Below are 229,678 nucleotides of genomic sequence, written 5' to 3'. Positions count from 1 at the left end.
GCGGTTCATGGGCATCAACGAACAGGCGGTCATCAACTACCTGGTGACGGCCTACTACTCGGCGGCCGTCCTGGTCCCGGACGCCCTCGGCGTGCTGGAGAACGTCGAGATCGGCCGCTGGCGATGACCCCGCCCCACGGCCCGGTCGAGACCATCGAGACCCTGGATCCGGAAAGGCGGAGCCCCATCGGCAGTCCGGAGGAGTGGCCTGCGGGGAGTTCACCGGAGTCCGGGGCAGGGGAGCGGCCGGCCGTGGGTGCAAGCCAGGCGAACCAGTCGGGCCTGCCGAGGCCGTCGAGGCAGGCGAAGTCCCCCGTACCCGTACGGGGGACGGGAGACGGGGGAGGAGCGGGGGTGTCCGGCGGACCGGAGGGGCAGGATGCCGCCCTCATCCTGGAGCAGGCGCGGGCCGTGGTCGATCCCGCGCTGCGCGGAGCGGTCGATTCGCTGCCCGGGTCCATGCGCCGGGTCGTGCTCTACCACTTCGGGTGGGAGCACGCGGACGGCACCCCGGCGGCGGGCAACGCGGGCAAGGCGATCCGCCCCGCGCTCGTGCTGACCGCCGCCGCGGCACTCGGCGGACGGCGGGAGACAGCCGTACGGGCCGCCGCGGCGGTGGAGCTGGTCCACAACTTCACCCTGCTGCACGACGACGTCATGGACCGGGACACCACCCGCAGACACCGGCCCACCGCCTGGACCGTGTTCGGCGACGCCGACGCGATCCTCGCCGGGGACGCGCTGCAGGCACTGGCGCTCGGACTGCTCGCCGTTGACCCGCACCCGGCGTCCGCCACCGCCGCCGCCCGGCTCGCGTCCTGCGTCGTCGAACTGTGCGAGGGGCAGCACGCGGACACGGCCATGGAGAAACAGGGCCCCGGGGAGGTCACCCTCGCCGAGTGCCTCGCCATGGCCGAGGCCAAGACGGGCGCGCTGATCGGCTGCGCCTGTGCTCTCGGGGCGCTGTACGCGGGCGGTTCGGCCGCGGACGTCGAGGCGATGGACGCGTTCGGCCGGGAGGCCGGGCTCGCCTTTCAGCTCATCGACGACGTGATCGGGATATGGGGGGACCCGAGCCGCACCGGCAAGCCGGCCGGGGCGGATCTGGTCGCCCGCAAGAAGTCCCTGCCCGTGGTCGCCGCACTGGCCTCCGGCACACCGGCGGCCACCGAACTGGCCGAGCTGTACGGGGTTCCGTACGACGAGAGCCAGGAAGGGGCGCTGGAGCGGACGGTGCTCGCGGTCGAGCGGGCGGGCGGCCGGGACTGGGCGCAGCTCCAGGCGGCCGACCGGATGGCCCGCGCGATACACGAACTGTCCCGCGCGGTCCCCGACCCGGAGGCGGCGGGTGGTCTGCTGTCCCTGGCCGAGTTCGTCACCCGCCGCACCACCTGAGACACACATCGCACCACCTGAGGCCCCGGAGCAACCCGTGGCGGGGTGTACGGCCCTGACTCCGTACGACTCGCACCGGCGCTCCGGCCGACGGGTCCCGCACATCCCCACGGTGTGCGGGCCCCGTCACAACTTCCCCACCCGTTATGCTCAACCGCCATACAAGCAACGGCGGTTGGGACAAAGGGGCGGGTCATGGGCGTGGCGATACGTACGGCGGACGAGAGAGACCGGGAGCTGGCCGTCCGGCTGTTGGACGATGCCTTCCAGAACGATCCGGTGAGCGGCTGGATCTTCCCGGACCCGGCGCACCGCCGCGTGACGCATCCGGTACTGGTGGGCGCCTTCGTCGACATCGTGCTCGCCGAGGGCCGCGTCGACCTCGCCGAGGACGGTTCGGCGTGCGCCCTGTGGCTGCCCATGCCCGCCGACGGCCACGCGGAGGCGAGCGAGGGGGACGTACAAGGGGACGAGGGCGACGAAGCGGTCCGCTTGCGCGAGGCCATCGATCCCGACAACGAGCGCGTCGAACTGCTCGTGCGGCTGACGGAGGAGATCCATCCCTCCGGGAGCGCCCACGAATACCTGTGGATGATCGGCGTCGCACCGGACAGCCAGCGCCAGGGCCTGGGGGCGGCTCTCCTCCAGCACACCCTCGACCGCTGCGACCGCGAGGGAACGGCCGCCTATCTGGAGGCGAGCAGTGCCCGCAGCAGCACGCTGTACGAACGGCTCGGCTTCAATCACATCGGCCGCCCCCTCGACCTCCCGGACGGCCCCCGCATGTGGCCCATGTGGCGCGAGCCCCGGCCCTAGGCCCTGACCGAAAGAGAACGGCTTGCGAAAGCTCACCTACTTCGTCGCCTGCTCGATCGACGGATTCATCGGGGACGAGAGCGGCGACGCCTCCTTCATGTACCCGTTCGTCGACGAGCAGTTCCTGGAGTTCCTGAAGACCGAGTACCCCGAGACGATCTCCACCGGGGGCCGCCGCGCCCTCGGCCTGGACGACCTGCCCAACCGCCGTTTCGACACGGTCGTCCAGGGCCGGGCCAGCTACGAGGTCGCTCTGAAGGAGGGCATCACCAGCCCGTACGCCCATCTGCGCGAGTACGTCGCCTCGCGCACCCTGGAGGAGTCGCCGGACCCGCACGTCGAGATCATCGCCGCCGATCTGGTCGCCAGGGTCCGGGAACTCAAGGCGGAGGACGGCGACCGGGGCATCTACCTGTGCGGCGGCTCGCGCCTCGCGGGTGAGCTGATCGACGAGATCGACGAGCTGGTCGTCAAGACGTACCCGATCGTCCTCGGCACCGGGATGCCGATGTTCGGCTCCGGCTTCGAGGTGTCGGAGTTCGCGCTCGACGAGGTGCGCCCGTTCAGGAACGGGGTGCTGGTGCGGACGTACAGCAGGAAGGGTTGAAGCGGCAGAAGAGGCCGAACCGGCGGGGAGCGCCCCGGCGGCTTCCGCAATACCCTGGGGTATGGGCAGCGAACAGTACGACTGTCCCGTCTGCGGGCAGCAGGTGGCCACGGTGATACGGCGGCACAAGACCCTGGGCGCGTGGGTACCGAAGTGGGTCGCCGGGCCGTGCCGGAATCCCGAGTGCGAGGCGTACGCCCCTCCGGCGGCCGAGACCGAGGCAGGCCCTGTGCGGGCGGCCCGGTCGGGGCGGTCCGAGCCGAAGGAGCGGTCATGAAGTACCTGGTGATGGTGCGCGGCACGCAGGCGGACTACGACGCCCAGAACGGCAAGGCGTCCGACGAAGGCCCCACCTGGACCGACGACGACATCCAGGCCATGTACGCGTACATGGGCGCGATCAACGCCGACCTCGCCAGGACGGGCGAGTTCCTCGACGGGAACGGCCTGGCCGAACCCGCGCGGATCAGGCACGTCACCGCGGGCAAGGACGGCGGCACGGTGATCACCGACGATCCGTACGGCGCGAGCGAGGAGCTGATGGCCGGCTACTGGCTCCTGGAGTGCGCGAGCCTGGAGCGGGTCACCGAGATCGCCGCCCGCGTCACCCGCTGCCCGGTCCCGGACGGCGTACCGGAGCATCCCGTGGAGATCCGGCCCGTCCTGGACGATCCCCGGGACCAGTAAGGGCCCGTAGGTTGGGTTGATGTCAGAACTGCCGTACATACTCCACATCACCGAACGCGCCCTGTGGGAGGCGGCCCGCGCGCGGGGCACGTACGAGATGTCGACGCGTGGCCGCACCCTCCAGGAGGAGGGCTTCATCCATTTGTCGACACGCGCCCAGCTCCCGGCCGTGGCCGACTTCCTGTACGGCTCCTACGACGGCCCCGACGACCTGGTGGTGCTGGTCGTGGACCCCGCGCGGCTCGACGTACCCCTGAGGTACGAGGCACCGAAGCCGGGCGGCGAGGAGTTTCCGCATGTCTACGGGGCGATCCCGGTGGGTGCCGTGGTGGACGTCGAGATGTGGGAGTGATTCGGCAGGCCGCCCGTTTCGGGGTCGCGGCCGGTCAGGCAGTACGTGCCGCCCGCCGGGTCGCGCATGACCGTCCAGTGGGGGAAGGGGGCGACGGCCGTGGCCCCCAGTTCCTCGTGGCGGGCGCGGGTCGCCGCGATGTCGGCGCAGGCCAGGTCCAGGTGGGCGGAGGCGCCTGGCCGGTCGGTGCCGAGGCGCTGGAGGAGGACGCGGACCGGGAGGCCGGCCGGGGGCCTGAGGACGTGGAACTCCGGGAGTGAGCCGGGGAGGGAGTCCCAGGCGGTGAGGCGCTCCCAGAAGGCGACCTCCGTGTCGTACGCGGTCGGCGGGACGTCGACGCTCACCTGGTCGAGTCGGCTGCCGTCCACCACGGCGGGCCGTACCGACTCCCCGTGCCAGGGCACGGCGCAGAACAGCTGACCGGCGGGCGACCGCAGCACGGCCCATCCGGTGTACGCGCCGACGACGGTCGCCCCGAGCGCCGTCGCCGAACCGACGAAGGCGTCGACATCCTCGACCGCGAAGTCGAGATGGGCGCCGCCGTCCCCGGAGTCCACCCCCTGGACCTTGACGCAGGCGTCGCCCGCGCCCGGCAGCAGGGTCGTGAACTCGCCCTGCTCGCCCCGGGATTCGGAGAGCCGGGTGTCCGTGACGGCGGTCCAGAACGCCTGGGCGGGGCCGAGGAGTGCGGCGGGCCGGTCGATGAAGGCGTAGGTCCAGCGGATGCCCATACCAGTGCTCATGGGGTGATCGTAAGGTGGCGGTCGTCCACGTCACCTGCGTTTTTTCCAGGAACAGCCTTTGCCCGGAGTTCGTTGCGAATACGCCTGCGCTTGCTTCCATCGAACGCATGGACCACATCACGTTCCTGGTGGCGGTCGTCATCGTGACGGCCCTGGCCTTCGACTTCACCAACGGATTCCACGACACGGCGAACGCGATGGCCACCTCCATCGCCACCGGCGCCCTGAAACCGAAGACAGCGGTCCTGATCGCCGGAGTCCTCAACATCGTCGGCGCGTTCCTGTCCACCGAGGTCGCCAAGACGATCTCCGGCGGCATCGTCGACGACACGCTCGTCAGCCCTGGGATGATCTTCGCCGGGCTGGTCGGGGCGATCCTGTGGAATCTGCTGACCTGGCTGGTGGGGCTGCCGTCGAGTTCCTCGCACGCCCTGTTCGGCGGGCTGATCGGCGCGGTGTGGGTCGGCGCGGGCGCCGACGGTGTCCACTTCACCAAGGTCGTCGAGAAGGTACTGATCCCGGCGCTGGCCTCACCGCTGGTGGCCGGAATCGCGGCTCTGATCGCCACGTACCTCGCCTACAAGCTCACGGCCCGCGCCCGCAAGGACACGGTGACCAAGGGATTCCGGGCCGGTCAGATCGCCTCCGCCTCGCTCGTCTCCCTCGCGCACGGCACGAACGACGCGCAGAAGACCATGGGCATCATCACCCTGACCCTGATCTCCGCGGGCGCGCTCGGCCACGACGCCGGTCCGCCGGTGTGGGTGATCGCGTCGGCCGGTCTCGCCATCGGCCTCGGCACCTATCTGGGCGGCTGGCGGATCATCCGGACCATGGGCAAGGGGCTGACCGAGATCCAGTCGCCGCAGGGCTTCGCCGCCGAGACGGCGTCCACGGCCGTCATCCTCACCTCCGCCCACCTCGGCTTCGCCCTGTCGACCACCCAGGTCGCCTCGGGCAGCATCCTGGGCGCGGGCCTGGGCAGGCGGCTCGCGGAGGTGCGCTGGGGTGTCGCGGGCCGCATGGTCATGGCGTGGCTGATCACCCTGCCCGCCGCGGCGCTGGTCGGCGGGGTCTCAGCGGGCGCCGTCAGGTACGGCGGCACCTTCGGCACCGTCGTCGTCGCGCTGGTCGCCGTTGCGATCGCGGCGGGCATCGTCCTCGCCGCACGCCGCAACCCGGTGCACGCGAACAACGTCAACGACACCCACGAGGTCAGCATCAAGGCGTCGGAGCCGACGAGCGTCGGTACGGCCGCGTGAGCGAGGGAGAACCGAAATGAATCTGGACTGGAGCGCCCTGGGTCAGGTCGCCGCGGTGAGCCTCGGGGCCACCGTCGCCGTGGTCGTCGTCTTCGCCGTCGGTGTCCTCGGACTCGCCCGGGTCGAGGGCGCGCGTGAGAATGACGGTGGTACGCACGCGCTCGGGCTCGCCCAGGCCGGGCTGTGCTTCGTGGCGTGCGCCGCCGTGGTCGCGTACGGCATCTATCTGATCGTGCCGCAGTTCCACTGACCGCAACCGATCACCGACGTTGGGGAGGCCGACAGAATGACACCACTGATGTCCGGGCTGAAGGTCGACTACAGCGACCACGACGAACCCGTCCTCATCCGGCCGGACGGCACTCCGGTCGAGACCTGGCGGGAGAACTACCCCTACGCCGAGCGCATGGAGCGCAAGGAGTACGAGTGGCACAAGCGGCTCCAGCAGATCGAACTGCTGAAGCTGCAGAGCTGGATCAAACAGACCGGCCGCCGCCTGGTCGTCGTCTTCGAGGGCCGGGACGCGGCCGGCAAGGGCGGCACGATCAAGCGCTTCACGGAGCACCTGAACCCGCGCGGCGCCCGGGTGGTCGCCCTGGAGAAGCCCACCGAACGCGAACGCGGCCAGTGGTACTTCCAGCGGTACGTCGAACACCTGCCGACCGCCGGCGAGATAGTGCTGTTCGACCGCTCCTGGTACAACCGGGCCGGTGTGGAACGGGTCATGGGCTTCTGTACGGACGACGAGTACCGGCGCTTCACCCGCCAGGCCCCGCTGTTCGAGCGGATGCTCGTCGACGACGGCGTCGACCTGATCAAGTTCTGGTTCTCGGTCTCCCAGGGCGAACAGCGCACCCGTTTCACGATCCGTCAGGTCGACCCCGTACGGCAGTGGAAGCTCAGCCCCATGGACCTCGCGTCCCTGGACCGCTGGGACGACTACACGGCGGCCAAGGTCGCCATGTTCCGCGAGACGGACACCGAACAGGCGCCCTGGACGGTGGTGAAGAGCAACGACAAGAAGCGGGCGCGGGTCGAGGCGATGCGCAGCGTGCTGGCCCGCTTCGATTACACGGGCAAGGACGAGGAGGTCGTCGGCAGCCCGGACCCGAGCATCGTGGGCGCGGCGGCGAACCTGCTGGAGGCGGGCGAGGACGACGACGGCGGCATGTGAACCGCCCACGGCGGGGATGCCTCCGAGGTGACCGAACCCGCCGCAGCCACCGACCGGACCCGCCTCGCCGAGAGCGCCTACGGCACCGACCGGCACCTGGCCGCCCGCCAGGCGCTCTACCGGTGGCAGACGCCCCGTCACGACCTGCCCGGCATCGCTGCCGGGCAGCTTCGTGACGTACGGGGCCGCGTGGTCGACGTCGGCTGCGGCAACGGCAGGTTCGTACGGCGGCTGCGCGAGCACCGGCCCGCGCACACCGTACTGGGCCTGGACATCGCGCCCGGCATCCTCTCCGGCGTCCCCGGCCCGGTCGCCGTGGCGGATGTCACACGACTGCCGCTGGCTTCGGGGAGCGTGGGCGCGGCGCTGGCTGTGCAGGGTGCGGGAGTTGTCGCGCGTCGTCGCTTCTGATGGGCCCGAGTTCGCCTCGACCAACGGCGAGTGTGACAAGGCTGAACTGGACGACCTGCGGCAGCGGGCCGCGAGCGACCTGCTCCGTGCTCCGCGCCGGACAGGAACAGGGAGGAACTCGTCCGGGTAGGAACGACCCGTCGAGCGGGCCCGCGTCATCGTCACCGACGAGTGCTCACGCGGTCGTGGGCAGCGAAAAGGGGCCGGTCGACATCGATCGGCCCCTTTTCGGCGAAAGCCCGCATCAGGCCTTCTTGGTCTCCCAGAAGATCTTGTCGATCTGGGCGATGTAGTCCAGGGCCTTCTGGCCCGTCGCCGGGTCGGTCGACGCCTTGGCGGCCGAGAGGGCCTTCAGGGTGTCGTTGACCAGCTGGTGCAGCTCCGGGTACTTCTCGAAGTGCGGGGGCTTGAAGTAGTCGCTCCACAGCACGGAAACGTGGTGCTTGGCGAGTTCTGCGCGCTGTTCCTTGATGACGGTGGCACGCGCCTGGAAGTGCGGGTCGTCGTTGGCGGCAATCTTGTCCTGCACGGCCTTCACCGACTCCGCCTCGATGCGGGCCTGGGCCGGGTCGTAAACACCGCAGGGCAGGTCGCAGTGGGCGCTGACCTTGACCTTGGGGGCAAACAGGCGGGAAAGCATGGAGCGTTCCTTCCTCGTGATCGTCTTCTCAGGTTGGACATTACTCCCTGAGAGAGGGGTTTTCGCGAGTGCCCCCATGGGCTTAGGACAAAAGTAGGGCGTCAGACTGGGACTGGTGGAGGATGGAACCGGGGAGGTGCCGGGATGCCGGAGCTGTCGCAGGAGAGCGCACACGGGAGTGAGCGCGGGAGTGAGCACGGAGAGGTCGCGAAGCTCTTCGGATGGGTTGAAGTGACCGGGCCCTCGATGGTGCCCACGCTGTATCACGGCGATTTTCTCGTGGTGCGCTACGGGGGCAGGGTCAGGGCCGGGGAGATCGTCGTTCTGCGCCATCCGTTCCAGCAGGACCTGCTGGTCGTCAAACGGGCCGTGGAGCGCCGTGAGGGCGGTTGGTGGGTGCTGGGGGACAACTCCTTCGCCGGCGGCGACAGCACCGACTACGGGACCGTGCCGCACGATCTGATCCTGGGCCGGGTCCGGTTCCGCTACCGGCCGCTGAAGCCCGGTCAGCGTTCGCCGCTGGCGCTGCTGCGCTGGGCGCTCTCGGCCGCGAGGCCCGTCTTCTCGGACCGGTCCGCCTCCAGGCGTTTGCGGGCGCGGTAGGCGGCCACGTTGGCCCGGGTCGCGCAGCGGTCGGAGCAGTAGCGGCGGGAGCGGTTCGTCGAGGTGTCGAGGTAGGCGTTGCGGCAGGGCGGCGCCTCGCACAGGCCCAGGCGGTCCACGCCGTACTCGGTGAGGTGGAAGGCCAGTCCCATCGCGGCGATGGCCGCGTAGCCCGCGGTCGCGTTCGACGGGTGGTCGGCGAGATGCATGTGCCACAGCGGGCGCCCGTCGTCGTCCCGGAAGTCGTGCCCGGAGATCTGCGGGCTCACCGGGAACTCCAGCAGGAGTGAGTTCAGCAGGTCCACCGAGAGCGTCTCGTCGCCCGTGTCCGCCGCCTCGAAGACGGCGCGCAGCCGGGCCCGTACGGAGCGGAACCGGGTCACGTCGGCGTCGGTGGCGCGGCGGGCGGCCTGCTGGTTGGCGCCGAAGAGGTCGCGCACCGCGTCGGTCGAGGTCAACGTGTCCTTTCCGCGCGCCGGTTCCTCGGTGTTGACGAGACGCACGGCGTAGTCCGAGTAATAGGCCAGTTCCACTTGTAGTCCTTACGGGCGCGTTCTATGGTCGTCGGTGTGGGCGGAAGTAACGGCTGACATTGCTTCCAGGGTATTACGCATGTGTTCAAAGTGAGCGGCCGACCGAGGGGCTTCGATGACCATCAGTATTGGCAACACTGGTACAAACGCCGGAACCGACTGGAATGCCTGGCAGGAGAGCTGGGACCGGCAGCAGGAGTGGTACCTGCCGGACCGGGAGGAACGGTTCAGGGTCATGCTCGACATGGTCGAGGCCCTCGTCGGCCCCGCCCCGCGCGTGCTCGACCTCGCGTGCGGCACGGGAAGTATCACGGCCCGGCTCCTCGACCGGTTCCCCGGGGCCACCAGCACCGGCGTCGACCTCGACCCGGCGCTCCTCGCCATCGCCGAGGGCACCTTCGCGGGCGACGACCGCGTCACCTTCGTCACGGCCGACCTCAAGGACCCGCAGTGGGCCGGCGGGCTGCCGTACGACTCGTACGACGCCGTCCTGACCGCCACCGCCCTGCACTGGCTGCACAGCGACCCCCTCGCGGACCTCTACGGCCGGATCGCGGAGGTCGTCCGCGACGGCGGTCTGTTCATGAACGCGGACCACATGATCGACGACAGCACGCCCCGGATCAACGCGGCGGAGCGCGCACTGCGCCACGCACGTATGGATCAGGCCAAACAGAACGGCGTCGTCGACTGGGCGCAATGGTGGCAGCTCGCCGCCCAGGACCCCGTCCTCGCCGGGCCGACCGCCCGCCGCTTCGAGATCTACGGCGAGCACGCGGAAGGCGACACACCCTCCGCCGAGTGGCACGCGCGCGTGCTGCGCGACAAGGGGTTCGCGGAGGTGCGTCCCGTGTGGTGCTCGCCCTCGGACACCCTGCTGCTCGCCCTCAAGTAACCCCGGCAGCGCGTGCGGTGGAGGCGGTACGGAGAATCCGTACCGCCTTTTCCGTGCGCGCCGCGTCCTCGACGGGTCCCCGGCGCACTGGTAGGGGTGAGGCGGTCCTCGACCAGGGGACCGGGAAGGGGGGAAGGATGATGCGGGGCGCGGACGCGACTCTGCACGCCTTCGTGGAGGGCAGACGCACGGCGCTGTTCCGGAGCGCCTATCTGCTCTGCGGCAACCGTGACGAGGCCGAGGATCTCGTCCAGACGACGCTCGTGAAGGTCGTCCTCGGGGCGCGCAGATACGGGCGGCTGGACAATCTGGAGGCCTACGCCCGCCAGACGCTGGTCAACACCTTCATCGCGGGGCGCCGGCGCTTCTGGCGGCGCGAACACGCGTACGGCGAACTGCCGGAGACGCCCGTCGAGGCGGCGGACAACGACACGGGGCTGATGGTGCGCGCGGCACTGGCGAAGCTCGCGCCCAAGCAGCGGGCGGTGCTGGTGCTGCGCTACTGGGAGGACCTCAGCGTCAACGACACCGCGGACCTGCTCGGTATGCGGGTGAGCACGGTGAAGAGCCACACGGCCAGGGGAATCGCGGCGATGCGGGCCGCGGTGCGGGAGGAGCACGTATGAGCACCGACATCGACGAGGTCGAGACCTGGCTGGAGGGGCGCGAGCTTCTCGGGCGGGCCGTGGGAGGGGTCTCCGCGCCGACGGGGGCCGGTACGGAGGCGGTGTTCGCGCGGGCCGCGCGGGTGCGGCGGCGACGGTGGAGCGCGGTGACGGTCGTCGCGGCGGCCGGGGTCGCGGCGGGGGTGGTGGCGGGGCCCGGGTGGCTGACGTACGACGAGGGCGGTGGCGGCGCCGCGAACACGGGGACGATCAAGCCTCCCGGCCGGGCCACCGCCCTGGCGGCCGAGTTCGCGAAGCTGCTGCCCCCCGGTGTCGGTGCGATCCGTGAAGTGGACATGGACTACGTCCTGTTCCGGGAGCCGGAGCATTCGGAGGCCGGCCCCTTCGGCAAGTACTACGGCTCCTACACGGTCACCAGGGACGGCGGGGTCGGCTACCTCCGGGTGATCAACGGGTTCAGCAAGGTTCGGAGCCCGAGCTGGAAGAGTCCTTGTTCGCTTCCGGGCAAGGAGGACGGGCAGGAGTGCACCTTCGAGAGGCTGCCGAACGGCAACGTCCTCGAAGTCCGGAAGGGCTGGAAGCACGGCAGCGTCTTCATGGACAACCGCCGCACCTGGGGTGAGTACCTCATGGCCACGCTCTACCTGAAGACCGGCGGCACGGTCGAGGTCCACGACACCACCGGCTTCACCGGCAGGTACTCACTGGGGCCTCTGCTCAGGACCGCGCCGCTGACCAAGAGCCAGCTGCGTGAACTGGCGCTCACGCCCGAGCTGTTGAAGACGAGGAGCAACTAGGGCAACGCGGAAGGGGCGGTACGAGGATCTCGTACCGCCCCTTCCGTACGTACCCGTACGTCGCCTCAGAGGACCTTGGACAGGAACGACTGGGTTCGTTCGTGCTGCGGGTTCGTCAGGACGTCGCGGGGGTTGCCGGACTCGACGACCACGCCGCCGTCCATGAAGACGAGGCTGTCGCCCACCTCGCGGGCGAAGCCCATCTCGTGGGTGACGACGATCATCGTCATCCCGGACTCGGCCAGGTCGCGCATGACGTCGAGGACGTCACCGACCAGCTCCGGGTCCAGGGCCGAGGTCGGCTCGTCGAACAGCATCAGCTTCGGGTCCATGGCCAGGGCCCGGGCGATGGCGACGCGCTGCTGCTGGCCGCCGGAGAGCTGCGTGGGGTAGGTGCCCGCCTTGTCGGCCAGGCCCACGCGCTCCAGGAGCTGGCCCGCGCGCTCACGGGCCTGCGCCTTGCTCACGCCCTTGACCTGGACCGGCGCCTCCATGACGTTCTCCAGCGCCGTCATGTGCGGGAACAGGTTGAAGCGCTGGAAGACCATGCCGATGTCCCGGCGCTTCAGCGCGACCTCGCTGTCCTTCAGCTCGTACAGCTTGTCGCCCTTCTGGCGGTAGCCGACCAGCTCCCCGTCGACGTACAGGCGCCCCGCGTTGACCTTCTCCAGGTGGTTGATGCACCGGAGGAACGTCGACTTGCCGGAGCCGGAAGGGCCGATGAGGCAGAACACCTCGCCCGACTTCACTTCCAGGTCGATGCCCTTGAGGACCTCGACGGGGCCGAAGGACTTGTGCACGCCCTCCGACTTGACCATCGCGACGGCTTCGGGGCCGGGGGCAGGGTTCGTGACCTTTTCCGTGCTCATGGTCAGCGCCTCCAGCTTCCGAGGGACAGCAAGTTCGCCTTGATCTTCTGCAACGGCGTGGCCGGAAGCGAACGGCTGGAACCACGCGCGTAGTACCGCTCGATGTAGTACTGGCCGACGCTGAGGATCGAGGTGAGGATCAGGTACCAGGCCGCTGCGAGGAAGTACATCTCCACCGGGGCACCGGACGTCTGTCCGATGTCCTGGGCGTAGCGGAACAGTTCGGCGAACTGCACCACCGACACCAGCGAGGTCGTCTTCAGCATGTTGATGACCTCGTTGCCCGTGGGCGGCACGATCACGCGCATCGCCTGCGGGATCACGATCCGGCGCAGGGTCTTGGCGTGGCTCATGCCCAGGGCGTGCGAGGCCTCGGTCTGGCCCTCGTCGACCGACAGGAGGCCGGCGCGGCAGATCTCCGCCATGTAGGCGGCCTCGTTCAGGCCCAGGCCCAGGAGCGCCGTCAGCAGCGGCGTCATGAAGCTGGACCAGTAGTCCTTGTAGATCGGACCGAGGTTGATGTACGTGAAGACCAGGCCCAGGTTGAACCAGACGACCAGCTGGACCAGGACCGGGGTGCCGCGGAAGAACCAGATGTAGAACCAGGCGATGGTCGAGGTCACCGGGTTCTTCGACAGCCGCATGACGGCGAGCAGGATGCCGCCGACGATGCCGATCAGCATCGACAGGACCGTCAGCAGCAGGGTCTTCCAGACACCGGTGATGATGCGGTCGTCGAAGAAGTAGTCCGGTACGGCGCCCCAGTTGATGTTGCCCTGGGCGAACGCGTAGATGATCGCGACGAAGAGCGCGATCGCGATCAGGGCCGAGACGTACCGCCCGTAGTGCCGGACCGGGATGGCCTTGATGGCCTCCGGTCCGGCCGGGGGAGTGTCCGCCGGTCCTGTCGTCTTGTCGGTGTCAACAGTCACGGGTGTTGCCTTTCAGTGCCCGTAGCTTCCGTGAGCCCGGGTCACTTGCCGCCGTTGACGGTGGCCGCGGTCACGGCGCCGTCCTCGACGCCCCACTTGGCGATGATCTTGCCGTACTCGCCGTTCTTGATGATCGCGTCGAGCGCGGCCTTCAGGGCGTCCCGCAGCTCCGTGTTCGTCTTGGCGACCGCGATGCCGTACGGGGCCGCCTCGACCTGCTCACCGACGACCTGGAAGTCGTTGCCGCCGCCCGAGGTCTTCACCGCGTACGCCGTGACGGGGAAGTCGGAGGAGCCGGCGTCCGCGCCGCCCGCGCGCACCCGGGTCTGGGCCTGCTGGTCGTTGTCGTACGACTCGATGGCGATCTTCTTGCCACCCGTACACTTCGCCGTCTCGGCCTTGGCGAGGTCCTCGGAGACCGTGCCGCGCTGCACCGCGATCTTCTTGCCGCAGAGGTCGGACCAGCTCTTGATGCCCTGGTCGTCGCCCTTCTTGGTGTAGATCGAGACACCGGCGGTGAAGTAGTCGACGAAGTCGACGCCCTCGCCGACCTTCTTGCCGTTCTCGGTGCCCTCCTGGCGGTCCTTGGTGTCGGTCATCGCGGACATGGCGATGTCGTACCGCTTGGAGCGCAGACCCGTGATCAGGGTGTCGAAGGTGCCGTTCTGGAACTCGAACTTCACGCCGAGCTGCTTGCCCATGGCGTCCGCGATGTCCGGGTCGATACCGACGGTCTTGCCCGAGTCGTCCTTGAACTCGACCGGCGCGTACGCGATGTCCGAGCCGACCGTGATGACGCCCTTGTCCCGGATCGCCTGGGGGAGCTGGTCGGCCAGCGGGGCCGAGCTCGTCGAGGCGCTCTCCGAGCCGTTGTCCTTGTCCTTGGTCTGGTCACCGCACCCGGTGAGCAGCAGGGCGCCCGCGACCGCGATCGCACCGACCGCGGCTAGCCGGTTCTGCGCGGCGGTCGTACGAAGGGTGGAGCTTGCGGTCATGGTGGGTTCCTCCGGCGGATGGATGGTGTGCCATTGGGGCCGGTGTCCGCCAGGTGGGGCGGACGGTCCGGCGGGTCGACTTGTGTGCACGCATCTTTGAGTGTCGCGACCTTGTGTGATTACGGCATCTTGCCATTCGGAGTGAGGCGTTCAGACGACCGGCTATGTCAAAATCGGATAACGGGTCACCCCCGTTGAGCGTCAGGTCGGTGTATCAGAGCCGGACCTTCCCGGATTTTCTACGGGAATCATTCGTTCCGGCCGGAAGATCTTCGGTGTATCTCGCCAGGTGAGCGGCTCTTGCCATCCGCACGTACATCCGTATGGACGGCCGCCCGAGGACTCCGTCCGGCCCAAGACCCGACCCGACTCGCTTCTCGATTTGATCGATCATGTCCGGGTATGCAGCCGTGTGTGGTGATAAGCCATGTCACCCACGTGTGACCTTCGACTTACAGGGGTCGTCGTCGGTGTCCTCCGTCCGGTAAGAAGGTTCCTTACACCCCTCATCCGGGGCTCAGGGCGCGTGTGCGGCGCGTCCGTCGCGCTTGTGCCCGTGCGCATCACTCACCGGGGCCTCGCGCGGTGCCCGCCCACCCCTCACCAGGAGTGGTCACCCTCAAACCTTGAAGACTTAAGGGGTACAAAAAGTGGCAGCGGAGATCGTCAATCCTCGCAGCGACATCAGCATCGGCACCGGCGGCGACGCCGGTGAGTTCGACCCGGCGTTCGCTCTCCACCGGGGCGGCAAGATGGCCGTGCAGGCCACCGTGCCCATCCGTGACAAGGACGACCTGTCCCTCGCGTACACACCCGGTGTGGCCCGGGTGTGCACCGCCATCGCCGAGCAGCCCGACCTCGTCAACGACTACACCTGGAAGTCGTCCGTCGTCGCGGTCGTGACGGACGGTACGGCGGTGCTCGGACTCGGGGACATCGGTCCCGAGGCGTCCCTTCCGGTGATGGAGGGCAAGGCGATCCTGTTCAAGCAGTTCGGCGGCGTGGACGCGGTCCCGATCGCGCTGGCCTGCACGGGCGTGGACGAGATCGTCGAGACCGTGGTCCGGCTGGCGCCGTCCTTCGGCGGGGTCAACCTGGAGGACATCTCGGCGCCGCGGTGCTTCGAGATCGAGCGGCAGCTCCAGGAGCGGCTGGACATCCCCGTCTTCCACGACGACCAGCACGGCACGGCGGTCGTGACGCTGGCGGCGCTGCGCAACGCGGCACGGCTCACCGGGCGGGAGCTGGGCGAGCTGCGGGGTGTCATCTCGGGTGCGGGTGCGGCGGGTGTCGCCATCGCCAAGTTCTTGTTGGAGGCGGGGCTCGGCGATGTCGCCGTCGCCGACCGCAAGGGCATCGTCTCGGTGGACCGGGACGACCTCACGCCGGTCAAGCGCGAGCTGGCCGAGCTGACGAACCGGGCGGGGCTGAGCGGGTCGCTCGAGTCCGCGCTCGCCGGCGCGGACGTCTTCATCGGGGTCTCCGGGGGTACGGTCCCGGAGGCGGCGGTGGCTTCCATGGCGGACGGCGCGTTCGTGTTCGCGATGGCCAACCCGGACCCCGAGGTGCACCCGGATGTGGCGCACAAGTACGCGGCGGTCGTCGCTACCGGGCGGTCGGACTTCCCGAACCAGATCAACAACGTGCTGGCGTTTCCGGGGATCTTCGCGGGGGCGTTGCAGGTGCGGGCGTCTCGGATCACGGAGGGGATGAAGATCGCGGCGGCGGATGCGTTGGCTGCGGTGGTGGGTGAGGATCTTGCCGCCGATTACGTGATTCCGTCGCCGTTCGACGAGCGGGTTGCTCCGGCGGTCACCGCGGCGGTTGCCGCGGCGGCTCGGGCGGAGGGGGTCGCTCGACGCTGAGCGCGAGCGGCTTGGGTGTTGGGGGTGGTCCCGTCCGGCTTCGGCTGTGGCGGGGCCATTCTTTTTTCGCCCCCGCCGCCCCTACCCGTCCCATCCCCTGGGGGCTGCGCCCCCAGACCCCCCTATCGGCCTGAACGGCCTCGTCCTCAAACGCCGGACGGGCTGGGTATCTCAGCCCCTCCGGCGTTTGAGGAGCGGGGGTTCGGGGGCGGAGCCCCCGAGGATGGGACGGGTAGGGGCGGCGGGGGCGAAATCAAGAGGGCGTGTGTCACAGGGGCGTGCCGTTCCCCCCGGGTGCGGCGGGCCCCTATCGTCGACGTCATGTTCGCTGCCTACGCCGCCCGCATCGACCCCGACCACCCGCTCGACGGGCTGGAGTTGGGCGACCGCCCAGCCCCGGAGGCGCGCCCCGGCTGGGCGACCGTCGACGTCAGGGCCGCCTCGCTCAACCACCATGACCTGTGGTCCCTGCGCGGAGTCGGACTCCCCGAGGACCGGCTCCCGATGATCCTCGGCTGCGACGCCGCCGGCGTCGACGCGGACGGCAACGAGGTCGTCCTGCACTCCGTCATCGGCCAGACGGGGCACGGCGTCGGTCCTAAAGAACCCCGTTCCATCCTTACCGAGCGCTACCAGGGCACCTTCGCCGAGCAGGTCGCCGTACCGGCGTGGAACGTCCTGCCCAAGCCCAAGGAGCTGTCCTTCGCCGAGGCCGCCTGTCTGCCCACCGCCTGGCTGACCGCGTACCGCATGCTCTTCACCAACGCGGGCGTACGCCCCGGCGACTCGGTGCTCGTCCAGGGCGCCGGCGGCGGTGTCGCGACCGCCGCGATCGTGCTCGGCAAGGCGGCGGGCCTGCGTGTCTTCGCCACCAGCCGGGACGAGGCCAAGCGGAAGCGGGCCGTCGAGCTCGGTGCCGTCGAGGCGGTCGAGTCCGGGGCGCGGCTGCCGCAGCGCGTGGACGCCGTGATCGAGACGGTCGGGGCGGCCACCTGGTCGCACTCGGTCAAGTCGCTGCGGCCCGGCGGCACGCTCGTCATCTCGGGCGCCACCAGCGGAGACCGCCCCTCGCACGCCGAACTGACCCGCATCTTCTTCCTGGAACTCAAGGTCGTCGGCTCGACCATGGGCACCAAGGACGAGCTGGAGGACCTGCTGTCCTTCTGCGCCGCCACCGGCGTACGCCCCGTCATCGACGAGGTGCTCCCGCTGGACCGGGCCCGCGAGGGCTTCGAACGCCTGGAGTCCGGCGATCTCTTCGGCAAGATCGTTCTCAGTACCTCCTGATCACGTCCTGATCACGTCCTGATCACGTCCTGATCGTCGTTCACCGGGTTCACCTGACCCGAGTTGTCAACTTTGGTTGACATGGAGCGGGCGTCAACCTACATTGACATCATGACCGAAGCAACAGATCTCGCCGAGCGCGCGGGTGACCGCGACCCGCGGGTCGGGCTGCGGGCCGTCTCCGCGCTGCGGAAGCTGGTCGAGCAGTTGGAGGCCGTGCAGGTGCGCGGTGCGCGCAATCAGGGCTGGTCGTGGCAGGAGATCGCCGCCGAACTGGGTGTCAGCAGGCAGGCCGTGCACAAGAAATACGGGAGGCAGTGATGTTCGAACGGTTCACGAACGATGCGCGCGCCGTGGTGAAGAGTGCCGTCGAGCACTCCGAGCGCGGCGGCAGCCGGTCCGTCGACGCCGAGCACCTGCTGCTCGCGCTGCTCGACCGCGAGGCGAGCCGGGCCTCCTTCGCGCTGGCCTCGCTCGGGCTCGCCGCCGACCGCAAGGAGCCGGTGAAGTCCGCCCTCGCCGACGCCCGGCGCCGCGCCGGGCTGTCCCAGGCCGAGACGGACGCCCTCGCCGGGCTCGGTATCGACGTCTCCGACCTCGTCTCCCGCGTCGAGGATGCGCACGGCGTCGGCGCGATGTCCGGCGACCGCAAGGACACGGGCTGGTGGTCGGGGCGCCGCACCTTCAGCCGGGACGCCAAGGAGGTGCTGGAGAGGTGCCTGCGCATCGCGGTGGCCCACCGGGACCGCCGGATCGGCGACGAGCACATCCTTCTCGCCCTCACGGCCCGCCCCGGTGTGCCGTCGGAGGTCCTCGCCGATCGGGGAGTCACGTACGAGGCCCTGAGCCGTGTGCTGTACGGCGGGGGCGAGGCGAAGGCCGCCGGCTGAGGGGCTCGGGGTGGCGGGCTCGGGGTGGCGGGCTCGGGCTGAGGCCCGGCTGAGGCCCGTCGGGCGGGTGCCCTGCGGTCCCCGTCCCTCTCCCGCTCACACCTTCGGGGTTCGCAGCGCCGCTCCCACCAGAGCTGCCGCCGCCGACAAGTGGCCGCGGATCTCCAGGAGTTGGGGTTCCGTGACGCCGTGGTCGCGGGCCGAGTCGCGGATGTCGTCACGGAAGCGGTCGAGGAGGCGGTCGAGGTCGCGGGCCGGGTTGCCGGTGGACTCCTCGTGGGCCCAGGACGGTTCGTAGCCGGCCGGGAAGTCCGGGGGAGTGTCCGTGTACGTCGGTTCGTGCTCCGGTTCCGGTGCCCTGGTGGTCGTGGTGGTCGTGGTCGTTGTGGTGCCGTTGGTGCGGGGGAAGCCGAAGCCCTTGCCGAACTCGCCGAACTCCTTGGCCAGTTCGGTCAGGCCCTCCCGGACGCCCGTCGGCCAGTCGCCCCGCGTGAAGTGGTCCTGGACCTGTTCCTGGACGCGCCTCGCGATGCGCTGGACCTCTTCCTGGGCCTGGGCGCGGGCGTGTTCCTGGGCCTCCTTGGCCTGGCGCCTGGCCCGCTGGGCCTCCTCGCGGGCCCGGCGGCTCTCGTCCTTCGCGCGGCGGGCCTGCTCCTTCCACTCCTGCTTGATGCGCCGCATCTCCTCCGCGCCGGAGTCCCTGCGCGCCTCGCTCGCCGCCGCGCGCACCTCCCTGCGCAGATCGCCCGCCGCACCCCGGACGTCGGCCCGGATCTCGGCGGCCAGTTCGGCGACGGACTCGCGGATCTCCAGTTCCAGATCGGCCAGTTCGCCGCTGCGGTCGGCCAGTTCGGCGCGGCCCGCGTCCGTGATGGAGTACACCTTGCGGCCGCCCTCGGTGGTGTGGGTGACCAGGCCCTCGGCCTCCAGCTTGGCCAGGCGGGGGTACACGGTGCCCGCCGACGGCGCGTACAGCCCCTGGAAGCGCTCCTCCAGGAGGCGGATCACCTCGTAGCCGTGGCGGGGGGCCTCGTCCAGCAGCTTCAGCAGGTAGAGACGCAGACGGCCGTGGGCGAAGACGGGGGGCATGTCAGAGCACCTTCTTGTTCGCGAGGTCTGTCGGGCCGGAATTGTCCCCAGGGGCGGTCCGGTCCGTCGAATCGTCCTCCCGCTGGGGGCGGCGGAGCAGGGCGATCGAGCCGGAGACCGTCGTCGCCCGCAGCTTGCCCGTGCCCGCGCCCAGCCGGCCCGTGACGCGGTGGGCGCCCCACTGGCCGTGGACGCGGAGGCCGTCGAAGGCGTTCGAGATCGTGCCGCTCGCCGTGTTCGCCTCGACCTCGGCGTCCGCCGGATGCGGGAGCCGGATGGCGATCTCGCCCGAGACGTTCGTCAGCCGCACGTCCGTCGGGCCCTCCGGGTCCAGGTCGACGATCATGGAGCCGCTCACCGACTCGGCGCGCACAGAGGGCCCGGAGCCCTCGACGACGGTGAGGTCGCCGGAGACGGAGTTGAAGCGCAGATCGCCGGTGACCGCCTGGGCCTCCAGGCTGCCCGAGACCGTGTCGGCGCGGACCGGGCCGGAGAGGCCGACGAGGGTCGTGTCGCCCGTGACGCCCTTCACCACCGTCGGCCCGTCGACCCCCGAGACCACGGCGCCCGCGCCGACCACGCCCACCTCCACGCGGGTGCCGGCCGGGACGGCCAGGGACACCACCGCGTTGCGTTGCCAGCCCTTGCGGTCCAGCCACTTGAGGAAGCCCTTCCAGGGCAGGTCCTCGTACGCCACCGTCAGGACGCCGTCCTCCTGGGTCACCACCAGGGGTGGGCCCTGGATCTCGGAGACCTCCAGACGGGCGGAACCCTCGTCGGTGCCCACCACGTTCACCGTGCCGTTCACGATGCGTACGTGCAGGCCCGTGACGGGCTCGTCGAAGGTGAGTTTGCCGGGCTCTTTGACGGACCACTCGGACGTCGTGGACATGGTGCGGACCCCCTGGACACATGGACACATCACGACGCGCCATATCGCGTCTTCTGCTATTCACGATATATCGCGGTCACGGAAAGTCAAGACACCCTTTCGAGACCTGTCGCGTGTCGTCCGAGACCTACTCGTCGTCCTCGTCGTCCAGCCGCGCCAGCCAGGTCGCCAGGCGCTCCACCGGCACCTCGAAGTCGGGATTGAGGTCGACGAAGGTCCGCAGCTGCTCTGCCAGCCACTCGAAGGTGACCTCCTCCTCGCCGCGCCGCTTCTCCAGCTCTTCGATGCCTCGGTCGGTGAAATACACGGGTGTTCTCCTGCGGGGGCGGTTGACGCTTGTCCCCCCAGGTTATGCGCACCCATCGACCGGCCCCGCCTTGCCGGAACCTCACGAATCCTCCGCACACGCGCGTGTCCGCACAGGCACAATGGGATCACCTGTAGTCACCAGGTTCGGGGGTGCCGTGGAACAACGCAGAATCCAGGAGATCGAACTGCCCGGGGGCGGAACCGTGCTCGCGCGGGTCAGCGTGCTCGACCCGGAGGACTGGCCGGGGCAGCTGCCGGGCGCCCCCGACGAGTTCTCGTACGACGACGTCGGCGCCCTCGACCACATGGCGGCCCGGGTCGATCAGCTGACCGAGCTGGTGCGGGGCGTCGGCGGTGCCGTGTTCGACGCGGCGCGGGCCGTGAAGCCCGACGAGGTCAGCACGACCTTCGGGGTCGAGGTGGCCGTCAAGGCGGGCAAGGCCGTCGCCCTGCTCGCGGACGGGGAGGCCAAGGCGACCCTGTCCATCACCCTCACCTGGCGGGGGGACGCGAACCCCACATGACCGCGGCCAAGCTCGACGCCCTGGTCGTGCGAGCCACCGTGCGCATAGGGCCCGACGACGAACCGGGCACCCTCTGGGGCAGCGGTTTCTTCGTGGCCCCGGGTTGGGTACTGACCTGCCGTCACATCCTGCCCCTCAGGGACGCCCCGGAGAGCATCGGCTCCTTACGGGTCCAGGGGCACGACGGTCTCGACGTACGGGCCCGGCCCGCCTACTGGCTCGGCGGCGGCACGGACCCCGAACAGGACCTCGTCCTCATCAGGCTGACGGAAACCGTCCCCCACGCGTGCGTGCGGCTCACCGACCGCTACGACCCTCCCCTCTCCGTCGCCGCGTACGGCTGGCGCACCCCCGCGGGCGGCGTCCCCCAGCGTTGGAGCGGACAGACCGAGTGCAACGGCAAGGACGGCGGCTACGGACTGACCCTCGCACCCCTGGTGGAGATCCCCCACGGCGCCTCCGGCGGGCCGCTGCTCGACCGCGAGCGCGGTCTGGTCGCCGGTGTCGTCAAGGCGCGCCGCGCCCAGAAGGACGGCGGGCTCGCCGTCGCCGCCACCGCGCTGCGCGGCTTCCGGCGGGCGGTGCCCGTGGGGGAGGAGCGCGGCCTCGGGGACGACCCCTACGCGGCCCTGATCCGTGCCCACGACACCTGGCACCGCAGGGCCACCGGAGCCACCTCCTGGGTGAAGGCGCAGAGCGTGGCGGGTGCGCGCGGCTGGGGGCCGAGGGACAGTGCCGACGCCTCCGCGCTGCTCGCCGGACTGCCCGAGCCACGCTCCTCGGCCGAGTTGCAGGGCCTGATCGAGCGCGTCCTCGGTGACGAACCGCTGTGGGAGGAGGAGGTCGCCCCGCGCGACTGGCGGGACGGACACGGCTGGCTGTACGACCATCCGGAGGGCGCCGATCTCGTGGCGCTGCACTATCTGCGGGCCGTCGCCCAGGTGTGCGGGACACGGGCCCCGGATGCCGTCGCCGAACTGGAGGAGTGGGTCGAGCGGCGCGCCGAGGACCTGCCCGGGCATCTCCGGGCCCTCCTCATGGGGGTCGCGGCCGGGGCGCCCGCGCCATGGCGCAGCACCGACGCCGACGCGGGGGCCGGCGTACGGACCGACGACCGGCCCATGAACCACGCGGCGGACGACGCGGACGACGCCGACCAGGTGGACGACTCGGACGGGCCCGTCGTCGCCGTCGAACTGGAACCCGATCTCTTCCGGCCGCACGACCGCTTCCACTGGCGGATCTGGACCTGGACCGGTGGCCCGGAGACCGTGCGGGCAGAGGACGAGGGCTCCGACGGCGAGGGCGCCTCGCTCGCCGACCTGCCGTCCATCCTGAGCGAGCCGCTCGCCCGTACCTTCCGCCGTCTCGACAGCGGACGCCGGGCCCGGCTCGAACTCGCCGTGCCTGTCGAGCAGTTCGGGGTCGACGCCCATCTGTGGCGGCCGGGGCCCGTCGTCCGCAGTCTCCGGCCGCACCCCGCCGAGCGGCCCTTCGGGGTCCACCGGCAGGTCGTGGTGCGGTGTCTGAAGCGGCGCGGCGAACCCATGGCCGTCTGGCGCGAGCGGTGGCGCGCGGTCGCCGAGGGCGAGCCCAAGGCGCTGCCCGTGCCCTCCGACGCCTACGCGGGCCAGGCCCTGGACTCGGCGCCGCCAGGCGCGGTGCCCGTGCTGTGCCGGCCGCCCGCCGAGAGCACCGGGCCCCTGTCGCGGGCGGTCGCCGGCGGATACGGCGTGATCCTCTGGAACCTGCACGCCGAGCACGCCCACGGCTGCGACACCCGCTGCGCCGAACTGCACGACCGTACGGCGGAGTTGCTCAGCTCGGCGGGCCGTGCCACCGCCCTGCCGGAGCGGCTGCGGGCCTTGCGTGAACGCGTCAGCCAGGCCGATCCCGACGCCGACTGGGCCGAACACCTGGCCCTCCTCTACGACGACCCGAGGCGCCCGATCCCGCACTGCGACGACCTGCTGGAGTCCCCTTGACGACCGCGACCGACACCCCCGAACCGGACTGGTACATCTACCGGGGCGCCGGCGAGCCGCACGACGGCATCGGGCGGCTGCCCGCCCCGCCGCCCTGGCGCGACTTCGACGGCGAGCCCGGCGGCACCGTCGTACCGCCGCTCGGCACCGAGTCGACGCGGCGGCTCGGTGGCCGCAGCGGGCGCGGCATCGCCTGGCGGCCGGAGCAACTGGAGCTGATCAACGCCGCGTTGTATCTGCGCCGCCCGCTCCTCGTGACCGGCGACCCCGGCTCAGGAAAGTCGACCCTCGCCCACGCCATCGCCCATGAACTGGGCCTCGGCAGGGTCCTCCAGTGGCCCATCGTGAGCCGTACGACCCTGCGCGACGGCCTCTACACGTACGACGCCATCGCCCGCCTCCAGGACACCCAGATGGCCAAGGTGCGGGACCCGTCGCAGGCCTGGGAGGAGAACGAAGACCAGCCGACCGAGGACATCGGCGACTATCTGCGGCTCGGCCCGCTCGGCACCGCGCTCCTGCCGTACGGGCGTCCGCGCGTCCTCCTCGTCGACGAGCTGGACAAGAGCGACATCGACCTCCCCAACGACCTGCTGAACGCCCTGGAGGAGGGCGAGTTCAGGATCGCCGAGCTGCAGCGCATCGCCGGGCGGCAGGCGGACGTCGAGGTGCTCACGGACGACGACGAGCGGGCCGTGGTGCGGGGCGGGCGCGTCCGCTGCAAGGCCTTCCCGATCGTCGTGATGACCAGCAACGGCGAACGCGACTTCCCCGCCCCGCTGTTGCGCCGCTGCCTCCACCTCGATCTCCCCTCGCCCCGCGACGACGCCTGGGGCAGGTCCCGGCTCGACACCATGGTCACCGCCCACTTCGGTGAGGAGGGCGCCGAAGTGGCGGCTCGCAACGGCGAGTTGATCCGCACCTTCCTCGACTCGGCCCCCGGCTCCCTGCGCGCCGCCGACCAGCTCCTCAACGCCATCTACCTCACCCAGGAGGCCGTACGCGACCGTGAGCCCGACCGGCAGCGGCTCGCCGAACTGCTGATGCGGCCCCTGGACCACGGCGAGCGCGGCCCCGGCGGCGGACCGCTCTGATGACCTCCCCCGACGGACAGTCGGCCGAACTCGCCGAACGGCTCCGCGCCCTCGGCGGGGTCGAGCCGTCCGCGCGGGAACTCGCCGAGGCGCTGTGGCTGGCACGGTTCGTCGGGCGGGCGACGGAGCCGACGGGGGCGGGGCCCGAAGTGCCCGAGCCCGACGGGGACTCGGCGACGAGCAGCGGCAGTGCGCCGTCGGTCGCCCGGACCCCCGCGTCCCGCCCGGGTTTCCGCACCCGGCCCACCGAGCCCGCCGATCCCGTCGCCGAGCGCACCCGCCTGCACGCCGACCGACCGCGCGCGGAGGGCACACCGGGCGACGAACCGGCCGACGCGGACAGCGACTTCGTACGGGTCCGCGTCCCCTCCGCCACCGCGCTCCCCAACCCCCTCGCGCTCCAACGCGCCCTCCGTCCGCTCCAGCACTACCGTCCGCCGGTCCGCACCCCCGCCCTCGACCTCGACGAACAGGCCACGGCCGAACAGGCGGCGGAGACCCGCCTCCTGCTGCCCGTCCTGCGCGCGACCACGCGCCGCGAGGCCCGCCTGCGGCTCCTCATGGACGTCTCGACGTCGACCGGCGTGTGGGACACGGCACTTGCGGAGCTCCGCCAACTGTGCGCCGGGCTCGGCGCCTTCCGCGAGGTGGCGACCCACTACGTCCGCGAGGGCGAGGACGGCCGGCTGGTGGCCGCGCCCGGACGGGCCTTCGACCGGGCGGCCCGGGCGGCGGAGCAGCTGCGCGATCCGACCGGCCGTCAGCTGACCCTCGTACTCAGCGACTGCGCGGGCCCGTTGTGGCGGTCCGGCGCGATGCAGCGGATGCTCCACCAGTGGGGGCGGGCGGCGCCCGTGGCCGTCGTACAGCCGCTGCCCCAGCGCATGTGGCAGCGCACGCATCTGCCCGCGCTGCCCGGCACGCTCCGACGGCGCGAAGGGATGGGCGCACGCCTGGAGTTCACTCCGGCGGACGGTGGCGTACGGCCGCCCGGGGCCCTTCCCGTCCCCGTGCTGTCGCCCACCCGTACCGCGCTGGGCACCTGGGCACGGCTGCTCGCGGGCAGCACCGGCCTTGCGGTGTCCGCCCCGGCCGCGTGGGTGCGGGCCGACCATCCGGCGTCCCCGGCACGGCCCGAACGCCCGGTCGCGGACGCGGAGTCGCTCGTACGGGCGTTCCGGCGAAGCGCGTCCCGCCAGGCCGTGGCGCTGGCGGTGTCCGTCTCGGCGGTCCCGCTCACCCTGCCGGTGATGCAGCTCGTCCAGCGGGCGATGCATCCCCGTTCCGGGCCGAGCGTGCTGGCGGAGGTGCTGCTGAGCGGGCTGCTGGAACGGGGTGCGGAGGACGGGTGGTACGAGTTCCGGCCGGGGGTGCGGGAGGCGTTGCTGCGGTTGCTGCCACGCGGTGACGCGATGCTGGTGCTGAAGCACTGCGGCGAGTACGTCGACCGGCACTTCGGGCGCAGGGCGCGCAATTTCCCGGCGCTTGCGCTGGCGCGTATGAGGGGTGACTCCGTCGGTTCGGCGGAGGGGGACGTGGATGGTGCGCCGGGTGCGTTCGCCGAGGTCGCGGGGGTGGTGGCGCGGCGGTTCGGGACGGCTGTGGCGGCGCGGCAGGAGGTCGTCGACGTCCTGTACGCCGGGGAGGACGAGGAGTGGGCGATCTGGGTGGCCCATGTGCTGGGGGCCAAGGGGCAGGAGGTCGCGCTGCGACAGGCGGACGAGGGGCCGGACGCTTTGCTGGATCTCGTACGGCAACGGGTGCGGGCGCATTCCGGGCGGGGTGGGCGTGTGCTTCTTCTGGTCGGACGCTGGTACGACGATCAGAGCCGCGTCGATTCCCTGCGCGAGGTTGCTGAACGGTCAGGGGAGAGGCTCGTTCCCGTCGCGGTGCGGCGGACAGGGCCCTTCCCGTGGGAGACGGGGGCGCCCATCGCACTGTGGGACACCACCGGGGCGGTTGCCGCACAGCGATTGCTCGACAGTCTTGGGCTTGCTCCTGAGGGTGCCGCCTGGGACGGACAGGGGCCGCGGTTCCCGGGGCCCACACTGCGGCAGGACGGCGGGGTGCCCGACCCGCTGCCCGGGTTCACCGCGCCGGAGGGGGCGATGGCCCGGGTGCGGGGGAGCCTGGAGCAGGGGCGGCGGTCCAGGGTGTGTGCCGTCGTGGGGCCGCCCGGGGTTGGCAAGACTCCGTTCGCCGCCGAGTACGTGAGCCGGTACGGCTCCACGTACGACATCGTCTGGTGGGTCTCGGGGCGGGACGACGCGCAACGCCGGGAGCGGCTGGCGCAGTTGGTGGAGGCCGAGTTCGGGCTGCCGACGGACGGAGGCGTGGAAGAACGTCTCAGGACGCTGTACGAGGTGTTGCGGACAACAGCGCTGGACTGGCTGATCGTCTTCCCCGACTGGGACGGAGTGGACGACGCGTCCGCCTTCCCGGCGGGCGGCCATGTGCTGGTCACGTCTCAGCGCACGGCCTGGCCCGACTCGGTGGACACAGTGCCGCTGTCCCCCGGCACCGGCAGTGCCGTGGTCAGCCTTCACGCCGGAGGCAGGGTGCTCGGCAGCGGCTTCTTCCTCGCCCCGAATCTGGTCGTCACCTGCGTGGGGGCGGTGGAGGGGCTGTCACGCGACGACCGCGCGCGGATCACTGTCCACACGGCGGACGGATGGCACCTCCGTGCCCGGTTCGCGCGCGCGGTGGGCGAGTTGGCCGTGCTGGAGGTGCCCGTTGTCGACGGTGGCTACGACTGCCTTCGGCTCACGGACACGCCGGACGTGCTCCCCCAGAAGGTGACTGCCCAGTACGCCGACGGAAGCGAGGTCCATTCCGCCCTCACCCGCATCCGAGGGCAGAAGGAGTCCCACGAGCTCGCCCTCATCAGTGCCCCGTCGACCGCGCTGAGCGTCGGCGGGCCCGTGTTGAGCCGTCGGGACGGTTCCGTTGTCGGAGTCGTCGTCGAGGCGGCTGCCAAGGACGGCGGCCGGGGACGGGCGGTGCGGATCGCCGCCCTGCGGGACCTGTGTCTGCAGGGCGGGAAGGGCACCGAGCTGTGGCATCGCCTCGTACGCACGCACGACCTGCACCATGCGCGGCGCCTGTCGGAGCCGGACGACCGCGCCGAACTCTACGGTCTGCTGGCCGAGTTGGAGCCGCCCCAGGACACCTACGCCGTGCTGGGCCTGCTCCCCCACGGCCCTGGCTCCCTGCCGAGCCTGCCGCCCCGAAGCTGGCGCGACGGCGCGGCCCATCTCTACGCGCGCGGGGACGCCGGAGCCGTCGCGGTCTACGCGGCCCGGATTCTCGCCGACCTCGCGGCTCGCCGGATCCGGGGGTCGGCCGAACTGCGCACCTGGGTATGGCGGGCCGCCGGTGAGGAGCGGCGGTGGGAGGTCCAGCGTGTCCTGGAGACGGCGGACGACCTGCCCGGCCTGCGGGGATGTCGTATCACCGTCGAGGTCGGGCCGGAGCAGGAGGGTGCTCACACCTGGCGGCTGCGGGCCACCCAGGAGAACCGGGTCGTGTACGTATCCGAAGCGCCCAAGCCCGTCAGACTCGACGGACCCGTGCCACAGCTTCGCGACGACCTGAGCCACGCCCTCGCGCTGGCCGACACAGGCAAGCGGAAGGCGATGGTCGAGTTCCGGCTGCCCGACGAACTCCTCTGGGAGCTCGACGTGATGAACTGGACGCCGGGCCAGGCCCTTCGTACCGAGGCCAATGTGTTCGTCAGGGGCCTGGGGCCGGACCCTGTGGCGCTGGAGCGGGTCGAGCGCTGGAACGCCGTCCAGAGCGGCCCTCCGCTGGGTCTCCGTCTCCCGGCCTCCCTTCACGACGCCCCGCTGAACGCCGTACCCCTCTGGTGCCGTCACGACGACGGCACCGCCGTACTCGAAGAGGCGCGCACCCTCGGCTACCCCCTGATCCTCTGGAGCCGCCGGGCCGACCACCGGAACTGTGCCCTGTTCTACAACTGGGTGGAGCGGGAGGTGCTGCGCGGGTCGGGGAGTGTGCCTGAACTCCTGGCCCGGGTGCGGGGGTTGTGGATCCGGAACGGTATGCGGGAGCGGAACACCGACTGGGTCAGGCACCTGGGCGTCTACTACGACCCACCCGGCCGCTCATGACGAAGGGCCCGGCACCGGATCTCCCCGGTGCCGGGCCCTACCGCTGTGCCGCCAGAGGCCTACGCCTCGAACACCTCACGCACCAGCTGCTCCTGCTCCGCCTGGTGACGCTTCGCCGAACCCACCGCCGGGGACGAGCCCGCCGGGCGCGAGATGCGCCGCAGACGCTCGCCGTGCGGGATGTCCGCGCCGACCGCGAGGTCCAGGTGGTCGATCAGGTTGAGGGCGATGAAGGGCCACGCGCCCTGGTTCGCCGGCTCCTCCTGCGCCCACAGGTACTTCTCGGCGTTGGGGTACTTGGCGATCTCCGCCTGGAGTTCCGCACCCGGGAGCGGGTACAGGCGCTCGATGCGGATGATCGCCGTGTCCGTGGTGCCGCGCTTCTTCCGCTCGGCCTCAAGGTCGTAGTACAGCTTGCCGGCGCAGAAGACGACCTTGCGGACGTCGGCCGGGTTCGCGGACTCGTCGCCGATGACCGGGCGGAAGGCGCCCGTCGTGAACTCCTCCGTCTTCGAGGCCGCCGCCTTGAGGCGCAGCATCGACTTCGGGGTGAAGACCACCAGCGGCTTGTGGTGCGGGTTGTGCACCTGCCACCGCAGAAGGTGGAAGTAGTTCGACGGGAGCGTCGGCTGAGCGACCGTCATGTTGTTCTGGGCGCACAGCTGGAGGAACCGCTCGATGCGGGCCGAAGAGTGGTCCGGGCCCTGGCCCTCGTAGCCGTGGGGGAGGAGCAGGGTGACGCCGGACGTCTGGCCCCACTTCTGCTCCGCCGCCGAGATGTACTCGTCGATGACCGTCTGCGCGCCGTTGACGAAGTCGCCGAACTGCGCCTCCCACATGACGAGCGCGTCGGGGCGGGCCAGCGAGTAGCCGTACTCGAAGCCCATGACCGCGTACTCGGAGAGCAGCGAGTCGTAGACGTTCAGGCGGGCCTGCTCGTCCGACAGGTACTGGAGCGGGGTGAAGTCCTCGCCGGTGACCCGGTCGATGAGGACCGCGTGGCGCTGGCCGAAGGTGCCGCGTCGGGAGTCCTGGCCCGAGAGGCGCACCGGGGTGCCCTCCAGGAGCAGGGAGCCGATCGCGAGCGTCTCGCCCATGCCCCAGTCGATCGTGTCGTCCTCGATCATCGACGCCCGGCGCTGCAGCTGCGGGAGCAGCCGCGGGTGGACGGTGACGTGGTCGGGGATGTTGACCTGGGACTCGGCGATGCGCTTGACGACCTCCTGGGAGACCGCCGTCTGCACGGCCACCGGGAACTCGGCCCGCGGGTCGCCCGCCAGGGCCTCGGCCGGGGAGGAGATGGCCTCGCGGACCTCCGTGAAGACCTTCTCCAGCTGGCCCTGGAAGTCCTGGAGGGCTTGTTCGGCTTCCTCAAGGGTGATGTCGCCCCGGCCGATCAGCGACTCGGTGTAGAGCTTGCGCACCGAGCGCTTCTTGTCGATCAGGTCGTACATCAGGGGCTGCGTGAACGCCGGGTTGTCGGACTCGTTGTGGCCGCGGCGGCGGTAGCAGATGAGGTCGATGACGACGTCCTTGTTGAACGCCTGGCGGAACTCGAAGGCCAGGCGCGCGACACGCACGACCGCTTCCGGGTCATCGCCGTTCACGTGGAAGATCGGGGCCTCGATCATGCGGGCCACGTCCGTGGCGTACATCGACGAGCGCGAGGACTCGGGCGCCGCCGTGAAGCCGACCTGGTTGTTGATGACGATGTGGACCGTGCCGCCGGTGCGGTAGCCGCGCAGCTGGGACATGTTGAGCGTCTCGGCCACCACGCCCTGGCCCGCGAAGGCCGCGTCACCGTGCAGGGCGACGGGCAGGACCGTGAAGTCCGTGCCGCCCTTGTTGATGATGTCCTGCTTGGCGCGGGCGATGCCCTCGATGACCGGGTCGACCGTCTCCAGGTGGGACGGGTTGGCGGCCAGCGAGACGTTGATCTGCTCGCCGTCCAGGCCCGTGAACACGCCCTGGGCGCCCAGGTGGTACTTCACGTCGCCGGAGCCGTGCATCGACTTCGGGTCGAGGTTGCCCTCGAACTCCCGGAAGATCTGGGCGTACGACTTGCCGACGATGTTCGCCAGGACGTTCAGCCGGCCACGGTGGGCCATGCCGATGACGACCTCGTCCAGGCGCGACTCGGCCGCGCTGTCGATGACCGCGTCAAGCAGCGGGATGACGGACTCGCCGCCCTCCAGGCTGAAGCGCTTCTGGCCGACGTACTTCGTCTGCAGGAAGGTCTCGAAGGCCTCCGCCGCGTTGAGGCGGCGCAGGATCCGCAGCTGCTCCTCGCGCTCCGGCTTGCTGTGCGCGCGCTCGATGCGGTCCTGGATCCACTTGCGCTGCTTCGGGTCCTGGATGTGCATGAACTCGACGCCGGTGGTGCGGCAGTACGAGTCGCGCAGTACGCCGAGGATGTCGCGCAGCTTCATCAGGGACTTGCCCGCGAAACCGCCGACCGCGAACTCGCGCTCCAGGTCCCAGAGGGTGAGCCCGTGCTCGGTGATGTCCAGGTCGGGGTGCTTGCGCTGGTGGTACTCCAGCGGGTCGGTGTCGGCCATGACATGGCCGCGGACCCGGTAGGAGTGGATCAGCTCGAAGACGCGGGCGGCCTTCGTGACGTCGTCGTCGTGCGAGGCGTCGATGTCCTTGAGCCAGCGGACCGGCTCGTAGGGGATGCGCAGCGCCTCGAAGATGTCGTCGTAGAACCCGGTCTCACCGAGGAGGAGGTTCGCGACGATCCGGAGGAACTCGCCCGACGCGGCGCCCTGGATGACCCGGTGGTCGTAGGTCGACGTGAGCGTCATGACCTTCGAGATGCCGAGCTTGTTGAGGGTGTCCTGGCTCGTGCCCTGGAACTCGGCCGGGTAGTCCATGGAACCGACGCCCATGATGACCGACTGACCGGGCATCAGACGCGGGACCGAGTGGACGGTGCCCAGGCCACCGGGGTTGGTCAACGACACGGTCACGCCGGTGAAGTCGTCCATCGTCAGCTTGCCGTCACGGGCGCGGCGGACGATGTCCTCGTAGGCCTGCCAGAACTCGAAGAAGTTCAGCGTCTCGGCCTTCTTGATGCCGGCGACGACGAGTTGGCGGTCGCCGTTGGGCTTCACCAGGTCGATGGCCAGGCCGAAGTTGACGTGCGCCGGCTTCACCAGGGTCGGCTTGCCGTCCTTCTCCGCGAAGGAGTAGTTCATCGACGGCATGGCCTTGATGGCCTGCACCATCGCGTACCCGATGAGGTGGGTGAAGGAGATCTTCCCGCCACGGGCGCGCTTCAGGTGGTTGTTGATGACGATGCGGTTGTCGAAGAGCAGCTTCACCGGGACCGCGCGCACGGACGTGGCCGTGGGCACCTCGATCGAGGCGTTCATGTTCTTCGCCACAGCGGCCGAGGGGCCCCGCAGCGTCACGAACTCGGGGCCGTCGGCCACCTCGGTCGCGGGAGCGGCCTTCGGCTTGGCGGCCGGGGCGGCTGCCACGGGCTTCGCAACCGGAGCGGCCGGGGCCGCAGGAGCGGGCGCCGGGGCGGCAGCGGCGGGCTTGGGAGCTGCTGCCGGGGCCGGAGCCGGGACGGCCGGGGTCACGGGAGCCGCGGGGGCGGCCGGAGCCGCTGGAGCGGTCGTGGTGGTACCTGCGGCCCCCGTGGCCGCAGCACCCGCCGTAGCCGTCGGAGCGGCAGCGGCCCCGGGCTTGTAGTCGGCGAAGAAGTCCCACCAGGCTCGGTCTACGGAGTTCGGATCCTGGAGGTACTGCTGATAGATCTCGTCGACGAGCCACTCGTTGGGTCCGAACGCAGCCGCAGGGTTACCTGCTCCTTCGTCGGTCGAGATGCTCGATGAGTTACTGGGGGACTGTGGCGACACGGCGGCAACCGCCCTCTTCCGCTTCACAAGGTGGCTTCACAAGGTGATGGACAGCGGGAATTAAGGCTACGCCCCCGTGGCCGAAAGGTCAGTCCGGGCCCGTTCATCGTCGTGTAAGTCACATCGAGAATCGGGTTTCGGGGGGTGAAATGGCGGGAAACAAGCGGGGTTCCGGTCCGAAAGGGACACAAGGGGGATGCCCAGATTGTCGGCCGGGCGCACCAAATGCGTGGGCCTGTGACCAATCACACGTGTCCACGCGCGTCCGTCAGCGCGGACGTCAGGTGGATCTTGGGGCTCCGCTTCGAACTTTACGTCAACTTGGGACGGACGGCTCTCCCGGAAGGGTGACCAAAATCCGGCATCCTCGCTCGGATTCGGCCACACCGATCCGGCCGCCGTGCAGATCCACGGCCCAGCGGGCGATCGCGAGCCCGAGGCCCGTACCGCCGTCGCTGCCCGGGCCGTGCGGTGAGCTGACGCCGCCGCGGTTGAACCGCTCGAAGACCCGGTGCCACTCGGAGCGCGGGATGCCGGGACCCTCGTCCAGGATCTCCAGCTCCAGCGACTCGGCCAGCTCCCCGCGCCGAGCCTTCACCGTGACGCGGCCGTGCGCGGGGCTGTGCTTGACCGCGTTGTCGATCAGGTTGGCGACGACCTGGTGGAGGCGCTCCGGGTCGGCGTGCGCGACCAGCTCGGGCGGGTTGACGTCGAGGTGCAGATGGACGTCCGTACGGGTGTGACCGCCGGAGCCCGACGCGATGCCCGCGCGCGTGGAGGCGACCATGTTGGCCTCCTTGAGCACGCCCGAGAGATACGGCCAGACCTCGAAGCGGCGCGTGCGCAGCGGTACGACGCCGTTGTCGAGCCGGGAGAGGTCCAGCAGGGTCTCCACCAGCCGCCCGAGGCGCTCGGTCTGCTTGAGCGCCGTACGCATGGTCTCGGGGTCGGCGGCCGAGACGCCGTCCACGACGTTCTCCAGCACGGCGCGCAGCCCCGCGATGGGGGTGCGCAGCTCGTGCGAGACGTTCGCCACCAGCTCCTTGCGCTGGCGGTCCTGGGCCTCCAGCTCGTCCGCCATGACGTTGATCGTCTGGGCCAGGTCGCCCAGCTCGTCCCAGCGGTTCTCGCGGACGCGGCGGGTGTAGTCGCCGTGCGAGATGGAGCGGGCCACCGCGTTCATGTCGTCCAGCGGCGCGGTGAGTGAATGGGCCACGAACTGCGTAATCAGCAGTGTGGCGATCATCGAGAAGACCGTGATGAAGCGGATCTCCGTCTTGGTGTGCACCGCGATCATGGAAAGACCGGTGGTGATCAGCACCGAGACGACGACCAGAGCACCCAGCTTGGTCTTGATCGAGAACGGGCGTACGCCGCCCCAGGGGGGTTCCCCGGGGCTCCTCCGCGCGGCCGGCCGCCCCCGGTTCATGGCGTCGGTGTCTCCAGTGCGTAGCCGACCCCGTGCACCGTACGGATCCGCTCGGCGCCGATCTTCCGGCGCAGTGCCTTGATGTGGCTGTCGACGGTCCGGGTGCCGGAGGCGTCCGCCCAGTCCCACACCTCGGCGAGCAGCTGCTCGCGCGAGAGCACGGCCCGCGGGGTGTTCGCCAGGCAGACGAGCAGATCGAACTCGGTGGGAGTGAGATGCACGTCCTCGGAGCGCACCCGCACGCGTCGCTGCGCGTGGTCGATCTCCAGCTCGCCGAGGCGCAGGATGCCGGAGCGCGGCGTCGACGCGGCGATGGCGGCCCGCTCGACCCGGCGCAGCAGCACATGCACGCGCGCGGCCAGCTCCCGCATGGAGAAGGGCTTCGTCATGTAGTCGTCGGCGCCGACCCCGAGCCCGACCAGCATGTCGGTCTCGTCGTCGCGCGCGGTGAGCATCAGGACAGGGACGGCCCGCTGGGCCTGTACCCGCCTGCAAACTTCCAGCCCGTCGAACCCGGGCAGCATGATGTCGAGGATCAGCAGATCGGGCTGCCAGGCCTCGGCGGTGTCGACGGCGGCCGGCCCGTCGCCCGCGGTCTGCACGAGAAATCCCTCTGCGCGCAGACGGGCCGCGATGGCGTCGACGATCGTCGGATCGTCCTCGACCACGAGAACCCGGCGCTGGGCGCCAGGAGTCGCCGTCGCGCCGTTCTGGGAGGTGTGTGTCTGCTCCATCGCCCGCCCCTGAAGTGTGCTTTCCGGAATCAGTGGGGTGATTCCTTGGCTGCGCTTGTCCGCGCATGACTGCGATTGACGCCGCCTGATCGGATCAGTGATCGGCGTCAGGGGAGCAGAGTACGGGCAGTCACCGCGTGAGGGCTATCCAGGTCTTACGGCGAGGTGTACAACGTCGGGGACTCCCCGGGCAACTGGGACCTCTTCGGTACGCACCCGCCGGAACCCGGCATTACGTAGAGTTCCCTCGAATTCCGGAGAGGGCTGCGCGGACCACACCGCGAGCACCCCGCCCGGCCTCAACACCCTTGCGCAGCTTGCCAGTCCGGCCTGCGAGTACAGGCTCTGGTTGTCCTCCGTGACGGTCCAGTCAGGCCCGTTGTCGATGTCGAGACACAGCGCGTCAAATGTGGCGCAGGTCTCATTGACGTATCTCACGAGATCGGCTGCGACGATCTCGGTGCGGGGGTCGGAGAAGGCCCGGGCCGAGATTTCCGCCAACGGCCCGTCCCGGTGCCATTCGACGATCGCGGCCTCCCGTTCGACGACGGTGATACCGCCCCAGCGGGGTTCGTCGGCGGCATGCGCGAGGGAGAAACCGACACCGAGGCCGCCGATGAGGACGTGGGGCGCGGCCGTCCCGGGGTCGAGGGCGTCGAGAGCCACGTCCATGAGGAGGCGCTCGGACCGGCCGTCGGAAGTGTCCATCAGGAAGCACCCGTTGGCGATGATCTGCAGTAACTCCCCATGCCGCCGCAGCACGACTTCGCCGTACGGGCCGTCACGGCGGTCCAGGACCTCGGGGGCGGTGTAGGAGGTGGTCAAGCGGGTCATGGGGGCATCTTGGCAGGGGCGGTGGAGTGAACTCCAGGTGATATGCGGCGCCGATGGGATGTGTGAGGCGTGTCGGTACTCTCTCCGGAACAGCCCCCGAGCGACCTGCGAGCGACCAGTGGTCCGAGACCTGTACAACGTCCGGTTGCAGCCCGTGGAAGGCGGTTCCACACCGCTGACCGACGAGGAGGAACGGCGCGCGCGGGCGGTGCTGTTCAGCGAGTTGGGCAACCGGATCGCCGACCGGGGCTGGGCCCGGTTCCCCGCGTACTCGCCGGAGGAACGCCGTCGCCTGGTCGACGTCGCGCACCGCCTCAGCGCGCACTGGGGGCAGCAGGTCTTCGTCGAGGCGGAGGACCCGTGCGCCCTGAGGCTCTACCTCGCCGGGCATGGGACGCCGTCGGTGACGCCCTCGCTGCCGTACGCGTAAGGAGTCTTTGAGGTCCTTATCGGCTTGCTGTGAATCGGCCGGTGCGTGGCGCGGGTCACAGACAGCGGCGTGCGTCGGGGCGAAGGGTGGGGCGAAACGGAAGGAGCGCCTCACCGTGGAACGGGCCGGTACGAAAGGTGGCGCGACGCCGGATGCCCCGGCGCCCTCGGACATGCCCGTCGCGGACGGCGTACGGCTGCTGGACGGCATGCCGAGGCAGCGGGGCCCGGCGGAGACGGTGTCCGCGCGGCCTGTGGCTGCTCCGGCGGGCAGGCGGGGCCTCCGGCCCTGGCACCTCCTCCCCACCCCCACCGGAACGCCGTTCACCTTCACCTTCGCCGCCGTCCTCCTCGTCACCGCGTTCGTCGCCGAACACGCCGACCCCGCCCTCGTGCACGCCCTCCACCAGGGCTCCAGCACGGATGTCGCCCACCTCCTGCGGACGCCCGTGTTCGTGCTGGTCACCAGCGCGCTGTGGGTCGTGGGCGGCGTGACCTCGGCGTACGCCGTTGTCTTCCTGCTCGTCCTCACCGCGCTGGAGCGGCGGATCGGCGGGCTGCGTGCCGCCGGGGTGTTCGCCCTCGGGCATGTGCTGGCCACTCTCGCGACCGAGGTCCCGGTGGGGATCGGGGTGCTGGTGGGGTGGCTGCCGGAGAGCTCGCTGCACCGGCTCGACTACGGGATCAGCTTCGGGGTCGCGGCGAGTGTGGGCGCGTTGGCGGGGCTGCTGCGGCCCTGGCTGGGGTGGCCGGTGCTGGTGGTGTTCGGCGGGACGCTGGTTCAGGATCTCGTCGCGTACACCGATCCGATGACCAACTGGGGGCATGTGATGGCGCTGGCCATCGGGGTCGCCACGTGGCCGTGGGTGCGGCGATGGCGGGCCGGGCGGAGCGCCGACTTCGGGAAATCACGGAAAGTCACCGTCTGATTACCTGAATCCGGATAGCCTGCCCGCAAGTGGGGGACCGACGCGTTCGCGGTCCCGGGATGTCGGTGCTTGCGGAGGGGGCCGGTGTGGGGGAGAGGCTGCGCCTCGCGGATGTCGAGCGGGTGCCTACGGAACGGCTCGTCGAGCTGATCGCCGAGAGTTTCGACAACCTCGTGACCGTGGCCGTCGCGGAAGCCGTCCACGGGCGGTTCCTCCCGCCCCGCACCGGCCGACTGCTGCGCAAGGCGGAATGGCGGCTGGACTGGCAGGACGCCCTGCTGTGCGCCGGCGGAGAACTCCAGGTCGCCACCGAGCGGATGCGCTACACCGGCGACCCCCGCCTGGAGGTCACCGAGCACCGGCTCGGCCGGGTCCGCCATCGTGCCCACGAGGCCGCCATCCTGGTCAAGAAGCTGCGGCGCAACGACTTCCACAACAGCCGTGAGCGCAAGAACGGCATGAACTCCCAGGCCACGGCTCAGGCCTGGCTGCGGCACGTGTTCCCGGACGAGTACACCGACCTCGTCCAGCGCGAGCGCGCCCGGCGGCACCTGAGTGATGCGGCGGAACCGCCCGCGTTCCGTGACGTGCACGACGAGATCGCGTACGCCGTCGCCCACGGCCGGATCTCCGCACCGCGCTCCCCGCGGGTCGACGCGCTGCTCGCCGCCAGTGACGCCACCGTACGACTGGCCGCGGCCGAGGACGCCAAGGAGCAGGACGAACGTGACATGGCGCTGCGTCATCCGCTGATGCTGAAACGGTGGGAGAACGCCCTTCGTGAGCTGGGCGCGACGGTCGCGGAACGGGCCCGCACGGAGACACCGCACGCGCTGGGCACCCTCCCCGACGACGTCTACGCCCTTCCCGAGGCGGAAGCGATCGCGGTGCTCAACGCCCGGCGTTTCCTCGCGGCCGTCCAACAACGGCGCATGGAGTACAAGCGGTACATCCGGCAGCTCACCCAGGCCCTGCGTGAACGGGAAGTCGAAAGCCCGTACGCGCTGGCGGTGTCCGAGGCCAGGACGGAGGCCGACCGACTCCTCGTCGAAGCGCATCCGTCCGAGTACGCCTTCATCCGCGCCGAGCTGCGCCCGTACGAGGAACACGTCGGCTACCTGCCCCTGTCCCTCGTCAGCAGCCCGCAGCGTGCCGAGATCAAGCGCCGTGTCCTGGCCGCCCTGTCGGACGGCACGTGGATGTGCCCGGCGCCGTGAACCTCGCGTTCGTCAGCGGCGCCTCCACCCGCCGGCCCAGTGCCTCGTACAGCGCCCGTCCGTCCGGTGTTCCCGCCGGTACGCCTCTCTCCGCGCCCTGGGCGACGGCCTCCCGCGCGAGCGTCCGCATGACGAAGGAGCCGAGGCCACGGCGGCGGTGTGCGGGGGAGGTCTCCACCTGGTCGACGACCGCCGTTCCGCCCGTCGGGGCGATCTGGCCGCGGGCCGCCCAGGAGCCGTCGGGTGCCGCGAGCATCACGCGGGTCACACCGCCGCGCGTCCAGACGCGTACGCGGTAGCCCTCGGGGACGGCGGGTGCCTCCGTGGGCGTCAGGGCGACCGACATCAGGTAGCCCTGCTCGGGGTCGGTCCGCCAGCCCTCGCCGAGCCAGCCGCCGACCGTCGCCGGGTCGTCGAACACCTTGAGAGCCACGCCCGTCCCGGTCACCGCGTCGGCCACCTTGCGGACGGTCCGTTCCTCGACGGCGTCGTTCACCGCGTCGAGGACGTGCCGGGTGACGTGCTCGGCCGTGCCGACGTCGATCGTGTATCCCCAGGGCTCGACCAGCGGCGGCGACGCCCCGCGCGAGACGACCCAGCCGTCCACCCAGGTCCGCACGATTTAGGCGAGTGATCGGCCGTGGCGGCAGAGGTGATCGCTCACGGCGAACACGCCTCGGGGAACAATCGATCGCTCCCAAGCATTGAGTCGGCATAGCTCAACTTGACTGCCGAAGGGGAGATCATGGCTTCGACGTCCACACCGCTCACTCTGCCTGTGCTGCCGCTCGACGACGAGGTCGTGCTGCCCGGAATGGTGGTTCCGCTCGATCTGAACGACGCCGATGTGCGGGCCGCCGTGGAGGCCGCGCAGGCCGCCGCGCGCACCGAGCCCGGGAAGCCTCGGGTGCTGCTCGTGCCGCGGATCGACGGGTCGTACCCGAGTACCGGTGTCGTCGGCACCGTGGAGCAGGTCGGCCGGCTGGCCGACGGGGATCCGGGTGCCCTCATCCGGGCCCGGGGGCGCGTGCGGATCGGTGCCGGGACCACCGGGCCCGGCGCCGCGCTCTGGGTCGAGGGAACCCGTATCGAGGAGACCGTCCCGGACCCCGTGCCCGGGCACGTCACCGAACTTGTCAAGGAATACAAGGCACTTGCCACCTCCTGGCTGCGGAAGCGCGCCGCCTGGCAGGTCGTCGACCGCGTCCAGGCCATCGACGACGTCTCCGCCCTTGCCGACAACTCCGGTTACTCGCCCTTCCTCAGCACCGACCAGAAGATCGAACTCCTGGAGACCGCCGACCCGGTGGCCCGGCTGAAGCTCGCCACCCAGCAGCTGCGCGACCACCTCGCCGAGCAGGACGTCGCCGAGACCATCGCGAAGGACGTCCAGGAGGGCGTCGACAAGCAGCAGCGGGAGTTCCTCCTGCGCAAGCAGCTGGAAGCCGTACGCAAGGAACTGCGGGAGATCAACGGCGAGCAGGACGGCGAGGAGTCCGACGACTACCGGGCCCGCGTCGAGGCCGCCGACCTGCCGGAGAACGTGCGTGAGGCCGCGCTCAAGGAGGTCGACAAGCTGGAGCGGTCCTCCGAGCAGTCGCCCGAGGGCGGCTGGATCCGGACCTGGCTGGACACCGTTCTCGAACTGCCGTGGAACGAGCGGACCGAGGACTCGTACGACATCCAGGGCGCCCAGGCCGTGCTCGACGCCGAGCACGCGGGGCTGGAAGACGTGAAGGAGCGCATCACCGAGTACCTCGCCGTGCGCAAGCGGCGGGCCCAGCGCGGGCTGGGGGTTGTCGGCGGCCGTCGTGGCGGCGCCGTGCTGGCGCTCGTCGGCCCGCCCGGTGTCGGCAAGACCAGCCTCGGTGAGTCCGTCGCGCATGCCATGGGGCGGAAGTTCGTCCGGGTGGCGCTGGGTGGGGTCAGGGATGAAGCCGAGATCCGTGGGCATCGGCGTACGTACGTCGGTGCGCTGCCGGGGCGGATCGTGCGGGCCATCAAGGAGGCCGGGTCCATGAACCCCGTCGTCCTCCTCGACGAGATCGACAAGGTCGGCTCCGACTTCCGGGGCGACCCCGCCGCGGCCCTGCTCGAAGTCCTCGACCCGGCGCAGAACCACACCTTCCGCGACCACTACCTCGAAGTCGAACTCGATCTGAGTGACGTGGTGTTCCTTGCCACGGCCAACGTCCTCGAAGCCATTCCGGAGGCGCTGCTCGACCGGATGGAGCTGGTCCGGCTGGACGGCTACACGGAGGACGAGAAGGTCGTCATCGCCCGGGACCACCTGCTGCCCCGGCAGTTGGAGCGGGCCGGACTCGAGGGCAGCGAAGTCGCCCTTGACGAGGGCGCGTTGCGCAAGCTGGCCGGCGAGTACACCCGGGAGGCCGGGGTCCGGAACCTGGAGCGGTCCATCGCGCGGCTGCTGCGCAAGGTCGCCGCACAGCACGAACTCGGAGAGCGGAAGCTGCCGTTCACCGTCGGTGAGGGTGATCTGCGGTCGCTCATCGGTCGTCCCCATCATGTGCCCGAGGCCGCGCAGGATCCGGCCGAGCGGCGGACCGCCGTACCCGGTGTCGCCACCGGGCTCGCGGTCACCGGGGCCGGCGGTGATGTCCTCTACGTCGAGGCCTCGCTCGCCGATCCGGAGACCGGGGCGGCGGGGCTCACGCTCACCGGGCAGCTGGGTGACGTGATGAAGGAGTCCGCGCAGATCGCGCTCTCCTTCCTGCGCTCGCACGGCGCCGAACTGGAGCTGCCCGTGGGCGACCTGAAGGACCGGGGCGTGCACATCCACTTCCCGGCGGGTGCCGTGCCCAAGGACGGTCCGAGCGCGGGCGTCACGATGACGACCGCCCTCGCCTCGCTGCTCAGCGGACGGCTCGTCCGAACGGACGTCGCCATGACCGGCGAGGTCTCGCTGACCGGGCGGGTGCTGCCCATCGGCGGTGTGAAGCAGAAGCTGCTCGCCGCGCACCGGGCAGGCGTCACGACCGTGATCATCCCGAAGCGCAACGAGGCCGACCTGGACGACGTCCCGGCCGAGGTCCTGGAGAAGCTCGACGTCCACGCCGTCACGGACGTCCGCCAGGTCCTCGAACTGGCGCTCACCCCGGCGGAGAACCCGGCGGAGGTGAGGGTTCCGGCAGCGGCGTGACGGACGCTGCCGGTCGGTGAGAGCCCGGGTCCCGGAAAGGGGTTCGGGCTTTCCCGTACGCCGGACGGACCGGCCAGGAGGGGCCTGGGTGACGTCGGTGGTCCTGGCCTGCGAAATACTTGCCGAATACTGTCCGAGCTGCGGCAATGGCCGCATTCGACGGACACCTTCAGAGTGGCGAGACCGGATCAGGAGTGCTGACGTGCACGAGGACGTGAACGGCGAGGGGAACCTCGGCGGACAGCGAGTCGAGTCCACGACGCCCGGACCCGGGGTCGAGCGGGAATTCCTCGCCCTGGAGCGCGAGTTGACCGTGTTCCTGCGGCGCGCCCGGGCCAACTCCGGGGAGATGGCCCGCGAGGTCCATCCCGACCTGGAGCCGTCGGCGTACGGGCTGCTGGTGCGGCTGGACGAGTGCGGACGCCAGCGTGCCACCGAGCTCGCGGCCTTCATCGGCGTCGGCAAGGCCACCATGTCCCGCCAGCTGCGTGCCATGGAGGAGCTGGGCCTCATCGCGCGCGAGCCGGACCCCGCCGACGGCCGCGCCTGGCTGGTCCACCTCACCGACGAGGGCCGCGTCCGCTTCCGCGCCGTACGGGAGGCGCGACGCGAGCGGTATGTGCGGGAGATGGCGGCCTGGGACCGCACCGAGGTGGCCGAACTGGCCCGGCTGCTGCATCAGCTGAACCTCGGCATGGAGAAGTAGGACTCCCTCTCCTGGATCTTCTCGGTCACCTGGTTCACAGGTCCACGTATACGACCGTCGCGTCGTCGTGCGTCTTGCTGCGGCGCAGGCGTGGCCGGCCCGCGTCCGCGTCCGCCCGCTCCAGTTCTCGTACGCGGTTCAGCAGCGCCTGCGGGCCCTCCTTGCGTACGGCGGTGAAGCAGGCCGTCCAGTCGCCCTCGGCGAACTTCTCCACCCAGCGGGTCGCGCCGTCCGTCAGGGCCGCCAGGGCGCGGACCTCGGCGCGCGGGAGGGTGCCCGACACCGCGCGGGACGCCACCGCCGGATCGGCCGCCGCCGTGAAGAAACCGCCCTCCTTGTTGCGTACCGTCGCGTCGGCGATCGCGTCCGTGGCCAGGGACGTACGGGGGACACGGGACAGCCGGTCGTCCAGGTGAGCGGTGACCGAGCCGTCCGGGGACTCGGTCAGCAGGGCCGAGTCGGACAGGACCAGATGCTCCACCGTGGCCGGGGACCAGCGGGCGAGGACCACGGTCGCCTGGGGCGTACGAGGGTGAGAAAGGTCACAGGTTTGCGCGTGGGCCTCGGCGGTACGAGAGATGGCCGCCGCCAGCACGTCCTGGAGGGGCATATCCCGCTGTGAAACCGACAGTTCGGTCAGTGCGCCGCCGAGCCGGGCCGTGTACCAGGGGACGGAATGCAGACAGCCCGTGCCGGACCTGGGGGGAGTCACCCCGTCCAGGAGCACGAGCGAACCGCCCTGCCCTGAGGCGGGAAGTCCGATCGCGGCGAAGTCCTCATTGGGGCGGGCCGGGTCACCGGGCTCCGTGGCGAGTTCAGTGCGCATCCGGCTAGTCTGCACGAGGCCTTCACAACGTTCTCAAAAGGCTGGCAACAGTTGCCGAAACACCGGGTAGCCCCTGGTCAGACGCCTGGTTTGGGCGGGAATAATCTACTTCGTGAAGACGTGGTGGCGGATAATGTCAAAGCCCGCCGCCCACGTCCAACCGGCCCGCCGGGCACAGTGGGAGCACAGGCCAGAGGAACTTGCCGCCAACTCCCCGCCGATGTTGACTCCTTGATGTTCACTCCTTTGAGTGGCGGGTCAGGTGACGCGCGCTCCCTGCCCACCGGCATGGGAGGGTCGGGAGCCGGACCGTGCCGGAGAACCGGAACCGTACCGGGTGAGCGGCAGGCCAGAACCATCCGGGCGGCCATCCAGTTGACGGATCGTCATTCGGGTCCGGACGCATCGTCACCCGGGCCCATGGGCACACGAGTCAGGAATGCGAGCGACGGTGCAGAAGACGCGGCCTCGGCGCACAGGCAGGCAGACAGCTCCCGCAGGGAGCGCTACCGGTGACGCCCCGACCGATCCCGCGGGCCGGGGACGCCCCGCCCACGTCCGAAACCGGCTCATCGTGGCCGTCGCCGTCGTGGCCGCCGCGATCGCCGGGGCAGGCTCCCCGTCCCTCATCGCGGCCTCCTCCCAGCTCCACGACTTCCAGAACCTGGTGACCCTCGCCGCACAGACCCAGGACGCCCTGACCCTCGCCCACTCGCTCGCCGACGAACGCGACGAGGTCACCGTCTACATCGCCGCCGGCCGCGCCAAGGCGAAGGCGCCCTCCGAGCAGCGCGGCGCCCGCGTCGACCGCCAGGTCGGCGATCTGCGCGCGAACCCCGACACCCCGGCCGCGCTGCGCGAGGACCTGGACGAGATCGCGACGCTGCGCCGGGAGGCGCTCACCGGCAAGAGCACCGCTCTCCAGGCCCACGAGACGTACTCCGCCGCCATCGCCGGGCTGCACCGCCTCGCCGAGCGACTGGCCGAGCAGCAGCCGCCGCGAACGGGATCCGGCGCGTACGCCCTCGCCGAACTCGACTCTGCCGTCCAGCAGGCCGCCGCCGCCCGGGGCCTCCTCCTCGCCGCGCTGAGCGTGCCGACCTCCACCGAGAACGTGTACGACCCGGTAACCGGGCTGTCCTCCCGAGAGACCGTCACCTCGCCGGCGAACACCAAGACGCGGAACGCGCTCACCACGGCCGCACAGCAGGCCCGCCTGCGCTCGGACGCGGCGATCCTCGACTTCCGCGAGACGGCCCCCGAGACCGCCGTCGGCAGCTACGACTCCACGGTCACCGGACCCGAGGTCGACACCGCCGACAAGTACCTCGCCTCGCTCACCGACCAGCCCACGCTGTCCACGCGCGAACTCGCCACCAGCCTCAGCGGTGTGGACGCGGCGCTCTCCGCCCGCGTCGAGCTGATGCGCGGGGTCGAGGCCTCCCTTTTCGAGCGCCGCACCAAGGCGCTCATCAAGCTCCGGGACGACGACGTCACCGAGCTGGAGATCCGGATCGCCGCCCTCGGCGCCCTCCTCCTGATCTCCGTGGGTATCGCGACCGCCATGGCCCGCACCCTCACCCGCCCGCTCTCCGTGCTGCGCCGGGGCACCGCCCGGCTCGCCGGGGCCGCCGACCCGCTCGCCGAGGAACCGGTCAAGTTCACCGGCCGCAACGACGAGTTCGCCCAGGTCGTCCGCTCCGTCAACGCCCTGCACGCCCGCGCCCTCGCCGTCCACGAGCGCATCGCCACCCTGGAGTCCGACCGCAAGCACCTGGTCGGCCAGCGCCAGAAGATGGCCGACGCCCGCGAGGAACTGCGCACCGAACTCGCCGACGCGGCAACCCAGTTGTCCCGCACCCGGCAGAACATCCATGGCACGTTCGTGAACCTCGCGCTGCGCACCCTGGGCCTCGTCGAGCGCCAACTCGCCGTCATCGAGGGCCTGGAGGAGCGCGAGCAGGACCCGGACCGGCTCGCCACCCTCTTCAAGCTCGACCACTTCGCCACCGTCATGCGCCGCCACAGCGAGAACCTCCTGGTCCTCGCCGGCGCCGAACACGGCCACCAGCACGCGGGTCCCGTCCCGCTCGTCGACGTCGTCCGGGCCGCCGTGAGCGAGATCGAGCGGTACGAGCGGGTGCGCATCTCCGCGCTGCCGCCGCACGCGCATCTCGCCGGGTTCGCCGCCGACGACGTCAGCCATCTGCTGGCCGAACTCCTGGAGAACGCCACCTCGTTCACCCCGCCCGAGCTGCCGGTGGAGATCTCCGGCTGGCTCCTGGAGAGCGGCGACATCATGCTCTCCGTCCAGGACGAGGGCATCGGCATGACCGCCGACCGCCTCGTCCGCCTCAACTCCCGCCTCGCCGACTTCGATCCGGACGCCCCGTACGAGTCCGGCGACGAGGGCGACGAGGACGGCGACGGCATCGGGCTCGGGCTGTACGTCGTGGCGCGGCTCGCCCACCGGCACGGTGTGCGGGTGCAGTTGCGGGAGCAGAAGCAGGGCGGGGTCGCGGCGGTCGTCGTCCTGCCGAAGGCACTGCTGGCCCAGGACCCCGCGGCCGTGTCACCCTCGGCCAACTCGACGCTCGGTGGCGGCACGCTGACCTTCCCGGGCGCCGACGCCGAGGTCAACTCCAATGTCCTGCAAGGGCGTTCGGAGGCCGAGGACCCGGAGGAGGCCCCCCAGGCCGACGAACCGGGCGAGGAGCCCGTCGGCGACCCGCTCACGGCTGACGCACCGGATCCGATGATCGCCCTGGCGGAGCGAGCCGTACGAAACGCGGAGGCGGACGCGGACCAGGACACGGACGAGGACACGGATGCGGCCCCGCTCGCAGCGGCCGAGTCGTCGGCGTCGTCGGCCCTGGAACCCGACACCGCTCCCGACATCACTCCCGTCCCCGAGGCCATCCCCGCCTCCGAGATCACCATGGAACTGCTCGTGCCGGAACCCCCGGCCGAGGACACGCCCGAGCCGACCGTCCCCACGGCTCCCGACACCGGCAGTACCGCTCCGGACCCCTACGCCATCGGCCCCGACACGCATGAGCGCGTCGAGGACGAACCGCTCACCGACAAGGGCCTGCCCAAGCGGACCCCGAAGATCACCGCGCCCGCCGCGCCGCCGAAACCACGGATCGGATCCGTCGACGCCGACGCGCTGCGCCGCAGGCTCGGCGGGTTCCACCGTGGTGCCCGCGACGGACGCCGTGACGTGGAGGCGGAGATCGCGGAGCAGACGGAGCGGACCGACCGGACCGAGCACACGGAACAACCGGCACGTACGGCACAGCCCGCACATGCCGAAGAATCCACGGGGGGAACAGTCGAGGAGGCAAGCAGTTGACCGCGCCCAGTACCTTCGGCCTGAGTAGCGAAGCCCGCAACCTGCACTGGCTGCTGACCAATCTCGTCGAGGAGGTGCCGGGACTGACGTCGGTCGCGGTGGTCTCCTCGGACGGTCTGCTCCTGCTCTCGTCCGACCCAGACAGGAACGCGGAGCGCCGGCCCGATCAGCCGACCGGCCCCAAGGGCTCCGCCGCCGACCTCGCCACCATCGTCTCCGGCATCGGCAGCCTCACCATCGGCGCCGCCAAGCTGATGGACTACGGCGGCGTCAAGCAGACCATGGTCGCGATGGAGGACGGCAGCCTCTTCGTGATGTCGATCAGCGACGGCTCACTGCTCGGTGTGCACGGCTCCCCGGACTGCGACATGAGCGTGGTGGCGTACCACATGGCGCTCTTCGTGGGCCGGGCCGGCCATGTCCTGACCCCCGAACTCCGCAGTGAGCTACGGGAGTCGATCGAACGCGGGGCCCCGGACAAGGAGCCCACGGCGGTCGGTCCGATGGCCGTCAGGACCGTGCCGGACCGTTCGGCGGAGGTCGCCAAGTGAGCGGCACCGCTGACGCGCCCAGGCTTCCCGTCCGTGGCGGCGACCGCAAACCGGCCCGGGTGCGCCCGTACTCGCTGACCGGCGGCCGGACCCGCTTCGGACACGTCCTCCTCGTCGAGACGTTCGTCGCCGCGATCGAAGCGCCCGAGGAGCGCAAGGAGTTGGAGAATGGTTCCCTCAGCACCCGGGTCATGCCGGAGATGAGGGCCATCGTCGAACTGTGCCGCCGGATGCGTACGGTGGCCGAGATCGCCGCGCTGCTGACGATGCCGCTGGGCGTGGTCCGCGTGCTCCTCAGCGATCTCGCGGACCAGGGAAAGATCCGTGTGTACGGAACCGGTCACGGGCCGGGGCAGCCGGACCGCGCGCTGCTGGAAAGGGTGCTGAGTGGACTCCGTCGTCTCTGACGTCGCCCGTGGCGTCTCCCCGCTTCTCCAAGTCCGGCCCGGCGAGGAGGAGTTGCGGCCCTGGCAGGAGGACCGCACCCGGGCGCCGATCGCCACGAAGATCGTGATCGCGGGCGGCTTCGGCGTCGGCAAGACCACGATGGTCGGCACCATCTCGGAGATCGAGCCCCTCCAGACGGAGGCGCTGATGACCGAGGCGAGCGAGGACACCGACGACCTCACCGCGACCCCGGACAAGCGGACGACGACCGTCGCCATGGACTACGGCCGCATCACGCTCGACGACGACCTGGTGCTCTACCTCTTCGGTACGCCGGGCCAGCAGCGGTTCTGGTTCATGTGGGACGACCTGGTGCGCGGCGCGATCGGCGCGGTCGTACTGGCCGACACCCGGCGGCTGAAGGAGTGCTTCCCGGCGCTCGACTACTTCGAGAGCTGCGGGCTGCCGTACGTCGTGGCCGTCAACCACTTCGACGGCAGCGCCGAGTTCGACCCGGAGGACGTGCGGGAGGCGCTCACCGTGCCGCCGCACATACCTGTCATGATCATGGATGCGCGGCGCCGCATCCCGGTGATCGAGACCCTGCTCGCCCTGGTGGGCCACGCACTGGACGTCAGTCCCGAGTAACTGCGACAGGAGACGTAGACCGTATGCGGAAGATACTCGTCGTCGGAGCCGGTCAGGCCGGACTCCAGATAGCCCTCGGCCTCCAGTCGCACGGGTACGAGGTCACCCTGATGTCCAACCGGACCTCGGACGAGATCCGGTCCGGCCGGGTCATGTCGACGCAGTGCATGTTCCACACCGCCCTCCAGCACGAGCGCGATCTCCAGCTGAACTTCTGGGAGTCCCAGGCCCCGAAGATCGAAGGACTCGGCGTCTCGGTCGCGGTCCCCGGCTCGCACGACCCGGGCCCGACCCAGCGCGCGATCGACTGGATCGGCAAGCTCGACGGCTACGCCCAGTCCGTCGACCAGCGGGTGAAGATGGCCGGCTGGATGGAGACGTTCGCCCAGCGCGGCGGCCAACTGGTCATCCACGGCACGGCCGTCGGCGACCTCGACTACTTCTCCCGTACGTACGACCTGGTCCTCGTCTCGGCGGGCAAGGGCGAGCTGGTGTCGATGTTCGCCCGCGACCCCGAGCGCTCCCCGTACCGCGAGCCGCAGCGCGCGCTGGCCGTCGCCTACGTCCACGGCCTGGGCCCGCGCCCCGAGCACCCCGACTACGACGGCGTCCGCTGCAACCTGGTCCCGGGCGTCGGCGAGCTGTTCGTCATGCCGACGCTCACCACCTCGGGCCGCGCCGACATCCTTTTCTGGGAGGGCATACCCGGCGGCCCGCTCGACGTCTTCAACGGCGTCCGCGACCCCGCCGAGCACCTCTCCCTGACCCTGGAACTCATGGAGCGGTTCACGCCGTGGGAGTACGCGCGGGCCACCAAGGCCGAACTCACCGACGCGGGCGGCACGTTGGCCGGCCGCTACGCCCCCACCGTCCGTAACCCGGTCGGCCGCCTCCCCGGCGGCGGCCTGGTCCTCGGCGTGGCCGACGTGGTCGTGGCGAACGACCCGATCACCGGCCAGGGCTCCAACTCGGCCTCGAAGTGCGCGGCTTCGTATCTCGCCTCGATCCTCGAACAGGGCGAGAAGGAGTTCGACGAGACCTGGATGCGGGCCACCTTCGACCGCTACTGGGACACCGCCCAGCACGTCACCAAGTGGACCAACGCGATGCTGTCCCCGCCGCCGGAGCACATCCTCAACCTCATCGGCGCGGCAGGCCAGTTGCCGCCGGTCGCCGACCGCTTCGCCAACGGCTTCGACGACCCGGCCGACTTCGAGAACTTCTTCTACGAGCCGGACAAGACGGCCGCCTACCTGGGTTCGGTCGCGGGAGCGATGGCCGAGTCGTAGCCCTCGTCCGGGCCCGCCGTGGCGTCGGCGGGGAGCTTCGGCGGTGTGTAGCGCCGCAGGGGCTCCCCGTCCGGGTCCGGTCGTACGGCGCCCAGCACCGGGTTGGCCGAGAGCGGCGACACCTTGATCCTGGCCCCCGGTCGCGGCGCCTGTACGACCATGCCGTCCCCCAGATACAGGGCCACATGCGTCGCCCCGGGGAAGTAGACGACCAGGTCACCGGGGCGCAGCTCGGCCAGCGGGATGTGCGGCAGCCGCGCCCACTGCTCCTGGCTGGTCCGGGGGATGGGCCGCCCTGCCTTCTCCCAGGCCTGCGAGGTCAGCCCCGAGCAGTCGAAGGACGCCGGCCCCTCCGCACCCCACTCGTACGGTTTCCCGAGCTGCGCCACCGCGTGCCGCAGGGCCTGCTCACCGTCCTGGGACGGCTTCCGTCCGGCGCTGAGGGCCCCGGAGGTGACGAACTCCCGCTGCTCCTCGGGGACTTCGTCGGCACGTTCCAACTCGGCCAGCTCGCCGAGCTGTTCGGTGCTGAGGGAGGCGAGCAGCTCCTCGACCTCCCTGAGCCGTTCCCGTACGGAGTCCCGGGCGCGCTTCTGCCGTTCGGCGAGGGTGAGTTGCTCGTCCAGTGCGGCCCGCGCCGCGCGCGCCAGACCGCCGGTGCGCCGTTCGCCGCCGACCAGCCGGCCCACCGTCTCGGCCCGCTCCAGCGCCAACTGGCGGATCACATGGCCCTGTTCGAGGGCGTGCTGCGGATCGCGGGCCAGCAGCAGCTGGACGTACGGGGAGATGTCGGTGCTGTTCTGGTACTGCTGCCGGGCGAGCCGGCCGAGGGCACCGCGCCGCTCGTGCAGAGCGAGCCGGGCGCGCACGAGCTGCCGGTCAAGGCGTTGTACCTCGGCGCGCTGCCGCTTCAGCCGCTCGGCGGTGGCGTCGTAGGTGTGGGTGGCCTGCTCGGCCTCGCGGTAGAGCTGCTGAAGGTCTGTGAGGAGGTCGGCGACGGAGGGCTCGTCGGGCTGGGGGATGAGAGCGGTGGGCTCGGTGACGGGCTCGGTCGGGGAGTCGGTCGCCGGGGCGGGCTGGGAGGGGGACCCAATGCCGGGGGCGGGCTCGGCGGAGGATTCGGTCGCTGCGGGGCTCAGGCTCGGGCTCGGGTCCGGTGCGGCCAGGGCGGGGACGGGTGCGAGGAGTGTGCCGGCTGCCATCGCCGCCGTACAGACCAGACGCAGAAGCCTTCCTGACACGTCATCACCTCCGGTGCGGGGCAGCCCTTCCGCTCCGCACCGCGAGCTTGTGACGCGGGCGCGAGGTCCGCGCGGCGAGCGTGCGCGGTTCGGCCCAACCTCGTCACCCGTCGGTGTCTTCCGGCTTGCCCTGCGGCGTGGCGCCTGGAACCGGTCCGGCGGCCGGTTTCGACCACGGCCAGCGCAGCTTGCCGTCGGCCGGCTTTCCCTCCGGGTCGTACTCGTACTTCCAGCCCGGGTGCAGACCCAGCTTTCCCGGCCGTCCCTTCGGCACGCGCCGGTAGACCAGCACGGTGGGCGGGCCGCCGGCCGCGTCCGGCACCGGGACCTTGTACGTCTTCGGGGGATGGCCGGTCGGCCCGAGCAGGATGGACAGCACACGGCCGTCCAGGGGGCCGCCCTCGAAGGCGGTGTCTTGGCTCTTCACGGGATCAGTTTCCGGTATCCGCGCTCAGGGCGTCGCGTACGACGGCGGCGGTCTGCGGGTCGCGGCCGGCCGTCACCGTCAGCACCGCCGTGAACTGTTCCACCAGCCAGTCCCGCAGCTCGTCCACCGGCGGCTCCTTGTCCTCGTCCAGCCAGATCAGCGAGGCGGCCTCGACCGCGGTGATCCACATCCGTACGGTCATCCGGAGCCGGGGGCCGGGTTCGACGACCCCGAGATGGCTGAGGATGTGCTCGGCGGCGGTACGGCGGACCCGGTCCACTATGGCCGTCGTACGGGACGTCTCGACGACGCTGCCGCCCTGGAGGAGGGCGCTGAAGCCGGCGTCGTGCTCGTCGACGAAGGTGAGGTAGCGGTCGAGGGCGCGGGAGAGGCGGGCGAGGAGGGGCCCCTCCGGGGGTTCGTCGAAGCAGAGTTCGAGTTCCTCGGCGGCGGAACGGAGTGCGGCCTCGTACAGCTGCTGCTTGCCGCCGGGGAAGTAGCGGTACACGAGGGGGCGGGAGACTCCGGCTGCCTCTGCGACGTCGTCGAGGGAGACCTCTTCGGGGGTGCGGTGGGCGAAGAGGGTGAGGGCGGCTTCGAGGAGCTGGCTGCGCCGCTCCTCGACGTTCAGACGGCGGTAGGCGGGGGCGGCAGGGGGCATGTGTGCAGGGTAGTCGGGCGGGTGGGGGTGCGTCGTGGCTGGTCGCGCCGTTCCCCGCGCCCCTAAAGGCCCTGTCCGTCCCGATTCGTTTGGCTGCGGGCCGGTGGGGGCTGGTCGCGCAGTTCCTCGCGCCCCTGAAAGGCTCCGTGCGTCCCGGTTCGTTTGGCTGTGGGGCGGTGGGGGTTGCTCGCGCCGTTCCTCGCGCCCCTGAAAAGCAGGGGCTGCGCCCCTTGCTTTTCGGGCCGCAGGGCCGGGGCTTTGTCTTTAGGGGCGCGGGGAACTGCGCGACCAGCCCCCACCGGGGCGCACCCTGGATTCAAGCCAGGAGTCCCGAAGACCTCCACAGCCGCCGCCCGGCACCTCGCAGGACCCCGATGTCGTCCAGGAAGTCCGTCAGTTTCTTCGCGCCGGTCTGCATGACCTCCCGGCGATGCCCGCTCGCCCGCACCTGGGCCACCGCCTCCGCCCTGTTCAGCCCCACGTTCGCGTACACGTCAGGGTTGACGAACGCGACCGAGAACACGCGGGCGAACTCGCCGGAGGTGACCCGGGTGAAGCCCTGGGACCACCTGGGGGCCGTCACCATCTGGCGGCGGAGTTCCTCGCGGGCGTAGCGGACATGGCGGGACTCCTCCACCACGTGGATGCGAGTGACCCCCCTGATCAGCGGCTGCACCCGCTCGTCCGGGAACGTCAGCCGCTGCATCCAGTCGAGCACCTCCTCACCGAGCAGCGTCGCTGTGAACGAACCGGGCGTCGTGGACACCGTCTTGAAGAACCGGCCCAGGTTCTGGTGGAGCCGGCTGACCGGGTAGTACGGGGTGCCGCAACGGCTGATCAGCCGGGCGAACATCTTCGAGTGCCGGCACTCGTCCTCGATCTCCGTCAACGCGTAGCGGACGTGCGCGCTCGTCGCCGCCTTGTCGTAGATGTGCCGTACGAGGAGCTGCATCAGGATGATCTCGAACCAGATCCCGAGCGAGGCGAGCGCCGCCGACTCATGCTGGGAGAGCAGGATGCGCTGCTCCTCGCTCATCCGCTTCCACATCGGCGTGCCGTACAGGGAGACCAGCTCAGGCGGCCAGAACCACTTGCCGTCCTCGAAGGGCGCGTCCCAGTCCAGCTCCTTGTCGGGGTCGAAGGAGTGCTTGGCGGACGCTTCGAGGAGCCGTTCGGCCACGTGTTCCCGGTCCTTGAGCACGCCCAGCGCGTCGCGGAGTATCTCGGCTTCCGTCACTGTCGTCACGGTCTTATGAGACCGCTTGTCAGCAAGAGGGTCAATCCCCTGGGGGCTACTTACGCGTAGCCATGCGCGGGGACTTGGAAAGACTTATATGGGGCTTATCTCGTCACCCAAGTGCAGTAGCGTGCGTGGCGTGTCCACGACTCCGCCGCCCCAGCCGCCCGACAACCCCTACGGCCCGCCCCCGACTTCGGGCCCTTATGGGCAGCAGCCGTATCCGGGCCCACCTCAAGGGCCGTACGGTCAGCAGCAGCCGCCGCCCCCGTTCCCCTACGGGCAGCAGGGGCCCTACGGCGCGCCCGCTCCCGCGCCCTGGGGTGCGCCGCCCCCGCCGCCGAAGAAGAGCCGGCTCGGGCTGATCCTCGGCATCGTCGGTGGTGTTGTCGTGCTGGTCGTGGCGGGCGTCGCCGCGCTCGTCTGGATCGGGGTGAAGTCCGACACCGGTTTTCCCGAGGCGGAGTACAAACTGACGCTGCCGCAGAAGGTGCTCGACGAGAGGTACGAGCTGGCCGGTGACCTCTCCGGCACCGAGGGGCAGGCCATCGAGGAGGAGGCCGACGGTGCCTGGGATGCGCGGGATACCAAGGCGGTTGTCGGTCAGTACAGCCTGGGTGGCGACCAGGCCGCGGGGACGCTGGTGATCTCTGGTATGTACGGGCGGTTCAAGAACACCGACCTTGCGCGCGACAACATGATGGAGGGCGCGGCGGGCGGGGAGGGTGCCAAGGTCGCCGTCAAGCCGAAGGACTTCAAGCCGGCGGGCTCCGATGTCACCGTCACCTGCGAGGTGCTTGTCCAGACCCAGCTCGGTACGGAGGTCACCATTCCTGTCTGTGGGTGGGTGGACGGCAACACCGGTGCGTCGATCGCCGAGATCACGGCTGACACGGTCACGAAGAAGCCGGCGGAGGTGGATTTGGCGGCTGCCGCCGAGACCGCCGTCAAGATCCGAGGCGAGATCAGGAAGCCGCTCGGCTGAGTTGGACTCCGTCGGCTGGCCGGTTGCTTGGCTGCGGGGCGGTGGGGGTTGTTCGCGCAGTTCCTCGCGCCCCTAAAAGCCCCGCCCGTCCCGATCCGTTCGGCTGCGGGGCGGTGGGGGTTGTTCGCGCAGTTCCCCGCGCCCCTAGGAGGGCGCTTCGCGCCCGTCCAACCCGGCACCCCGTGAGCGCCGGGCTGCGTGATCCACCCCCAGGCATCAGCACGTGTGTCTCATCCGCCGAGCACCGCCTCCATCACCCCCCGAGCGATCGGCGCAGCCACCCCACCCCCGCTGATGTCCGTCCGGTCGGCCGAGGCGTCCTCGACCACTACCGCGACGGCGACCGACGGCTCGACGTCGCGTTCGCCCTGGGCCCAGGAGACGAACCAGGCGTACGGCGTGCCGGAGTTGCCGATGCCGTGCTGGGCGGTGCCGGTCTTGCCGCCGACGACCGCGCCGGGGATCGCCGCGTTCCTGCCGGTGCCCCGCTCCACCACGTCCCGCATCAGCTCCCGCATCCGTACGGCGGTCGACGGATGCATCGCCCGGTGCTGGCGTCGTACGCCTGACGTGGCGACTGTCGTGCCGCGTGCTGTTGTTGTGCGTTCCACCAGGTAGGGGGACGGCACCTGGCCGCCGGCCGCCACCGCCGCCGCTACCATCGCCATCTGCAACGGCGTCGCCCGTGTGTTGTACTGGCCGATCGCGGACAGCGCCAACTGCGCCTTGTCCACATGCGTGTCGAACGTGCTCGGCGCCACCGAGAACGGGATCCGCAGCCCCGCGTCGTTGAAGCCGAAGCCGTCCGCCGTGGCCGCCAGGTCGGCGACGCCCACGTCCACTCCCAGCTTGGCGAAGACCGTGTTGCACGACCAGGTGAACGCCTCCCTCAGTGACACGTCCGCACAGCCGTCGCCCTCGTTCGTCAGCCTTGTCGAGGTGCCGGGGAGGCGGTACGGGTCGGGGGAGTGGGTCCGCTCGTCCAAGTCGGTGATCACCCCCGCGTCCAGAGCCGCCGCCGCCGTCACCACCTTGAACGTCGAACCCGGCGGATATGTCTGCCGTACCGCCCGGTTGAGCATCGGCTTGTCCGGGTCGTCGTTGAGGCGTCGCCAACTTCGTTCCACCGAACGCCCGTTGCCGGAGAGGGAGGTCGGGTCGTAGGAAGGGGTCGAGACCAGGGCCAGGATGCGGCCCGTCGACGGTTCCACCGCCGCTACCGCGCCCTTGCGGCCGTTCAGGCCGTCGTAGGCGGCTTGTTGGGCTTGCGCGTTGATGGTCGTCACCACCTCGCCGCCGGGGTTCTGGGCCCGCGTCACGTCGTTCCACAGCGGGAACGGGGAGAGCATCGGGTCGGTGCCCGAGAGGATGCCGTCCTCCGTGTGCTCCAGGAACGTCGTGCCGTACACCTGGGAGGAGAAGCCGGTGATCGGGGCGTACAACGGGCCGTCCCTGTACGTCCGTTCGTAGCGGAGCTGCTCCCCGGTGTCCGTGGACCCGGTGACCGGCCGCTCGCCGACCAGGATGGCGCCGCGCGGCTGGCCGTAACGGGCGATCACCTGGCGGCGGTTGGCCGGGTTGTCGTCGTACCGCTGGGCCTGGACGACCTGGACGCGGGTGATGTTGACGAGCAGGGCGAGCAGGAGCAGGGCGCAGAAGACTGCCGCGTGCTTGATGCAGCGCGTCATCGGGCGCGCGTTTCTCTTCACGGGGTGTCTCTTCCTGGTGTGGGGCGCCCGTCGCCGTCGTACCCTCGCCTGGCCGAGTCGCTGATCCGGATCAGCAGCGCCACGATGATCCAGTTGGTGACCACGGACGAGCCCCCTTGCGCGAGGAACGGCATCGCCATGCCGGTGAGCGGGATGAGGCCGGAGACGCCGCCCGCGATGACGAACACCTGGAGCGCCACGATCGAGGAGAGGCCGACGGCGAGCAGGCGGCCGAAGGGGTCGCGGAGGGAGAGGCCCGCCCGGTAGCCGCGCTCCACGAGGAGGGCGTACAGGATCACGATCGCGGAGAGGCCCGCCAGGCCCAGTTCCTCGCCCGCCGTCGCCAGGATGAAGTCCGACTTGGCGGCGAAGCCGATCAGGATCGAGTGGCCGAGACCGAGGCCGGTGCCGAGGATGCCGCCCGCCGCGAACGCGAACAGCGACTGGGAGAGCTGGTTGGGGCCCTGGCCCGCCTCGATCGTCGCGAACGGGTGCAGCCAGTCCTCGACCCGGCTGTGGACGTGCGGTTCGAGGGTGCCGACGGCGAAGGCGCCCAGCGCGGCCAGCAGCAGCCCGACCGCGATCCAGCCGGTGCGGCCCGTGGCGACGTACAGCATGACCACGAAGAGGCCGAAGAAGAGCAGCGAGGTGCCGAGGTCGCGCTCCAGGATCAGTACGCCGACGCTGATCAGCCAGATCGCGACGATCGGGCCGAGGACCCGTCCGGTGGGCAGTTGGAGGCGGTTGAAGCGCCAGATGCGGCGGCCGGTGTACGCGAGCGCCTTGCGGTTGGCGGCGAGATACGCGGCGAAGAAGACCGCGAGCAGCACCTTCGCGAACTCGCCCGGCTGGATGGAGAATCCGGCGATCCGGATCCAGATGCGGGCCCCGTTCACCGAGGGGAAGAAGATCGGGAGGGTGAGGAGGACGAGGGCGGCGGCCACGCACACGTACGCGTAGCGCTGGAGGACCCGGTGGTCGCGCAGCAGCACGACGACCACGATGAACAGGGCCACGCCGACCGTGGACCAGACGAGTTGGGTGGGCGCGGCCCGGTGCCCCGGCGTCTCCAGGTCGAGCCGGTAGATCAGGACCAGGCCGAGGCCGTTGAGCAGCACGCCGATGGGGAGCAGGAGCGGGTCGGCGCAAGGGGCGCACCGGCGTACCGCGAGATGGGCGAGGAGCGCGAGCACACCGAGCCCGGCGCCGTAGCCGGCGGCGCCGGGCGGGAGCGTGCCGTTCTTCGCGAGGCCGACATCGCAGTAGCCGTACACGGAGAGGAGGACGGCCGCGACGATCAGGACCAGCTCGATGCCACGGCGCCGGGGGACGCGCGGGGCGGGAGCGGAGGGATCGGCGGGCTCCGAGAGCCAGGGCTCCGGGGATTCCTCGTACTCCGCCGCCACGGTGGTTCCGGGCTTCGTCATGTCCGGAACTTACCTAAAGTTCACGTAATGGTGTGTGATGCGGCCTATGTTCGTCGGGTCAGCAGAAGCGCGGCGCGGCGCCGATGTTGTCGATGTAGCGGGCGGCGCCCCAGGCCCAGGTGCCGTCCGTGAGGAGGTACCAGAGCGAGTTGCCGTCGACGTTCTCGCCGCCGACCTTGCAGTAGATGTTGACGACCGCGCCCTGCGGGACGACCCGGATGATCGCGCTGCCACGGTTGGGCGCGCTGCGCAGCCGCAGTCCGCCGTTGGCGGTGACGATCCCCTGGTAGGGCCCGGAGCTGCTGGTGCTGGTGTGGCCGCTGTTGTGCTGGCCCCAGTCGCCGTTGCCGCTCTGCTGGCTGCTGCTCTGCTGGTTGCTGTTCCCCTGGTTCCAGCCGCCGGTGTTGCTGTTCGGGTTCTGGCTTTGGCTCTGGCTCGGGTTCTGGCTCGGGTTCGGCGTGGGGTTCTGGCTCTGGTTGCTCTGGTTGCTCTGGTTGCTCTGGTTGCTCTGGTTGCTCTGGTTGCTCTGCTGCGACGGCTGCGACGGCTGTGACGGCTGCGTTTGCTGCGACGGCTGCGTCTGCTGGGACTGCTGCGGGTTCTGCTGTTGCGGCTGCTGGGTCTGCTGTTGCTGCTGGTTCCAGCTGGTGCCCCAGTCGTCGTCGGCCGGGCTCGCGAGTGCCGGGGTGACGGCGCAGACGGAGAGCGCGGTGGCGGCAGCGGTTATGCCGAGGCGGGTGAGGGTGGTCCGCGATGTCATGTTGGCTCCTTTGCCGGGGGCAGAGCTGACTACCCGCCACGCTAGGAGCGGCTCGTGTAAGACGCCCGTCACGCTGGGCCGTTGGTGGCGGGCCCCCGTGATTCGGCCAGCGTGAGCGTCGCCAGCGCGCCCCCGCCCTCCCCCTCCGGCACATTGGCGAAGGTCAGCAGGGCGCCCAGTACCTCCGCCTGGCCCAACGCGATCGTCAGCCCGAGCCCGTGCCCGGTCGCCCCGCCCTCCGTACGGAACCGCTGCGGCCCGTGCTCCACCAGGTACTCCGGATAGCCGTCACCGTGGTCCCGTACGGTCACGACCGGACCGTCGACGGTCAGCGTCACCGGCGCACGGCCGTGCCGGTGGGCGTTGGCGACCAGGTTCCCGAGCACCCGTTCGAGCCGACGCCGGTCGGTGTCGACGCGGGTGTCACGGATGACGACGATCTCCGTGTCGGCCCCGGCGGCTCCCGAGGCCCGTACGACCCGGGCGGCGATGGCGCCGAGTTGCTCGGTATCGGCCTCCAGCCGCTCCTTGCCCGTGTCGAGGCGGGAGATCTCGAGCAGGTCCTCGGTGAGAGTGCGCAGCGCGGCGACCCGGTCGCGGACCAGCTCGGTCGGCCGTCCGGGCGGCAGCAGTTCGGCCGCCGCGTGCAGCCCGGTGAGCGGGGTGCGCAGTTCGTGCGCGACATCGGCGGTGAAGCGCTGCTCGCTGAGCAGCTTCCGTTGCAGCGAGGCGGCCATCGTGTCGAGGGCGGCGGCGACGGCGGCGACCTCGTCCGGCGGGCGGTTCGGGTCCTGCGTACGGGCGTCGTCGACGCGGGCGTCCAGGTCGCCGGCGCTGATCCGGCGGGCCACCTGGGCGGTCGCGTGCAGCCGGCGGGTCACCCGGGTCACCGCGACCGCGCCGACCAGCAGCGTCGCACCGATGGCGAGGCCCGACGACCAGAGGATGGCCCGGTCGAGGCCCTCGATCGTGCGGGCGCTCTGCGAGTAGTCGAGCGCCACGGCGAGCGCGTGCCCGCCGTCGGCGGGACCGGCCGCCCACATCGTCGGGACCCCGTCGTGGTCGGTGACCATCGTGCCGCGGTCCCCGGCCGCCGCGAGCGCCCGCAGCGACTCGGGCAGCCCCTCGGGATCGATACCGGCGTTCGGCCGCAGAGCGTCCCCGGCCTCGTACTCCGCCGTCGCCTCCACGAGCCGGGACAGCGCGCGGTCGCGGGCCTGGTCGACGGTCTGGTGGGTCACGGAGACATGCACGAGGACGCCGAGCAGGGCGGCGAGGGCGCAGCACATCACGGTGATGAACAGCGCGGCCTTGACGGCGAGGGTGCCTGCCCAGGCGGGCAGCGCGACCCTCATCGGGCGCTCGCGGAAGGAGTCGCCGGGCCGGGGGTGCGCTGGGGTTTGCCCGTACGGAGGAACTCGTCCCGGGTGAGCAGCATCGCCTTCTGGTCGGCGTCCCAGGTCCACTGGGTGCGGTACTCGTAACCCGGGATCTGCGACGGCGAGCGGATGATCACGGCCCGGCCGGCCAGCTCGACGGCGGTCACGGCGTCGTCGTTCGCCATGATCTGCACGAGCTTGTGCCGCTGGAAGGTGTACACGCGTACGGCCGTCCCGTTGCCCGGCAGCAGCCGGAAACCGAGGGTCATCTCGTCGCGGCCGTCGCCGGTGAGGTCCCGGTAGTAGGCCTTGAGGACGGGACAGGCGCCGGTGTCGCGCGTCCGCCCGCAGGCCGCCATCCCGCCGGCCGTCCCGGCGTACGGGGAGTTGTCGTCGGTGTACATGTCGGGGTGGGCGGCGATCTCCGCCCGTACGACGGCCACCGGGTCGATCATGTGGATGTCGTCGCCGGGGGCGGTGACGCCCTTCACGGTCTCGGTCTCGGCCTCGCCGTAGTCCCAGGCGGGGCTGGAGGCGGCGGGCAGCTCGGGCCAGAGCCGGGCGGGGCTGACGGCGATGGCGGTGGGCCCCGCGCCGCGCAGCTCACCGGCGTCGCCGCAGCCGGAGGTGAGGGAGACGAGGCCGAGGACGGCGAGAGTGACGCGTGAGGTGCGGCTGGGGTTCAACTGCACTCCTGCGTCGGGTCCGGCGATAGGGGCGGGCGGTGGGCGAAGGGCGACCGGTCGCCTCGTACGCCACACCTTATTCGCAGGGATGACGTATTTGCCGGACGGGTTGCTCCGCCCCCTCCACCGGTTCTCCCCTTCTCTCTTTCTCCCCTTCTCCCTATTCCGCCAGTTCCTCCAGCAGCCGGGCCGTGGGCAGCCCCGTCTTCAGATACTCGACGAACAGTTCGTTGTGCAGGGCCCAGGGGGAGCGGCGGGATCTGATGAGACGGATCGCCTCCTCGGTGTCGTGCCCGTCGCGGACGAGGGCGTGCGCGACGACGAGCCCCGAGCGGTTGTAGCCGCTGTAGCAGCGCACGAGCACGCTCCGCCCGTCCTCCAGCGCGGCACACACGGCCTCCGCGAGCCGGATGACACCGGCCAGCTGGGTCCCGTCGAGCGGCCCGTCCGGAACGGGCCACACATGGTGCTCGACACCGGGATGGGGCCCGTGTCCTGGCAGCTTCAAAAGGGTGATGACCAGGTCGAACTCATCACGCACGACGGCGAATTCGAGGTTCCCCGAGCGGTTGACGAACTCGTGCCCACCCATCCACAACCCGGGCACGATCTCGCTCCAGGGCTCACCCGGAGCCGGTACGTCGGGCTGCTTCCTGCGGGTCCGCAACGGTGCCGCCTCCCCCACTCGGGCCCAATTCGGCCACCCAACTCCTCCCAAAGGTAACCGGCTTCTTGCCCCGGCAGCACCCCGCCTGTTCCCATGGTCATGCGGGGAATGGGGTGATGGCGGATGAGCGGACTGCGCGTCGTACCGGCCTGGCGCCAGGGACATGAGCGGCTGTACGTGTGCATGACGGACGGACGGAACATCGCCTGGTACGACCGTGAGTCGTCCCGGGTCAACCTGCTGAGCGAGGATCTCAGAGGGGACGTACTGGAAGCCCTGGGCCCGTTCCTGACGGGCCCGGTGACGGTGGGACCGCCTCCGGTCCCGACTCCGGCGGAGCTGGCACGCCTGTCCCTCCACCCCGACGACGACCTGGCCCCGAACCGTCCAGGCGAAGCCCTCCAGATCGCCCTGGACCGTGACCCGGGCCCGTCCCACCGGCTCCGCCCTGACCCCCGACGCCGGGCGCTGGCGGCGGAACAGGCGGTGGGCGAGGCCCTGGAGGCGCTGGAGGGCGCGGGCTGGCACACCCTGCACTCGCTCCCGTTACCGGGGGGCGACCGGATCCACCACCTGGTGATCGGTCCGGGCGGCCTGTTCGCCGTGTACACCCTGTACGCCCGCAAACAGCGGGTCCATGTGGCCGACCCGATGGTGTCGCTGGGCCGCCGCGACCCGCGCCCTCTCCTCCGCCGGGTGCGCTCGGACGCCGACCGGGCCTCGTACGCCCTGACGGCCGAGGTCCACCCGGTCCTGGCCCTGGCGGGCCCGGCCGACCTGACGGTGACGGTGCCGCTGCGGGAGGTCAGGGTCCTCCAGGACACGGATCTGTCGGGGCTGGCACGCCTGGGCGGCGTACTCAAGCCGGCGGATGTGGAGGCGCTGCACGCGGTGGCGCGGGACCGGGGGACTTGGGGGCGGGTGTAAGCAAGTAGGGGGGCTGACCGCCGGGCGGAGCGGTCAGGCGGCGTGGCAGAGCGTCGCGGGGTCGGCCACGGCCGCGTGCACCGGACGGGTGGCGCGGACCGTGTCCTGCGAGCGGTTCCGTGCGAAGACGACGAGGCGGAGCACCGCGAACCGCGCGATACCGGCGAGCGCGGAGGCGGACAGGTAGACGACCTGTTCGAGCACCGCACCCGGCGCCGCCACCAACTGCTGCAGCACCACCATCGCCACACAGGTCACCGCATACGCGCCCGCCGCCGACCCGGCTGACTGCACATGCTGGCGCCAGGTCGCGCACCCACCCGCACCGAAGGTGAAACGGGCGTGCAACTCGGTGGCGAGAAGCGTGGACGCCACGGTGACGAACGCGTTGGCCAGAGCCCAGGGCATCCAGGAGGCGAGTCCCGCTACGGCGAAGCTGGAGGCTAACCCCACGCCGCCGCCGCAGAGCACGAAACGGGCGAAGGCGTTGACGGCGCCGGGTGGTGTCCCCTGTCGCCGACTTTCTGCTGTCTCCATGACCGACCCCCTGAGACCTACTCCGCCAAACGCGCTCCTGCCGTCCGCGAGACGGAGGGGCGTGCCATCGATGACGCCATAATGGCACATGTGTGGTGCCATACATAAGGAATATGTGGCGCCTACTGGTGTCACAGCTTGGCGCTGTGGCGTGGGGCGGGGGTGAACGTGCAGCTCAGCGAGCCAGTAGCGGTGCCAGCAGGTCGCCGTGTGTCTGGAGCCGGGCCGCGATGTCCTGTGCCCGGAACGTGAGTTGGGTCGGGTCGGTGCACCCCGCCGTCTCCTCCCACGTCACCGGCGTCGACACCGTCGGCTCCGTGCCCGCCCTCAGGGTGTACGGGGTCGCCGTTGTCTTTCGGGCCGCGTTCTGGCTGTAGTCGACGAAGACCTTTCCCGGGCGCAGGCTGCGGGTCATGCGGTGGACGACCAGGTGGGGGAGGGTGCGTTCCGCCTCGACCGCCAGGTCCTTCGCGTATGCCGTGACCTCCCTGGAGGGGGTCCGATCCGACAGGGCCGCCAGTACGTGCAGGCCCTTCGAGCCGGACGTCTTCGCGTACGTCTCCACGCCGTCCGCCGCCAGCCGCTCCCGGAGCCACAGTGCGACCTCGCAGCACTCCACGATCGTCGCCGGGTGCCCGGGGTCCAGATCCAGGACCAGGCGGTCGGCCTCGCCGGGGGCGTCGATCAGCCACTGCGGGGTGTGGAACTCCGTCACCAGGTTCGCCGCCCAGATCAGGCTGGGCAGGTCCTGGATCAGGACCATCCGCGCCGGGCCCTCCGAGCGCGGGACCTCCGCCGTCGTAACCCAGTCGGGCGTACCCGGCGGCACGTTCTTGGCGAAGAAGGTCTGGCCGTCGGGGCCGTCCGGATAGCGGAGGAAGGAGAGCGGGCGGTCGTGGAGGTGGGGGAGGAGGGCGTCCGCCGTGGTCGCGTAGTAGTGGAGCAGCTCACCCTTGGTGAAGCCGGTCGCCGGGTGGATCACCTTCTCCAGGTTGGAGAGGGCCACCCTTCGCCCCTCCACCTCCGTGATCGGCGTCATACGATGAGAATCCCATGAAAGTGGGGCAAAACAACCTTCGGAGAAAGGCTGCTCTCGTGCGATCCATATGGAACGGCGCCATCTCCTTCGGGCTGGTCAGCATCCCGATCAAGCTCGTGAACGCCACCGAGAGCCACGCGATCTCCTTCCGGCAGGTTCACGTCGACGACGGCGGGCGCATCCGGTACCGCAAGTTCTGCGAGCTGGAGGACCGTGAGGTCGGCAGTGATGAGATCGGCAAGGCGTACGAGGGTGCCGACGGGGCGATGATCCCGATCACCGACGAGGATCTGGGGTCGCTGCCCCTGCCCACCGCCAAGACGATCGAGATCGTCGCCTTCGTGCCGAGTGATCGCATTGACCCGCTGCAGATGGACACCGCCTACTACCTCTCCGCGAACGGCGTCCCGGCCGCCAAGCCCTACACCCTGCTGCGCGAGGCGCTGAAGCGCAGCCAGAAGGTCGCCATCGCCAAGTTCGCGCTCCGGGGGCGGGAACGGCTCGGCATGCTGCGGGTCGTCGACGACGTCATCGCCATGCACGGACTGCTCTGGCCCGACGAGATCCGGGCCACGGAGGGCGTCGCGCCGGACGCGAGCGTCACCGTACGGGACCAGGAACTGGATCTCGCCGACGCCCTCATGGCCACGCTCGGCGAGGTCGACCTCGCCGACCTCCACGACGACTACCGCGAAGCCGTCGAGGAACTCATCGCCGCGAAGGCCTCCGGCGAGGAGGCTCCGCAGGTCCCGGCACCGACCGGCGGCGGCAAGGTGCTCGACCTGATGGCCGCCCTGGAGAAGAGCGTCCGCGAGGCCAAGGAATCACGCGACGAAGCCGTCGAGGAAGCAGAGGGGGAGGTCAAGCCCCTGCGGGGACGTCGTACGGCATCCAAGGCAACCCCCAAGGCCGAGGCCGGCAAGAAGTCGACCTCAACGGCGAAGAAGGCCGCCGCCAAGAAGTCGACCAGCACTGCCAAGAAGGCCACGGCCAAGAAGGCCACCGCCAAGAAGACGGCCACCCGCAAGCGTCCGGCGTGACAGCGCCCCGACAGGGGCGCGGGGAACTGCGCGACCAGCCCCCACCGGCCCGCAGCCAACCAACCACGCGCCCTGCGGAACTACACCCGCCGCAGCGCCAGTACTGCATTGTGTCCCCCGAACCCGAACGAATTACTGAGCGCCAGATCCCCATGCCCGGGCAGCGGACGTGGAGCACCCCACACCACGTCCAAGTCGATCCCCTCGTCCTGCCCACCCTCCGCACACCCGATCGTCGGCGGAATCGTGCCGTGGTGCAGCGTCAGGACCGTGGCCACCGCCTCCACCCCGCCCGCGGCACCCTGAAGGTGCCCGAGGTGCCCCTTCAGGGCCGTGACAGGGACCGGAGCGCCACCCAGCACCGCCCGTAGCGCGTTCGCCTCCGCCAGGTCGCCGTCGACCGTGGCCGTGGCGTGGGCGTTGACGTGGATCACGTCGGCGGGGCCGCCGCCCGCGTCCCGCAGGGCGCGGTGCAGGGCCAGGGCCACCCCGGTACCGGACGGGTCAGGCGCCGCCATGTGGTGGGCGTCGGCCGACAGACCCCAGCCGGCCGCCTCGCAGTAGACACGCGCACCCCTCGCCCGTGCGTGCTCCTCGGACTCCAGCAGCAGGAAACCCGCACCCTCCCCATTCACGAACCCGTCCCGGTCCTTGGCGAAGGGACGGGACGGCGACTCCCCGGCGGGACGCGTCGACAGGGCGCGCATCGCGGCGAACGACGCCATGATCGCCGGGGTGACCACGGCCTCGGCGCCGCCCGCGAGGGCGATGTCGACATGGCCGTACCGGATGCGGTCGATCGCCTGGCCGATCGCCTCCGTGCCCGACGCGCAGGCGCTGGTCACCGTGCGGGCCTCGCCCGTGATGCGCAGGGCCAGGGAGATCTGGGACGCCGCCTGCGACGGCACCGTCATGGGGGTGGTGAGCGGCGAGACCGCCCGGGGGCCCTTGTCGCGCAGCCGGCGGTCGCCGCCGACCAGGATCGACGCGTCGCCCAGGATCGCGCCCACCGAGACGCCCACCCGGTCGGGGGACAGCCCGCTCGCCTCCGTACCCGAACCGTCGAAGCCCGCGTCCCGCCAGGCCTCCCGCGCCGCCAGTACGCCGAACTGCGCGGCCCGGTTCATCCGGCGGGCCTGGGGACGGGGGAGCAGGGCGGCCGGGTCCACGGGGACCGTGCCCGCCGCGCGGACCGGCAGGCCGGTGAACTCCTCGCCGGTCAACTCCCTTATCCCGCACCGGCCTTCGAGGAGGCCGCGCCAGAGCTCGGGGACTCCGACGCCGAGCGGGGTGATGGCTCCCAGGCCGGTGACGACGACCCGCCGGACGAAAACCCGGTCGGAGTAGGGGATGTCCGGCTTGGGGCGCATGATGAGGCTGCCTCCCGGAGTGCGGCGCGGGACGGTCGGCGCACCTCAACTCTGCCCATGCCAGGGGTGCTTCATACCGGAATAGTTCACGTTTCAATCGTGAACGCCGTTCACTCCTTGCGGCCGGCGCCTACTGGTCGCGCGGCCACGGCCGCCCGTCCAGCCGCTCCACATCACGGTTGAGCCGGCTCAGCTGGGCCGCGAAGTCCGCGACCTCCTCGGCCGTCCAGTGATCGGCTGCGGTGTCGGCCTCGCGGCGGCGGTCGTCGCCTTCCTCATTCCGGTCCGCCCGGTGGAGGCCGCCGCCCCGGTGTCGGAGGCCGTCACTCCCGAGGTGTCGGAGGCCAAGGCCTGACGACCGCTCGACCCTCGTAACGAGCCGACCTCCCCGGGTTTCCGCCGGGGAGGTCGGCTCGTTCTGGCGTGTCCTGCTTCTTGTCCGAGAAGGAGGGGTGGAATGCCGGATAAGTACATGAAGAATTTACAAGGTTTACTTCGCCCGCCGATCGTGTTTCCGAGGCGTGAGGCAGAAGTGAATTCAACCGTGTATCTGACAGCACCCTGACGTCAAGAGGTGTGACGTCGGGTCTGCGGTGACGTCGTAACCGATTGGAATTGGATGGTTTTTCGGGACTTGGGGTGGCCGATTGATGCTGGCCGAATGGAATCGGCCGCATGCGGATCGTTCCACGCCATGTTGACTCGTGAGTAATGTCGGCGCTAACTTCCCGTTGTTTCCCCCTGAGGTGAAGTGCTTCCGCGTCACACAAAACCCCCACTGTGCAGTTTCACCGAATATTTCGGAGAATCATGACGTCTCCCGTGCGCGCCTCTGAACTGATCATCGGAGTGACCCCCTTCGGTGAGCCGGACGCCCGGCTCGCCGCCGCCGTCAGCCGGGCCGGCGGGTTGGGAGTACTCGACCTGGGCCTCGGTGACCGCAGAGCCAGAGACGCCCTGGCACGAATACGCCGCCTCGCGGCCCCCGGCTCCGGATTCCGGTACGGCGTACGGATCGGCCCCCACTGCCGACTCGCGCCGGCCGAACTCGCGGGCGACGGCGGCCCCGAGACCGTGATCCTCGCCCCCGATGTCCCGGACGGGCCGTGGATCGCCGATGCGATCGCCGCCCACCACCGTGTCCTTGTGGAGGTCACCGACCTGGCGGAGGCCCTCGCGGCCGTCCGCGCGGGCGCGCACGGGCTGATCGCCCGGGGCAGCGACGGCGGCGGCCGGATCGGCGAGCTGAGCACCTTCGTCCTGCTGCAACGCCTCCTCGCCGAACCCGGCATCGACCTCCCCGTCTGGGCCCGCGGCGGCATCGGCCCCCGTACGGCGGCCGCCGCCGTGGCCGGGGGAGCGGCGGGCGTCGTGCTCGACAGCCAACTCGCCCTCCTCGCCGAGTCCTCGCTGCCGGAGGCCACGGCCGCCGCGCTGCGCTCGATGGACGGCTCCGAGACCGTCGTCGTGGCTGGTCACCGCGTACTGCACCGGCGCGGCCCCGACGCCCCGCCCCTCCCGGCAGGCGATCCGGCGGCGGTCGCGGCGCTGCTCGGCGCCCAGGACCCGCGCACCCAGCTCCTCCCGGTCGGCCAGGACGGCTTCCTCGCCGCCCGCTTCGCCGACCGCTGGACCGACACCGCCCGCACGGTCCGCGCCCTCACCGACGCCGTCCACGACGTCGTACGAGGTGACGAGCCCGTACGTGCGCTGCGCACCGGTTCCCCGATGAGCCGGGCGCTCGGCACTCAACTCCCCGTCGCCCAGGGGCCGATGACCCGCGTCAGCGACCAGGCACGCTTCGCCGCGGCCGTCGCCGGGGGCGGCGCGCTGCCGTTCGTCGCGCTGGCCCTCGCCAGCGGCGAGCAGACCCGGACCATGCTGGCCGAGACCCGGGAAGCCGTCGCCGACGGCCTGCCCTGGGGTGTCGGCGTCCTCGGGTTCGCGCCCGAGGAGATGCGCAACGCCCAGCTCGAAGCCGTACGGGAGCTGCGGCCCACGCACGCGATCATCGCGGGCGGCCGGCCCGCCCAGGCCGAGGCGCTGGAGCGGGCCGGGATCGCCACCTTCCTGCATGTGCCGTCGCCGGGGCTGCTGAAGCAGTTCCTGGAGGCCGGGGCCCGCCGGTTCGTGTTCGAGGGGTCCGAGTGCGGCGGGCATGTCGGACCGCGCGGCAGCTTTCCGCTCTGGGAGGCCCAACTCGCCGTCATCGAGGACTGGTCGGCGGCAGCCGGGGAGGATGCCGCCGAGCAGGTCGAGGTGTTCTTCGCGGGTGGCGTCCATGACGAGCGGTCCGCCGCGATGGTCGCCGCACTCGCCGCCCCGCTGACCGCGCGCGGTGCGGCCGTCGGCGTGCTGATGGGCACCGCCTACCTGTTCACCGAGGAGGCCGTGTCCTGCGGAGCGGTTCAGCCGCTCTTCCAGCAGCAGGTCGTCGAGGCGACCGCCACCGCGCTCCTTGAGACGGCGCCCGGTCACGCCACCCGCTGCGTGCCCAGCCCGTTCAGCGACAACTACCGCGAGTTCGAGGCGGAGTTGAGGGCGAACGGGGTGCCCGAGCGACAGATCTGGGAGCAGCTGGAACGGCTCAACGTCGGGCGGCTCCGGATCGCGAGCAAGGGCATCGAGCGGGACGCCGAGGGCGAGTTGGCGGCCGTGGACGAGCAACGGCAGCTCGCCGAGGGCATGTTCATGGCCGGGGAGGTGGCCGTACTGCGTTCGGCGACCACGACCGTCGACGCGCTGCACCACTCCGTGGCGGACGGCGCCGCCGACTTCCTCACCGGACAGGCGGCGGAGCTGCGGGAGCGGCTCGGGGTGCGTCCTCCTGAAGAGGCCGAGGCCCCCGCGCCCCTCGATGTCGCTGTCGTCGGCATGGCCTGCATGTTCCCGGACGCCCCCGACCTCGCCGCCTTCTGGGCGAACGTCCTCGGCGGCCATGACGCGGTGGGCGAGGTACCGGTCGACCGCTGGGACCCCGCCGTGCACTACTCGGCGACGGACGGGGACGGTGGCGTGACGCCGTCCAAGTGGGGCGGTTTCCTGCCCCGCATCCCCTTCGACCCGCTGTCGTACGGCATTCCGCCCACCTCGCTCGGCAGCATCGAGCCCGTCCAGCTGCTGGCCCTCGAAGCCGCCCGGCGGGCCCTCGCCCACGCCGGATACGGCGAGCGGGGGCGGGAGTTCGACCGCTCGCGCACCTCGGTCGTCTTCGGCGCGGAGGCGGGCAGCGACCTGTCCAACGCGGGCACGCTGAGAGCCGTACTGCCGTCGTACTACGGCAAGGTGCCGGACGGACTCGTGGACCAGCTGCCGAAGCTGACCGAGGACTCCTTCCCGGGCATGCTCGCCAACGTCATCTCCGGGCGGATCGCCAACCGGCTCGACCTCGGCGGCGCCAACTACACGGTCGACGCGGCCTGTGCCTCGTCCCTGGCCGCCGTCGACGTGGCCTGCAAGGAGCTGGTGGGCGGGACCAGCGATGTCGTGCTGTGCGGCGGCGCCGATCTGCACAACGGCATCAACGACTACGTGCTCTTCTCCTCCGTGCACGCACTGTCCCCGACCGGGCGTTCGCGCGCCTTCGACAGCTCGGCGGACGGGATCGCGCTGGGGGAGGGCGTCGCGTGTGTCGTCCTCAAGCGGCTGGCCGACGCCGAGCGCGACGGCGACCGGATCTACGGCGTCATCAAGGGCGTCGGCAGTTCCAGCGACGGGCGTTCGCTCGGGCTGACGGCTCCCCGGCCCGAAGGGCAGCGGGCCGCGCTGCAGCGGGCGTACCGCAACGCGGGTGTCTCGCCCGCCGAGGTCGGGCTCGTCGAGGCGCACGGCACCGGGACCGTGGTCGGTGACCGTACCGAACTCACCATCCTGAGTGAGGTGTTCAGCGAGGCGGGCGCCAAGTCGGGCGCAGTCGCCCTCGGTTCGGTGAAGTCGCAGATCGGGCACACCAAGTGCGCCGCCGGTCTCGCCGGGCTCATCAAGACCGTCCTTGCCCTGCACACCGGGGTCAAGCCGCCCACCCTGCACGTCAGCAAGCCCAACTCCGCCTGGGAGGAGGGCAGCAGCCCGTTCGCCTTCCACGACCAGGCGCGGCCCTGGGCGGCTCCGGCGGCGGAACGGGTCGCGGGGCTCAGCGCGTTCGGCTTCGGCGGCACCAACTTCCATGTGGTGCTTGAGGCGTACGCGGACTCCGCCCCGCCCGTGCACGCGCTCGACGCCTGGCCGGCCGAGCTGTTCATGTTCCGGGCGGCCGACCCGGCGGGAGCCCGGCGCGCCATCGAGGACGTACTGAAGGCGGCGGAGGACGAGCAGTCCGCCTGGCGGCTCCGGGACCTCGCACTCGCCGCCTCCCGCCGCTCCGACGCCCGGCACGACCCCGTACAGGTGGCGGTCGTGGCGACGGACACGGAGGGGCTCGTCGGGCAGCTGCGGCGGGCACTGGCAGGGGAGCACGACCCGCGCGCGGGCATCCATCTCGCCGCCCAGGCCCCGGCGGAGGCCTCCGGCCAGGTCGCCTTCCTCTTCCCCGGACAGGGCAGCCAGCGGACCGGGATGCTCGCCGACGTGTTCGTCGCCCTGCCGGAACTCCAGTACTACCTGGAGCTCGGCCGCGACCACGCCGACGCCCTCTACCCGCCCACCGCCTTCGACGACACCACCCGCGACCACCAGCACACCGCCCTCACCGACACCCGGGTCGCCCAGCCTGCCCTGGGCATCGCGGGCCTCGCCGCACACGCCCTGCTCACCACGGCAGGCGTACGCCCGGACATGGCCGCCGGACACAGCTACGGCGAACTCGTCGCCCTCAGCGCGGCCGGCGCCCTCGACCCGGAGGCCCTCCTCGCGCTGAGCGCGGAGCGAGCGACCGCGATCCTCTCCGCCGCCGACGAGGCCAACGGCGACGACCCGGGCACCATGGCGGCGGTGTCGGCGGGCGCCGAGGAGGTCGTGGCGGCCCTGCGCGCCGCCGACGCGCCCGCCTCGGTCGTCGTCGCCAACCACAACTCGCCGAAGCAGACGGTGATTTCGGGCCCGACGGAGGCGGTCGAGGCAGCTGTACGGCTGCTGCGTGCCGCCGGGCTCGGCGCAAAGCGCATCCCCGTCGCCTGTGCCTTCCACAGCCCGCTGGTCGCCGGGGCGGGGGAGCGCTTCGCGACGGCACTGGCGGGGCAGCCCGTCCACGCACCCGAGTTCACGGTCTGGTCCAACCGCACGGCCACCCCGTACGGCACCGACGCCGACGCGGTACGCGCCGAACTCGCCGCCCAGATCGGCGCCCCCGTCGGTTTCGTCGCCCAGATCGAGGCCATGTACGAGGCGGGCGCCCGGATCTTCGTCGAGGCCGGACCCGGTTCCGTACTGACCCGGCTGGTCGGCCAGATCCTCGGCGACCGCCCGCACCGCACGGTCGCCTGCGAACCGCGGCCCGAGAGCGGACTGCGCGGCTGGCTGGACGCGCTGGCCCAACTGGCCGTCGCGGGGCTGCCGGTGCGCACCGGCTGGCTGTTCCACGGGCGCGACGCCGTCGACGCGACCCGGACCAAGGCGCCCAAGCGGCCCGGCTGGACGGTCGACGGCCACCTGGTCCGCACCGCCGCCGGCGACCTCCTCCCCGGTGCCCTCGCACCGGCCCGACGCGTACTGGAGACGACGACAGTGACCGCGAATCACCAGGGCGGGATCCCCGGGGCCGACGGCAGGGACGCGCTGATCTCCGAGTTCCTCCGCACCAGCCGCGAGATGGTCGCCGCCCAACGGGACGTACTCCTCACGTACTTCGGCGCGGCGCCCGGGCAGTGGATACCCGGCCCGGCGGTGGCACCGGAGCCCGTGCCTGTGCAAACGGTCCCGGTACCCGCGCCCACGTATCCGCCCGCGCTGTACGCCGTACCCGCTCCCGTTCCGGCCCCCGCCGCCGTGGGGTTCTCGGAGGCGGATGTGTTGGGTGTGGTGCTGGAGATCATCAGTGAGCGCACGGGGTATCCGGTGGACATGATCGAGCCGGATCTCGATCTGGAGGCGGATCTCAGTATCGACTCGATCAAGCGGGCCGAGATTGCTGGTGAGTTGGCGCAGCGGCTCGGGGTTGGGGTTGGGGGTGCGGGTGCGGGTGCGGGCATTACCTCGCTCGGTGATGCCGAGTTGGAGGACCTCGCCAAGGCTCGTACGGCGGCTGCGGTGACGGCGTGGCTCGCGGCGCGGCTCACCACAACGGCCGTGACTGCGCCCATTCTTGCTGCCGCTCCTGTTTCTGCCGCCGTGGGGTTCTCGGAGGCGGATGTGTTGGGTGTGGTGCTGGAGATCATCAGTGAGCGCACCGGATATCCCGTGGACATGATCGAGCCGGATCTCGATCTGGAGGCGGATCTCGGTATCGACTCGATCAAGCGGGCCGAGATCGCGGGCGAGTTGGCGCAGCGGCTCGGGGTCGGGGGCGGCGGTGACATCACCGCGCTCGACGATGCCGAACTGGAGGACCTTGCCAAGGCTCGTACGGCGGCCTCGGTCACCGGGTGGCTGGCGGCGCGGCTCACCGGGCCGGGAGCCGAAGCCCAGGAGGCCGAGGAGCCGGTGGCCGACGCGTCGCCTGAGGTCGTCGGTGAGGCGCCGAAGCGGTTCCAGTTGCGGCCTGTGCTGCTGGAGCAGCAGGACGGAGAGGTCGATTTCTCCGCCGTACTCGGCGGTAAGCGGTTCGTGGTTCTCGGTGACGACGACGGGGGTGCGGTGGCCCGGGAGGTCGTGGCGCGGCTCGTCGGGCATGGCGCCGACGCGGTGGCCCTCGGCGCGGAGCACCTGCTGACCGAGGCGGACGGGCCGGTCGACGGGGTGCTGTATCTCGACCCGCTGGCCGCCTCACGGCCGCCGGTGCTGCCCGAGGCGTTTCCGGTGTTCAAGGCGGCCCTGGGGCTGGGCCCGCGCTGGCTGTTCGCGGTGCGGGTGGCCGGGGAAGGCGCTGCGCACGAGGGCGAGTTGAGGTCTGCCGGGCTGCACGGGCTCTTCCGGACGGTCGCCCGGGAGTACCCGGAGACGGACGCGCGGATCATCGACCTCGGGGCGGGAGAGGCAGGTGCGGGTGCCGTCGCCGAGGCCCTGCTCGCCGAGCTGCTCGCCTCCGACCGGACCCCGGTCGTCCTGCGAACTGCCGCCGGACGGCACGGACTTGAGCTGGTCGAGACCCCGCTGGGCGCCCTCGGCACCACCGGCGCCGGACCCGCCGGGGAGGGTGCCGCCGAGGCCGCCGCCGTCGGACTGGACCGCGACAGCGTGGTGCTGCTGGTCGGCGGGGCGCGGGGCATCACCGCGAAGTTCGCCGCCGCGCTGGCCTCCGCCTCCCGCTGCCGGATCGAACTGCTCGGCCGCACCCCCGCGCCGGAGGGCCCGGAGGACGCGGCCACGGCAGCCGCCGGTACGCAGGCCGAACTGCGCGCGGTGCTCGCTGCCCGGGGCGGACTGAAGCCCGCCGAGATCAACCGCGAGGCCGAACTCCTGCTCGCCCAGCGGGAGATCACCGCCACCCTCGAAGAACTCCAGGCCCTCGGCAGCCAGGCCCGCTACCACTCCGTCGACTTCCGCGAACAGGACGCGGCGCTCCAGGCCGTCAAGGAGATCCACGCCGAACACGGCCGCCTCGACGGGGTCGTCTACGCGGCCGGGGTGATCGAGGACCGGCTCATCGCCGAGAAGACCGCCGAGTCCTTCCAGCGCGTGTACGGGACGAAGACCAACGGCGCCGAAACCCTGCTCGCCGCACTGGAACAACTCCCCAACAGCCCTTCCTTCGCCGTCCTGTTCGGCAGCATCTCCGCCGTCCTCGGCAACCGGGGCCAGGTCGACTACGCCGCCGCCAACGACGCCCTCCAGAGCCTCGGCGCCGCCTGGGCGGCCCGCAGCGGACAGCGGGCCCTGACCGTGCACTGGGGGCCATGGGCGCCGACCGGCGGCCACACCGGCATGGTGACCCCCGAACTCGGGCGCGAGTACGCCCGGCGCGGGGTCAGGCTCATCGACCCCGAGGAGGGCACGGCCGCGCTGCTCCGTGAACTGGCCTGGGGCGAGGAGTCGGCGGGCGCCGTCGTCTACACCTCGTCGGGCTGGTAACCGACATGACGGAACGTCAAACGCGGCCGGCGGACGGTACGTCGACGCCCGTGGCCATCGTGGGCATGTCGGTGCTGCTGCCCGGCGCCGCCGACCTCGACGCCTACTGGCGGAACCTGCTCGCCGGTACGGACGCCATCACCGAGGTACCGGACGGGCGTTGGGACGCGGATGCCTACTACCGGCCGGACTCCGCCGGTGACCGTGCCGTCGCCGACCAGGTGTACTGCCGGCGCGGTGGGTTCGTGGACGAGCTGGCGGAGGTGGAGGTCACCCGGTTCGGGATCATGCCGAACTCCGTGTCCGGCACCGAGCCGGACCAGCTCATCGCCCTCAACGTGTCCGCCGCCGCCCTCGCCGACACGCAGCAAGGAGGCGAGGAGCGCGGGGACTTGACCGGCTGGCTGCCCGACCGGCACCGGATCGGCGTGATCCTCGGCCGGGGCGGCTATCTCACCCCCGGCCTGGTCCGGCTCGACCAGCGGGTCCGTACGGCGGGTCAACTCGTCCGCACGCTCGGGGAGTTGCTGCCGGACCTGGATCCCGCCCAACTGGACCGCGTCCGTACGGCGTTCACGGACCGCCTTGGTCCGGACAGCCCCGAGTCGGCGATCGGGCTGGTGCCCAACCTCGCCGCCTCCCGCGTCGCCAACCGGCTCGACCTGCGCGGACCGGCGTACACCGTGGACGCGGCCTGTGCCTCCTCGCTGGTGGCCGTGGACCAGGCGGTGAACGAACTGGCCTCGGGCCGCTGCGACTTGATGCTGGCCGGCGGAGTCCACCACTGCCACGACATCACCCTGTGGAGCGTGTTCTCGCAGCTCCGCGCCCTCTCGCCCAGCCAGCGCATCCGCCCCTTCCACCGGGGCGCCGACGGCATCCTCATCGGTGAGGGCACCGGCGTGGTCGTCCTCAAGCGCCTCGCGGACGCCGAGCGCGACGGAGACAGGATCTACGCCGTCATCCGGGGCACCGGCGTGGCCAGCGACGGCCGCGCCGCCGGGCTCGTCAACCCCGACCCCGGCGGCCAGACCCACGCCGTACGCCAGGCCTGGCGCGCCGCCGGACTCGACCCCGCCGAGCCCGGCTCGCTGGGCCTCCTCGAAGCCCACGGCACGGCGACCCCCGCCGGAGACGCGGCCGAACTGGCCACGCTGGCCGAGGTGTTCGGGCCGGGGGAGGGTGTGGCTGGCAGTGGTGGCACGGCGGTGATCGGCTCCGTGAAGTCGATGATCGGGCACACCATGCCGGCCGCCGGGGTGGCCGGCCTGGTCAAGGCCGCCCTCGCCGTCCACCACGGCATGCTCCTCCCCACCCTCCACTGCGACGACCCGAACCCGGCCCTCGCGGCCACCCGCTTCCGCCCGCTGGACAGGGCGGCGCCCTGGGAGACGACGGCCGAGCAGCCGGTGCGGCGGGCTGCGGTGAACGCGTTCGGGTTCGGTGGGATCAACGCGCATGTGGTGCTGGAGGAGGCGCCGGGGGCGCGTGCGAGGAGGACGGCGGCGGCGACCGGGTCTTCGGTACGCGGGCCATCGGCCCTCGTGTCATCGCCCGCTGGGGCGCCGGCGCCCGTGCCGTCACCCGCTGGGGCGCCAGCGCACATGGCATCGGCCTCCGTGCCGTCGACTCCCGCGCTATCGGCGCCGACGGCATCGACCCCTGTGCGATCGGCGCCCGTGCCCTCGGTGACCGTCGTCGAGCCCGAGCGTGTCCTGCTGCTCGCCGCCGAGTCCCCCGAGGGCCTCGCCGCCCTCCTCGACGCGGACGACACGGCCGTACTCGCCGCCGGTCTCGACGCCACCCGTACGCATCCGCAGGCCGGGCGGACCCGGCTCGGGATCGTCGACCCGACCGCGAAGCGGCTCACGCTGGCGCGCCGGGCGGTCGCCAAGGGGCGGGCGTGGCACGGGCGTAGCGATGTCTGGTTCCGCCCGGAGCCGCTACGGGCGGTCAGGGAAGCGGACAGGGAAGGGGAGTTGGGAGGGCTTGCCTTCGTCTTCCCCGGCCTGGAGGGCGACTTCGACCCTCGCGTCGACGACATCGCCGCGCATTTCGGCCTGGACGGCGTACTGGCGGCCGGTGACGAACGGGCCGAGGTCGGGGACGTCGGCCGGCACGGGTTCGGGGTCGTCGGGGTGGGGCTGCTGCTCGACCGGGCGCTGCGCCGCATGGGCGTCGTGCCGGACGCGGTGGCCGGGCACAGCGTCGGCGAATGGACGGCCATGGCGGCCGCCGGGCTGTACGACGGTGACGAGGTCGGCGCCTTCATGGCGACCTTCGACCCCGACTCGGTGACCGTGCCTGGGCTGGCCTTCGGGGCGATCGGCGCACCCGCCGAACGGGTCCTCACGGCACTCGCCGAGGAGGGCTGGGCGGACGCCGGAATCGTGCTCTCGCACGACAACGCGCCCAACCAGTCGATGGTGTGCGGTCCGGAGGCGGCGGTCGATGAGTTCGTACGGGCGTTCCGGGCGAGGGGTGTGCTGAGCCAGGTGCTGCCCTTCCAATCGGGCTTCCACACACCGATGTTGGCGCCGTATCTGGCCCCGATCGAGCAGGCCGCGAGCAGCTTCCGGCTCCGGCCGCCGACGGTTCCGGTCTGGTCGGGGACGACGGCGGCGCCCTTCCCGTCGGGCGAATCGGCGGTGCGTGAGCTGTTCGTACGGCATCTGCTGGAACCGGTGCGATTCCGGCAGCTGGTCGAGGCGATGTACGCGGCCGGGCACCGGACCTTCATCCAGGTCGGCACCGGCCAGCTCGGCTCCCTCATCGGCGACACGCTGTCCGGGCACGATCATCTGGTCGTCGCCGCCAACTCCCCGCACCGCGACGGCCTCGCGCAACTCCGGCGCGTGGCAACGGCGTTGTGGGTGACGGGGCAGGCGACGACACCGGCGCTGCCGTCGCCCGCCAGGAGGCCGGCCACCGGCAACGCAGCCGCTCCCCACGTCGCCGGTCCCTCCGACCGCTCCACGGAACCGGCCGGCGCCGGAAGCCCCGTGCGAGGGGACCGGCCGTCAGTCCGATCGTCAGCCCGACCGCCGGTCCGGCTGGACCTGGGCGGCGCCCTCGTCTCCCTCGACGAGGGGACGCTCGCCGGACTGCGCGCGGAACTGACTCCGGGGCGGAGCTTGGCGGGGCCTTCGGCCACGGGAGCTCCGGCTGCCGCCGCGCTGCAGGGCGCCGGTCAGTCGCCGGTGTCGGCTCAATGGGCGCGTGCCGCAGGGGCATTGGGGGCCACGGAGTCGTCCGGTGTTGCCGGCCTTCCGGGGACGGTCGGGCTGACGTCGCAGTTGGATGCCGCCTCGACGCCAGTGTCAGCTCAACGGACGCGTTCCGCAGGAGCCTTGGGGGCCACGGAGTCGTCCGGTGCTGACGGCCTCCCGGGTACCGTCGGGCCGACGTCGCCGTCGGACACCGCCTCGACGCCGGTGTCGGCTCAATGGACGCGTTCCGCAGGAGCTTTGGGGGCCACGGGGACGTCCAGTACTGACAGCCTCCCGGGGACGGGCGGGCTGACGCCTCCGGTGGACGCCGCCTCGACGCACGTGTCGGCTCAACAGACGGGTGGCGCAGAGGTATTGGGTGCCCCGGAAACACCCGGTGTTGTCGGCCTCCCAGGCACCGTCGGACCGACATCACCGCTGGACGCCCTCGCGGATCGCTTCCCGGCCGCCGCCGAACTCCGCGCCCTGCTGCGGGAGACGGCGGACACCGCCGCCGAGCTGATCGGCGCGGCCGGTCGCCGACCTGGCGCCGCTGCGGACTACGCGGGCGGCGCCGCCCGGTACTTGGGCGGCCCTGCCGGGGACTCCGGGAGCGCCGGGATTCCCAGGACCACAGGGCCCGTCGGCTCTGGCGGGCCCGTCTGGTCCGGTGGGATCGCCGGGCCTGCCGGGATCTCTGGCCCTCCTGGGATCCCCACGACCGGCGGTCCCGCCGGGATCTCTGGCCCTCCTGGGATCCCCACGACCGGCGGTCCCGCTGGGACCGCCGGAAACCCCGCGACTGCTGGGTCCGTCGGCCCCGCCAGGACCCCCGGAGCCGCCGGAATCCCCGGGTTCGCCGGGCCTGCCGGGATCGCCGGGCCTGGCCGGGCCGCCGGGCCTACTGGGATCCCCTCGACCGCCGGGATCCCCTCGACCGTCGGCCCTGTCGGCCCTGTCGGCCCTGTCGGAACCCCGGGCCCGGCTGACCCCGCTGTCCCGGCTGGCCCCGCATCCACCGGGGCTTTCCGACAGGCTTTCGCCACGCCGACCGGGCTGTCCGCACCGCCCACCGCCACTCCGGCCGGCGTGCCCCACCCTGCTCAGGGCCTCCGCGCGCCCGCACCCCTGTCCCCGGCTCCGCACCTCCGTTCCACCGCCCCCGGCGGACGACCGGAACCCCGGTCCACCATCCCCGGCCGACGACCGCTCCCTCCACCCCAACCCACCGAGCCCACCCCACCCTCCTGGCGCACCACGGTCCACGTATCCCCGGAGACCATGCCGTACCTCCTCGACCACTGCTTCTTCCCGCAGCGTCCAGGCTGGCCGGACGTCGCCGACCGTTGGCCGGTCGTCCCGGCCACGACGATCGTGCAGCGCATCATGGAAGCAGCGGAGACAGCGGAAGCGGCGGAGCAGACGGAACCCGGGCCCCCGCCCATAGCCGTCGCCGTTCACAACGCCCGGTTCGATCAGTGGCTCACCGCCACCCCGCCCCTCGACGTGGACGTGACAGTCACCCCCGTCCCCGACACCCCCACCCACCGTGCCGTCTCCTTCGGCCCCCGAGCCCGAGCCACCGTCGAACTCGCCCCGGCGTATCCGGACCCCGCGACCCGGCCCACCCCCTGGCCCATCGCCCCCTCCAGCGAACGCGCCCCCGACCACACCGCCGCCCAGCTCTACTCCGAGCGCTGGATGTTCCACGGACCGGCGTTCCAGGGGGTCACCGAGCTGACCGCGATGGGTGAGTCGCACGTACGGGGAGTCATCACCACCCCGCCCGCGCCCGGGTCCCTTCTCGACAACGTCGGGCAGATCCTCGGGTACTGGATCATGGCGACTCGCACCGCGCGGACGGTCGTGTTTCCGGTGGGCATGCGGGAGATGCGGTTCTACGGGGCTCATCCCACCCCCGGCACCGACGTCGACTGCTTCGTACGGATCACGACACTCACCGACACCTTCCTCGAAGCCGACGTTCAACTCACCGTCGGCGGCCGGGTCTGGGCCGTGCTGAGCGGCTGGCAGGACCGGCGTTTCGACAACGATCCGCAGACCCGGCCCGTCGAACGCTTCCCCGAGCGCAACACCCTCTCCGAGGGTCGGCCGGGTGCCTGGGTACTCCTCCACGAGCGCTGGCCCGACCTCGCCTCCCGCGACCTCATCATGCGCAACTCCCTCGGCGGCGAGGAGCGTTCGCTGTACGAGCGGCACGCGCCGCGGGGTCGTCGGCAGTGGCTGCTCGGCCGGATCGCGGCCAAGGACGCCGTCCGGCGGTGGCTCTGGGAGCGGGAGGGGGAAGGGGACGTGTTCCCGGCCGAGATCCGCGTGCACAATGACGCCTCCGGGCGGCCGTACGTCACCGGGGTGCACGGTCGGACCCTGCCCCCGCTCGACATCTCGCTCGCCCACCGGGCCGAGGCGGGGGTGGCGATCGTACGGCCGCGCCGGACCGATTCCGTCCCCGGCGCCTCCAGTACCGGGCCCGGTATCGACATCGAGGAAGTCGCCGACCGCGACGCCTCGACCCTCACCACCGCCCTCAACCCTGCCGAACTCGCCCTCCTCCGCGCCCAGTCCGTCGCCACCGGCGAGTCCGAGGCGCTCTGGTTCACCCGGTTCTGGGCCGCCAAGGAAGCGGTCGCGAAGGCGGAGGGCACCGGATTCGGGGGCAGGCCAAGGGATTTCGCCGTACGGGAGGTGCCGGCCGCCGACAGGTTGCTGGTCTCCGGGCGGCTCGCGCCCGCCTACACCGTGCACCACGAGCGCACCGGCAATCTCCCCGGACTGCCGGAGAGGGAGTACGTCGTCGCCTGGACGACCGGATCAGCCACAGCGGAAGCAGCAGAGGCAGCAGAGGCAGCAGACGCAGTAGAGGAAAGGGAGTTGGAGCTATGAGCCTCAACGGGCAGAAGATCGGGACCGCCGACGAGGAGGCCGTGCTCGCCGACATCGCGGGCATGCTCGCGACCCTCCTCGACGAGTACGGCCTCGACGACGTCGAGATCCGTATGGACACCACCTTCAACCGCGACCTGGAGCTGGAGAGCATCGACCTGGTGACCCTGGCCGGGCTGCTGGAGGAGAAGTACGGCAACCGGGTCAACTTCGCCGAGTTCCTGGCCGGGATGGAGTTCGACGAGATCATCGAACTCACCGTCGGGCGGCTCGTCGAGCACGTCGTCGCCAGTCTCAAAGCGGCGGAGGCGGGCTGACCATGGCGATCGTCGACATCGGGGACGGCCTGCGACTGCACGCCCAGCGCATCGGGCCGCGCGGCGAACGGCCGGTCACCGCCACCGCCGTACTCGTGCACGGCCTGCTCACCGACAGCCTGGCCAGCTACTACTTCACCGTGGCACCGGCGTTCGCCGCCTCCGGCATCGACGTCGTCATGTACGACCTGCGCGGCCACGGCCGCTCCACCCGCCCCGCGACCGGCTACACCCTCGACGACAACATCGACGACCTGGAGGCACTCCTCGACCGGTTGGAGGTGACAGGCCCGGTCCATCTCGTCGGCAACTCCTACGGCGGGACAGTCGCGTTCGGCTACGCGGCCCGCCACCCCGAGCGCGCCGCCAGCGTCTCCCTCATCGAGTCGGAACCGGCAACTCCCGCCTGGGCGGGCAAACTCGACGGCATCCTCGGCCGGGTCATGCACGAACTCGCCCACAACGAGGCCGACGCCATCGCCTGGATCACCGCCAACCGCAGCCAGAACACCGCCCGGTTGGCCAAGGGCGCCGCCCGGCTGGCCCGCGAGACGACCCTCGCCCAGGACATCCCGGCCAGCCGCGTCCTGACGGAGACAGAGATAACGTCCGTACGCTGTCCGGTACTTGGTCTGTACGGGGGTGACTCCGACCTCGCCGAGCACGCGCCCTGGCTGGAGGCGCTGCTGCCCGACTGCCGGACCGTCGTCGTGCCGGGACACGAACACTCCGTGCTCGTCGAGGCGTCGGGGACCGTGGGCGGGCACATCCTGTCGCTCATCCATGGCTCCGCCGGTCCCGTTCCGGTCGAGCTGGCGGGGGCGGACGCGCGGTGAGCCGTTCCAGCTCCAGGTTCCTGTTCGTCGTGCCGCCGCTGGTCGGGCACATCAACCCGGCCGTCGGGGTGGCCGCCGAACTCGCCGCGCGCGGGCACGAGTCGGCCTGGGCGTGCGCCGATCCGGAGCTGGTGCGCAGGCTCGCCGGAGCGGACGCCACCGTCTTCCCGTGCGCGGGGCCCGTCCCCGGCTCGGGGGACGGTGTACGTCCGCCGGACCTGCGGGGACCCGAGGCGCTGAAGTTCCTCTGGGAACGCTTCCTCGCGCCGCTCGCCGAAGAGATGGCCCCCGGAGTCGCCGCCGCCGTGCGGGAGTTCGGGCCGGACGTCGTCGTCGCCGACCAACAGGCCCTGGCCGGAGGCCTCGTCGCCGAGCGGCTGGGTCTGCCCTGGGCCACCTCGGCCACCACCTCCGCCGAGTTCACCGACGTACTCTCCGGCATGCCCAAGGTCGAGGAGTGGCTGAACGAGCTGCTGGGCGGCCTCCGGGAACGGATCGGGAGCCCCGGTTCCGCCGATCCACGGTTCTCCCCGCACCTCGTACTCGCCTTCAGTACACCGGAGTTCGTCGGCCCGGAGGCTCGGATCGGCGACCAGATCCGCTACGTCGGCCCGTCCGTCGCCGACCGGCCCGCCCCGCCCGGCTTCCCCTGGGACTGGCTCGACCCCGCCCGCCCGACGGTCCTCGTCACCCTCGGCACCGCCAACACCGATGTCGGCGCACGGTTCCTGAGCGAGTGTCAGACGGCCGCACGCGAGCGGGCGGACCGGACGCAGACGGTCATCGTCGACCCGGCAGGAGCACTCGACAGTGCCGGGGAGGACAAGGGCGTCCTGATCGTGCCCTCCGTCCCCCAACTCCCGCTTCTCGAACGGGTCGACGCCGTCGTCTGCCATGCCGGGCACAACACCGTGTGCGAGGCGCTCTGGCACGGGGTGCCGCTCGTCGTCGCGCCCATCCGGGACGACCAGCCCGTGGTCGCCGGTCAGGTCGTCGAGGCCGGGGCGGGCATCCGGGTGCGGTTCGGGCGGGTCACCGCGCCGAAACTGGGCGCCGCGATCGACGCCGTACTGCACGAGCCCGGTTACCGCTTCGCCGCGGGCCGGATCCGTACCGCGTTCCGGGCCGCCGGGGGTGCCTCCACGGCGGCCGCCCATCTTGAGCGACTCGCCATCGGCGCGCCCGCCCAGAAGACGGCCTGAGACGGCATGAAGGAGACGACGGCATGAGCGACGACGAGCACGAGCCACAGACCGAGGGCAAGTCCGACGCCAAGGCCGACGGCACGGGCAAGAGCAAGGCCGACGGCACGGGCAAGAGCAAGGGCGATGACAAGGCGGAGCAGGTCGCAGCCCTCCGGCCCACCTACCAGGCCGACCTGGCGTTCGGCCTCGACCGCTTCTTCGAACCCCCGCGCACCACCTGCCCCTGGTGCGGCTCGGCCCGCCTGGAGACGCGCCTTCGGACCACCGACCTGCTCCAGCACAAGCCCGGACGGTTCGTGCTCGACCGCTGCCAGGACTGCCGGCACACCTTCCAGAACCCCCGGCTCAGCGCCGCCGGGCTGGAGTTCTACTACCGCGACTTCTACGACGGACTCGGCGAGAAGCAGCTCGGCAACACCTTCGCGGGCCGCACGAAGATGTACGAGCAGCGGGCCCGCGCCCTGCTCCCCTTCGATGACGCGCCGAAGACCTGGCTCGACGTCGGCACCGGCCACGGCCACTTCTGCGAGGCCGCCCGGAACGTCCACACCGGTACGACCTTCGACGGGCTCGACTTCACCGACGGCGCGGAGCTCGCCGAGCGGGCGGGTCGGGTGGAGCGCGGCTACCGGGGAAGCTTCACGGAACTGGCCCCCGAACTGGCCGCCCGTTACGACGTCGTCAGCATGTTCCACTACCTGGAGCACAGCACGGAACCCCCGCTGGAGCTGGAGGCCGCCCGGCAGGCGATCCGACCCGGCGGCCACGTGGTGATCGAGGTCCCCGACCCGGACAGCCGGTACGCCCGTCTCCTCGGCCGCTGGTGGCTGCCCTGGCTCCAGCCCCAGCACCTGCACTTCGTCCCCGTCGACAACCTCCGGCAACGCCTCACCGACCTGGGCTTCACGGTCGTCCTGGAGCAGCACGCGGAGCCGCACGACCCGGTGGACCTGCTCGCCGCAGTCTGGCTGGCCCTGGACAACACGGCCCCGCGCGACAACCTCCCGTGGCTCCCCCAGCCCCCGAACGCCTGGCGCCGCACCCTACGCGGCCTCCTGCTGCTGGCCGGCGTCCCGCCCCTGATCCTGGCCACCCTCCTGGACCGCTTCGCCGTCCGCCCACTCTCCCACCGCCTCGGCGTCTCCAACGCGTACCGCCTGGTGGCCCGCAGGGACTGAGAGCGGCGTACGCCACGAGGCTTGGCGCGTTACCGCGCCGGGCACGTCACGGCACCTGGATGAGTCACGGCGCCGGGCGCTTCGCCACACCCGAGTGAGTCACAGCACCCGGTGCGTCAGAGCACCTCGGCGGGTCCTAGGCACCGGGGTGCTTCACCGCACCGGGGTGGGTCACGGCACCTGGGTGGGTTCGCCCTCCCTGGCCGGTCATCGCACCGGCGTGGGTCACGGCACCGGGTGGGTCGGAGCACCTCGGCGCGTCACACCACCGCGTGCGTCACGCCACCGGGCGTGCCACCGTACCCAGGCGCGCCCCAGCACCGGGCGCATCACCACCGGGGTGCACCACAGCCCCCCGCCCCCTCACAACACCTTGTTCCGCACCAACAACGACAGCACCAGCGCCCCCGGCAGCAGCGGCAGCCAGACCGTCAGGACGCGGAAGCCGACGACCGTTGCGGCGGCCAGGGACAGGGGGGCGCCCAGGGCGGCCAGTGTGAAGACCAGGGCCGCGTCGACCGGGCCGATTCCGGCCGGGGCGGGTACGGCGCCGACCGCGGCGCTTGCGGCGAGGTAGGCGAAGAGGACGTCCGGCCAGGGGATCGGCAGGCCGAGCGAGGCTCCGACGCTGGCCAGTACCGCCGCCTGGCACAGGGAGAAGCCCGCGGCGCCGCCCCAGAGCGCGAGGACCCGGGCGGGCCGGGTGTGCAGCCGTCGCGCGTCGGTCAGGGCGGTGCGCAGACCGTCGAGCAGGGGGCGCCGCAGCGGACGTACGAGGGTCAGGAGCAGTGTCACGGCGACCACTGCGGCGACCACGCCCACGCCGATGGGCAGCAGGGTTCCGCCGTCCGGGAGGAGGTCGGTGGCGCCGAGGGACGTCGGAAAGGTGGCCAGCAGCGCGAGGATCACCAGGAGCTTCGCGACCGGTTTGACCAGGGAGTACAGGGCGAGGGATGCCGTGGCGCGGGTCAGTGGGATGCCTCGGCCCGTCAGGAAGCGGAGGGTGACCGCGTGGGCGCCCAGGCCGGCCGGCAGGACGTTGTTCGCGGCGCCCGCGGCGAACTGCGAGGCCAGCAGCAGACCGGGCGGCAGCCGCTCCGGGATCGCCCCCTGCCGGGCGAACGCGGCGGAGATCCAGCACAGCAGGGTGAACGCGCCCCCGATCGCCAGCCAGCCGGGGTCGGCGGTGGTGAGCTGTCGGGCCCCGTCGTGCAGCACGCGCCAGTTGTCCGCCGCCCAGATCCCGATGAGCAGGAGCGGCAGCAGACAGAGCACCCGGCGAGCGTGCCGGGCGCTGGGGAACCGTGAGGGGCGGGCAGCGGTGGGGGAGCGGTCCGTGGCGTCCTGGGGAGGGAGCGGGACCGTGGATGCGGGCGGGGCTATGGGGACTATCGGCAATGAGGACACAGCGCGCGTCGTCCTTCCGCGTGGCGCCCACGCGGAACGGGGCGAACGGGGGGAAATGAAGAGCGAAGCAAGCGGGACAGCGGGAGCGTGCCCAGTCCGCGTGACGGGGTGGTGTCCAGGAAGAGAAGGGGTGAGGGCGGACGGGCGACACAGATGATGCCTGAACCTTTTTGACTGAGTCTCCCCCCACCGCCCCTGATCGACGCCTCAATCGTGAGCCGTCTCACACGGGCGGGCCGGAGTGCGCCTGCTTCGCGCCGGTGCTTCATATGGGGCGGCCTCGCCTGATTTCTCCGACTGTCACCGGAGTGTCAGAGGTGGTCCGTACGCTCGTCGGTATGGAGGGGAACGAGCTGCACGGGGAGCAAGGGCAGGAGCCCGGCGCCGGCGCGTGGCAGCGGCTGAGCGCGTACGGCTATCTCAGCGCGCCCGAGCGACTGGAGTACGTCGCGGTGATGCGAGTGTTCTGCGGCACGCTGCTCGCGGATCTGTCCATCCCCGATGTGCTCGCCAAACTGGGCCGGGCCGGCGGACCGGGGGCGGCGATCGACGCCGAGACACTCACCGCCCGGCTCGAGCAGCTGGTGCGCTGGGGCAATCTGCTGCGCAGCACGCACACGGTCAGGGCGATGAGCATCGCCGAGTACCAGCGCTCCCGGTCCCGTTACCAGTTGACCAAGCTGGGGGAGCGGGTGCAGCGTGACGCCGACGAGGTGCTGGCCGGGGCGGACGCCGCGCGCGAGGTGAGCAGCGAGTTGCTCGCCCTCGTCGACCGTGGGCTGCGCGAGATCGTCGCGCTGGCCACGGCGCCGGGCGGCGCGGATCCGCAGCAGGCGCTGGAGCGGATCAGCACCCTGTTCGTCCAGTTCGCCGAATTCGCCGAGTCGGTACGGGACTTCTACGCCTACCTGGGCCAGGTCCTGGCCCGCTACGACCTCGACGGAGCCGAGTACCAGGGCTTCAAGGAACTGCTGCTCGACTACGTGGAGGCCATCACCGAGGACGTCTCCTTCAGGGCCCCGCGCATCGCCACCCACCTGGACGCCCTCTGGCCGCGGCTGCCCGAGCTGCTCGCCCGTGTCGACGGCCACGCGGCGGGTATCGGGGCGCTCGCCGACGGGCTGCCCGAGACTCGCGTACAGCGCAGCCGGGGGCGGGACCTGGCGGACTGGGAGGGGCTGCGGGACTGGTTCACCGACAGCGGCGGGCACGAACACGGGCTCCTGCACGGCAGCCAGGTGGACCAGCTCCGGGACGCCACCCTGCGCGCCCTCCAGTCACTGCTCGCCAACGCCAAGCGCATGCTGCGCTCCGCCTCCGGCGAGATGTCGCGCCGCAAGGACCTGCTGCGCCTCGCGGCCTGGTTCGACGCCGCGGAGCCCGCGGAGGCCCACGACCTCGCGGTCGCCGCCTTCGGGCTCTACGGGGCACGGCACCTCGGCGTGGCACCGGACCCGGACCAGACCGTGCCTGCGTACGTGAGCTGGTGGACGGGGCCCGTCGTGGACGTGCCGGTGGCGTTGCGCGAGCGGGGGAGCAGGGCCCCGCGCGGACGTGCGGCGGCGGCCGAGGACCACGCCGAGCAGAAGCGGCGCCTGATGGCGGAGGCCCGGGAGGAGGCCGAGGCCAGGCGGGCGGCGGCCGACGAGCTGCGCAGCGCGTCGGGCAGGTTCGACCAGGTGAGACTCGGCGCCCCGGCCATGCGGCTGCTGCTGGAGCTCCTCACCGCGGCCCTCGGCAACGCCCAGCTGCACAAGGGCGACACAGGAGACCACGGAGACCAGGGAGGCAATGCCCCTGACGGTTTCCTGCTCGACGGCGCGCACGCGAGCGACGCGGACCTCGGCATCCGGCTGACCGTATGGCGCACCTCGGGCCGGCACACGGTCCTGCGGTCCGTGGACGGCGACCTGACCGCGGACGACCTCACCCTGGCCGTCGAGCACGTCTCGGCAGTCCAGGGTCCCTCGGCGGTCCAGGGTCCCTCGGCAGCCCAGGGCCCCTCGGCGGTCCGGAACGACTCGGCAGTCCGGAGCGACTCGGCACCCGCCGCCGCCGAGGAAGCGAGCGCCTGATGCCCCTGCCCTCCGCGCACGACGTCGCCCTCGCCGCCGAGCGCCGCACTGCCGCCCGGCTCCTCCTGGCCCACCCTCTGGTCACCGCCACCGGGCCGCACAGCGACACCTTCCCCCTGGTCAGGCGTCACGCCGACTGGCTCGCCCAGCGCTTCCAACAGGTCTTCGGATACCGGCTGCTGGTGGAGGCCACGTACGCCCGTCTCTTCAAGGCGGGCCTCGGCCCGGACTCGGGTCACCGCCTCGAACGTCCGTCGACCGGAACGCCGTTCACCCCACGGACGTACACCTATCTGGCCCTCGCCCTGTCGGTCCTCGTCACCGCACCCGAACAGCTCCTGCTCTCCCAGCTCGTCGCCGATCTGCGGGCCGCGGCCGTCGACGCCGGGATCGAGATCACCGACACCGGGCGGCAGGCCGAGCGCCGGACACTCGCCGCCGCGCTGCGCCAACTCGTCGACTGGGGTGTGCTGGTGGAGACCGAGGGCCATGTCTCGGCCGTCGCCGAGGAACAGGGCGAGGGACGGAGCGGGGAACAGGCCGGAGAGGCGCTGCTGACCGTGGACCGGGAGATCGCGCGGGCAGTCGTCGCAGGCCCGCTCGCCCAGAGCCGCGACGGTGCGGACCTCGTACGCCGGGCCGCGGACCCCGGTTTCGGCGGGCCGCGTACGTACGTCCGCAGGCGCCTGGTCGAAACCCCCGTCGTTCTCCTCGACGACCTCACCGACGCCGAGCGCGAATGGCTGCGCACCCGGCAGCGCCGCGAGGCCCAGGCGTTCTCCGAACTGCTGGGTCTGGAGGCCGAGATCCGCGCCGAGGGCATCGCCCTCATCGACCCGGACGCCGAACTCACCGACCTGCATCTCCCCGGCACGGGCACGGTGGCTCAAGCCGCGCTGCTCCTCGTGGCACGGCTGGCCGACCGGCTGCGCCCCGTCGGCCCCGGGCACCCGGCGGTGGGCGGGCGGCTGGTGATCGGCGTACCCGTCCCGGAGGGGCTGCTGCCCGGACTGCTCGACGAACTGATCGAGGAGTACGGCAAACGAGCCAACTGGATGCGTGGCCACCTGGAGGACCGGGACGGATTCCTCGCCGCCGTCCTCGACCTCCTGGCCAGGATGCGCCTGATGGCACCGGCCGGCCCGGTCCGCGCGGACGGCCACGGCGTGCCCGAGGGCTACGAGGAGACGGTCACCGACGGCCGTTCCGTCACGGACGTTTCCGGGGCACGTGGCCAACAGCGTGGTGGCGGCTGGGTGTTGCTCGCCGCCGCGGCCCGGTACGCCACCACGGTCGAGGTCAAGCCCCGTTCAGAACAGTTCCCCACGAACGATTCCCCCACGAACGATTCCCCCACGAACGGAATTCTCAAGGAGCCGCCCCGATGAGCCGCGCTGCCGCCCACCACCGGAACCGGTACCGCCTGCACCGCGCCGGTATCCGCAACGTCTGGCAGTACGACGAGCAGGAGTTCGCCTTCGGCGAGGGCCGGCTGCTGCTGCGCGGCAAGAACGGCGCGGGCAAGTCCAAGGCCCTGGAGATGCTGCTGCCGTACCTCCTCGACGGCGACGCCCGTGCCCTGGACGCCACCGGCACCGGCCGCACCTCCCTCCTCTGGCTGATGCTCGACGGCTTCGAACAGACCAACCGGCTGGGCTATCTCTGGGTGGAGTTCGTCCGGACGGACGAGGAGGGCGACGACCACCACCTCACCCTCGGAGCGGCCGTCCGGGCGTCCCGCTCGACCAGGACGGCGAAGCCCTTCTTCTTCGTGACCCCGCTCCGGGTCGGTGCCGATCTGGACCTGGCCCCGGCCGGCCAGCCGCTCCCCGTCGACCGGCTCAAGTCCCTCGTCGGCCCGGAGAACGTCACCGACCGGGCTGTCGAACACCGGGCCAGGGCCGCCCGTGAACTGTTCGGCCTGAGCGATCCGGCGCGCTACCGCAACCTCCTGCACCTCCTCCACCGGCTGCGCCGCCCCACCATCGGCGACCGCATCGACTCCGGAGGACTGGTCTCCGTCCTCGCCGAGACGCTGCCCGCCCTCGACGACGAGGTCGTGGAGAAGGTGGCCCGCAACCTCGACGACCTCGACGCCGTACGGGCCGACCTGGGCCGGCTGGAACGCACCGACCAGGCGCTGCGCACCTTCCTCACCGCCTACCGCGGCTATCTCCACGGCGCGTTGCGTCGCCGCGCCGACCGGGCGAACGGCGAACTGGAGCGACTCGCGGAGTACCGCAGGGCCGCGGGCAACGCGGCGCGCAAGGCGCAGGAACTCCGGCAGACGGAGGACGAACTCGGCGCCCGTACCGAGTCGTTGGAGGAGGAGCGGGTCGCCGCCGAAACGGACCTCGCGGCGCTGCACGCCAGCACCGGATACCGCAGCCTCACGGAACTCGCCGAGAAACGCGCCACCGTCACCGCCCTGCACAGCGCGGCCACCACCGCCTTCAAGTCCGTACGCCAGGCGCACAGCAACCAGGAGGAGGCGGCGCGCCGGCTCACCGAGGAGGCCCGGCGGCTCGGCGCCGACCTGGTCGAACTGAGCACGGCACACGGCGAGTTGGTACGTGAGGCCGAACGGTCCGGACTCGACCCCGTGCACCTGGGGGAGCCCGTCGCCACCCGCGCCACGCCGGTCGCGCCCGCGACGACGGCCGAACTGACCTCCCCGGACGGCGACTTCCACCTCGTACACCACCCCGAGGCGCTGGCGATCGACACCGAGCCGTGCACGACCGCGCTGCACGCCTGGGACGCCCAACTCGACGCCGTGCGGCCGGTGATCAGGAACCGGGCCCGGACCGTGACCGAACTGGGCATGCTGATCGAGCAGTCGGGCCGAGCCCAGGCCGAGGCGCACGAGGCCGACGCGGCGAGCGAGCGACTAGAGGAACAGGCGGAACACGCGCGCGCCCGGACCGAGGAGCGCCGTCGGGAGACAGCGGCCGAGGGAGCCTCGTACGCCGATGCGGCGAAGGCGTGGACCGAGAGGCTGCGCAGCCTCACCGGGGTGCCCCTGGACGCCGTACTCACCCTGCTCGCACACGACCCGGTGGACGGCCCGCTGCCCGCGCAGGCCCCCGACGAGGTGGCCGACGCGGCCAGGACGGCCGTCGACCCGTGGCTGGCGGATCTCGGCGAGGAACGCGACACCGTCGCCGTCACGCTCCACGGACTGACGGCAGACCGCGACCGTCTCAGGGGTGAGCGCGAGGAGTGGGAACGTCGTACCGACCCCGAGCCACCGGCCCCGCCCCACCGCGCGGCGCCCCGTACCCCCGGCACCGGCGCACCCTTGTACCGCCTCGTGGACTTCGCCCCCGACCTGCCGCCGGACGCGCGAGCGGGCCTGGAAGCCGCGCTGGAGGCGAGCGGCCTGCTCGACGCCTGGGTCCGCGCGGACGGCACGGTGGTGGACCGGGCGACGCGGGACACCCTCCTGGTGCCGGGCGCGGCACTGTCCGGACCCACGCTCGCCCGGGCGCTGCGGCCGGTCGCCGCGCCGGACAGCGGGGTGACGGTGGAGCAGGTCGAATGGGTGCTGGCGGCGGTGGCACTGGTGGAGGACGCGGCGGAGGGAGGGACGGGCGCGCACACCGTCATCGGCACGGACGGCTCATGGCGGCTCGGCATCGCGCGCGGGCGTCACGCCAAGGAGGCCGCCGAGTACGTCGGAGCGGAGGTGCGGGCGGAGACGCGGCGCCGGAAGCTGGCCGAACTGGACGCTCGACTAGCCGTGATCCAAGGTGAGTCGGCGGAGCTCGAACGTCACTTGCGCATGCTGACCGAGCATCGTGATCAGGCCGCCGACACCCTGCGCAGGCCGCCCCCGGCACGCCGGCTGACGGACGCGTGGGCCCGTACCGCCGAGGCCGACCGCGTCGCAGAGTCCCTCGCCGGGCAGGCGGCCACGGCCGCGCGCGAGGCGGAGCAGGCACGGGCCCGAGCGGTCGCGGCCCGCAGGGAGGCGGAGGCGACGGCGAGCGCCCACGCACTCCCGGCGGACCCGGCCGCACTCGACACGGTCCGCCTGGCCCTGAACCGCCTGGGACAGGGCACGGAGCAGTTGCGGCGGAGGGTCCGCGCGGTCGTCTCCACCACCGACGGCCACCGCGCCGGCCGGACGGACTACGAGCGCGCCGAGTCGGCGGGCAGAGAAGCCGAGTCCGACTACGCCGCGCCGCTCGGCCGCCTGGAGGCCGCCCGCCGCACGGTCCGGGGCCTGGAGGAGGCCCTCGGCGCCACGGAGCAGGAGATCCTCGCCCGCGAAGCAGCGACGAAGCGCCGCCTGGACACGGTAGGACGCCAACTCCCGGGAGCACGGCGCGACTTGGCCGACGTCCACGACAAGCGCGTACGAGCGGAAGAGGAGGAGAGGACGCGGCGCGAGAGCCTGGCGGCACAGGAGGAAGAGGCGCTGACCTGCGGCAGACGACTGCGGACGGCCCTCTCGTTGCCGGGGGTGACCGGGGGTGCGGCTCTGGAGGGGGAGGAGGACAGCGAGGAGGACGGCGAGGGTGTCGCCGCCCTGAAGCCGTCGGACCCGGTCCATGACGACGTACGGGAACGCATCAAGGCACTGCACCTGCTGGTCGACGCGGTGCTGGCCCGCCTGGACCCTGAACGCCGTGACATCACGGACACGACACTCCTCAACCGCCACACCGAACTGCGCGACCAGCTCTCCGGAGGCTATGACGCGACGATCGAGGAACACGACGGCATCAAGCTCTGCAAGCTCGTCGACGACCACGGCCCGCAGGACATCGCCACGGTCGGCGAACGCATCGCGTCCCAGGCGGCCGACGCCCGCAACCGACTCACCGAACGCGAACGCGAGGTCTTCCAGCGCTTCCTGACGGGCGAGTTGGGCGACCACCTCTCCACCCAGGTGCTGGCGGCGGGCGCCCTGGTAGGGGCTCTGAACACCACCTTGTCCACGGTCCGTACGTCACACGGTCTCGGCGTGACGCTCGACTGGAAACTGGCCGACGGCGTGGAAGCGGACGTCAAGGCGGCCGTGGATCTCCTCCGCAGTCCGTCGGGCCTGCGCACCCGCGACGAGTCCGAGCAACTCCGCGACGTCCTCCAGCGCCGTATCGAGGACGCCCGCCGCGCCGACCCGGCCGCGGGCTACGCCGCGCACCTCCGTACCGCCCTCGACTACCGCGACTGGTTCACGTTCACACCGTGGGTGGTGGACGACGCGGCACCGTCGTCCCGCCGTAAGCTCTCGGGCCGAACGGGCATGAGCCAGGGCGAACAACGGGTCCTGTCCTACCTGGTCCTCTTCGCGGCAGCGGCGGCCCACTTCACCAGCCTCGCCGAATCCGCCCCGCACGCTCCCCGGCTGATCCTCCTCGACGACGCCTTCGCGAAGGTCGACGAGCCCACCCACGCCCGCCTCGGCCGCATCCTCGTCGACCTGGACCTCGACTTCGTCCTGACCAGCGAACGCCTGATCGGCAACTGGCCCGACGTACCGTCCCTGCACATCTACGAATGCCTGCGCGACCCGCACGTACGGGGCGTGGCCACGCTCCACTACACGTGGAACGGGCGGCAACGGAGACTGGTGTCGGTATGACGAAGGCCGAAGAGGCGGGTGAACTGCCGCTGGACGGGGCGGGTGAACCGCCCCTGACCGCAGAGGCGTTCACGTTCCTCACCCGCCCGGGCCTGACCCGCCTCTGGACGGCGGCACGCACCCGCCTCGAACGCAACGGCCTCCGGCCCACCGGCACGATCCGCCTCCAGCACCTGGACGGGGCGGAGCGGGAAGCCCTGTCCCTGCTCCTGGCCAAGCCGGTGACCGGCGCCACGGCCACGGTCCGCCTGCCGGACCTGGACACCCGTCTCCGGTCGAGTGCGGTCGGCCGGGACCTGACGGCGACGCTGACGGCCCTGGGCCCACCCCTGACCGACCGGCGAGCGGCCCGCGACGCGGCAGCGGCCGAACGCTCACACCTGTGGTCCACGGCAGCGGCGACGCTGGCCTCGACACCCCTGTCCGCCCACCCCTGGGCCGCCCAATGGCTGGAGGAGATACGCCGGTCCGGCACGCTGACCCGCCAGCCGTCCGCCATCGCGCTCACCACGGCGACCCAGGCCATCCAGACCCTCGCGACCCTCTACCCGGACAGGCGGCCGGACCCCACCCCCGCCACCTGGGGCCGGGGTGAACTGGCCACCCGCACCACAGGCTCGGCCCACGGCCTGGACGACGGCACCCTGCTGTCCCGACTGGTCCTGCGCGGCATAGCCCTGGCACAGGGGATGGACTCCCCGACGGACGCCCCGGGCCGCCGAGCCCTGTGGCGCCGGGCCTCGGTCACCCCCGACGAGGTCTCCAGCACGGTCCTGACGTACGGCCTGCGCCCGAGAGGCGGCACCTGGCAGGAGGCGTCCCTGCGCGAACGCGCCGCCCACGCCATGGAGACCCACCTGACACTCCGCGAACTACGGGGCCTGCACCTGGAGTTGCCCCAGGGCACCCGCATCCACGTCTGCGAGAACCCGCGCGTGGTGGAGGCGGCGGCGGACGCCGGCCGCGATGCCGCCCTGGTGTGTACGTCGGGGAGCGCGTCGACGGTGGTCCTCACGCTGCTGGACGCGCTGGCGGCGGCGGGCTGCGTTTTCGCGTACCACGGGGACTTCGACTGGGCGGGGATCGTGCTGGCCAACCGGATGATGCGGCGGTACGAGGCCGACCCCTGGCGTATGACGGCAGCGGACTACGAGTACCTCGCGACCCGCACACAACTCCACGGGACCCCGCCCCTCGCCCTGGCAGGCCCGCCCGTCGAGGCCTCCTGGGACTCGGAACTGGCCCCGGCCATGGAGGCGTTGGGGGTGGCACTGCACGAGGAGGCGGCGCTCGATCTTCTTCTGGAAGACCTGGAGGACCTGGAGTGAGGGGAGGGAGTTCACACAGCGGAGCCCCAGGCCTCCATCAGCCGCTCGGGCCCGTACGTCGCCGCCGGCCCGCCCGCCGTGAATCCGGAGCGGGACACCGCGATCAGCGGAGTGTCGTCGTCGGCACCGGGTACGGCCACGGCGTCACGGGCCAGCGCGGCCAGGGCGCGATGGTCGAAGGAGCCGCGCTCGTGCCACTTGATCGAGCCGACGAACCCGATCTCGCGGGCCGGTGACGACCGGTCCGCCCCCACAAGATCCACCTCGGGATTGTTCGTACGAGGCCACCAGCCGCCCACTTCCCGCACCTGTGGCCACGTGTCGTCGGGGAGCAGCCGGGCCAGCGACTCCCTCACGACTGGTTCGATCGCCCGACCACGCCATGAGGTCCATCCGCGTTCGACTGTCTCGGCCACGATCCGGCCGCGCCCACGCTCGATCTCCGGGATCCCCTGCTCCAGGAAGGCGAGCCAGAAACGGAGGTAGGGATCGGCGACGCGGTAGCGGCGGTCGCGGTCTCCTGGGCGGGTGGAGAGAGGGGTGTCGGCAGCGACGAGTCCTTTGTCCGCGAGAGTGCGCAGGGCGGGGTTGAGCGAGCCGGGCGGGAGCGGCCGGTCCGCCGCCCCTGCCTTCGCGGCGATCGTGCCGAAGGTCCGCTCACCGCTGCCGATCACGGAGAGCACGTGCCTGGCCTGGAGGGCGGTCGGGAACTCGGCGGCCAGTATCCGCTCACCGGAGACGAGCAGGGGAGAGGTGGGATCGCCGAGGGTACGGGCGAGGAAGTCGACGCGGTTCTCACCTTCCTGCCACTCCTGGCAGACGAGCGGCAGACCGCCGGTGATCAGGTGGGCGTCGAAGGCGTCCGCGGCGGGGAGCCCGGTCATCGCCATGACCTCGGAGGGGGAGAGAGGCGCCAGTACCATCTCGACACCTCGCTGATGGAAGGGGCGGCCGTAGGCGGAGAGCTGCTCCATCATGGCCAGATCACTGCCGATGAGGATGAGCAGCACGGGTTTCCGGCTCAGTACGCGGTCCCACACGGTCTGCAGGGTGCCCTCCAGGACCGGGTCGCCCTCGAGCATCCAGGGCAGCTCGTCGAGTACGACGATGCTGGGGGCGTCGTCCGGGAGCACCACGGCGAGCTGACGAAGTGCCGTGTCCCATTCGGCGACGGTCGTGACACCGGCGAGAAGCGCGGTGTCGGGCAGTGCGGAGTGCCGGGCCTCGGAGAGGAATCGGGCCCGTTCCCGGTGGGCGTCCTCACCCCGGGTGGCCTGGTGCACCACGTACGGCACCTGCGCGCGCTCACAGAAGAGGTCCACCAGCCGCGACTTCCCGACCCGACGCCGGCCTCGAAGCAGCAGGGCGCGGCCGCGCTGGTCGCCCCGACCGTCACGCACCCAGGAGAGGTGGCGCTCCAGGGCCGCCAGCTCGGATTTGCGGCCTACGAAGCCTGGCATGGGTCACCTTCCGAGTTTGCTCGCACTGAACATACTCAAGTGAACCATAGTATGGAGAATCAGAGTAATGAAGCGATCTCACTGAGTGATGGGTTGGGCCCCGCCGAACTCCCGCATCGCCCCCTCGACGATCGCCTCCAGCCGCGCGTGGTGCGCGCCCCGCCAGTACAGGCGCTCGCAGTCCACGCACTGCGCGAACACGTCGTACGTCCGTCGCGTCCCGTGCTCCAGCCGCTCCCCGACGGTCTCCTTGTCGGCCTGCTCCAGCCGTCCGTTGCAGGCCGTGCACCGGGTCCAGGGGGCGAGTCGGGGCGCGAACCGGTCCAGTACGTCCCGCAGTTGGTCGTCCGGGCGGTCGCTGTAGACGTACGCGCCCGCCCACAGCTCCCGGCGCCGCAGCAGACCCCGGTCCCGTGACAGCAGCACGCGCCGTTCCGCCGCCGACAGCGCGGCCAGCGCCGGATCGCCGATGTCCTCGCTCTCGTACGAGGCATCCACGCCGAGGAGGCGCAGCCGACGGGCGAGCGTGCCCAGATGCACGTCGAGCAGGAACCGGAGAGGCGCCCCCGGGACCCGCTGCGGTCGGACGACGGCGGCGACCTCCACCGTCTCGCCCGCGACCGGCACATGGGACACCGGCATCTCCCGGCCGTCGACCAGCAGCCGCCCGGCCTCGGTGAGCGGCACGCCCAGCGACTCCACCACGTGCCCGAGCGAGGACGACCCGTCGGTGACCACGGTCGTGCGCCCCGCACGCCGCTCCGCCGGGACGAAAAGCCGCAGCTCAGGGGCGAAACTGATCACGATCTCCGGTCTGCTCACCTGATCAGCATGTCATCGACCAGACCGGGAGCGCCCGGGACTTTCCGGTGCACTACTCTCGGCGCTCTCAACACGCCTCGCTGGTGGGGGAGTACGGCAACATGCAGTTCGAACGTACGGGCGTGCCCGGTTACGAGGTCGTCGAGGTTCTCGGGCAGGGCGGCTTCGCCACCGTGTACCGGGCCCGCCAACTGGCCGTGGGCCGCGAGGTCGCCCTCAAGATGGACAGCCGCGTCCTGGCCACCGACCGCGACCGGCAGCGCTTCCTGCGCGAGGTCACGGCGGCCGGTCAGCTCTCCGGCCACCCGCATGTGGTCGCGGTGTACGACGCCGGGGTGCTCGACAACGGCCGCCCGTACATGGTCCTGGAGCTGTGCCCCGGCGGCTCGCTCGGCGACCGGCTCCACCAGCACGGCCCGCTCCCGGCCGCCGCGGCACGGGACATCGGCGTACGCATCGCCGACGCCCTGGCCGCCGCCCACGCCGGCGGCGTACTGCACCGCGACATCAAGCCCGGCAACATCATGATCGACCGGTACGGCAATGTCGGCCTCGCCGACTTCGGGCTGGCCGCGATGCCCCGCCCCGGGCAGGAACTGTCGGTCACCCGGGAGGCGTTGACCCCGGCGTTCGCCCCGCCGGAGGCGTTCCGGCTGGCCGAGCCCACCCCCGCCGGGGACGTGTACTCCCTCGCCGCGACGATCTACGCCCTCGTCCACGGCAGGCCCCCGCACTTCCCGGCGGAGGGCAGCCTCGGCATCGCGGAGGTCATCGTCCGGCACGACTGGCCCCTGCCGGACCTCCCCGGAGTGAGCCCGCGCCTCACCGATGTACTCCGCCACGCCATGGCCCCGGCCCCGGCCGACCGGCTGCCGAGCGCGGCGGCACTCAGGGACGCGCTGGCCGCCGTAGACCTGGAGGAGGAGGCCCCGGGCGCCCGCATCCCCACCTTCGCCCCCACCGTCCCGCAGCCCGCCGCCCCGCCCACCACCGTCCCGCAGTCCGCCGCCGCCGAGCGCAAGAAGAAGGGGCGGCTGCGGGTGTCCGTCGCGGTCGTGGGGGTGGTCGTCGTCGGAACGGGCGGGACGGTGGCGTACCAGTACCTGCCGCCGTCGACCTCCGACTCCAAGGCGTCCACCGCCGGACCCTCCGCCTCCCCCTCCGCCACGGGCGCCCAGGCCGGGAACGCCGGATTCGGTGTGCCGACGACGACCGAGGACTGTCCGGCGGCCGGTGTCGAGGGCGTGGGCGGCCGCTGCACCACGACCGCCGAATGCTGGGGCGGCATGGTCGTCACCGTCGGCATCGTCGCCGTGAACCGCTCCGACTGTCTGGTGTCGCACCCGTGGGAGACCTTCGCGATAGCCCCGCTCCCGTCCGACGGGATGACCAACAACCAGAAGGAACTGATCAACCACCCGGACGTGATCAAACTCTGCTCCCGCGAGGTCCTCGCCGCGTCCAGACAGAGCGACAAGGCCCTCGCCATCGACCCCGCCCGCTGGACCATTGATGTACTCCCGCCCACCGCGACCCAGTACGCCGACGGACTGCGCGTCATGCGTTGCGTTGCCACGGTCACCGGCGAGGAGTCGACGGGGGCGTACTTCCGACCAAGGGCGTGAGGGCGCGATGCCGCTGTGATCCATACCACAGAAGGCTTGTGAGGACTACAGTGGAGAGCGCCTGAGGGAAGTGATCCCGTTGTCCGTCGCCTGGGACGCCATCGGTGGGCTGGTAGACGCCCATGAACGGTTTCTGGCCGGTGCGCGGGTCGACTCGGACGTCCGGGACTCGGTGCTCGACTCATGGAAGCGGTGCCGGTACGCCGGGGTCGAGCCGGACCGGCTGCTGATCCCGTACGCCCCCGACCTGGCGCTCGACCACCGGTTCCTGCATGCCGCCCGGCCCGTCCTGGAGCGCCTCACCGCATCGCTCGCCGAGCTGAACACGACCGTCGCGCTCTGCGACGCGCAGGCCAGGATGGTCGAGCGGTACGGCGGCGACCGCACACTCCGCGACCGCCTCGACGGCGTCAGCTTCGCCCCCGGGTTCGACGCCTCCGAACGGGCCGCCGGTACGAACGGTGTCGGCACCGCCCTCGCCGGGCGCAGCCCCGTCTACGTCGCGGGCCGTGAGCACTTCGCCGACTGTCTGCAACCGTTCGCCTGTGCGGGCGCCCCGATCCGCAACCCCCTCAGCGGCCGTATCGAGGCCGTCCTCGACCTGACCTGTCTGCACGACGACGGCGACCCCGCGATGATGCGGCTCGTACGGGAGGCCGCCCGGGACATCGAGACGCGGCTGCTGGAGCAGGCCACGGAGCGGGAGCGGGCGCTCCTCACCGCGTACCGCCGGGCCGACCACGGCACGCATACGAGCGGATGGCCGGCCCAGCCCCGCCATCCGTCCCAGGCCGAGTCCCGGTCCCCGTACCTGCCCGCGGACCACGGAGCCGCCCCCGACGGCGTCGTCCTCGGCCCGATCGACCTCGCGGTCCTGCGTGAGAAGGCCGAAGCCCTGATCGCCGCCCCGCACCGCACCCTCGACGAGGTCCTGCTGTCCGGCGGCCGTACCGCCACCCTGCTGCGCCGCCAGGTCGAGGGCGCGGCGGGCGAGACGGGAGTCGTCGTCGAGGCCCGGGTCCTCGGCGGCCCGCGACTGCGCCACACCCCGGTCGTGGATGTCCCGCCGGTGCCGCAGCCGGCCCGTAAGCCCCCCGTCGTCCTGCGCGCGGTCCCCGAAGCGCCCCCGGCGCCGGAACCAACCGACACCGACGCATGGCTGCTCCTTGTCGGTGAACCCGGCGTCGGGCGGCTCGCCGTACTGGCCCGCCGACGGCTGGAGTTGCTGCACGACGCAGGCGTCCGGATCGGCACCACCCTGGACGTCACCCGGACCGCCGAGGAACTCACACAGGTCGCCGTCCCCCGCTTCGCCGACTTCGCCGCCGTCGACCTGCCCGACTCCGTGCTCAGGGGTGAGGAACCGGGGCACCTGGGCGCCGACACCCCGCTGCGCCGGGTCGCGCTGGGCGCCGTGCACGACGAGTCGTGGCTGTACGGGGTCGGCGACGAGGTCAGGTACATCGCGTCCACCCCGCAGGCCCGCGCCTTGGAGAGCCGCAAGCCCGTCCTCGAACCGGAGCTGACAGTCGACGGCGGCTGGATCGCGCAGGATCCGGTACGGGGCGAACGAGTCCTGCGCGCGGGCATCCACTCCCTGATCACCGTGCCGCTGCGCGCCCGGGGTACGACCCTCGGCTCGGTCGGCTTCTACCGCTCCGAGCGGCCCGAACCCTTCGAGAACGACGACCTGTCCCTGGCCCAGGAACTGGCCGGACGCGCGGCGATCTGCATCGACAACGCCCGCCGCTACACCCGCGAACGCAACACCGCCCTCGCCCTCCAGCGCAGCCTGCTGCCCCGGGGCCGCTCCCAGCAGAACGCCGTCGAGGTCGCCTACCGCTATCTGCCCGCGCAGGCCGGCGTCGGCGGCGACTGGTTCGACGTCATCCCGCTGTCCGGCGCACGCGTGGCACTGGTCGTCGGCGACGTGGTCGGGCACGGGCTGCACGCCGCCGCGACGATGGGCCGGCTGCGCACCGCCGTGCACAACTTCTGCGCGCTGGACCTGGCCCCCGAGGAACTCCTCACCCACCTCGACGAGTTGGTCGGACGGCTGGACCGGGGCGAGGGCTGGGCCGTCGAGAACACCTACCAGGACTCGGGAATCATCGGCGCGACCTGTCTGTACGCCGTCTACGACCCGGTGTCCCGGCGCTGCACCCTCACCCGCGCCGGGCACCCGGTCCCCGCGGTCGTCGGCCCCGACGGCACCGTGGACTTCGTCGACCTGCCGCCGGGACCGCCGCTCGGACTCGGCGGGATGCCCTTCGAGACCGTCGAGCTGGAACTCGCCGAGGGCAGTCAACTCGTGCTCTACACCGACGGGTTGATCGAGGACCGGCTCCGGGACATCGACATCGGCCTGGACCGGCTCCGTACCGTCCTGGCCTGCGTCGGCCGGGCACCGGAGGACACCTGCGAGGCGGTCCTCGACGCCCTGCTGCCTGCCCGCCCGAGCGACGACGTGGCCCTGCTGGTCGCCCGTACCCACGCGTTGGGTCCTGACCAGGTCGCCCAGTGGCCGGTGCCGCGCGACCCGGCGTTCGTCTCGCACGCCCGCGCGGCCGTCATCGACCAGCTCACCGCCTGGGGCCTGGACGAACTGGCCTTCACCACCGAACTCGTGGCCAGCGAACTGATCACCAACGCCCTCCGGCACGCCACCGGCCCGGTCCAGCTCCGGCTGCTCCGCGACCGCGCGCTGATCTGCGAGGTCTCCGACGGCAGCAGCACCTCACCGCGACTGCGCCGCGCCCGCACCGAGGACGAGGGCGGCCGGGGCCTCTTCCTCGTCGCCCAGCTCACCGAACGCTGGGGCACCCGCTACACGGCCGACGGCAAGATCATCTGGACCGAACAGCCCCTGCCGTGACCCGATCCCAGGATCTGGTCCGGTTGTCCGGAATCCGGGCAATGGTTGACGTACGGCGGGCCGTACTGCTCAATTGTTCGCATGGATGCCCAGCAGCAGCGCTTGGTTACGCGCGGCCACATCGACCTCTGTCGAGTGTGCTCCGCCGCGTGTCGCGCCTGACCCGGCACCGGGCCGTCTGACCGGCCCTGGCTCTCCATCTCCCTTCTTCGCGCTCCTTCGCCCTCCTTCGCTTCCCCGCGCCTCCGCCACTCCTGACGAGCCGTCAACTGCGGCCGTACGCAGGGCTGTTCTGTCCTGCCCGGACGGCTCACCTCACCCCTCGACCCCGGACAGGAACCCACGATGGGCATCACCACCGACTCCACAGCCCCACCCGGGGACACCGAAACCCCACCCTCACCCCGTCCGGAGGACCCCGCCTCGCTAAAAGTCATCCCCGTCCGCCACTACGCCCGCTGGGCAGCCGCCGCCGCAGTAATCGTCCTGGCCGCCCAGTTCACGCACGGCCTGATCACCAACCCCGTCTGGGAATGGGGCGTCTTCGCCGACTACGTACTCTCCGAAACGATCGTCCAGGCAGTAGGCGTAACCCTCCAACTCGCCGCCTACGCAACAGTCTTGGGCTTCCTCCTCGGCGCCGTACTCGCCTTCATGCGCCTCTCCCGGAGCCCGGTCCTCCAGACCGTCGCCTGGACCTACATCTGGATCTTCCGGTCGATCCCGATGATCGTCCAGCTGGTCTTCTGGTTCAACCTCGGTGCCCTGTACGACCGCTTGGGCGTCGGCATCCCCTTCGGTCCGGTGTTCTGGTCCGTCGACAGCAACACCCTGATCGGCACGATCGGCGCCGCCATCATCGGACTGACGCTGCACCAGGCCGCGTACGCCGCCGAGATCGTCCGGGGCGGGGTCATCGCGGTCGACCACGGCCAGCTGGAGGCCGCCGCCGCGCTGGGCATCCCCCGACTCCGCCAGATCCGCCGGATCGTGCTCCCGCAGGCCATGCGCGCCATCCTCCCCACCGCGGGCAACGAGATCGTCGGCCTCCTCAAGGGCACCTCGGTGGTCTACGTGATGGCGATCGGCGAACTCTTCTACCAGGTCCAGGTGGTCTACGGCCGCAACGGCCGGGTGATCCCGCTGCTGCTGGTAGCCACCGCCTGGTACGTCGTCCTCACCTCCCTCCTGACGGTCGCCCAGTACTACGTGGAGCGCCACTACGCCCGGGGCGCCAACCGCACCCCTCCGCCCACCCCGCTCCAGCGCGTACGGCGCCACCTGGCGAAGGGAGTCTCATGAGTGCCGTCATGGTGGACGTCCGGGGCGTCCACAAGAGCTTCGGCCCGCTGGAAGTGCTGCGCGGCGTAGACCTCGAGGTCAGGGCCGGTGAGGTGACCATGATCCTCGGCCCGTCCGGCTCGGGCAAGTCCACCCTGCTGCGCACGATCAACCACCTGGAGAAGGTCAACCGCGGCTGGATCAGCATCGACGGCGAGCTGATCGGCTACCGCCGCTCCGGCGACAAGCTGCACGAGCTGCGCGAGAAGGACGTACTGAAGCAGCGCACCCACATCGGGTTCGTCTTCCAGAACTTCAACCTGTTCCCGCATCTCACCGTGCTGGAGAACCTCGTCGAGGCCCCCGTCTCCGCGCTGCGCCGCCCGCGCAAGGAGGCCGTGGCCACCGCCGAACGCCTCCTCGAACGCGTCGGTCTGACGGACAAGAAGGCCGCCTATCCACGCCAGTTGTCCGGCGGCCAGCAGCAGCGCGTCGCCATCGCCCGCGCACTCGCCCTCGAACCGAAGGTGCTCCTCTTCGACGAGCCCACCTCGGCCCTCGACCCGGAACTGGTCGGCGAAGTCCTCGACGTCATCAAGGACTTGGCCAGCACCGGCACCACCATGATCGTCGTGACCCACGAGATCGGCTTCGCCCGAGAGGTCGCCGACACCGTGGTGTTCATGGACGGCGGAGTCATCGTCGAACAGGGCACGCCCACGGCGGTCCTGGACGCCCCGCAGCACGAACGAACGCGCGCGTTCCTCTCCAAGGTCCTCTGAACCGCCCCTATTCGAACCGCATTGATATCCACTCAAGGAGTACGACCGTGTCCAACACCCTCGCCCGCCGATCCACCGCAGCCGCCCTGGGCCTCGCCTCCGCCCTGGTCCTCGCCGCCTGCGCGAACCCCTCGGACGGCGGGACCACCGAGGTCGCGGCCACGAAGGGCGCCGGCAGCGGTACGAAGATCAACCTGAGCCCCGACCAGAACCGTGTCACCACCGAGAAGGTCGACTCCATAGCCGCCCAACTGCCCGCGAAGATACGCGAGAGAGGGACCCTGGAGATCGTCTACTCCTCGGGCAGCGCAGCCCCGTTGGGCTTCTACGCCACCGACAACAAGACCAGGATCGGCGTCGAGTCCGACTTCGCGTACCTCGTCTCCGAAGTGCTCGGCCTCAAGCCGGACTTCAACACCGTCTCCTGGGAGAACATCTTCGTCGGCCTCGACAGCGCCAAGTACGACGTCGGCTTCAGCAACATCACTGTCACCGAGGAGCGCAAGGAGAAGTACGACTTCGCCACCTACCGCGAGGACAACCTCGGCTTTGAGGCGAAGAAGGGCAGCGGTCTGAAGATCACCGGGCCCGAGGACGTGGCGGGCAAGACCATCGCCGTGGGCAGCGGAACCAACCAGGAGAAGCTGCTCATCGAGTGGAGCAAGGAGGACGAGAAGGCCGGCCTCAAGCCGGTGGACATCAAGTACTACCAGAACGACAGCGACACCTATCTCGCCCTCCAGTCCGGCCGTATCGACCTCTACCTCGGCCCCAACCCGACCGCCGCCTACCACGCGGCCACCACCGGGAAGACGGAGGTCGTCGGCACCTACTCCGGCGCCGGCGCCACCCTCCAGGGCCTCATCGCGGCCACCACGAAGAAGGACAGCGGGCTGGTGAAGCCGCTCGCCGCCGCGATCAACGAGATCATCGAGAACGGCACGTACGCCAAGGTGCTGGAGCGCTGGGGCCTGTCCGACGAGGCCGTGACCAAGTCGGAGATCAACCCGCCGGGACTGCCGAAGACGAACAAGTAGCCCGGGGAAGAAGAGGAGCTCTCAAGTGGCCCTCGACCAGGGTCACTTGAGGGCCCCCATGGTGACCCCCGTACGCCAGTACCGACGCATCGCCACCATCATGATCGCCATCGGGATGATGGAGAGCAGCGCACCGGTCAGGACCAGGCTGGTGAGGTCGACACCGGACTCCGCACGCTTGCCCGACCAGTTGTACAGGCCCAGGTTGAGCGTCCAGTTCTCCTCGCCGCGCAGAACCGTCAGCGGCAGGAAGAAGGCGTTCCAGGTGTTGACGAAGGCCAGCAGGAAGACGGTCGCGCCGCCCGTCGTCATCATCCGCAGCACGATGCTGAAGAAGATCCGCAGCTCCCCGGCGCCGTCGATACGGGCCGCCTCCAGGAGTTCGAAGGGGATCGTCGCCTCGACGTACACCTTGGCGAGGTACACGCTGAACGGGTTGATCAGGCAGGGGATCAGCATCGCCCACGGGGTGTCGACCAGCCCGATCTCCGAGAACAGCAGATACAGCGGCAGCGTGAGCAGCGCGATCGGGATCAGGAACGAGCCGACGACGGCCGCGAACACCGCACCGCGCCCGGGGAAGTCGAAGCGGGCCAGGCCGTAGCCGGTCGCGAGGGCGATCAGCGTGCCGCCGAGGGAGCCGACACCGGCGTACAGGAACGAGTTGGCCGTCCAGCGCAGGAAGATGCCGTCCTCGTAGGTGAACACCTGATGCAGGTTGTCCCAGAGGTGCCAGCCGGAGAACCACAGGCCGTTGGACTGGTAGAGGCCCGTACGGTCCTTGGTGGCGGCGATGATCAGCCAGTACACCGGGAACAGGCTGTACACGCTGGCCAGTACGAGACCGACCAGCACGAACCGCTGACCGCCGCGTGAACGCGCCCTGGGATCAGGCCGGCCCAGGCGCCGCGCGGCAGGAGCCTGGGACGACTGCTTAGAGGAGTCGGCGGTGTTGGTCGTCGTGGCCGCCATCAGTCGGTCTCCTTCGAGGTCAGCCGGTAGAAGAGGAAGGAGGCGACGCCGAGGATCAGCGCGAGCAGGACCGAAAGGGCGGCGGCGTAGTGGTAGTTGCCGGCGTTGAACGCCTGGTTGTAGATGATCATGATGGGCGTGAAGCTGTCGTCGACCGTCTGCGGGGTGATGTTCCGGAACAGCGCGGGCTCGTTGAAGAGCTGCAGCATCTGGATGATCGAGAGCATGCCGGTCAGCACCAACGCCCCCCGTACGAACGGGATCTTGATGCTCGTCGCGATCCGCCACTCGGTCGCGCCGTCAAGGCGCGCGGCCTCGAACAGCTCACGCGGAACGCCCTGCAGCGCCGCGTAGATGATGACCATGTTGTAGCCGATGCCGTGCCAGGTCAGCAGGTTGCCGATGGACGGCCACACCATTGAGGGCGCGAAGAAGTTCCAGTCGAGCCCGAAGAGGTGGCCGAGCGGGGTGAGCGGGCCGACGTCCGGGCTGTAGAGGTTGATCCAGACGATCGCGGCGACCACACCCGGAATCATGTACGGCACCAGCAGCATGACGCGGAACCGGCCGGCCGCCTTGGCCGTGAGCGCGTCCAGGAACAGCGCCAGGACCAGGCTGATCACCAGCATGACCGGGATCTGCACGAAGGCGAACAGCACCACCCGCAGCACGGAACCCATGAACTTCGGGTCCGTCAGGCCCTGTTGGTAGTTGTCGAGGCCGGAGAACTCGTCGGTGGTGCCGCCCAGGCCGAGACCGGAGGACTGCGACCGGTACAGCGACTGGTAGACGGCGTACCCGATCGGCAGCAGATAGAGGAAGACGAAGCCGAGCTGGAAGGGCACCGTGAACGCGGCACCCTTCCAGCGCAGTGAACGAATCATCGGGATGTGCCTCAGCCCTTGACGTTGATACCGCGGGACTTCAGATCCTTGACCGTCCACTCCTGCATGTGCGCGAGAAGTTCGGTGACCGTCTGCTTCTTGCCGACCACCTGGCCCCACTGGCTCTGCAGCTCGGAGAACATCGCGGTCCAGTCGGGGCCGAAGGTCCAGTCGGTGGTCACGGTCGACAGGCTGTCCTTCACGATCTGCTGCGCCGGCTGGTAGTTGGAGCCGAGCAGCTTCTCGGAGATCGCCTCGGGGATGTAGGACTCGCTGTCGGCCAGCGCGGGCATCACACCGCTGCCGGTCTCCGGGCTCGCCATCGTCTTGACCGCGCCGGTGTCGGTGGACATCCACAACGCGGCCTCGGCCGCCTGCTCCTGGTGCTCGCACTGCTTCGACACCAGCGTCAGGTTCCCGCTCTGGTTGGTCCCGGCCGGCGTCTTCGCGGCCTCGCCCTTGTACGTCGGCCACGGCGCGAGCGCCCACTTGCCGAAGGAGTCGGTGAAGTTCTGCACCATCCCGGACATCTGCCAGGTGGAGATCTGCCGGGTCGCGGTGCCGCCCTTGTCGAAGTTGCGCTGCACGGCCGCGTAGTCGGCGAAGGACAGCTTCGAGTTGAGGTCGTTGTCGATGATGTCCTGGATCACCTTCGCGGCCTTGAGGCTGCCCGCGTCCTGGAAGTCCACCTTCCAGGCGTCGCCGTCGATGGCGTACCAGTGGGCGCCCGCCTGCATGGCCAGCACCTCCAGGGTGCTGGGGTCCTCACCGGCGTAGTTGGTGATCTTGATGCCGTGCTTCTTCAGCTCCTTGCCCGCCGCGATGAAGTCGTCCCAGGTCGCCGGGGCCTTGAGGCCGTACTTCGCGAAGATGTCCGTACGGTAGATCGTGAACGCCGGTGCGGAGGCGGTCGGTACGCCGTAGGTCTTGCCCTGCACCTGGCCGACGGCCCACGCGCCCGGGTTGAACTTGTCCTTGCTCGACTCGACGTACTTCGTGATGTCGGCCAGCGCGCCCTGCGCGACCCAACTCGTCACGTACTCACCGGTGTTCTGCAGCAGACAGGGCGCGTTCTCGGCCTTGACCGCGTTGCTCAGCTGCTTCTGCATCGTCAACTGGTCGGTCACCTTGGTGTACTTCAGCTGGATGTCCTTGTGGGAGGCGTTGAACGCCTTGACGACCGCCTCCTGGCCGTTGGCCCAGCCCCAGAAGTCGAGGGTGACCGGACCGGAGGACCCCGAGGCGTCGTCACCTGAACCGGACCCGCCGCAGGCGGAGACGGTGAGCGCGAGAGCGCAGACGACTCCGGCGAGGGCGGGGCGCCTGAATCTGACGGACATGAGCGTGCTCCTTAGGTAGCACCAGGTATCGCCGGGTGTCGCCGCGAGGCGCAGGAATGTAACCGTTTGCCGTGCTGGACGGTAGGCCCGGGTGCAGTCGAGAAGCAAGAGGTCGTCCGATTTCTGTTTCACGCACCTTGCCGTCGGGTTACGAACTGGCATGGTTGACCTGGGGTTTCCTCTTCCGTACCAGTTCTGGAGAGTGGCGGTCGCGTGATCACATCCCCGTCGGGGGCATTGACCGACTCGGAGAGCCGGTCCTAGCTTGGAATACGTTTACATCCCGCACCGGTGGTGCGTGTCCCACCCCGAACCTGGAGTCCCATGCCCGCCGTGCCCGCACCACGTCTCCCGGTCGCCCTGTTCGCGATGGACCCGGTGCACCTGCCCGAACTCTTCCCGCCCGCCCTGATGGAACGGCTGCGGGAACTGGTGCGGATCGACCCCACGCTGGTCGTCCAGGACTTCACCGACCCGGGCGCCGCCGCCGCGCTGGCCGAGACGGAGGTGCTGATCACCGGCTGGGGCTGCCCGCACATCGGCGCCGACGCCCTGGCCGCCGCACCCCGGCTGCACACCGTCCTGCACGCCGCGGGCAGCGTCCGCAGCCTGCTCGGCGACGCCGTCTGGGAGCGCGGGCTCACCGTCTCCAGCGCGGTACAGGCCAACGCCCTCCCGGTGGCCGAGTACACCCTGGCCGCCGTACTCCTCGCCGGCAAGGACGCGTTCGGCCTGCGCGAACGCTTCCGCCGCGAGCGGGTCTACCCGGCACCGGCCGACTACGCGCGCGTGGGCAACCTCGGCCGGCGGGTCGGCGTGATCGGGGCCTCACGGGTGGGCCGCCGGGTACTGGAACTACTGCGCCCGTTCGAACTGACAGCGACGCTGTACGACCCGTACGTGGACGCGGAGGAGGCCCGGTCGCTGGGCGCTCAGTCGTTGTCCCTGGAGGAGCTGCTGCGCACCAGCGACATCGTGACCCTGCACGCTCCGGACATCCCGGAGACGTACCGCATGCTCGACCGCGAGCGCCTCGCGCTGATCCCGGACGGCGGAGTCCTGATCAACACGTCCCGGGGTGCCCTGGTGGACCACGACGCGCTGGCTGGGGAGTTGGTCTCCGGGCGGCTGGGCGCGGTGCTCGACGTCACCGAACCGGAGCCGCTGCCTGCGGGGTCCCCGCTGTACGACCTGCCGAACGTGTTCCTGACCCCGCACATCGCCGGGTCCCTGGGCAATGAACTCGCGCGTCTCGGGCGGACGGTGGTGGACGAGCTGGAGCTGCTCGGCACGGGGGTGCCGCTCGGGCATCGGGTGCGGCAGAGCGATCTGGCGAGGAGTGCGTAGGTGTGGGGCGGGGGGTCCACTCGGCGGTTGAGCGGCGTGAGCGGCGTGAGCGGCGTGAGCGGTGTGAGCGGTGTGAGCGGTGTGAGCGGTGTGAGCGGTGCGGGGTGTAATCGTTTCCATCAGGAGGGGAGGGAGTTGCTGCACAGCCACCGGTCGGCACACCGGCGATGCAGTAACGTCGGAACGTGACGGAGAACGGAACCGAAGCCCGGAAATCGGGCCCTCGCGCCACATCGGGCAAGCGCAGACGGAACGGGGCCGACGGCGACCGGCCCAGCACGATCCGCGATGTCGCGGCCAAGGCGGGCGTCTCGGTGGCAACCGTTTCCAGGGCCCTGGCCGGCAGCCACCCCGTCTCCGTCGCCACCCGGGCCCGCGTGATGGCGGCCGTCGAGTCCCTGCACTACGTGGTGAACGTCCACGCCAAGGCACTGTCCGGCGGGGTCGCAGGCCCGGTCGCCCTCGTCATGGACCAGATCATCGGCCCGTCGTTCGCCGATGTCGCCTCCGGAGTCGAGCAGGAGGCCGCCGCCCGGGGCCGGCTGAGCCTCGTCTGCACGACCCACGGCGACCAGAACCGCGAGCACGACCTGGTCCAGCTGATGCGGGAGCAGCACGCGGCGGCGGTGATCCTCGTGGGCGGCGCGATCCTGGACGAGGCGTACCACGCACGCATGGCCGAGTACGCCAGGGCGCTGGACGCGGTCGGTTCCCGCCTGGTGCTGTGCGGACGCCCGCCGCTGCCCGGCGACCTGCCGGTGACAGTGGTGGAGTACGACAACAGGGGCGGCGCCTTCCAGGCGGGCGACCACCTGCTCAGCGCGGGCCACCAGCGCATCCTCTACCTGGGCGGCGACCCCGCGATGAGCACGGCCGAACAGCGCCGGGCGGGCTACCTCCAGGCGTTGCGCGCCCACGGGGTGCCGTACGCCGAGGAGTTGGACATCCCGGGGACGTACACCCGCGCCTCGGGGTACGACCGGATGCGGGACGCGCTGAAGGCGGGCCTGGAGTTCACGGCGGTCTTCGCGGGCACGGACATGGTGGCCACCGGCGTACTGGCGGCACTGCGCGAGTCGGGGCTCGACGTCCCCGGGGACATCTCGATCATGGGCTTCGACGACGTGCCCTTCGCGGCCGACCTGTCGACGTCACTGACCACGCTCCGGGTGCCTTACGAAGACCTGGGGCGCACCGCGGTACGGCTGGCGCTGGACGGGGAACGGCGGACGGCCGGGGGCGATCACGTGATCCTGGGGACGCAGTTGGTGATCCGACAGTCGGTACGGGCGCCGGGGGAGGGGCGGGCGGGGCGGGCCACGCGGGGGCGGAGAGGCCGGGGGTGACGGGGTGATGGGGGGCCGTTTGAGGGGCCAGAATGCAGGTGGAGACAGCGGTACCCGTCCTCCTGAGCCGCTTCCCCCACCTGTCGCTGGCGGCCCCGCCGACCTACCGGGACCAGCTGGTGACACGCGGTTTCGCCCGGATGGAGGTGACGCTCGGTACGACCTGACTCCGAAACCGGGCGGGACAGCGGCGACCAGCGGCAAGATGAGCCCATGACAAAACTGCCCGCACGGTCGGATGGATGTGCCACCTCTGGCGATGGATGCGCCACCTCTGGTTCTGGCTCGGTGCTGTCGCTGTGGTCACAGGACTCCGTGTTGTCGATCGGCTCGGTGGGGTCGGTGCTGTCCGTGGGGTCGGTCGGTTCGGCCCTGTCGATCGGCTCGATCGGAAGCGCGCTGTCCGTCGGCTCGATCGGTTCCTCCCTGTCGCTGATCTCGACCGGGTCGTGGCTGAGCATGGGTTCGCTGTTCTCCGCACAGTCGCGGTGGTCGGTACTGTCCTGGCGTGCCAACCGGGGCTTCCTGACCGCGGGAGCGGTAGGGGCGGCGGCCGGCGGCGCCCTGCTGGTGGCCCAGATGCTGCACAAGTCCCGAACGGACTGACGCGGCAGGGCTGTTGGCGAACCGCATGGCACATTCCCCCATGACACATTCCCCCATGACCCATTGCCGCATGACACGTTCTCGCGTGACACGTTGCCGCATGACGCGTTGTCAGTGGCCCATGGCACGATCCGGGGCATGACATCGATCGACGAAGCACTCCTTCTCAAGACGGCGGCCGAGTACGGCGTTCCCGGCCCCGTCGCACGGGAGTTGCTGGCCCAGACCCGGCCGTGCGTCTACCTGGTGGAGCACCGGGAACTGCCCGCGTCCCGGCAGGAGAACGCCCGCCCCGCCGCACGAACAGGCGGGCTCCCCGCACTGCCGGACGGGGTGGACTGGCCCGAAGGGCGATCGCCGCTCGTCCTGAGTGTCGACTGCGCGGCCTTGCCCCAGGACGTCCTGGACATCGAACTGCCCACTGACGGCCACCTGTTGATCTTCTCGGAGATCTCGTACGAGCCCGACTCGGCCGCGGTGCTCCATGTCCCCGCCGGAGCACACACGACGGAGCGCGCCGCGACGTACGAATGGGAGGGCGAGCCCATGCAGACCACGGTCTACGAACCACGCGCCCTGTACGCCGTGCCGGGACTGAGCCTCGACGGTGACTGGGAAGGGGGCCCGGAGACCGAGGCGTTCCTGGAGGGCGACGACGGGGAGGGTGAGGGAGCCGGGGAGACGCTGGAGCGATTCGAGGAAGCCGTACTCGACCTGGCCTACGGCGGACAACACCCCGGCGTCTGCGTACAGATCGGCGGATACTCCGACCCGTGGGACATGGCCCCGGACGAGGGCGAACTCGTACTCTTCGCGCAACTGGCCGGGCAGGCGATCGACTACGACGTATGCACCATGAACCTGATCGTGGGCACCCGGGAGGACATAGCCGCCCGACGGTACGACGGCCTCCAGTTCGAGCAGCAGACCTGATCCGGGTTCGGGCCGACTGTACTTCGGTGGGGTACCGGCGCTCACTCCTGGACGGAGGCCATGCCCATCGGCGCGTAGCGGAACTGTGCACCATGTCCGCCGACTACTTCACCCGCCTGGAATGCGGCGAGGCGACGGCCCGCAACCGTCGGAGCAGACGATCGCGGCGATCGCCCGCGGCCTACGCCTGACCCCCGACCAGCCCGCGACCACCTGTTCCTGCTCGCGGGCCGGCATCAAACCTGGCGGACCTCCTCCGACGCACCAGCGAGGAGTTCGCCCGCTTGCGGGAGCGCCACGAGGTGGGCCGCCGCTGGAGCGAAACGAAACGCTTCATCCACCCCCAGGCAGGCGAACCGGCCCTCTACTGCCAACTCCTACCGGACCCGGACCAGGGCCAGTCCCTCCTCATATTCACGGCGACCCCAGGCACAGAAAGCCAAGAAAAACTCGCCCTGCTGACAGTCCTGGGCACGGACCACTTCGCCACCCCGTCGGAGTGAAGCCGGTTACCGGTTAGAAGGCGTGTGCCATCAACTCCGCGAACAGCGCGTGTTCGTCGACATCGAGGCCGCGTGAGCGGAACCAGCCGCAGATGTTGGCGCAGTCGCGCTGGAGGAAGGTCATCCCGTTGAGGTTGCCGACCAGGTCGACGATCTGCGGCAGGTCGATGACGACCAGCCGCTCGCCCGCGGCCAGGATGTTGTACGCCGAGAGGTCGCCGTGCACGACGCCGTTCTGGACCATCGTCGCGAGCGCATCGGTGAGCTGCTCGAAGTAAGCCACCAACAGCTCGGGCGAGGGCCGGGTCTGGGCGAGCCGGGGTGCGGTCTGGACGGAGCCCTCCTCGTCGACGACGGTGATCCACTCCATCAGGATCTCGGTGCCGTCGATCTGGACCGGGTAGGGAACCGGCAGCCCAAGCTCCCAGAACCGCACCAGCGCACCCCACTCGGACACCGCCCACTCACCGGCCGCGACCTGCCGGCCGAAGGTGCTCTTCCGCTTGACGGCCCGCTCGTCACGTGACCGCTTCATCGAGCGGCCCTCGGTGTAGGACGCGGAGCGATGGAAGGACCGGTGCTCAGGAGAGCGGTACCGCTTGGCCGCCATGACCACACCGGCGTCGGGGTCGCGCGGATCGACGCGCTCGACGAGGTGAACGTCGGCCTCCTTGCCGGTCTTGAGGACACCGAGCTCGGTGTCGATCGCCCCCTGCGAGGTCACCACCCAGTCCGGGAGCGGCTCGGGGCCCCGGCAGAGGGGCTCGACACTGAGCCAGGTCGACCAGCGCTGGCCGTCCCCGAGATCGTCATAGGGACGGAAGTCGAAGACGAACCGTTCGTCGACGTCACCAAGCCCGTCCGGCGGGGGGACGCGATGACGGTAGGCGTCGGTGCTGAAGTCGTCAGGAAATACCGGGTGTTGAGGATGCTGCGAGAGATTGTCGTGAGACATCGCTGGAGGTGCTCCATGGGGTACGAGGGAGGCGGTCTACGGGCAGACCAAGGACAGTCGTGATCACGGTCACGCCTCCTCTCGTGGAGCACCGGCCAGTTCCCGGTGGTCCGCCCATGCTGAGGCACGGCCACGGGAAGCGGCAACCGAATAAAGCCGACCCGCGTCGAGCGTCCCCAGCAGTGCCGTAGGCGTCAGGCTTGCTCACCCGTACCGGGCACGTCCCGGCCCTCCTCGGGCTGACGTTGGCCGGACGTTGCCGGCCAGGACCCGCAGTGGGCGAGAGGGCCCCGACGCCCGCCAGAAGCGGGATAGAGACTCGTACTTCCCGCAGCAGGACGGCAACGGCGGCATTGACGAGTTGCATCGCGACGTCCGGGACGGCCACTCCTGCCGCACCGGGCTTCCTGCTAGTACTCCAGCAGTACTTCGTGGCTTGACCTGGGGAAACGTCGAGCGGTCGGAGTGTAGCGGGCGGGAAGTCGTCACGGACGGCTTCTGTCCGCACGCCCCTCGAAGGAGTGCCCCCGATGGCAAGGCCGCCCCGGGCCTGGGAAGCCTCGGGTCGTGATCACCGAACAGGCAGCTGAGACCTGGGACCGCGACCTGGACCACCTCTTCACCACCATCGGGCGCCACTTCGGCCGTGTCGAACCACGCCGCCGCATGCGGGACTACGTGCGCGCACTGCTCGCCCCGGTAGCCCGCAAAAACAGCTGGCAGCTCGCCGAACACGCCGGCCACTTAACCCCCGACGGCCTGCAGCACCTGCTCTCCCGAGCCCGCTGGAACCCCGACGACATCCGCGACGACCTGCAGACCTACGTCGCCGAACACCTCGGCCGCCCCGACGGTGTACTGATCATCGACGACACCGGGTTCCTGAAGAAGGGCACTACATCCGCCGGAGTCCAAAGGCAGTACTCCGGCACTTCCGGGGCCCGTATTTCAATAAGTGCTCGGCAGAGGGGTGTTGGTGGGAGTCTGAGATATGACCCCGTGTCTGTCAGGCCGTGTTGCCGCTCGTGCTCTGTGGGCCAAGTTCGATCAGATCCTGCCGCACCTCGATGAGCGCCGCCGTCGGTTGTACCTGGCCAGTGAGGCGGCGCCGGTCCCGCCCTGATTCTGTTGCTGTCGGGCCTGCTCGCTATGGAAGATCAGGCCGGTGACGTCCTCCTTGACGCCGAAACGGTGTGAGCTCGTGCAGCACGCCGTCGAGGCGGATGGATGTAACCGCCGTATCCGGATCGAGGACAGGAGGGCCCGGCGGAGGGAGTTCCGAGGGGTAGGTGCTGGGTTGACGCTCCCGTTCTGGGAGCCGTTCTCCGGACCGGTGCTTCCACACGTGAGAGCCCTGTGTTCGATATTCGGCTTCAGTGCATGGACTCCACCATGTAGTTCGAATTGGGCAGTGTGATCGCCCGATTGGCGAAGGAGTAATTGTCAATATCTGTGGATCAGTTGAGGTTGTTCAGGCCGCGTGAGGCTCGGGTCGTTCGACGAGGTGGCCGCGTTCGAAGCGGGCTCCGGCCCGGACGAGGGCGACGAGGTGGGGCGCGTTCACGGCCCGCCACCGAGCCTGCGCGGACTCGATCAGCTTGAAGACCATGGCCAGGGCCGCGGCGCGGCTGCCGGCGCCCTTGGTGACCTTGGTCCGGAGCCGCACGGTGGCGAAGGTCGACTCGATCGGGTTGGTGGTCCGCAGATGGATCCAGTGCTCCGCGGGAAAGTCGAAGAACGCCAGCAGCTCGTCCTCGTCGTCCGTGATCCGCTTGACGACCTTGGGATATTTCGCCTGGTAGGCCCGCTCGAAGTCGCGGACGGCCTTGGCCGCATGCTCCTTGTCCTCGGCGTTGTAGATCTCCTGGACCGCGCGCTTGGCCGCGGGCTGGGCCGACTTCGGCAGCGCGTCCAGAACGTTGGCGGTCTTGTGCACCCAGCACCGCTGATGACGAGTGTCGGGGAAGACCTCGTTCAACGCGTTCCAGAAGCCCAGCGCCCCGTCGCCGACGGCCAGGACCGGGGCCCGCATGCCCCGGCGGGCGCAGTCCCGCAGCAGCCCCGCCCATGCCTCGGACGACTCGCGGTAGCCGTCCGTCATCGCGATCAGCTCCTTCGTGCCGTCCGCCCGCACTCCCATCAGCACCAGAACGGCGGCCTTCGCCTCCTCCAGGCGGATCCGCAGGTGCACGCCGTCGGCCCAGGCGTAGACGTAGTCAGTGGCGGACAGATCACGGTCCTGGAAGGCAGTGTGGTCGGTCTGCCACTGGGTGGTCAGCCGCGTCACCGTTGCGGGCGAGAGGCCGGCCGAGGAACCCAGGAACTGTTCGAGCGCGGGCACGAAGTCGCCGGTGGACAGGCCATGGAGGTAGAGCAGCGGCAGCACCTCGCTGATCTTCGGGGACTTGCGGCACCAGGGCGGCAGGATCGCCGAGGAGAACCGCTTGCGCTCGCCCGACTGCTCGTCGACGCGCATGTCGTTCACGCGCGGGACATTGACCTCCACCGTCCCGGCCGCCGTGGTGACCTTCCTGGGTTGATGGTGGCCGTTACGTACGACCAGACGCCGGCCCGACTCGTCTCTCTCGTCCGCCAATTCGGCTATGTAGGTGTCGACTTCGGCCTCCAGCGCGGCGGCCAGCATGCGCCGTGCACCTTCGCGGACGATCTCGTCAATCAGGGAGCCATTCGGGGTGGTGCCATCGGCGTTGACTACGCTGAGCACGGGCGTGCCTTCCCGACCGACGTTCGCAGCGTCGGCCTACTCGGTGACCTTCAATCAATCACTCGGGAAGGTACGCCCTTCGCGCGCCAACCCGAGGCCGATCCACAGGTCTTGAGCATTGCTCCCTGATATGATGATGGCCGTGTGGAAGTTCGCTCCCGCCGTGGCGGCGGGCAACACAGTGGTACTGAAGCCATCCGACACCACACCTCTGACGACGTTGATGCTCGCTGAACTGGCCGCCGAGTTCCTGCCCGACGGCGTGTTCAACGTCATCTGCGGCTCCCGGGAGACAGGGCGCCGACTCGTCCGGCATCCTGTGCCGGCCATGGTGTCGGTCACCGGAAGCGTCCGCGCCGGGACCGAGGTCGCCGGGACCGCTGCCGCAGATGTCAAACGCCTGCACCTGGAGCTGGGCGGCAAAGCACCGGTCGTGGTCGCCGCCGACGCCGATCTGGACCAGGCGGCCCAGGGCATCGCCCAGGCGGCCCTCTTCAACGCCGGACAGGACTGCGCGTCGGCCTGCCGCGTCATCGTGGACCAGTCCGTGCACGACGAGTTCGTGGCAGCGCTCACACGGGAAGCCAAAGGTCTCACCACCGGTCCCCCCGACGACCCGACCGTCTTCTTCGGCCCACTGAACAGTGCCGCGCAGCTCTCCAGGGTCCAGAAACACCTCCGGGACCTCCCCGCGCACGCCCAGGTGATCACAGGGGACGGGAGCCTGCCGGATCGGGGCTACTTCCATCAGCCGACCGTGGTGACGGGCCTGCGACAGGAGGACCGGGCCATCCAGGAGGAGATCTTCGGTCCGGTCATCACCGTCCAGCCGTCGAGCGGCGACGAAGAAGCCCTCCGCCTCGCCAACGGTGTGCGCTACGGTCTCGCCTCCTCGGTCTGGACGCGGGATCACCAACGCGCGATGACCATGGCCCGGAGGATCGACGCGGGCTGTGTCTGGATCAACTGTCACATCCCTGTCGCCGCTGAGATGCCGCACGGCGGGTTCAAGCACTCCGGCTACGGCAAGGACCTCTCGTCGTACAGCCTGGAGGACTACACCCGCATCAAGCACGTCATGACCTACCTCGGGTCGTAGACGCATCCGCCGGCCCCTGGTGAAAGAGGGCCGGCGGGTTCAGCGCAGCGCGATGAGCCCGACGGCGAGCGCCGCACAGACCAGGCCGGCGGTCTGACGGCGGTTCAGGCGCTCCTTCAGGAGCATTAGGGCGAGGAGGACGGGAATGGCGGGGTAGAGGGCGGAGAGCACGGTGGCGATGGCTATGAGCTGCTGCCTGGTGGCCTCCAGGTACAGCACGATCGCGAGGGTGCCCAGGGCACCGGCCGCCACCGTGGCCGCCCATGACCGTCCCGTCAGCCTCCAGCCGGCGCCGTAGGATCCCAGGACCACGGCGATGACCGCGACGGAGACCACCCGGCTCAACACCACCGGCCACAAGCCGCTGTCCCTGCCCACCTGTGCCATGGCCAAAAACTGCACGCCGAACCCCACGCCGGCGATCAGGGCACTGGGCACCCCCACCGACACCGCCCCGTGCTGCTTGTCGTCGGGACCCGGCGAACTCTGCGAGACCAGCCACAGCGCCGGAAGGACAGCGGCGATCCCCACCCACGCGGGAAGCGCCGGGCGTTCCCCGAGGAAACACACCCCGACCAGGACCGGAAGAGCCACGGCCCCGACATCGCTGACCGGGACGACCACGCTCATCGCCCCCTGCGACATCGCCCGGTACAGGAAGGCCACACCCACTCCTGTACCCACCCCGGACAGAGCCCCCCACCCGTAGTCCGCGAGCGTGGCGGATCCGGCGTTGAGGAACAGGGCCAGGAGCAACCCCAGTGCGGTGCCGCCCAGTTGGGCGTGGAGTGCCACGGTCAGCCCGTTGTGTCTGCGCGCGACCAGGCCGTTGACGAAGTGCGTGACGCCGAAACACAGAGCGGACAGCAGAGCGAGCAGTTCACCCATGGTCACGCTCGTGGCTCACTCGGTGGTCCCGGTCCGCCTGGCCCACCGGGCAGGCCGCACCGTCGCGGACACAGACATTCCGGTCGCACAGCCGGCAGATGCGTTCGGCGTCCCCGGGCCGCCCGTAGAGGCCCGTCAGAAGCTTGCTCATCAACTGGCCCAGCTGCTCCTGCTCGTGGTCGTCGAGGTGCTGCAGGACCTGCCGCAGCACGTCGCCCCGGGAGGCGAGGAGGCCGTGTGCCGCCTGCACGCCCCGATCGGTGAGCTGGAGGCGGACCCACCCTCTCCAGGTGGCCTCTCTGCGTACCAGTCCCTGTTTGTCCAGGCCCTCGACCATGCGGGCCGCCGCAGACTGGCTCAGTCCCACCCGCCGCCCCAGCTCGGTCACGCTCAGGCCGGAATCCGTGGACAACACCACCAGCGCGGCAGCCCCGCTCGAACTGGTGCCGGCCGCTCCAGTCGCCCCGGACACGATCACGTCACTGAGAGCCAGCGAGGCCGCCCCCAGCAGATTCGCCGTACGGAACTCATCATGCATGACTCATGCGTAGCCCCGTTGACGTGCTGCAAACCTCATTCATGGCTGCCACGACACGTCGCACAGGCTCGGGCCGACAGTGCGCATGAACACCCAACCCGAAGGCGGCGTCGGCGAACTGGCGCGTGATCGTGCCGCCGTCCCGGAGCACGCCGAAACTCGACACGACCGCGTCCCTCGGCTCGACTCGTCGTCAGTCGCCTGTCCTCGGGCGCGGGCGATCGCCGTGCGTTCGTGCTGTCACCGCCTCCGGACAGGTGCGGGCTGCGACCGTGGTGTTGGACGTCGGGCGGGATGCGACGCACCGGCGCCGGACCGGCCGCCGAGCACATCTACGACGAGCACGTCGACCGACGCCGTGAGTTCGGCGGAGGCCGCGCGGACCGCGTGCACGCCCGCCTGTTCGCCGATCTCATGACCGACCTCGACCCGGACACCGCCTACGGCCGCTATCTCGACGCGACCGGCCCCGAAGCCCTCGCCACCGTGAACCTGATGTCCCTCTTCGGCCTGCACCGCGCCCTGCGCGGAGCCCTGGTCGGAGCCCTGGTCGGACATTTCGCCACCGCCGAGATCACCTCGTCCCCGGGTTCACGTCGCCGCGCCCAGGCCATTTGCCTGTGTCGGACGACGATCGACAGCCCTCGGAGCTGAAGGTGCAACGACCCACCAGACCGTTTGTGTTTCTGTGTGCTCTTCGGCACATTCAGGCAGGTCACACGGGGTTTTCGAGCGGAAGTGGCGTCAGTGGCCGAGGCACGCGGCACGGTCGGTATTTGGCGGCATGTAGGGCCAACGTGCCTTTGGTAAATGGCGTTTGAGGTGCGGAAACGCACCCGAAGGAGAGCGCGGACTCGGTTGCGTCGCTCGAAAAGAGCAACGGTTAAAAGACTGTGTGCGTTTTGACGTGAACGCAAAAACTCCCGACCTGTATTTCTGCAGGTCAGGAGTTTTTCCCGGAGTGCCCCCGGCAGGATTCGAACCTGCGCACACGGCTCCGGAGCCCAGGTGAGGCCGTGACTCTTTTGATGCTCTGACCTGTGGGGGAGTGGCAGGAGCAGCCCCGGCTGAGCAAGGTCATTACGTCCCTATTACGTGGGCGGCCTGTCGAGCGGAGGGACGGCGCCGTATGGTCGAAGACATGATCTCGGGCAGCGGCGGAGACCAGGACGGCGGCACGGAGTTCACGGCGGAGAGCCTTGGGGCTGTCCTGCGCGACGCATGCAGGACGGCCGGACTGGACCCGGACGGCGCCGAGTTGCTGAGGCTCGGCTCCAACGCCGTGTACCGCTTATCGGCGTCGCCGGTCATCGTCCGCGTTGCTCGTGACCCTGATGCCCTGGAGGAGATGGAACGGGCCGTGCGGGTCGCGCGCTGGCTGGAGGCGGAAGACCTCCCGGCCACGCGAGTGCCGGCCGGAGTCACGCAACCGCTGGTGATCGGCGGCAGGGTCGTGACGTTCTGGGAGAGCGTGCAGGAGCACGAGGAGTACGCGACGGTGGGGGAGCTGGCCGACCTGCTCCGTCGGCTGCACTGGCTCGAAGAGCCTGAGTCCCTGAGGCTTCCGTACTTCGATCCCTTCGCGAAGCTCTGGGCATCGCTGGGGCAGATGGACGGCGTCACGGAGGAAGACCGCACGTTCCTGGAGGAACGAGCCGGGAAGCTCAACAAGGACTATGACCGGCTCGACTTCGTGCTTCCCTTCGGCATGATCCACGGGGACGCGAACATAGGCAACGTGCTCCGTCACCGGGACGGTCACGCCGTTCTGATCGACCTCGACGGCTTCGCGCTGGCCCCGCGTGAGTGGGACCTGATCCTGACTGCCATGTTCTACGAGCGGTACGGCTGGCACCCGCGGGCGCAGTACGAGGAGTTCGTCCACCAGTACGGCTTCGACCTGCTGAACTGGCCGGGTTACGAAGTGCTGGCTGATCTGCGCGAGTTGATGATGGTCGTCTGGCTCGGGCACCAGGTCGGCACGAGTGAGAAATCCGCGACGGAGTTCAAGCGGCGTGTGCGGTCGTTGCGTACCGGTATCGGTCGCAAGGACTGGGCACCATTCTGACGCTGCGTCAGCGTATGTCGCGTGAGCTGGCAGCGACCCACAATCGGTGTTCGCTGGCTTGATCCTGGAAATCCCGTACGACGCCGCTGTCTCCGGCACGTGAGAGGTGTTGGCGGAACTCCGCGAGGTAGCTAACGCAACGCGCCGACTTGAGCTGTTCGCCGAGATCCAGCGCGTCAAGCGCCACGAGGCAGGCTTCTTCCAGGTCACCCGCGCGTAGGTGAGCGTCGGCGAGAACCATCGTTGCGAAGAAATCACTCCGGACATGGTGGCCGCTCATGGCGTTCGACGCGTGCGTGACGGATTGGCGGGCGCTGTTGACGTCACGGAAGCAGTGGGCGGCTTCGGCGGCTAGGGCGTGTTTCGAAAGTGCTGGTCACAGCCACTCGTTGATGGCTGCGACCAGCACGGTCGCCTCGTAGCGGACGGCGAGCTTGTCGTACCTCGTCGCCACCGCACGGTGGCGCTTGAGGCGATTGATCCCGCACTCCACCGCGTGGCGCTCTTTGTAGTCGGCCGCGTCGAACTTCGGTGGCCGGCCGCCGTGGGATCCGCGCTTCTTGCGGTGGGCGATCTGGTCCCGTTTCTCCGGGATCGTGCAGCGGATACCGCGCCTGCGCAGGTAGGCGCGGTTCGCGCGGGAGCCGTACGCCTTGTCGGCACGAACCTTGTCCGGTCGGGTGCGCGGGCGGCCCGGCCCGAGCCGGGGCACCCTGATACGGCCCAGGACCACCTGGAACTGTGGGGAGTCACCGCGCTGCCCGGCCGTGATCACCAGCGACATCGGCTTCTGGGCCTGCTCGACCGCCAGGTGGAGCTTGGTCGTCAGCCCGCCCCGGGAGCGTCCGAGCCCGTGGTCGTCAGGCTCGGTGAACACACCACCTGGCGGCTCGACTTGCAGATCCCCTTTTTGCGGGCACCCGCCGCATGCTGGTGGGCGCGGGCGATGGTCGAGTCCACCGAGACGTCCCAGGTGATCAGCCCCTCGGCCTCGGCCCGGGCCTGCAGCTGCTCGAAGATGCGGTGCCAGGTGCCGTCCCGCTGCCAACGCCGAAACAGTCCGTACACCGTCTCCCATGGGCCGTACCGCTCGGGCACGTCCCGCCACGGAGCACCAGCGCGGGTGCGCCAGCGTATGCCGTCTATCAGCTGTCGCTTGGTGTGCACCGGTGGCCGTCCGGACTTCTTCCCAGCGGGAAGCAGGGGCTCTAGCTTCGCCCACTGCGCATGCGTCAGATCGTGCCTCCCCATGAAGTGGATCTTGACACATCAAGATCCACTTCTGAAACACGCCCTAGTTCCGCCTCGTCGAAGTAGCTGATCCACTCGGGCTCGTCGTCGCTGTTCCGGCTCTCCAGAGCCTGTGTCGCCGCTGCGAGTGCGAGTTCGCACGCGCGGGTGTCTCCGGTACGGGCCAGAGCGCGGGCCTCCATGGCACGGAACTGCGCGCGCAGGGTCGGTGTGGCCACCTGCGAGATGCCCATGAGCGCCGCTCGGGCGAGCGTGGCGCCTTCCGTGTAGCGGCCGAGAAACGTGGCCTGGTGACTCATGGCGGACAGGACGCTCCCGGCGAGACGGCGATCGTTGGCGTCCTGGGCGAGCCGGAGGGCCTGGAGGAAGTACCGCTGTGCGAGACCGTGATGGCAGGTGTCGTACGACATCCACCCGGCGAGGAGTGTTGCCTCAGCGACAGTGGAGAACAAGGCGCGTCCAACGGCCTCCGTGTACTGGCCGTTCAGCAACGGGGTGACATCGCGGCTGAGGTACTGGATCACGGCGAGCCGTGCGTGATCCCCTCCGAATCGGTCATCGAGCTGCGCGAACACGTCGGCTGTCGTCTTGATCGTCGCCACATCGCCGAGACCGACGTGTGGGCCGTCATCACGTCGTACGGCTGGGAAGGAGGGCTCGGGGGCGACAAGCCACCGTAAGGATGCCTCGTTCCAAGCGGGTTCCGATGGCTCGACCTCGAACAACGGCTCGTAACCGTTGAGATCGGCACGCCACAGCCTCCCGACGGTCTCGATCGCGGCATCAGGACTGGCCGGATAGCCGGCCTCCAGCAAGGTCAAGTCCTCCCCGCCGGAACGGCTCAGCCCCAGTTCTGCGGCACCGGTACCGAAGGCCTCGGCGAGAAGTGGCCCGTAGAACTCGTCCGGAACGCTGTGGCCGTTCTCCCAACTCGCGATGCGCCGCTTCACGCTGGCGTCCGCCGGGAGCTGGTGCCCACGTCGGGCGGCTATCTGACGCAACTCCCGTACGAGGCGGGGCTGACTCCAGCCCCGGGCGATACGGGCTTCGCGTAAGCGGACACCGATCGACTGCATCGGAAACGTGCCCCTTCCTTCCCACTCGTGTGCCGTGCGGCAAGGCAGTCCCACAGATGAATGTACGCGTCGGTGGTCGTCGGGTACGCGCTGTAGTCGAATTCCATTCTGGCGACTGTGAGGTGACGGGGGATGACGCGTACATTCCGGCGACGTCATCCCCTGTCACCAATCGTCATCTGCCCAGGTCAGGGGCCATGGGTCGAGTCTGGAACCGCGGCGGCAGAAAGGCTGTCGGCGCGGCCAGACTGAGGTGAGATGACGTGCAGAGGATGACGAGGCGAGGCGTCGAATGGCTGTCCGCTGCTGCTGACGACCCGGAGATGTGCAGGGCACACTGGGCGGACGACCCTCGCGCACCCTGCCTGCTGCCGACGGGGCGTCTTTTCGACGTGGTGACGATCGACTACCGCACCGGCCTGGAGACCTTCGACCAACTCGTACGCCGGGACATGCCGCTCGGCCCGGTCATGGTGGACCACGCGGCCCGGCGGGTTGGCTTCTTCCTCAATTCCCAGTTGCGGGACTGCTTCATCCGCTTCCTGGACAGGGCCAGCGACAACCCGCCCCCGTACAAGTACCTGAGTCAGGGCGCGTTCGTCGTCGTACCCGGCCCGATGCCCATGACGGGCGACCGCTGCCAGTGGCTCCGCGCCCCGGTGCGTCGCCCGGAGGCCAACCCACTGCGTCCGGTCGCCTTGGCGTTCATGCTCGTGGCCGCTGCTGATTTGCTGGAACGGGTTGACCACTACGGCGAGCAGTACCCGAACCCGGCGGCGGCCGCGGCGGAGGAACTGGAGGGGGCGACCGCCAATGAACGGTGAGGGCGAAGAACGCCACGACGTTGCCCACTGGTCGCCCCTGGAAAGTGAGGGATGGTACGCCGCACGAGGCGCCACGACCGCGCTGCGCGACGTGCTGACCGCGGCGGGCCTGGAGAAGGAATTCCCGTACCTGCGGGCGGACTTGAACGCCTTCGGTCATGGGCTGATCGAACTCGGGCGCGTGTCACCGGAAACGGCGGAGCGGCTGGCGGAACTGCTCAAGCGCGCACTGTCATGCCACCCGGGACCGAACGGCGTGTGCAGCGGACCGAGCGACCTACACGAGAGCTGAGAGGTGGGAAGACGTGACGGACCGGCGAGGAGTGATAGCGAAGAGGGCCGAGAACCTGGCGCCCGACGTGCCGTACGTACGTGGCTGGGTTCGCGCGCGGCGCGGGGCCGAAGCGCTGGCGGGACAACTGTCCGCGCTCGGCCTGGAATCGGACTTCCCCGGCCTCAGCGCCGACATGAACGTGTTCGGCGACGGCCTGGTGCGCCTCGGCTCGATCCGACCGGAGGCGGCGGTATTGCTGGCTGAGTTGATCGCCTCGGGATTGGCCGCGGAGATGGCTGACGGCGCGGCCCCGGCGCCAGAGGAACACGGACACCTGGACACCCCAGCGGCCTGACATCCGCCGCCCACAACTCCGGTCCGCTGCGGACAACGTACAGAGGCTCCCCTCCCGCAGCGGACCGGGCTCCAGCCCTGTGCGCCGGCTGCCTCCGCAAAGGCAACCGGCGCATAGGGCTTCGGCATGTCGTTGACCATCTCGTGCAAGGTGGTCGCCTCCGCTGTCCCGGCCGGGCTGCGGCGCTGGGGCGCCGGTCCCGGCCGGGACAGCGGAGGCGACCACCCAAGGCGTATGCCTTTTGCTCGACAGGGACTGTCTGCACGCTCAGCTTGGGAAGCTGTGGCACTTTGGGGCTGGTTGGGACGCTGACCTGGGTGAACGGTTGGGCTGCTGCCTCTGCGGACGGGGCTGCTTTCACCGTGGTTCCCCGTGGTTCCCCGTTGGATCTGGTGCGGTTGTGGTACGGGCGCCCGAGCTTCGTTTTCTGGGGGCCACCACTCCCAGCCCAACCGCGATGACGGCTGGCGCAAGGCTCAATAGGTCGGACATGACCACGACCGGGAACGAGGCGTCCAGGGCTCGGGGCAGCTTGCCCAGTGCTGCCACACCGATGACAAGGGGTACCCACACTCTGAAGAAGCGGAAGCGGAGGGCATCTGCTCCCAGACGTACCCGTTCTTGCTCCACGAGGCGCCAGTATGCAGCGGCTACGACAAAGAGGGCTCCTATGCCCACGACGCCCCAGGTCAGTGCTGCCACGGTTCCCCCACTACGCCGCACGTGCCGCGAAGCTCATCGCAGGCCCTCCACCCGATGGTGTTTTGGCCGAGAACCGCACTTTCATGGGCCTCGGCCGACGAAAGTCAGCCCCGGTGGCGGGGCAGCCAACCGACGCGGCGCGCGTGTGCTTCGCTGCACTCCCACAGGCCTCCGCCACGCTGCCGAGTTCCGTCGACCAGAGTAAGCCGCGACGGCAGATCCGTGCGGAGAACTCCGGGGCTGCCCGGCTCCCAGGGCTGCGCGGATCTCGGCACGCATTCGACTGCGGGGCGGACGGGGCGGTCGGTGCCCGAATCAACGCAATCCAACCTGGACATGCAGGGGTTACAAGAGGTGGCAGAGGCATAGGCGGCATGGGGTCAGGCAGTTGCCGATCCCCACTTGGTCCCGTGCGCAGCGATGTCGAAACGATGCGCGACAAGGAGTTATGTGTCCGCCTTCAGGAGGTCGTCAGTCGACTCGATCTGTGGGAGTACGAGCCTGAAATGCTTGTCGCCGAAGCCGACGAGCAGCGGTCCTTGGTGGCCTCGTTGATCACGTTGTGGCGTGTGCCGGAGCTTGGCCGGACAGGAAGCGCTGCCGGAACTGAACCGGTCCTATCGACGAGCCGAGGAATCAGTAGCGGCATATGAGGAGGATGGCGACTCACTCTGGAGGCGCAAGAGAAGAGCGGTGTGAACAGCCCCAGCGAGAGGGTCCCGTTGATGGCCTTACGTCACTACTGAGCTCTGAGAGACTTTGCATATCTCACCTGCATGGATGTATGTGGAGAAATCGGGTAGTTTATCCCGTACAGGCATACGACACAGGCGGTGCCTGGATCCTGTCTAGAGTTGTGTCACTGTAAGGGGTGCGCTGGTTCTGCACGTCAATCCGTACGACCTGCTCGCCCCGGTCTTTGGCTGTGTGGTGAGCGCAGCAGCTTCGTCCGGCACTGACGCTTGCTAACTAGACGTAACTGCATGTTGACTGGAATGATCGACACTGATTAAATGCCTGCAGCACGCTTAATAGTGCCGCCCAGGCAACACGGAGGAGTGCAGCTTGAGCGCCAGAACGATCCATCCATTCCCGGCTCGGATGGCTCCGGATATCGCCATCGACCACCTCAAAGGTGACACTGCGAGCGGCTCTCTAGCTGTATTGGATCCCATGTGCGGATCGGGCACGGTGTTGGCAGCTGCAACGGCAAACGGACATAGCGCTCAAGGGTTCGATGTGGATCCGCTCGCGGTCTTGATGAGCAAAGTTGCTACCCAGCATGTTGACACGTTGAACATGATCGAAGAAGCAGAACGCGCTGTCTCCATGGCGGAGCGCTCGCGTATCAAGTCTCTGCCTTGGTCCGACGGGGAAACCGTTAAGTTTGCTGAGTATTGGTTTGGTCAGAGTCAACGGACGCAGTTGAACCGAATCTCCAGGGTAATCAATTCCCTCGAAGATGTCTTTGTCAGGCAAGCCCTTCAGATTGCATTGAGTCGAACAATTGTCACCAAATCTCCGAGGGCTTCTCTTGCTGCCGATACGTCACACAGTCGTCCACACAGGGTAATTCTGGAATCCTCGTACGATGTCTTGGGTGGCTTCACTAAATCAGTTAAGGAACTCAAGCGTCTTCTTGACCAGCGAGAAGTTCGAGGTACCGCTCTAGTAGGGCAGGGCGATGCTCGCTCATTGCGACTAGAAAATGAGTCAGTTGATCTAATTATTACATCCCCCCCTTACCTGAATGCCATTGACTATCTGCGCGGTCACAAGCTTTCGCTTATTTGGCTTGGGTACTCTATTCCGGAACTGCGAAAGATTCGCTCCAGTAGTATTGGCGCGGAACGCGCCTTGGGGGAACCGTCCACTGAGCGGGTCGAGGCAATGGTTGATTCAATCAAGCAGTCCGTACCAAATCCGGGTCTATTGCCCATTGCGACAATTACGAGGTATGCGCGAGACTTGTGCATGTTTGGCGACGAGCTGCGTCGCGTTAGTAAGCCCGGCACTAGGGTCATCACGGTGATCGGTAACTCAACTCTGCGTGGAAACTATATCCAGAATGATTCCCTTGTCTGCCGCGCGTACAAGGAGTCTGGTTTTCGGGTGATCGACCAAACTGAAAGAGCTCTACCGGAAAACCGCAGGTATCTTCCGGTGTCATCAGCTAATCCGTCATCCTCGATGACGAAGCGGATGCGCAAAGAGGTAGTCCTGACGGTTGAGCGCCCAAGAGCACGTTAGTTCGCTGGCATACAGGAATCCAAATTGCCCTGGGGGGAATACCTGTGACCGTAGAATCCCAGCAGCCTGATGAGCCTACAGTGAAATCTGTTGAGGCGGAACATCTCGTTCCCGTCTCAGCGCTTATCAGCGGTGGTTCGCTAGTTGACCGTGTTCCCCTTGAGCTCTCGTTCGGCATCATTGAGCGCTTCTCTGAAGGGCTCTATAGCTCTCCCAATAAAGCTTTCGAAGAGTTGATCACCAATTCATATGACGCTGGCGCTAAGCGCGTATGGGTGGCGCTTCCCAATGACCTCGCGGCCCCCGGGGCCGTAGTCGTCGTTGGTGATGACGGTGAGTCGATGGGGCAAAGTGACCTCCATGATCTTTGGAAGATTGGCGAATCAAAGAAAAGGACACAAACGCCACCAGCTGGGCGCAAGAATCCAGTTGGTAAGTTTGGGATCGGTAAACTCGCCACATACGTCCTTGCTCGATCCCTCACCTACTTGGTGTACCAGGGGGGTGTGTATAGGGCTATCACTATGGACTTCTCTATTCTGGAGAATGCACCCGCTGGGCTTCTAAATACAATCGACCTTCAATTGGACATGGTCGAGCTCAATCGAAAAGATGCCATCTTGGCGCTGGGGAATGCCTTCAATTCCTTGGGTGAGAACAATGCGTTTCTTGAGGCGATTCGAGATAACGAGCCGGATCACTGGACAGCAGTAATCCTTACTGACCTGAAGCCTGCCGCTGCAGAAATTGAGCTTGGCAGGCTGAGGTGGATTCTGCGAACCGCCCTGCCGCTGCATCCAGATTTCAAGCTCTACTACAATGCAGAGGACTTGGAGTCAACCAAGGCCGATAAGGAGCGGCTTTGGGATTTTGTGGTCGGCAAGGACGAGGGGCAGCTTCCTGGTCGCGGTAAGGGAAAGAAATCCGAGTGGGCGCAATTGGCGACCTCAGAGATCGAGCTTCCAGATGGTTCTACGGCGAGCGCTCTCCAGTTGCCCCACGCTGGACTTATTGCCGGTAAAGCGATCCTCTTCAAGGATCCCATCAATTCAGGTAAAAGCGAACGGATTGAGAGAAGTCACGGCTTCTTCGTTCGTGTTCGGGGGAGGCTTATCAATCTGGGAGTGGAGGCGGCAGACTTTGATCTAGATGTCGAGCTGCGACATGGAACCTTGAGCCGCTTCTTTATGGAAGTGTGGGCCGACGGGCTCGATGATGGGGTGGCCAGCGCACGAGAAAGTATCAAAGAGTCTCTCGCGCTGGATGAGGTAAAATCTTATCTTAAGGCGGTCTTCAACAGGGCGCGCACAATAGCTCAGGAAAAGGACCGGGACGATAAACTGGGGCGAATCGGAAAAGATAACAGACTGGCTGAGCCTCCCCTGGCGTTGAGCCAGGGGCCGCTACGCCGAATGCTAAGGCGTGCGGCAGAGGGCGATAGCGTCGTTCAGGACAGTCTTGGCATTGTCCCCTCCCAAGAGGAGGACATGGTCAATGCAGTGGAGAGCAAAGACGATCTGGTGGAAAAGATCGTCATGGAACCTCAGCTCTCCAGTGCGCGTTTTGTCTCCTATGATCCGGTCCGGAGAACTGTAGTCCTCAACGAATCGCACCCGTTCGTAGCGAATTATAAAGACGCTAAGAAGGTCGATGAACCTCTTCGCCTCCTGGGCCTCACTGAGCTCCTGACAGAGGCGTACATGCTTGACGAGAACGTGGCTCCAGAAGTCGTTGAGCGTGTTATGCGACGGCGAGATTCATTCCTCAGGGCACTGGTTAAGCGATACCCGAGGTCGGCCACGGTGATTGCTCAGCACCTGAATGATGCACGAAATAGAAAAGATGATCTAGAAGATGCGGTTGCTGATGCCTTTTCTATGCTGGGTTTCCACGTAGTGAAACGTGGAGGCGCAACTCATGGGACGGATGGAATCGCAACTGCTCGACTCGGGCGGCGTCAAGAAAATGCCCAATCATCTAGCTATGCATTTACTTACGATGCGAAGTCGAGTGGTGAATCGGTTGTAATTCACCTCGACGACGACGGCGTTGAGATCCCGATAGAAAACACCTCGAAGGTGGCCAGGATTCGGGCCGACACGGCCAGGACATCTATCCTTCGTGTGCATCGCGAGAGCTTGGCGAAGGATACATCCGTCGAGATTAAGCCTAGCTTTACGGTGGTTGTTGCCCCAGATTTTCAAGGCGCAGAGGATCCTGAGGCTCTGCTGTCCAAAGTCTGCGAGAACGACGATATCGTTCCTATCCGCGTGGCTGACCTGGCAAAGCTAGTCGAGGTATTTCCGTTGCAGGGCTTGTCTCCTGCTTCGATTAGACCACTTTTCGATCTCCGTTCGCCGGCGGACACTGCTAACTGGATTAGGCAACAAGAAGCGAGCGTCTCGGTTCCTCGGCCTCGGATTGATCGACTGGTTCAAGTTCTTGAGAAGTTCAGCGATAAGCCAGTCGCCACTAAGATCCAGCATCTTCATGCCTGGATGATTGCAGACAATTGGACCGGAGCTGAGAGCGAACTAGAGGGCTTGGTTCGAGGTCTGCACGCGCTAGCGCCGGTGTCATTCTTTTATCAGGACGGCTATATTGCCCTGAACGCCTCAATAGAAGCACTGTACTCTGAGATTCGTGCGTCACTGGAGGTGTATGAAGACGGGGGGATGGTTGCTCCGTATCTAGCCTCCATGCCTCAAGCCTCAAGGTGACGCGGTCGTTATGTTGAGGCGCTAACACGTCTCTGTAGAGGTCGGTGGAGCGGCTTTGTGGCGCTGCTTTGGCGTGAGTGATCATTGCCTCGTGTGCTTCCGGCGTGGGTGGTCTGTGGATCTGGCTGTCGAGGCTCGCGCCAAATTGGCTCCGTAAAGCCGTGGAGCCGACCGCCCCAGCCACGACGTACCCCTTCTACACAAGCGGCTGATTGCTATCGAGCACGGCTTGGGCGCCGGCCGGGCTGGAGCGGGGCGGAAGACAGGAGCGCGAGCCCGGCCGGGGGCCGGGCCGCGCGCGGGGAGCGGAGCGAGCCGCCTTGATGACGTAGAGAAGGTCTGAGCCAACAGGGGTTCGGCTACAGCCTGAAGGACAGTTCCAGATCGTCGCCGGGGAGGTGGAACTCCTCCAGGGCCAGCGGCTTGTCTGCCTCTGTGAGTGTCACCCGGATGACGTGCAGGAGCGGGTGAGGGGCCTCGCGTTTTCCGGACAGGTGTCTGACCGTCTGTTTCACGCGGTAATTCGCAACTTCTCGTATTCGGCGTGGACTTCGCGCGGAGGGCGGTAACCCACTGCCGAGTGGAGGCGTTTGCGATTGTACCAGAATTCGATGTAGCGAGTGATGTCCTGCCGGGCGGCCTCGCGGGTCAGGTAAGTCACCCTTGATGCACGCTCGTTCTTCAGGGCGCCGAAGAATGATTCGGCCATGGCATTGTCGAAACAGATCCCGGTGCGGCCGGAAGATCTGCGGAGTCCGTACCGGTCGAGCGTCTTCCCGAACTCGGCTGACATGTAGTTGCTTCCGCGGTCGGAGTGAAATATCGCGCCGGCCGAGAGGTTCCTGTTGCGTGCCGCGTTGTGGATCGCCCTGGATATCAGTGGGGTTTGGTAGTGGTCGTCCATTGCGTAACCGATGACTTCCTTCGTGCAGCAGTCGATGACCGTTGCGAGGTACAGCCAGCCTTCCCCGGTCGAGATGTAGGTGATGTCGCCGACGAGTTTTTCGCCGGGCGCATCCGCGGTGAAGTTGCGCCCGACGAGGTCCGGCACCTGGCCGGCCGCGGCCTTGGTGAGGCTGAACCTCTTCGGCTGCGGCTGGCAGGGCTCAAGGCCCAGCTCGCGCATGAGCCGGCGGACGAGCTCCAGTCCCGCGGTGACGCCCCAGCGGTGCAGCTGGGCCTGGATGCGCCGGTGTCCGTAGGTGCCGTCGGACATGTCGAAGGCTTTCTCGACGAGCAGTTTCAATTCTTCGCGCCGCTGGGTCGTCGCGGATTCCGGGCGGGATCGCCAGTCGTAGTAGCCGGATCTAGATACGCCGAGTCGGCCGCACATGAACTCGACGCTGTATGCGTACTCCTCGGTGTCGAGCCGCATCTCGTCGATGAACTCGTACTTGCTTGCTACCGGGGATCCTTCGCGAAGTACGCTGCGGCTTTTTTCAGGAAGGTAACTTCCATCTCCAGCTCGCGGTTGCGTCGTTCGAGTTCCTTCAGGCGCGCCCGCTCGGTTACCGTCAGTTCGGCGTCGGGAGCCGGTTCCTGCTGCTTCTTGACCCAGCCGCGTAGTGTCTCCGGGTTCAGCTCAAGCTCCCGGGCGACTTCGGAGATCGTCTTGCTTGACCTCAACGCGATCTGGACGGCTTCCTCGCGGAACTCCGGCGAGTACTTACTGGGTGGCGCCACTTCTTCCTCGTTTCCTGTTCAGGACAACCCTATTGGGTCCCCGTCCGGAAACTTCGTGGCCCCTCAGTTCCTCGTCGCGAGCCGGAACGAGAAAGACGAAGCGCACGCGGCCGGTACGGCGTTGATCCGGCTCGCCCAACTCGGCGCGGCGCTCGGGGTGTTCCTCGTCGTGGCCGGCCAGCGAGTCGGCTCCGACCTGGGGCCTGGCGTCACGGCGCTGCGTGCCCAACTCGGCGGACGCGTGTGCCACCGGGTGGCCGACCCCGGTACCGCGGAAATGGCGCTCGGAGACCTCAACCCCGACGCGCTCAAAGCCGCACAAGCCATCACCCCGGAACAGGCAGGTACGGCCGTACTGGCCTCGGGCGACGGCTGGGAACGTGCTCGCTCCCACCTCATCACCGAGACGGACGCCGAGGCCATCGCGGCTGAGTACGCGCACCTCGCCCCGGTCCTGCCCGAACTGCTCACCGAGGCCAAGTGAAGGGGAACTGCCGTGCTGGTGTCCATGTCGGCCGTACTGCTGCTCGGCCTGTTGATCTGGTTCCTGCTCCGCATCCGCTACCTGCGGTGGGCGGACGCACTGCTCTGCGGAACCTTCGGCTTCCTGCTGGCAACGACCTTGGCAGCGCCGGTGGTTCGAACGGTCCTCGTCGCGGTCGGCGGGTTCCTCGGCCAACTCCGCTTCTGAAGCGACTTCCCCCGATGACCGAACAACAGAGAGGTGGGCGAGCCATGCCCAAGTACGAAATCCGCTCCGGTGACCGGGCCGAGTTCATCGCCGGTCTGCGCGAGCTGGCGGACTTCCTCACCGCCAACCCCAGTGTCTTCGTACCGCGCTGCGCGTCCTTCGGCGTCTTCGTCGACGCAGCCGACTCCACCGCTCGCAGGGAGGGCGCGGAGCACGTCGCCGCACCACTCGGCGTTCCGGTGGACGACATCGGCGAGGGCTACTACGACGCACGCCGCATCTTCGGGCCGATCGCGTACAGCGTGATCGCGATACCGCCCGAGGAGCGCCAGTGATCGCCCGTACGACGGGCTCCCGACGGGGCGCGAAGTCGCCAAACCCGACCCCGTCAGGAACCCACTCCATCCGCCACGTGAGCAGTGAAAGGAGTACTCACACTTTGTCCACCGCGCATCGTTCGCGCAAATCCCCTCTGCCGGAGTGCGAACTGAGGGTCGCCGACTCCGAGGTGTCGACCTGCACGGGACGGGAACAGATCGTCCTCGTCGGGCTCGACGGCTTCGAGCGGCATCTGTGCCCGGCACACGCCGCCGCACTCTGGCTCACGGACCCGACGCTCCGGTTCAGCGCCAAGACACGGACGGAAGCGATAGCCGCCGTGATGTGGCAGGCGTTCGGGGGAGGTGGTCGGCAATGACCGCATCCCTGCCGAAGAGCGTTGCTGCCCTGCTCACCAGGGCAGCAGAGCCGGAGTTCGCGGCCTGGCGGCGCAACATCGTCCGCCTCGCCGGCTGCACCAACCCGATTCACCTGGTCGGCGGGGCAACGGTCGTCGACACGACTACGGGCGAGGCCCTGTTCTCGTACGCGTCGGACGTCTACGGCGGTCGACTCCTGACCGCATGCGGCAACCGACGGGCGACGGTCTGCCCATCTTGCTCTCGCCTCTACCGGGCCGACACCTATCAACTGATCCGGGCCGGGCTGGTCGGGGGCAAGGACGTCACGGAGTCGGTGAGCGGGCACCCTCGGGTGTTCGCCACCCTCACCGCTCCCGGCTTCGGCCCGGTTCACACCCGTCGGGAGCGTGCGGGACGTGTACGGGCATGCCGTCCCCGGAAGGTGGGGGAGCGCTGCCCGCATGGCTCGCCCATCGGATGCCATGAGCGGCACGCAGAGGGTGAGCCCCGCCTTGGCGAGCCCCTGTGCCCGCGCTGCTACGACTATGCCGGGGCTGTCCTCTGGCAGGCGTACGCCGGTCAGCTGTGGCACCGGTTCGCGCTGGAGCTGCGCCGTGAGGTTGCACGGCGCGTCGGGCTGTCCCGTACCGAGTTCGGGGACGTGGCCCGGTTGTCGTACGCGAAAGTGGCCGAGTACCAGCGGCGGGGCCTGGTCCACTTCCATGCCGTGATCCGTGTCGACGGACCGGAGGGACCGGCCTCGACTCCGCCTGGTTGGGCGACAACGGCTCTGCTGACGGATGGGGTATCCGCGGTTGTTGGTCGCGTACGGCTCGTCGCTCCTGGCGCGGATGTCGTCGGTACTCGCTTCCTCCGCTTCGGCGAACAGGTCGATGTGCGGCCCATCGCGGCGTTCGGGGCGGGGGAGCGGCTGACCTCCGCGGCTGTCGCGGGCTACATCGCGAAGTACGCCACGAAGGGTGCCGAGTCCGCTGGCGCTGTCGACGGCCGGATTCACCAAGCGCGGGAACTGGTCATGCTGCCGGTCCGGGCGCATGTCCTCCGCATGATCAGTACGTGCTGGTGGCTCGGTGGTCTGCCCGCGTTCGAACCGCTCGGATTGCGGCGCTGGGCGCACATGCTCGGCTACGGCGGCCATTTCTCCACCAAGTCGCGGCGCTATTCGACGACACTGACCGCGCTCCGTGAAGCTCGTGCCGAACACCGTGCGGAGGAGCAGCGGACGGCTCTCGGCATCGGCGCGCGGTCGACGATCACGGTTGGCCAATGGCGCTATGCCGGGCGCGGCTACTCACCGGAGGCGGCGCTCTTGGCTGCCTCCGTGCAGGAGGGCGGTGGTCGTCATGGCGCGTGAGAAGGCGGCCGAACTGCTCACCGTGCGGGAGGTGCTCGAAGAACTGGGCGGGATCTCCCGGCGCACCTTCTACCGCTGGCGGGAACTGCGCATCGCGCCGGCCTGTATCCGTCTGCCGAACGGCGAGTTACGGGTCCGCCGTGACGTGCTCAACGACTGGTTGGCGGAGCGTGCGGAGGGGGCCGCGTCGTGAAGTCGTACAAGGTCGGCATCTGGAAGCTCAGCATCAACCGCTCCGCGAAGAAACCGACGTACCTCGTCCGCTGGTCCGTCGACGGCGAACCCTTCCACGAATCGCACAAGACGAAGGCGTTGGCCGACCGCTTCCGCGCGAAGCTGTTGCGGGCGGCCGACAAGGGCGAGCCGTTCGACACCGTGACGGGTCTGCCGGACTCGCTGCGCGGTGGAAAGGTGGCGCTGTCGTTCGTGGAGCTGACGCTCAAGTACATCGATGCCCGGTGGGCGGAGGCGTCGGCGAAGCAGCGGGACAGCATGACCGACTCGCTGGCGACGGTCCTGCCCGCGCTGGTCAAACCGGGACGCGGGCGCCCCACACCCGAGAACCTGCGGCGGGCGCTGCGCTCGCACGTACTGCCTCCGCCTCGGCGGGAGCGTGGGCGGCCCGAGGAGATCGCTGCGGCGGTGCGGTGGCTTGAGAAGTCGTCGCTGCCGGTGGCGGAGTTGCAGGAGATCGCGCGGGTTCACGAACTGATCGATGCGCTCGGCCGGAAGCTGGACGGCAAGCCTGCGGCGACGCAGACGTACCGGCGGCGGAGGGCAGTCGTCTTCAACTCCCTTGAGTTCGCTGTCGAGTTGGAGGCTCTTCCTTCCAACCCCCTCGGTCGGGTGCGGCGCAAGCGGGGGAAGCGACCCGTCCAAGAGGTTGACCGACGAGTTGTGGTCAACCCTCGGCAGGCGCGGGAGCTGCTGGTGGCCGTGACGTACGTCGGTGGCTATGAGCGGGCGAGCGGTCGACGGCTGCGGGCCTTTTTCGGATGCCTGTATTACGCGGCGATGCGCCCCGGTGAGGCGCTGGGCCTACGCCGTTCGGACTGCACGCTTCCCGCGAAAGGCTGGGGTCGTATAGAGCTGACCGAGACGCGTCCGACCGCGGGCAAGGCGTGGACCGACTCGGGCGAGGCGCACGACCGGCGGGGCCTCAAGCAACGCGCGCAAGGTGAGGTGCGCATCGTGCCGATCCCGCCTCCGCTGGTGGTGCTGCTCCGTGAGCACCTGAAGGAGTTCGGCACGGCGAAGGACGGCCGGCTCTTCGCGAGCGGGGCAACGTCGTGGCCGCGTCGTCGTACTCGCGCGTGTGGAAGCAGACGCGCGAGTTGGCGCTCGTACCGTGGCAGGTCTCCTCGGTGCTGGCTTTCCGGCCGTACGACCTCCGGCACGCGGGCGTCTCGCAGTGGCTCAACTCCAGCGTGCCCGCTCCGGAGGTGGCGGCTCGGGCCGGGCACTCCGTGGATGTCCTGCTGAAGACCTACGCGAAGTGCATCGACGGGCAGGAGCAGGTGATGAACGACCGGATCCTGAAGGGGCTGGGGGAGGGGCTCGACGCCGAAGGCTGAAGGCGGCCCACGCACCACTCACGCACACACTGAAGCCCTGGAGCGATCCGGGGCTTCAGCGGCTGTGTCGGAGGTGTGTCGGAAAGCTACGCTGAGGGCTTCGGGAAACGGTCGCTGACCTGCCGGAAGACCCCTCAAGATCATTACGTCACCATTACGTGATCACTGGCAAACAGCTGCTTTCGGCGGCATCCGCCTGCACACACGCGAAGACCCCGTCCTCAGCTACTGCGCTGATGGCGGGGTCTTTAGGCACCTCATTCAAGGTGCCCCCGGCAGGATTCGAACCTGCGCACACGGCTCCGGAGGCCGTTGCTCTATCCCCTGAGCTACGGGGGCGTGTCTGGCGCGTTGCGCGGTGACGGGTAGAACACTACCAGCTCGTTCGGGGTGATCAGGAACGGGTTTTGGCGGTCCCGGGGGACCGGGCCGGCGCTCGCTCGCGCGCGTGGAAGTGGGGAAAAGCCGGACGCGGTGGCCGGTCTCGACCTACCCTCGACTTGTGCCAGGCGTGTCCGGCCGGGTGCTTGTTGTGGACGACAACAAGGTCATCCGGCAGCTGATCAGGGTCAACCTCGAACTGGAGGGTTTCGAGGTCGTGACCGCTGCTGACGGTGCCGAGTGTCTGGAAGTCGTTCATCAGGTGCGCCCCGATGTCGTCACCCTCGACGTCGCGATGCCCCGGCTCGACGGTCTGCGCACCGCCGCCCGCCTGCGCGCTGACCCCCGTACTCGCGACCTGCCCCTCGCCATCATCAGCGCCTGTTCGCAGTACGAGGTCGAGGCCGGCCTCGATGTCGGCGTCGACGCCTTTCTCGCCAAGCCCTTCGACCCCGCCGAACTCATCGGCCTCGTACGGCAGTTGGCCGAGCGGGGACGGGACAGCGCGTCCCTCGAGAGCGCCCTCGCGCCACCCCTCGGTGCCCCCAACGAAGCCGAGCGCGCCGGCTGGGGCGCCAGCGGCTGACCCGGGCACCGTTCTCCCAGTCTTCCCGTCTCTCACCTCCGCCGCTCTCCCCCGTCCACATCCCGGACCCCCGCAAACCCAGTCGCACCCCCACCCCCCTCCTCCCATACCCTTGTCCCGTGACCCCCGTCGAGCTGTCCCGTACCGTGCTGTGCGCGGTGCGTCGTGCTGTCGACGAGGGAGAGCTCAGCGTCGCCGTCCCCGCACGCGCCGTCGTTTCCGTGCCCGGGCCCGGCGGCACCGGGGACTACGCCACGAACATCGCGCTGCAGCTGGCTCGGCCCGCCGGACGCACCCCCCGCTACGTCGCCGAAGTGCTGCGTGAGCGGATCAGCGTCGCCCCCGGTGTCCGCGACGTCGAGATCACCGGGCCCGGATTCCTCAACATCAGCGTCGACAGCGCCGCCCCCGCAGCCCTCGTACGGGAGATTCGAAGCCAGGGCCCGCGGTACGGGCACAGCGACGCCCTCGCCGGGCAAGTGCTGTCGGTCCTGCTGCCCAGTAAGAGTGAGGTCCGCGCCGACGTCCTCGCCGACGCCCTCGTACGCATCCTCGCCACCCAAGGCGGCCGGGTTCACATCCAGCGCGGCAGCAGCCAACAGAGTGCCGCCCATGACGTCGAGACTCTCGAGACTCTTGACCTCCGCACCCTCCCCCCAGCCCCCCGCGACCCCACGCCCCTCGGCCCCGACGCCGCCCGCTGGGCCCTCCTCCACCCCGCGCCCCACGACCGGCCCCGTATCGGCGCCGAGCACCTGGTCCAGCGGGAGAGCAACCCCCTCTTCCGGGTGCGATACGCCTACGCCCGTACCCGCGCCCTCGGTCGCAACGCCGCCGATCTCGGCTTCACGGCGTACCCCGGTGACCTCACCGGCCTACCGGCAGCCCCCCCTGCTCTCCTCAGCCCCCTCGCCGACCACCCCCGCCTCCTCCTCAGCGCCGCCACCCACCGCGCCCCGGACCGGCTCGCCCGGCATCTCGTCACCGTCGCCGATGCCACGCTCGCCTTCACGCCCACCGTGCTGCCGCTCGGCGACGAGAAACCCTCGGCCGCCCATCGGGCCCGGCTCGCGCTCGCCGAAGCCGCCGGGACGGTGCTGGCCGGCGGCCTGTCCCTGCTCGGCATCGACGCACCCGAATACCTTTGACATACCTCTGACATGTCTGGACTGACATGTCTTGACACCTCCGAGGAAGCCGCACCAGCCATGAGCCGTTCCGCACACCCCGCCGGGCCCCGTCACGCCGATGTGCTGCCCGAGGGGCACCCCTCCGCGCCGCCCGCCGACCTCAACGCCCTCGATGGGAAGGTCTGGGCGTCCACCGTCACCCGTACCCCTGACGGTGTCGTCACCGTGGGAGGGATCGAGGTCACGACGCTCGCCGAGGAGTTCGGGACCCCCGCCTACTTCCTCGACGAGACCGACTTCCGTGAGCGTGCCCGCGCCTGGCGTACCGCCTTCGGGCCCGACGCCGACGTCTTCTATGCCGGTAAGGCGTTTCTCTCGCGTGCCGTTGTGCGGTGGTTGCACGACGAAGGGCTCAACCTTGACGTCTGCTCGGGGGGTGAGCTGACCACCGCCCTCTCCGCCGGTATGCCCGCCGATCGCATCGCCTTCCACGGCAACAACAAGTCCGTCGAGGAGATCGAGACCGCCATTCGCGCCGGTGTCGGGCGGATCGTGCTCGACTCCTTCCAGGAGATCGTGCGCGTCGCCCACATCGCGCAGTCCCTCGGCAAGCGGCAGCGCGTGCAGATTCGTATCACCGTCGGTGTTGAAGCTCATACCCATGAGTTCATCGCTACCGCCCATGAAGACCAGAAGTTCGGTATTCCGCTTGCCGGTGGGCAGGCCGCCGAGGCCGTGCGGCGGGCGCTGCAGCTCGATGGGCTTGAGCTGATCGGGATTCACTCGCACATCGGGTCCCAGATCTTCGACATGTCCGGGTTCGAGGTCGCCGCGCATCGCGTCGTCGGGCTGCTCAAGGGCATTCGTGACGAGCACGGGGTCGAGCTGCCCGAGATCGATCTTGGGGGTGGGCTCGGGATCGCCTACACCAGCGACGACGATCCCCGTGAGCCGCACGAGATCGCCAAGGCTCTGACAGAGATCGTCAGCCGTGAGTGCGAAACCGCCAGGCTCCGCACCCCCCGTATCTCCGTCGAGCCCGGGCGCGCCATCGTCGGGCCCACCGCCTTCACCCTCTACGAGGTCGGCACCATCAAGCCCCTCGACGGCCTGCGGACGTACGTGTCCGTCGACGGTGGGATGTCCGACAACATCCGTACCGCGCTCTACGACGCCGAGTACAGCGTCGCTCTCGTCTCCCGGACCTCCGAGGCCGCGCCCATGCTCGTGCGGGTCGTCGGCAAGCACTGTGAGAGCGGGGACATCGTCGTCAAGGACGCCTTCCTGCCCGCTGACCTGGCACCCGGTGATCTCATCGCGGTGCCGGCGACCGGTGCGTACTGCCGGTCCATGGCCAGCAACTACAACCACGCCCTTCGGCCGCCCGTCGTCGCCGTGCGGGAAGGCGAGGCGCGGGTGATCGTGAGGCGGGAGACCGAGGAGGATCTTCTCCGTCTCGACGTGGGATGAGACCAAAGAAACCCGCTGCACATCAGAAACCCGCTGCACACCGCGGCGGAAGATCTCCTGTCTTCCGCCGCCCGGAAAACGAAATAAACATCTCACGATCCGGACGATGGATAGAAACTTCAGTCCGGTGAGTGAGACTTGTCGAACCTAGACGGTATGAGGAAACGAGGTCGGATGATGCGTACGCGTCCGCTGAAGGTGGCGCTGCTGGGCTGTGGGGTTGTCGGCTCAGAGGTGGCGCGCATCATGACGACGCACGCCGACGATCTCGCCGCCAGGATTGGTGCGCCCGTTGAGTTGGCCGGGGTTGCCGTTCGGCGGCCCTCCAAAGTGCGTGAGGGTATTGACCCCGCCCTTGTCACCACCGACGCCACCGCCCTCGTCAAACGCGGCGACATCGATGTTGTCGTCGAGGTCATCGGGGGTATCGAGCCCGCTCGCTCCCTCATCACCGCCGCCTTCGAGCACGGCGCGTCCGTCGTCTCCGCCAACAAGGCCCTCCTCGCCCAGGACGGCGCCGCCCTCCACGCCGCCGCCGAGGACCACGACGCCGACCTGTACTACGAGGCCGCCGTCGCCGGTGCCATCCCGCTCATCCGGCCGCTGCGCGAGTCCCTCGCCGGTGACAAGGTGAACCGGGTGCTGGGGATCGTCAATGGCACCACTAACTTCATCCTCGACAAGATGGACTCCACGGGGGCCGGCTATCAGGAGGCCCTTGATGAGGCCACCGCCCTTGGGTACGCCGAAGCCGACCCCACCGCCGACGTCGAAGGCTTCGACGCCGCCGCCAAGGCCGCCATCCTCGCCGGAATCGCCTTCCACACGCGCGTGCGGCTCGACGATGTCTACCGCGAGGGCATGACCGAGGTCACCGCCTCCGACTTCGCCTCCGCCAGGAACATGGGCTGCACCATCAAGCTGCTCGCCATCTGCGAGCGGGCCGGGGACGGCCAGTCCGTCACCGCGCGTGTGCATCCGGCCATGATTCCGCTGACGCACCCGCTGGCCTCCGTGCGCGGCGCCTACAACGCCGTGTTCGTCGAGTCCGACGCCTCCGGACAGCTGATGTTCTACGGGCCCGGTGCCGGCGGTGCGCCGACCGCGTCCGCCGTCCTCGGCGACCTCGTCGCCGTGTGCCGCAACCGGCTGAACGGGGCCACCGGGCCCGGCGAGTCGGCGTACGCCGCACTGCCCGTTTCGGGCATGGGCGATGTCGTCACGCGCTACCACATCAGCCTCGACGTCGCCGACAAACCGGGTGTTCTCGCCCAGGTGGCCACCGTGTTCGCCGAGCACGGGGTTTCCATCGATACGGTTCGGCAGACGGGCAAGGACGGCGAGGCATCCCTCGTCGTCGTCACCCATCGTGCGTCCGACGCCGCCCTGGGCGGAACCGTCGAGGCGTTGCGCAAGCTCGACACCGTGCGGGGTGTCGCCAGCATCATGCGGGTTGAAGGAGAGTAACCAGCAATGACCCACCAGTGGCGCGGAATCATCGAGGAGTACCGGGACCGGCTGCCCGTCTCCGACAGCACGCCGGTCGTGACGCTCCGCGAGGGCGGCACGCCCCTCGTCCCCGCGCAGGTGCTCTCCGAGCGCACGGGCTGCGAGGTCCACCTCAAGGTGGAGGGCGCCAACCCCACCGGGTCCTTCAAGGACCGCGGTATGACCATGGCCATCACGCGCGCGAAGGAGGAGGGGGCCAAGGCTGTTATCTGTGCCTCTACGGGCAACACCTCTGCCTCCGCCGCCGCCTACGCCGTGCGCGCGGGCATGGTCTCGGCCGTGCTCGTGCCGCAGGGCAAGATCGCCCTCGGCAAGATGGGGCAGGCGCTCGTTCACGGCGCCAAGATCCTCCAGGTCGACGGCAACTTCGACGACTGCCTCACCCTCGCCCGGTCGCTCAGCGACAACTACCCCGTGGCGCTGGTGAATTCGGTCAACCCGGTGCGTATCGAGGGACAGAAGACGGCCGCCTTCGAGATCGTCGACATGCTCGGCGACGCGCCCGACATCCACGTCCTGCCGGTCGGCAACGCGGGCAACATCACCGCGTACTGGAAGGGCTACACCGAGTACGCCGCCGACGGCATCGCCCGGCGCACCCCGCGCATGTGGGGGTTCCAGGCGTCCGGCAGTGCCCCGATCGTGCGCGGCGAGGTCGTCAAGGACCCCTCGACGCTCGCCACCGCGATCCGGATCGGCAACCCGGCGTCCTGGAAGCAGGCGCTGGCCGCGCGCGACGACTCGGGCGGCCTCATCGACGAGGTGACGGACCGTGAGATCCTGCGCGCCTACCGGCTGCTGGCCGCGCAGGAGGGCGTTTTCGTCGAGCCCGCGTCCGCCGCGTCCGTCGCCGGTCTGCTGAAGCTGGCCGAGCAGGGCAAGGTCGACCCGGGCCAGACCATCGTCTGCACGGTCACCGGCAACGGCCTGAAGGACCCGGGCTGGGCCACGGAGGGCGCACCGAGGCCGGTCGTCGTGCCGGTGGACGCCGCGACCGCCGCCGAGCGACTCGGACTCGCGTAGACCGGGTACTGACCATCCGAACCGGGGTACTCCCTACGTAGTCCCTACGGCGGGTGCACAGGGGGCTTACGACACGCATCGTGCGCCTCCTGTGCGCCCTATGTCGCCACAGAACCTTCCTTCGATAAGCTGGGGTGAACCCGCCCGCCGCATATGCCCCGGCACATGGCACGGCGCCGCGTCGTCCCAGCGGTCCGAGGGTCTCCGTGCAGGTCCTCAGCCGTATTTCAGTAGCCGTTTTCCAGTGTCGTATCGCATGTCTTCGACGAAATCGCAGCTCAAGGAGAGTCATCGAGCGATGGCCGGTCCAGCGTTCCGCGCCGCCGCCGTCCGGGTGCGCGTCCCCGCCACCAGCGCCAATCTCGGTCCGGGCTTCGACGCCCTGGGCCTGTCGCTGGGGTTGTACGACGACGTGGTCGTCCGGGTGGCCGACTCCGGGCTGCACATCGACATCGCGGGTGAGGGCAGCGAGACCCTCCCGCGCGACGAGAACCACCTCCTCGTACGGTCCCTGCGCACCGCCTTCGACCTGCTGGGCGGGCAGCCGCGCGGCCTGGAGATCGTGTGCGCCAACCGCATTCCGCACGGGCGGGGACTCGGCTCCTCCTCGGCCGCCATCTGCGCCGGCATCGTCGCCGCGCGGGCCGTCACCATAGGCGGCGACAGCCGGCTCGACGACGAGGCGCTGCTCGAACTCGCCACCGAGATCGAGGGTCACCCCGACAACGTCGCCGCCTGTCTCCTCGGCGGGTTCACGCTCTCCTGGATGGAGGCCGGAGCCGCCCGGGCGATCAGGATGGAGCCCCACGGTTCCATCGTTCCGGTGGTTTTCGTGCCCGGGAAGCCGGTGCTGACCGAGACCGCGCGCGGTCTCCTGCCGCGCACCGTCCCGCACGTCGACGCCGCGACCAACGCGGGGCGCGCCGGTCTGCTCGTCGAGGCCCTGACCAGGCGCCCCGAACTGCTGCTGCCGGCCACCGAGGACCGGCTGCACCAGGAGTACCGCGCCCCCGCCATGCCGGAGAGCGCGGCGCTGGTGGAGCGGCTACGGGCCGACGGCATCCCCGCGGTGATCTCCGGTGCGGGGCCCACGGTCCTTGCGCTGGCCGACGAGGCGACGGCCGACAAGGTCTCCCGGCTGGCGGGCGAGGGCTGGGCCGCCAACCGGCTCGGTCTCGACGCCCGGGGCGCGAGTGTCATGCCGCTCGCGGCACCCGGCGAGAGCTGAATCAACGCCGTGACCTCCGACGCTGTGACATTCAACTACATACGGTCGCCGGATTTGGAGAGGGGGAATGTTTGTTGGATCCGGTAGTGTTAACCTCAAGTCTGCACCCGACCCCACCATGGCGAGGTGCTTTGTGTCCCCGTCCGGGACAGACATTCTTCCGGGAGCCTCCCAAGCCACTCTGTGTTTCATGCGACGTTCCATTCGTCGTGTGCAGGCGCTGAGCGGCATTCAGGGCACGCTCCGGAACCGGTGTGACCAAGCCGCCTGACACGGACACTCAGTGTCATGGCTTTGGGAAACGCCATCACCAGAAACCTCTTCCGCCGCTTCGGCGGACCACCGCCCCGGCACGGTCCACTCATGAAGGACCGAAGCCGGACAGCACAACCGGTCGCCGTGCCAGACAGGCCGACGTCCGCTCCAGGGAAGGACCCTTCGTGAGCGACACCACCGATCTGATGGGCGCACGTGTCGAGGAGACCGCTGCCGCGCCCTCCACGGACGCCTCCGCGCCTGCCACGGGTGCCGGCTCCCGGCGGCGCCGCGGTACCGGCCTCGACGGCATGGTGCTGGCCGAGCTGCAGCAGGTCGCATCCGGCCTCGGCATCAAGGGCACTGCGCGGATGCGCAAGAGCCAGCTGATCGAGGTCATCAAGGAGGCGCAGGCCGGAGGCGGGACCTCCAAGGCCGCCTCCCCCGCCGGGGACGCCGCCGAGGCCAAGCCGAAGCGCCGCGCCACCTCCAAGGCCCGTACGGGCGAGGACGCCGCGCCCGCCGCCGCAGAGCAGAAGGCGGCCGTGCAGGTCGAGGCGCCGCCCGCCGAGAAGGCCGTGGCCCAGCAGCAGATCGAGATCCCCGGTCAGCCCGCCAGCGACGATGCCCCGGCCGAGCGCCGCCGGCGCCGTGCCACGGCCGAGGCCGGCAGCCCCGAGACGGTTGTCGCCGAGGCGAAGAACGAGCCGAAGGCCGAGACGCCGGCCGCGCAGCCGCAGGGCGACGCCGGTGACGGCGACGGCCGCCAGGGCCGCCGCGACCGCCGGGACCGCGGAGACCGCGGCCGGGACCGCGACCGCCGGGGCAACAAGGGCGACGAGCAGCAGGGCGGCGCCCAGCAGCGCGGTACCCAGCAGGGCCAGGGCCAGCAGGGTGACGGCCGTCAGGGCCGCCAGGACCGTGCCGAGCGCCAGGACCGCCAGCAGCGGGACCAGCGTGACAGTGGTCCGCGCGACAACGGCCCGCAGGACGACGACGACTTCGACGGCGGACGCCGTGGCCGTCGTGGCCGCTACCGGGACCGCCGGGGCCGGCGCGGGCGCGAGGAGTTCGGCCCGAACGAGCCGCAGGTCGCCGACGACGACGTCCTGATCCCCGTCGCGGGCATCCTGGACATCCTCGACAACTACGCCTTCATCCGTACGTCGGGCTACCTGCCGGGCCCGAACGACGTGTACGTCTCCCTCGCCCAGGTCCGCAAGAACGGCCTGCGCAAGGGCGACCACGTCACCGGCGCGGTCCGTCAGCCGAAGGAAGGGGAGCGCCGCGAGAAGTTCAACGCGCTCGTCCGCCTCGACTCCGTCAACGGCATGGCGCCCGAACACGGCCGTGGCCGCCCGGAGTTCAACAAGCTGACCCCGCTCTACCCGCAGGACCGCCTGCGTCTGGAGACGGACCCGGGCATCCTCACCACCCGCATCATCGACCTCGTCGCGCCGATCGGTAAGGGCCAGCGCGGTCTGATCGTGGCCCCGCCGAAGACCGGCAAGACCATGATCATGCAGGCGATCGCCAACGCGATCACGCACAACAACCCCGAGTGCCACCTGATGGTCGTCCTGGTCGACGAGCGTCCGGAAGAGGTCACCGACATGCAGCGGTCGGTGAAGGGCGAGGTCATCTCCTCGACCTTCGACCGTCCGGCCGAGGACCACACCACGGTCGCCGAGCTGGCCATCGAGCGCGCCAAGCGTCTGGTGGAGCTGGGTCACGACGTCGTCGTGCTGCTCGACTCGATCACGCGTCTGGGCCGTGCGTACAACCTCGCCGCCCCGGCCTCCGGCCGCATCCTGTCCGGTGGTGTCGACTCGACGGCCCTGTACCCGCCGAAGCGCTTCTTCGGTGCGGCCCGCAACATCGAGGACGGCGGCTCGCTGACCATCCTCGCCACCGCGCTGGTGGACACCGGGTCTCGCATGGACGAGGTCATCTTCGAGGAGTTCAAGGGCACCGGCAACGCCGAGCTGAAGCTCGACCGGAAGCTCGCCGACAAGCGCATCTTCCCGGCGGTGGACGTCGACGCGTCCGGTACCCGTAAGGAAGAGATCCTGCTCGCCCCCGACGAGCTCGGGGTCGTCTGGAAGCTGCGCCGGGTGCTGCACGCGCTCGACCAGCAGCAGGCGGTCGAGCTGCTCCTCGACAAGATGAAGCAGACGAAGTCGAACGCCGAGTTCCTGATGCAGATCCAGAAGACGACGCCGGGCAACGGCAACGACTGACGGTCGGTAAACGGAACGACGGACGGCCGGTAAACGGCCAGCAAGCAGTCCACAAAGGGCCACCTCCTGTTCCAGGGGTGGCCCTTTGTGGTGTTTGGGACAGGTGTACGATCGCGCTCTTCGGGCCGGTTCCTGTGGGGTGCCCGAACTGACGATCCCTAGGGGGGACTTGAGTGGGTATATCCCTGTCCGGTGAGGGCCGCCACAGACGTCGTGTGCGGATCGCCGTTCCTTTCGTTGCCGCCGGCCTCGCCGCCGCCGTCACGGGCGCGCTGATGATGTCGTCCGCGAACGCCGCCACCGCCCTGCCGCAGCCCACCGCCGACCTGAGCCGCAGCGCGGTGCCGAGCACCGCCGAGCTGGAGCAGCGCATCGCGGGCGCGGCCGCCGGAGACGACATCCCGGGCGTTACGACGAACAAGTCGTCGTTCACCGCCGGCACCGTCACGGGCACCAAGGACGCGAAGATCATCGGTGGTTCGACGACCACCATCTCGGCGGCGCCGTACATGGCGCAGCTCTGGTACTACGACGACAAGGGCACGACCGCGACCGGCGACGACATCGGGTTCTTCTGCGGCGGCGCCGTCATCGCGCCGACGAAGATCCTGACCGCCGCGCACTGCGTCAAGAACTACAACTGGAAGGCCAACGGCACCGTCGTCACCGGTACCGCGAGCCTTCCGGACGACTCGGGGAACACGGACGGGACGGTCTCGGGCGTCTGGCGCCAGTGGAACAACCCGTCGTACAGCTCGACGACGTTCGACAACGACATCGCCGTCCTGACGCTGGCGTACCCCGTCAAGGCCGCGCCGATCCGGATGACGACGGCCGGTGACACCGTCTCCTACAAGGCGCTTACCAACGCCAAGGTCTTCGGCTGGGGGCGCACCAGCTCCACCACCCAGGACGTCTCCCCGACGCTGAAGACGGCCACGCTGCCCATCCAGTCCGACGCCACCTGCAAGGGCGCCTACGGCACGGACTTCGTCGCGGGCCACATGGTCTGCGCGGGCACGCCCGCCACCGGCAGCGACACCGGCACCACCACCGCCTGCAACGGCGACTCCGGCGGGCCGCTCGTCGTGGCCGGCAAGGTCGTCGGCGTCGTCTCGTGGGGTGTGACGGACTGTGTCGAGAAGGGCGCCTACAGCGTCTTCTCGAAGGTCACCTCGTACGTCGGTGCCGTGTACCCGCGGGTCGAGGACGCCAACCTCAGCGGTGACCACCTCGCCGACCTGTGGCTGCGCCGCGCCTCCACCAAGGTGGGCTACTCGAAGGACTCCAAGGGCACGAGCTTCGGCCCGAGCACGGTCTGGGGCAACTGGGACGGCGTCAACGTCGTCCTGCAGACCGACCTGAACCGGGACGACTACCAGGACCTGGTGGTCCGCGACAGTGCCACCGGTGCCGTCTACTGGATGCACTACGTGCCCGACAGCGAGTCCTGGGCCACGACGAAGATCTTCGCCAACTGGAAGACCCGCACCCGGATCATCACCCCGGGCGACGTCACCGGCGACTACAAGCCCGACGTCCTCTCGGTCGACACCGCGGGCGCCCTGTGGATCTACCCGGGCAACGGCAACGGCACCTTCGGGTCGCCGTCCAAGGTCTCCACCGGGTGGAACCAGTACAGCACCATCGTCGGCCACGGCGACTTCACCGGTGACGGCAAGGCCGACCTGCTGGCCCGCACCAAGACCGGCGGAGTCGGCTACCTCCTCAAGGGCAACGGCAAGACCGGCTCCCAGGCCTTCGTGCCCCGGGTCAAGGTCCGCTCCTGGAGCGGCTTCAACACCCTGGTCACCCCCGGTGACGTGACCGGCGACGGAAAGGCCGACTTCCTGGCCCGTACGCCCGCCGGAGTGATGTACCTGTACCCGGGCACCGGCAAGGGCACGAGTGCGATCTTCGGCACACCGAAGTCCGTCGGAACCGACTACAAGCAGTGGGACATCATCAGCTGAACCCGCAGGTGAACGGGGTCCTCTGAGTCCTTTCCGAGGAATATCCCGTCCGTTCGGTCATGAACTGTGCCCTTCGCGCCACGCGAAGGGCACAGTTCGTTGTGCAACCCTTTTTCCGTAATGACCGTCTGACTGACCGGTTACGACGGAACCAGGACTGGCCCTGAAAGCAGGGGGTAACCGACGGGACGAGACCGAGGGGAACACATGTCCGCCGAGAGCGATCCGCTTGATCCCGCTGATCCAGCGAAGAGGCGCAGCCGCCGCAAGCCCCGCGGCAAGCACTCCAGGGCGCTCCTCGTCACTGCCTGGATCGCCGCGGCCATCGTCGTGCTCGGCGGCACCGGACTCGGGTACGTGTACTTCAAGCTCAACGGCAACATCAAGAGCGTCGACATCAACCAGGTCCTGGGCACCGACCGCCCGACCAACGTCGACAACGGCTCCGAGGACATCCTGGTCCTGGGCTCCGACACCCGCTCCGGCGCCAACAAGAAGCTCGGCGGCGGTACGGACGACGGCAGCGCCCGCTCGGACACCGCGATGATCGTCCACGTGTACGAGGGCCACAAGAAGGCCAGTGTCGTCTCCATCCCCCGGGACACCCTCGTCGACCGGCCCGCGTGCACCGACGCCAAGGGCGTCACGCACGACGCGGCGACCGGCGTGATGTTCAACTCCGCGTACTCCACGGGGGGCGCCGCCTGTGCGGTGAAGACCGTCGAGTCGCTCACCGGCATCCGGATGGACCACTACATCGAGGTCGACTTCACCGGCTTCCAGAAGCTCGTGGACGAGCTGGGCGGCGTGGAGATCACCACGACCAAGAACATCAAGGACTCGGACAGCCACCTGAACCTGAAGGCCGGCACCCACAAGCTGAACGGCAAGCAGGCCCTAGGCCTGGTCCGCACCCGCCACGGCGTCGGCGACGGCTCCGACCTGGGCCGCATCCAGCTCCAGCAGGCGTTCATCAAGGCCCTGGTCGACCAGATCAAGGACGTAGGAGTCCTCACCAACCCCAAGAAGCTCTTCGACCTGGCGGACACGGCCACCAAGGCGATCACCACGGACTCCGACCTGGGCTCGGTCCGCTCCCTGACCTCCTTCGCGACGGGCCTGAAGAGCATCAGCTCCACCAACATGACCATGATCACCATGCCGGTGGAGTACGACCCGTCCAACCCCAACAGGGTGATAGTGGACGACACCAAGGCCCAACTGGTCTGGAACGCCCTCAAGGCTGACAAGCCCATCCCGGCAGCGGCGACAAAGGGCACGGCAAAGGGAGACGCGGCAGGAGTGGTGAGCTGAAAAACAGGAGGGCGTAGCCCTCCGTTTTTCAGGGGCGCGGGGAACTGCGCGAGAAGCCCCACGCACCCGCAGGGAATATCCAACCCCCACCCCCGGTTTTGGGGGATGCGCCCAGTCCTGGCAGACTGGTACGTCGGCCCCGGTTCACGCACCCGCACCCCGCGGAGGCGACCCGGCGCCCTCCCGAACCTAGGAGAACCCCTTGAAGCGCGAAGTCCACCCCGAGTACGTCGAGACGCAGGTCAGCTGCACCTGTGGCGCGTCGTTCACCACCCGCAGCACGATCACGAGCGGCAACATCCGCGCCGAGGTCTGCTCCGAGTGCCACCCGTTCTACACGGGCAAGCAGAAGATCCTCGACACCGGTGGCCGTGTGGCCCGCTTCGAGGCCCGCTTCGGCAAGGCCACTGCCGGCTCCAAGAAGTAGCGAGGCACCAGCGCCGGTCCACGGTCGCCCTCCGGGGCGTACCTGGACCGGCGTTTTTGGTCGCCCGCCTTCCCTCACGCACCACACGTTTTCAGGAGCCCCCATGTTCGAGGCCGTCGAGGATCTGCTCACCGAGCACGCCGACCTGGAGAAGAAGCTCGCCGACCCGTCGGTCCACGCCGACCAGGCCAACGCGCGCAAGCTCAACAAGCGCTACGCCGAGCTGACCCCGATCGTCGCGACCTACCGCTCCTGGAAGCAGACCGGGGACGACATCGGCACGGCGAAGGAGTTCGCCGTCGACGACCCCGACTTCGCCGCCGAGGTCAAGGAACTGGAGAAGCAGCGCGAGGAGCTCACCGAGAAGCTGCGCCTGCTGCTCGTTCCCCGGGACCCCAACGACGACAAGGACGTGATCCTGGAGGTCAAGGCGGGCGCCGGCGGCGACGAGTCCGCCCTGTTCGCCGGTGACCTCCTGCGGATGTATCTGCGGTACGCCGAGCGCGTCGGCTGGAAGACCGAGATCATCGACGCCACCGAGTCCGAGCTGGGCGGCTACAAGGATGTCCAGGTCGCCGTGAAGACCAAGGGCGGCCAGGGCGCCACCGAGCCCGGCCAGGGCGTCTGGGCCCGGCTGAAGTACGAGGGCGGAGTGCACCGCGTACAGCGCGTGCCCGCGACCGAGTCGCAGGGCCGCATCCACACCTCCGCCGCCGGTGTCCTCGTGACCCCGGAAGCGGAGGAGGTCGACGTCGAGATCAACCCGAACGACCTCCGCATCGACGTGTACCGCTCCTCCGGGCCTGGCGGGCAGTCCGTCAACACGACCGACTCCGCCGTGCGCATCACGCACATTCCCACCGGAGTCGTCGCTTCCTGCCAGAACGAGAAGAGCCAGCTGCAGAACAAGGAGCAGGCGATGCGTATCCTGCGCTCCAGGCTCCTCGCGGCAGCCGTGGAGGAAGCGGAGAGGGAGGCCGCCGACGCCCGCCGCAGCCAGGTCCGCACCGTCGACCGCTCCGAGAAGATCCGTACGTACAACTTCCCGGAGAATCGCCTCTCGGACCACCGCGTCGGCTTCAAGGCCTACAACCTCGACCAGGTCCTTGACGGCGACCTCGACGCCGTCATCCAGGCCTGTGTCGACGCGGACTCGGCCGCGAAGCTGGCGGCAGCGTAAGCCCCGTACGAGCCCCGTACGAGTGACAAGTACCGGAGGACCAGCGTGCAGCAGAACATTGGGGGACGGCCCCCGAGCCCCCGCAGCTTGCTGCTCGCCGAGGTGGCCCAGGCCACCCAGCGGCTGGCCGACGCCGGCGTGCCCTCGCCGCGCAACGACGCGGAGGAACTCGCCGCGTTCGTGCACGGCGTGAAGCGGGGCACGCTGCACACCGTCAAGGACACCGACTTCGACGCCCGCTACTGGGAGGTCATCGCGCGCCGCGAGGCCCGCGAGCCGCTCCAGCACATCACCGGGCGGGCCTTCTTCCGGTACCTGGAACTCCAGGTCGGACCAGGCGTGTTCGTGCCGCGCCCCGAGACCGAGTCGGTCGTCGGCTGGGCCATAGACGCCGTCCGGGCGATGGACGTCGTCGAGCCGCTGATCGTCGACCTGTGCACCGGCTCCGGCGCCATCGCGCTCGCCCTCGCGCAGGAGGTCCCGCGCTCCCGTGTGCACGCCGTGGAGCTGTCCGAGGACGCCATGGCGTGGACCCGCAAGAACATGGAGGGGTCCAGGGTCGACCTGCGGCAGGGCAACGCCCTGGACGCCTTCCCCGACCTCGACGGCCAGGTCGACCTGGTCATCTCCAACCCGCCCTACATCCCGCTCACGGAGTGGGAGTACGTCGCTCCCGAGGCCCGGGACCACGATCCCGAACTCGCCCTGTTCTCCGGCGAGGACGGCCTCGAGCTCATCCGGGGCCTGGAACGCACCGCCCACCGTCTGCTGCGCCCCGGCGGCGTCGTCGTCGTCGAGCACGCGGACACCCAGGGCGGCCAGGTGCCGTGGATCTTCACCGAGGAACGGGGCTGGGCCGACGCGGCCGACCACCCGGACCTCAACAACCGCCCCCGCTTCGCGACCGCCCGCAAGGCCATGCCGTGAGCGTCACCCAGACTTTCTACCCCCAGCAGTACGTGTACGAGGAGGCCCGCTAAATGGCTCGGCGATACGACACCAACGACGCGACCGACCGCACGACCGGTCTGCGCGAGGCCGCGTCCGCCGTCCGCCGCGGCGAGCTGGTGGTCCTCCCGACCGACACGGTCTACGGCATCGGTGCCGACGCGTTCTCCTCCGAGGCCGTCAACGACCTGCTGGAGGCGAAGGGCCGTGGTCGTGGCATGCCCACGCCCGTTCTGATCGGCTCCCCGAACACCCTGCACGGCCTGGTCACGGACTTCTCCGAGATGGCCTGGGAACTCGTCGACGCCTTCTGGCCGGGCGCCCTCACGCTCGTCGCCAAGCACCAGCCGTCCCTCCAGTGGGACCTCGGGGACACCCGTGGCACGGTCGCCGTACGCATGCCGCTGCACCCGGTCGCCATCGAGCTGCTGACCGAGGTCGGCCCCATGGCGGTCTCCTCCGCCAACCTGACGGGCCACCCTGCCCCCGAGGACTGTGACGCCGCCCAGGAGATGCTCGGCGACTCGGTCTCCGTCTACCTGGACGGCGGCCCCACGCCCGGAATCGTCCCGTCGTCGATCGTCGACGTCACGGGCAAGGTGCCGGTCCTGCTGCGCGCGGGCGCGCTGTCGGCCGATGAGCTGCGCAAGGTGGTCCCCGACCTCGAGGTGGCGAATTGACAGCCCCTGACGCGGGGCGTGGCATAGGCACGCGTACGGGGGTCACGGGGACTCAAGCCTGGGACGGGGCCTCGCGGGACGCCTTCCGCATCCTTTATGTCAGCACCGGCAACGTATGCCGCTCACCGATCACCGAGCGGCTGACCAGGCATGCCCTGGCGGACCGGCTCGGCGACCCGCTGTGGGGCGGCCTGATCGTGGAGAGCGCCGGTACGTGGGGCCACGAGGGCGCGCCCATGGAGGCCAACGCGGAGGCGGTCCTCGCGGAGTTCGGCGCGGATCCCTCCGGGTTCACCGGGCGTGAGCTGCTCGACGAGCACGTGATCCGGGCGGACCTGGTGCTGACGGCGACGCGGGACCATCGCGCGCAGGTCATCTCCATGGGGCACTCGGCGGGCCTGCGCACGTTCACGTTGAAGGAGTTCACCCGCCTGGTGAAGGCGATCGACCCGGCGACGCTGCCGCCGCTGGACGACGGCATGATCCAGCGCGCCCGCGCCCTGGTCCGCGCGGCGGCGGCTCTACGCGGGTGGCTCCTCGCCCCCACGGCGGAGGCGGACGAGGTGTACGACCCGTACGGGGCCCCGCTGACGTTCTTCCGCTCGATCGGCGACGAGATACAGCAGGCGCTGGATCCGGTGGTGACGGCGCTGACCGGGGTGCCTGCGAAGGCCTGAGCGCCCACGGTCCTGCCTCTGTGTGTCGGTGTGCGGCTGCGGGCCGGTGGGGGCTTGTCGCGCAGTTCCCCGCGCCCCTTTGGGGCGCGTCTCCGTGGACGCGGATGACGACGGGCCCGGCGCGGAGGCCGGTCGTGCCCACGCGGCGGAGCCGCATATGGATACAGCCCCGCGGCGCGGATGACGACGGGCCCGGCGCGGAGCTTGTCGCGCCCGCGTGGCGGAGCCGCGTATCGACACAGCCCCGCGCCGATCAGGGCGCTGCGGCCTACATTGGACATACGTCACCGTCGACGCTCGGAGCCCACCATGTCGGTCACGCATGCCTTTGAGAGCGATGTCGACGTACTGCGGCGGCAGGATCCCGAGCTTGCCGAGATACTGCTCGGGGAAGCCCAGCGGCAGGCGACCACGCTTCAGCTGATCGCCGCCGAGAACTTCACCTCGGCCGCCGTGCTGGCCGCGCTCGGCTCGCCGCTCGCCAACAAGTACGCCGAGGGGTATCCCGGCGCCCGGCACCACGGCGGCTGCGAGATCGTCGACGTCGCCGAGCGCGTCGCCGTGGAACGGGCCAGGGCCCTGTTCGGCGCCGAACACGCCAACGTCCAGTCCCACTCCGGGTCTTCGGCCGTACTGGCCGCCTACGCGGCCCTCCTGCGCCCCGGTGACACCGTCCTCGCCCTCGGGCTGCCGTACGGCGGACACCTCACCCACGGGTCGCCCGCGAACTTCTCCGGGCGCTGGTTCGACTTCGTGCCCTATGGGGTGGATGCCGAGAGCGGGCTCATCGACTACGACCAGGTGCGCACGCTCGCCCGTAACCATCGCCCCAAGGCCGTCGTGTGCGGGTCCATCGCCTATCCCCGGCACATCGACTACGCCCTCTTCCGCGAGATCGCCGACGAGGTGGGCGCCTATCTCATCGCCGACGCCGCCCATCCCATCGGGCTCGTCGCCGGGGGAGCGGCGCCCAGTCCCGTGCCGTACGCCGATGTCGTCTGCGCGACCACCCACAAGGTGCTGCGCGGGCCGCGCGGCGGGATGCTGCTGTGCGGCGGCGAGCTGGCGGAACGGGTCGACCGGGCGGTTTTCCCGTTCACGCAGGGCGGCGCCCAGATGCACACGATCGCCGCCAAGGCCGTCGCCTTCGGCGAGGCGGCGACCCCGGCCTTCACGGCGTACGCCCATCAGGTGGTCGCCAACGCGCGCGTGCTGGCGGAGGGGTTGGCCGCCGAGGGGTTGATCGTCACCACGGGCGGGACCGATACGCATCTCATCACCGTCGATCCGGCGCCTCTCGGCGTGGACGGACGTACCGCGCGGGGGCTGCTTTCCGCCGCGGGAGTGGTTCTGGACTGCTGTGCGTTGCCCCATGGGGAGGCGCGTGGGCTGCGACTCGGGACGGCCGCGCTGACCACGCAGGGGATGGGAGAAGCCGAGATGGCGAGGGTCGCGGTGCTGGTCGCGGGTGTGCTGCGCGGGGCTGTCGAGAGTGGTGGGGCGCGTGAAGAGGTGCGGGAGCTGGCCGGTAGATTTCCGCCGTATCCCGGGCTGTGAGGGGTAATCGTCAACTCGTGCACAGGCCCGCGTGCAACCATCGTCGCTACCCGGAAGTCCCCAACCTTATGCGTCCCTCGCTAGGGTGTGGGGCCTGGATGGCCAGCGAGACCTGTGGGGAAGCCCGTGCGTGAATACCTGCTGACGCTCTGCATCACGGCCGCGGTGACGTATCTGCTGACAGGGCCGGTACGGAAGTTCGCGATCGTGGCCGGAGCGATGCCGGAGATCAGGGCCCGTGACGTGCACCGGGAACCCACTCCGCGGCTCGGCGGGATCGCGATGTTCTTCGGGCTGTGCGCCGGACTGCTCGTCGCCGACCACCTCACCAACCTCCACGAGGTCTTCGAGACGTCGAACGAGCCGAGGGCACTGCTCTCCGGCGCCGCCCTCATCTGGCTGATCGGGGTGCTCGACGACAAGTTCGAGATCGACGCCCTGATCAAGCTCGGCGGCCAGATGATCGCCGCCGGCGTGATGGTCATGCAGGGTCTGACGATCCTGTGGCTGCCCATCCCGGGCGTCGGCAACGTCGCGCTGACCCAGTGGCAGGGCACCCTGCTGACGGTCGCGCTCGTCGTCATCACCATCAACGCGGTGAACTTCGTCGACGGCCTGGACGGCCTCGCGGCGGGCATGGTGTGCATCGCGTCGGCCGCGTTCTTCCTCTACGCCTACCGGATCTGGGTCTCGTACGGCATCGAGGCCGCCGCGCCGGCCACCCTGTTCGCGGTGATCCTCATGGGCATGTGCCTCGGCTTCCTGCCGCACAACATGCACCCCGCGCGGATCTTCATGGGCGACTCCGGGTCGATGCTCATCGGCCTGGTGCTGGCCGCCGGCGCGATCTCCATCACCGGGCAGATGGACCCCGACGCGATGAACCTGTTCTCCGGGTCCGAGCGCGAGACCGTGCACCAGATGGTCCCGGTCTACATCCCGCTGCTGATGCCGCTCACCATCATCGCGATCCCGGCCGCCGACCTGGTGCTGGCCATCGTGCGGCGCACCTGGCGCGGACAGTCGCCGTTCGCGGCCGACCGGGGGCATCTGCACCACCGGCTCCTGGAGGTCGGCCACTCGCACAGCAGGGCCGTCCTGATCATGTACTTCTGGTCGGCGCTCATCGGCTTCGGGGCGCTGTCCTACTCGGTCAACAACGCGTCCATGTGGATCGTCCTCAGTGTGGTGGCACTGAGCGCGATCGGGCTCGTCCTCCTGCTGCTGCCGCGCTTCGCCCCGCGCACCCCGCGCTGGGCCGAGCGCTTCGTGCCGCCGCGCTACCGGCGCGGCCGGACGGTGGAGGAGCCGGCGGCCGAGGCGACGGCGCCCGCCGCGTCCACGCCCTCCGTACCCGCGGAACAGCACCACGCACCGGTGCGGGCCGGGGTCTCCGGAGTCAACGGGGCGACGGCGATCAGCTCTCGTTCGCGGCTCCTGGACCGGCGTAAGGCCGGGTCGTCACGCTGACGCAAGGTAAGAATCTGACTAACACTTTGCTTGAGCCCGCACGAACAAAGCGCCCTAATACCAGACAAGTGGGCGCCGATTCTGCACAGACGCGCGGGTTCACTCTCATGTGTGACGCCGAGCACACCATCCAGGTAAAGACCTCATCAAATAGTTTGTGATACGGTTCACGAGAACCCAGGACAGAGCCGAAGGACCGTGGTGCGACGGTTCATTGGTGTGAGGAATCCACTCTCCGTCCAGGACTACGCTCGTCCATGACGACACCCCACGCCCCCTGCGAAAGCGGAGTTGCCGCCATGCCGTCCAATGACGCCCGGAACCTTCTGCACACCGCTGTCCCCACAGCGGCTGTCGGCGCGATCGTCGTCGCCGTCAGCGCCGGGGTCGCCGGTGGCAAGGGTGCTGTCGGCGCCGCGGTCGGCACGGTCCTCGCGATCCTCTTCATGGGCATCGGGCTCTACGTGTTGCAGTGGACGGCAAAAACGCTCCCGCACCTGTTCCAGGCCATGGGGCTGATGCTCTATGTCGCCCAGTTGCTGTTGTTGCTGATCTTCGTGGGCCTGTTCCAGGACACCGACGCCTTCAACCCGAAGGCCTTCGCGGTCGCCCTGGTCGTCTCGACCGTCGTGTGGATGGCGGCGCAGGCCCGTGCGCACATGAAGGCCAAGATCTTCTACATCGATCCGGACTCGTCGAAGACTGAAAAGTCCGAGAAGTCCGGGTCGACGTCGTGAGGGGTAGGGCCGGGATAAAGGCTTGCGAGTTCTCCTGCTATCGTCCGGTGCCAACTGCGGCATCGCGGGCGCGGGCATCTGAGCTGACGCCTGCTCAATCGCGAGGCTTGATGCCCCAAAGCCGCCCCCACATCCGTTTCACCAGTCCAGTGCCGACCCGCGGCTTCGTGCCGCGCCGACACAACGAGGTTGCCGTACCCATGCGTCACGCCGAAGGAGCCCGTGGTGAGTGCTGACCAGACCCAGCTCGCCTTTGAGTGGAACTGTCGGATCATGTCCGACAACGGCTGCGGCTTCCCGGCACCGGGCCTGCACTCGTTCCTCTTCCAGCCGATCGCGACGGTCGGCGGGTTCGAGTTCAACAAGGTGATGCTGCTCGCGCTCATCACCACCCTCCTGGTCGTCACCTTCTTCACGCTTGCCTTCGGCAAGGCGAAGGTGGTACCGGGCAAGCTCCAGATGATCGGCGAAGCGGGATACGACTTCGTACGCCGCGGCATCGTCTACGAGACCCTCGGCAAGAAGGAAGGCGAGAAGTACGTCCCCCTGATGGTCTCGCTGTTCTTCTTCATCTGGATCATGAACATCTGGTCCGTGATCCCGCTGGCACAGTTCCCTGTGTCGTCGATCATCGCGTTCCCGATGGTGCTGGCCGGCATCGTCTACGTGCTCTGGGTGTCGCTGACGTTCAAGAAGCACGGCTTCGTCGGCTTCTTCAAGAACGTCACCGGCTACGACAAGTCGCTCGGCCCGGTGCTGCCGCTCGTGATGGTCATCGAGTTCTTCTCGAACCTGCTGGTCAGGCCGTTCACACACGCGGTCCGACTGTTCGCCAACATGTTCGCCGGCCACCTGATGCTGGTGATGTTCACGGTCGCCTCCTGGTACCTGCTGAACGGTGCGATGGTCCCGGCGGCCGGTGTCTCCTTCGTGATGACCATCGTCATGATCCTCTTCGAGCTTTTCGTGCAGGCGGTCCAGGCGTACGTCTTCGTGCTCCTCGCCTGCTCGTACATTCAGGGTGCTCTCGCCGAGCACCACTGAGCACACCTCCCGCAAGCCCCAAGCGTCCGGTGGCCAACCCCCGCCGGTCACATGAAACAGAAGGAAGATTCAGCATGGCTGCCACTGAGACCCTTGCCGCTGTCTCCGGTTCGCTCGGTTCCATCGGCTACGGCCTCGCCGCCATCGGCCCCGGCGTCGGCGTCGGCATCATCTTCGGCAACGGCACCCAGGCCCTCGCTCGTCAGCCCGAAGCTGCCGGCCTGATCCGCGCCAACCAGATCCTGGGCTTCGCCTTCTGTGAGGCGCTCGCCCTCATCGGCATCGTCATGCCGTTCGTGTTCGGTAAGTAATCACTCCTTACCCACACGTATCGACGAAAGGCACTGATGTGATCGACAACCTGGTGCGGCTCGCCGCCGAGGAAGAGCAGAACCCGCTCCTCCCGCCCGGCCCCGAGCTGCTCGTCGGCACCATCGCCTTCGCCATCGTGTTCTTCTTCTTCTGGAAGAAGCTGCTTCCGAACATCAACAAGGTTCTGGAGGAGCGTCGCGCGGCGATCGAAGGCGGCATCGAAGAGGCCGACGCCATGAAGGTCGAGGCCCAGAGCGTCCTTGAGCAGTACAAGGCTCAGCTCGCCGAGGCCCGGCACGAGGCCGCGCGGCTGCGCCAGGAGGCGCAGGAGCAGGGTGCCACGCTCATCGCCGAGATGCGCGCGGAAGGCCAGCGGCAGCGCGAGGAGATCGTCGCCGCCGGTCACTCCCAGCTCGACGCCGACCGCAAGGCCGCCTCGTCCGCGCTCCGCCAGGACGTCGGCAAGCTCGCAACTGAGCTGGCCGGCAAGCTCGTAGGCGAGTCCCTGGAGGACCACGCCCGGCAGAGCCGCGTCATCGACCGTTTCCTCGACGACCTCGAGGAGAAGGCCGAGGCGACTCGATGAGCGTGCACGGAGCCAGTCGCGAGGCTGCCGCCGCCGCACGTGAGCGTCTCGACGCGCTGACGGACTCGACGTCCGCCGACGCGAAGAAGCTGTCCGAGGAGCTGGCCGCGGTCACCGCGGTGCTGCACCGCGAGGTGTCGCTGCGTCGGGTCCTCACCGACCCGTCGCAGTCCGGAGAGGCCAAGGCCGAACTGGCCCAGCGCCTCTTCGGCAGCCAGGTCGGCGGGCCCACCACCGACCTGCTGGCCGGCATGGTGCGCTCCCGCTGGTCGCGTTCGCGCGACCTGGTGGACGCGCTGGAGGAGCTGGCGGACATCGCCGACCTCACGGCCGCCCAGCAGGCGGGCACGCTCGACAACGTCGAGGACGAGCTGTTCCGGTTCGGCCGGATCGTCTCTTCGAACACCGAGCTGCGGGCCGCGCTGACCGACCGTGGTGCGACCACCGGCGCCAAGGGCGAGCTGCTGCGCAGCCTGCTCGGGGGCCGGGCCGAGGCCACGACCGAGCGTCTGGTGACGCGCCTTGTGACCGCGCCGCGGGGACGTAGCCTGGAGGCGGGACTCGAGTCCCTGTCCATGCTCGCCGCCGACCGCCGGGACCGCATGGTCGCCGTCGTCACCTCGGCGGTCCCGCTGAGCGACCCGCAGAAGCAGCGCCTCGGCGCCGCCCTCGCGAAGCTCTACGGCCGCCAGATGCACCTCAACCTCGACGTGGACCCCGAGGTCCTCGGCGGGATCCGGGTGCTGGTCGGCGACGAGGTCATCAACGGCAGCATCGCGGACCGCATCGAGGACGCCGGCCGCCGCATGGCGGGCTAGCACAAAACTTCACAGCAGTACGTACGTATACCTACGGCCCTGGTTGGGCCGTGCAGAGGATTCACCTCTTATTGGGGGGAGTCCGGGAGTCTAGGCACCCCCCAAGTGAAACTTCGGGCCCAACAAGGAGAGCAGGGAACCCAGATGGCGGAGCTCACGATCCGGCCGGAGGAGATCCGGGACGCGCTGGAGAACTTTGTCCAGTCGTACAAGCCGGACGCGGCCTCGCGCGAGGAGGTCGGTACGGTCACCCTTGCCGGCGACGGCATCGCGAAGGTCGAGGGCCTCCCCTCGGCCATGGCCAACGAACTGCTGAAGTTCGAGGACGGCACCCTCGGCCTCGCGCTCAACCTCGAAGAGCGCGAGATCGGTACCGTCATCCTCGGCGAGTTCAGCGGCGTCGAGGAGGGCCAGCCGGTCACCCGTACCGGCGAGGTCCTGTCCGTTGCCGTAGGCGAGGGTTACCTCGGCCGAGTGGTCGACCCGCTCGGCAACCCGATCGACGGCCTCGGCGAGATCGAGACCAGCGGTCGTCGCGCCCTGGAGCTGCAGGCTCCGGGCGTCATGGCGCGCAAGTCGGTGCACGAGCCGATGGAGACGGGCTACAAGGCCGTCGACGCGATGACCCCGATCGGCCGTGGCCAGCGTCAGCTGGTCATCGGTGACCGCCAGACCGGCAAGACCGCCCTGGCCGTCGACACGATCATCAACCAGCGTGACAACTGGCGCTCGGGCGACCCGAAGAAGCAGGTCCGCTGCGTCTACGTCGCCATCGGCCAGAAGGGCTCGACCATCGCCTCCGTGCGTGGCGCCCTCGAAGAGGCCGGCGCGCTGGAGTACACGACCATCGTCGCCGCCCCGGCGTCCGACCCGGCCGGCTTCAAGTACCTGGCGCCGTACACCGGTTCGGCCATCGGCCAGCAGTGGATGTACGAGGGCAAGCACGTCCTCATCATCTTCGACGACCTCTCGAAGCAGGCCGACGCCTACCGCGCCGTGTCCCTGCTGCTCCGCCGCCCGCCGGGCCGTGAGGCCTACCCGGGTGACGTCTTCTACCTGCACTCCCGTCTGCTGGAGCGCTGCGCGAAGCTCTCCGACGAGCTGGGCGCCGGTTCGATGACCGGTCTGCCGATCGTCGAGACGAAGGCCAACGACGTCTCGGCGTTCATCCCGACCAACGTCATCTCCATCACCGACGGCCAGTGCTTCCTGGAGTCGGACCTGTTCAACGCCGGTCAGCGCCCCGCGCTGAACGTCGGTATCTCCGTCTCCCGCGTCGGTGGTTCCGCACAGCACAAGGCGATGAAGCAGGTCTCCGGCCGACTGCGCCTCGACCTCGCCCAGTACCGCGAGCTGGAGGCGTTCGCCGCCTTCGGTTCCGACCTGGACGCCGCGTCGAAGTCGCAGCTGGAGCGCGGTCAGCGCCTGGTCGAGCTGCTCAAGCAGCCCCAGTACCAGCCGATGGCCACCGAGGACCAGGTCGTCTCCGTCTGGGCGGCCACCACCGGCAAGATGGACGAGGTCCCGGTCGCCGACATCCGCCGCTTCGAGACGGAGCTCCTGGAGTACCTGCACCGCAAGGAGCAGGGCCTCATGACCTCCATCAAGGAGGGCGGCAAGATGTCGGACGACACCCTCACCGCCATCGCGGACGGCATCGCGGACTTCAAGAAGCAGTTCGAGACCTCGGACGGCAAGCTTCTCGGCGAAGACGCGCCTGCCGCGGCCAAGTGACGACGGAAGGGACCTGACTCATGGGAGCCCAGCTCCGGGTCTACAAGCGTCGCATCCGATCCGTCACCGCGACCAAGAAGATCACCAAGGCGATGGAGATGATCGCCGCCTCGCGCGTCGTCAAGGCGCAGCGCAAGGTGGCGGCCTCCGCGCCGTACGCGACCGAGCTGACACGCGCGGTCACGGCGGTCGGTACCGGTTCGAACACCAAGCACCCGCTGACCACGGAGGCGGAGACGGCGACCCGTTCCGCGGTGCTGCTCCTCACGAGCGACCGCGGACTGGCCGGTGCCTTCAACTCCAACGCGATCAAGGCCGCCGAGCAGCTGACGGCGCGCCTTGAGGCGGAGGGCAAGGAGGTCGACACGTACATCGTCGGCCGCCGCGGTCTGGCCCACTACAACTTCCGCGAGCGCAAGGTCGTGGAGTCGTGGTCGGGCTTCACCGACGAGCCGACGTACGCGGACGCCAAGAAGGTCGCGGCCCCGCTCATCGAGGCCATCGAGACGGAGACGGCGGAGGGCGGCGTGGACGAACTCCACATCGTCTACACCGAGTTCGTGTCGATGATGACGCAGACGGCGGTCGACAGCCGCCTGCTGCCGCTCCGCCTCGACGAGGTGGCGCAGGAGTCGGCCGGCAAGGGCGAGATCCTTCCGCTGTACGACTTCGAGCCGTCGGCGGAGGACGTCCTGGACGCCCTGCTGCCGCGGTACGTCGAGAGCCGTATCTACAACGCGCTGCTCCAGTCGGCTGCCTCCAAGCACGCCGCCACGCGCCGCGCGATGAAGTCGGCCACCGACAACGCGGGAGACCTGATCACCAGCCTCTCCCGACTTGCCAACGCGGCCCGCCAGGCCGAAATCACCCAGGAAATCAGCGAGATCGTCGGTGGCTCCGCAGCCCTGGCCGACGCGACCGCGGGGAGTGACAGGTAATGACGACGACAGTTGAGACGGCCGTTGCCACGGGCCGCGTCGCCCGGGTCATCGGCCCGGTCGTCGACGTGGAATTCCCCGTCGACGCCATGCCGGAGATCTACAACGCCCTTCACGTCGAGGTGGCCGACCCGGCCCTCGCCGGCGAGAAGAAGACGCTGACCCTGGAGGTCGCCCAGCACCTGGGTGACGGCCTGGTCCGCACGATCTCGATGCAGCCCACCGACGGTCTGGTCCGCCAGGCCGTGGTCACCGACACGGGTACGGGCATCACCGTCCCGGTCGGCGACTTCACCAAGGGCAAGGTGTTCAACACCCTCGGTGAGGTACTGAACACCGACGCCACGTACGACGGCGAGCGCTGGTCCATCCACCGCAAGGCCCCGCGCTTCGACGAGCTTGAGTCGAAGACCGAGATGTTCGAGACCGGCGTCAAGGTCATCGACCTTCTCACCCCGTACGTCAAGGGTGGAAAGATCGGTCTGTTCGGCGGTGCCGGCGTCGGCAAGACGGTGCTCATCCAGGAGATGATCTACCGCGTCGCCAACAACCACGACGGTGTCTCCGTGTTCGCCGGTGTCGGTGAGCGCACTCGTGAGGGCAACGACCTCATCGAGGAGATGGCGGAGTCGGGCGTCATCGACAAGACCGCGCTGGTCTTCGGTCAGATGGACGAGCCCCCGGGCACCCGTCTGCGCGTGGCCCTCGCGGGTCTGACCATGGCGGAGTACTTCCGCGATGTGCAGAAGCAGGACGTGCTGTTCTTCATCGACAACATCTTCCGCTTCACGCAGGCCGGTTCCGAGGTCTCGACCCTGCTCGGCCGGATGCCCTCCGCGGTGGGTTACCAGCCGAACCTGGCCGACGAGATGGGTCTCCTCCAGGAGCGCATCACCTCGACCCGTGGTCACTCGATCACCTCGATGCAGGCGATCTACGTCCCCGCGGACGACCTGACCGACCCGGCCCCGGCCACCACGTTCGCCCACCTCGACGCGACGACGGTTCTCTCCCGTCCGATCTCCGAGAAGGGCATCTACCCGGCCGTGGACCCGCTGGACTCCACGTCCCGCATCCTGGACCCCCGCTACATCGCGGCGGACCACTACAGCACGGCCATGCGTGTCAAGACGGTCCTGCAGAAGTACAAGGACCTTCAGGACATCATCGCGATCCTCGGTATCGACGAGCTGGGCGAAGAGGACAAGCTCGTCGTCCACCGCGCCCGTCGCGTGGAGCGCTTCCTGTCCCAGAACACCCACGTCGCCAAGCAGTTCACCGGCGTCGACGGGTCGGACGTACCGCTGGACGAGTCGATCACCGCGTTCAACGCGATCATCGACGGCGACTACGACCACTTCCCGGAGCAGGCGTTCTTCCTCTGCGGTGGCATCGAGGACCTCAAGGCCAACGCCAAGGAGCTGGGCGTCTCCTGAACTCCCTGAGTTCGTGTGAGGGGGCGGGCGCGTCCCGCCCCCTCACTCACGCCCACTAGACTTGTAACCAACACCCGGCAGAACAGCCGGGTGGTGACCCGAGGAGCCAACCTTGGCTGCTGAGCTGCACGTCGAGCTGGTCGCTGCCGACCGTCAGGTCTGGTCCGGCGAGGCCACCCTGGTCGTCGCGCGCACCACGTCCGGCGACATCGGCGTCATGCCCGGTCACCAGCCGCTGCTCGGTGTGCTGGAGTCGGGCCCGGTGACCATCCGTACGAGTGATGGTGGAACGGTCGTCGCCGCGGCGCACGGCGGTTTCATCTCCTTCGCCGACAACAAGCTGTCGCTGCTGGCGGAGATCGCCGAGCTGGCGGACGAGATCGACGTCCAGCGCGTGGAGCGGGAGCTGGAGCGCGCGAAGGCGGAGGGCGACGCGTCCGCCGAGCGGCGTGCCGACGTCCGCCTGCGGGCCGTGGCGGCGCGCTGACCCTGGCGCACCAGTGTGATGCTTTGCCTCAGCCGCGGCTGGGACCGGTTCGCTCCGGCCCTGGCCGCGGCTGAGGCGAATCCGGATGTTTTTTCTTTTCCGTTACCTAGGAGACGAGGAGGTCGGTGTCGATGATCCTCGCTCTGACTGTGTGCGGCTTGGTAGTGGCGCTCGTGGTGGTGGGCCTGTTCGTCTTCGGTCTGCGCCGCCGACTCATCCAACGCTCCGGCGGTACGTTCGACTGCAGCCTCCGCTGGGACGTACCCGAGAAACCCGACCCCAGCGGCAAGGGCTGGGGCTACGGCGTCGCCCGCTACAACGGCGACCGCATCGAGTGGTACCGCGTCTTCTCGTACTCCCCCCGTCCGCGCCGCGTCCTGGAACGCTCGGCGATCGAGGTGGCCGGCCGCCGCGCCCCCGACGGCGAGGAGGAGCTGGCCCTGCTCTCGGACGCGGTCGTGCTGGCCTGTCTCCATCGCGGGACGAGACTCGAACTGGCGATGAGCGACGACGCGCTGACCGGATTTCTCGCGTGGCTGGAAGCAGCCCCGCCCGGTCAGCGCGTCAATGTTGCTTGATGTTGCTTGATCCCTAGATCAGATCTTTAGTTCAGGCCGGTGTTGATCGCGCTCACCAGCTCCCCGTTGGTCGTGTCGCCGCTGAACTCCCAGAAGAAGGCGCCGCCGAGGGACTGGTTCTTCGCCCACGTCATCTTTCCGGCGATCGTCGCGGGAGTGTCGTACGACCACCAGTTGTTGCCGCAGTACGCGTATGCCGTACCGGCGATCGTGCCGGTCGCGGGACAGGAGTTCTTGAGGACCTTGTAGTCCTCGATGCCCGCCTCGTACGTGCCCGGTGCCGCGCCCGTCGCCGAGCCGCCCGGGGCCGCCTGGGTGACGCCGGTCCAGCCGCGCCCGTAGAAGCCGATGCCCAGCAGGAGCTTCGCCGCCGGTACGCCCTTCGCCTTGAGCTTGGCGATGGCGTCGGCCGAGTTGAAGCCGGCGACCGGGATACCGGAGTACGAGGTGAGCGGCGAGTGCGGGGCGGTCGGGCCGTCCGCGTCGAAGGCGCCGAAGTAGTCGTACGTCATCACGTTGTACCAGTCGGCGTAGGCCGAGGCGCCGCCGTAGTCGGCCGCGTCGAGCTTGCCGCCGGAGGAGCCGTCGGCCGTGATGGCCGCGGTGACCAGGTAGTTGGAACCGAACTCCGTGCGCAGCGCCGACATCAGGTTCTTGAAGGCCGCGGGACCGGACGTGTCACAGGTCAGGCCACAGGCGTTCGGGTACTCCCAGTCGATGTCGATGCCGTCGAAGACGTCCGCCCAGCGCGAGTCCTCGACGACCGCCTTGCAGGAGGCGGCGAACGCGGCCGGGTTGGCGGCGGCCTGTGCGAAGCCGCCGGAGTAGGTCCAGCCGCCGAACGAGTAAAGGACCTTGATGTTCGGGTACTTGGCCTTCAGCTGACGCAGCTGGTTGAAGTTGCCGCGCAGCGGCTGGTCCCAGGTGTCGGCCACGCCGGACACCGACTGGTCGGCGGTGTACGCCTTGTCGTACGCGGCGTAGGTGTCATCGACGGTGCACTTGCCGTCCTTGACGTTGCCGAAGGCGTAGTTGATGTGGGTGATCTTCGCCGCCGAGCCCGAGGTCACCAGGTTCTTGACGTGGTAGTTGCGGCCGTAGACGCCCCACTCGGTGAAGTAGCCGAGCTTGACCTTGTTCCCGGTGGGCGGGTCGGTGGTGCCGCCGGTGGTGCGCACGGCGACCGCGCCGCTCACCGGGCCCAACTGGTCCGCGGTGTCCCGGGCCTGGACCGTGTACGAGTAGTCCGTACCGGCGGTCAGACCCGTGTCCGTGTACGAGGTGGTCGTCACCGTCGCGACCTTGGTGCCGCCGCGCAGTACGTCGTAGTTCTTGATGCCGTTGTCGTCGGTCGCTGCGCTCCAACTCAGCGTCGCCGACGTGTTGGTGATGCCGGAGGCCGTCGGAGTGCCGGGCGCGGAGGGGGCGTTGTCGCCGGGAACTGTGCCGCCGTCACAACTGCCGCCGTTCAGCTTGCAGTTGGCGGGGGAGCCGGGGCCGGCGCCGTTGAAGCCGAAGGAGACGGCGGCGCCAGGGGCCAAAGTGCCGTTCCAGGACTTGTTCTTGGCGGTCCAGTGGGTGCCGGACGAGGTGACGTCAGCGTCCCAGGCCGAGGTGACGGACGTACCGGAGGGGAAGTCCCACTCGACCGTCCATGAACTGATCGTCGTGGTACCGGTGTTGGTGACCGTCCACTTGCCCTCGAAGCCGGTGCCCCAGTCCTGGGTCTTGGTGTAGGTGGCGGTGGCCGAGGTGGCCGCCTCGGCCGGGCTCGCGAGGCCGACCATGGCGGCGAGGGGGAGGAGCAGGGTGGTCAGGCCTGCGGTGAGCCGGTGTCTGAAGCGCATGACGCGCCTCCTTGGGGGAGTCATGGGGGCGTGACTGAGCCTCACACCCACGGTGCCGCGAGAATAGGAAGGTCTGGACCACGGGTCAATAGGTCTGGACCACTTCGGGCCAAGGCTCGTCCGACTCCCCTAAACCCCCAACTCCTGTGCCAGTACCGCCGCTTGGACCCGGCTGCGCAGCTCCAGCTTGCCCAGCAACCGGCTGACGTGCGTCTTCACCGTCGCCTCGGCCATGTCGAGACGGGTCGCGATGTCCGCGTTGGACAGCCCCTCGCCGAGACACGACAGCACCTCGCGTTCCCGGCGGGTGAGGGCGTCCAGGACGACCGGATCGGCCCTCGGCTCCCGTACCGGCCCGGAGGCGAACTCGGCGATGAGCCGCCGGGTGACCGCCGGGGCGATCAGCCCTTCCCCGCGCGCGACCGTCCGTACGGCCTCGATGAGATCCCTCGCCTCGGTGTTCTTGAGCAGAAAACCGGAGGCGCCCGCGCGCAGCGCCCCGAACACGTACTCGTCGAGGTCGAAGGTGGTCAGGACGAGTACGTCGGCGAGGCCCTCCGCGACCACCTGCCGGGTCGCCGACACCCCGTCCAGGCACGGCATCTGAATGTCCATCAGCACCAGATCCGGCCGCAGTTCACGGGCCAGCGCCACGGCTTGCTCCCCGTCCGCCGCCTCCCCGGCCACCTCGATGCCGGGCGCGCTGCCCAGGATGAGGACGAGCCCGGCCCGTACGGCCGACTGGTCCTCGGCGACGAGCACCCGGATCGCCCGTCCTGTGTCTGTCATACGTCTTCTCCTTCGGTGAGGGGCAGCGTGGCCCGTACGGCCCAGTGGGCGCCGTCCGCTCCCGCCGTGAAGGCGCCGCCCAGCAGCGCGACCCGCTCCCGCATCCCGACCAGACCGGCCCCGGAGCCGGGTGCGCGCGGGCTGTCGTGATCGCCGTACGGGCTGGTCACGGCGATGCACAGGGAACAGTCTCGCCGGGTGAGCGCCACCGTGACCCGGCCGGGGGAGGCGTGCTTGAGGGCGTTGGTCAGGGACTCCTGGACGATGCGGTACGCGGCCAGCTCGACCGGCGCGGGCAGGGCGCCGAGGTCGGTGCCGGTGTCGAGGGTGACGTCGAGACCGTTGGTGCGGGCGCCGTCGACCAGCGCCCCGAGGCCGTCCAGCGTCGGGGCCGCCGCCGGTTCCAGGTCGCCGCCGCTGTCGCGCAGGATGCCGATCAGCCGGCGCATCTCGGCCAGTCCCGCCACGCTGTTCTCGCGGATGACACCGAGGGCCTGCTTGGAGGTGTCCGGGTCGTCGAGGGAGAGGGCGGCCGTGGAGTGGATCGCGATGGCGGAGAGGTGGTTGGCGACCATGTCGTGCAACTCCCGTGCCATCCGCGCCCGTTCGGAGGTGACGGCCTGGGTGCGGTCGAACTCGGCGAGCAGCGCGGTCTGTTCGGCGCGCAGCCGGGCGGACTCGGCGGCGTCACGATGGTTGCGGACGATCAACCCGGTGGCGGCGGGCGTGAACCCGACGACGCCGATGACCACACCGATGAGCAGCGCCTCCGGATCCCGCAGCACCGCGAACGGCACGATCGTGCCGGCCACCGACAGCAGCCCGGTGATCCACGGGACGCGGCGGGCGGTGCCGGGCGGCCCGTACAGCACGGCCGCGTACACGAGGTCCGTGAACATCACGACCGTGACCAGGCTGCCCTGCGTGACGGTGTCCAGGGTCAGCGCGGCCGTGCCGACCAGCAGGCCCGTGCGCGGGCGGATCCGCCGGAGCAGCTCGCAGCCGGCCATCACGAAGAGCGGCAGCAGGACCGGCCAACGCCCGTCCCAGAGCACCATCGGCTCACCGGACGGCCGGGTGCTGAGCCCGACACCCCAGAACAGCAGCCCGCCGAGCAGCCCCACGAGCGCGATGCGTACGTCGTCGAGGTGCGGGCGGGGCAGTCGAGGGGCGGCCATGGCTCCATCCAACACGGCCGGGGCGCCGCCCGCCTGATCCCCGGGAAGGGTCGCGAAGGGTCCCGAACTGCATCTTTCGATGTACGGGGACTTCCTCACCGCCGACGACGAATCGGACACGGACGGCCGGGAGCCTGGAAGGAGAACGGGTTCCCCGAACGGGATCTCACCGGAAGGAGTGAGTCGTGATCGTCGCGTTGATCATCGCCTGCGAGGTCGGCTTCTGGGTGCTGCTGGCGCTCGGCCTGGCCGCGCGCTATCTGCTGAAGTGGCGCCGGACCAGCGTGGTGCTGCTGCTCTGCGAGCCGCTGCTGGAACTGGTCCTGTTCACCGTGACGGCGATCGACCTGAAGAACGGCGCCGAACCGGGCTGGGAGCACGGCCTGGCCGCGCTGTACATCGGCTTCACGGTGGCGTACGGCCACTACACGATCCGCTGGCTCGACGGCCACGCGGCCCACCGCCTGGCCGGAGGCCCGCCCCCGCCGAAGCCGCCCCGCTACGGCATGGCCCGCGCCCGCCACGAGGGCCGCCTGTGGCTGCGTACGGTCCTGGCGGCGGCGGTCGCCTGCGCGTTGCTCCAGGCGGCGGTCTGGTACGTAGGCGATGGGGACACTTCATCCCTGCGGTCCTTCCAGTGGACGGCGCTCAGGGCCGCCGGCATCCACGGCCTGATCGCGCTGACGTACACGATCTGGCCCAAGCAGGAGCCGTCAGCGCTCCCCACCCGGGACCCAGAGCACGTCCCCGACGTCCTTGTTAGCGGTACGGGCAAGGATGAAAAGCAGGTCCGATAGCCGGTTGAGGTAGGTCGCGGTGAGCGGATTCATGACCTCTGCATGTACCTCCAGCGCAGCCCAAGTAGAGCGCTCGGCCCGGCGTACCACCGTGCACGCCTGGTGCAGCAGGGCCGCGCCGGGGGTGCCGCCGGGCAGGATGAACGAGCGCAGTTTCTCCAGGTCTTCGAGGAACCGGTCGCAGTCCGCCTCCAGCTTGTCGATGTACGACTGCTCGACCCGCAGCGGCGGAAACTCGGGGTTCTCGGCGACCGGCGTAGCCAGATCCGCGCCCACGTCGAACAGGTCGTTCTGCACCCGGGTCAGCACCTTGACGACCTCCTCCGCCAGCCCCCCGAGGGCCACGGCGGTCCCGATCACCGCGTTCGCCTCGTTGGCGTCGGCGTACGCCGAGATCCGTAGATCGGTCTTGGCGACCCTGCTCATGTCCCCGAGGGCGGTGGTGCCCTTGTCGCCGGTCCTGGTGTAGATGCGCGTCAGATTGACCATGCGGCCAGAGTAGTAACGCCACTCGCCAACCGCTCAACTAGGCCGTCCGAGGGGCCGAATGAGCCACGTCGGTGTGACGTCCGTCAGATGAGACGTGACGCGCATTACTTACCGGTCACACAGCACCCTCACGACCGCTATGGTCCGCCGGAGAGGCCATACACGAGGCATACGTAAACAGCGCGTCAGGGGAGTCGCACAGTGGCACGGAAGCTTGCCGTCATCGGAGCCGGCCTGATGGGTTCCGGCATCGCACAGGTCTCTGCCCAGGCGGGCTGGGACGTCGTACTGCGCGATGTCACCGACGAAGCGCTCACCCGTGGCACCGACGGCATCAAGGCCTCGTACGACAGGTTCGTGAGCAAGGGCAAGCTGGCCGAGGCCGATGCCGAGGCCGCTCTCGGGCGGATCACCGCTACCACCGACCTCGACGCGGTCGGCGACGCGGACATCGTCGTCGAGGCCGTGTTCGAGAAGCTGGAGGTCAAGCACGAGATCTTCCGCGCGCTCGACAAGATCGCGCGCGACGACGCCGTGCTCGCCTCCAACACCTCCGCCATCCCCATCACCAAGATCGCCGCCGTGACCGACCGCCCGGACCGGGTCGTCGGTGCGCACTTCTTCTCGCCGGTGCCGATGATGCAGCTCTGCGAGCTGGTCCGCGGCTACAAGACGAGCGACGAAACCCTCGCCACCGCGCGGGAGTTCGCCGAGTCCGTCGGCAAGACCTGCATCGTCGTCAACCGGGATGTCGCCGGTTTCGTGACGACCCGGCTGATCTCGGCGCTCGTCGTCGAGGCGGCCAAGCTGTACGAGTCCGGCGTCGCCACCGCGGAGGACATCGACCTCGCCTGCAAGCTCGGCTTCGGGCACGCCATGGGCCCGCTGGCCACCGCCGACCTCACCGGGGTCGACATCCTGCTGCACGCCACCAGCAACATCTACACCGAGTCCCAGGACGAGAAGTTCGCTCCTCCGGAGCTGATGCGCCGGATGGTTGACGCCGGTGACATCGGCCGTAAGAGCGGGCAGGGCTTCTACAAGCACTGAGCGGGAATCAGCAGTCGTAGACGGAAGTAATCAGCAACAACTCAGCAGTAGTCAACAGGCACGAAAACCGCACGAACCCCTCAGGTGTCACCCTGTGGGGTGAATTGGGTATCGGTTCGCTCACAGACGGCAACCTGGCCGCCCCTCAGGCAGTCAGACGTTGCATCACTTACCGACGCGGAGCACGACAACGCACTCACGGGGAGCGTATATGTACATCAGGGGCGACCACGCCGAGCTGGTCGTCGGGGGCCGCCTCGACGTTCGCAGCGCGGCGGACGCCCGTACGGTCCTGCACACGGCCGTCGACACCGGCGTCGGCGATCTCGTGCTGGACCTGTCCGAGCTGGACTCCTGGGACGCCACCGGCCTCGGGGTGATCATGGGAGCCCACCGACGGTGCGGGCGGTGCGGCCGACGGCTGGTGCTGCGCGACGTACCACCGCAGATGCAGCGCCTGCTGGTGGCCACCCGGCTGCACCGGATCCTGGCGATCGAGGGTGGTATCGGGGTGGAGTCGCTGCCCAGAGTGTGAAACGCAGGGTGTGAACGCCCTGTGTGAAACGCGCGTTGCGCACAATCCTCACGAGACTGTGACGTCTCGGACGGCGCGGTACCCCGGACTGTCGTAGATACTGTGCGAAGGTTTAGGGTTCGGTCGCCCGCTGCCTGACATCCCAGAGCGGGCCCGGACCAGAAGCGACAGCGCAGTGTGCAGCAAGGCCGGGAGGGGCCTGGGTCTTGCGACCCGCACACGACGCTTTTGGGGGGCTTGAACCTTATGGACCCGAACAACCAGGGCTCCGAGGAGTACGGCCACGACGCCGACGGCACCACGCCGCGTCAGCGCCCGCCTCGCGACGCCCTCACATCCGAATTCGGCCAGCACACACCCGCGCTCGCCCGCACGGCGCAGCTCGTCTCGGGCGACTACCTGCTCACGATCAACCCGGTCGACGGCAGCGAGATAGAGATCTGCCCGCCCGGTGAACGGCCCGGCCGGCCCGCCAAGCTGACCGCGGCCGAGCGCGGCGAGATCACCCGCGCGGCCACACCACCCGTACCGCCCGGGCCCGCGCAGCCCGAACTCCCGCTCCTGGAGCGCGACGGCGAGCGCGAACGGCTGGTGCGGCTGCTGGCCCGCGGCCGTTCCGTACGCCTCACAGGGCCGCCCGGCTCCGGCCGCACCACGCTCCTCGACGCCGTCGCCGCAGACTGCGCGGACCTCGCGCCCGACGGCGTGGTCCGCCTCAGCGGCCTCCGCCGCACCCCGACCGACCTCCTCTACGACCTCTTCTACGCCGTCTACAGCGCACCTCTGTACCGGCCGGAACCGGACGAACTGCGCGCTCTCGTCCGGGAGGCCGGTGCGGTCGTCGTCCTGGACGACGTGGAGTTCGGCGGCGCAGCGCTCGACGAGCTCATCGACGCGACCCCCGAGTGCGCCTTCCTGATCGGCGCCACCCCCGATGTGCCCGCACCGTCCGCCGACGCGCTGATCGAGGAGCTGTTCCTCGACGGCCTCGACCGGGCCGGTGGCCTGGAGTTGCTGGAGCGTTCCGTCGGCCGTGTCCTCACCGAGGAGGAGGCCAACTGGGCCGGCGACCTCTGGTTCGAGTCCGAGGGCCTGCCCCTGCGGTTCGTCCAGGCCGGCGCCCTGCTCAGGCAGCGCGACGGACTGCGCGCCAGCGCCGACGCCTTCGACGAGTTCGGCGTCTTCCAGGACATCCCGGTCGACGCGCCCTTCGGCTCCGGCGACGAACACGACGTACCGCTGCCCTCGCTCGCCGAGGGTGCCGCGCCCGCGCCGCTGCTCGCCTCCCGGCTCAGCGAGTCCGCGCGGGAGACCCTGCGCTTCGCCGTCGCGCTCGGCGGTGAGGTGCCCCACCAGGCCCATCTGCCGGCGCTCGTCGACGACGCCCACGCGGACGCCGCCCTCGGCGAGCTGCTCGGCTGTGCGCTGGTCTCCCCGGTCGGCTCGCACTACCGCCTCGCGGCCGGGGTGCAGACCCAGCTGGAGGCCGCCGGGTACGGCGAGGGCGCCCAGGCACGGGCGTTCAGCGCTGCCCAGCACTACGCCTGGTGGGCCGGGCACCCTTCCGTGACCCCCGAGCGGGTCTGCGCGGAGGCAGACGCCCTGCTGGCCGCCCTCGACGTGCTCGTGCCGGTCACGGTGCCGCCGGGGGAGGACGAGGAGAGCACGCCCGTACAGCTGGCCCGCACCGCGGCGCCCGCCTTCGCGGCCGGTCTGTACTGGAGCGCCTGGGAACGCGTCCTGCGGGCCGGTGCCGAGGCCGCCCGGCTCGCCGGAGAGGTCGCGGAACAGGTCTACTTCCACCACGAGTTGGGCATCCTCGCGCTCTGCGGCGAACAGCTCGACCTGGCTCGCGCCGAGCTGGAGTCCGCCATCGGCCTGCGCGGCGCCCTCGCCGACAAGCGCGGCACGGTCGCGGGCCGTCGTGCCCTCACCCTGGTCGCCGACCGGGCCGGCGACACCCCCGGCCTCGGCTCCGCGGCGGGCGAGGAGGTGCCGGACGCGCGGTACGAGGAGTCGGCGTCGCCGCCCGGCGGGGTCCCGGCCGTCTTCGGCGCCGCGGGCTATCCGCCGCTGCAGCCGTCGCCCTCCGGTTCCGGTTCGGCCTCCGCTTACGGGTCCAAATCCGGATCCGGTGACTTCCCGGCGACGGTCATCACACCCCGGTCCGGGGGTGGCGGGGCGCACAAGGCCTCGAGCCTCCAGCGGCTCGTCGGCGGTGCCCGGCGCAACCTCGTGGCCGTCGGCGCGGGCGCCCTGCTCGCGGCGGTGCTCGGCACGGTGGTGACGCTGGGGGCGACCTCGAACCCCAACGACGCGCCGTCCGACCAGGTGGGCGTCAACCCGTCCGCCAGCGCGGGCAACGACGACGACAGCCTCGGCGCCGACAAGGCCGACAACGGCGACAGCGACAGCAACGGCGACACGGGCACGGCCACCAGCCGCCCGACCGACCCGGGGCCCGACGGCACCTGGGGCACGTCGGACGACCCGACACCGCCGTCCTCGGGCGGGCAGGAGCCGTCGGACGATCCGACGGGGACGAAGACGCCGGGTGGTGGCGGTGGCACCGGGGGGAGCAGCGGCGGTACGACGCCCACGCCCTCCGTGACTCCGTCGGAGTCGCAGTCGTCCGAGACGCCCAACTCGCCTACGCCCACTCCGTCTCAGTCGGTGACACCGACACCGACCCCGACGGAGACGTCCGAAGAGCCGTCTCCCTCACCGTCCATCACCGACACGGCAAGTGGCCCTGCCTCCAACCCGGTCGAGACCGAGACGGAGAGCGCCCCGGCCAACGACACCAGCGCCCCCGCCACCGCGACGTCCAGCGAGGCGTCGGTGATCTGACAGCGCGGCCAGCAGCACGGCGTACAAACAACAAGAAGGGCCGGTCCCCGAGGACCGGCCCTTCTCGCGTGAACAGCCCTCAGAACAGCCGGAGTTTGTCGTCCTCGATGCCCCGCAGCGCGTTGTAGTCCAGCACCGCGCAGCCGATTCCCCGGTCCGTGGCGAGGACGCGGGCCTGGGGTTTGATCTCCTGGGCGGCGAAGATGCCGCGGACCGGCGCGAGGTGCGGGTCGCGGTTCAACAGCTCCAGATAGCGGGTGAGTTGCTCGACGCCGTCTATCTCACCGCGCCGCTTGATCTCGACCGCGACCGTCGCGCCCTCGGAGTCCCGGCACAGGATGTCGACGGGACCGATGGCCGTCATGTACTCGCGGCGGATGAGCGTGTAGCCGTCGCCGAGGGTCTCGATGCGGTCGGCGAGCAGTTCCTGGAGGTGTGCTTCCACGCCGTCCTTGATCAGGCCGGGGTCGACGCCCAATTCGTGGGAGGAATCGTGAAGGATCTCCTCCATCGTGATGATGAGCTTCTCGCCCGCCTTGTTGATGACGGTCCAGATCCCCTCCTCTTCTCCTGCCCCCTCCTTCAACGTGCAGGGCGGAGACATCCAGTTGAGAGGCTTGTAGGCGCGGTCGTCCGCGTGGATCGAGACGCTGCCGTCAGCCTTGACCAGGATGAGACGGGGGGCCGACGGGAGATGAGCGGTGAGCCGGCCCGCGTAGTCCACGGAACAGCGCGCAATGACGAGACGCATGGTCGGCAACGCTACTCGACGCGTGGTGCTCCACGCGATTCGCCCACCTCACAGTGGTGATGAGGGCTTGCTGGGCCGAAGGAACATGCCAGGGGCAACTGTTCGTTGTTGGCTGATTGTGTTCCTACCGGGACGGTTCTGACGGGTCCTGTATCCGCGTTTTCCTGGTGCCGTCACGGCCCGTTGCATACCGTAGTAACCGGGAGGTCGCGATGCATCTACGGAGCGTGCTCGGTGTCGCGGGCTCCCTTTCCCTGTCCGGCAACCCCCGCGACCCGGGGGTGCGAGAGGAGAACCCATGTCGCTCGACGTCTCACCGGCCCTACTCGAACAGGCCGAGCGAGGCGAGGTCGACGAAGCGGAATTCGTCGACTGCGTCCGGACCTCCCTGCCCTACGCGTGGGAGATGATCAGCTCCCTGGTGGCCCAGCTGAAGGTGGACGGCGGAGACTTCGCCGACAACCAGACGCCGCCGCCGGACGAGCAGGCACGTGGGCAGCTGCTGCGTGCGCTGGCGAGTGACGCGATTCGCGGTGCGCTGCAGCGGCACTTCGGTGTGCGGCTGGCCTTTCAGAACTGCCACCGGGTGGCGGTGTTCCCGCTGGACGCCTCTGTCGACGTCAAGCTGGCCCGCTTCACCTCGGTGCGCAGTCAGTTGTTGAACCAGTCCCCGGAATTCCGGGACTGCTGACGTGACTTAGGCACCGGCTTGCCGCTCCGTACGCGGGAGGTGTTTCTGTACGGGGCGGCAAGCTACCTGGGGCAGCGGGCAGTTGGCCGGGCCGACCGGGTCAGCGCAGCTGTGTGAGCACCTCGCTCCCCAGCCGTCGTACGTTCTCCTCGGTGGCCGCCAGGTCGCCGGAGCCCTCGATGAGCAGCGCGAAGCGTGAGATGCCCGTCCGTTCGGACGTGGCCGCGAGCCGGTCGGCGCACAGCCTGGGGGTGCCCACCGGGTGCAGCCCGCAGAGGAGTTCGGTGTACGCCACCGGGTCCCGCATCGAACGAGCCCGGCCGTCCACGGTGACATGTGCTTCCAGCCCCTGACGCAGCCAGCCCGGCATCGCCTTCATCAGCGTCTCGACCGCGTCCGTACGCCGGTCCGCGATCTGGCAGATGCCGGCCGACACATGGGCGGCGCCGTGGATCTCGTCCGCCGGACGCCCCGCCGCACGCGCCAACCGCCGCCACAGGGTGATCATCTCGGCCTTCTCCTCGTCCCCGACATGCATGCCGAGGAGCATCGGCAGCCCGCGCTCGGCGGCCAGCCGCACACTCGCCGGCGAGGTGCACGCGACGACGACCTCCGGCCCCGCGGTCTCCGTCAGCGACTCCGACGGGCTGGGTACGACGGGCACCTCACGGAACCTGAAGCGGTCGCCGTCGGCCGCCACGGACGGTTCGCGCAGCCAGCGGACCAGCAGATCGAGTGATTCCGGGAAGGCCTTCTCGTACGCCTCGATCCCCGTCCCGAACACCTCCAGGTCGACCCACGGACCGCCGCGCCCCACGCCCAGCGTGAACCGCCCGCCGGACGTCAGATGCAGCAGCGCGGCCTGCTCGCCGAGCATCACCGGGTGGGTGGTGGGCAGCACGCTCACCGCCGTACCGACCCGGATACGCCGGGTGCGGCCCAGCAGCAGGGCGGCCAGGGTCGTCGCGGACGGGCAGGTGCCGTACGGCACGAAGTGGTGCTCCGCCAGCCAGACCGTGTCGAGACCTGCCTCCTCGGCGACCTCGGCGGACCGGACCGCTCGGTGCAGCGCCTCCCCCTGGCCCTGGCCCGGGAACTGGGCCGCCAGCACAAAACTTCCTACGCGCATTGCTCTTTCCTGCTTCCTAGGCCCCGACATGGAGCTCCCCCGCTCGGCATAACCGCCCGACACGTGCCGAAGTCACGGCTTGGCGGAGAGATTGGCGGATTGTCTGCAGAATCGGGCAGCCGGGCGAGGAGTGGCCGGGGTGCCGACGGCGGACCGGTGGGGGACCGACGGGGGATTCGAGAAGGGGTTCGAGAGAAGTTCGTACGACGGTGCTGACTTACTTCTACCCCGGATCGCGCCGCGTAGGCTGGAGACGATTCCTGCCCCCTGAACCGCTCCGTGAGGTGTTCCGTGTCCCCGCGCCGCAACCGCCCCCAAGGCCCCGGCTCGCCCGGCCGGAGCGCCGACGAGGACGACTCCGGCCGCTACGGCGGCTTCCAGTCCTCGGAGAGCTGGCAGGGCGAGAGCTGGAACGTCCGGCATGTGGCGGGCGCCAGCGCCCAGGGCAAGACGTACCGCTGCCCGGGCTGCGACCAGCTGATCCCGTCCGGCGTCCCGCACGTCGTCGCGTGGGCCGAGCACGCGGGCGTGGACGACCGCCGGCACTGGCACAAGGCGTGCTGGAACGCGAAGGACCGCCGCACCACGCGGGTGCAGCGGTCCCGTAACTCACCGAGGTTCTGAACTCACCTGTCAGCTCGGTGAGTTCACACGTGGGAGTGAACTACACGTCCCGGCGGTCCAGCAGGACGAAGGCGCCGGCGATCGCCGCGGCGGTCAACCCGGCGAGCAGGCCGAGCTGGGCACCCCCGGCGGCGTTCTCGTCGTCCAGCCCGAAGATCTTGGCGAGGGCGTTGGGCGCGTTGTACTCCAGCATCTTCTCGCCGATGGTCCGCAGGCTCTGGGACATCAGCAGGAACGCGGGCAGGATCGCCGGCACCAGCACGAGCCCCAGCATCGTGGTGATCGCGCCCGCCGAGTGACGCAGCATCGAGCCGACCGCGAGGGCGAGCGTGCCGAGCAGCGAGACGTACAGCGCGCCGATGACGACCGTGCCGCCCCAGGGCTTGCCCCCGCCGCCGTTGTGCATCGACTCGGTCGCCAGACCGACGAAACCGATCGCGAACGCGGACACGACGAACGCGACGCCGAAGAAGATGATCAGCTTGGCGGCGAGCACCCGGTGGCGCTGCGGCGACGCGGTGAACGTCGTACGGATCATGCCCGTGCCGTACTCGGACGAGACGACCAGCACGCCCAGCGTGATCAGGCAGATCTGCCCGAGGATCAGCCCGAAGAACGCGGGGATCGTGTACGGCACGTTCCCGAAGTCCTCGTTGGTCGTCTGCGCGGCGACCAGCAGACCGATGCCGATGACGAGGACCAGGAAGACCCCGAGCGTCCACACAGTGGAGCGCACCGACTTGATCTTCGTCCACTCGGAGGCGAGGGCGTGACCGAGATGCGTGCGCGTGACCGGGATCGGCGAGGTGTAGGCGGCGGCGTACGAAGCGCCGGGCGCCGCCTGCCAGTTCGGCGCCGCCTGCGGCACCGGCGTCTGCGTCGGGGGCTGCTGGGGCGTGCTCATCGGGCGTCCTCGGGCTTGGTCAGGTCGGGGGCGGCGGCAGGAGCGGGCTGCGCGTACGGGTTCGGGTGGGCGCCACCGGGCGCGGCGGGGCCGGCAGGGCCGCCGTACGGCCCCGCGGGCGGTCCTAGCGGCTCCGGCGCCGAGAACGGGGGCTGACCGCCCTCCTGGGGCGGCGGCGGGGCGTACCAGCCCGGCTGGCCCTGCCCCGGCACCGGCATCTGGGGCGGCGGCTGCGCGCCCGGCGGCGGCAGCTGCTGGAGCCCGGCCCGCTGGTCGATGGTCGAGCGGTAGTCGACGGCGCCCTGCGTCATCCGCATGTACGCCTCCTCCAGCGACGCCTGGTGCGGCGACAGCTCCCACAGACGTACGTCGGCGGAGTGCGCGAGGTCGCTGATCCGGGGCAGCGGCAGGCCCATGACACGCAGCGCGCCGTCCTGCTCGGGCAGCACCTGGCCGCCCGCCTCGGTCAGCGCGGCCGTCAGTTTCTCGCGCTGCTGCGGCTCGGTCTCCGGGGTGCGTACGCGCGCGAAGTCGGCGGAGTTGGCGGAGATGAAGTCCCGCACGCTCATGTCGGAGAGCAGCTGTCCGCGCCCGATCACGATGAGGTGGTCGGCGGTCAGCGCCATCTCGCTCATCAGGTGGGAGGAGACGAACACGGTCCGTCCCTCCGCCGCGAGCGCCTTCATCAGGTTGCGCACCCAGAGGATGCCCTCGGGGTCGAGGCCGTTGACCGGCTCGTCGAAGAGCAGCACCTGGGGGTCGCCGAGGAGCGCGGCGGCGATGCCGAGCCGCTGCCCCATACCGAGCGAGAACCCCTTGGAGCGCTTCCGGGCCACGTCCTGGAGCCCGACGACCCCGAGCACCTCGTCCACGCGCCGCGCCGGGATGCCCGACAGCTGGGCCAGGCACAGCAGATGGTTACGGGCGTGCCGGCCGCCGTGCACGGCCTTGGCGTCGAGCAGGGCGCCGACCTGGCGGGGGGCGTTGGGCAGCTTGCGATAGGGGAAGCCGCCGATCGTGACCTGGCCCGAGGTGGGCTGGTCCAGGCCGAGGATCATCCTCATCGTCGTCGACTTGCCCGAGCCGTTGGGGCCGAGAAAGCCGGTCACGGACCCCGGCCGCACCTGGAAGGAAAGGTTGTACACGGCCGTCTTGTCGCCGTAGCGCTTCGTCAGGCCGACTGCCTCGATCATGCTCCGCACCCATCGAAAGGTTCAGGACAGCGGGGCACACGCCCCCGTAAGGGTTAGGAGCTTATCGGGGAGCTGACGGTTCCCCCCAAGGACGAGCAAAAATGTCGGGTCCATGACCGTGCGGAGATATGTGCTGCTCACGCGTCCCGCTTCTTGAGCAGCACGTACCCGCCCAGCAGCGCCACGACGACCCACACCACCATGATCGCGAGCCCGCCCCAAGGCCCGTACGGCGTGTCGTTGTCGACCGGGGTCACCACCTGCATGATCTTGCTGCCCGCCTGGTCCGGCAGATAGCGGGCGATCTTCTCGGTCGCCGAGACCGCGCCCAGGATGTTGGAGATCAGGAAGAAGAACGGCATCAGCACACCGAGCGCCAGCATCGGGCTGCGCAGCATCGCGGCCACGCCCATGGAGAACAGGGCGATGAGCGTCATGTACAGCGCCCCGCCGATCACCGCGCGCAGCACGCCCGGATCGCCGATGGACGTCGAGTGCCCGCCCAGCATCGCCTGCCCGAGGAAGAACGCGGCGAAGCTGGTGACGACCCCGACCGCGAAGGCCAGCCCGGTCGCGACCGCGAGCTTGCTCGCGAGGAACGTGCCGCGCTGCGGTACGGCGGCCAGCGAGGTGCGGATCATGCCGGTGCTGTACTCGTTCGACACGACGAGCACCCCGAACACGATCATCGCGAGCTGCCCGAGACTCATCCCGGCGAAGCTCGTGTACGTCGGGTCGAAGGAGAGCCGGTCCTTCTCGCTGAGGTCGCTCCACTGGTTCTTGAAGAGCAGCGAGATCAGCGCACCGAGCGCGATCGTCACGACGGCCGCGATACCGAGCGTCCACACCGTGGACGCCACCGACCGGATCTTGGTCCACTCGGACCGGAGGACCTGGGTGGCTGCCATGCTCAGTCCTTCTTCCAGCCGTCGCCCCAGGGCCCGGGGGAGGGGGCGGCCGGGAGACCGGCCGAGGGCGGTGTGTCGCTGTGCGCGTGGTACTCGACCGACTCGGCGGTCAGCTGCATGAACGCCTCCTCCAGGGAGGCCTGTTGGGGGCTCAGCTCATGCAGCACGATGTGGTGCTGCGCGGCCAGCTCACCGATCCGCTCGGCCTTCCCGCCGTCCACTTCGAGCGTCTCGGCGCCCGCCTGTACGACGGTGATCCCGGCCGAGTGCAGGACGTCGAGCAGCCGTTCGCGCTGGGGGGAGCGGATACGGACGTACGAGCGCGAGTTCTGGTCGATGAAGTCCGCCATGGAGGTGTCGGCGAGCAGCCGCCCCTGCCCGATGACGACCAGGTGGTCGGCGGTCAGCGCCATCTCGCTCATGAGATGGGAGGAGACGAAGACCGTACGGCCCTGCGCGGCCAGCGATTTCATCAGGTTGCGGATCCAGTGGATGCCCTCGGGGTCGAGGCCGTTGACCGGCTCGTCGAACATCAGGATCCGAGGATCACCGAGCAGCGCGCCCGCGATACCGAGCCGCTGCCCCATCCCGAGCGAGAACCCCTTCGCCTTCTTCCGGGCGACCGCGGTGAGCCCGACGGTGTCGAGCACCTCGTGCACGCGCGAGCTGGGGATGCCGTTGCTCTGGGCGAGACAGAGCAGGTGGTTGAAGGCGCTGCGCCCGCCGTGCATGGCCTTGGCGTCGAGCAGGGCGCCGATGTACTTGAGGGGGTCCTTGAGATGGTCGTAGTGCTGACCGTCGATCCGGACGTCACCGGCGGTGGGGCGGTCGAGGCCGAGCATCATCCGCATGGTGGTGGACTTCCCGGCGCCGTTGGGACCGAGGAAGCCTGTCACGATGCCCGGTCTGACGGTGAACGTCAGATGATTGACCGCCACTTTCTCGCCGTACCGCTTGGTCAGCCCCTCTAGCTCGATCATGCGGCCACGCTAGTTCGGGGGGATGGGGGGTGCCACTTGTGTGCGGCAACTTTTGGTGAACGTGGGTTCGTTTTTTGGGGACTGGTCGCTGTGTGTCGGCTGTCCGCCCGGTGGGGGCTTGTCGCGCAGTTCCCCGCGCCCCTAAAAGACTGCCCGCACCCCCCCGTAGAGAGGTGCGGGCATCTACAGCCGTCAGGCGACCGTTCGTTCCTGCTGCTTACCGGGACTGCTGGGCCGGGACCCCGCGGGTGATCGGCTCGTCGTCCGTCGTCGGGGCGCCGGCGGCTGCGACCGCTGCTCCCGTCAGGGTGGCGAGCATCTCGCGGACGTTCGTCAGCTGGGCGTTGATCGAGTCGCGGCGGTTGGTGAGAGCCGCCAGCTCGCGCTCCGATTCCGAACGGATCCGGTCGGCCTTGGCGTTCGCGTCGGCCACGATGTCCTCGGCCTGGCGCTGGGCCGTCTCGACCGTCTGGCGGGCGCGGCGCTCGGCGTCCGTGCGCAGCTTCTCGGCCTCCAGGCGGAGCTGCTCCGCGCGGTGCTCGATCTCCGCGAGACGCTTCTCGGCCTTGGCCTGACGGGACGCGAGGTCGCGCTCCGACTGCTCGCGGCGCTTGGCGAGGTTCGTCTCGAAGTCCGCGGCGGCCTGGGCGGCCTTGGCGCGGGTCTCCTCGAAGAGGGCGTCCGCCTCCTCACGCTTGGACTGCGCGTCCTTCTGCGCCTCCTGGCGCAGCTGGGAGGCGTCGCTCTTGGCCTTCTCGACGATCCGGACGCCCTCGTCCTCCGCCTTGGACTTGCGGTCCGCAGCGAACGATTCTGCGTCGTTGCGCACCTGCTGAGCCGCCGACTCGGCCAGCTCACGGTGCTGCTCGGCCGCGCGACGGGCCTCCTCGCGCAGGTCCTTCGCCTCCTCCTCGGCGAGGCGGAGGATCTTCTCGACACGCGCGCCGAGACCGGCGTACGACGGCTCTGCGTCGCTGACCTGGGCCTGGGCGTTCTGCGTTTCGAGATGGAGCTCCTCGATGCGCTTTTCCAGAGCAGTGATACGAGCCAGAGCGCTGTCACGGTCGGAGACGAGCTTCGAAATGCGTTCGTCCACCTGAGCGCGGTCGTACCCACGCCGCACAAGCTCGAAGCCGTAGGGGGAAGTGTCGCTCATGGGGTTCCTGTCGAATGAGACCGGTGAGGTGATAGGGGGAATCCTAGGGGTCCAAGCGGCGTGTCATCGAGCAGTCACCCGATTGATATGGAGAATCGGACCCCTTTTGAGTGGCTAACCGGTGTGCTGCTTGCCAAAGAATTGGTCAAAGACCCCAGAAAGCCCCACAGACTGCACGCAACGCGCCCTCCGCGCTAGCCATCTGACGACTTGCCACCCGTACGGGTGACACCTACGGCAGCGCCCGCCTTGACGCCGCCGTCCTTGTTCGCCGACGGGGCCTCAAAGGACTCCAACGCCTCCAGTACGTCCTGGACACGGGAGATCTCCGCCTGGATGTCCTCGCGGCGCCGGACGAGGATCTCCAGTTCACGCTTGCCCTCCTCGACCGTGGCCTTCGCCTCGCGGATCGCCTCGGCGCGGAGTTCCTCGGCCTCCCGGATCAGGGTGGCCTTCTTCTGCTCGGCCTCCTTCAGGAGCCCCTCGGCCTTCTTGACGGCGGCGATCCGGACCTTGCCCGCCTCGGAGTTCGCCTCCGAGACCAGGTCCTTGGCCTTCAGCTCCGCCTTGACGAGCTGCTCCTCGGCGGCCGTGATCAGCGCGTCGCAGCGGTCGCCGGTCGACTTCATCGTCTCGGCGGCCTCGCGGCGGGCCCGCTCGTGCAGGCCCTCGATCTCGGTCGTGATGCGGTCGCGCAGCTCCTCGGCCCGCTCCCTTATGGCGGTGGCGTCCCGGCGCGCGCCGACGAGCAGCTCGTCCGCGTCCGTACGGGCCTTCTCCACCGTCGAGTTGCCCCGGGCCGTCGCCTGGGACACCAGCCGTTCCGCCTCGTTGCGGGCGGCGCCCACCATCGAGTCGGCCTGCGCCTCCGCGTCCGCGGTCGTCTTCTGCGCGGCCTGCTGCGACTCCGACAGAAGCTTGTCGGCCTCGGCGGCCGTCTCCGTGATGAGCGTGTCGACCTGCTCGGCCGCCTCGGAGCGCCGCTTGTTGGCCTCCTTGCGGGCCTCGTCCAGCGTGCTGTCGGCCTCGTCGCGCGCGGTCGACATGAGCCGGTCGGCCTCCGCCGCCGCCTCCGCCTTGACCCGCTCGGCCTCCGCGCGCACCCGCTCCGCGTGCTGCCGCGCCGAACCGACCGTCTCGGCGGCCTCGGCGCGCAGCCGCTCCGCTTCCCCGGTCGCCTCCGAGATCAGCTGGTCGGCCTTGGCCACGGACTCGGCACGTACGCGCTCCGCCTCGGCGTTGGTCTCCTCGGTGAGCCGCTCCGCCTCCGCCGTCACCTCGGAGATCAGCGTGTCGGCCTGCGTCGCCGCGTCCGAACGGATCCGGTTCGCGTCCTCCCGGGCCTCCGCACGGCTGCGCGAAGCGTCCTGCTCGGCGCCCGCGATGGTGTCCGACGCCTCCGTACGCACCCGCTGGGCGTGCGCGGCGGCCTCCTGGCGCAGCCGCTCCGCCTCGGCGATCGCCTCGCCCACCGTGCGCTCGGCGAGCACCTTGGCGTGCTCCGACGCCTCGGACGCCTCGCGCCGCACCCGGCTCGCGTCCTCCGAGGCCCGCTCCCGCTCGGAGTAGGCGTCGGCCCGGACCCGGTCCGCCTCCTCCGACGCCTCGCGCCGCATCCGCTCGGCGACGTGCTCGGCGGCGGAGCGCAGCCCCTGGATCTCCTCCTGGGCCTGATCGTGCAGCCCCGACACCGACTCCCGGACCTGCTGGGCGTGCTGTTCGGCCGCCGACACCATCTCGTTGGCGCGCCGGTCCGCCTCCTCGACCAGCCGTACGGCCTCGGCCTGGGCGTCCTCCACGCGCCTGCGCGCAGACGCCAGCAGCTCCTCGCTCTGCTCGCGGGCCCGCTCGCGTTCCTGGTCGGCCTCCTGGCGGGCGGAACCGAGAGTCTCCTCGGCCTCGCGGCGCCGCCGGGACGCCTCCTCCTGGGCGGCGGCCAGCGTCTCCGACGCCTCCGTCGCCAGCCGCTCGGCGGCGGCCTGCGCCTCCGCCCGTACCCGGTCGGCGGTGTCCTGGGCCTCCGACTTCAGCCGCTCGGCCTCGGCCGCCGCGTCCGACCGCAGGCGTACGGCGATGGCCTCGCCCTCCGCCCGGGACGCGGACGCGTCCGCCGCCGCCTCGTCGCGCAGCCGCTGGATCTCCGCGTCGGCCTGCGCCTGGAGGCTGCGGACCCGCTCGGCGGCCTCGGAACGCAGCCGCTCCGACTCCTCGGCCCCCTCACGGCGGATCCGCTCGGCCTCCGCGCGGGCGTCGGTGAGCGCCTGCTCGGCCGCGATGAGCCGGTCCTCGGCCTCCGTGTGCAGCCGGGTCAGCTCGGCGGCGGCCTCCTCGCGGCGCGCCTCTATGACCCGCTCGGTCTCCTCGCGCAGCTCGCGCGAGGCCTGCTCGGCGTCCGCCGCGATGCCCTCGGCCTGCTCGACGGCCTCCGCGCGGTGCCGCTCGGCCTCCTTGCGGGTGCGCTCCAGGGTTTCCTCGGCCTGCCGGCGCAGCGTCGTCGCGCGCTCGATGGCCTCCGTACGGACCTTCTCGCTGTCCGTCTGGGCGGTCTGGCGCAGCTCGTCCGCGTCCGCCTTCGCCTTGCCGAGCAGCTCCTCGGCGGTCCTGGCCGCCTCCTCGATCTGCTGGACGGCCTCGCGGCGCGCCTCCGCGCGGATGCGCTCGCCCTCGGCGACCGCGTCGGCGCGCAGCTGCTCGGCCTCGCCGCGCAGCCGCCGGGCCTCTTCCTGAAGCTCGACGGTCTTGGCGCGGTACTCCTTGGTGTCGTCCTTCGCCGTGCCCTTGAGCTGCTCGGCGATGTCGTGCGCCTCGGCGCGCAGCCGGTCGGCCTCGGTCTCGGCCTCGGCGCGGATGCGCTCGGCCTCCTCGGTGGCCGCCTTGGTGGTCGACTTCGCTTCCTCGGACGCCCTGTTGAGGACGTCCTCGGCGGTGCGGGCCGCCTTCGCGAGCTGGGAGGCGGTCTCCTCGGCGGTGAGACTGCGGGCGGTCTCCTCGGCCTCGGCGACGATCTTCTCGGCCTTGGCCTTGGCGTCGGCGACGACCTCCTCGGCGGACGCCTTGGTGGCCTCGGCCTCCTGGCTGGCCTCGGTGACCAGCCGGGCGACCTGCTCCTTCGCCGTACGCGTGCGCTGCTCGTTGGCGGACTCGGCGCTGGCGGTCGTCTTGGCCGCGGCCTCCTTGGCCTCGGTGACGACCTTCTCCGCCTCCAGGCGGGCCGTGCGCAGGGCGGCCTCGGCCTCCTGTATCCGCTGCTCGGCGGCCCGGCTCAGCTCGGTGGCCTGGCGGCGGGCGCTGTCCGACTCGGTCGCCGTGGAGCTGCGCAGCTGCTCGGCGTGGTCGGCGGCCTCGCGGGCCTCGGAGGTCGCGCTGTTCAGCAGGCGGTCGGCCTCGGCACGGGCCCGGCGCAGCAGCTGGTCGGCCTCCGCGCGGGCGGCCTCGTTCTCGCTCTGCAGCCGCTGCCTGGCCTCGTTCGCGACCCGCTCGGCCTCGGCCCGGGCGGCGGCCAGCGCCTGCTCGGCCTCGGACCGCGACTCGTCGACCAGCCGGCGCGCCTGGGACTCGCTGCGGGCCCGCAGCTGCTCGGCCCACGCCACGTTCTCGTTGACGTGCGACTCGACGGTCTGGCGGCGCTCGGCCAGTTCCTGGTCGAGCTGCTGGCGCCGGGTCACCGCCTCCTGGTGCAGCTCGGCCTGCAGCCGGGCCGCCTGCTCGGCGTGCTCCTGCAGGATGCGCTGGGTCTGGGCGCGCGCCTGGGACATCTCGCGCTCGGCGTCCTGGCGGAGCTGGTCCGCCTGGATCTGCGCGTTCCGCAGCAACTGCTCGGCCTGATAGCCGATGTCACCGCCGTCATAGGCGGGCCGGGACATGAGAGTGCGGCGCGCCTCGTGAAGCTTGGCGCGCAGCACCTCGACCTGGTAGCCGAGGTCCTCGGCGTGCTGAATCGCCTTTTCCCGCTCGGTCTTCAGCCGCTCCATCTCGGCCTCGAACCGAGAGAGGTGGTCGACGTCAGCCGCCGGCTCTCGCTCCTGGCGTTCGTAGCCCCGCACTGCGCGGTCCCATCCGTCCCTGGTCGCAACCTTCTCCGAACGAGCCACGTCCGTCCGCCGAACGGGGCCCCCGGGGAATGGTGTCAGATCAACGGCGAAGCACGGACTCCCGCCCTCACCCTCGGCCCCCGAAACCTCAACCCCGGCCCTCGGATCCCCACCTCCACACATCAGGACCCGGACCGCTGCCCGACAACACGGCAGCGGCCGTCCCCAACCCTACCGGCCCTTATGTACGAGGGTCAGTGCTCAGGTGACTCAACAGCCGCCGAAGTGACCAGTTCTGTCAGTACTCCATGGCAATCCTTTGGATGCAGGAAGGTGATCCGCGACCCCATGGAGCCGATCCGTGGCTCCTCGTACAGAACGCGTACGCCCTTGCTGCGGATGTCCGCAGCCTCTCCATCCACATCTGCCGTACCGAAAGCGATGTGGTGCACGCCCTCCCCGTTCTTGGCCAGCCACTTGCCCACGGCGGAGTCCTCGCGGGTCGGTTCCAGGAGCTGGAGGTAGGAGGCGCCTCCGTCGTCCGTGTTGTTGATCTTCAACATGGCCTCGCGTACGCCCTGCTCCTCGTTGACCTCGGAGTGGAACACCTCGAAGCCGTACGTGGCCCGGTAGAACTCGACGGTCGTGTCGAGGTCGAAACAGGCGATCCCGATGTGGTCGATTCGCGTCAGCATGGTGTCAGTGCAGCGCTCTTACGATGGTTACGCAACGTGCGCGCGATCACACCGACGGCCCGATGACGGAGGCACTACCGCTCAGTACATTCAGGTAAACCCTCGTTCACACTCCTCAGCTCTCCAGCTGAAAGGGGATCGCTCCTCATGTCAGGAACCAACAGCACCACCTCGGTGATCGTCGCGGGCGCACGCACGCCCATGGGACGGTTGCTGGGCTCGCTGAAGACCTTCTCCGGAGCCGACCTCGGCGGCTTCGCGATCAAGGCCGCCCTCGACCGTGCGGGGATCGACGGCGACCAGGTGCAGTACGTGATCATGGGCCAGGTCCTCCAGGCCGGCGCGGGCCAGATCCCGGCCCGCCAGGCTGCGGTCAAGGCCGGCATCCCGATGAACGTCCCGGCGCTGACCATCAACAAGGTCTGCCTCTCGGGCCTGGACGCGATCGCGCTGGCGGACCAGCTGATCCGCGCGGGCGAGTTCGACATCGTGGTCGCCGGTGGCCAGGAATCGATGACGAACGCCCCCCATCTGCTCCCCAAGTCCCGTGAGGGCTTCAAGTACGGCGCGATCGAGATGCTCGACGCGATGGCGTACGACGGCCTCACCGACGCCTTCGAGAACATCGCCATGGGCGAGTCCACGGAGAAGCACAACACCCGCCTGGGCATCCTGCGCCCCGAACAGGACGAGATCGCCGCCGCCTCCCACCAGCGCGCGGCGGCGGCCCAGAAGAACGGCGTGTTCGAGGCGGAGATCACCCCCGTCGAGATCCCGCAGCGCAAGGGCGAACCGATCGTTTTCAGCCAGGACGAGGGCATCCGGGCGGAGACGACGGCGGAGTCGCTGGGCAAGCTGCGCCCCGCGTTCACCAAGGACGGCACGATCACGGCGGGCACGTCGTCGCAGATCTCGGACGGCGCGGCGGCCGTGGTGGTCATGAGCAGGGCGAAGGCCGAGGAACTGGGCCTGGAGTGGATCGCGGAGATCGGCGCCCACGGCAATGTGGCGGGCCCGGACAACTCCCTCCAGTCCCAGCCCTCCAACGCGATCCAGCATGCGTTGAAGAAGGAGGGCCTGGGCGTCGAAGATCTTGACCTGATCGAGATCAACGAGGCCTTCGCGGCGGTCGCCGTCCAGTCAATCAAGGACCTCGGGGTGTCCACGGATCGGGTGAACGTCAACGGCGGTGCGATTGCCCTGGGTCACCCGATCGGGATGTCCGGCGCACGGGTCGTACTGCACCTGGCGCTGGAGTTGAAGCGGCGCGGCGGCGGAGTCGGCGCGGCGGCCCTGTGCGGGGGCGGCGGCCAGGGTGACGCGCTGATCGTGCGGGTACCCAAGGCGTAAGCGGTCTTGAGGCAGGCCATACGTCTGTGATCGGAACGGAGTTGTGATGCAGGACGTCCCCACGCTGGTGGCGCAGGCCAGGGAAGGCCGGCCACGTGCAGTGGCCCGGCTGATCTCCCTGGTGGAGGGGGCGTCCGAACAACTCCGCGAGGTCATGGCCGCGCTGGCCCCGCTGACGGGCAACGCGTACGTGGTCGGTCTGACGGGATCACCGGGTGTCGGCAAGTCGACGTCGACGTCGGCGCTGGTGACGGCGTACCGGCGACAGGGCAGGCGGGTCGGCGTCCTCGCCGTCGACCCGTCGTCGCCGTTCTCGGGCGGCGCCCTCCTCGGCGACCGCGTCCGCATGTCGGACCACGCCTCCGACCCCGGCGTCTACATCCGCTCGATGGCGACCCGGGGCCACCTCGGCGGTCTGGCCTGGGCGGCCCCGCAGGCGATCCGCGTCCTGGACGCGGCGGGGTGCGACGTGGTCCTGGTCGAGACGGTGGGCGTGGGGCAGTCGGAGGTGGAGATCGCCGCGCAGGCGGACACGAGTGTGGTGCTGCTGGCGCCCGGGATGGGGGACGGCATCCAGGCGGCGAAGGCGGGAATCCTGGAGATCGGCGATGTGTTCGTGGTGAACAAGGCGGACCGGGACGGCGCGGACTCCACCGCGCGCGAGCTGAACCACATGCTGGGCCTGGGCGAATCCCGGGCACCGGGAGACTGGCGCCCACCGATCGTGAAGACGGTCGCGTCGAGGGAAGAGGGCATCGACGAGCTGGTGGAGGCGCTGGAGAAGCACCGGGCGTGGATGGAGGAGCGGGGGGTGCTCTCGGAGCGCCGCAGGGCCCGCGCATCCCACGAGGTCGAGACGATCGCCGTCACGGCCCTGCGTGAACGCATCGGCGACCTGCACGGGGACCGGCGCCTGAGCGCGCTGGCGGAGCGGATCGTGGCGGGGGAGCTGGATCCCTACCGGGCGGCGGACGAGTTGGTGGCGGGGTTGACGGAGCGCTGAGGCGGGGCCCGGGTTTTCTCGCCCCCGCCGCCCCTACCCGTCCCATCCTTCTGGGGGCTGCGCCCCCAGACCCCCGCTACGGCCCTGAACGGGCCTTGTCCTCAAACGCCGGACGGGCTGGGTATGTCAGCCCGTCCGGCGTTTGAGGACAAGGGGGGCTGGGGGCGCAGCCCCCAGGGATGGGAACGGGTGGGGGCAGCGGGGGCGAGATCAGTCGGCGGACACCTTGGTGACCTCGCCCGTGTCCAGCGTGACCGTCCACTCGCTCGTCGTGCCGTCCTTCACCGTCTCCACGCCCCACACCACGGCATCGTTCTCATCGTCGGCCCCGACCTCCGTCACGGTCCCCTTCGCCGCGGCGGCCAGCGCGGCCGCACGGGCGTCGACCTTCGCGCCCTTCAGCGCGGCCAACTCCGCCCGCTCCTCGCTGTCCCTCTCGTCGGAGTCTCGCTGAACGCCCAGCACTTCCCCACCCCCGGAGACCTCCACGTCGTACTCGGCGCCGTCCTCCCGCACGACATCCACGCCCCACGCACCGGCGTCGGCGCCGTCGTCCTCCAACTGGGCGGAGACCACTGTGCCTGGCGTGTGCCGCAGCGCGGCCTCGATGGCGTCGACGGCGGTGATGCCATCACTACGAACCTCCGTACGGTCCTCCGCCTCGTCGTGGCCCGCCGCGAACGCGGCGACGGTGCCGCCCGCCAGGGCGACGGCGGTGAGGGTGGCGATGACGATGTTCCGCTTCATGGGGCTTCATGCCTCTTCGATGGTCTCGATTTCGATGACGAGAACTAAGCTGCCCGAGCCTGCCGGAAGCAGGCTTGACGTCACCTGAAGGCGTCTTCAAGTTCGCTTTGCGAGGCTGTACCCATGCGATTGCTGATATTGACATCCTCACCCCTCCGACAAGAGGGGGATTCCAACCCAGTTGGGTTGAGGTTCACGGGCGCTCGAACGGCTGGTGGCCGCTGTCACCCCTCCGGCACCGGCTGATCGCCGGTACAGTTCAGCTTCCGTCCATCGGACAGGGCGGCTTCAAGGTGACGTGGAACGTCTTCGCCTGCGGCAACTCCGGGCGGGTGAGACGCAAGCGGACCCAGCCGCAGCCGGGCACCTTAACCTGCGCCCACTTCCGGTTCAGCTTCTGCACCACTACCGAGCGGCCCATGGCCTGCTTGCCCGTCCTGGCGTTCAGCCTCGGCGACCCATCCGGCTCGAATTCCGGGACCCGGTCGGTGCTCGCCGAAGCCGGAGGTGAACTGCGCCTGCCTGGCCTTGGCAAAGTCCTTCAAGGCCTGCTGCTGGACGTCCGCGTTTCCGGCGCGCAGCCACTCGCTGGCCGCGCGGGCCTCGGTGAGCTGACGGCACTGCTCCGCGAAACCGGGCGCGGCCTTGCGGGTCCTGTACCAGTGCGAGTGCTGCTCGACCGCCAGGTTCCACACGTACCGGGCGTGCGCGCAGTGCAAGAGCGTTCAGATTCATGCTCCGCATCCCCGAAGAACTCCACGCCCGGCTCACCACCCAGGCAGCCGCCGACCGGCGGTCCCTCAACGCGGAGATCCTGCACTCGCTCGAGGTCTCCCTCAACGCCATGGAAGGGGACGACGAATCGCCCTGATGGCGATCCAGCCGCTCCTGCCCTGTTCCGCACGGGCGCGGCTTCATACCCGGCCTGCGCGCTTCTGCCGAGAAACGCGTGATTCGGGCAGGCTGGTGTCGCCGGGGCCTGGCGCTGGTGTGCAGTACGCGTAGGGCCTGACCGACCGGCAGTGGACGTTCCACGCATGTCCTGGCGGCGGTGCGGACGCTGAACATCGCCCGGGATGTCGCCGTACGCCACGTCGGCACACTCACCGTGCGCAATGCGGCGACAGGCGGAGCCTGTTCGAACTCCGTCTGCCTGTCGCCTGATGATCCGTCGGGCAAGCCTTACGGCCGGCCCCGCTGGCCGCGCAGATGCTGTGCGATCGGGCGGAGTGCCTTGTCCACCTCGGCCAGGGCCTCCGGGGTCAGCAGGTCGATGAAGTGTCGCCGCACCGACGCCACATGGTGGGGAGCGACCCTGTTCATCGTGTCCATGCCCTGCTCGGTGAGCACCGCGTACAGGCCGCGCCGGTCGGACTCGCAGTTCTCGCGGCGGACCAGGTTCGCGTTCTCCATGCGGGTGATCTGGTGCGAGAGGCGGCTCTTCGACTGGAGGGTGGCGGACGCGAGGTCGCTCATCCGCATCCGGACGCCCTCGGACTCGGAGAGGTTCACCAGGATCTCGTAGTCGTTCATCGTCAGGCCGAACGGTTGCAGGTCCTTTTCGAGCTGGTACGCCAACAGTCTGTTGACCTCCAGGTGGGTGCGCCAGGCGCACTGCTCCGCGTCGGTCAGCCAGCTTGTGGCCGTCTCGGTCTCCATGAATGAAGTCTACCTAAAAAGTTGAAAGGCGAACTAGCGAGGGTGGTGTGTCGGAGTGGCGTGACGGCGTGCACACGTTCGACGTCACACTCCGCAGACTACCGCTCACAGCCCGAAGCGACGCTGGAGGTCACCGAGCTGTCCGGGAAGACGCGGTGCGCCCGGTTGCTGTGGCCGGCCTGTGGGGGCATGGCCGCCACCCGGTACTCCGGGCTCGTGCGGAACCGCTCCCGTGGCCTGCTCCGCCATGAGCGTCTCGCTGGACTGGAGCAGCACCGTGCCCGCCCCGACGAACTCGAACTGGTGCTCCTCGCCGGAGGCCCCGCCCATGCCCGTCATCGCACGTAGGCCGCCCATCAGGCCCGTCATGTACCCGTGGTCGTAGTGGTGGCAGGGGGAGGGGCAGTCGGCCCAGCCGACCAGGGCCTGCGGGTCCACCCGGATCGGGGGTTCCATGAACACCACCGGGCCGTTCGACGCGGCCACGAACTTGCCCGTCCCGATGAGGGTCAGGAAGCCCGGCACGATCGACTGCTTGAGCGCGAGACTTGGCTGAAAAGCTAGAAGGTTGCCCGAGCGAATGGTCAGGTTGCCGTTCTCCAGATCGTACGAATTCACGTCGAAGGCCCGGTCGGCGAGCAGCATCTTGCCCGAACCCTCGGCGACGACCCAGTCGCTCGCGTGCAGAGGCGAATGAAAGGACGTACGGACAAGACGGTCCAGGCGGCCGTGTCCGATGCCGTTGAAGTCGATCGTGCCGTAGTAGGCGATCATCTTCCCCTTCTGCAGGAACCACTGGCTCCCCTTGAGCTCCACGCAGAAGGTGTAGTTGTTGACGTTGTCGTCGGACGGCAGCGTCATCGGGTCGTGGACGACGGGCCCCGCGCCCGGGTAGGTGGTCACAGCTTCTCCTCCGACGCCTGGACGTACACCGCACCACTGCCGCTCAGCTCCAGCTGGAACGCCTCGCCCGAGCCGCGGCCCACCATGTCCCGCCAGCCCAGCGCGGTGGACAGCTTGTTGCGGACGTCGCCGTGGTGCGCGACGTACGCCTGGGGGTCCACGTGGACCGGGCGCTGGGGGGTGATCGGGACCTCGATGACGCCGCCGTGGGCCATGACGGCGACCGCGCCGTGTCCCTTGAGGGTGGTCGTGAACAGGCCCTGACCCGTCACCTGGCCCCGGACCATGCCCATGACGCCGCCCTGCGAGCCCATGAACATCGTGCCCTGCTGGAGCGTGCCGTCGAAGGCGAGGAGGCGGTCCGCCTCGACGCACAGGGTGTCCCCTGCGAGGTTGATGACCTGGATGTGGTGGCCGCCGTGCCCGAACAGGACCGTGCCGCTGCCCTCGACCGTCATCAGCGGCGTCGCCTCGTTCGCCACCCGGCGGCCGATCATCGACATGATCCCGCCCTGGCCGCCCTGCATGTTGGGCGTGAAGGACACCTCGCCCTTGTAGGCGAGCATCGCCCCGCGCTGACTGAACAGACGCTGGCCGGGCATGACGGTCGCCTCGACCATCTTGGAGTTGATCTCTTGGAAGGGCATGTCACACATCCCCGGCGATCGTGTTGCGCTCGCTGGGCTGGACGTACACCAGGCCGTCGCCCTCGAAGCGGATCTGGAAGGCCTCGCCGCCGCCCTCACCCATGAACGTGCGGAACGTCACACCGGACTGGAAGGACTGCCGGACGTTGCCCTGGTGCGCGATGTACGCCCCCGGGTCGACCGTCAGCGGGAACTGCGGGCTCACGCGCAGCACCACCGCAGGACCGTCCGACATGATCGCCGCCTGGCCGTGCCCCTCGACGGTCGTCGTGAACAGGCCGTTGCCCGTGGACGCTCCGCGCATCCCCGTGAACGACGTGCCCGTGCGAAGACCCGAGTCGGTCGCGAGCAGGTTGCTCGACTCGACGTACAGCTTGTCCCCTTGAAGGCCGACGAGGTTGATCTCGGAGGCGCGGTCGGCGAACCAGCACGTCCCGTGCCCCTTCACCTCCATCAGGGTCATCTGCTCGCCGGTGATCCGCCGGGTGACCATCCCGCGGATGCCCTCACCGCCGCCGCTGAGCTTCTTGAAGTCCATCTGCCCGTCGTACGCCACCATCGAGCCGTTCTTCGCCTTCACGGCGTCTCCGGTCATGTCGACGGCGAGCACCTTGCTGCCTTGAAGTCGAAACATCGCCACGGAGGGAAGGTAGCCTCCCGGGCACCCCCGGCGACAGATCCCGAAGATGGAGATCGTCCCTGAAACTCCCCCTAGGGCGGCCCTAGGGGTCCCACCCCCTGTCCCGGTCGCCCGGGCCGCGAATGCCACAATGGCCAAACGTTTGTGCGCCCATTCACAAAGCAGCATTCACCCAAAGCACTCACACAGCACCGAAGGTGACCCGTGGACATCAAGACCGCCTCTGCCCTCCGCCGCCTGCGCCTGGTCTCGGCCCCCGAGGCCGTTTCCTTCCTGCTCCTGCTGGTCTGCTCGGTGCTGAAGCGGACCACGGACTTCAACGCGGTGCCCGTCATGGGCATGGTGCACGGGGTTCTCTTCATCCTGTACGTGATCTTCTGGGCGGACGCCTGGAACCGCGCCAAGTGGTCCCTGAAGACCGGGCTCCTCTACTTCGTCCTCTCCGTCCTCCCCGCCGGCGGCTTCTTCGCCGAGCGCAAGCTGCGCCGTGAGACCGAGGACGCAGTGATCGCCTCCCGCGCCCGCCAGGCCCAGGACGGAGCCGTCCAGGCATGATCGTCGCCTTCTCCGTGACGCCCCTCGGCGTCGGCGAGGACGTGGGGGAGTACGTCGCCGACGCCGTCCGTGTCGTCCGTGAATCCGGGCTCCCCAACCGCACCGACGCGATGTTCACGTCGATCGAGGGTGAATGGGACGAGGTCATGGACGTCGTCAAACGTGCCGTCGCCGCCGTCGAGGAACGCGCGCCGCGCGTCTCCCTCGTTCTCAAGGCCGACATCCGCCCCGGAGTGACGGACGGTCTGACCTCCAAGGTCGAGACGGTGGAGCGCCACCTCTCCCAGTGATCCACTGATCCAGCAATCCACGTAACCCAACTCTCCCGATAATCCACCCGGCTGGACGCGTCCGGTTCGACACGTCGCCATATCTCCACTTCTGTGGGGATATCGGCTTCGTTCGATCACTGGAGGGCGCTGTGCGGCCGCAGGGCTACGACTACGACACCCACAGCCGGCTGGCCGGACCGCTCACCGAGGCCCCGGTCAGAGCGCCGTACCGCGTGCGGTACACCTCGCTCCTCTCCCGTGAGCCGCGCCGAATACGCGCCGTCCTGCTGATGACCCTCGCGCCCCTGCTCACCGGCGCTCTGCTCGTCTACCTCGTCTGGCCCACCCACTGGGTCGAGCGCGAGGGCGGCGACGCGTGGATGGTCCATCTCGACATCGCGATGCTCATAGCCATCGGGCTGATCGAGCTGTTCATGGTCGTCAACGTGGTGTCGATCGCCCACGCGACCATGGTCGCCCGCGACCCCGTACCCGTCGTACCGGAGTCCGGCACCCGCGTCGCCTTCCTCACCACGTACGTCCCGGGCAAGGAACCCCTCGCGATGGTCCGGGCCACCCTCGAAGGCGCGACCCGCGTCCACCACACCGGCCCGCTGGACGTATGGCTGCTCGACGAAGGGGACGACGAGCAGGCCAAGGCGCTCTGCGCCGAACTGGGCGTACGGCACTTCAGCCGGCACGGGGTCCCCGAGTGGAACCGGGCCAAGGGCGTCCACAAGGCCCGTACCAAGCACGGGAACTACAACGCGTGGATCGCCATGCACGGCGACGAGTACGACTTCTACGCCTCCGTCGACACCGACCACGTTCCGCTCCCCAACTTCCTGGAGCGGATGACGGGCTTCTTCCGCGATCCGGACGTCGCCTTCGTCGTCGGCCCCCAGGTGTACGGGAACTACACCCACCCCGTCACCAAGGCGGCCGAGTCGCAGCAGTTCCTCTTCCACGCGCTCATCCAGCGCGCCGGGAACCGCTACCGCGCCCCCATGTTCGTCGGCACCAACAACGTCGTACGCATCGCGGCCGTCAAGCAGATCGGCGGGCTGTACGACTCCATCACCGAGGACATGGCCACGGGGTTCGAGCTGCACCGGCGCCGCAATCCGAGGACCGGGCGGCACTGGCGGTCCGTCTACACGCCGGACGTGCTCGCCGTGGGCGAGGGGCCAGCGTCCTGGACCGACTTCTTCACCCAGCAGATGCGCTGGTCGCGCGGGACGTACGAGACGCTCTTCAAGCAGTACTGGAAGGCGCCGTTCAGCATGCCTCCGGGCCGGCTGTTCTCGTACACGCTGATGCTCGTCTACTACCCGATGACCGCCGTCAACTGGTTCCTCGGGATGCTGAGCTGCTTCCTCTTCCTCTGGTTCGGGGCGTCCGGCACACAGGTCGCGGCCTCCGTCTGGCTGATGCTCTACAGCGATGCCGCCGCCCTCCAGATCGGGCTGTATCTGTGGAACCGGCGGCACAATGTCTCCCCGCACGAGCCCGAGGGCTCCGGTGGGCTGGCCGGGATGGCGATGTCGGCGCTCTCCGCGCCGATCTACCTGAAGTCGTTCGGCGCGGCCCTGCTCCGCCGCCCGAGCCGGTTCGTCGTCACGCCGAAGGGCGGGGACGCCAGCCCCGACCGGCTGCTCACCTTCCGCGTCCACCTGTTCTGGGCCGTGCTCCTCGCGGTCTCGCTCGTGGCCTCCGTCCGCCTCGGCCACACCCATGTGGCCATGCGCACCTGGGCCGTACTCGCCATGGTGATCTCCCTGGCCCCGGTCGGGGTGTGGCTCGCCACCCGGCGCAAGCAGGGCAAGGAGCCCGGCGAGAGCAGGGAGCGCGAGGAACCCGCGCTCGCGACCACCGCTGTCGCACCGGTCTCCAGCACCCCGACAGGAGGCAACTAGGCCATGGCCTACCAGCCGTCGAAGAAGACCAAGAAGACCGTCCTGGGCATCGGGGGTGTCGCCCTGCTCGCCGGTCTCAACGCGCCCGCCGTGCTCGACTTCGCCGGTGAGCGGTACTACGAGTACAAGATCGCCCAGCCCGGCTACCAGGCCAAGTACGGCTCCTGGAGCGCGATCGACATCCCCGAGAAGTTCCGTACGAACGCGATCCACGCGGCGCTGCTGCACACCGGCAAGGTGCTGATCGTCGCGGGCTCCGGCAACGAGCAGAAGAAGTTCGACAAGGGTTCGTTCGACACGGTCCTGTGGGACCCGAGGAACGACACCTTCAAGCGGATCGCCACTCCCGACGACTTCTTCTGCGCCGGACACGCCCAACTCCCCGACGGACGGCTCCTGGTGGCCGGCGGCACCGCCCGCTACGAGCTGCTCGACGGCGAGGTCGAGCGGGCGGGCGGCGGGATGCGCGTCAAGAACGAGAACCCCGACAAGCCGATCGTCCTGAAGAAGGGCACCCGGTTCCGCTCGCCCGCCGGGGTCGAGTACGTCAGCCGGTTCGACGTGACCGTCCCCAAGGCCAAGCGCACACAGAAGATCACGTACAACGCGGCCGGGGTCATGCAGCCCTGGGTGACGAAGGTCGTCGCGAGCGAGGCCCGGGTGTTTGTCGAGGCGGCCCAGGCCGGGCCCGTGTCGATCACCGCCAAGCAGGCGCAGTACGACATCGTCGGCCTGAAGGGCAAGGACGCGGACAACACGTACGGCCTCTCCGAGAAGATCACCATGGACAAGCAGGACTTCCAGGGGATCAGGGCGGCGTACGAGTTCGATCCGAAGGCCGAGAAGTACATCCCGGTCGACCCGATGGACAAGGCGCGCTGGTATCCGACGCTGGTCGGCCTCGACGACGGACGGGTGCTGGCCGTCTCCGGGCTCGACGACGTCGGGGCGATCGACCCCGGGGACAACGAGATCTACGACCCGAAGACCAAGAAGTGGACCCCGGGCCCGAAGCGCTACTTCCCCACCTACCCCGCCCTGTTCCTGACGAAGGGCGGCAAGCTGTTCTACCCGGCGTCGAACGCCGGCTACGGACCGGCGACGATGGGCCGGGCGCCGGGCCTCTGGGACCTGAAGACGAACACCTTCGAGAAGGTGCCGGGCCTGACGGACGCGGACGAGACCGAGACCTCGGCCTCGGTGCTGCTGCCTCCGGCGCAGGACCAGAAGGTGATGATCCTGGGCGGCGGAGGCGTCGGTGAGTCGAAGAAGGCGACGCGGCGTACGGCCGTCGTCGACCTGAAGAAGGACAACCCGGTCTTCGAGGCGGGTCCCGACCTCCCCCAGGGCACCCGCTACCTGAACAGCGTCCTGATGCCGGACGACACCGTGTTCACGTCCAACGGCTCCGCCGACTACCGGGGCCGCAGCGGCAGCAACATCCTCAAGGCGCAGTTCTACGACCCCAAGGCCAACGTCTTCCGGGCGGCGGCCTCCCCGAAGGTGGGCCGCAACTACCACTCCGAGGCGCTGCTGCTGCCCGACGGCCGGGTCGCCACCTTCGGCTCCGACCCGCTCTTCGACAATCAGCAGAACACCAAGCTGGGCCACTTCGAGCAGCGCATGGAGATCTTCACGCCGCCCGCGCTGCACAAGAACGGCAAGGGTCGTCCCGTCCTGGGGGACGGCCCCCAGGAGGTGGACAAACACGGCCGCGCGACCTTCAAGTCGGCCCACCCCGAACGGGTGTCGAAGGCCCGTCTGATGCGCCCCAGCGCGGTCACGCACACGACGGACGTCGAACAGCGCTCCATCGACCTCCCCCTCACCAAGGACCGCACCTCGGTGACGGTCGACGTACCGAAGGACCGGACGCTGGTCCCGCCCGGCTGGTACATGCTGTTCGTGACGGACGCGAAGGGGACGCCGTCGGAGGCTAAGTGGATCCAGGTGAGGTGAACGCAGCTATGGGGTACGGGAGTTACGGGCCAGCCCCAGTGCGTACTCCGGCCACCAGCGCCCGGCCGCCGGGCCGCCCCGGCACTCGCCGTCCGACTCGCCGGGCCGCTTGATCCACAGATAGGCGTCGAGGGCGGGCTCGCCTGTGCGGGTGGTCGGGCGGGTGCCGAGGGCGCGGCCCGGCGGGTTGCACCAGGCGTCGCTCCGGTCGCCGCGCAGTGGCCCGTTCCCGTTGCGGCTGGTGTCGACGACGAAGTGCTTGCCGTCGAGGGCACGGGAGAGCTGGACGCCGTACGTCTTGGTGGCGTTGTCCGTCTGGAAGTTGGACACATTGAGCGCGAACCCGTCGGCCCGCGCGATCCCGGCCCGCCGCAACGGCTCGACGAGCTTGCGGGGCTCATCGATCCAGTCGGGATTACCGGCGTCGAGGTACACCTTCGTGCGGCCCTGCTGCTTGAGCCGTGCGACGGCGTCGGAGAGCAACCGCTCCCGCTCGGCGTGGTACTCGGCGGGAGTGCAGCCGTCCACGACATGCGCGACCGCGTCCGGTTCGAGGACGACCAGCGCGGGACTGTCCCCGAGGGCGTCGGCGAACCGCTCGACCCAGGCCCGGTAGGCGTCTGCGTCGCCGGCGCCACCCGCGGAGTGCTGACCGCAGTCGCGGTGCGGAATGTTGTACGCCACGAAAAGGGTCGTACGTCCGTCCCGTGCGGCTGCTCGGGTGGCGGCCCGGATCACTGGCACCGGGTCGTCACCGGCGGGCCAGAGCGCGGCGGGCTGCTCGGCGATACGACGCAGCAGCCGCGCTTCCTTCTCGCGCCCCTGCCGCTGCCAGAGCCGCACCTGCTTGGCGGCAGGGGAGGCCGGATCGACCCAGAACACCTGGGAACCGGCGGCGGAGGCCTCCTTGGTGGCACCGGAGACGACGGCGGCTTCGCCCACCTCGGGCGAGGAAGCGCAGCCGGCCGCGAGCCCGAGCACCGTGAGCATCGCGGGCGTCGCGAGGGTGCGGGTGAGGGTACGGATCAGCCGGGACATGCTGCTCCCTTGGGAAAAGATGACGCCTGGTGACGGTCAGTGACGATCAGTCGGTAATCGTGGCACAGGGAGACTGACCGTCAGGGTCGCGACACCGGGGGCGGCGAGCCTCGACGATCTGCACCCCGCTCTGCACCGGATGACCTGGACCGAAGGGCGAGACGGGGCTGACCGCGATGTGACCGGCCGGTAAGGTCTGGTGCCGTGCCGAAGCCGCTCAGTCTCCCCTTCGATCCCATCGCCCGCGCCGACGAACTGTGGAAACGGCGCTGGGGAAACGTCCCGTCGATGGCCGCGATCACCTCGATCATGCGTGCGCAGCAGATCCTGCTCGCGGAGGTCGACGCGGTGGTGAAGCCGTACGGTCTGACGTTCGCGCGGTACGAGGCGCTGGTGCTGCTCACCTTCTCCAAGGCCGGCGAACTGCCGATGTCCAAGATCGGCGAGCGCCTGATGGTCCACCCGACGTCGGTCACGAACACCGTGGACCGCCTGGTGAAGTCGGGCCTGGTGGCCAGACGCCCCAACCCGAACGACGGCCGGGGCACCCTGGCCACGATCACGGAAAAGGGCCGCGAAACGGTCGACGCGGCAACCCGCGACCTGATGGCAATGGACTTCGGCCTCGGCGTGTACGACGCGGAGGAGTGCGCGGAGATCTTCGCGATGCTGCGTCCGCTGCGGGTGGCGGCGAGCGATTTCGACGAGGAGTAGGGCGGCAGGGGGTACTTCCGGGGTCGCCGGAAGATCGCTGGAAACCGGTGGTTACGCTCGTACGCATGAAAAAGAGCGTGTTGACCCGCTACCGCGTCATGGCCTACGTCACCGGTGTGCTGCTGGTTCTGCTGACCCTCGGTGTGATCGCCAAGTACGCGCTGAAGCTCGACGGTGCCGACGGCTTCACGAGCGTCGTCGGTATCGCGCACGGCTGGCTGTACGTCGTGTACCTGGTCTTCGCCTTCGATCTGGGCTCCAAGGCGAAGTGGCCGGTCCGCAAGCAGCTGTGGGTCCTGCTCGCCGGCACCGTTCCCACCGCCGCGTTCTTCGTGGAGCGCAAGATCAGCCATGAGCTGGCGGGGCAGCTCGGAGAGCCGGCGCGGGTGGTCGCCAAGGCGTGACCGCCTGCTCAGTCCCTCGGCGTGGCGATCAGCCAGCCATGTGGTGGTAGCTCGGCTTCGGCGTTGGTTTCGGTGAGGGTGGCGTTTCCTGCGGTCAGTTGCCAGTTCGGGCCGGGTAGGGCCGCTCTTGTCGGGTGGTCGGCGAGGCTCAAGGCGACCGTCAAGTGGTGGTTTGCGTGGGTTGCCGTGTAGGTGAGGGTTTCGTTCGTCAGGGATTTCACCGTTGTGTGTGCCCTGACCAGCCAGGGGTTGCGGCGGCGTAGGCCGATCAGGTGTTGGTGCAGGCGGTGGTAGTTCTCGCCGTGTGGGGCGAGGTGGGCGGGGTGCTGAGGGAAGGGTGGGCGGATCTCGTCGTCGCCGCCCTCTCGGTCCTCCTTGATCCCCCGGAACGCCTGCTCGTCGCCCGCGTATATGGAGGGGATGCCGCCTGTCGTCAGGAGCATTACCAGGGCGTGTTCCAGGTGGCGGGTGTCGTCGAGTCTGCTGGCCAGGCGGGTCACGTCGTGGTTGCCGACGAAGGTCTGGGGGGCGAAGGTGTCCAGGAGTGCGTTGTGTCTGGTCAGGGCCCAGGCCAGTTCGTGGAAGTTGTGGTCGTTGAGGGCGCTCCAGATCGCCTTCCACAGTTCGTACTGGGTGACTGAGTCCAGGCCGCCCTCCGTCACGTAACCCGTGTAGTCGCCGTGGATGACCTCGCCCGTCAGCCAGGCGTCCGGGTGCCGGTCCCGCACCCTTGCCGTCACCGTCCGCCAGAACGGCAGCGGTACCGCGTAGGCCGCGTCCAGGCGCCAGCCCGCGATTCCCCGGTCCAGCCAGTGGATCAGGACTCGTGTGACGTAGTCGGTGACTTGTGGCGAGGTGTGGTTCAGGGCTACCAGGTGTTTGTGGCCTTCGAAGACGCGCTCACTGCCGTCCGGGTTGTGCGCCGCCAGGTCCGGCAGGGCGGGGAAACCTCGGCCTACGTGGTGGAAGACCCCGTCCAGGAGTACTCGTACGCCCCGTGCGCGGGCCTGTTCCACCAGGTTCACCAGATCCGCCTCCTCGCCCAGGCGGCTGTCGACTCGGAAGTGGTCGACGGTGTCGTAGCCGTGGGTCTCCGAGGCGAAGACGGGGCCGAGCGCCAGGCCGTTGCAGCCTAGGTCCACCAAGTAGTCCAGCCACGGGGTCAGCCGGGTCAGGCGGGGGACCGGAGTAGCTGTCGGGGGCAGTGCCTCTCGTTCCGCGCCCGTGAAGGAGAGCGGGTGGATGTGCCACCAGATGGCGTGTTCCGACCAGTGCATGTCGCTCGCTCCCTGGTTTCCGTAAGGGATTGCGCAGTAAATCCGGCCCGGCCTTCTTAGCCCTTGTCCGCCATGCGGTCCATCAGGCGGCCTGCCAGTACGAGTACCTGACGTTCCGTCTCCGTCAGTTCGGACATCGCCGACGCCAGCCATGCGTCCCGCTCCGCCATCTCGTGGCGCAGGGCGTCCTTGCCGGCGGGGGTGAGGGACAGGATCGACTGGCGGCCGTCTCGGCTGTCGCGGGTGCGGGAGACCAGGCCGTCCGTCTCCAATTCCGCGAATACCCTTGTCAGGGACTGGGGTTGTTGGCGTTCCGTCTCTGCCAACTCGCCGGGGCTGGACGGGCCGTTGCGGTACAGGGTGCCCAGTACGCCGAGCTTGTTGTTGCTGAGGGTGCCGGGTGAGCGCACCGCTCGCAGGCGGCGGGCGAGTCGCGTCACGCCCTGGCGGACTTCCGCTGCCGTGTCGGCGGTCGTGGGCCCGGTCTCCGTGGGTGCGGTCTCCATAGCCGAGAGCGTACGCTATCGCTTACTATCTCGGCATGGTGAAGACCGTACCGGAAGAGTTGCGGAACTCGGTGGTCATCATGGCCGCCGTGCTCGCGAGCTACGGCTCGGCGCTGCTCCTCGAAGACGCCGCTCATCTTCATGTCGACATCGTCATCCAGTCCGTCGCCCTGGCCTGGACCCTCGCCTGGACCCAGCGGGACGCCGATCTCGTCGACCGGGCCCTCGGGTTTCTGGTGCTGCCCCTCGTCGCGATGGCTGCGGCCTGGGCGGACCGGCTCATGTCCGACCACACCGTCGCCGGGGACGCCCTCTTCGCCGTCGCGGTCGCCGGGTCTCTCTGGATACGGCGCTTCGGGCCACGCGCCACCCGTGCGGGCACCCTCGCGGCCTTGCCGTTCGTCGCGACCCTGGTCGTTCAGGGGCCGATCGGCCTGCCTGCCGCCGCGCGCGACGGCCATGTCCTGTGGATGGGGCTTGTCGCGCTGATCGTCGCCTGCTGTGTCCTGACGGTCCAAGTGGCCGCCGGGTACGCCGGGTTGGGAGGGCGGGTGCACCTGCGGCGGTCCGCCGCCCGCCCGGTCTCCGTGCCGCCGCAGCGCGCCCCCGGCGGGAAGGGATGGGGGCGGCTGCTGCCCAGTACGCGGATGGCTCTCCAGATGGGGATCGCGCTCGGTGTCGCGTTCCTGGTCGGGCATCTCGCCTATCCGGACCACTGGACCTGGGCCGTGCTGACCGCGTTCATCGTGTGCAGCGGCGCCCGTGGGCGGGGCGATGTGCTGTACAAGGGGGCCACGCGGACGTTCGGCGCCGCCTTCGGTACCGCCGCGGCCACCGGGATCGTCGGGCTGTTCGGGCCGCGGGACCCCTGGGCGATCGTCCTGCTCTTCACGGTGCTCGCCCTCGCCACCTGGCTCCGCCCGCTGAACTACACGTACTGGGCCGCCTGTATCACCGCCGCCTTCTCCCTGCTGTACGGGTACTTCGGCGAGGCCGATCTGGACATCCTGGGCCAGCGGCTGGAGGCCATCGCCGTCGGTGCCGTCATCGGCGTCGCGGCGTCCTGGCTGATCGCGCCCGTGCGGACCGTCGACGTCGTACGCCGTCGGGTCGCCGATGCCCTGGCGGCGCTGGCCGACGTCCTGCGCACGCAAGCCGTGCGGGACTCCGACCCCCTGTCCCCGGACGGCGAACTCCCGCGCCACCGGGCCCGGTTCGATGCCGCCGTCGGGCTCCTCGACCAGATCGCCCCGCCCCTGCGCACGCATCGAGGGCTCCTCAGGCGGGTCCGGGCGGGCCGGCCGTCACCGCACCTCGCCGACGCGGTCGACGCCGTACACGCGTGCGTCGAGCCGGTCCGTACGCTCACCGAGCAGCCGCAGCGGGCCGAGGCCGCCGATGCCGAGGCCGTGCTCGCCAATGTCGCTCTCGTCCGGCGTGCCATCGGGCGGGTACCAGGGCCCGCGTACCAGCCGGCAGCGGTGCAGATGGGGGCCGTCAGGGAGATCGATGCCGCCCTCGGCCGGATCGCCGAGGTGTTCCCGCCCGCCGCGAACGGCCAGGGCCCCGAGATAGCCGGGCACAGGGGTGAGGGGGAGCAGTGACCAGGGGCCGGGTGGCGCGAAGTCGGCCGGTACCGAGTGCAGGGCCTCGCCGCATGCCTTGATCAGGGCCTCCTTGCGGGTCCAGCAGCGGAAGAAGGCGTCGCGGTGTTCCTCGGTGGGCCGCTCCAGGACCCGTCGGCGCTCGGCGGGCGAGAAGAAGCAGCGGATCAGCTCGTACATGGTGTCCGGTATGCGGTCCGCGTACTCGACGTCTATCCCGACCGGTGTGTCGCCTACCGCGATCAGCGCCAGACCGCGTGCGTGGGTGAGGTTGAAGTGCACCTCCGGCGCGTCCGCGAGGCGTGGCTTGCCGCGGACGCCGTACACGAACCGCACGTCCTCCGGCGGGAGTTGGCACGCACTGCCCAGCAGCGTGCGCAGCGCCCAGCGGCACACGGTGAAGCGGGAGCGGTCGACCGGCAGCCGCAGTCGGTCCGCCCGCTCCCGCTCCCGGGGCGACAGCACGGCGCGGCACGCGCGCACCCGGTCGGCGGGCACGAAGAGCGGGACGGCCCAGACGCCGGTCACTCCGGCCCGCCCGCGCCCGGCGCCACCTCGTCGAAGAAGGCCCGCAGATCGGCGGCGGCGCCGCTGAACGGCTCATGGGTGTTCGGGTAGTCGTAGTACACGTGCCAAGACAGCGGCTGCTCCCATGAGTTGAGCAGGTCGCGTACGGACTCGCCCACCGTCAGCGGGACGATCCAGTCGAAGCGGCCCTGTCCGATCCAGACGGGCAGATCGGCGTTGGCCGGTGACCGGGTGTCGGCGAGCGGCAACTCGCCGGTCAGGAAGGCGTCGTAGAGGATGAGGCCGCCCAGTCGCTCGGGGTGGCGAAGTGCCGTGATCAGGGCCATGGACGCGCCCTGGGAGAACCCCGCGAGCAGGACCCGCTTCGAACCGGTGAGCGCCGACTCGGCCGACACCAGCTCGTGCAGGGCGCGTTCGGTGGCGAGGAGGGTCGGCAGGTCCGCGTGCTTCAGTGCGAAGACCCGCTGCCGGAACCAGGCACGCGCGGGCACGCCCCCCGCCAGCCCGGGAGACTGGCGAGGGGCGCGCGGGAACACATGACGTACGCCGGCGTCCGGCGAGGTCAGGCCGGACTGCTCCGCCACCGGGACCAGGGCCCCGGAGTCCTGGCCCATGCCGTGCAGCCAGATCACGGTCGCGTACGGCCTGCCGGGCGGATCGATGACCTCCACTTCGAGTTCCACGTCAGTGCTCTGCTCCCACGTGTTCTGATTCCGAAGTCGCCGGTGCGCGGCGGGGGTTGGGCGGGCGGCGGAAGACCATCGAGGCGTACTGGCCGCCGAAACCGAACGAGTTCTTCAGTACGGTGTCCACCGGTCGCTCGACCGGGCGCAGCGAGGTCTTCACATCGCACTTCGGGTCCGGTTCGGTGCAGGTGACGACCGGCGGTACCACGCCCCGGCACAGGGTCAGTGCCGCGACCGTCGACTCCACGACACCCGAGGCCGCCGAGCCGTGCCCCGTAAGGGACTTGACCGCGCAGACGTCGATCTCCTTCATGCGTTTCCCGAAGACCCGGTGCAGCGCGCGGGCCTCCGTGATGTCGTTGAGCCGCGTCGACGTGCCGTGCGCGTTGACCGTGTCGATGTCGTCGGGGGAGACGCCCGCGTGCGCGAGCGCTCCCCGGACGACCCGCTCGACCGTGTCGATGCGCGGCGCGGTCACATGGCTGATGTCCACCGCGAGGCCCCAGCCCTCGACGACGGCGTGCACCGTGTCCACCCCGCGCCGCCGCGCGTGCTCCGCCGTCTCCAGGACGAGCGCCGCCGACGACTCGTTGATCACCATGCCGGAACGCCTGCTGTCGAACGGCATGGAGGCCTGTTCTGCCGCCCCCTTCCAGCGCGAGAGCGCCATCAACTGCCCGTACTGGGACAGGACATAGTGCGTGTTGCGGGACACGCTCGCCGCGACGACCGCGAGACCGATCCGTCCCGTACGCAGCAGCCGGGCGGCCTCGGCGATCGCGCGCAGCCCGCCCGCACAGGTCGCCTCCAGGCCCATGGTGATCAGCGGGGTGCCCAGGCGCTGCGCGACGGAGTGCGGGAAGGTCGTCGACTCGGAGGGCTCGATGGTGGATCGGTCGGTCCGTTCGGCGCGTTCGGCCCGCAGGCGTTCCAGCGCGGCCGCCCGGTCGTCGCCCAGCTCCTTGTAGCGGGTCGCCACCGTCTTCATGTACGCGACGTAGTCCTCCGGGAAGGTGCCGCTCGGCCCCGGCGACACCCGGGACCACAGCAGTCCGGCCGGCCGGTCCAGCGGACCCTCGACCCGGGCGTCGCGCAACGCCTCGTCCACGGTGGCGTGCAGCAGCATGTCCGTCCAGGAGCGGCCGGGTACGCCCGCCCGCTCCTCGACGGACTTCTTGATCCCGTCGGGAATGATCCCGGCGACCCAGCCGCACGGCAGCTGCGACAGATCCATCCGCCGCTCGTACGACAGCCCGGACCGCCCGGTCAGATTGGCCTCCCAGAACGACTCCACCGAGCCCGCGTTGGGGGTGACGACCCCCATCCCGGTGATCACCACGTCCTGGTCCTGGTTCTGGTCCTGCCTCTGGTCCTGGTCCGTCATCGAACCCCCCTGGTGAGCACGGCCGCCCCCGCCGTCGTCGAGCGCGGGGTCGGGCCGAACGTGGTCACGAGCGCGCTGCCGGAACCGGTGACGGGCCGTGGCGCACCGTGCACGAAGTCGATGTCACCGAGCCCCGGATCGGGCTTGCGCAACAGGCCTACAGGCGGGACGAGTTGGCGGTCCAGGGCCTCGATCGCCAGCACCACGTCGATCAGCCCGGCGCACTCGAAGGTGTTGCCGATGGTCCCCTTGCTCGACGTGGTGGGCACGCCCGCCACGAACCGGCCGACCGTACGGCACTCGTCGGCGTCCGACGCCACCGAACCGGAGCCGTGGGCCCACCACAGGTCCGGGCGCCGCCCCGCCTCCTCCAGTACGGCGGAGACCGCCCCGTCCAGCGCGCTCGTACGGTCGGACGCGCACAGGGTCTCGCAGGCCGCCACCTCCGCGACGACCGTCGCACCCCGCGCCCGGGCCGTGTCCGCGCGCTCCACCATCAGGGCAGCCGCACCCTCGCCGAGCAGGATTCCGGCCCGGTCGAGATCGAAGGGACCGTCGCCCGCGCCCGCCCTCGTACCGATGGCCTCCTCACTGTCGAGGGCCGCCAACACGGCCGCCGAGAGCGGCGGTTGGACCCCCACGACGAGGACGCGGTCCAGCTCGCCGTCGCGCAGCAGCCGCATCGCCGCCGACAGCGTCCCCAGGCCGCTCGCGCCCGACTCCCCGTACATCGCGACGTTGGAGCCGAGGAAGCCCGCCGCCATACAGACGAACTGGCCGATCTGGGACGGGATTCCGCGCAGATACGTGTAGTCGGGCACCTCGTCGTAGAGCAGCTTCGCCAGCGGCCTCGGATCGGTCTCGGCCCTGACCGCCAACTTGGGGATGACCTCGTTCAGTTCGTCGCCGCCACCCATGCCCGTCGCCACGACCGTGCCGCAGCGCACCGCCTCCTCGGCGTTCGCCGCACCCCCCGACGCGGCGACCGCGAGACGGGCGGCCGCGACCGCCGCGTGGGCGGTGGCACTGGCGTACTTCTGGTTGTTGGCCCAGGTGTCGCCCTCGGGCCAGGGAATCCCGGGCAGGCCCATGTCGGCCAGCGGCCACGGCAGCCACGCGTTCTCGGGCCGGTCGGCGAACAAGGAAGTCCCGGCCAGCATGGCGTCGAGGACCGGGCCCGGGCCCGTACCGGCGGCGGTGATCACTCCCGTACCGGTGATGGCGATGTCGTTCGTAGCGCTTGTATCGCTCATGAGGACACCGGGCCGGGCTGCTCCTGGCGTGTCTGCGCCCGGGGGTCGCGGCGGGGGGCGAGGTTGCCCCACAGCCGGTAGCCGCCGTCCACGGTGATCGTCTGGCCGGCGATCCAGCTCGCCTCGTCGAGGCAGAGCATGGCCACCACGTCGGCGCTGTTCTCCGGTGTGGTCATCTGGCCGTCCTGCCAGGGGGTGACGGCCATCTCGTGCAGCACACCGCCCGCGAAGTCGGGCCGTACGTTGAACACGTCGGTCTGCACCAGGCCGGGGCGTACGCAGTTGGCGACGATGCCGTACGGGGCCAACTCGTACGAGAGATAGTTCGTGAGGTTCTCCAGGGCGGCCTTGGCGGCGCCGAAGAGGCCGGCGCGTGGCACGATGCGCTGGGTCGTGGAGTTGGTGATCGTGATGAAGCGGGCGCCTGGGCGGTCCCGCATCAGGGGGATGGCGTGCTTGGCCAGCAGCCAGGTGGCGCGGGCGTTGGTGTCCTGGACGAACTGCCACTGCTCGGGCGTCGCGTCCTCCAGGGCGATGAACTTCGTGGCCGCCGCGTTCTGCACGAGGATGTTCAGGTCGCCGTGGACGGACCCGACCTCCTCCAGGAGCCTCTCGACGGCGGCCGTCTCGCCGAGGTCCGCCTGGTGCAGGCTGACCTTCGTGCCCTGCTCCTCCAGTTCGGCCGCGAGCCTGCGCGCCGGGCCGGCCCGGTCGACGTAGTTGACGGCCAGCGTGCAGCCCCAGGCGGCCAGTTTGCGGCTGATACCCGCGCCGATGCCCCGGGAGCCGCCGGTCACCAGCGCGACCCGGTCCTTCAGCGGACGGCATTCCTCGAAACTCACGAAGAGACCCCCTTCCGGCGCTGTCCGGCCTTTTCCCTGGTGCGTTCCTCGACTCGCGTGTCTCGCCACGAACGCCGCATGAACACGACGCTCAGCCGTCCTATCGCGTACACCCGGTCGTCTTCGGTGTGCACACGGCGCACCGATTTCACGAGCCCGCACCGGTCGTCGATCAATTCGCTGTGCTCGGTCTCCGTGGTGAACCAGAACGGTGTGTCCGGATACAGCGGCCGGACGTAGTCCCAATTCATGGAGCGCAGACCGAGGACCGCGCCGGCACTGCCGTGCTGCACCACCCAGCCGGAGGTGATTGCGTGGATGAATCCGCCGGGAATGATGCGCTGCCGCCGGTCGACCGACTCGGCGAAAGCGCCACTGTCGTGGATCGGGTGCTTTTCGCCGAGCAGGTTCAGCAATTGGTCGAGCAGATCACTGCTGAAGACGACCGGTCCGTGGCGGCGCGGCGTGGCCTCTTTCAGGTCCTCCCAGTACAAGAGGCGCCGAGTTGTGGGCGGTGCGTCACCGGCGGTCTCGGATGCTGTTTCCGTCATTTCTCCCCGCTTCTTCAGGCGCCGCTCTTCGAGCCGCGCGTACGCATGGCCTGACGGCCGCCGTCGACGGTGAAGGTCTGTCCCTGGATGTAGTCCGCCTCGTCGCCCGCCAGAAATGCGACGAGTCCCGCGATGTCCTCCGGCACACCCCAGCCCGCCCCTTCGGGGCCGACTCCCAGCCGGCCGGCCAGGTCCGACGTCATATCGGTGCGGATTGCGCCGGGCGCCACGGTGTTGACGCGGATCCCCTTGTGGCCCACTTCGGCGGCGAGGCCGCGGGTCAGCGCCTCCAGGCCGCCTTTCGACGCGGCGTAGGAGGTCTGGCCGGGGCCCGGCTGACGTACCGAATTGGACGAGATGTTGATGATCCGGCCCCAGGACCGTTCCAGCATGAGGGGGACGACGGCCCGGCACATCAGGAAGGGGCCGCCGAGGTTGACCCGGATCACGTGCTCCCACTGCGCGGTCCTGGTCAGTGCCAACAGGCGGTCGTCGATGACGCCCGCGTTGTTGACCAGGACGTCCACGCGGTCCTCCTGCTCGGCCACGGTGTCGACGAGGCGGCGTACCTGCGCCTCGTCGGACACGTCGGCCCGGTGGGCGAAGACGCGGCGGCCGGCGGCGGTGATCTCCTTGGTGACGCGTTCCGCCGCGTCCTCGGCGTCGCGGTAGACGAGATGGACGGAGTGCCCGTCGCCCGCGAGGCGCCGGCAGATCGCGGCGCCGATTCCACGCGATCCGCCGGTGACCAGCGCGACGCGCGGGCGTCCCTCCTCCGAGCCCACGTCCGTACTCACACGGTCGCCGATTCGAGATGCCGGAGAATCGACCCGACCGACCTGTGGTGGGTGTCGGAGTCGCTCTCCCATTCCTCCAGATCGAACGTGCCGCCGAAGTCGCGGTTCACCTTCCGGGAAAGCTGCAATATGTCGAGCGAGTCGAGTCCGAGGTCTTCCACGACGGAATGCTCGGCGGTGATCTGCGTACTGTTCAGACTCGGCTTCACATCCCGAATCAACGCGACCAGGGCATCGAATTTCTCGACAGCGGAATCTGCCATTCTGGGCCTCCACTCGTGTGTAGCCGCATGTTCGGCTTCACGTACGAATCGGTGCGGTCCTGGGACATGCCAGCAGACTGCGCGAGATCGCCGCAAGTACTTACCTGTGCCCCGGTGCCGGACAGAATGTTCCCCAGAATTTACGGTCCTGCCGAGCGACGCCTCGCAAGCTGTGCGAACCCGGGCTTCCGATGCCCTGAGTCGATTCCTGCGGCTGGATTGTTTCCTCTGGTTTCCGGACAAGGTTGAATCAACCAACACGAGTTCTGGACCAGTGGCTTCCCAACACGCCATCCTTCCGTTTGGTGTCCGGGGGGACCCGGCCGGTGCCTTTGAATTTCGATCATTTACGGAAGAGAACGGAAGAGAACGGGAGACAGGCGAAGACCGAACCGGAGGCGTCGAGGAGGGGAATGTGATGGGACGTCGAAAAGCGGATCTGACGGAGTCGGCCCGGTACTTCGAGTTGGCGCGGTGGCTGCGGTCGCTGCGGGAGCGTTCCGGGCTCACCTATCGCGAGATGGCCGACCGCGTGGGGCGGCCGGGCTGTTCCGCGGTAACCCTTTCGCGGGCCGACAGCGGGAGCGTGCTGCCCAAGCTCGCTGTCGTGGAGGCGTACGCGGCGGTGTGCGGGGCGCCCGAGCACGAGGCCCGGAGCAGGTGGGAGAAGAGCGCGACGTCGGCGGGACCACGGGACCGCAGCGCGACCGCGGTGCTGTCCGCGCCGCGCCGGGGCCGGGGCCGGCGCCTCGAACTGGTCTATGAGCCCGCGCATTTGCTGGAGGCGATGCACCGCCTGCGCCACGACGCCGGCCACCCGTCCCTGCGCGAACTCCAGAACCGGGCCAGGGGCTCCGGCTTCGGCCCCCTGCCCCGCAGCACCCTCGCGGACGTACTGGCAGGCCTACGCCTCCCGTCGGAGCCCTTACTGATCTCCTACGCCCTGGCCTGCGGCCAGCCCCGCCACCAGATCCACGCCTGGCGCGCCGCTTGGGGACGGGCACGGCGGGGGGACGGGGAGCGGCAAGGGGTGGGGGCGCGGTTGGCGGGGTGAGGTCAAGGGGTCCGTCGGGTCGTCGGGTTCGTCGTCGGGTTCGCCGTCTGGGCCGTCGCGTTCAAGCCGCCCAGGAGGAGCGTCGTGAAGCGTTGGGCCCAGGACTCGTCCGCCTGTTCCGCGCTCACCAGGGTGCGGTGGACGACCGAGCCCGCCACCACGTCGAAGATCAGGTCCGCGTTGCGGGCCGCTGTTTCCGGGTCCGGTTCCGGGGGGAGTTCGCCGCGGGCCTGGGCGCGGGCCCGGCCCTCCAGGACCAGGAGTTTCTGGCGGTTGACGATCGAGTCGCGGATGCGTTCGTGCAGCGCGTCGTCGACCGTCGACTCGGCCAGTACGGCCATCAGGCCGCTCTTGGCCTCCGGGCGGGCCAGGATCGTCGCGAACTGCAGGACCACGCCCTCGATGTCGGCGGCGAGGCTGCCGCGGTCGGGCAGCTCCAGCTCGTCGAACAGCTCCGCGACCGCGTCCACCACCAGTTCGTTCTTGCCGGGCCAGCGGCGGTAGAGGGTCGTCTTCGCGACCCCCGCCCGCATCGCCACATCGCCCAGCGTCAGCCCGGACCAGCCCAGTTCGACCAGCGCGGCCCGGGTCGCCGCCAGGATCGCGGTGTCCGCGGCGACGCTGCGGGGGCGTCCCGTGCGGCCGACGGGGGTACGACTCTGCATGGCATGACCATAACCGGCGGTTTCTGTCCCACGAGGTCGTCGAGAGGTCGTCGAGAGGTCGTCACGAGTCCGTGAGGGAGATCACTGGGGGACGCTTCACAGGGGCCCGCCCCTGCCGTTACGCTACGACCCGTAGCGAAAGCCGTGTCGCCGACCACGGCCGCTTTTCGGTACACCTTTCACTACGCCTTTCACATGCACGCGCGGGACGGGGGAGGATAGACGCATGCAGCCACGGAACATGTCCATGAGCGGAGTCGTCGACCTCGCCGCGGTGAAGGCGGCCCAGGAGGCCAAGTCGAAGGCGGAGCAGGCGCGCGCCGAAGCCGCCCGGCAGGGTGGCGGAGGGGCCGTCTCGCCGGCTGACCTCGTCATCGATGTCGATGAGGCCGGGTTCGAACTCGACGTCCTGCAGCGCTCCACCGAGGTGCCCGTCGTCATCGACTTCTGGGCCGAGTGGTGCGAGCCGTGCAAGCAGCTGAGCCCCGTCCTGGAGCGGCTGGCCGTCGAGTACAACGGACGCTTCGTCCTCGCCAAGATCGACGTCGACGCCAACCAGATGCTGATGCAGCAGTTCGGGATTCAGGGGATCCCGGCCGTCTTCGCCGTCGTAGCCGGGCAGGCCCTGCCCCTCTTCCAGGGTGCCGCCGGGGAACAGCAGATCCGGCAGACCCTCGATCAGCTGATCCAGGTCGGCGAGCAGCGCTTCGGCCTCACCGGCCTCGTCGTCGACGCGGACGCCGATCCCGGCGACCGACAGGCACCCGCCCCCCAGGCCGTCCCTGCCGGCCCGTACGACGCGCTGCTCGAAGCCGCCGTACAGGCCCTGGACGCGGGGGACTTGGGCGGCGCGGTGCAGGCGTACAAGAACGTACTGAGTGACGACCCCGGCAACTCGGAGGCCAAACTCGGGCTCGTGCAGGCCGAGTTGCTCCAGCGGGTGCAGGATCTCGACCCGCAGCGGGTGCGCAAGGACGCCGCCGAGAAGCCGGGTGACCCGGCCGCGCAGATCGCCGCCGCCGACCTGGATCTGGTGGGCGGCCATGTCGAGGACGCCTTCGGGCGGCTCATCGAGACGGTCGGGCGTACGGCGGGCGACGACCGGGATGCCGTACGGCTGCGGCTGCTGGAGCTGTTCGAGGTCGTCGGCGCGGACGACCCCCGGGTCGCGGCGGCCCGGCGGGCGCTGGCGCGGGCGTTGTTCTGACCGGTCGGACCCACGGGTGTTGGGCGCGCCCGATCAGTGGTCTGACCTGTCGCTAAACATCGCGACGCGTGTTGCCCGCGTGAAGGATTTGCCGATCGAGTGCCAATGCGGTCGCGCTTTACCAAATCTTGGTAATCGCGACCGCTGTTACTTGGAGTAAGTCGAAGGCGTCGCGCTGTCGGGTTTGGGGTGGGAAGCGGACGGTTTGTCACCCCCGTGAGGGACACCCAGCGTTGTCGAGCAATACCCATGGGTCGCTGCTCGGTTATCTGCCCGTTACTAGCCAGTAACGAACCCCCTTGTGCGGGCGGCGAGAATGCACCACGATCGGCGACGCTCGGTCCTATCCCGTACCCCGACAGCCAGTCGGGCGCCCGGGAGTTGTTGGGTCCCCACCGGGCAGAGTCGGCGGCAGTGGCGCCGGCTCTCGGGCAGGGGGGTCTTCGCCTTTCGGTGGAGCCTGTCCGGCAAGGTTGTGCGTGATGTGTGTCAGGCGCGACCCAGTGGTTGTCGCTCGGGGGTGATCGCCGGTGATTCGGGCGCTGTTCGCGCCGTGAGCGCGGGCGCTCTCCTTACCGAGGACGTAGCACTTCTCCCATCCCTGCCCGGCTGAGCCGCCGTCATGGGGCAGTCAGGGCCAGGAGATGTACGTCCGAGAAGGAGGAAATATGGAGTCCCAAGTGCGTGGCGGGACCAGATGGAAGCGGTTCGCTGTGGTGATGGTGCCCAGCGTCGCCGCCACGGCATGTATAGGTGTCGCCCTCGCGCAGGGTGCTCTCGCCGCTTCGTTCAGTGTGTCTGGTCAGTCGTTCAAGGTGACGGCGGACAAGCTCGACGGTACGGGGTTCTCGCAGTACGGGGCCGTTGACATCGGTCCCGGCAACGCGGTGCACCCCGTCGCGGTCTCGGCGTTCAATTCTGCCGAGATCACCAACATGTGCCAGTCCGTGGTCACGCCGAACATCCCGGTTCTGGGTTCGGTCACCCTCCGGCTGGAAGCCGGCGGGGGCGCGACCCCGGTCGCGGCCGAGAACCTGTACATCGACGTCGAGGACCTGCAGGCCAACGCGGTCTTCAAGGGCATCGACATCGGTGTGGCAGCCGGTTCCATCACCAAGGGACCGAAGGTCAAGCAGGGCGAGCTCGACGAGGGGCGGGCCAGCAAGTTCGGCTTCGCCCAGCAGGCCGACTCCGCGGTGCTCACCGACGTGAAGCAGACGGCGTGGGCCACCACTGCCGGAACCTTCAAGCTCAGTGGTCTCTCGATGAAGCTGTCGAAGGGCACCGACGCCGAGTGCTACTAGGCACTCAGTGACGGGCGGGGCCCGATGGTGCCCCGCCCGCTCGCTCGCTCTCCTACACCCGCAATAACACTCATCACGGCAACACCGCTCCAGGGAGCTGTTTTCCATGAACGCCGAGTCGCCCGCGCAGGACGAGCACTATCTTCGCGTCTTCAAGCGGAAGTTCCGCGACTGGCGGGGCGCCCGTCCGTTCTGGGCCGGGCTCCTGGTCCTGCTCGGCGGCGTCCCGATCATGTACTTCCCGTACTACAGCCTCCAGATCGGCCATCTGACGATGGCGATGTCGACGACTGCGGGCGCGGGATCCCTGATCATCGGTGTGCTGCTCGTCGTACTCGGTATCAGCCTCTGGTTCCAGAAGCATGTACGGACCTTCGCCGGTACCGCCGCGATCCTGCTGGCCCTGGTGTCCCTCCCGGTGTCCAACTTCGGCGGGTTCCTCATCGGCTTCCTGCTGGCCATGGTCGGCGGTGCGCTGGCCATCGCCTGGGCGCCCGGTGTGCCGGAGTCGAAGTACGGAGAGCCCGCGAAGCCCGAGAGCGCTGCGGCCCCTGTGGCTGCTGAGGCCGACGGAGCGGACGCGGCGGCCGGGCCGAGCGCGTCGAACGAACTGAACGAGCCGTACGAGCCGAACGATCTGTCAGGAACGAGCCCGGTGAACGGGGCGAACGGGAGGCACAGTGCCGGCTGACGAGGTGACCCACGGGACCGATGTGGACGGGTCCCGCGGGAGAACCGGGCCGCGGCACGCGGCCCCCAGGAAGCCGCTGTTCACCAGGTTCCACATGCCTGCCGGAAAGGCGATAGCCCTGGCGGCGATGCCGACCGCGGTGCTCATGGGCATGGGGTTCACGCCGACCCTCGCACGTGCCGACGACGACCAGACGACGAAGACTCTGACGGCCGAGGAATACCAGAAGTGCGTCGAGGTGCTGGACGGCACCGAGGACGGTACGGACACTGCGGCGACGCCGTCCGCGTCCACCAGCTCCTCGTCGTCCGACGACGAGGACACGGCGACGGAGCCGTCCCCCTCGGCCACCGCCACGGACTCGGACTCCGGTTCCTCGGACGATTCGTCGGATTCAGGTTCCGACGACACGGCCGAGCCGACACCGACGCCCTCCGCGAGCAAGACGACGTCCAGCGGCGGCACCGGCGGCGGCAGCGACACGGCCACGCCCACCCCCTCGGCGAGCGCGAGCGCCACCGAGGAGAGCGGCGGCCTGCTGGAGACCATCGGCGACGCGATCACGGGCATCTTCACGGGCGAGACGTCGTCGAGCGACTCGACGTCCACGTCGACCACGGAGTCGACGGAGACCACGGGCACCACGGAGTCGACCGAGACCACCGGGACCACCGAGAGCGCCACTCCGACGCCGGCCGCGTCACCCGCGGCGAGCGCGGAGGCGGGCTCCGACGACAGCAAGGACACGACAGACTCCACCACGGTCAAGGACACGACCGCGAAGGTCACCGAGGTCCTCAAGGACTCCGCCGAGGACACGACCAAGGCGGCCGAGGACACCACGGAGGCGGCAGCCGACGAGGCCACGGCAACCCCGAGCCCCTCGGCGAGCGAGACGACCGACGCGGACGACTGCCCGGCCGCCACCGACGACGAGGGCGGCGTCGACAACTCGATCCGGCTGCCCGTCGACCCGTGGACGCTGGAAGCCAGTTCGCTGACGCTCAAGGGCGCGGACTACAAGGGCATCGTCAAGGTCCGCACGGCCGACGGCACGGTCAAGGAGGTCCTGAAGTACGTGATCTCCGATGGCACCGACATCGGTGACCTGCACCAGCTGGTCAAGGACGACACGTCCGGCAAGACCTACCACGTGCAGGCGGGCAAGGGCACGACGTCCACGATCACCGGCGGCGAGACGATCATGTACACGGAGAGCATCTCCGGGAACCTGTTCGGCCTGATCCCGATCACGTTCGACCCGAAGAACCCGCCGCCGCTGAACATCCCGCTGATCTACTTCACGAAGGTGACGGTCACCCAGGCCGGCCAGTTCGGCGGGACCCTGGAGGTCCCGGGCCTGCACCAGTACACGACCTGAGCGCACACATCCCCGTTCGGGAGCCGCACCGAGGCCTGTGGCCCGGCCCACCGCTGTTGGCGGGGGGCCGGGCCACAGGTCTGTGCGGGGCGTGCGGGCAACCGCCCGTCAGGCCTGTTCGCCCTCGCCCAAGTGATGCACCCGGACCATGTTCGTAGTACCCGGGACGCCGGGCGGGGAGCCGGCCGTCATGACGACGACCTCGCCCACCTTGAAGCGGCCCAGCTTGAGCATCTCCTGGTCGACCAGGGAGACCATCTCGTCCGTGCTGTTCACGAACGGGACGACGTACGAGTCGACGCCCCAGCTCAGGGAGAGCTGGTTGCGGGTGCCCTCGTCCGTCGTGAAGGCGACGATCGGCTGGGCGGCGCGGTAGCGGGAGAGGCGGCGGGCCGTGTCGCCGGACTTGGTGAAGGCGACCAGGCCCTTGCCGCCGAGGAAGTCGGCGATCTCGCAGGCCGCGCGGGCGACCGAACCGCCCTGTGTCTTCGGCTTCTTGCCGGGGACCAGGGGCTGGAGGCCCTTGGAGAGCAGCTCCTCCTCCGCCGCCGCGACGATCTTCGACATCGTCTTGACCGTCTCGATCGGGTACGCGCCCACGCTCGACTCGGCGGACAGCATGACCGCGTCCGCGCCGTCCAGGATCGCGTTCGCCACGTCGGACGCCTCGGCGCGTGTCGGGCGGGAGTTGGTGATCATCGACTCCATCATCTGGGTCGCGACGATCACCGGCTTGGCGTTGCGCCGGCACAGCTCCACGAGGCGCTTCTGCACCATCGGGACCCGCTCCAGGGGGTACTCGACGGCCAGGTCGCCACGGGCCACCATCACACCGTCGAAGGCCGCGACGACGGCGTCCATGTTCTCGACCGCCTGCGGCTTCTCCACCTTGGCGATGACCGGGACGCGGCGCCCCTCCTCGTCCATGATCTTGTGGACGTCGTCCACGTCGGCGGCGTCGCGGACGAAGGACAGTGCGACCAGGTCGCAGCCCATGCGCAGGGCGAAGCGCAGGTCGTCGATGTCCTTCTCGGACAGGGCCGGGACGTTCACGGCCGCGCCGGGCAGGTTGATGCCCTTGTGGTCCGAGATGACGCCGCCCTCGATGACGATCGACTTCACCCGCGAACCGTCGACGTCCAGGACCTTCAGCTCGACGTTGCCGTCGTTGATCAGGATCTGGTCGCCGCGCGACACATCACCCGGCAGGCCCTTGTACGTCGTACCGCAGATGGTCTTGTCACCGGGGACGTCCTCGGTGGTGATGACGAACTCGTCGCCCCGGACCAGCTCGACGGGGCCCTCCGCGAAGGTCTCCAGGCGGATCTTCGGGCCCTGCAGGTCGGCCAGGACACCGATCGCCCGGCCGGTCTCCTTGGCGGCGGCCCGGACCCGGTCGTACCGGCCCTGGTGCTCGGCGTGCGTGCCGTGGCTGAAGTTGAAGCGGGCCACATTCATGCCGGCCTCGATCAGCGACACGAGCATTTCATGGGAGTCGACCGCGGGGCCGAGAGTACAAACGATTTTCGAACGGCGCATGGGGCGATCCTATCGGTTTGTTTCGCTTCGGAATATTCCGCCTGGTGGACGACACAGAAGGCCGTAGAAGACCGCAGAAGGCACGGCCTGAACACAAAGGGGCGGGATAGCGCTCAAGTGAGGCTCTCCCATCAATATCCGCTCAGTGTCTTCAGTTGTCCGTTTCGGCGCTCGTTTCGCCGCCCGTTCCCACCAGTGCGTACGTCTGTGTCGCGATCTCCAGCTCCTCGTCCGTCGGGACGACCGCAACCGCGACTCTGGACTCCACGGGCGAGATCAGACGGGCCTCGGAGCCGCGTACGAGGTTCAGGGCGCCGTCCACGGCCACGCCCAGGCCCTCCAGACCGGCCACCGCCGCCTCGCGCACCGGCGCCGCGTTCTCGCCGACCCCGGCCGTGAACGCGATGGCGTCCACCCGGCCGAGTACCGCGTAATAGGCGCCGATGTACTTCTTCAGACGGTGGATGTAGATGTCGAAGGCCAGCCGGGCCGCCGGGGCGTCCGCGCCGCCCTCGTCGATACGGCGGCGGATTTCCCGCATGTCGTTGTCTCCGCACAGGCCGATCAAGCCGCTCTTCGTGTTGAGAAGAGTGTCGATCTCGTCCGTGGACATTCCGCCAACACGCGCCAAATGGAAGATGACGGCCGGATCCAGGTCACCGGACCGGGTCCCCATCACCAGCCCCTCCAGCGGCGTCAGCCCCATCGAGGTGTCCACACACCGCCCGCCCTGTACGGCGGACGCGGACGCCCCGTTCCCCAGGTGCAGCACGATCACGTTCACGTCCTCGGGCGCTCGGCCGAGGAGCCGCGCGGTCTCCCGGGACACGTACGCGTGGGACGTGCCGTGGAACCCGTACCGCCTGATCCGGTACTCGTCGGCCGTCTTCACGTCGATCGCGTAGCGGGCCGCCGACTCCGGCATCGTGGTGTGGAAGGCCGTGTCGAAGACCGCGACCTGGGGGAGGTCGGGGCGCAGGGCCTGGGCCGTACGGATGCCGGTGAGGTTCGCCGGATTGTGGAGCGGTGCTACGGGGATCAGCCGCTCGATCTCCGCCAATACCGTCTCGTCGACGACCGTCGGCTCGGTGAAGGTCTGGCCACCGTGCACGACGCGATGTCCTATGGCCGCCAACTGAGGGGATTCCAGACCCAGTTGGTCCTTCGCCAGCTCCTCCGCGACCGCCTTGAGAGCGGCCCCGTGGTCGGCGATCGGACCCGTGCGCTCACGGGACTCGCCGCCCGTCGCCAGCGGGGTGTGCTTCAGGCGGGACGTCTCCTCGCCGATGCGTTCCACCAGGCCCACGGCGAGCCGGCTGCTGTCGCGCATGTCGAGCAGCTGGTACTTCAGCGAGGAGGAGCCGGAGTTGAGGACGAGGACACGGGTCGCGGTCACTGGTGGGGCACCTTCGGGGTGGGGGCGGAGTCAGTGGTCTGGGAGGTCTGGGCCTGGATCGCGGTGATCGCGACCGTCGTGACGATGTCCGGGACCAGGGCGCCCCGGGAGAGGTCGTTGACCGGCTTGCGCAGGCCCTGGAGGACCGGGCCGACGGCGATCGCGCCGGCCGAACGCTGTACGGCCTTGTAGGTGTTGTTGCCGGTGTTGAGGTCCGGGAAGATCAACACGCTTGCCTGGCCCGCGACTTCGGAACCGGGCAGCTTGGTGGCGGCCACGGTCGGTTCGACGGCCGCGTCGTACTGGATGGGTCCTTCGATACGGAGGTCAGGGCGCCGCGAGCGCACCAGCTCCGTCGCCTCCCGCACCTTGTCGACGTCGGCGCCCGACCCCGACGTACCCGTGGAGTACGACAGCATCGCGATCCTCGGCTCGACGCCGAACTGCTCGGCGGTGGCGGCCGATTGGATGGCGATGTCGGCCAACTGCTCGGCGTTCGGGTCGGGGTTGACCGCGCAGTCGCCGTAGACGAGGACCTTGTCGGCCAGGCACATGAAGAAGACGGAGGAGACGATGTCGGCGTCCGGCTTGGTCTTGATGATCTCGAAGGCGGGGCGGATCGTCGCGGCCGTGGAGTGCACAGAGCCCGACACCATGCCGTCGGCGAGGCCCTCCTGGACCATCAGCGTGCCGAAGTAGTTGACGTCCGAGACGACGTCGTAGGCCAGCTCGACCGTGACGCCCCGGTGGGCGCGGAGGGCGGCGTACTTCTCGGCGAACCTGTCCCGCAGTTCGGAGGTCTGCGGGTCGATCAGCTGGGTGTCGCCGAGGTCGATGCCCAGGTCGGCGGCCTTCTTGCGGATGCCGTCGACCGGGCCGAGCAGCGTCAGTTCGCAGACGCCCCGGCGCAGCAGCACCTCGGCGGCGTGCAGAACGCGTTCCTCGGTGCCCTCGGGCAGGACGACCCGGCGCTTGTCGGCGCGGGCGCGTTCGAGGAGCTTGTGCTCGAACATCATGGGCGTGACACGGTCGCTGCTGGGCGCGGAAACGCGCTTGAGCAGTTCGCTCGTATCCACATGACGCTCGAAGAGACCGAGGGCGGTCTCCGCTTTGCGCGGGGTGGCCGCGTTCAACTTCCCCTCCAGGGAGAAGAGTTGGGCGGCGGTGGGGAAGCTGGTGCCGGCCACGGAGACGACCGGGGTGCCGGGGGCGAGACGGGCGGCCAGGGTGAGGACCTCGTCGCTGGGGCGCTCGTTCAGGGTCAGCAGGACGCCCGCGATGGGCGGCGTACCGGCGCTGTGCGCGGCGAGGGCGCCGACGACCAGGTCGGCGCGGTCACCGGGGGTGACGACCAGGCAACCGGGGGTCAGTGCCGTCAGGAAGTTGGGCAACATCGCGCCGCCGAAGACGAAGTCCAGCGCGTCACGGGCGAGGCCCGAGTCGTCGCCGAGGACCACCTTGCCGCCGAGGGCGTGGGTGATCTGGGCGACCGTCGGCGCGGAGAGGGCGGGCTCGTCGGGGAGGACGTAACAGGGCACGGGGAGACGGGAGTCGAGGCCCTCGGCTATGTCGGCGCGGTCCTCGCGGGCGACGCGGTTGGCGACCATCGCGAGGACGTCGCAGCCCAGCGCCTCGTACGCGCGGTACGCGTTGCGGGTCTCGGCGAGCACGGACTCGGGGGGCTGGTCGCGTCCGCCGACGACCGCGACGACGGACGCGCCGAACTCGTTCGCGAGGCGGGCGTTGAGGGCCAGCTCGTCCGGGAACTGGGTGTCGGCGAAGTCGGTACCGAGGACGAGGACGACGTCGTACTCGCGCGCGACGCGCAGGAAGCGGTCGACGAGGGTGGAGACGAGCTCGTCGGTGCCCTGCTCGGCCTGGAGGGCGGACGCCTCCGGGTAGTCCATGCCGTACACCGTCGCCGGGTCCTGGGAGAGGCGGTAGCGGGCGCGCAGCAGCTCGAAGAGGCGGTCCGGGTTGTCGTGCACCAGGGGGCGGAAGACGCCGACCCGGTCGACCTGCCGGGTCAGCAGCTCCATGACTCCCAGCTCGACGACCTGGCGGCCGTCGCCCCGGTCGATCCCGGTCACGTACACGCTGCGGGTCGTCACGCGTGCTCTCCGTTTCGTCGCTCGGTTTTGTCGCTTGGTCTTGTCGCTCGGTTTCGTTCGACAGTACCTGCGGCGCTGGCCAGGGAGCCTGGTAGGCCCGTCAGGACCGGGGGTGCGCCGGGCGTGAAACAATTGGAGTGGCTCACCGGTACCACAGGCGATCAGAGCAAGCAGAGCGATCACAGCGATCACAGCGAGCAGGAGACACAGCACGATGCGTATCGGAGTTCTCACCGCAGGTGGCGACTGTCCCGGCCTGAACGCAGTGATCCGGTCGGTCGTGCACCGAGCGGTCACGCAGTACGACGACGAGGTCATCGGCTTCGAGGACGGTTACGCCGGTCTGCTCGACGGCCGCTACCGCACGCTGGACCTCGACGCGGTCAGCGGCATCCTGGCCCGCGGCGGCACGATCCTCGGCTCCTCCCGCCTCCAGCGCGACCGGCTCCGCGAGGCCTGCGAGAACGCGCAGGACATGGCCCGCGAGTTCGGTATCGACGTTCTGATCCCGATCGGCGGCGAGGGCACGCTGACGGCGGCGCGGATGCTGAGCGACGCGCGTCTGCCGGTGGTCGGCGTCCCGAAGACGATCGACAACGACATCTCATCGACGGACCGCACCTTCGGCTTCGACACGGCGGTGGGTGTCGCGACGGAGGCGATGGACCGCCTCAAGACCACCGCCGAGTCCCACCAGCGCGTGATGGTCGTCGAGGTCATGGGCCGGCACGCGGGCTGGATCGCCCTGGAGTCCGGCATGGCCGCCGGCGCCCACGGCATCTGCCTCCCCGAACGCCCCTTCGACCCCGCCCACTTGGTAAAGATGGTCGAGGAACGCTTCGCGCGCGGCAAGAAGTTCGCGGTCATCTGCGTCGCCGAGGGCGCGCACCCCGCCGAGGGCAGCATGGACTACGGCCACGGCGAGATCGACCAGTTCGGCCACGAGCGCTTCCAGGGCATCGGTACGGCACTCGCGTACGAGCTGGAACGTCGGCTCGGCAAGGAGGCCAAGCCGGTCATCCTCGGTCACATCCAGCGCGGCGGCACGCCCACCGCGTACGACCGCGTCCTCGCGACCCGCTTCGGCTGGCACGCGGTGGAGGCCGCGCACCAGGGCACGTTCGGGCGGATGACGGCGCTGCGCGGGACGGACGTGGTGATGGTGCCGCTGGCGGAGGCGGTCACTGAATTGAAGACGGTCCCGAAGGACCGGATGGACGAGGCGGAGTCGGTCTTTTAGGCCCAGTGGTCATGGGGCGGGGGCCCGTTGGGGGTGTGGGGTTGTCGGGGCCGGCGGTCAGGGGGCATTGGTGTCGACCTTCGCCCAGAAGTGCTCCACGATCCGTTCGAGGAAGTCGCGTCCGGCGTGGCTCGCCTCGGTCGCCGCTGAGCCGTCCGACCAGGTCATGGTGGCGGCCATCTGCCCCTGGTAGTAGCGGTGCAGCTCCTGGAGGACGCCCTCCAGGAAGCGCCGGTTCAGCGGCACCATCTTGTTGACGGGGCGGACGTACGCCTGCCAGCGCGTGGTGACCGCGCTGCGCAGCAGGCCGGCGAGCTTGCCGTCGAGGCCGGTGAGGGTGAGGAAGTCGGCGAGCGAGAGTTCGAGCACCTCGGCGAGGATCGCGGACTGCCGCTCGGTGCCACGCCACTCGCCGCTCTCCTCCATCCGTATGTAGTCGAGGAGTTCGAGCCCGACGGCCTGGGCGACGTCCTCGGCGGCGAAGTGCCGCGCGGCGCGGTGCTCGCGCAAGGTGCGGGGGCGGCCGATGAGTTCGTAGGGCGCGCACCACAACACGCCTGCGAGGGCGGTGAGTTCGTTGCTGCCGGGGGCCATTGTGCCTTGTTCCCAGGCGATCACGTGGTCGGGCGTGATGTACGGCAGCCCGTACGAGACACGCATCCCGTACGCGACGTGTTCGGGGCCCATTCCGAGGGCCATACGGAGTCTGCGGGCGGCGTGGGCGTCGAAGGGTGGGTTCGGTGGTGTCGGCGGCATGGGCGGTGGAGGCGGAACTGGGGGTCGGCGCACGCGCCACAAGCTAGGGGTGCTGGGCGGCGGTGACTACGTTCTGTTCGGCCACAATTACGGATCGTAGGAAGCTACGGGGTTGGGGGTGGGTGCGGGTGATCCTGGGGTGGCTGAAGGTCGGGGGTCGGTGGCCGGGCGGGGGCTGTTCGTGGGCGTTCGATGGTGCGAACGGCAAGGTGGTGGGGCATATGCGCGGAGGGTCGGTGGTTCGGGGGTGGGTGGTTGGGGTGGCTGACGGATTGGTGCTGTGAGCGGGCGTCGAAGGTGCGTGCGGTGCGGTTGGGGCTTGCGGGGGTGGGTGACTGGTGAGTAGTTGCGGCGTGATCTGTGCGGTGGGGGTGGCTTGTCGGTGCGGGGTCCTGACGTAGCATCAGCGTTATTTCGCTCGGTGGTTGGGCTTCGGAGGGTGGTGGTCTTGTGAGCGGCAAGGCGGAGAAGGTGACGGTCGAGGGGCATATACGGGAGCGGCTGCTGGCCCCGAACTTCTGGCACCTCGCGACGGTCGGCGCCGACGGGATGCCGCAGATCTCGCCGATGTGGGTCGACATCGAGGGCGACCACGTCATGGTCAACACGGCCATCGGCCGCGTGAAGGAGGAGAACCTCCGCGTCAATCCGAACGTCTCGCTCTCCCACCACGACCCCGAGAACCCGTACGACCGTGCGGAGATCCGGGGGCGCGTGGTGCGGTTCGTGGAGGGCGAGGAGGCGGAACGGTCCATGGACCGGCTCACGCAGAAGTACATCGGCGAGGAGCGGTATCCGTGGCTGCTGCCCGGGGAGCGGCGCGTGATGTTGTTGATCGAGGTGACGCGGGTGCGGCGGGTTGTGGGGGTGGAGCCGTTTCGGGCGGGAGTGCTGCCCGAGGTGTGAGGGGGTGCGCTACGGGGGCTCTACAGGAGGTGGTCTGCTTTGCCGGCCTTGATGTCCTGGATGAGGGTGCGGAGGGCTTCTCGGGTGTCGGTGAGGTAGGTGTCTTCTTGGCCTGCGATGGCTATGTAGGCGTTGTTGTCGGGGTCGGTGCCTATGCGGAAGCAGTTGGCGCCTTCGGCGCAGAACGGTTCTTCCCAGGTGATGTCGGGCACGGTGACTCCTCAGAGTTGGCGGGCGATCGTGTGGATGAAGTCCCGCGACGCGCTGGGCGAGAGTGACGCGGCTTCCATCCAGTCCAAGTGGGCGCGGTACTTGTCGAGTTGGGACTGGCCGTGGGTGAACTCGGGGCCGTGCGCGGAGTCCAGCTCCACGGTGTCGAGTTGCGGGACGGACCCCTCGGCGTAGGTCACCGCCTGGCCGGCGCCGGGGAACGCCCCTGCCTTGTAGGGGATCACGCGCACGCCGATGTTGTCGCGCTCGGACACCTCGCAGAGGCGGTCCAACTGGCCGCGCATCACCTTGACGCCGCCGAACTCGATGCGCAGGGCGGCCTCGTGTACGTAACCGACGTAGGTGATCGGGTCCTCCCGGTACAGCACCTGCTGCCGTTGTAGGCGAAGGGCCACGCGCAGCTCGACCTCCGCCGGTGAGAGGGGTGGGAGTGCGGCGCCGAAGAGGGTGCGGGCGTAACCGTCGGTCTGGAGCAGGCCCGGCATGATCATGGCCAGGCCCACGCGCACGCTCTTGGAGTGCCATTCCAGTTCCGCGATGTCGAGGAGTCCTGCGGGGATTTGACCCCGGTACACCTCCCACCAGCCGCGTGTACGTGTCCCGACCATGTCGACCAGGGCGTCGACGTACGCCTTGTCGCGGCAGGCGTAGTTGCAGGCGAGGGTCCTCAGTCGGTCTGCGCTGATGGCCCGGACCCCGGACTCGATGTTGGACACCTTCGTCCGGTCCAGCCCGAGCAGCCCTGCGGCGTACTCCGTGGTCACGTCTGCGGCGATACGCATCTTGCGCAGTTCGGCGCCCAGGCGCTTCTGGCGTTCCGTCGGTGTCGACCTCGGCGGCATGTGTCATTTCCTCCAGCGGGTGCGGCGCAAGTCTGCCCTTCGGGCGCCTGGTTGGTCCACCAGGCTAGTGGTAATTCCGTTGGGTGGGTGGCAAAAGGCCACCTAATGCGTCTACAGTCGGTGACGAGTCGCTTACGGCCCGATGTCGCCGGAAGTGCATCGCGCGAGCATGCCTGCCTTCTCCTTCCCTGGGAGGGGTGTGTTCGTGCCAGGGAGACAGGCCACTGGTCGGGTTTACGTCGGCTTCGTCAAGTCCGTTGTCCAGCAAGGGAGTTCGCCATGTTCGCATCGCCGGCCGCCTCGGCCTGTCTCGTCTCTACCGACCTCGCGGAGGCGTCGCCGCCGTCTCCGGAGTCGCTTGTCTACGGCTTCACCCTGCCTGCCGAGGCGGTGAGTTCGCGGGTTGCCCGGGCTGCTACTCGGGGTGTTCTTCAGGCGCATGGGCTGGAGGAGATGGCGGACGTTGCGGTGCAGGTGGTGGGGGAGTTGACCGCTTGTGCGTTTCGGTTCGGTGTGGATGGGCCGGTGCATCTGTCGTTGCGGTGGTGGGAGGGGGAGTTGCAGGTGGTGCTTTATGACGGGCATCGGCGGCATGTGCATCCCCGGCTGGCTGCGGCTTGCGATGAGCGGAGGGGGGATGCGTTGCGGGTTTTGGGGTGTGTGGTGGAGGGGGCTGGTGGGGAGTGGGGGTTCGGGGAGGCGAGGGAGCCGGGGGGTGGGACTCGGATGTGGGCGGTGTTGCCCTGGGCGGGAGTCCGGGAGGCTGCGGGGTGAATTCTGGGTGCGGATGAGGTTGGGGTGGCTGTTATCGCTACTCCTCGGCCCAGGCGCGGGCCTCGTCCGCTTTGGCCGTGTCGTCAGCCAGTGCGTAGGCGTCGGCTGCCTGGAGCCAGCAGGTGTGAGCCTCGGCGGGGCGGTTGGCGGACTCGTGGATCAGGGCGAGGCTGTGGAAGACCTGACCCGTCCAGTACCAGTCCCCGAACTCCCGGTAGACCCTCAGCGCCTTGCCAAAGCTCTCGACCGCTTCTGCCACCCGACCCACGTCCATCAGGTCGTTGCCGAGGCCATGCAACGTCAGGGCATCGCGGCGGCTGTCCCCGGCGGCCTGCAGCATGTCGTGGGCCTGGGTGTGGGCTTCGATTGCGTCTTCCACCCGACCCACCTCCCGTAGGACGTTGCCGAGGTTGTGCCACACCATGGCTTCGCGGTGGCGGTCTCCGGTGATCTGCAACAGGTCTCGGGCGCCGGTGAAGGCCTCGATTGCCTCTGCCGCCCGGCCCATCTCCTTCAGGACGCTGCCGAGATTGCTCCACGCCCGGGCATCGCCATGGCGGTCCCCAATTGCCTGGAACAGGTTGCGCGCACCGGTGAGGGTCTCAACCGCCTGTGGCATACGCTTCGTTCTCCACAGAGCGCGGCCGAGGTTGTTCCACGCGCCGGCCTCGGCCGCAATGTCCCCGGACCGGTGAGCAGCCTCCCGGGCGGCCTGGCTCACAACGACCCAGTCGTCGAAATGCCGCTGCCATTCCAGGTATTCCACCAGGTGTTCGGCCAGCCGCACCCCAGTGTCCGCGAACCGTTCCCGCTTCGCCCACTGCATCGCCGCCACCAGACCCGCTCGCTCACCGTCCAACCACGCCAGCGCTTCCCTCCGCCCCCGGAACCGCCCCGGCACATCCATCCCCGGCAACCACCGCAACCACTCATCAGCCGCATCTGCCCCCGTGCAATAGAAGTCGAGCAACTGCTCCTGCGCCGTTTCCCCCTCCGCCATCAGCCCTGCATCCGCTGCCACAACCCCCACCCCGAACGTTCGCACCAAGTCGTGCAACCGCCATCGCAGGCTGCTGTCCGGACCCTCGTCAGCCTTAACCGATGAGACGAGACACGTGGTGGCCAGGGACTCCAGGAGTTTCACAGCGGCCACTGCATCGAGGCCGGCCATGGCAGCCACCGCATCCGTGCCGGTCTCTGTGCCGGAGGCAAGGGCGAGCAGGCGCAGCATGCGGGCCTGGTCGGCCGGGAGGCGGTGGTAGGAGGTCTCCAGGACCGGGCGGAGGGCGAGTGAACGGCCGTACTGGTCCGTCCCGAGGTCGCCGCGGTCGAACGCGGTCGTCGCGTCCTCCGCCTCCTTGATCTCCGCCACCAGCGAGGCGATACCGCGATGGCGGCGTCGGCGCAGCATCGCCGCCGCGATCTGGAGGGCGAGAGGCAAGTGACAGCACAGGTCGGTCAGTTCACGCAGGGCATCCGGCTCGCGGGTTGGACGGTCGTCGCGTTCGTCGGCGTCGTGCAGGGCACCGGTGATCAGCGCGGAGGACTCGGCCGGGGTGAGCGCTTCGAGGTCGATGAGACGTACCCGAAGCCCGTCCGGGCGGTCGCGGGAGGTGATCAGTACCCGGTGGTGGTCCGAGGCCGGGAGCAGGGGCAGGAACTGGGCCGGATCCGACGCGTTGTCCAGGATCAGCAGTGTGCGATGCTGCCGCTCGGCGAGGAGGGCGTGGTAGGCGTCGTACTGGCGTGCTGCCGTCGGCGGCAGCTTCGAGCCTTGTACGCCGAGGGCGTCCAGCAGGGCCAGGACCGCCTGGTCCGCGGTGACCGGGTTGTCGTCGTAGCCGCGCAGGTCGACGAAGAGGGTGCCCCCGGGGAACAGCCCCTTCGAAACCACCCGGTGAGCGGCCTCCAACGCCAGTGCCGTCTTCCCGATGCCGCCCATGCCGGTGACGGCGAAGATGAGGATCGGGGGCGCGGACGTACCCTCCGGGGCGGGTTCGAGGTGGGGCAGCAGGCGGCCCAGATTCGTGACTCGTCCCGTGAAACCGGCGGGGCGGGGCGGCAGGGCCGCGGTCGCCACCGGTACCGGGCCGTGGGACGGGGAGTGGGTCGGGCTAGGTGGCGTCCTCGTCCCGGCCTCGGACGACCTTCTTTGCGGTGAAGGGGCCGCTGAAGGTGCTTCCTCGGAAGTCGAGATGGTCTCCGCCGTACTGGGAACGGGGAAAGGGACCCTCCCGGGAGTCGTCGGAGGCCGCGGAGGCAGCGGGTGTCTCGCTCCTTGCCGCTCTGGCCGGCCGGTGTTTGCGGAGGATTGCGACCGCCGCTGCCGCTGCCGCGTCGGCCGCCTTCGGCTGGCTCCCGGACGCGTCGGCCTTGGCCTTCTTCGCATCGGCGTAGTCGCTGATGCCCCGGATGACGAGAGCGTCCAACTGGCCGCTGAGGTGCGCCGCGTGGACGACCCCGGAGCCCTCCATCTCGATGGCGGCGGCGTCGTTGTAGCTCTTGTGGAGGTACTCGGCGACGTCCGACCTCGCGTCGGCCAGGACGACGTCTCCGACCGCGATCGGCTTCAGATGCGCCTTGCCGCGCAGGGCGAAACGGGCGACCTGCTCCAGGCGGTGCGAGGAGTGCCAGGCCTCGGGGCGGACTAGGAAGCCTTCGCGGGTCTGCTTGCCGCCATGGACGCTGTACACCTTCGTACCGACCACGACATCGCCGATCTTGATGTCGTCGCGCTCCAGACTGCCCGCCACCCCGACGAACAACAGGACCTCCGGACGCAGCCAGTTGACGATCCGCTCCGTGAGCGAGGCGGCGTTCAGGGCGCCCGGACCCAGTTCGGCGATGGCCACCTGCCAGGGGGAGTCGGGGAGCCGGCCCCACTCCACGAAAGTCCCCTTCTCGTGCACGCGTTCTTTCGCGTCCGGGATGTGGGCCCGTACGGCGGCGTACTCCGACGGAAGCGCGGTCAGGACGACTACTGTGGGTTCTGTTTCCGACACACATTCACAGTACTGCCACGTCGCCGGTCCAGAGCATGGGTTGGGCGCGGCGGAGCGGCGTCCCGCGATCTCGGGAGAGGCGCGCGGGCGGTACGGGGGACGGCACCATGACGACCGAATACGGCGAGGACCACCTCGACTTCCGGGGAGGCAACTTCACCGGGTCCTTCACCGCGAAGAAGGTGGAGTACCGAGGGCACGGACCGGCACCCACCGCGCTGAACGCGCTGCCCGCCAGGGCGGTCGGATTCTCCGGACGCACCGACGAACTGCGGGCGCTGCTCGATGCGTTGAACCCCGCCGCATCCGATGAGCCCGACTCCGCTCCGGACGCCCCGGCGGCCGTTCCTGTTCTCGTCGCCGCCGTGTCCGGGCTCGGCGGCATCGGCAAGACGTCGCTCGCGGTGGAGGCGGGATACGCGGCCCGAGCGAAGGGCTGGTTCCCCGGGGGCACGCTCTTCGTGGACCTGCATGGCTACGACGACACCCCGGTCACCGCCGACCAGGCACTCCAGGCTTTCCTGCGCGCCCTCGGTATCGAACCCGAGCACATCCCGGCCACGGCGGACGAACGGGCCGCGCTCTACCGTTCGACGCTCGCTCAACGAGCCGAGCAGTGCGGCCCGGTACTGATCCTCGCCGACAACGCGTCCTCGCCGGCACAGGTACGCCCCCTGCTCCCCGGGGACAACGCACGGCACCGGCTCCTCGTCACGTCGCGTGACCTGCTGCCCCAACTGGGTGCCAGACTTCTGCGGTTGAACCAACTGACTCCGCAGGAGGCATGCGACTTGCTCGACCGCGCGCTGCGAATTGCCCACCCCGGCGACAGCCGGGTGGCGGACGACCCGGGGGCGGCCTCAGTGCTCGCCGAGCGGTGCGGACACCTGCCGTTGGCCCTGCAGATCGTGGCCGCGCAACTGGTGGCCGACCGGGACAGGCCTATTGCCGAACTCGTCACCGAACTCACGGAAGCACGCGACCGCCTCGACCACCTCGACGACGGAGAACGCAGCGTCTGGGCGGCTTTCGACCTGTCCTACCGCCGACTGCCACCGGAACAGGCCCGCGTGCTGCGCCTGTTGGCCCTCGCCCCCGGACCCGATACGAGCGACGAGGCCATTGCCGCACTGACCGGCGAGGATGCCCCACCGGTAGCCCACCTGAACGCGCTGGCCCGCGCGCACTTGGTCGAGCGGGGGAGCGGGCGGCGGCG

At 69.7% G+C, this 229,678-nt stretch carries 201 protein-coding genes, 2 tRNA genes and 6 pseudogenes (2 of these 209 only partly in view); 125 read left to right on the top strand and 84 right to left on the bottom strand.

The features are described 5' to 3' along the window. The 7 genes from LUX31_RS12930 to LUX31_RS12900 all read left to right on the top strand — a co-directional run. A protein-coding gene (locus tag LUX31_RS12930) for a family 2B encapsulin nanocompartment shell protein (RefSeq protein WP_235474923.1) crosses the window boundary here: on the top strand, positions 1-127 show its final stretch. It extends 1,280 nt beyond the left edge of the window; only the last 127 of its 1,407 coding nucleotides appear in the window; its start codon lies beyond the left edge, outside the window; it ends in the stop codon at positions 125-127. Next, the gene (locus tag LUX31_RS12925) at positions 124-1,395 is read left to right on the top strand and encodes a family 2 encapsulin nanocompartment cargo protein polyprenyl transferase (protein WP_443045955.1); all 1,272 of its coding nucleotides are present in this window, start codon (positions 124-126) and stop codon (positions 1,393-1,395) included. Before LUX31_RS12930 ends, LUX31_RS12925 begins: the two co-directional genes overlap by 4 nt. Positions 1,396-1,590: 195 nt before the next feature. Next, entirely contained in the window at positions 1,591-2,211 is a 621-nt protein-coding gene (locus LUX31_RS12920) for a GNAT family N-acetyltransferase (protein ID WP_235474921.1), read from the top strand. 22 nt (positions 2,212-2,233) lie between these two features. Further along, a complete protein-coding gene (locus tag LUX31_RS12915; protein WP_235474920.1) occupies positions 2,234-2,818 on the top strand; it encodes a dihydrofolate reductase family protein in 585 nt (194 codons plus the stop codon). 61 nt (positions 2,819-2,879) lie between these two features. Next, a complete protein-coding gene (locus LUX31_RS12910; RefSeq protein WP_235474919.1) occupies positions 2,880-3,095 on the top strand; it encodes a hypothetical protein in 216 nt (71 codons plus the stop codon). After that, positions 3,092-3,505 carry a YciI family protein gene (locus LUX31_RS12905; protein WP_235474918.1) on the top strand — a complete coding sequence of 138 codons (414 nt, stop codon included), beginning with the start codon at positions 3,092-3,094 and terminating at the stop codon, positions 3,503-3,505. The genes LUX31_RS12910 and LUX31_RS12905 overlap by 4 nt, the downstream gene beginning before the upstream one ends. A 19-nt stretch (positions 3,506-3,524) precedes the next feature. Beyond that, on the top strand, positions 3,525-3,857 hold the full coding sequence (locus tag LUX31_RS12900; protein ID WP_235474917.1) for a DUF952 domain-containing protein: 333 nt from the start codon (positions 3,525-3,527) through the stop codon (positions 3,855-3,857). On the opposite strand, the gene LUX31_RS12895 is transcribed toward LUX31_RS12900, so the two are convergent. Next, positions 3,806-4,588 carry a VOC family protein gene (locus LUX31_RS12895; RefSeq protein ID WP_235479903.1) on the bottom strand — a complete coding sequence of 261 codons (783 nt, stop codon included), beginning with the start codon at positions 4,586-4,588 and terminating at the stop codon, positions 3,806-3,808. The two genes, LUX31_RS12900 and LUX31_RS12895, sit on opposite strands and share 52 nt — an antisense overlap. 119 nt (positions 4,589-4,707) lie before the next feature. Here LUX31_RS12895 and LUX31_RS12890 point away from each other — a divergent pair, with 119 nt between their 5' ends. The 4 genes from LUX31_RS12890 to LUX31_RS12875 are packed head-to-tail and all read left to right on the top strand — an operon-like array spanning position 4,708 to position 7,447. Then, a complete protein-coding gene (locus LUX31_RS12890) occupies positions 4,708-5,862 on the top strand; it encodes an inorganic phosphate transporter (RefSeq protein WP_235474916.1) in 1,155 nt (384 codons plus the stop codon). Positions 5,863-5,878: 16 nt separating this feature from the next. Then, positions 5,879-6,112 carry a hypothetical protein gene (locus LUX31_RS12885; RefSeq protein ID WP_235474915.1) on the top strand — a complete coding sequence of 78 codons (234 nt, stop codon included), beginning with the start codon at positions 5,879-5,881 and terminating at the stop codon, positions 6,110-6,112. Positions 6,113-6,148: 36 nt separating this feature from the next. Continuing rightward, complete coding sequence (gene ppk2, locus LUX31_RS12880) at positions 6,149-7,036, top strand: polyphosphate kinase 2 (RefSeq protein WP_235474914.1); 888 nt, start codon at positions 6,149-6,151, stop codon at positions 7,034-7,036. 27 nt (positions 7,037-7,063) lie between these two features. Next, the gene (locus tag LUX31_RS12875; RefSeq protein ID WP_443045954.1) at positions 7,064-7,447 is read left to right on the top strand and encodes a class I SAM-dependent methyltransferase; all 384 of its coding nucleotides are present in this window, start codon (positions 7,064-7,066) and stop codon (positions 7,445-7,447) included. Between the two features lie 244 nt (positions 7,448-7,691). On the opposite strand, the gene sodN is transcribed toward LUX31_RS12875, so the two are convergent. After that, complete coding sequence (gene sodN / locus LUX31_RS12870) at positions 7,692-8,087, bottom strand: superoxide dismutase, Ni (protein WP_164409275.1); 396 nt, start codon at positions 8,085-8,087, stop codon at positions 7,692-7,694. Between the two features lie 144 nt (positions 8,088-8,231). On the opposite strand from sodN, the gene sodX reads away from it, so the two are divergent. Beyond that, a complete protein-coding gene (sodX, locus tag LUX31_RS12865) occupies positions 8,232-8,690 on the top strand; it encodes a nickel-type superoxide dismutase maturation protease (RefSeq protein WP_235474913.1) in 459 nt (152 codons plus the stop codon). Here sodX and LUX31_RS12860 read toward each other — a convergent pair. Continuing rightward, positions 8,594-9,223 (bottom strand): CGNR zinc finger domain-containing protein, encoded by a 630-nt coding sequence (locus LUX31_RS12860; RefSeq protein WP_235474912.1) that lies wholly within the window; start codon positions 9,221-9,223, stop codon positions 8,594-8,596. The two genes, sodX and LUX31_RS12860, sit on opposite strands and share 97 nt — an antisense overlap. A gap of 115 nt (positions 9,224-9,338) precedes the next feature. Between LUX31_RS12860 and LUX31_RS12855 the strand changes: the two genes are divergently transcribed. From LUX31_RS12855 to LUX31_RS12845, 3 genes are all read left to right on the top strand, one after another. After that, on the top strand, positions 9,339-10,118 hold the full coding sequence (locus LUX31_RS12855) for a class I SAM-dependent methyltransferase (RefSeq protein WP_235474911.1): 780 nt from the start codon (positions 9,339-9,341) through the stop codon (positions 10,116-10,118). 137 nt (positions 10,119-10,255) lie between these two features. Then, complete coding sequence (locus LUX31_RS12850) at positions 10,256-10,744, top strand: SigE family RNA polymerase sigma factor (protein ID WP_235474910.1); 489 nt, start codon at positions 10,256-10,258, stop codon at positions 10,742-10,744. After that, positions 10,741-11,541 carry a hypothetical protein gene (locus LUX31_RS12845; protein WP_235474909.1) on the top strand — a complete coding sequence of 267 codons (801 nt, stop codon included), beginning with the start codon at positions 10,741-10,743 and terminating at the stop codon, positions 11,539-11,541. Before LUX31_RS12850 ends, LUX31_RS12845 begins: the two co-directional genes overlap by 4 nt. A gap of 65 nt (positions 11,542-11,606) precedes the next feature. Here LUX31_RS12845 and LUX31_RS12840 read toward each other — a convergent pair whose 3' ends face one another. Genes LUX31_RS12840 through LUX31_RS12830 form a run of 3 tightly spaced genes read right to left on the bottom strand, consistent with a single transcriptional unit; the run spans position 11,607 to position 14,337 of the window. Then, positions 11,607-12,410 carry an amino acid ABC transporter ATP-binding protein gene (locus LUX31_RS12840; RefSeq protein WP_328285653.1) on the bottom strand — a complete coding sequence of 268 codons (804 nt, stop codon included), beginning with the start codon at positions 12,408-12,410 and terminating at the stop codon, positions 11,607-11,609. Between the two features lie 2 nt (positions 12,411-12,412). Then, a complete protein-coding gene (locus tag LUX31_RS12835; RefSeq protein ID WP_235474908.1) occupies positions 12,413-13,342 on the bottom strand; it encodes an amino acid ABC transporter permease in 930 nt (309 codons plus the stop codon). A 41-nt stretch (positions 13,343-13,383) separates the two neighbouring features. Continuing rightward, a complete protein-coding gene (locus LUX31_RS12830; RefSeq protein ID WP_235474907.1) occupies positions 13,384-14,337 on the bottom strand; it encodes an ABC transporter substrate-binding protein in 954 nt (317 codons plus the stop codon). 650 nt (positions 14,338-14,987) lie between these two features. On the opposite strand from LUX31_RS12830, the gene LUX31_RS12825 reads away from it, so the two are divergent. The 4 genes from LUX31_RS12825 to LUX31_RS12810 all read left to right on the top strand — a co-directional run bounded on the left by LUX31_RS12825 (position 14,988) and on the right by LUX31_RS12810 (position 18,379). Further along, positions 14,988-16,202 carry an NAD(P)-dependent malic enzyme gene (locus LUX31_RS12825; protein ID WP_443045953.1) on the top strand — a complete coding sequence of 405 codons (1,215 nt, stop codon included), beginning with the start codon at positions 14,988-14,990 and terminating at the stop codon, positions 16,200-16,202. 321 nt (positions 16,203-16,523) lie between these two features. Next, the gene (locus LUX31_RS12820; protein WP_235474906.1) at positions 16,524-17,489 is read left to right on the top strand and encodes a zinc-binding dehydrogenase; all 966 of its coding nucleotides are present in this window, start codon (positions 16,524-16,526) and stop codon (positions 17,487-17,489) included. A 111-nt stretch (positions 17,490-17,600) separates the two neighbouring features. Then, positions 17,601-17,810 (top strand): helix-turn-helix domain-containing protein, encoded by a 210-nt coding sequence (locus LUX31_RS12815; protein ID WP_105975866.1) that lies wholly within the window; start codon positions 17,601-17,603, stop codon positions 17,808-17,810. Continuing rightward, entirely contained in the window at positions 17,810-18,379 is a 570-nt protein-coding gene (locus LUX31_RS12810; protein ID WP_235474905.1) for a Clp protease N-terminal domain-containing protein, read from the top strand. Before LUX31_RS12815 ends, LUX31_RS12810 begins: the two co-directional genes overlap by 1 nt. A gap of 96 nt (positions 18,380-18,475) precedes the next feature. Here LUX31_RS12810 and LUX31_RS12805 read toward each other — a convergent pair whose 3' ends face one another. The 3 genes from LUX31_RS12805 to LUX31_RS12795 all read right to left on the bottom strand — a co-directional run bounded on the left by LUX31_RS12805 (position 18,476) and on the right by LUX31_RS12795 (position 20,667). Further along, on the bottom strand, positions 18,476-19,468 hold the full coding sequence (locus LUX31_RS12805; RefSeq protein WP_235474904.1) for a PadR family transcriptional regulator: 993 nt from the start codon (positions 19,466-19,468) through the stop codon (positions 18,476-18,478). A 1-nt stretch (position 19,469) separates the two neighbouring features. Further along, entirely contained in the window at positions 19,470-20,360 is an 891-nt protein-coding gene (locus LUX31_RS12800; RefSeq protein WP_235474903.1) for a DUF4097 family beta strand repeat-containing protein, read from the bottom strand. Positions 20,361-20,487: 127 nt separating this feature from the next. Continuing rightward, on the bottom strand, positions 20,488-20,667 hold the full coding sequence (locus tag LUX31_RS12795) for a DUF6104 family protein (protein WP_003992906.1): 180 nt from the start codon (positions 20,665-20,667) through the stop codon (positions 20,488-20,490). A 157-nt stretch (positions 20,668-20,824) separates the two neighbouring features. Here LUX31_RS12795 and LUX31_RS12790 point away from each other — a divergent pair, with 157 nt between their 5' ends. Genes LUX31_RS12790 through LUX31_RS12775 form a run of 4 tightly spaced genes read left to right on the top strand, consistent with a single transcriptional unit; the run spans position 20,825 to position 28,402 of the window. Continuing rightward, positions 20,825-21,193, top strand: coding sequence for a CU044_2847 family protein (locus tag LUX31_RS12790; protein ID WP_235474902.1), 369 nt, complete (start codon positions 20,825-20,827; stop codon positions 21,191-21,193). Next, positions 21,190-23,178: a VMAP-C domain-containing protein gene (locus LUX31_RS12785; protein WP_235474901.1), complete on the top strand. Its 1,989-nt coding sequence runs from the start codon at positions 21,190-21,192 to the stop codon at positions 23,176-23,178. Before LUX31_RS12790 ends, LUX31_RS12785 begins: the two co-directional genes overlap by 4 nt. Continuing rightward, entirely contained in the window at positions 23,175-24,272 is a 1,098-nt protein-coding gene (locus LUX31_RS12780) for an AAA family ATPase (RefSeq protein WP_235474900.1), read from the top strand. The genes LUX31_RS12785 and LUX31_RS12780 overlap by 4 nt, the downstream gene beginning before the upstream one ends. Beyond that, complete coding sequence (locus LUX31_RS12775) at positions 24,272-28,402, top strand: SAV_2336 N-terminal domain-related protein (RefSeq protein WP_235474899.1); 4,131 nt, start codon at positions 24,272-24,274, stop codon at positions 28,400-28,402. The genes LUX31_RS12780 and LUX31_RS12775 overlap by 1 nt, the downstream gene beginning before the upstream one ends. A 59-nt stretch (positions 28,403-28,461) precedes the next feature. Here LUX31_RS12775 and LUX31_RS12770 read toward each other — a convergent pair whose 3' ends face one another. The 4 genes from LUX31_RS12770 to LUX31_RS12755 form a co-directional block, all read right to left on the bottom strand. Further along, positions 28,462-32,268, bottom strand: a complete 3,807-nt coding sequence (locus tag LUX31_RS12770) for a multifunctional oxoglutarate decarboxylase/oxoglutarate dehydrogenase thiamine pyrophosphate-binding subunit/dihydrolipoyllysine-residue succinyltransferase subunit (RefSeq protein WP_235474898.1) — start codon at positions 32,266-32,268, stop codon at positions 28,462-28,464. Positions 32,269-32,584: 316 nt separating this feature from the next. Continuing rightward, positions 32,585-33,697 (bottom strand): HAMP domain-containing sensor histidine kinase, encoded by a 1,113-nt coding sequence (locus LUX31_RS12765; protein WP_235474897.1) that lies wholly within the window; start codon positions 33,695-33,697, stop codon positions 32,585-32,587. Continuing rightward, on the bottom strand, positions 33,694-34,431 hold the full coding sequence (locus LUX31_RS12760; RefSeq protein WP_006383578.1) for a response regulator transcription factor: 738 nt from the start codon (positions 34,429-34,431) through the stop codon (positions 33,694-33,696). Before LUX31_RS12760 ends, LUX31_RS12765 begins: the two co-directional genes overlap by 4 nt. Positions 34,432-34,575: 144 nt before the next feature. Next, positions 34,576-35,265 (bottom strand): spermidine synthase, encoded by a 690-nt coding sequence (locus LUX31_RS12755; protein ID WP_235474896.1) that lies wholly within the window; start codon positions 35,263-35,265, stop codon positions 34,576-34,578. 154 nt (positions 35,266-35,419) lie between these two features. Here LUX31_RS12755 and LUX31_RS12750 point away from each other — a divergent pair, with 154 nt between their 5' ends. From LUX31_RS12750 to LUX31_RS12740, 3 genes are all read left to right on the top strand, one after another. Further along, positions 35,420-35,695, top strand: coding sequence for a hypothetical protein (locus tag LUX31_RS12750; RefSeq protein ID WP_235479900.1), 276 nt, complete (start codon positions 35,420-35,422; stop codon positions 35,693-35,695). Between the two features lie 115 nt (positions 35,696-35,810). Then, a complete protein-coding gene (locus LUX31_RS12745; RefSeq protein WP_235474895.1) occupies positions 35,811-36,623 on the top strand; it encodes a rhomboid-like protein in 813 nt (270 codons plus the stop codon). 86 nt (positions 36,624-36,709) lie between these two features. Then, positions 36,710-37,840: a hypothetical protein gene (locus LUX31_RS12740; RefSeq protein ID WP_235474894.1), complete on the top strand. Its 1,131-nt coding sequence runs from the start codon at positions 36,710-36,712 to the stop codon at positions 37,838-37,840. Here LUX31_RS12740 and LUX31_RS12735 read toward each other — a convergent pair. After that, positions 37,782-38,462, bottom strand: coding sequence for a GNAT family N-acetyltransferase (locus tag LUX31_RS12735; protein ID WP_235479899.1), 681 nt, complete (start codon positions 38,460-38,462; stop codon positions 37,782-37,784). The genes LUX31_RS12740 and LUX31_RS12735 overlap by 59 nt on opposite strands. A 123-nt stretch (positions 38,463-38,585) precedes the next feature. Between LUX31_RS12735 and lon the strand changes: the two genes are divergently transcribed. Beyond that, positions 38,586-41,000, top strand: coding sequence for an endopeptidase La (gene lon, locus LUX31_RS12730; protein WP_235474893.1), 2,415 nt, complete (start codon positions 38,586-38,588; stop codon positions 40,998-41,000). Between the two features lie 202 nt (positions 41,001-41,202). After that, positions 41,203-41,706, top strand: a complete 504-nt coding sequence (locus LUX31_RS12725; protein WP_235474892.1) for a MarR family winged helix-turn-helix transcriptional regulator — start codon at positions 41,203-41,205, stop codon at positions 41,704-41,706. 34 nt (positions 41,707-41,740) lie between these two features. Here LUX31_RS12725 and LUX31_RS12720 read toward each other — a convergent pair whose 3' ends face one another. After that, positions 41,741-42,532: a protein phosphatase 2C domain-containing protein gene (locus LUX31_RS12720; protein ID WP_235474891.1), complete on the bottom strand. Its 792-nt coding sequence runs from the start codon at positions 42,530-42,532 to the stop codon at positions 41,741-41,743. 439 nt (positions 42,533-42,971) lie between these two features. Between LUX31_RS12720 and LUX31_RS12715 the strand changes: the two genes are divergently transcribed. From LUX31_RS12715 to LUX31_RS12695, 5 genes are read left to right on the top strand one after another with little or no spacing between them, the layout of a single operon-like run. After that, positions 42,972-45,887, top strand: a complete 2,916-nt coding sequence (locus LUX31_RS12715; protein ID WP_328285651.1) for a sensor histidine kinase — start codon at positions 42,972-42,974, stop codon at positions 45,885-45,887. Then, on the top strand, positions 45,884-46,438 hold the full coding sequence (locus LUX31_RS12710; protein WP_235474889.1) for a roadblock/LC7 domain-containing protein: 555 nt from the start codon (positions 45,884-45,886) through the stop codon (positions 46,436-46,438). The genes LUX31_RS12715 and LUX31_RS12710 overlap by 4 nt, the downstream gene beginning before the upstream one ends. Next, a complete protein-coding gene (locus LUX31_RS12705; protein WP_235474888.1) occupies positions 46,435-46,845 on the top strand; it encodes a DUF742 domain-containing protein in 411 nt (136 codons plus the stop codon). Before LUX31_RS12710 ends, LUX31_RS12705 begins: the two co-directional genes overlap by 4 nt. Further along, complete coding sequence (locus LUX31_RS12700) at positions 46,826-47,473, top strand: GTP-binding protein (protein ID WP_235474887.1); 648 nt, start codon at positions 46,826-46,828, stop codon at positions 47,471-47,473. The genes LUX31_RS12705 and LUX31_RS12700 overlap by 20 nt, the downstream gene beginning before the upstream one ends. 23 nt (positions 47,474-47,496) lie before the next feature. Next, positions 47,497-48,762: a styrene monooxygenase/indole monooxygenase family protein gene (locus tag LUX31_RS12695; RefSeq protein ID WP_235474886.1), complete on the top strand. Its 1,266-nt coding sequence runs from the start codon at positions 47,497-47,499 to the stop codon at positions 48,760-48,762. Here LUX31_RS12695 and LUX31_RS12690 read toward each other — a convergent pair. The 4 genes from LUX31_RS12690 to LUX31_RS12675 form a co-directional block, all read right to left on the bottom strand. Further along, a complete protein-coding gene (locus LUX31_RS12690) occupies positions 48,723-50,003 on the bottom strand; it encodes a C40 family peptidase (RefSeq protein ID WP_235474885.1) in 1,281 nt (426 codons plus the stop codon). The genes LUX31_RS12695 and LUX31_RS12690 overlap by 40 nt on opposite strands. A gap of 103 nt (positions 50,004-50,106) precedes the next feature. Continuing rightward, the gene (locus LUX31_RS12685) at positions 50,107-50,430 is read right to left on the bottom strand and encodes a hypothetical protein (RefSeq protein WP_235474884.1); all 324 of its coding nucleotides are present in this window, start codon (positions 50,428-50,430) and stop codon (positions 50,107-50,109) included. A 4-nt stretch (positions 50,431-50,434) separates the two neighbouring features. Continuing rightward, a complete protein-coding gene (locus tag LUX31_RS12680; RefSeq protein ID WP_235474883.1) occupies positions 50,435-51,091 on the bottom strand; it encodes a TetR/AcrR family transcriptional regulator in 657 nt (218 codons plus the stop codon). Between the two features lie 316 nt (positions 51,092-51,407). After that, the gene (locus LUX31_RS12675) at positions 51,408-52,337 is read right to left on the bottom strand and encodes an AurF N-oxygenase family protein (RefSeq protein ID WP_235474882.1); all 930 of its coding nucleotides are present in this window, start codon (positions 52,335-52,337) and stop codon (positions 51,408-51,410) included. 130 nt (positions 52,338-52,467) lie between these two features. On the opposite strand from LUX31_RS12675, the gene LUX31_RS12670 reads away from it, so the two are divergent. Next, positions 52,468-53,313: a hypothetical protein gene (locus LUX31_RS12670; RefSeq protein WP_235474881.1), complete on the top strand. Its 846-nt coding sequence runs from the start codon at positions 52,468-52,470 to the stop codon at positions 53,311-53,313. A 230-nt stretch (positions 53,314-53,543) separates the two neighbouring features. On the opposite strand, the gene LUX31_RS12665 is transcribed toward LUX31_RS12670, so the two are convergent. From LUX31_RS12665 to LUX31_RS12640, 6 genes are all read right to left on the bottom strand, one after another. Beyond that, positions 53,544-55,001, bottom strand: coding sequence for a penicillin-binding transpeptidase domain-containing protein (locus LUX31_RS12665; protein ID WP_235474880.1), 1,458 nt, complete (start codon positions 54,999-55,001; stop codon positions 53,544-53,546). 17 nt (positions 55,002-55,018) lie between these two features. Then, entirely contained in the window at positions 55,019-56,449 is a 1,431-nt protein-coding gene (locus LUX31_RS12660; protein ID WP_235474879.1) for an FtsW/RodA/SpoVE family cell cycle protein, read from the bottom strand. A gap of 58 nt (positions 56,450-56,507) precedes the next feature. Continuing rightward, positions 56,508-57,209: an SH3 domain-containing protein gene (locus LUX31_RS12655; protein WP_235474878.1), complete on the bottom strand. Its 702-nt coding sequence runs from the start codon at positions 57,207-57,209 to the stop codon at positions 56,508-56,510. 68 nt (positions 57,210-57,277) lie between these two features. Beyond that, complete coding sequence (locus LUX31_RS12650) at positions 57,278-58,564, bottom strand: sensor histidine kinase (RefSeq protein ID WP_235474877.1); 1,287 nt, start codon at positions 58,562-58,564, stop codon at positions 57,278-57,280. Beyond that, complete coding sequence (locus tag LUX31_RS12645) at positions 58,561-59,274, bottom strand: hypothetical protein (protein WP_235474876.1); 714 nt, start codon at positions 59,272-59,274, stop codon at positions 58,561-58,563. The genes LUX31_RS12650 and LUX31_RS12645 overlap by 4 nt, the downstream gene beginning before the upstream one ends. Before the next feature lie 160 nt (positions 59,275-59,434). Continuing rightward, positions 59,435-59,941: a protein-tyrosine phosphatase family protein gene (locus tag LUX31_RS12640; RefSeq protein ID WP_235474875.1), complete on the bottom strand. Its 507-nt coding sequence runs from the start codon at positions 59,939-59,941 to the stop codon at positions 59,435-59,437. Positions 59,942-60,064: 123 nt separating this feature from the next. On the opposite strand from LUX31_RS12640, the gene LUX31_RS12635 reads away from it, so the two are divergent. Beyond that, on the top strand, positions 60,065-60,868 hold the full coding sequence (locus LUX31_RS12635; RefSeq protein WP_235474874.1) for a nuclease-related domain-containing protein: 804 nt from the start codon (positions 60,065-60,067) through the stop codon (positions 60,866-60,868). Between the two features lie 33 nt (positions 60,869-60,901). Here the strand turns inward: LUX31_RS12635 and LUX31_RS12630 are convergent, their stop codons facing one another. Both LUX31_RS12630 and ligD read right to left on the bottom strand, forming a co-directional pair. Continuing rightward, on the bottom strand, positions 60,902-61,405 hold the full coding sequence (locus LUX31_RS12630; protein WP_235474873.1) for a hypothetical protein: 504 nt from the start codon (positions 61,403-61,405) through the stop codon (positions 60,902-60,904). Positions 61,406-61,580: 175 nt separating this feature from the next. Then, positions 61,581-62,444 (bottom strand): non-homologous end-joining DNA ligase, encoded by an 864-nt coding sequence (gene ligD / locus LUX31_RS12625; RefSeq protein ID WP_235474872.1) that lies wholly within the window; start codon positions 62,442-62,444, stop codon positions 61,581-61,583. A 56-nt stretch (positions 62,445-62,500) separates the two neighbouring features. Between ligD and ku the strand changes: the two genes are divergently transcribed. Beyond that, positions 62,501-63,484, top strand: coding sequence for a non-homologous end joining protein Ku (gene ku, locus LUX31_RS12620; protein WP_443045952.1), 984 nt, complete (start codon positions 62,501-62,503; stop codon positions 63,482-63,484). Positions 63,485-63,564: 80 nt separating this feature from the next. Here ku and LUX31_RS12615 read toward each other — a convergent pair whose 3' ends face one another. Then, a complete protein-coding gene (locus tag LUX31_RS12615) occupies positions 63,565-64,854 on the bottom strand; it encodes a beta-ketoacyl-[acyl-carrier-protein] synthase family protein (protein WP_235474870.1) in 1,290 nt (429 codons plus the stop codon). Between the two features lie 229 nt (positions 64,855-65,083). On the opposite strand from LUX31_RS12615, the gene LUX31_RS37460 reads away from it, so the two are divergent. The 7 genes from LUX31_RS37460 to LUX31_RS12585 all read left to right on the top strand — a co-directional run bounded on the left by LUX31_RS37460 (position 65,084) and on the right by LUX31_RS12585 (position 82,606). After that, complete coding sequence (locus LUX31_RS37460) at positions 65,084-65,209, top strand: hypothetical protein (protein WP_268828145.1); 126 nt, start codon at positions 65,084-65,086, stop codon at positions 65,207-65,209. 455 nt (positions 65,210-65,664) lie between these two features. Continuing rightward, positions 65,665-72,957, top strand: coding sequence for a type I polyketide synthase (locus LUX31_RS12610; RefSeq protein ID WP_235474869.1), 7,293 nt, complete (start codon positions 65,665-65,667; stop codon positions 72,955-72,957). Between the two features lie 5 nt (positions 72,958-72,962). Then, a complete protein-coding gene (locus LUX31_RS12605; protein WP_235474868.1) occupies positions 72,963-79,070 on the top strand; it encodes a type I polyketide synthase in 6,108 nt (2,035 codons plus the stop codon). After that, positions 79,067-79,387, top strand: a complete 321-nt coding sequence (locus LUX31_RS12600; protein WP_235474867.1) for an acyl carrier protein — start codon at positions 79,067-79,069, stop codon at positions 79,385-79,387. Before LUX31_RS12605 ends, LUX31_RS12600 begins: the two co-directional genes overlap by 4 nt. A gap of 2 nt (positions 79,388-79,389) precedes the next feature. Further along, a complete protein-coding gene (locus tag LUX31_RS12595) occupies positions 79,390-80,223 on the top strand; it encodes an alpha/beta fold hydrolase (RefSeq protein ID WP_235474866.1) in 834 nt (277 codons plus the stop codon). Continuing rightward, on the top strand, positions 80,220-81,425 hold the full coding sequence (locus tag LUX31_RS12590) for a glycosyltransferase (protein ID WP_235474865.1): 1,206 nt from the start codon (positions 80,220-80,222) through the stop codon (positions 81,423-81,425). The genes LUX31_RS12595 and LUX31_RS12590 overlap by 4 nt, the downstream gene beginning before the upstream one ends. Positions 81,426-81,448: 23 nt before the next feature. After that, a complete protein-coding gene (locus LUX31_RS12585) occupies positions 81,449-82,606 on the top strand; it encodes a class I SAM-dependent methyltransferase (protein WP_235474864.1) in 1,158 nt (385 codons plus the stop codon). 363 nt (positions 82,607-82,969) lie between these two features. On the opposite strand, the gene LUX31_RS12580 is transcribed toward LUX31_RS12585, so the two are convergent. Next, the gene (locus LUX31_RS12580) at positions 82,970-83,881 is read right to left on the bottom strand and encodes a lysylphosphatidylglycerol synthase transmembrane domain-containing protein (RefSeq protein ID WP_443045951.1); all 912 of its coding nucleotides are present in this window, start codon (positions 83,879-83,881) and stop codon (positions 82,970-82,972) included. 470 nt (positions 83,882-84,351) lie between these two features. Here LUX31_RS12580 and LUX31_RS12575 point away from each other — a divergent pair, with 470 nt between their 5' ends. Genes LUX31_RS12575 through LUX31_RS12560 form a run of 4 tightly spaced genes read left to right on the top strand, consistent with a single transcriptional unit; the run spans position 84,352 to position 93,009 of the window. After that, positions 84,352-86,088: a TIGR02677 family protein gene (locus tag LUX31_RS12575; RefSeq protein WP_235474862.1), complete on the top strand. Its 1,737-nt coding sequence runs from the start codon at positions 84,352-84,354 to the stop codon at positions 86,086-86,088. Then, positions 86,088-87,476, top strand: a complete 1,389-nt coding sequence (locus tag LUX31_RS12570; protein ID WP_235474861.1) for a TIGR02678 family protein — start codon at positions 86,088-86,090, stop codon at positions 87,474-87,476. The genes LUX31_RS12575 and LUX31_RS12570 overlap by 1 nt, the downstream gene beginning before the upstream one ends. Then, positions 87,473-91,681 (top strand): TIGR02680 family protein, encoded by a 4,209-nt coding sequence (locus tag LUX31_RS12565; RefSeq protein ID WP_235474860.1) that lies wholly within the window; start codon positions 87,473-87,475, stop codon positions 91,679-91,681. Before LUX31_RS12570 ends, LUX31_RS12565 begins: the two co-directional genes overlap by 4 nt. Next, positions 91,678-93,009 (top strand): TIGR02679 family protein, encoded by a 1,332-nt coding sequence (locus LUX31_RS12560; RefSeq protein ID WP_235474859.1) that lies wholly within the window; start codon positions 91,678-91,680, stop codon positions 93,007-93,009. The genes LUX31_RS12565 and LUX31_RS12560 overlap by 4 nt, the downstream gene beginning before the upstream one ends. Positions 93,010-93,020: 11 nt before the next feature. On the opposite strand, the gene LUX31_RS12555 is transcribed toward LUX31_RS12560, so the two are convergent. Together LUX31_RS12555 and LUX31_RS12550 are read right to left on the bottom strand one after the other, a co-directional pair. After that, positions 93,021-94,469, bottom strand: coding sequence for an ATP-binding protein (locus LUX31_RS12555; RefSeq protein WP_235474858.1), 1,449 nt, complete (start codon positions 94,467-94,469; stop codon positions 93,021-93,023). 78 nt (positions 94,470-94,547) lie between these two features. Beyond that, entirely contained in the window at positions 94,548-95,291 is a 744-nt protein-coding gene (locus LUX31_RS12550) for a Mut7-C ubiquitin/RNAse domain-containing protein (RefSeq protein WP_235474857.1), read from the bottom strand. 101 nt (positions 95,292-95,392) lie between these two features. Between LUX31_RS12550 and LUX31_RS12545 the strand changes: the two genes are divergently transcribed. The 5 genes from LUX31_RS12545 (at position 95,393) to LUX31_RS12525 (ending at position 102,891) form a co-directional block, all read left to right on the top strand. Beyond that, entirely contained in the window at positions 95,393-96,916 is a 1,524-nt protein-coding gene (locus tag LUX31_RS12545) for a serine/threonine-protein kinase (RefSeq protein WP_235474856.1), read from the top strand. Between the two features lie 70 nt (positions 96,917-96,986). Then, positions 96,987-99,791 carry a SpoIIE family protein phosphatase gene (locus tag LUX31_RS12540; protein ID WP_235474855.1) on the top strand — a complete coding sequence of 935 codons (2,805 nt, stop codon included), beginning with the start codon at positions 96,987-96,989 and terminating at the stop codon, positions 99,789-99,791. Positions 99,792-100,136: 345 nt separating this feature from the next. After that, entirely contained in the window at positions 100,137-101,093 is a 957-nt protein-coding gene (locus LUX31_RS12535) for an amino acid ABC transporter permease (RefSeq protein WP_235474854.1), read from the top strand. Beyond that, the gene (locus tag LUX31_RS12530; protein ID WP_328285650.1) at positions 101,090-101,854 is read left to right on the top strand and encodes an amino acid ABC transporter ATP-binding protein; all 765 of its coding nucleotides are present in this window, start codon (positions 101,090-101,092) and stop codon (positions 101,852-101,854) included. The genes LUX31_RS12535 and LUX31_RS12530 overlap by 4 nt, the downstream gene beginning before the upstream one ends. Before the next feature lie 47 nt (positions 101,855-101,901). Further along, entirely contained in the window at positions 101,902-102,891 is a 990-nt protein-coding gene (locus LUX31_RS12525) for an ABC transporter substrate-binding protein (RefSeq protein WP_235474853.1), read from the top strand. A gap of 42 nt (positions 102,892-102,933) precedes the next feature. On the opposite strand, the gene LUX31_RS12520 is transcribed toward LUX31_RS12525, so the two are convergent. Genes LUX31_RS12520 through LUX31_RS12510 form a run of 3 tightly spaced genes read right to left on the bottom strand, consistent with a single transcriptional unit; the run spans position 102,934 to position 106,087 of the window. Continuing rightward, entirely contained in the window at positions 102,934-103,863 is a 930-nt protein-coding gene (locus LUX31_RS12520; RefSeq protein ID WP_235474852.1) for a carbohydrate ABC transporter permease, read from the bottom strand. Beyond that, positions 103,863-104,747 carry a carbohydrate ABC transporter permease gene (locus LUX31_RS12515; RefSeq protein WP_235474851.1) on the bottom strand — a complete coding sequence of 295 codons (885 nt, stop codon included), beginning with the start codon at positions 104,745-104,747 and terminating at the stop codon, positions 103,863-103,865. Before LUX31_RS12515 ends, LUX31_RS12520 begins: the two co-directional genes overlap by 1 nt. Before the next feature lie 11 nt (positions 104,748-104,758). After that, complete coding sequence (locus LUX31_RS12510) at positions 104,759-106,087, bottom strand: ABC transporter substrate-binding protein (RefSeq protein ID WP_235474850.1); 1,329 nt, start codon at positions 106,085-106,087, stop codon at positions 104,759-104,761. Between the two features lie 324 nt (positions 106,088-106,411). Between LUX31_RS12510 and LUX31_RS12505 the strand changes: the two genes are divergently transcribed. The 6 genes from LUX31_RS12505 (at position 106,412) to LUX31_RS12480 (ending at position 110,822) form a co-directional block, all read left to right on the top strand. Continuing rightward, positions 106,412-107,434 (top strand): hydroxyacid dehydrogenase, encoded by a 1,023-nt coding sequence (locus LUX31_RS12505; protein WP_235474849.1) that lies wholly within the window; start codon positions 106,412-106,414, stop codon positions 107,432-107,434. Between the two features lie 185 nt (positions 107,435-107,619). Then, entirely contained in the window at positions 107,620-108,780 is a 1,161-nt protein-coding gene (locus tag LUX31_RS12500; protein WP_235474848.1) for a LacI family DNA-binding transcriptional regulator, read from the top strand. A gap of 32 nt (positions 108,781-108,812) precedes the next feature. Continuing rightward, positions 108,813-108,947 (top strand): cytochrome P450, encoded by a 135-nt coding sequence (locus tag LUX31_RS12495; RefSeq protein ID WP_235474847.1) that lies wholly within the window; start codon positions 108,813-108,815, stop codon positions 108,945-108,947. A gap of 148 nt (positions 108,948-109,095) precedes the next feature. Then, positions 109,096-109,386: a hypothetical protein gene (locus tag LUX31_RS12490; protein ID WP_235474846.1), complete on the top strand. Its 291-nt coding sequence runs from the start codon at positions 109,096-109,098 to the stop codon at positions 109,384-109,386. Between the two features lie 138 nt (positions 109,387-109,524). Next, positions 109,525-110,319 (top strand): DUF1963 domain-containing protein, encoded by a 795-nt coding sequence (locus LUX31_RS12485; RefSeq protein WP_235474845.1) that lies wholly within the window; start codon positions 109,525-109,527, stop codon positions 110,317-110,319. A gap of 242 nt (positions 110,320-110,561) precedes the next feature. After that, positions 110,562-110,822: an MmyB family transcriptional regulator gene (locus LUX31_RS12480; protein WP_268828256.1), complete on the top strand. Its 261-nt coding sequence runs from the start codon at positions 110,562-110,564 to the stop codon at positions 110,820-110,822. Positions 110,823-110,835: 13 nt separating this feature from the next. Here the strand turns inward: LUX31_RS12480 and LUX31_RS12475 are convergent, their stop codons facing one another. Further along, positions 110,836-111,777, bottom strand: coding sequence for a serine protein kinase RIO (locus LUX31_RS12475; protein ID WP_235474843.1), 942 nt, complete (start codon positions 111,775-111,777; stop codon positions 110,836-110,838). A 606-nt stretch (positions 111,778-112,383) separates the two neighbouring features. Here LUX31_RS12475 and LUX31_RS12470 point away from each other — a divergent pair. Continuing rightward, complete coding sequence (locus LUX31_RS12470) at positions 112,384-112,848, top strand: transposase (protein ID WP_235479897.1); 465 nt, start codon at positions 112,384-112,386, stop codon at positions 112,846-112,848. Positions 112,849-113,248: 400 nt separating this feature from the next. Here LUX31_RS12470 and LUX31_RS12465 read toward each other — a convergent pair whose 3' ends face one another. After that, on the bottom strand, positions 113,249-114,502 hold the full coding sequence (locus LUX31_RS12465; RefSeq protein WP_235474842.1) for an IS256 family transposase: 1,254 nt from the start codon (positions 114,500-114,502) through the stop codon (positions 113,249-113,251). Positions 114,503-114,632: 130 nt separating this feature from the next. Between LUX31_RS12465 and LUX31_RS12460 the strand changes: the two are divergent. After that, positions 114,633-115,601 (top strand): annotated as a pseudogene (locus LUX31_RS12460) (aldehyde dehydrogenase family protein); the annotation flags it as partial. 39 nt (positions 115,602-115,640) lie between these two features. Here LUX31_RS12460 and LUX31_RS12455 read toward each other — a convergent pair. Then, a complete protein-coding gene (locus LUX31_RS12455; RefSeq protein ID WP_235479896.1) occupies positions 115,641-116,489 on the bottom strand; it encodes an EamA family transporter in 849 nt (282 codons plus the stop codon). Further along, positions 116,482-117,027, bottom strand: a complete 546-nt coding sequence (locus LUX31_RS12450; RefSeq protein ID WP_235474841.1) for a MarR family winged helix-turn-helix transcriptional regulator — start codon at positions 117,025-117,027, stop codon at positions 116,482-116,484. Before LUX31_RS12450 ends, LUX31_RS12455 begins: the two co-directional genes overlap by 8 nt. Positions 117,028-117,387: 360 nt before the next feature. On the opposite strand from LUX31_RS12450, the pseudogene LUX31_RS12445 reads away from it, so the two are divergent. Then, positions 117,388-117,642, top strand: a pseudogene (locus LUX31_RS12445) (iron-containing redox enzyme family protein); the annotation flags it as partial. Positions 117,643-117,989: 347 nt separating this feature from the next. Here the strand turns inward: LUX31_RS12445 and LUX31_RS12440 are convergent. Next, positions 117,990-118,086 (bottom strand) — tRNA-OTHER (locus LUX31_RS12440). Between the two features lie 82 nt (positions 118,087-118,168). Here LUX31_RS12440 and LUX31_RS12435 point away from each other — a divergent pair. Next, positions 118,169-119,095: a phosphotransferase family protein gene (locus LUX31_RS12435; RefSeq protein ID WP_268828255.1), complete on the top strand. Its 927-nt coding sequence runs from the start codon at positions 118,169-118,171 to the stop codon at positions 119,093-119,095. A gap of 7 nt (positions 119,096-119,102) precedes the next feature. Here the strand turns inward: LUX31_RS12435 and LUX31_RS12430 are convergent. The 3 genes and pseudogenes from LUX31_RS12430 to LUX31_RS12420 form a co-directional block, all read right to left on the bottom strand. Further along, positions 119,103-119,450 (bottom strand): annotated as a pseudogene (locus LUX31_RS12430) (regulator); the annotation flags it as partial. Between the two features lie 21 nt (positions 119,451-119,471). Further along, positions 119,472-120,346, bottom strand: a protein-coding gene (locus LUX31_RS12425; protein WP_235474839.1) for an IS5 family transposase whose coding sequence is annotated in 2 segments (ribosomal slippage) — positions 119,472-119,999 and positions 120,002-120,346 — 873 coding nt in all. Because the reading frame shifts where the segments join, the coding sequence is not laid out codon by codon here. Positions 120,347-120,390: 44 nt separating this feature from the next. Further along, positions 120,391-121,296: pseudogene (locus tag LUX31_RS12420) on the bottom strand (hypothetical protein); the annotation flags it as partial. Between the two features lie 398 nt (positions 121,297-121,694). Here LUX31_RS12420 and LUX31_RS12415 point away from each other — a divergent pair. From LUX31_RS12415 to LUX31_RS12390, 6 genes are all read left to right on the top strand, one after another. Then, positions 121,695-122,246 carry a bifunctional DNA primase/polymerase gene (locus tag LUX31_RS12415; RefSeq protein WP_328285726.1) on the top strand — a complete coding sequence of 184 codons (552 nt, stop codon included), beginning with the start codon at positions 121,695-121,697 and terminating at the stop codon, positions 122,244-122,246. Beyond that, on the top strand, positions 122,236-122,538 hold the full coding sequence (locus LUX31_RS12410) for a hypothetical protein (RefSeq protein WP_235474837.1): 303 nt from the start codon (positions 122,236-122,238) through the stop codon (positions 122,536-122,538). Before LUX31_RS12415 ends, LUX31_RS12410 begins: the two co-directional genes overlap by 11 nt. Positions 122,539-122,551: 13 nt before the next feature. Further along, positions 122,552-122,875: a hypothetical protein gene (locus LUX31_RS12405; protein WP_235474836.1), complete on the top strand. Its 324-nt coding sequence runs from the start codon at positions 122,552-122,554 to the stop codon at positions 122,873-122,875. Between the two features lie 1,112 nt (positions 122,876-123,987). Then, positions 123,988-124,230, top strand: a complete 243-nt coding sequence (locus LUX31_RS12400) for a hypothetical protein (protein WP_235474835.1) — start codon at positions 123,988-123,990, stop codon at positions 124,228-124,230. A gap of 412 nt (positions 124,231-124,642) precedes the next feature. Continuing rightward, on the top strand, positions 124,643-125,827 hold the full coding sequence (locus tag LUX31_RS12395; protein ID WP_235474834.1) for a hypothetical protein: 1,185 nt from the start codon (positions 124,643-124,645) through the stop codon (positions 125,825-125,827). 44 nt (positions 125,828-125,871) lie between these two features. After that, positions 125,872-128,547, top strand: coding sequence for an ATP-binding protein (locus LUX31_RS12390; protein WP_235474833.1), 2,676 nt, complete (start codon positions 125,872-125,874; stop codon positions 128,545-128,547). 359 nt (positions 128,548-128,906) lie between these two features. Here LUX31_RS12390 and LUX31_RS12385 read toward each other — a convergent pair whose 3' ends face one another. Beyond that, positions 128,907-129,062 carry a hypothetical protein gene (locus LUX31_RS12385; RefSeq protein ID WP_235474832.1) on the bottom strand — a complete coding sequence of 52 codons (156 nt, stop codon included), beginning with the start codon at positions 129,060-129,062 and terminating at the stop codon, positions 128,907-128,909. Next, a protein-coding gene (locus LUX31_RS12380) for an IS3 family transposase (protein WP_235474831.1) occupies positions 129,059-130,230 on the bottom strand; the annotation gives its coding sequence in 2 pieces (ribosomal slippage) (positions 129,059-129,975 and positions 129,975-130,230; 1,173 coding nt in all). Before LUX31_RS12380 ends, LUX31_RS12385 begins: the two co-directional genes overlap by 4 nt. 55 nt (positions 130,231-130,285) lie before the next feature. Here LUX31_RS12380 and LUX31_RS12375 point away from each other — a divergent pair. From LUX31_RS12375 to LUX31_RS12345, 7 genes and pseudogenes are all read left to right on the top strand, one after another. Next, a complete protein-coding gene (locus LUX31_RS12375) occupies positions 130,286-130,714 on the top strand; it encodes a hypothetical protein (protein ID WP_235474830.1) in 429 nt (142 codons plus the stop codon). 12 nt (positions 130,715-130,726) lie between these two features. Continuing rightward, on the top strand, positions 130,727-130,921 hold the full coding sequence (locus LUX31_RS12370; protein WP_235474829.1) for a hypothetical protein: 195 nt from the start codon (positions 130,727-130,729) through the stop codon (positions 130,919-130,921). 44 nt (positions 130,922-130,965) lie between these two features. Beyond that, positions 130,966-131,256 (top strand): hypothetical protein, encoded by a 291-nt coding sequence (locus LUX31_RS12365; RefSeq protein ID WP_235474828.1) that lies wholly within the window; start codon positions 130,966-130,968, stop codon positions 131,254-131,256. 104 nt (positions 131,257-131,360) lie between these two features. Continuing rightward, the gene (locus LUX31_RS12360; RefSeq protein WP_235474827.1) at positions 131,361-131,618 is read left to right on the top strand and encodes a hypothetical protein; all 258 of its coding nucleotides are present in this window, start codon (positions 131,361-131,363) and stop codon (positions 131,616-131,618) included. Then, a complete protein-coding gene (locus LUX31_RS12355; RefSeq protein WP_235474826.1) occupies positions 131,615-132,976 on the top strand; it encodes a replication initiator in 1,362 nt (453 codons plus the stop codon). The genes LUX31_RS12360 and LUX31_RS12355 overlap by 4 nt, the downstream gene beginning before the upstream one ends. Next, positions 132,966-133,169, top strand: a complete 204-nt coding sequence (locus LUX31_RS12350) for a helix-turn-helix transcriptional regulator (protein WP_235474825.1) — start codon at positions 132,966-132,968, stop codon at positions 133,167-133,169. The genes LUX31_RS12355 and LUX31_RS12350 overlap by 11 nt, the downstream gene beginning before the upstream one ends. Further along, positions 133,166-134,550 (top strand): annotated as a pseudogene (locus tag LUX31_RS12345) (tyrosine-type recombinase/integrase). The gene LUX31_RS12350 and the pseudogene LUX31_RS12345 overlap by 4 nt, the downstream one beginning before the upstream one ends. A 267-nt stretch (positions 134,551-134,817) precedes the next feature. On the opposite strand, the gene LUX31_RS12340 reads toward LUX31_RS12345, so the two are convergent. After that, positions 134,818-134,889, bottom strand: a tRNA-Arg gene (locus tag LUX31_RS12340). Positions 134,890-135,052: 163 nt separating this feature from the next. Here LUX31_RS12340 and LUX31_RS12335 point away from each other — a divergent pair. The 26 genes from LUX31_RS12335 (at position 135,053) to LUX31_RS12210 (ending at position 163,268) form a co-directional block, all read left to right on the top strand. Then, positions 135,053-135,517 carry a response regulator gene (locus tag LUX31_RS12335; RefSeq protein ID WP_235474824.1) on the top strand — a complete coding sequence of 155 codons (465 nt, stop codon included), beginning with the start codon at positions 135,053-135,055 and terminating at the stop codon, positions 135,515-135,517. Between the two features lie 119 nt (positions 135,518-135,636). Then, positions 135,637-136,665: an ArgS-related anticodon-binding protein NrtL gene (nrtL, locus tag LUX31_RS12330; protein ID WP_235474823.1), complete on the top strand. Its 1,029-nt coding sequence runs from the start codon at positions 135,637-135,639 to the stop codon at positions 136,663-136,665. A gap of 60 nt (positions 136,666-136,725) precedes the next feature. Beyond that, positions 136,726-138,117 carry a diaminopimelate decarboxylase gene (gene lysA / locus LUX31_RS12325; RefSeq protein WP_235474822.1) on the top strand — a complete coding sequence of 464 codons (1,392 nt, stop codon included), beginning with the start codon at positions 136,726-136,728 and terminating at the stop codon, positions 138,115-138,117. A 174-nt stretch (positions 138,118-138,291) separates the two neighbouring features. Beyond that, entirely contained in the window at positions 138,292-139,584 is a 1,293-nt protein-coding gene (locus LUX31_RS12320) for a homoserine dehydrogenase (RefSeq protein WP_235474821.1), read from the top strand. A 6-nt stretch (positions 139,585-139,590) separates the two neighbouring features. Beyond that, entirely contained in the window at positions 139,591-140,649 is a 1,059-nt protein-coding gene (gene thrC, locus LUX31_RS12315) for a threonine synthase (RefSeq protein WP_235474820.1), read from the top strand. A 298-nt stretch (positions 140,650-140,947) separates the two neighbouring features. Next, on the top strand, positions 140,948-141,877 hold the full coding sequence (gene thrB / locus LUX31_RS12310; protein ID WP_235474819.1) for a homoserine kinase: 930 nt from the start codon (positions 140,948-140,950) through the stop codon (positions 141,875-141,877). Positions 141,878-142,317: 440 nt separating this feature from the next. Continuing rightward, positions 142,318-144,372 (top strand): transcription termination factor Rho, encoded by a 2,055-nt coding sequence (gene rho / locus LUX31_RS12305; protein WP_235474818.1) that lies wholly within the window; start codon positions 142,318-142,320, stop codon positions 144,370-144,372. A 215-nt stretch (positions 144,373-144,587) separates the two neighbouring features. Next, complete coding sequence (locus LUX31_RS12300; protein ID WP_235474817.1) at positions 144,588-146,345, top strand: trypsin-like serine protease; 1,758 nt, start codon at positions 144,588-144,590, stop codon at positions 146,343-146,345. 207 nt (positions 146,346-146,552) lie between these two features. Further along, complete coding sequence (locus LUX31_RS12295) at positions 146,553-147,659, top strand: LCP family protein (RefSeq protein WP_235474816.1); 1,107 nt, start codon at positions 146,553-146,555, stop codon at positions 147,657-147,659. A 202-nt stretch (positions 147,660-147,861) separates the two neighbouring features. Further along, positions 147,862-148,086, top strand: coding sequence for a 50S ribosomal protein L31 (gene rpmE / locus LUX31_RS12290; protein ID WP_235474815.1), 225 nt, complete (start codon positions 147,862-147,864; stop codon positions 148,084-148,086). A 103-nt stretch (positions 148,087-148,189) separates the two neighbouring features. Then, on the top strand, positions 148,190-149,266 hold the full coding sequence (prfA, locus tag LUX31_RS12285) for a peptide chain release factor 1 (protein WP_235474814.1): 1,077 nt from the start codon (positions 148,190-148,192) through the stop codon (positions 149,264-149,266). A gap of 87 nt (positions 149,267-149,353) precedes the next feature. Beyond that, a complete protein-coding gene (gene prmC, locus LUX31_RS12280) occupies positions 149,354-150,193 on the top strand; it encodes a peptide chain release factor N(5)-glutamine methyltransferase (protein WP_235479895.1) in 840 nt (279 codons plus the stop codon). Between the two features lie 53 nt (positions 150,194-150,246). Next, complete coding sequence (locus LUX31_RS12275; protein WP_053745179.1) at positions 150,247-150,894, top strand: L-threonylcarbamoyladenylate synthase; 648 nt, start codon at positions 150,247-150,249, stop codon at positions 150,892-150,894. Then, complete coding sequence (locus LUX31_RS12270; protein WP_235474813.1) at positions 150,891-151,571, top strand: arsenate reductase/protein-tyrosine-phosphatase family protein; 681 nt, start codon at positions 150,891-150,893, stop codon at positions 151,569-151,571. Before LUX31_RS12275 ends, LUX31_RS12270 begins: the two co-directional genes overlap by 4 nt. A 309-nt stretch (positions 151,572-151,880) precedes the next feature. Continuing rightward, positions 151,881-153,128, top strand: coding sequence for a serine hydroxymethyltransferase (gene glyA, locus LUX31_RS12265; RefSeq protein ID WP_235474812.1), 1,248 nt, complete (start codon positions 151,881-151,883; stop codon positions 153,126-153,128). A 126-nt stretch (positions 153,129-153,254) separates the two neighbouring features. Then, positions 153,255-154,598, top strand: coding sequence for an MraY family glycosyltransferase (locus LUX31_RS12260; protein ID WP_235474811.1), 1,344 nt, complete (start codon positions 153,255-153,257; stop codon positions 154,596-154,598). A gap of 299 nt (positions 154,599-154,897) precedes the next feature. After that, on the top strand, positions 154,898-155,335 hold the full coding sequence (locus LUX31_RS12255) for a hypothetical protein (RefSeq protein ID WP_235474810.1): 438 nt from the start codon (positions 154,898-154,900) through the stop codon (positions 155,333-155,335). 273 nt (positions 155,336-155,608) lie between these two features. After that, positions 155,609-156,379, top strand: a complete 771-nt coding sequence (gene atpB / locus LUX31_RS12250) for a F0F1 ATP synthase subunit A (protein WP_235479894.1) — start codon at positions 155,609-155,611, stop codon at positions 156,377-156,379. 74 nt (positions 156,380-156,453) lie between these two features. After that, positions 156,454-156,690 (top strand): hypothetical protein, encoded by a 237-nt coding sequence (locus LUX31_RS12245; RefSeq protein WP_015657805.1) that lies wholly within the window; start codon positions 156,454-156,456, stop codon positions 156,688-156,690. Positions 156,691-156,728: 38 nt separating this feature from the next. Beyond that, complete coding sequence (locus tag LUX31_RS12240) at positions 156,729-157,277, top strand: F0F1 ATP synthase subunit B (protein ID WP_235474809.1); 549 nt, start codon at positions 156,729-156,731, stop codon at positions 157,275-157,277. Between the two features lie 2 nt (positions 157,278-157,279). Further along, positions 157,280-158,095: a F0F1 ATP synthase subunit delta gene (locus LUX31_RS12235; RefSeq protein ID WP_235479893.1), complete on the top strand. Its 816-nt coding sequence runs from the start codon at positions 157,280-157,282 to the stop codon at positions 158,093-158,095. A gap of 144 nt (positions 158,096-158,239) precedes the next feature. Then, positions 158,240-159,829, top strand: a complete 1,590-nt coding sequence (atpA, locus tag LUX31_RS12230) for a F0F1 ATP synthase subunit alpha (protein ID WP_235474808.1) — start codon at positions 158,240-158,242, stop codon at positions 159,827-159,829. A gap of 20 nt (positions 159,830-159,849) precedes the next feature. Further along, positions 159,850-160,767: a F0F1 ATP synthase subunit gamma gene (locus tag LUX31_RS12225; RefSeq protein ID WP_235474807.1), complete on the top strand. Its 918-nt coding sequence runs from the start codon at positions 159,850-159,852 to the stop codon at positions 160,765-160,767. Next, the gene (gene atpD, locus LUX31_RS12220) at positions 160,767-162,203 is read left to right on the top strand and encodes a F0F1 ATP synthase subunit beta (protein ID WP_235474806.1); all 1,437 of its coding nucleotides are present in this window, start codon (positions 160,767-160,769) and stop codon (positions 162,201-162,203) included. The genes LUX31_RS12225 and atpD overlap by 1 nt, the downstream gene beginning before the upstream one ends. 112 nt (positions 162,204-162,315) lie before the next feature. Beyond that, the gene (locus LUX31_RS12215; RefSeq protein ID WP_189149593.1) at positions 162,316-162,690 is read left to right on the top strand and encodes a F0F1 ATP synthase subunit epsilon; all 375 of its coding nucleotides are present in this window, start codon (positions 162,316-162,318) and stop codon (positions 162,688-162,690) included. A 131-nt stretch (positions 162,691-162,821) separates the two neighbouring features. Next, positions 162,822-163,268 (top strand): DUF2550 domain-containing protein, encoded by a 447-nt coding sequence (locus LUX31_RS12210; protein WP_235474805.1) that lies wholly within the window; start codon positions 162,822-162,824, stop codon positions 163,266-163,268. A gap of 26 nt (positions 163,269-163,294) precedes the next feature. Here the strand turns inward: LUX31_RS12210 and LUX31_RS12205 are convergent, their stop codons facing one another. From LUX31_RS12205 to LUX31_RS12195, 3 genes are all read right to left on the bottom strand, one after another. Then, positions 163,295-165,115, bottom strand: coding sequence for a glycoside hydrolase family 18 chitinase (locus LUX31_RS12205; RefSeq protein ID WP_235474804.1), 1,821 nt, complete (start codon positions 165,113-165,115; stop codon positions 163,295-163,297). Between the two features lie 129 nt (positions 165,116-165,244). Continuing rightward, positions 165,245-165,904 carry a response regulator gene (locus LUX31_RS12200; protein ID WP_235474803.1) on the bottom strand — a complete coding sequence of 220 codons (660 nt, stop codon included), beginning with the start codon at positions 165,902-165,904 and terminating at the stop codon, positions 165,245-165,247. Then, positions 165,901-167,082 (bottom strand): sensor histidine kinase, encoded by a 1,182-nt coding sequence (locus LUX31_RS12195; RefSeq protein WP_235474802.1) that lies wholly within the window; start codon positions 167,080-167,082, stop codon positions 165,901-165,903. The genes LUX31_RS12200 and LUX31_RS12195 overlap by 4 nt, the downstream gene beginning before the upstream one ends. Before the next feature lie 185 nt (positions 167,083-167,267). On the opposite strand from LUX31_RS12195, the gene LUX31_RS12190 reads away from it, so the two are divergent. Continuing rightward, positions 167,268-167,879, top strand: coding sequence for a hypothetical protein (locus LUX31_RS12190; protein ID WP_235474801.1), 612 nt, complete (start codon positions 167,268-167,270; stop codon positions 167,877-167,879). Here LUX31_RS12190 and LUX31_RS12185 read toward each other — a convergent pair. Further along, positions 167,796-168,368: a cob(I)yrinic acid a,c-diamide adenosyltransferase gene (locus tag LUX31_RS12185; RefSeq protein ID WP_235474800.1), complete on the bottom strand. Its 573-nt coding sequence runs from the start codon at positions 168,366-168,368 to the stop codon at positions 167,796-167,798. The genes LUX31_RS12190 and LUX31_RS12185 overlap by 84 nt on opposite strands. A 201-nt stretch (positions 168,369-168,569) precedes the next feature. Between LUX31_RS12185 and LUX31_RS12180 the strand changes: the two genes are divergently transcribed. From LUX31_RS12180 to LUX31_RS12170, 3 genes are all read left to right on the top strand, one after another. Beyond that, positions 168,570-169,418 carry a 3-hydroxyacyl-CoA dehydrogenase family protein gene (locus LUX31_RS12180; protein WP_235474799.1) on the top strand — a complete coding sequence of 283 codons (849 nt, stop codon included), beginning with the start codon at positions 168,570-168,572 and terminating at the stop codon, positions 169,416-169,418. A gap of 211 nt (positions 169,419-169,629) precedes the next feature. Continuing rightward, positions 169,630-169,953: an STAS domain-containing protein gene (locus LUX31_RS12175; protein WP_006382151.1), complete on the top strand. Its 324-nt coding sequence runs from the start codon at positions 169,630-169,632 to the stop codon at positions 169,951-169,953. A 246-nt stretch (positions 169,954-170,199) separates the two neighbouring features. Beyond that, positions 170,200-172,803 (top strand): ATP-binding protein, encoded by a 2,604-nt coding sequence (locus LUX31_RS12170; RefSeq protein ID WP_235474798.1) that lies wholly within the window; start codon positions 170,200-170,202, stop codon positions 172,801-172,803. A 79-nt stretch (positions 172,804-172,882) separates the two neighbouring features. Here LUX31_RS12170 and nucS read toward each other — a convergent pair whose 3' ends face one another. Next, the gene (gene nucS / locus LUX31_RS12165) at positions 172,883-173,554 is read right to left on the bottom strand and encodes an endonuclease NucS (protein ID WP_189149603.1); all 672 of its coding nucleotides are present in this window, start codon (positions 173,552-173,554) and stop codon (positions 172,883-172,885) included. 298 nt (positions 173,555-173,852) lie between these two features. Between nucS and LUX31_RS12160 the strand changes: the two genes are divergently transcribed. Continuing rightward, positions 173,853-174,245 (top strand): SCO5389 family protein, encoded by a 393-nt coding sequence (locus LUX31_RS12160; RefSeq protein WP_105970747.1) that lies wholly within the window; start codon positions 173,853-173,855, stop codon positions 174,243-174,245. Between the two features lie 100 nt (positions 174,246-174,345). Here LUX31_RS12160 and LUX31_RS12155 read toward each other — a convergent pair whose 3' ends face one another. Next, on the bottom strand, positions 174,346-175,374 hold the full coding sequence (locus tag LUX31_RS12155; RefSeq protein ID WP_235474797.1) for an LLM class flavin-dependent oxidoreductase: 1,029 nt from the start codon (positions 175,372-175,374) through the stop codon (positions 174,346-174,348). A 291-nt stretch (positions 175,375-175,665) separates the two neighbouring features. Between LUX31_RS12155 and LUX31_RS12150 the strand changes: the two genes are divergently transcribed. Continuing rightward, positions 175,666-175,998 (top strand): ATP/GTP-binding protein, encoded by a 333-nt coding sequence (locus LUX31_RS12150; RefSeq protein ID WP_235474796.1) that lies wholly within the window; start codon positions 175,666-175,668, stop codon positions 175,996-175,998. Positions 175,999-176,038: 40 nt separating this feature from the next. Here the strand turns inward: LUX31_RS12150 and LUX31_RS12145 are convergent, their stop codons facing one another. From LUX31_RS12145 to mce, 7 genes are all read right to left on the bottom strand, one after another. Continuing rightward, positions 176,039-176,902, bottom strand: coding sequence for an ABC transporter permease subunit (locus tag LUX31_RS12145; protein ID WP_235474795.1), 864 nt, complete (start codon positions 176,900-176,902; stop codon positions 176,039-176,041). Continuing rightward, positions 176,899-178,095, bottom strand: a complete 1,197-nt coding sequence (locus LUX31_RS12140) for an ABC transporter ATP-binding protein (RefSeq protein ID WP_235474794.1) — start codon at positions 178,093-178,095, stop codon at positions 176,899-176,901. Before LUX31_RS12140 ends, LUX31_RS12145 begins: the two co-directional genes overlap by 4 nt. Positions 178,096-178,232: 137 nt before the next feature. Then, complete coding sequence (locus LUX31_RS12135; protein ID WP_235474793.1) at positions 178,233-179,003, bottom strand: ABC transporter permease; 771 nt, start codon at positions 179,001-179,003, stop codon at positions 178,233-178,235. A 2-nt stretch (positions 179,004-179,005) separates the two neighbouring features. Then, positions 179,006-179,983 carry an ABC transporter ATP-binding protein gene (locus LUX31_RS12130; RefSeq protein WP_235474792.1) on the bottom strand — a complete coding sequence of 326 codons (978 nt, stop codon included), beginning with the start codon at positions 179,981-179,983 and terminating at the stop codon, positions 179,006-179,008. Between the two features lie 217 nt (positions 179,984-180,200). Next, entirely contained in the window at positions 180,201-181,139 is a 939-nt protein-coding gene (locus LUX31_RS12125; protein WP_235474791.1) for a cellulose-binding protein, read from the bottom strand. A 194-nt stretch (positions 181,140-181,333) separates the two neighbouring features. Beyond that, complete coding sequence (scy, locus tag LUX31_RS12120; RefSeq protein ID WP_235474790.1) at positions 181,334-185,182, bottom strand: polarized growth protein Scy; 3,849 nt, start codon at positions 185,180-185,182, stop codon at positions 181,334-181,336. Between the two features lie 242 nt (positions 185,183-185,424). Next, positions 185,425-185,865: a methylmalonyl-CoA epimerase gene (mce, locus tag LUX31_RS12115; RefSeq protein WP_235474789.1), complete on the bottom strand. Its 441-nt coding sequence runs from the start codon at positions 185,863-185,865 to the stop codon at positions 185,425-185,427. A 147-nt stretch (positions 185,866-186,012) separates the two neighbouring features. Here mce and LUX31_RS12110 point away from each other — a divergent pair, with 147 nt between their 5' ends. Together LUX31_RS12110 and meaB are read left to right on the top strand one after the other, a co-directional pair. Continuing rightward, a complete protein-coding gene (locus LUX31_RS12110) occupies positions 186,013-187,215 on the top strand; it encodes an acetyl-CoA C-acetyltransferase (RefSeq protein WP_235474788.1) in 1,203 nt (400 codons plus the stop codon). Positions 187,216-187,261: 46 nt separating this feature from the next. Continuing rightward, positions 187,262-188,218 carry a methylmalonyl Co-A mutase-associated GTPase MeaB gene (gene meaB, locus LUX31_RS12105; protein ID WP_235474787.1) on the top strand — a complete coding sequence of 319 codons (957 nt, stop codon included), beginning with the start codon at positions 187,262-187,264 and terminating at the stop codon, positions 188,216-188,218. A 210-nt stretch (positions 188,219-188,428) separates the two neighbouring features. On the opposite strand, the gene LUX31_RS12100 is transcribed toward meaB, so the two are convergent. Together LUX31_RS12100 and LUX31_RS12095 are read right to left on the bottom strand one after the other, a co-directional pair. Further along, on the bottom strand, positions 188,429-188,965 hold the full coding sequence (locus tag LUX31_RS12100; RefSeq protein ID WP_235474786.1) for a PepSY domain-containing protein: 537 nt from the start codon (positions 188,963-188,965) through the stop codon (positions 188,429-188,431). 368 nt (positions 188,966-189,333) lie between these two features. After that, the gene (locus LUX31_RS12095) at positions 189,334-189,660 is read right to left on the bottom strand and encodes a hypothetical protein (protein WP_235474785.1); all 327 of its coding nucleotides are present in this window, start codon (positions 189,658-189,660) and stop codon (positions 189,334-189,336) included. A 38-nt stretch (positions 189,661-189,698) separates the two neighbouring features. Here LUX31_RS12095 and LUX31_RS12090 point away from each other — a divergent pair, with 38 nt between their 5' ends. Next, positions 189,699-189,836, top strand: coding sequence for a FitA-like ribbon-helix-helix domain-containing protein (locus tag LUX31_RS12090; protein ID WP_235474784.1), 138 nt, complete (start codon positions 189,699-189,701; stop codon positions 189,834-189,836). A 311-nt stretch (positions 189,837-190,147) separates the two neighbouring features. Here the strand turns inward: LUX31_RS12090 and LUX31_RS12085 are convergent, their stop codons facing one another. From LUX31_RS12085 to LUX31_RS12070, 4 genes are all read right to left on the bottom strand, one after another. After that, positions 190,148-190,624 (bottom strand): MarR family winged helix-turn-helix transcriptional regulator, encoded by a 477-nt coding sequence (locus tag LUX31_RS12085; protein WP_235474783.1) that lies wholly within the window; start codon positions 190,622-190,624, stop codon positions 190,148-190,150. 105 nt (positions 190,625-190,729) lie between these two features. Then, a complete protein-coding gene (locus LUX31_RS12080; RefSeq protein WP_235474782.1) occupies positions 190,730-191,527 on the bottom strand; it encodes an AIM24 family protein in 798 nt (265 codons plus the stop codon). Beyond that, positions 191,524-192,174 (bottom strand): AIM24 family protein, encoded by a 651-nt coding sequence (locus tag LUX31_RS12075; protein WP_235474781.1) that lies wholly within the window; start codon positions 192,172-192,174, stop codon positions 191,524-191,526. The genes LUX31_RS12080 and LUX31_RS12075 overlap by 4 nt, the downstream gene beginning before the upstream one ends. Position 192,175: 1 nt before the next feature. Further along, the gene (locus LUX31_RS12070; RefSeq protein ID WP_105970765.1) at positions 192,176-192,808 is read right to left on the bottom strand and encodes an AIM24 family protein; all 633 of its coding nucleotides are present in this window, start codon (positions 192,806-192,808) and stop codon (positions 192,176-192,178) included. A gap of 210 nt (positions 192,809-193,018) precedes the next feature. Between LUX31_RS12070 and LUX31_RS12065 the strand changes: the two genes are divergently transcribed. From LUX31_RS12065 to LUX31_RS12050, 4 genes are all read left to right on the top strand, one after another. Further along, positions 193,019-193,369 (top strand): DUF3817 domain-containing protein, encoded by a 351-nt coding sequence (locus LUX31_RS12065; RefSeq protein WP_235474780.1) that lies wholly within the window; start codon positions 193,019-193,021, stop codon positions 193,367-193,369. Continuing rightward, complete coding sequence (locus LUX31_RS12060; RefSeq protein WP_105970767.1) at positions 193,366-193,659, top strand: MTH1187 family thiamine-binding protein; 294 nt, start codon at positions 193,366-193,368, stop codon at positions 193,657-193,659. Before LUX31_RS12065 ends, LUX31_RS12060 begins: the two co-directional genes overlap by 4 nt. 131 nt (positions 193,660-193,790) lie before the next feature. Next, positions 193,791-195,557, top strand: coding sequence for a glycosyltransferase family 2 protein (locus LUX31_RS12055; RefSeq protein ID WP_235474779.1), 1,767 nt, complete (start codon positions 193,791-193,793; stop codon positions 195,555-195,557). A 3-nt stretch (positions 195,558-195,560) separates the two neighbouring features. After that, positions 195,561-197,516 carry a kelch motif-containing protein gene (locus LUX31_RS12050; protein ID WP_235474778.1) on the top strand — a complete coding sequence of 652 codons (1,956 nt, stop codon included), beginning with the start codon at positions 195,561-195,563 and terminating at the stop codon, positions 197,514-197,516. A gap of 6 nt (positions 197,517-197,522) precedes the next feature. On the opposite strand, the gene LUX31_RS12045 is transcribed toward LUX31_RS12050, so the two are convergent. Beyond that, positions 197,523-198,554, bottom strand: a complete 1,032-nt coding sequence (locus LUX31_RS12045) for a glycoside hydrolase family 6 protein (protein WP_235474777.1) — start codon at positions 198,552-198,554, stop codon at positions 197,523-197,525. 204 nt (positions 198,555-198,758) lie between these two features. Between LUX31_RS12045 and LUX31_RS12040 the strand changes: the two genes are divergently transcribed. Both LUX31_RS12040 and LUX31_RS12035 read left to right on the top strand, forming a co-directional pair. Beyond that, the gene (locus tag LUX31_RS12040) at positions 198,759-199,268 is read left to right on the top strand and encodes a MarR family winged helix-turn-helix transcriptional regulator (RefSeq protein ID WP_235474776.1); all 510 of its coding nucleotides are present in this window, start codon (positions 198,759-198,761) and stop codon (positions 199,266-199,268) included. Positions 199,269-199,333: 65 nt separating this feature from the next. Beyond that, the gene (locus LUX31_RS12035) at positions 199,334-199,672 is read left to right on the top strand and encodes a DUF3817 domain-containing protein (RefSeq protein WP_235474775.1); all 339 of its coding nucleotides are present in this window, start codon (positions 199,334-199,336) and stop codon (positions 199,670-199,672) included. Positions 199,673-199,680: 8 nt separating this feature from the next. Here the strand turns inward: LUX31_RS12035 and LUX31_RS12030 are convergent, their stop codons facing one another. Both LUX31_RS12030 and LUX31_RS12025 read right to left on the bottom strand, forming a co-directional pair. Next, positions 199,681-200,949: an alpha-amylase family protein gene (locus tag LUX31_RS12030; protein WP_235474774.1), complete on the bottom strand. Its 1,269-nt coding sequence runs from the start codon at positions 200,947-200,949 to the stop codon at positions 199,681-199,683. A 56-nt stretch (positions 200,950-201,005) separates the two neighbouring features. Beyond that, positions 201,006-201,455: a MarR family winged helix-turn-helix transcriptional regulator gene (locus LUX31_RS12025; protein WP_235474773.1), complete on the bottom strand. Its 450-nt coding sequence runs from the start codon at positions 201,453-201,455 to the stop codon at positions 201,006-201,008. 35 nt (positions 201,456-201,490) lie between these two features. Between LUX31_RS12025 and LUX31_RS37860 the strand changes: the two are divergent. After that, positions 201,491-202,501 (top strand): annotated as a pseudogene (locus tag LUX31_RS37860) (FUSC family protein); the annotation flags it as partial. Positions 202,502-202,759: 258 nt separating this feature from the next. Here the strand turns inward: LUX31_RS37860 and LUX31_RS37855 are convergent. The 8 genes from LUX31_RS37855 to LUX31_RS11980 all read right to left on the bottom strand — a co-directional run bounded on the left by LUX31_RS37855 (position 202,760) and on the right by LUX31_RS11980 (position 209,363). Continuing rightward, complete coding sequence (locus LUX31_RS37855; protein WP_443045950.1) at positions 202,760-203,587, bottom strand: 4'-phosphopantetheinyl transferase family protein; 828 nt, start codon at positions 203,585-203,587, stop codon at positions 202,760-202,762. Continuing rightward, complete coding sequence (locus LUX31_RS12010) at positions 203,584-204,270, bottom strand: alpha/beta hydrolase (RefSeq protein ID WP_235474771.1); 687 nt, start codon at positions 204,268-204,270, stop codon at positions 203,584-203,586. Before LUX31_RS12010 ends, LUX31_RS37855 begins: the two co-directional genes overlap by 4 nt. Before the next feature lies 1 nt (position 204,271). Further along, complete coding sequence (locus LUX31_RS12005; RefSeq protein WP_235474770.1) at positions 204,272-205,657, bottom strand: beta-ketoacyl-[acyl-carrier-protein] synthase family protein; 1,386 nt, start codon at positions 205,655-205,657, stop codon at positions 204,272-204,274. Beyond that, entirely contained in the window at positions 205,654-206,910 is a 1,257-nt protein-coding gene (locus tag LUX31_RS12000; protein WP_235474769.1) for a beta-ketoacyl synthase N-terminal-like domain-containing protein, read from the bottom strand. Before LUX31_RS12000 ends, LUX31_RS12005 begins: the two co-directional genes overlap by 4 nt. Beyond that, complete coding sequence (locus LUX31_RS11995; protein ID WP_235474768.1) at positions 206,907-207,752, bottom strand: SDR family NAD(P)-dependent oxidoreductase; 846 nt, start codon at positions 207,750-207,752, stop codon at positions 206,907-206,909. The genes LUX31_RS12000 and LUX31_RS11995 overlap by 4 nt, the downstream gene beginning before the upstream one ends. Continuing rightward, on the bottom strand, positions 207,749-208,246 hold the full coding sequence (locus tag LUX31_RS11990; protein ID WP_235474767.1) for a MaoC family dehydratase: 498 nt from the start codon (positions 208,244-208,246) through the stop codon (positions 207,749-207,751). The genes LUX31_RS11995 and LUX31_RS11990 overlap by 4 nt, the downstream gene beginning before the upstream one ends. A gap of 71 nt (positions 208,247-208,317) precedes the next feature. Beyond that, positions 208,318-209,100 carry an SDR family NAD(P)-dependent oxidoreductase gene (locus LUX31_RS11985; protein WP_235474766.1) on the bottom strand — a complete coding sequence of 261 codons (783 nt, stop codon included), beginning with the start codon at positions 209,098-209,100 and terminating at the stop codon, positions 208,318-208,320. Next, positions 209,097-209,363: an acyl carrier protein gene (locus LUX31_RS11980; RefSeq protein ID WP_235474765.1), complete on the bottom strand. Its 267-nt coding sequence runs from the start codon at positions 209,361-209,363 to the stop codon at positions 209,097-209,099. Before LUX31_RS11980 ends, LUX31_RS11985 begins: the two co-directional genes overlap by 4 nt. Positions 209,364-209,781: 418 nt before the next feature. On the opposite strand from LUX31_RS11980, the gene LUX31_RS11975 reads away from it, so the two are divergent. Beyond that, complete coding sequence (locus LUX31_RS11975) at positions 209,782-210,417, top strand: helix-turn-helix domain-containing protein (protein WP_235474764.1); 636 nt, start codon at positions 209,782-209,784, stop codon at positions 210,415-210,417. Positions 210,418-210,419: 2 nt separating this feature from the next. Here the strand turns inward: LUX31_RS11975 and LUX31_RS11970 are convergent, their stop codons facing one another. Continuing rightward, positions 210,420-211,082 (bottom strand): TetR/AcrR family transcriptional regulator, encoded by a 663-nt coding sequence (locus tag LUX31_RS11970; protein ID WP_235474763.1) that lies wholly within the window; start codon positions 211,080-211,082, stop codon positions 210,420-210,422. Between the two features lie 226 nt (positions 211,083-211,308). Here LUX31_RS11970 and LUX31_RS11965 point away from each other — a divergent pair, with 226 nt between their 5' ends. The 4 genes from LUX31_RS11965 to LUX31_RS11950 all read left to right on the top strand — a co-directional run bounded on the left by LUX31_RS11965 (position 211,309) and on the right by LUX31_RS11950 (position 215,665). Further along, positions 211,309-212,289, top strand: a complete 981-nt coding sequence (locus LUX31_RS11965) for a tetratricopeptide repeat protein (RefSeq protein WP_235474762.1) — start codon at positions 211,309-211,311, stop codon at positions 212,287-212,289. Between the two features lie 668 nt (positions 212,290-212,957). Then, positions 212,958-213,593 carry a DUF6230 family protein gene (locus tag LUX31_RS11960; RefSeq protein WP_235474761.1) on the top strand — a complete coding sequence of 212 codons (636 nt, stop codon included), beginning with the start codon at positions 212,958-212,960 and terminating at the stop codon, positions 213,591-213,593. 106 nt (positions 213,594-213,699) lie between these two features. Further along, entirely contained in the window at positions 213,700-214,284 is a 585-nt protein-coding gene (locus LUX31_RS11955) for a DUF6114 domain-containing protein (RefSeq protein WP_235474760.1), read from the top strand. Beyond that, positions 214,274-215,665: a hypothetical protein gene (locus LUX31_RS11950; protein ID WP_235474759.1), complete on the top strand. Its 1,392-nt coding sequence runs from the start codon at positions 214,274-214,276 to the stop codon at positions 215,663-215,665. Before LUX31_RS11955 ends, LUX31_RS11950 begins: the two co-directional genes overlap by 11 nt. Positions 215,666-215,773: 108 nt before the next feature. Here LUX31_RS11950 and pyk read toward each other — a convergent pair whose 3' ends face one another. From pyk to pta, 3 genes are all read right to left on the bottom strand, one after another. After that, positions 215,774-217,204, bottom strand: coding sequence for a pyruvate kinase (pyk, locus tag LUX31_RS11945; RefSeq protein WP_235474758.1), 1,431 nt, complete (start codon positions 217,202-217,204; stop codon positions 215,774-215,776). 151 nt (positions 217,205-217,355) lie between these two features. Beyond that, a complete protein-coding gene (locus tag LUX31_RS11940) occupies positions 217,356-218,600 on the bottom strand; it encodes an acetate kinase (protein WP_235474757.1) in 1,245 nt (414 codons plus the stop codon). Next, positions 218,597-220,711 (bottom strand): phosphate acetyltransferase, encoded by a 2,115-nt coding sequence (gene pta, locus LUX31_RS11935; RefSeq protein ID WP_235474756.1) that lies wholly within the window; start codon positions 220,709-220,711, stop codon positions 218,597-218,599. The genes LUX31_RS11940 and pta overlap by 4 nt, the downstream gene beginning before the upstream one ends. A 214-nt stretch (positions 220,712-220,925) precedes the next feature. On the opposite strand from pta, the gene LUX31_RS11930 reads away from it, so the two are divergent. Next, complete coding sequence (locus tag LUX31_RS11930; protein ID WP_235474755.1) at positions 220,926-221,951, top strand: ATP-dependent 6-phosphofructokinase; 1,026 nt, start codon at positions 220,926-220,928, stop codon at positions 221,949-221,951. A 57-nt stretch (positions 221,952-222,008) separates the two neighbouring features. Here the strand turns inward: LUX31_RS11930 and LUX31_RS11925 are convergent, their stop codons facing one another. Further along, positions 222,009-222,707, bottom strand: coding sequence for a helix-turn-helix domain-containing protein (locus LUX31_RS11925; protein ID WP_235479892.1), 699 nt, complete (start codon positions 222,705-222,707; stop codon positions 222,009-222,011). Between the two features lie 450 nt (positions 222,708-223,157). Between LUX31_RS11925 and LUX31_RS11920 the strand changes: the two genes are divergently transcribed. Next, positions 223,158-223,613, top strand: coding sequence for a PPOX class F420-dependent oxidoreductase (locus LUX31_RS11920; RefSeq protein ID WP_235474754.1), 456 nt, complete (start codon positions 223,158-223,160; stop codon positions 223,611-223,613). Between the two features lie 20 nt (positions 223,614-223,633). Here LUX31_RS11920 and LUX31_RS11915 read toward each other — a convergent pair whose 3' ends face one another. The 4 genes from LUX31_RS11915 to LUX31_RS11895 all read right to left on the bottom strand — a co-directional run bounded on the left by LUX31_RS11915 (position 223,634) and on the right by LUX31_RS11895 (position 228,462). After that, entirely contained in the window at positions 223,634-223,825 is a 192-nt protein-coding gene (locus LUX31_RS11915; RefSeq protein WP_235474753.1) for a hypothetical protein, read from the bottom strand. Positions 223,826-223,834: 9 nt separating this feature from the next. Further along, entirely contained in the window at positions 223,835-224,686 is an 852-nt protein-coding gene (locus LUX31_RS11910; RefSeq protein WP_235474752.1) for a helix-turn-helix domain-containing protein, read from the bottom strand. Between the two features lie 811 nt (positions 224,687-225,497). Then, positions 225,498-227,402, bottom strand: a complete 1,905-nt coding sequence (locus LUX31_RS11900; protein ID WP_235479891.1) for a tetratricopeptide repeat protein — start codon at positions 227,400-227,402, stop codon at positions 225,498-225,500. A 172-nt stretch (positions 227,403-227,574) separates the two neighbouring features. Beyond that, the gene (locus tag LUX31_RS11895) at positions 227,575-228,462 is read right to left on the bottom strand and encodes a 5'-methylthioadenosine/S-adenosylhomocysteine nucleosidase family protein (protein WP_235474750.1); all 888 of its coding nucleotides are present in this window, start codon (positions 228,460-228,462) and stop codon (positions 227,575-227,577) included. A gap of 107 nt (positions 228,463-228,569) precedes the next feature. Between LUX31_RS11895 and LUX31_RS11890 the strand changes: the two genes are divergently transcribed. Further along, a protein-coding gene (locus LUX31_RS11890; RefSeq protein WP_235474749.1) for a tetratricopeptide repeat protein crosses the window boundary here: on the top strand, positions 228,570-229,678 show its 5' portion. It continues 1,066 nt past the right edge of the window; only the first 1,109 of its 2,175 coding nucleotides appear in the window; its start codon is at positions 228,570-228,572; the stop codon falls past the right edge of the window.

It is taken from the genome of Streptomyces sp. GQFP (genome assembly GCF_021545335.1).
Lineage (GTDB): Bacteria > Actinomycetota > Actinomycetes > Streptomycetales > Streptomycetaceae > Streptomyces.
The sequence above is the reverse complement of the archived record's forward strand: the minus strand, read 5'-3'. Positions and strand labels throughout refer to the sequence as shown.

Bases quoted from the DNA above. Each gene is read 5' to 3' on its own strand.
- LUX31_RS12030 (WP_235474774.1), bottom strand. From the start codon at position 200,949: ATGCACTGGTCGGAACACGCCATCTGGTGGCACATCCACCCGCTCTCC.
- LUX31_RS12660 (WP_235474879.1), bottom strand. From the start codon at position 56,449: ATGACGAAGCCCGGAACCACCGTGGCGGCGGAGTACGAGGAATCCCCG.
- LUX31_RS12025 (WP_235474773.1), bottom strand. From the start codon at position 201,455: ATGGAGACCGCACCCACGGAGACCGGGCCCACGACCGCCGACACGGCA.
- LUX31_RS12655 (WP_235474878.1), bottom strand. From the start codon at position 57,209: ATGACATCGCGGACCACCCTCACCCGCCTCGGCATAACCGCTGCCGCC.
- LUX31_RS11930 (WP_235474755.1), top strand. From the start codon at position 220,926: ATGCGTATCGGAGTTCTCACCGCAGGTGGCGACTGTCCCGGCCTGAAC.
- LUX31_RS12110 (WP_235474788.1), top strand. From the start codon at position 186,013: ATGTCAGGAACCAACAGCACCACCTCGGTGATCGTCGCGGGCGCACGC.
- LUX31_RS12185 (WP_235474800.1), bottom strand. From the start codon at position 168,368: ATGGTCAATCTGACGCGCATCTACACCAGGACCGGCGACAAGGGCACC.
- LUX31_RS12920 (WP_235474921.1), top strand. From the start codon at position 1,591: ATGGGCGTGGCGATACGTACGGCGGACGAGAGAGACCGGGAGCTGGCC.
- LUX31_RS11900 (WP_235479891.1), bottom strand. From the start codon at position 227,402: ATGGGCGGCATCGGGAAGACGGCACTGGCGTTGGAGGCCGCTCACCGG.
- LUX31_RS12630 (WP_235474873.1), bottom strand. From the start codon at position 61,405: ATGGAGACAGCAGAAAGTCGGCGACAGGGGACACCACCCGGCGCCGTC.
- atpB (WP_235479894.1), top strand. From the start codon at position 155,609: ATGTCCGACAACGGCTGCGGCTTCCCGGCACCGGGCCTGCACTCGTTC.
- LUX31_RS12485 (WP_235474845.1), top strand. From the start codon at position 109,525: ATGACATCGATCGACGAAGCACTCCTTCTCAAGACGGCGGCCGAGTAC.
- LUX31_RS12905 (WP_235474918.1), top strand. From the start codon at position 3,092: ATGAAGTACCTGGTGATGGTGCGCGGCACGCAGGCGGACTACGACGCC.
- LUX31_RS12130 (WP_235474792.1), bottom strand. From the start codon at position 179,983: ATGATCGAGCTAGAGGGGCTGACCAAGCGGTACGGCGAGAAAGTGGCG.
- LUX31_RS12415 (WP_328285726.1), top strand. From the start codon at position 121,695: ATGACGAGGCGAGGCGTCGAATGGCTGTCCGCTGCTGCTGACGACCCG.
- LUX31_RS11925 (WP_235479892.1), bottom strand. From the start codon at position 222,707: ATGCCGCCGACACCACCGAACCCACCCTTCGACGCCCACGCCGCCCGC.
- LUX31_RS12910 (WP_235474919.1), top strand. From the start codon at position 2,880: ATGGGCAGCGAACAGTACGACTGTCCCGTCTGCGGGCAGCAGGTGGCC.
- LUX31_RS12435 (WP_268828255.1), top strand. From the start codon at position 118,169: ATGATCTCGGGCAGCGGCGGAGACCAGGACGGCGGCACGGAGTTCACG.
- mce (WP_235474789.1), bottom strand. From the start codon at position 185,865: ATGCTGACGCGAATCGACCACATCGGGATCGCCTGTTTCGACCTCGAC.
- LUX31_RS12605 (WP_235474868.1), top strand. From the start codon at position 72,963: ATGACGGAACGTCAAACGCGGCCGGCGGACGGTACGTCGACGCCCGTG.
- LUX31_RS12900 (WP_235474917.1), top strand. From the start codon at position 3,525: ATGTCAGAACTGCCGTACATACTCCACATCACCGAACGCGCCCTGTGG.
- LUX31_RS12720 (WP_235474891.1), bottom strand. From the start codon at position 42,532: ATGCGCACTGAACTCGCCACGGAGCCCGGTGACCCGGCCCGCCCCAAT.
- LUX31_RS12800 (WP_235474903.1), bottom strand. From the start codon at position 20,360: ATGTCCACGACGTCCGAGTGGTCCGTCAAAGAGCCCGGCAAACTCACC.
- LUX31_RS12495 (WP_235474847.1), top strand. From the start codon at position 108,813: ATGCAGGTGGAGACAGCGGTACCCGTCCTCCTGAGCCGCTTCCCCCAC.
- LUX31_RS12665 (WP_235474880.1), bottom strand. From the start codon at position 55,001: ATGACGCGCTGCATCAAGCACGCGGCAGTCTTCTGCGCCCTGCTCCTG.
- ppk2 (WP_235474914.1), top strand. From the start codon at position 6,149: ATGACACCACTGATGTCCGGGCTGAAGGTCGACTACAGCGACCACGAC.
- LUX31_RS12275 (WP_053745179.1), top strand. From the start codon at position 150,247: ATGGCTCGGCGATACGACACCAACGACGCGACCGACCGCACGACCGGT.
- LUX31_RS12255 (WP_235474810.1), top strand. From the start codon at position 154,898: ATGCCGTCCAATGACGCCCGGAACCTTCTGCACACCGCTGTCCCCACA.
- LUX31_RS12125 (WP_235474791.1), bottom strand. From the start codon at position 181,139: ATGAGCGACACTTCCCCCTACGGCTTCGAGCTTGTGCGGCGTGGGTAC.
- LUX31_RS12515 (WP_235474851.1), bottom strand. From the start codon at position 104,747: ATGATTCGTTCACTGCGCTGGAAGGGTGCCGCGTTCACGGTGCCCTTC.
- LUX31_RS12070 (WP_105970765.1), bottom strand. From the start codon at position 192,808: ATGTTTCGACTTCAAGGCAGCAAGGTGCTCGCCGTCGACATGACCGGA.
- thrC (WP_235474820.1), top strand. From the start codon at position 139,591: ATGACCCACCAGTGGCGCGGAATCATCGAGGAGTACCGGGACCGGCTG.
- LUX31_RS12925 (WP_443045955.1), top strand. From the start codon at position 124: ATGACCCCGCCCCACGGCCCGGTCGAGACCATCGAGACCCTGGATCCG.
- LUX31_RS12475 (WP_235474843.1), bottom strand. From the start codon at position 111,777: ATGTCTCACGACAATCTCTCGCAGCATCCTCAACACCCGGTATTTCCT.
- ligD (WP_235474872.1), bottom strand. From the start codon at position 62,444: ATGACGCCGATCACGGAGGTGGAGGGGCGAAGGGTGGCCCTCTCCAAC.
- LUX31_RS12195 (WP_235474802.1), bottom strand. From the start codon at position 167,082: ATGGCCGCCCCTCGACTGCCCCGCCCGCACCTCGACGACGTACGCATC.
- LUX31_RS12520 (WP_235474852.1), bottom strand. From the start codon at position 103,863: ATGGCGGCCACGACGACCAACACCGCCGACTCCTCTAAGCAGTCGTCC.
- LUX31_RS12205 (WP_235474804.1), bottom strand. From the start codon at position 165,115: ATGCGCTTCAGACACCGGCTCACCGCAGGCCTGACCACCCTGCTCCTC.
- LUX31_RS12555 (WP_235474858.1), bottom strand. From the start codon at position 94,469: ATGCCAGGCTTCGTAGGCCGCAAATCCGAGCTGGCGGCCCTGGAGCGC.
- LUX31_RS12535 (WP_235474854.1), top strand. From the start codon at position 100,137: ATGGGCATCACCACCGACTCCACAGCCCCACCCGGGGACACCGAAACC.
- glyA (WP_235474812.1), top strand. From the start codon at position 151,881: ATGTCGGTCACGCATGCCTTTGAGAGCGATGTCGACGTACTGCGGCGG.
- LUX31_RS11960 (WP_235474761.1), top strand. From the start codon at position 212,958: ATGGAGTCCCAAGTGCGTGGCGGGACCAGATGGAAGCGGTTCGCTGTG.
- LUX31_RS12245 (WP_015657805.1), top strand. From the start codon at position 156,454: ATGGCTGCCACTGAGACCCTTGCCGCTGTCTCCGGTTCGCTCGGTTCC.
- LUX31_RS12060 (WP_105970767.1), top strand. From the start codon at position 193,366: ATGATCGTCGCCTTCTCCGTGACGCCCCTCGGCGTCGGCGAGGACGTG.
- LUX31_RS11980 (WP_235474765.1), bottom strand. From the start codon at position 209,363: ATGGCAGATTCCGCTGTCGAGAAATTCGATGCCCTGGTCGCGTTGATT.
- LUX31_RS12225 (WP_235474807.1), top strand. From the start codon at position 159,850: ATGGGAGCCCAGCTCCGGGTCTACAAGCGTCGCATCCGATCCGTCACC.
- LUX31_RS12695 (WP_235474886.1), top strand. From the start codon at position 47,497: ATGCGGAAGATACTCGTCGTCGGAGCCGGTCAGGCCGGACTCCAGATA.
- sodX (WP_235474913.1), top strand. From the start codon at position 8,232: ATGCCGGAGCTGTCGCAGGAGAGCGCACACGGGAGTGAGCGCGGGAGT.
- atpD (WP_235474806.1), top strand. From the start codon at position 160,767: ATGACGACGACAGTTGAGACGGCCGTTGCCACGGGCCGCGTCGCCCGG.
- LUX31_RS12820 (WP_235474906.1), top strand. From the start codon at position 16,524: ATGTTCGCTGCCTACGCCGCCCGCATCGACCCCGACCACCCGCTCGAC.
- LUX31_RS12760 (WP_006383578.1), bottom strand. From the start codon at position 34,431: ATGGAGCAGACACACACCTCCCAGAACGGCGCGACGGCGACTCCTGGC.
- LUX31_RS12155 (WP_235474797.1), bottom strand. From the start codon at position 175,374: ATGCGCGTAGGAAGTTTTGTGCTGGCGGCCCAGTTCCCGGGCCAGGGC.
- LUX31_RS11970 (WP_235474763.1), bottom strand. From the start codon at position 211,082: ATGCAGAGTCGTACCCCCGTCGGCCGCACGGGACGCCCCCGCAGCGTC.
- LUX31_RS12000 (WP_235474769.1), bottom strand. From the start codon at position 206,910: ATGAGCGATACAAGCGCTACGAACGACATCGCCATCACCGGTACGGGA.
- LUX31_RS12615 (WP_235474870.1), bottom strand. From the start codon at position 64,854: ATGCGCCCCAAGCCGGACATCCCCTACTCCGACCGGGTTTTCGTCCGG.
- LUX31_RS12160 (WP_105970747.1), top strand. From the start codon at position 173,853: ATGTCGCTCGACGTCTCACCGGCCCTACTCGAACAGGCCGAGCGAGGC.
- LUX31_RS12530 (WP_328285650.1), top strand. From the start codon at position 101,090: ATGAGTGCCGTCATGGTGGACGTCCGGGGCGTCCACAAGAGCTTCGGC.
- LUX31_RS12830 (WP_235474907.1), bottom strand. From the start codon at position 14,337: ATGACCGCAAGCTCCACCCTTCGTACGACCGCCGCGCAGAACCGGCTA.
- prfA (WP_235474814.1), top strand. From the start codon at position 148,190: ATGTTCGAGGCCGTCGAGGATCTGCTCACCGAGCACGCCGACCTGGAG.
- LUX31_RS12175 (WP_006382151.1), top strand. From the start codon at position 169,630: ATGTACATCAGGGGCGACCACGCCGAGCTGGTCGTCGGGGGCCGCCTC.
- LUX31_RS12775 (WP_235474899.1), top strand. From the start codon at position 24,272: ATGACCTCCCCCGACGGACAGTCGGCCGAACTCGCCGAACGGCTCCGC.
- LUX31_RS12545 (WP_235474856.1), top strand. From the start codon at position 95,393: ATGCAGTTCGAACGTACGGGCGTGCCCGGTTACGAGGTCGTCGAGGTT.
- meaB (WP_235474787.1), top strand. From the start codon at position 187,262: ATGCAGGACGTCCCCACGCTGGTGGCGCAGGCCAGGGAAGGCCGGCCA.
- LUX31_RS12855 (WP_235474911.1), top strand. From the start codon at position 9,339: ATGACCATCAGTATTGGCAACACTGGTACAAACGCCGGAACCGACTGG.
- LUX31_RS12035 (WP_235474775.1), top strand. From the start codon at position 199,334: ATGAAAAAGAGCGTGTTGACCCGCTACCGCGTCATGGCCTACGTCACC.
- LUX31_RS12810 (WP_235474905.1), top strand. From the start codon at position 17,810: ATGTTCGAACGGTTCACGAACGATGCGCGCGCCGTGGTGAAGAGTGCC.
- LUX31_RS12455 (WP_235479896.1), bottom strand. From the start codon at position 116,489: ATGGGTGAACTGCTCGCTCTGCTGTCCGCTCTGTGTTTCGGCGTCACG.
- LUX31_RS12680 (WP_235474883.1), bottom strand. From the start codon at position 51,091: ATGCCCCCTGCCGCCCCCGCCTACCGCCGTCTGAACGTCGAGGAGCGG.
- LUX31_RS12355 (WP_235474826.1), top strand. From the start codon at position 131,615: ATGACCGCATCCCTGCCGAAGAGCGTTGCTGCCCTGCTCACCAGGGCA.
- LUX31_RS12610 (WP_235474869.1), top strand. From the start codon at position 65,665: ATGACGTCTCCCGTGCGCGCCTCTGAACTGATCATCGGAGTGACCCCC.
- LUX31_RS11975 (WP_235474764.1), top strand. From the start codon at position 209,782: ATGGGACGTCGAAAAGCGGATCTGACGGAGTCGGCCCGGTACTTCGAG.
- LUX31_RS11955 (WP_235474760.1), top strand. From the start codon at position 213,700: ATGAACGCCGAGTCGCCCGCGCAGGACGAGCACTATCTTCGCGTCTTC.
- LUX31_RS12140 (WP_235474794.1), bottom strand. From the start codon at position 178,095: ATGATCGAGGCAGTCGGCCTGACGAAGCGCTACGGCGACAAGACGGCC.
- LUX31_RS12895 (WP_235479903.1), bottom strand. From the start codon at position 4,588: ATGGGCATCCGCTGGACCTACGCCTTCATCGACCGGCCCGCCGCACTC.
- LUX31_RS12715 (WP_328285651.1), top strand. From the start codon at position 42,972: ATGCGAGCGACGGTGCAGAAGACGCGGCCTCGGCGCACAGGCAGGCAG.
- LUX31_RS12890 (WP_235474916.1), top strand. From the start codon at position 4,708: ATGGACCACATCACGTTCCTGGTGGCGGTCGTCATCGTGACGGCCCTG.
- LUX31_RS12785 (WP_235474901.1), top strand. From the start codon at position 21,190: ATGACCGCGGCCAAGCTCGACGCCCTGGTCGTGCGAGCCACCGTGCGC.
- LUX31_RS12320 (WP_235474821.1), top strand. From the start codon at position 138,292: ATGATGCGTACGCGTCCGCTGAAGGTGGCGCTGCTGGGCTGTGGGGTT.
- LUX31_RS12505 (WP_235474849.1), top strand. From the start codon at position 106,412: ATGCCCGCCGTGCCCGCACCACGTCTCCCGGTCGCCCTGTTCGCGATG.
- nucS (WP_189149603.1), bottom strand. From the start codon at position 173,554: ATGCGTCTCGTCATTGCGCGCTGTTCCGTGGACTACGCGGGCCGGCTC.
- pyk (WP_235474758.1), bottom strand. From the start codon at position 217,204: ATGCGCCGTTCGAAAATCGTTTGTACTCTCGGCCCCGCGGTCGACTCC.
- LUX31_RS12570 (WP_235474861.1), top strand. From the start codon at position 86,088: ATGCCCCTGCCCTCCGCGCACGACGTCGCCCTCGCCGCCGAGCGCCGC.
- LUX31_RS12050 (WP_235474778.1), top strand. From the start codon at position 195,561: ATGGCCTACCAGCCGTCGAAGAAGACCAAGAAGACCGTCCTGGGCATC.
- LUX31_RS12410 (WP_235474837.1), top strand. From the start codon at position 122,236: ATGAACGGTGAGGGCGAAGAACGCCACGACGTTGCCCACTGGTCGCCC.
- LUX31_RS12210 (WP_235474805.1), top strand. From the start codon at position 162,822: ATGATCCTCGCTCTGACTGTGTGCGGCTTGGTAGTGGCGCTCGTGGTG.
- thrB (WP_235474819.1), top strand. From the start codon at position 140,948: ATGGCCGGTCCAGCGTTCCGCGCCGCCGCCGTCCGGGTGCGCGTCCCC.
- LUX31_RS12090 (WP_235474784.1), top strand. From the start codon at position 189,699: ATGCTCCGCATCCCCGAAGAACTCCACGCCCGGCTCACCACCCAGGCA.
- LUX31_RS12560 (WP_235474859.1), top strand. From the start codon at position 91,678: ATGACGAAGGCCGAAGAGGCGGGTGAACTGCCGCTGGACGGGGCGGGT.
- LUX31_RS12510 (WP_235474850.1), bottom strand. From the start codon at position 106,087: ATGTCCGTCAGATTCAGGCGCCCCGCCCTCGCCGGAGTCGTCTGCGCT.
- LUX31_RS12815 (WP_105975866.1), top strand. From the start codon at position 17,601: ATGACCGAAGCAACAGATCTCGCCGAGCGCGCGGGTGACCGCGACCCG.
- LUX31_RS12755 (WP_235474896.1), bottom strand. From the start codon at position 35,265: ATGACCCGCTTGACCACCTCCTACACCGCCCCCGAGGTCCTGGACCGC.
- lysA (WP_235474822.1), top strand. From the start codon at position 136,726: ATGAGCCGTTCCGCACACCCCGCCGGGCCCCGTCACGCCGATGTGCTG.
- LUX31_RS12595 (WP_235474866.1), top strand. From the start codon at position 79,390: ATGGCGATCGTCGACATCGGGGACGGCCTGCGACTGCACGCCCAGCGC.
- LUX31_RS12845 (WP_235474909.1), top strand. From the start codon at position 10,741: ATGAGCACCGACATCGACGAGGTCGAGACCTGGCTGGAGGGGCGCGAG.
- LUX31_RS12575 (WP_235474862.1), top strand. From the start codon at position 84,352: ATGGAGGGGAACGAGCTGCACGGGGAGCAAGGGCAGGAGCCCGGCGCC.
- LUX31_RS12200 (WP_235474803.1), bottom strand. From the start codon at position 165,904: ATGACAGACACAGGACGGGCGATCCGGGTGCTCGTCGCCGAGGACCAG.
- LUX31_RS12170 (WP_235474798.1), top strand. From the start codon at position 170,200: ATGGACCCGAACAACCAGGGCTCCGAGGAGTACGGCCACGACGCCGAC.
- LUX31_RS12840 (WP_328285653.1), bottom strand. From the start codon at position 12,410: ATGAGCACGGAAAAGGTCACGAACCCTGCCCCCGGCCCCGAAGCCGTC.
- LUX31_RS12045 (WP_235474777.1), bottom strand. From the start codon at position 198,554: ATGTCCCGGCTGATCCGTACCCTCACCCGCACCCTCGCGACGCCCGCG.
- sodN (WP_164409275.1), bottom strand. From the start codon at position 8,087: ATGCTTTCCCGCCTGTTTGCCCCCAAGGTCAAGGTCAGCGCCCACTGC.
- LUX31_RS12585 (WP_235474864.1), top strand. From the start codon at position 81,449: ATGAGCGACGACGAGCACGAGCCACAGACCGAGGGCAAGTCCGACGCC.
- LUX31_RS12805 (WP_235474904.1), bottom strand. From the start codon at position 19,468: ATGCCCCCCGTCTTCGCCCACGGCCGTCTGCGTCTCTACCTGCTGAAG.
- LUX31_RS12365 (WP_235474828.1), top strand. From the start codon at position 130,966: ATGCCCAAGTACGAAATCCGCTCCGGTGACCGGGCCGAGTTCATCGCC.
- LUX31_RS12075 (WP_235474781.1), bottom strand. From the start codon at position 192,174: ATGCCCTTCCAAGAGATCAACTCCAAGATGGTCGAGGCGACCGTCATG.
- LUX31_RS12295 (WP_235474816.1), top strand. From the start codon at position 146,553: ATGTCCGCCGAGAGCGATCCGCTTGATCCCGCTGATCCAGCGAAGAGG.
- LUX31_RS12005 (WP_235474770.1), bottom strand. From the start codon at position 205,657: ATGACGGACCAGGACCAGAGGCAGGACCAGAACCAGGACCAGGACGTG.
- LUX31_RS11965 (WP_235474762.1), top strand. From the start codon at position 211,309: ATGCAGCCACGGAACATGTCCATGAGCGGAGTCGTCGACCTCGCCGCG.
- LUX31_RS12885 (WP_235474915.1), top strand. From the start codon at position 5,879: ATGAATCTGGACTGGAGCGCCCTGGGTCAGGTCGCCGCGGTGAGCCTC.
- LUX31_RS12850 (WP_235474910.1), top strand. From the start codon at position 10,256: ATGATGCGGGGCGCGGACGCGACTCTGCACGCCTTCGTGGAGGGCAGA.
- LUX31_RS12350 (WP_235474825.1), top strand. From the start codon at position 132,966: ATGGCGCGTGAGAAGGCGGCCGAACTGCTCACCGTGCGGGAGGTGCTC.
- LUX31_RS12765 (WP_235474897.1), bottom strand. From the start codon at position 33,697: ATGAACCGGGGGCGGCCGGCCGCGCGGAGGAGCCCCGGGGAACCCCCC.
- LUX31_RS11910 (WP_235474752.1), bottom strand. From the start codon at position 224,686: ATGCCGCCGAGGTCGACACCGACGGAACGCCAGAAGCGCCTGGGCGCC.
- atpA (WP_235474808.1), top strand. From the start codon at position 158,240: ATGGCGGAGCTCACGATCCGGCCGGAGGAGATCCGGGACGCGCTGGAG.
- LUX31_RS12085 (WP_235474783.1), bottom strand. From the start codon at position 190,624: ATGGAGACCGAGACGGCCACAAGCTGGCTGACCGACGCGGAGCAGTGC.
- LUX31_RS12565 (WP_235474860.1), top strand. From the start codon at position 87,473: ATGAGCCGCGCTGCCGCCCACCACCGGAACCGGTACCGCCTGCACCGC.
- LUX31_RS12145 (WP_235474795.1), bottom strand. From the start codon at position 176,902: ATGAGCACGCCCCAGCAGCCCCCGACGCAGACGCCGGTGCCGCAGGCG.
- LUX31_RS12600 (WP_235474867.1), top strand. From the start codon at position 79,067: ATGAGCCTCAACGGGCAGAAGATCGGGACCGCCGACGAGGAGGCCGTG.
- LUX31_RS12635 (WP_235474874.1), top strand. From the start codon at position 60,065: ATGAGCGGACTGCGCGTCGTACCGGCCTGGCGCCAGGGACATGAGCGG.
- LUX31_RS12135 (WP_235474793.1), bottom strand. From the start codon at position 179,003: ATGGCAGCCACCCAGGTCCTCCGGTCCGAGTGGACCAAGATCCGGTCG.
- lon (WP_235474893.1), top strand. From the start codon at position 38,586: ATGGCTTCGACGTCCACACCGCTCACTCTGCCTGTGCTGCCGCTCGAC.
- LUX31_RS12650 (WP_235474877.1), bottom strand. From the start codon at position 58,564: ATGAGGGTCGCGCTGCCCGCCTGGGCAGGCACCCTCGCCGTCAAGGCC.
- LUX31_RS12450 (WP_235474841.1), bottom strand. From the start codon at position 117,027: ATGCATGATGAGTTCCGTACGGCGAATCTGCTGGGGGCGGCCTCGCTG.
- LUX31_RS12100 (WP_235474786.1), bottom strand. From the start codon at position 188,965: ATGAAGCGGAACATCGTCATCGCCACCCTCACCGCCGTCGCCCTGGCG.